We start from the raw sequence: 209,943 nt of genomic DNA on the forward strand, positions 1-209,943 counted from the left end.
CATAGCTGTAGGTGCTGCCGTCATTGGTTGACCGGCCATGCCCTCGGGTATCTGCCACAATCACGCTGTGGTCGCTGGCCAGATCAGCCACTTGTGCTGCCCAGATATCGCCATGCGCAAGACCGCCATGGATCAACAGGACGGGTGTGCCCTCTGCCGATCCATAGGTGGCGTAATACATGTCGATGCCATTCACGCTGGCGGTACTACTGGACGCGGCCTCGGGCATGGCCGGTGTTTCGGGGATTGTCAGCCAGGCATCCTGTGCCAGTCCCGCTGTCGCGGTCAACGTTATCGCAGTGACCATCAGTGTTCGAAGCATGTCTACCTCCCTGGTTTCGCGTCGTCTCGTCAGGGATGATAGCTTAGGAAGAGGAAAGCGGGGGAAATAATCCCCCGCTTGGCCTTTAGTCGTCTGTTGTCATCGCCTTCCAGATCAATGCGCCGATTGCGCCACCGATCAGGGGTGCGACCCAGAATAGCCAGAGCTGCCCAAGGGCAGGCGCGTCCGCGAACAAAGCAACCCCTGTGGACCGGGCCGGGTTGACGGATGTGTTGGTCACCGGGATCGAGATCAGGTGGATCAATGTCAATCCAAGTCCGATGGCGATGGGGCCGAACCCGGCAGGAGCGCCGCTGGAAGTGGCCCCCAGGATGATGATGATGAAGAACGCGGTCATGACGATCTCGATCACCAGAGCGGACATCAGTGAATAGCCCTCGGGTGATGCCTCACCATAACCGTTCGAGGCAAACCCACCCACGCCTTCAAAGCCGGGCGCGCCGCTGACGATCAGATACAAGACCGCAGCTGCAGCAATCGCGCCGATAACCTGAGCGATCCAATAGGGGATAAGGTCCTTCGCCGGAAACCGCCCCCCGATCATCAGCCCAAGACTGACTGCGGGGTTGAAATGACCGCCCGAGATATGCCCAACGGCATAGGCCATCGTCAGAACGGTGAGGCCAAAGGCAAAGGCAACGCCAAGCCACCCGATACCTACATCGGCGACCCCAGCGGCCAGAACGGCGCTACCACAGCCGCCAAGCACGAGCCAGAAGGTACCAAAGAATTCAGCCATAAGTTTTGATGACATTAAAAGTCCTCCAGAAAACAATGGGTTTAAGGTTAATTCAAAAAGTTCATTTTGTGAAATTGTAAGAAAGCAGCCTGTACCTGGATTCCTGTTTGGGTTGTATTGGGAAGGGAAAGGACAAATACTCACTCACAATATTAGCATGTGTAGGTTTATAAAGATGCCCAATCGATTGCGTCTGAGAAATTGCGCTCTGCGCTCCGCATTTCTGTATCTTGGTTTCATCAATTCGGCAGGCGCCGAACAAGTGGAACTTCCAAATGGCGCTGATTTCTATCTCGGTGCAGCGTTTCGCAGCATTATGACCTTTTCTCCTGCCGAGATCACAACCGACGACGTTCGGCAGCAGGTTGCTGGGAATTATTTCGCTCTGATGTCGAACGCGGATGGCGTGCTGTCTCAGGCGGACGCAGTGGACTATTTGCGGGTCGTTTCGAACAAGTATTCGTTTTCCATTACCAAAGAGCCAGCGCGATACGATCTGGACCGGGACGGTGTGGTCACGCAGGCAGAACTTGAAGTTTTCTTCTCAAAAGATGCCTGGGGACCGGCCTATCATCTGTATGGTCAAGGGGCGACTTTTGAAGAGGCCACCGTGCGGTTTTGGCAAAAACTTGGTGAGCAAACGGCCCGTATCCGGGGTGTGATGGGAGCGGCTGAAAACGGTAATATTCCCGTCGTCGATCCGAAAGGCGGCTGGACGGGGGCTGAAGAAACGGCCAGGCCGAAGCCCGTCCCTTACTTCGATGACTTTGACATTGACGGTGACGCAGCCGTTACGTTTGAAGAGTTTACTGAACCGCTTTGGGCAGCAGTCGCGGCGTCGGACCTGGACGCGGACGGTCTTTTTTCAGATGATGAAATCAACCGGGTTCGGGAACGCTTTATTCTTGCTAACGAGGCGTTGGAAGGAAATGGGTTCCGTTCAGTGTCAAGCTGGGCGGAGCGTTAAAGACACGCGCTGATCCCTAAGAACGGTCGCAGTGCGCCTCACACAGGATCAATAGATCAATGCTTGTTCCAACTTCCACGAGTTAAGCCCAGCTTACCGGGTCCAGTCGGAACAGTTTGGAAAGCTGGTCATATACCTCGGGTACAGCCGCCTTCAACGCGCGGGGCTGTTCGAAAAAGACCTCGACAGAGACGGCAAAAAACTCCTCGTGCCCGGTCGCGCCATAGGGATCTATGACCGTGTGCCGTCCACTTTCGACAGCGCGTACATGGGAGTCATATGCGGTCAGGAACACGCGTTCCCATTCGGCAAAGCTTTGTCCGTCGCTTAGGATCGGAACACCGTTGGTTCCCCCAGACAGGTCGTCGATTTGGTGGGCGAACTCATGAAGTACGACGTTCTGCCCGTCATGATCATTCAGCGCGCCAAGTTTGCTGTGGGTCCAGGAGAGAATAACCGGTCCCCGGTCCCAGCTTTCACCGGTGCGCACGATTTCTTTCTCGCTGACGACGTATCCTTCCTGTCGGCGCTGCCGAGACTTAAAAGCGTTCGGGTAGATCAGGATTGTTGTCAGGTTTTGATACCAAAGATCGCTGTTCACAATGAGCAAGCAGGCCTGCGCGGCGATGGCCAGTTCCATCTCCTCGGTTACGTCCAGCCCGTCGCAACCAAAGAAACGAACCTGATCAAGAAATAGATTCACCTTGCCGTCCAGTTTGACACGCAGGTCAAGGGGCAGGCGGCGGATCAGAGGCACTTGCTGTTCGATGAGGATGCGTTGGTGGTCTGTCAGGGGCGTGGACAAAAGCAGTTGGCGCGCCCGGGACTTGGACCAGTAGCGATACAGTACGAAACCGGCGATAAGCGCCAAGGCAGTGAAAAAGAACAACATAAAGGTCACTATAAGGAGGCGCCGGGCGGTTGGAACCGGAAAACTCAATCGTCCCCGTCAAATGAAAAACGCCGCAGGTTTCCCCGCGGCGTTCGAAACTTTGGACAGTGGTCCGCGTTACTGCTTGACCTCGGCTGCCGGGTTCGCGCCCGCTTTGCCGCTGCGGCCCGGGTTCAGGGGGTCGTCCTGACGCTGAACCGATCCTTCGAAATGCGCGCCGCTTTCGATCGCGATGGTCTTGTGGATGATGTCGCCTTCGACACGTGCGGACGAGGTCAGGCGAACTTTCAAGCCACGGACACGGCCCACGATGCGGCCGTTAATCACGACGTCATCGGCAGTGACTTCGCCTTTGATGGTGGCGGTCTCACCGATTGTCAGCAGATGCGCACGGATGTCGCCTTCGACAGTGCCTTCGACCTGGATATCGCCCGAGGTCTTCAGGTTGCCCGTGATGTGCAGGTCCGAAGACAGAACCGATGCCGGTGGCTTGGGCTTGGGCGCGGTGCTGGCCTTGTTTTCTGCCGGTGCAGGGGCCGCCGGTGTCGCCGGTGCAGCGGGTTTTGCCGCCTCGGGTGCAGTGGACGAGGGCTCGTTGATTTTGCTCTTAGAAAACATTTCTCGCAGCCTTGATGTAAGTCATTGGGTTAACAGGTTTTCCGTTCACGCGAACTTCATAGTGCAGGTGCGTGCCGGTCGACCGTCCGGTGCTACCCATATCAGCAATATGATCCCCGCGCGAGACCCTTTGACCAACCTTCACGCGTATCTTCGTGTTATGGGCATAAAGTGTCTCAATTCCGAACGCGTGCTTGATTTTTACCAGCCGTCCAAACCCGGACTGCCAGCCGGCATGGGTGACCACACCGTCGGCGGTGGCAAAAATGTCGGTGCCATGGGCACCGGCGAAATCGGCGCCGTTATGCATGCGGCGACCACCTGTCTTGGGGTCGCGGCGCGTCCCGTAACCGCTCGTGAATCGCACGACGGAATTGACGGGGCTTGCAAACGGCGCTTTCTCTGCTGCAATTCGATACAGGTTCAACTGATCCATCTGTTGCAACAGAGTATTTGCGCGGATCTCGTCGGGGGTCAGTTCCTCACCGCGCGTGCTAAAAGAGATAGGGGTTAGGGGGCCGCCCATGCCGCTATAGCCGCGGCGAACTTCTTCGATGATGCGGTCGGTGGGCATGCCGGCCTGACGGAACATCTTGTCCAGTGGTTCGACCGAGATCACCATCGCCTCTTCCAACTGGCGGAAGATCTCGTCGCTGCGTTCCTGCATCAGCCGGATTTCCAACTCAAGATCGTCACGCTGTTCCAGCGCGTCCTTCGCATTGGCGGCAATCTGATCGCGTTCCTCGGCGGTGCGGGACAGCGCCTCGGTCATAAAGTTCATCTGCTCGGGGTTGGCAACGGCGGCCATGTACATGTCGCCTTCGCCCGCTTCCTGCTCAAGCTTGACCAGCTCTGTCCGAGCTTCTTCGCGCTGTTTCATGGTGGCGCGCAGCGTGGTCTGGATAACCTCAATCCCGGTCTCAAGCTCGCGGCGGCGGTTTTCCGACGCCAGCAGTTCCGACTGCATGGCCGAAATCTGCTCAAGCGCTGCGTTGAACCGGTCCTGAGCTGCCAGAGCCTCTTGCGCGCGCACGTCCCGTTCTGCGGACATGATATTCAGACGTTCCTGATAGGTCGCCTGATCGCGTTTTGCCTGTTCCCGGAAGTTGCCCGACCCGATGCTGTCCATCAGAAGGATCGCGGTCGCAACGGCTGTCCAACCCACGAACAGTGCAACGCCAGCGACGGCGACAACTTGCGTTTCCGAGCTTAGCCGAATGAATCGCGTATCATTGTCTGATTTCAGAAAGACACGGCGTTCGGGAAAATGCCGCTCAAACAATGAATGTAATTTAATTGCCAGACGTGTTCTCACGCGTCTCACCTCTCCATCCCCAAGATCGGGATCGGTCGTGAGTGATAGCCGTCCCTTGGGCGAAGTGCATAAAGCGGCAATTTGTTTTGGGCAAGTTTGTTAACTTACCGACCCTGCGTTACTGGTTTTTGCCGCCGATTCTAGGCGAGAAATTGCCGATACCTTCAACTTGAGCCCGTTATTGGGTCTGTCCCGGCAATGGCAAGTCTTCCGTCAGAGGCCAGTAGAAATCCGGCGGCAGCCCGGCCTCGGCCCGTTTTTCTTCGTTAAACGGGGGCTTCAGGACGCCATGGAAATACTGGCGCACCAATTGGTGAAACACATCCTTGGGATCCGTGTTTTCACGCCCACACAGGAAATGGAACCATTTTGATCCATAAGCCACGTGCCCCACTTCTTCGGCATAGATGACCTCGAGCGCGGCGATTGCCTGTTCGGCCTTTGCCTTGCGGAATATGTTGATCATGCCGGGTGTCACGTCCAACCCGCGCGCCTCAAGCACCATGGGGACAACCGCCAGCCGTCCCATCAGGTCTTCGGCAGTGTCTTCGGCCGCGCGCCACATTCCAGCATGCGCGGGTAGGGCGCCATAGTAGCTGCCCATGCTTTCCAGGCAGTCACAGACCATCTCAAAATGCCGCGATTCTTCCTCGGCACTTTTGACCCAGTCATCGTAGAACCCGATCGGCATCGGCACGTGGCCAAATCGCGCGATGATATCCCAATGCAGGTCAACGGCGTTCAGCTCAATATGCGCAACTGCGTGAAGCAGGGCGATACGCCCCGCCTCGGTTCCGGGCTTGCGCTTTGGAACCTCACGCGGCGACAGCAGTTCGGGCTTTTCCGGGCGGGCAGGGCTCAGCGGCGGAGTAGCAGTCCCCACCTCAATCTCAGGCGCGTCGCCCTTGCGCGAAGCGAACCAGGCGGCAGCGTGGCGTTTGGACAGGGCAGTTTTTTCCCGACCATCCGCTGTTGTCAGGACTTCGGTCGCCATCTGAGCCAGTGTTTTGGGCACCGCGTTGTCTCCGCTGATTGAGGTGGACGGCTCTTAAACCGGATGACGACCGTGGTCGAGAGGATTACAGGCTGCGCACCGCCGCAAGCACTTCGTCCACATGGCCGGGGACTTTGACCTTGCGCCAGACCCTGGCGATCTTGCCTTCGCCGTCGATCAGGAAGGTCGCGCGCTGAATTCCCATGGATTTCTTGCCGTACATGTTCTTTTCAACCCAGACGCCATAGTCCTCGCAGACCGAAGACGCTTCGTCCGACAACAGCGGGGTCGTCAGGCTGTGCTTGGCGACAAATTTGTCGTGCTTGGCGACGCTGTCCCGCGAGATGCCAAAAACTTGAGCACCCGCATCGGCAAAGGCCTGAAGTTGTTCCGAGAAACCGATGGATTCCTTGGTGCAGCCCGGCGTATCATCGCGGGGATAGAAAAACAGAACGACGGCACCGCCGCGCAGGTCCGAAAGGGTCACTTCGCCGCCGCCGTCGCGGGGTAATGTGAAATCAGGGGCGATGTCTGTCACGTCGGGCATTGGAAACTCCGCTAAAGGATTTTAAGTGCTGCCCGGCATAATAGGGCGACGCGAGCGGGTTGAAAGACTTGGATAAAAAATTGGCTCAGCACGAAGACGCAAGTGGCGACCGGCCCGAGACGCCTGTCCGCCGCCGGTCTCGCCGTCGTATCGCCGCGCGCTGGAGCATTGGAACCCTGCTTTTAATGTGCCTGATGGTCGGAGCGGGCTGGTTCTTTCTGATCGGAAAACAGCTGCACGCGCCGGAATGGGTCACGCAGAAAGTAGAAGCGCGCCTTGAACGCAGCCTTGGCGGTTTGAAATTCACCTTTGGGGACGCCAGCTTTATCGTAAACGATAAGTGGCGCCCGCGAATCCGATTGACGGATGTGACCATCAGCGATGCAGCGGGTCATCAGATCGCTCAGATATCGGATTTGCGGACACGCCTGTCGATGCGCGAATTGCTGCGCGGTAAGATCAGACCGCGGCGGATCACTATGCTGGGCGCGCAGATTGCTTTGACCCGTGGTGAGGACGGTGCGCTGTCGCTGACAGTTGGGGCAGGCAGTGCCCCGGTGCAAAAGGCCCCGACGCTGGCGCAGCTTATCGAGGAATCGGATGATGTGTTCCTGTCCCCGTTTCTGTCAGGATTGCGGGCGGTCGATCTGGAATCGCTGACGTTGGACTATCAGGATCTGCGGCTGGGGCGGGCCTGGGTGTTTGACGGCGGGCATATCTCGATTATCCGGGACGGTGATGAAATGCGGCTGGCGACCGGGTTTTCGGTGCTGACCGGGCGCGACTACGCCAGCACGATCGAGGCGAACTATACCAGTGTGCTTGGTACCCCTCAGGCGAGTTTTGGGGTTTCGATCACCGATCTTCCCTCGGAAGACATTGCCACCCAAAGCGTTGCACTGGCGTGGTTGCAGGTGCTCAATGCTCCGATTTCCGGCGCGTTACGGGGCAGTGTAGATGGGCAGGCCGCGCTGGGTCCGCTTTTTGCGACGTTGAACCTGGGCGAGGGTGTCCTGCAGCCCAGACCCGAGACGCGCCCGATCGGGTTCGAATCCGCGCGCGCTTATTTCACCTATGACCCTGCGCGTCATGTTCTGGAATTCAACGAGGCCTCGGTCGTGTCCGATGTGGGGGCCGTGCAGGCCGAAGGCAAAGCCTATTTGAACGGGGTCGAAAACGGTGTTCTTGAAAGCCTGACGTCACAGCTGACCCTGAACAGTATCGATATCTACCCCGGTGGTCTGTTCCCGGAATCGCTGGAAACGGCGCGGGCGGACGTGGATTTTCAACTCAAACTGGCTCCGTTCGAGCTGCAGCTGGGGCAGTTAACCATCACCGATGCGCTGCACGAATTGCACGCAACGGGCAGGTTGATCGGCCAGCCCGACGGCTGGGATGCCGCGTTTGATGCGCAACTGGACAAGATGGGGTCCGAGAACCTGTTGCGATACTGGCCTGAAAGATTGGCGCCGAACCCGCGGAAATGGGTGTCGGAAAACCTGTTCGAAGGTCAGTTTTCGGATGTGGAGTTTTCACTACGCTTGCATCCGGGCAGTAAGCCGGACCTCTATTTGGGCCTTGGGTTCGATGAGGCCAAGATCAGGTTTGCCAAGACCTTGCCGCTGATCCAGGACGGGCGGGGCCGGCTTAGCCTGCTGAAAGATCGCTTTACCGTCACGGCTGAAAAAGGGGTTGTCATCGCCGATCAGGGTGGCGCGGTGGATGCCTCGGGAACCTCGTTCATCATCCCGGATACAACTGCCAAGGGCGGAACACCGGCGATTGCTCGGATCGAGGCGCGCGGCAGCGTCGAGGCCGCCTTATCGCTGCTGGACCGACCACCACTAAGCCTGATGTCCAAAGCCAACTTGCCGGTCGATCTGGCGGCTGGTGACGTAAGCTTGTCAGGCACATTGTCATTGCCGCTGAAAAAGGGGCTGAAGTTTCACGACACCGAATTCCACTACACCGGTGAAATCGACAATGTGCAAAGCGACAAACTTGTACCTGACTATTCGGTCAGCGCTGACCTTTTGAACCTGTCCGGCAATCAGACCGAGGTAGAGATCGACGGCTATGGCTTGTTCGGCCAAGTGCCGATGCAGGTCGCGTGGCGTCAGCCCATTGGCGGAGAGGGGCCTCAACGCAGCGAACTGACGGGCCAGATCGAACTGTCGCCGTTGCTGATGAACGAGCTGAAGGTGCCGCTGCCGCCGGGCATGCTGACTGGGAAAGGCACAGCGGATATCACCGTTGGAATCGGCGCGGATGAACCGGTCACACTCTCTGCGACCTCGGACCTCGCCGGGGTCGGAATGGCGATTCCCGAACTTGGCTGGCGCAAAGGGACAGCTGCGACTGGTAAAATGACACTGGACGCCACGTTAGGTGACAAGGCCGGCGTGGATGATCTGACGCTTGATGTCGCGGGGCTGCGCACTAAAGCCTCGATCTTCTTCCGGGACGGGGGTGCCTTTGACCGGATACGGTTCAGTTCGTTTGATCTGGGCAACTGGCTGGCGGTGCCGGCCGAACTGATCAACACCGGCGGACCTGTCCCCAATATCGTCGTTCAGGGCGGTGTCATGAATCTGGGTCGCGCAACCTTCGGCGAGGGCGGTGGCGGAGGAGGGTCAGGCCCCGGTCCAAGGATCGATGTTCTGTTGGACCGCCTGCAGGTGACCGAAGACATTGCACTGACCGGGTTCCGGGGCGCGTTTCAAACCACAGGCGGGGTGAACGGCACCTTTACGGCAAATGTAAACGGCGGCACGGCGGTCAGCGGTCAGGTGAGCCCGCGCGACAGCGGTAGCGCCGTGAACATAAAGTCGAAGGACGCAGGGGCCGTCCTACGGTCAGCTGGTGTGATCACTCAGGCGCGTGGCGGCAGTTTGGATCTGCAACTGGAACCGGTCAGCGCGCCGGGGAATTATGATGTGATCCTCAAGATATTAAACACACGCATTACCGACGCACCCGCAATGGCCGCGCTGTTAGACGCGATCAGTCTTGTTGGACTTTTGGACGAGATGACCGGGCAGGGGATCTTTTTCTCGACTATCGATAGCCGCATACGGATCACCCCGACCGAAATCAAAGTCCTCAGTGGAAGCGCCGTTGGCCCGTCCATCGGCTTGTCCTTTGACGGCACGATCGACACGGTTGCGGGCATGCTAAACCTGCGTGGCGCGATCTCTCCGATCTATCTGGTGAACGCGATCGGAAGTGTTTTCACAAAAAAAGGCGAGGGGGTCATCGGGTTCAACTACAGCCTGACCGGGCCGCTTACGAAGCCAAAGGTTTCCGTAAATCCGCTGTCTGGCCTTGCACCATTGTTCCTACGAAATTTACTGCGCGCACCGGCCCCGACTGTATCAGATGGCCCCAACGCGCTGCCGAGAAAGCCGGATGAGCCCAAAAAGACCTTTGGCTCTCCACCACGGGACAATTGACCCGGATGGGCTGTTGCTGATTCCGATGCGGAATTGTATGGCGCGGCTATGAAACTCAGCGATTTTGACTTCCATCTGCCCGAAGACCGGATTGCCACACGTCCCGCCAGCCCGCGCTCATCCGCGCGCCTGCTGGTGGCCGAAGGTGACGCGATCTCGGATGCGCATGTTTTTGATCTACCCGACTGGTTGCAGCCGGGTGACAGATTGGTGCTAAACGACACGCGCGTCATCCCCGCACGTCTGAACGGACGGCGCCATCGCGACAGTGCGCAAGGACCGGTGTCTGCTGCAATCGAGGCGACTTTGCTGGACCCGCAGGCTGATGGCACATGGGCGGCCCTGATCAAACCGCTGAAGAAAGTGAAGCTGGGCGAAGACATTCAGTTCTCGGATCATCTGAGCGCCACGCTGGAGCGGGTTGAGGACGGGCAAGGCTATCTGCGGTTCAATCTGTCGGGCGACGATTTTGATGCTGCGTTGGAACAGGCCGGTGCAATGCCTCTGCCGCCCTACATCGCCGCCAAGCGGCCTGCGGATGAGCAGGACAAGACGGACTATCAGACAATCTGGGCCCGCAATTCCGGTGCAGTTGCCGCCCCGACGGCGTCGCTGCACTTTGATGAGGCGTTGATGCAGGCGCTGGGCGCGCGCGGCGTCGCAGTCACTCATGTCACGCTGCATGTGGGCGCGGGCACCTTTCTGCCGGTCAAGGTTGAGGACGTGACGACCCACAAAATGCACGCCGAATGGGGCAGTGTCAGCGCCGCCGCCGCGCAAGAGATCCGAGAGACCAAAGCCGCAGGGGGCAGGGTCATCCCGGTGGGCACTACCGCGCTGCGTCTGATCGAAAGTGCCAGCCGGCCGGGCCAGATCGAACCATGGGAAGGTGAGACCGATATCTTCATATATCCCGGTTTCGAATTTCATGTGACCGACGCCTTGATGACCAATTTCCACCTGCCGAAATCCACCTTGTTGATGCTGGTGTCGGCCCTGATGGGGCAGGAGCGAATGCGGAAGGTGTACGCGCATGCGATTGAACAGAAATACCGGTTCTTCTCTTACGGGGATGCGTCGCTTTTGATCCCGTAAGGGACGTGTTGTCGGGATCGAATCTTTTCAATGTCGTAGACAAGCATGACCAAAGCCGTTTTTGATTGCAAAACGGTGTCACAGTCTTGGTCGGAATTTTTCGGAGGCCCCAATGATTCAGGTCCTTTCCAGCGCATGGGCGCTATTGCTTGGTATGGGCCTGTTGATGGTCGGAAACGGCCTACAGGGTACGATCCTGGGTGTCCGGGGCGAGATCGAGGGGTTTTCGACCCTTCAGATGTCATTCGTCATGTCAGCCTATTTCGTTGGTTTCCTGGGTGGATCACGACTTGCACCCGAAATGATCCGACGTGTCGGACATGTGCGGGTCTTCGCGGCACTGGCATCGTTCATTTCTGCCGTGATGATCATGTATCCGTTGATGACCGACCCGGTTATCTGGATTCTGGGCCGTGTCGTGATCGGGTTCTGTTTTTCCGGAGTGTACGTCACTGCGGAAAGCTGGCTCAACAATGCTGCCAGCAACGAAAATCGCGGCCAGGCACTGTCTCTTTACATGATCTTCCAGATGACAGGCATCATCAGCGCTCAAGGTTTGGTTCTTTTGGGCGACCCGGCCGGGTTCGATACCTTTGTAATCGCCTCCATACTGGTTTCGGTCTCTTTTGCGCCCATTCTCTTGTCGATCTCACCGACACCTGCGTTTGACACTACCAAACCGATGACTTTGCGCGAATTGTTCGGATATTCGCCCTTGGGCTGTGTTGGCATGTTTCTTCTGGGCGGCGTTTTCTCTGCACAGTTCGGGATGGCGTCGGTATACGGTGCCCGCGCGGGTCTGACGCTGGTCGAGATTTCGACTTTTATTGCCGCATTCTATATCGGTGCTCTGGTCTTGCAGTATCCATTGGGATGGATGTCCGACCGCATGGATCGCCGTTTCCTGATTATGCTTGTTGCAGGGGTCGGCAGCTGCGCAGCAGTTGTGGGCTTGGTGTTCGGTGTGACGTTTCCAATCCTGCTGGGCGCGGCCTTTGTGATCGGCGGTATGTCAAACCCTCTGTATTCACTGCTGATTGCGCACGCTAATGACTTTCTGGAACACGAAGACATGGCCGCAGCGTCAGGGGGTCTTTTGTTCATCAACGGCATGGGGGCCATTGCGGGCCCGTTGATCACCGGTTGGCTCATGGGGGATGCGGTCTTTGGACCTCCGGGCTTTTTCCTTTTCATCGCAATACTGCTGGTCGTTATGGCTGGCTATGCGCTTTACCGTATGACCCAGCGCGCGGCGATCCCGGTCGACGAAACAGGCACCATGTCGCCGCTCTATCCAACGGCGTCTCCGGTTGTGATGGAATTGGCGCAGGAGGTGGCCATTGAGGCCGCAGAAGCCGAGCAGGAAACGCAAGATGTTGCCTAGAACACGAATTTATGTCGCAAGTGTTGCAATAATTTACTGTTACAATTCTGTAAAACACACTTAAATGAATTTAAGTCCCTTGGGGGGGAAACACGACGGAGTTAAGGGCATGGCAAGTCCTGAAGATGTATTGAGTTTTTGGTTAGATGAGGTTGGTCCCAAGGGTTGGTATCTGCAGGATGACGCATTGGATGCAGAAATCCGCGAAAGGTTCCTGACCACATGGGAGGCTGCGAGTGAAGGCAAGTTCTCTCTCTGGCTGACCTATCCCAGCGGTGCATTGGCGTACATCATCCTGATGGATCAGTTTCCACGCAACATGTTCCGAGGAAGCGCTGAGGCCTTCGCCTCAGACCGCGCGGCGTTGTCAGCAGCGAAATGTGCGGTGGACAAAGGGTGGGATATGAAGATCGACGAACCGGCCCGCCAGTTCTTTTATCTTCCATTGATGCATTCGGAAAACCTGTGTGACCAGGAACGCTGTGTGCGCCTGATGTGTCAAAACATGACCGATGGCGACGACGGCAACCTGTTGCACGCAAGGGCGCATCGCGAAGTGATCCGCAAGTTCGGTCGGTTCCCTTATCGCAACGACGCTCTCTCGCGCCCAATGACCGAGCACGAGGCCGCCTATGTCGACATGGGCGGATACGGCGCGACCGTGCGCGAGCTGCAGACAGCCGGCTAGGACGCCGGCTCGCAGCCTCGGATTGCAATGATCCGGTCGGCAAAAATGTCGGCCGAATTTTCAATTGCAGTGTTGATTAACTGGTCCGGGGCTTCGGTCAACTCGGCTATTCTCGCCTGCGCAGCTTGCAGGTTATTCTCTAAATCATTCAGCTTTTCCAAAGCTTCAGACAGTTTTTGGGCGGTGGCACTATCGGCTGCTGTTCCGCTAAGCTGAAGGGATGACAGGTCGCTGCGCAATGCCGTCAGTTCACCGCGTATCCCTTGAACGTCTTCCTTCAGGGGCGCTACGATCTGGACCTTCTCGGCAAACTTGACGGTAATGTCGTCGACTGTAGAAGCCAGCTTCCACCCCAGAAACAGGCATAGTGCAATCAGGATAAGCGTTGCATTCAGCACGGCAAGCAACAGATCTTTAAGCGTTTTGGCCATGGTAAGCCTTTCGAATGACTTGGGTTTCACAAAGTCCGGACAGGCCCGGTGCGTATCTTCTAGCCATAGGATCACGCGCGGTATAGGCTGAAAACAGCGCATACCGCGCCAGTTTACCCTGCGTCTGTTTTGTCGCGGGAGCAATATGTTGATGCATTCAGGAGATTAGTTTAATGGTAAACTAATTTCTGAATCGACCTGCGCCGAGAGGGAAACATGGCAGCACAATCTTTTGATCTGATCGTAATTGGCGCCGGTCCCGGTGGCTACGTGGCCGCTATCCGTGCGGCTCAGCTGGGCCTGAAGACCGCCGTGGTCGAACGCGAGCATTTGGGCGGTATCTGTCTGAACTGGGGCTGTATCCCGACCAAGGCGCTGCTGCGAACGTCCGAAGTGTTCCATCTGATGGAGCGCGCGAAGGATTTTGGCCTGAGCGCTGACAAGATTGGCTTTGATCTGGATGCGGTCGTCAAGCGTTCTCGCGGCGTTGCGGCGCAGTTGTCGGGCGGCATCGGTCATTTGTTGAAAAAGAACAAAGTTACCGTGGTCATGGGCGCGGCAACGATCCCTGCAAAAGGCAAGGTCACCGTCAAAACGGACAAAGGTACCGAGGAACTGACCGCCAAGAACATCGTTCTGGCCACCGGTGCACGGGCGCGGGAACTGCCCGGATTGGAAGCGGATGGCGATCTGGTATGGACCTACAAGCACGCACTCCAGCCGCCGCGGATGCCAAAAAAGCTGTTGGTGATCGGGTCTGGCGCAATCGGAATCGAGTTCGCCAGCTTCTATAATACGTTGGGCGCAGACACGACCGTGGTCGAGGTTATGGACCGGGTCCTGCCGGTCGAGGACGCAGAAATCAGCGCGCTGGCCAAGAAGGCCTTTACCAAACAAGGCATGACCATCATGGAAAAGGCGATGGTCAAGCAACTGGACCGCGCCAAGGGTAAGGTCACGGCGCATATTGAGGTTAAGGGCAAGGTCGAAAAGCACGATTTTGACACCGTGATCTCGGCAGTAGGGATTGTCGGCAATGTCGAAAACCTTGGGCTAGAGGCCTTGGGCGTTAAGATTGACCGTACCCATGTCGTCACGGATGAATTCTGCCGCACAGGTGTCGACGGACTTTACGCAATTGGTGATATCGCAGGCGCGCCCTGGCTGGCGCACAAAGCCAGCCATGAAGGTGTCATGGTCGCGGAACTAATTGCCGGTAAACACGCTCATCCAGTGAAACCCGAAAGCATCGCCGGCTGCACCTACTGTCAGCCTCAGGTCGCATCGGTGGGGTACACCGAAGCCAAGGCGAAAGAGCTTGGCTATGACATCAAGGTTGGAAAGTTCCCGTTTATCGGCAACGGCAAAGCCATAGCGTTGGGTGAATCCGAGGGCCTGATCAAAACGATTTTCGACGCCAAGACAGGTGAATTGCTAGGGGCACATATGATCGGCGCGGAAGTTACTGAGTTGATTCAAGGCTACGTAGTGGGACGGCAATTGGAGACCACTGAGGAAGACCTGATGAACACTGTCTTCCCACACCCGACTCTGTCGGAAATGATGCACGAAAGCGTGTTGGACGCCTACGGGCGCGTGATCCACATGTAAGGATGGGGGCTCTGCCCTCGCCGCCCGTGCCGGGCGTCTCCCCCGGGATATTTAAAGGTCAGATGAATGAAGGATCCTTCCTTCATCTGGCTAAAAACATCACGGAGCACGAGGCAGAGTCACGCAAATATCTTATTTATTCAATGCGTCCAGTATGCGCGCCCACGAACGAATGCCCTTGTGGAAACTTTTCACGTCATACTTTTCGTTCGGTGAGTGGATGGCGTCGTCGTCATTGGCGTAGCCGACGAGCATCGAGTCCAGTCCGAGAACCGAATCAAAATAGCCAACCACCGGGATCGAACCGCCCATGCCGGTAAAGACAGCTTCGCGGTTCCACTCATCTGATAACGCGCCGCGCGCGGCCTCGAATTCGGGGCGATCTAGGTTCATCACCGATGCCGGAGCCCCTTCGAGATCGTTGTCCCAGACAACTTTCGCGTCGGGCGACAGGCGATCTTCGACATGTTTGCGGACTTTGTCGCGCAGGGCATCGGGGTCCATGTCGCCGACCAGCCGGCAGGTGATCTTGCAGTGCGCTTCGGACGGGATCACGGTTTTCGATCCTGCACCGTTATAGCCGCCCCACAAGCCGTTCACTTCCAGCGTTGGACGTGCCCATTGCTGTTCCAGTGTGGAATAGCCCTTTTCTCCATGCGGTTGCGAGTAACCGACAGAACTCAGGTATTCCGCCTCATCAAAACCGCAATTTTCCCATTGGCGGAGCTGCTCTACGGGCACTTCGTGTACACCTTCGTAAAACCCGTCAACGGCCACGCGACCGGTTTCGTCGTCGTAGAACGAGGCGACGATCTTCGACAACTCACGCAGCGGGTTCAGGCCCGGGCCGCCGTAGTGACCGGAATGCAGATCGATGCGGGGACCAATGATGGTGAATTCATCCTTGAGCATACCGCGCAATTGCGAGGCGATGGAGGGCACGCCACGCGAGACCATCGAGGTGTCGCAGACCAGTGCTAGATCGGCTTTCAACTCTTCCTTGTTGGCTTCCAGGAACGGAACCAGCGAGGGCGAGCCGGATTCTTCTTCGCCTTCGAAGAAAAACGTGATGCGGCAGGGCAGAGTGCCGTGGATGGCTTTCCATGCGCGGCAAGCCTCGACGAAGGTCATCAACTGACCCTTATCATCTGAAGAACCTCGGCCACGGATGACCTGACCATTTTCGGTGTCTTCCAGAGCGGGATCAAAGGGGTCTCGGTTCCAAAGTTCCAGCGGGTCAACGGGTTGGACGTCGTAGTGGCCATAAAAAAGAACATGAGGACCGTCGCCGTCTTCGCCCACATGGCCAACGACCATCGGGTGACCCGGGGTCTCGCGCTTTTCGGCTGCAATGCCAATGCTTTGCAGGTCGGCGACCAGCCAGTCAGCGGCCTGGTCGACCTGCTCTTTGTATGCGGGGTCGGTCGAGATCGACGGGATGCGCAGAAACTCCATCAAACGGTCGATGGAAGTGGTCAGATCGGAATCGATCTTGCTCAGAACAGCGTCTAGCGACATGAGCTTCTCCTGAATGGCGTGAACTGCTGCGGAACCTATCAGCACCGGCGGCGCCGTCCAGTGCGTATCGGCAGGATTTGCAGTATACTGTCGGAAACAGAATGTGTGGCAGGGTTATCGCCTGCGTCGTTTCCTCGCGTCTTATGGCCGTAACTTTACTTGTCGGGGGGCGTGAACAGGGATAATTGATACAGATCAATGCTGCGACTCTGACAATGCCGCTAGGCAAGACAGTCAAGGGGAAGCAAACCGCGGGGACGGCTTGATCCGCCATCCGGGGAAATAACGGGTTCGACAAACAGCACGTCTATGTCGGGCACAGAAGGAGAAACTGGTGGACTATACTGCTCAGCTCGATTCAGCGATTGCCAGGCTGCATGACGAAGGCCGTTATCGGACCTTTATTGATATCGAACGCCAGAAGGGTCATTTCCCGCATGCTGTACGGACGCGTCCGGACGGCTCGCAGCAGAATATCACCGTTTGGTGTGGAAACGACTATTTGGGTATGGGCCAGAACCCGGTTGTTCTGAATGCAATGCATGATGCGGTTGATGCTGCTGGTGCGGGTTCGGGCGGAACGCGTAACATCTCGGGCACCACGGTCTATCACAAGCAGCTTGAGGCTGAGCTGGCCGATCTGCACGGCAAAGAGGCAGCGTTGCTGTTCACCAGCGCGTATATCGCGAATGACGCGACGCTCAGCACTTTGCCGAAACTATTCCCCGGTCTGATCATTTATTCCGATGCACTGAACCATGCTTCAATGATCGAAGGCGTGCGCCGCAATGGGGGCGACAAGCGTATCTTCCGCCACAACGATGTCGCGCATCTGCGCGAACTGCTTGAGGCCGACGATCCGACCGCGCCCAAGCTGATCGCGTTCGAATCTGTCTATTCGATGGACGGTGATTTCGGCCCGATCGAAGAGATTTGCGACCTGGCAGATGAATTTGGCGCGCTGACCTACATCGACGAGGTGCACGCTGTTGGCATGTACGGCCCGCGCGGTGGTGGCGTGACCGAACGCGATCGTTTGGCGCATCGCATCGACATCATCAACGGAACACTTGCCAAGGCCTATGGCGTGATGGGGGGCTATATCGCCGCCAGTGAAAAAATGTGTGACGCTGTGCGCTCTTACGCGCCAGGCTTCATCTTCACGACGTCGCTGCCTCCGGCCGTTGCCGCCGGTGCTGCCGCTTCGGTGGCCTATCTGAAAGGTGCGTCAGAGTTGCGTGAGCAGCATCAGACACAGGCCAAGGTGCTTAAGCTGCGTCTGAAAGGGATGGGCCTACCGTTGATCGATCACGGCAGCCACATCGTACCTGTGATCGTCGGCAACCCGGTACACACCAAAATCCTGAGTGACCGGCTGCTGGATGACCATGGAATTTACGTCCAGCCGATCAACTTCCCGACCGTGCCGCGCGGCACGGAACGCCTGCGTTTTACCCCGTCACCGATCCACGGACCGGGTGAAATGAACCGATTGATCCGTGCGATGGACGAACTTTGGTCACATTGTGCGCTAAATCGCGCCGAACTTGCAGGTTAACCTCACGCCAAAGTGTGCAATGCGTTTGTCGCGTGTTAAGCTTACGCTAACAAAAGAGACGCACGAATCGTTACGTAGGCGATTCGCCGTTGGCGTGTAACACGCGCAAGGCAGAATGGGGCAGCAGGGATGATTGGGCGCAGATCACAGCGCGATTCCGAAGAAAACACGGACGTCAGGCCGAAGGGCTTTGACGACTATGAGGTACGGCTTGGCGACAGGATGCGCGGCGAACGCGCGACCATGGGTAAGTCTCTTCTGGATGTTCAGCGCGAACTGCGGATCAAAGCCAACTACATAGCTGCAATCGAAGACGCTGATCCCGATGCGTTTGACACACCCGGCTTCATCGCCGGGTATGTGCGTTCTTATGCGCGTTATCTGGGTATGAACCCGGATGATACCTTTGCCACGTTCTGCGCCGAAAGCGGTTTCGAAGTGGCCCATGGTATGTCAGCCGAGGCTTCGGTTGTTCGTAAACCATCCGGCGGGTTGCCCGCGCGGGGTCCGATGGGGCGCGATCCGTTCATCTCGCCGAATACACCTTACATCCCAGGCAGGGAATCTCTGGTCAGCCAGATTGAGCCCCGTGCTATTGGATCGTCTCTGGTCCTGCTGGCGGTGATTGGTGGCATTGGCTATGGCGGTTGGGCGGTTCTGAACAAAATCCAACAGGTTCAGGTGAGCCCGGTTGAGCAGGCCCCGGTGGTTCTGTCCGATCTCGACCCGTTGGATGCAGCCCGCGCTCCGTTAGAACTTGCCGAAGCAGCAGAATCCACAGCACCGACCCCCGAAGCGCTGGATCGTCTTTATCGCCCACAGGCGCTGGATGTTCCGGTTCTTGTGGCACGTGACGCGCCGATTGCCACATTGGACCCTCGCACAGTCGGAACGTTCCGCCCGCCAGAGGCGCCCCGGATCGAAGTGGCCGAAGTGCACACAGTTGAACGCCTCGCATTGCCGCAGGTTGTTGAACAGGTTGATACCGCACTGAAAATCGTGGCCGTTGCGCCATCGTGGATGCGTATTCGCGCCGCCGATGGAAGCGTTCTGTTTGAAGGCACATTGGGTACGGTCGAGCAGGGCAATACATTCGAAATTCCGCTGACCGAAGAACCACCGCAACTGCGCGCAGGGGCTTCGGGTTCCGTTTATTTCTCGATGAATGGTGAACATTTCGGACCTGTTGGCGCGCCGGGCACGGTGACCAAAGGTGTTCTGCTGTCTAAGGACGCGGTTGCCGAGCGCTATGAGATCGCCGATCTGGAATCCGAACAGAACAGCGCCCTCAAACAATTGGTGGCCGAACTTCAGGCGGAAGTACCTGAAACGCCGGCTGAGTGATCTGGCCATTGCGGTGGCCGGGTAGGCGGACTATTTAAAGACGCAACTCAGGCAGCTTTGGACCCGTCCTCATGTCCCTTAATCACGTCCGCCCGTGGCGCAATATCTACCGCCGCAAATCCCGCCAGATCATGGTTGGAAATGTTCCGGTCGGGGGCGATGCACCCATTGCTGTCCAGACGATGACGAACACCCTGACAACGGATGTTGCAGGGACCGTTGGGCAGGTTCAGGCCGCGGCAGAGGCAGGTGCCGATATCGTGCGCATTTCCGTCCCTGATGAGGCGTCATCGAAAGCATTGAAAGAGATCGTGCGCGAAAGCCCGGTTCCCATCGTGGCCGACATCCACTTTCACTATCGCCGCGGTATCGAAGCTGCCGAGGCGGGTGCCGCATGCCTGCGCATCAACCCGGGCAATATCGGCGATGAAAAGCGTGTGAAAGAGGTTATCAAGGCCGCGCAGGACCATAATTGCTCGATCCGCATCGGTGTGAACGCCGGTAGTCTGGAAAAGCACCTGCTTGAAAAATATGGCGAACCATGTCCCGAGGCGATGGTCGAAAGCGGGTTGGAGCATATTCGCATCCTGCAGGACAACGACTTTCACGAGTTCAAGATTAGCGTGAAGGCCAGCGACGTCTTCCTGTCGGCGGCAGCCTATCAGGGCATTGCTGAGGCCACGGACGCGCCGATCCACCTTGGCATCACCGAGGCTGGCGGGCTGGTTTCTGGCACCATCAAATCGGCCATCGGGCTGGGCAATTTGCTGTGGATGGGTATTGGCGACACGATCCGTGTCAGCTTGTCCGCTGACCCGGTCGAAGAAGTAAAGGTGGGCTTTGAGATCCTGAAATCTCTGGGCCTGCGTCATCGCGGCGTGAACATCATCTCGTGCCCGTCCTGCGCGCGGCAGGGGTTTGACGTGATCAAAACGGTCGAGGCGCTGGAACAGCGGCTGGAACACATCAAAACGCCGATGAGCCTGTCGATTATCGGCTGCGTGGTGAACGGCCCCGGTGAGGCGCTGATGACCGATGTTGGCTTCACCGGAGGCGGGGCCGGATCGGGCATGGTTTATCTGGCAGGTAAGGCCAGCCACAAGATGTCGAACGACCAGATGATTGATCACATCGTCGAAGAGGTCGAGAAGAAGGCCGCGGAACTGGACGCCGTGGCTGAGGCGGCGGAATAGTTGATGTCACTGACCCTCGGGTCAATTCAGACGGCGGGCATTTGTTGCGTTGCGCAGTGAATACCGCCACCAAGTTCGCCTAGAATATCGACGTTTAGTGCCACAACTTCGCGCCCCGGGTAATGTCGGGACAGGGCGTCGTGTGCGATGGTGTCGGTTTCTTTGTCACCGAATTGGGCCATGATGACCGCGCCATTGCAAACATAGTAGTTTGCATAGGATGCCACGAACTCTGGATCGTTGACCCGCCTTCTGACCGGTTCCGGAATGACGTCTACATGTAAACCTTCCGCGACCAATCGGTCATGCGTGTCCAATGCCGCAAGGTGGAAGGGGTCCTGAAAATCAGGTTCGTCGGGAAGGTTGACCAGAACACGACCCGGTTCAGTAAAGCGTGCCAGACTGTCGATGTGGTAGTCGGTGATGTCTTCGCCCCAAACACCCTCGGACCAAATCATGCGGTTTGCTCCGTAGGCGGCCAAAAGTTTGGCTTCGATCTCGTTACGAGACTGGCCAGGGTTGCGATTGTCATTCAGCCATGAGCTTTCATGCGCAATGAGCAGGCCGTGCCCGTCTTGCTCAACACCTCCACCTTCACCGTTCAGGCCGGACGGAAGAAGCGGCAGGCCCAGTCGTTCAGCAACGCGACCAGCGACACGAGCGTCCTGTTTGTGTGCTTGCTTCTCACCCCAGCCATTGAACTGGATTTTGCGGATCGCCATGTCACCGGCGTCTGAGATCACAAAGATCGGTCCGGAATCCCGGCACCAAAGGTCTTCGGTTGGGACGTCCCACAATTCAACTTCCGTTGAAAGTTTTTTACGCGCTGCCGAATGGTATTCGGCTGCAGCCAGCATCGTTACCGGTTCAAATGGCGAAATTGCATTGGCAATATCGGCGATCGTTTGCTGCACCAGATCTAGCAAGTGGGCATCTGGATACACATTGCGGCTTACCGGCCACTGCATGAAAGTGCGTTGGTGTTGTGTTTCTTCCGCGGGAACAAAATAGCCCAAACCAGCTTGGGCAAAAGGTTGCTGTGTGACACTCATTAACCCAATCGCCCCGCCAGACAGCAGAACTTCCCTACGCTTCATTGTGAAAACCCTATTAGACTGTTGGGTGAAGAGCACCTCGGCGAGAGGTGCTCCTTGTTCATCAACCCTGATCTGCGCGCACACCGTCCGCAATCTGCTTCATCTGATCCGCTGGCAGAAAGCCGCGCAGCATTTCGGTGCCCAGAACAAATGAAGGTGTTCCTGAAATCTGCATACGCTGCGCCAGCGCACGGGTCTGACCGATTTCATCCGTAACCTGTTCGCTGTCCATGGCCGCAATGATCGCATCGCTGTCCAGGCCGAGGCCATCCGAGATCCGGCGCAGGGAGACTTCGGAAGGCTCTCCACCGAATTCCATCAGCGCGTCATGGACCTGTTTGTAGGCGTCATCGCCGGCCACATGTTTGGTTGCGACCGCAAAGCGCGAAGACAGGACTGAGGCGTCGCCCAAGATTGGGAATTCCTTGATTACAAGGCGGATGTTGCCATCTTCGGCCAACAGGCTCGCGACTTCGGGCACGGCGCGGCGACAGTAGCCGCAGCGGTAGTCCATGAATTCGACCAGCGTGATATCGCCATCCGGGTTGCCGCCAACCCAGCTATAGCCGTCGTTGAACAGCTCGTCCGCATTCGCGGCGACCAGTTCCTTGTCAGCAGAAGCTTCGGCCACAGCGTTGCGCTGTTCAAGAATGTTGATCGCTTCGATGATCACTTCGGGGTTTTCCAGAAGGTACTCGCGCACCTGCACACCGAACTGCTCGCGTTCGGCATCGCTCATGGTGCTCAGGTCCAGGGCCTGCGCGGGGCCGGTGATCAGGGAAAGCCCCAGAAGGGCGGGTGCAGCATGTCTGAGGATCATTTCCGGTTCCTTTTCTTTTTCTTCGCTCGTTCCGAGGCAATCAACACATCCTGTGCCCGTTGCCAACCAGGTGAACCTTCGGGCAATTGCCCGACGGCGCGTTTTGCGTGAATGCCTGCGTCGACCAGGCGGCCTTGCAGGGCATAGCGTTCTGCGGTCACGGCCGAGGCCATGCCGTTATTTCCGACCTTGGCGTAAGCCATTCCAAGGTCCTGCATCAGTCGTGCATTGCGATAGTCCCGCGCGCGTGCCTTTTCAAGCACCTTCAGGGCGTCGGTCGTCTGCCCATCTGCCAGCAAGGCGCGCCCGTACCCCGCCAGAAGCAATGGATCATTCGGCGACATCTCAACTGCCTGTCCATAAGCTTTAATTGCGTCGGGCAACTTTCTGTTTTCCAGCAGAATTTGCCCTTTTAGCTCATAAAAGAACGGATCATCGGGCCGGATTTCCAGCGCGCCGTCGATCGCTGCCCTTGCGCGGGCCAGATCGCGGTTTTGATGATGGGCGGCGGCTTCGCGCATCAGGCGTATGTCTTGCGCGCTTTCCTCTTTCAACCGGCTCAAGGTCCAGCCCGGCGAGCGTAGGAAGGCCGATAGCTTGCCCTTGACCCGCGCGAACCAGTAGTCGGCGTTGGGATTTGGCGACGCATGATCGCTGAACTCGCCCACAAACGCCTCAGCGGCGCGCAGCCGTTCGCGGCTGGTGGGGTGGGATCGCATATAGGGGTCTTGGTTGGCGGTATTCAGCAACTCTTGACCCGCAAACTTTTGGTGCAGAGCGACCATCCCGTTGGGTGAGATCCCCGCCGCGCGCAGGTAGCTGGCCGAACTGCGGTCGGCTGATGCCTCTTCGGCCCGTGTATGCCCCAGGAAACTGCGCAGGGCAGACGCGGATGTGCCGGCGGCGATTCCCGCTGCGGCTTCGCCACCACCTGCGGCTGCGGCGATCAGGGCCAGCGCAGTGCCCAGTTGGGCTTTGCGCTGCGCGGCGCGCATGTTTTCAACCCGCCTGGCCAGATGGCCATTGGCGATATGAGCTGCCTCATGCGCGATCACGGCTTGCAGCATCTCAGGGCTTTCGACGGTCAGGATTAGCCCGTAATTTACGTATATTGCGTTGTAATCAATGACAAATGCGTTGAACGTGCTGTCATTGACGACCAGAATTTTCACCCGATTGGTGTTTAGCCCGGCGGCCCGCAGAATGGGAAAGGCCAATTCGCGCAACCCGTGCTCGATATCGGGGTCGCGGATCAGGCTTTGAGCGCTGGACTGAAACGCACTGCTCAACCATGTCACTGCAATCAGCAACAGGGCCGGGATTGACGCCAGCTTGGATAAGCGTTCAAAAGCCATGGCTGCAACATGGGAGATGGGCATGAGAAACTCAACCCGATCCGGGGTCGATCCCTTCATCGTGATGGATGTGATGGAGGCCGCGCGCCGCGCTGAAGAGGCCGGGCGGCACATCATTCATATGGAGGTCGGCCAGCCGGGAACGGGCGCGCCCAAAGGGGCCGTTCAGGCCTTGGCCAGAGAAATGGATCAAGGCCCGCTGGGCTATACCGTGGCTTTGGGTCTGCCCGCGCTGCGGCAACGGATCGCAAGCCTGTACGGTGAGTGGTATAACGTCGATCTCAACCCCGACCGCGTCGTGATTACACCAGGGTCGTCCGGCGGGTTTCTGCTGGCTTTCACTGCCTTGTTTGATAGCGGCGACCGCGTAGGTATCGGCGCGCCGGGCTATCCCTCTTACCGGCAAATTCTGAAAGCGTTAGGTCTGGTCCCTGTCGATCTGCCCACCGCACCCGAAAACCGGCTGCAACCCGTGCCATCCGATTTCGCAGGGCTCGACCTGCAGGGCCTGATGGTTGCGTCGCCTGCGAACCCCACGGGCACGATGCTGGATCACAGAGCCATGGGCGCGCTTATTGACGCCGCACAAGGGCAGGGCGCTTCGTTCATCAGTGATGAGATTTACCATGGGCTGGAATATGAGGCCAAAGCCGTCACCGCGCTGGAGCTGACGGATGACTGCTATGTGATCAACTCGTTTTCCAAGTATTTCTCGATGACCGGCTGGCGCGTTGGCTGGATGGTGGTTCCCGAAGATCAGTTGAGGGTGGTTGAGCGGATCGCTCAGAACATGTTCATCTGTGCGCCGCACGCCAGCCAAGTGGCTGCGCTGGCGGCAATGGACTGCAACGATGAATTGCAGGCCAATCTGGATGTTTATCGCCGCAACCGCCAATTGATGCTGGACGGGCTGCCCAAGGCCGGTTTCACCAATATCGCGCCGCCAGATGGGGCGTTTTATGTCTACGCCGACGTCTCGGACCTGACCGACGACAGCCGGGCCTTTGCGGCCGAGGTGTTAGAAAAGGCGGGGGTAGCCGTCACGCCGGGGCTGGATTTCGACCCGCTGCGCGGTCATACAACGCTGCGGTTTTCATACGCGCGATCGACGGCGGACATCGAAGAGGGTCTGCAGCGCCTGCACCGCTTTATGGCGGATCGCGGTGCGATCAGGGAACAGGCCTGAGCCGTTCACAACGGGCCCCGGATGCGATAGAGTGCCAGACAAACGATCTCGGGAAAACTTGAGGCCATGAGCAGGATCATTTACGCCATTGCGCTGTTTTGGGTGCTGTCGACTGCCGCCGTCGCGCATGACTTCAGCGCGCTTGCGCGCGTGTTGCCGGATGACAGTCGCATTGTGGACGAAGGTCGCGCAGGGGTGAGGGTCGATCTGGGCCTCAGCCAGGGCGTCCCTTACCGCGTGTTCACATTGCAAGATCCCTACCGCATGGTACTTGATTTTCAAGAGGTTGACTGGACCGGGCTTGACCGCGAAGCGCTTCTGCAAACCGATCGTATCAGCGGTGTTCAATTCGGAGCATACGTTCCCGGTTGGTCTCGGATGGTTCTGGAACTTGGCGCGCCCTTGGCCGTCGACCGCGCCGAAATGAAAATTGATCAAACGGCTGGAGGCGCGCAACTGTCGCTGCTTCTCCAAGGAACCGATTTCGATTCATTCGCCGCTGGCGCAGGCGCACCCCGTCAACAAGGTTGGGATTTGCCCGAACCCGCAGTGACAGCGACCCAGCCGCGCCAGGGCGGGGCAGGCGCGTTGCGGGTCATGCTTGACCCCGGCCATGGCGGTATTGACCCGGGGGCCGAGGCCGACGGATTGGACGAAAAGACTCTGATGCTGACTTTCGCGCGCGAGCTTCGCGAGCATTTATTGCGGACCGGAGGGTTCGAAGTGGTGATGACGCGGGTTGATGACCAATTCGTCTCGCTCGAACGGCGCATCGCGTTGGCGCATCGGGCCGGTGCCGATGTGTTTATCTCATTGCATGCGGATATCCTGTCCGAAGGGCGGGCGCATGGGGCCGCAGTTTATACTTTGTCGGACGAAGCATCTGATGTGGCCAGTGACAAGCTGGCCGAACGTCATGACCGCGGTGACCTGATCTCGGGGATCGATCTGAGCGGTGCGGATGACCAGGTGGCCGATATTCTGCTGGATATCGCGCGGCAGGAAACCAAGCCCCGAACTGATGCGCTGGCCCGTGCGTTGGCAGATGGCATGACACAACAGGGCGGCCCGATGAACAGCAGGCCGATCCGCACAGCGTCCTTCTCGGTTCTCAAGGCAGCGGATATTCCTTCGGTTTTGGTCGAGCTTGGGTTTCTATCCAGTCCCCGGGACCTGCAGAATATCAGGAACCCGGAATGGCGCGTTGGAATGGCGCAGGGCATTGTCGATGGTCTTAAGAAATGGCGGCAGGACGACCTGATCAAAAGATCCTTGATTGGTCAGTGACCCTGCGACGTAAACCGGCTATTATTGGCCATCGTGTTTTGACCCTGCGCCGGGCCATCACTATATAGGCGTCACCGCGAGTAAAAGGCAGTAACGTGATCCGTTTCATTCTTTCGATTTTCGGGGCGATCTTCAGCCTCGTGACATTGGGTATCTTCATGGCCGCGCTGGTCGTCGGCGCGATCTTCTGGATGTATGGGCGCGACCTGCCCAGCCATGAATCGTTGGCGCAGTACAAACCGCCCACGATCAGCCGAATCTATTCGGGCGAAGGCCAGTTGATCGACGAGTTCGCGCAGGAACGTCGCCTGTTCACACCGTCCGAAGAGATTCCCGATCTGGTGAAGCAGGCGTTTATCTCGGCTGAGGACAAGAATTTCTACACCCACCAGGGGTACGATCCGCGCGGTATCATTGCTGCTGGTGTTGAGGCGGTGAAGTCCAAGGGTGAAACCGTTCGCGGTGCATCGACCATTACACAGCAGGTGATGAAGAATTTCCTGCTGTCCGGCGACCGCCGCGCCGAGCGGAAAATCAAGGAAATCATCCTCGCCACTCGGCTTGAGGATACGCTGGACAAGGAACAGATCCTCGAACTTTACATGAACGAGATCTTTCTGGGTCAGAACTCCTATGGTGTGACCGCCGCCGCACAGACTTATTTCAACAAGACCCTGCAAGAGCTGGAGCCGCACGAGGCCGCGACATTGGCCGCGATGCCGAAGGCGCCGTCGGATTATCATCCGGTTCGGCAAAAAGAGCGTCTGCTTGCACGTCGGGACTATGTTTTGCGCGAGATGAACCAGAATGGGTATATCGATCAGGCGACCTATGAGGTCGAAGTCGAAATGCCCCTCCGCTCGGTCCAGAACGGAGATTTCGAAAGCTTCCGTACGGCGTTGCCGCCGCGTGACTATTTCACCGACGAGATACGCCGCCAGCTGAGCGACGATTTCGGCGAGGGTGAGTTCTTTACCGGCGGTTTTGCTGTCCGCGCCTCGGTCGACGAAGAAATGCAACTTGAGGCCGCCAAAGCCCTGCGCACCGCGCTGCAAAAATACGACCGCTCGCGCGGGAAATGGCGCGGGACTGGTGAAGTTATTGCGGAAGAAAAACTGACCGACGAAACTCAGTGGCGCGAAGCGTTGGCCATCATAGAAATCCCCCGTGACGTTGTGCTTCCGACGCAGTGGTATCCGGCAGTTGTGATGAACGTCGGTGAACAGCAATTGACCGTGGGGATCGAGGACGGCCCGGCCGACGGCATCATCCCACGTTCCGATATCAAATGGATGCAAGGTGATTTCGCAGCGAACTTCAAGCGTGGCGACGTCATTCTGGTTATGGCCGGGGAAGAAGGCCAGTGGTCTGCACGTCAGGTGCCTGAAGTGCAGGGTGGCTTTGTTGCGATGGACGTGAACTCGGGCCGTGTTCTGGCGATGCAGGGTGGGTTCTCGTATCAGGATTCGGTGTTCAACCGCGCCACGCAGGCACAGCGCCAACCGGGTTCCAGCTTTAAGCCTTTCGTCTATGCCGCCGCACTGGACAGTGGTTATAGCCCCGCAACCATCGTTGTGGATGCCCCGATTGAGGTGAACACGCCCCAAGGACTGTGGAGACCCAAGAACTCGTCGAACAAATTCTACGGCCCAACGCCGCTGCGCACGGGGATCGAACAGTCACGGAACCTGATGACCATTCGTCTGGCGCAAGAGGTGACCATGCCTGTTGTCGCTGGCTACGCGGAACGGTTTGGTGTCTATGACCGTATGGGTGCGTTCCTGGCGAACTCGCTGGGGTCGGAAGAAACCACGCTGTACAAGATGGTCGCCGCCTACGCGATGTTCGCCAACGGCGGTGAGCGGGTGGAGCCCACTCTGGTCGACCGTATTCAGGATCGGTTCGGCAAGACGATCTATCGTCACGACGACCGTCAGTGCTTGGATTGTAACTCGGCCTGGCTTGAGCCGGACGAGTCGCCCACCATCGAGACCAATCGCTCTCAGGTCATGGATGCGATCACCGCGTATCAGCTGACGTCGATGATGAAAGGCGTCGTGGATCGTGGGACCGCGTCCAGTGTTGTCAATCTGCCGGTGCCGACTGCGGGTAAAACGGGTACGACGAACGAATCCAAGGATGCGTGGTTCATCGGCTTCACCTCGAACATCGTTGCTGGTTGCTATATCGGTTATGACCGCCCGCGTCCGATGGGGCGGGGGGCCTATGGGGGCACGTTGTGCGGACCAGTGTTCCAAAGCTTCATGGAGAAAGCGGTCGAAAAATACGGGGGCGGTCCGTTTGATGTGCCCGAAGGTGGCCACTTCATCAAGATCGACCGCTTCAGTGGCGCGCGCCTGCCTGCCGATGCTTCCGGTGACTATGTTGTGGCTGAATATTTCCGCGATGGCGTCGACGGCTTTATCGACCGTGTCTATGACGGTGGCTTTGCGATGGGCTCCGACCTGCCTCTGTTCGAAGAGGCCAACTCTGGCCGTCAGGTCACCACGTCGACTGGCAACACAATCACTGTTGGCCCCAACGCCAGCCAGGGTGATCTGCAGGGCGGCGGTCTTTACTGATCCGCTACCTGCAGGAGTAGGTTCAACAGGTCTTCTTCCGGGTCATTTGTGACGGTGCCATCTGCGCGCCAGAAGATCGACAGAGCACATTTTGCGGCTGCCCATTGGGCAAGTCGTATTTCGTTAACCCGCATGGCGGTCGCGTATAGCGCTAGGCCAGTTTCAATCTGTTCAGGGCGCCGAACCAACTCTGGCATGCCTTTTGGGTGGCGTAGGGCATTGGCCAGCTCAAAAGCCGGATCGCCGATGTACCCCTTGGCGTCAAATACCCGAGGCCCGGCGGGTGTTGCGATCACGTTGTCATGATGCAGATCCCCGTGCAGCGGAACAACCATATCCTGCGTGTCCAGAAGGTGACGGCCAATGCTGATCGCTTGCATCATGTTTTGCCGTAGCCGGGTCGGGCAATCGTCCGAGAATTGACAGTCAAAAACTGGTGCGAAGACTTCTTGAAGCGGTTTCAACCCGGTCGCGTTGATGGTAGGCCTTTGGTGGAGCCGATCCGCTGCCGTCGCCAGACCGCGTACCGCATCATCCGGGCGGCCAGACCGCGCGATGTCCCCAAGCGATGGCCCTTCAAGCCATTCCGTCAAAACGGCGTTGGGCGCCTCGGCCAGTATGTGCACAGCACCCCGGTCACGCCACAGGTGCATCAGGTGCGGGCCAGCTGTTTCATTGCCACGGTTTGGGCGGCGATAGATCTTGAGGGCGGCAAGCGTGTTGTCCAAAGTTCGGACCTTCCACACATGTGCATGCCCGGTATCCGCAACGAGCTGAGGGTCTTCCAAATCCCATCTGGTCAGAAACTCGTTCAGCGCGTTTTGCATTCCGTCTCGCCCGTCTTGTGGTGGCCCGCGCCTCTTGCTATCACGCAGGCCTGATTGAGCAAGTTGGGACAAGACCATGCGCGCCGAAACCCAGAACACCGTGGCGGAAATCGAAAAGTCGCTGGAGCTGCTGGCGCAGCGTATGGACTATGAGACCGCCCCTCATCGTCTTGAGGAATTCAACGCGCGCGTCGAGGATCCTAACCTATGGGACAACCCCGAGAACGCGCAGAAACTGATGCGCGAGCGTCAGATGTTGGTGGATGCCATCGAAACCTATGAATCCATCAAGACCGATCTGAGCGACAATATCGAGCTGATCGAACTTGGTGAGATGGAAGAGGACGAAGAGGTCGTCACCGACGCCGAAGACGCCATTCAGAAATTGGGCGCGAAGGCCGCCAAGAAAGAGCTTGAGGCGCTGCTGGATGGCGAGGCCGACGGCAATGACACGTTCCTTGAAATCAACTCGGGCGCCGGTGGCACCGAAAGCTGTGACTGGGCCTCGATGCTGGCGCGGATGTATGTCCGCTGGGCTGAGAAGAAAGGCTACACGGTCGAGCTGCAGTCCGAGACTGCGGGCGAAGAGGCAGGCATCAAATCCGCCGCCTACAAGATTTCGGGTCACAACGCCTATGGCTGGCTGAAATCCGAGAGCGGCGTGCATCGTCTGGTGCGCATTTCGCCATTTGACTCGGCGGCCAAGCGGCACACATCCTTCAGTTCGGTCTGGGTCTATCCGGTGGTCGACGACAATATCGAGATTGAGGTGAACCCGTCCGAAATTCGCATCGACACATATCGGTCTTCGGGCGCGGGTGGTCAGCACGTGAACACCACGGACTCGGCGGTTCGAATTACGCACATTCCGACAGGGATCGTCGTGACCAGTTCTGAAAAGTCGCAACACCAGAACCGCGATATTGCCATGAAGGCCCTGAAATCGCGCCTGTATCAGCAGGAATTGGACCGTCGCAACGCGGACATTAACGCGGCACATGAGGCCAAAGGTGATGCGGGCTGGGGCAACCAGATCCGGTCTTATGTTTTGCAACCTTATCAGATGGTCAAGGATCTGCGCACCAACCATGAGACGTCTGACACCAAAGGTGTTCTGGATGGCGATCTGGATGGGTTCATGGCTGCCACCCTTGCGATGGATGTGGCGGGCAAGAGCCGCTCCGAGGCGCAAGGCGACGGCTGAGACGCCGCCAGGGGGCACTGCCCCCGTCTCCGCAGGCGGAGACTCCCCCGGGATGATTTTGGCCAGATGTAGCTGATCCGTGCACCGCGGTGTGCGTGGTAAAAGATATATGTAAAACACGGGTTTAAATGGGGTTGCAGCCTCGCTAGGCTGATCGCGACTTGGTAACACTGAATGCGATGGGTCCCGGATGGATTTAAGTCAGACAACCGCAACTGCCTTGTTGGCGGCGCTTTCGGCCCGGTGTCTCTTAGCCGCTGATCTGATGCGTGAAACCTTGGATCGCATTGCGGCGGTCAACCCGCCTCTGAATGCGATTGTTGCGCTGCGCGATGAAGAGGCGCTGATAGCCGAGGCGCGTGCGCTGGATGCGGGACCAGTGACAGGCCCGTTGCATGGGCTGCCGATCGCGGTCAAAGATCTGGTGAATGTCGCCGGAGTGGTGTCGTCGCAGGGATCACCGCTGTATCGCGATCATGTACCCGAACAGGACGATCTGATAGCCGCACGGATGCGGGCGGCCGGCGCAATCCTGATCGGTAAAACAAATACGCCAGAGTTCGGCTTGGGCTCGCACACGTTCAATCCCGTTTATGGCGCCACACGTAACCCATATGATCGCTCTAAGACATGTGGTGGATCATCGGGTGGGGCAGCGGTTGCGCTGGCCACCGGGATGGTGGCGCTGGCGGATGGCTCTGACATGATGGGCAGTCTGCGTAATCCGGCGGCCTGGAACAATGTCTATGGGTTTCGCCCAAGTTGGGGACGTGTGCCGCCTGAACCGGTGGGCGACGTATTCCTTCACCAACTGTCCACGCTTGGCCCAATGGCACGAGCCCCGGAAGATCTGGGTGTGTTGTTGGACGTAATTTCAGGGCCTGACCCGCGGCATCCTGCAACCCCGCAAAATGCTGCAGTGTCCCCGGTTCAGGCGGCCGATCTGGCCGGTATGCGGCTTGGCTGGCTGGGCGACTGGGGTGGGGCGTTCCCGTTTGAGGATGGTATTTTGGACCTGTGCCAGGATGCGCTGTCCGTTTTCGTACAGCAGGGGGCGCAGGTTGAAGCTGTTGCGCCGCCCTTTGATGCGGAACGCATATTCGAAAGCTGGTCGACCTTACGATCCTGGAGCGTGGCGGCAAGTCTGGCCCCGCAGTCTGAACAGCGGGCGCAGTTGAAGGACACGGCGCAATGGGAGCTTGACCAGGGGCAGGCCCTGACGGCGATGCAGGTGCATCAGGCGAGCGTTGTACGGTCGGATTGGTTCCGGCGCGCGGCTGCACTGTTCGAAGGGTTTGATGCGTTGATCCTGCCGTCTACTCAGGTCTGGCCGTTTGAACTTGAGCTTCCGTATCCCACCGAGATTGCTGGTAAAAGCATGGATACCTATCACCGCTGGATGCAGGTCATGATTCCAGTCAGTCTTATTGGGCTGCCGTGTCTGTCGGTGCCGGTGGGGTTTGGGGCAGGCGGGTTGCCGATGGGCATGCAGGTCTTTGGCCCACGCGGCGCGGATACGAATATATTGTCAATCGGGGCCGCGTATCACGACGCGACCGGGTGGCCACAAAACCGACCGGCTTGAGGAGAGCGCCGGAAACAGGAGGAAAAACAGAGCATGGAAAAACCCTTTGGGGTTCCGGAAATGGGACCTGTGGATACCGGAATGCTGCGCGAGGCGTTGCGCCGTGCCTGGGCTGATTTTCGTCGAGCACCTGTTTTTGGCCTGATGTTCGGTGGGTTCTATGTGCTGGCTGGCTTGGCCATGGCGTGGGTCACGGTGCAGACGCAGACGTCATTCTGGCTGGTGTTGGCCACCATAGGGTTCCCTTTGCTCGGCCCTTTTGCGGCAGTAGGGTTGTATGAGGTGTCACACCGACTGGAACAGGGTGAACCTTTGGATTTCAACGAGGTTTTCGGCGTTGTCCTGCAGCAGAGCCGTCGTCAATTGCCATCCATCTGCGCGATCATCGTGGTGATTTTCCTGTTCTGGTTTTTCCTGGGTCATATGATCTTTGCGTTGTTCATGGGGCTGTCGACCATGACCAACGTCTCCAGTTCGCTAGAGGTCTTTATGACGCCCAATGGCCTGACTATGCTGGCCGTCGGCAGCATCGTGGGGGCCATTTTCGCGCTTATTCTATACATGATCACCGTCCTTTCGATCCCGATGTTGCTGGATAGGGAACTGGACTTCGTGACTGCGATGATCGCCAGTTTCAGCTATGTCCGGTCGAACCCGAAGATTATGCTGGGGTGGGGTGTGTTCGTGGCCGTCGTGACGTTTGTGGCCATGATCCCGTGGTTTTTGGGGTTGTTGATCGTCTTGCCTTTGCTGGGGCATGCCAGTTGGCACCTGTATCGTCTGATCACTCTGGCAGGGGCCGGGAAAGAAGCCTGAAGAGCCTATGCAGCGCTTTGCTTGAGCCGCTTGGCAGCGCGCGCCGCAGGCAGGGCGGCCTTTGCCTGAGTGCCCAAATAGTTCAGCGAAATCCGGCGCATTGTGGTCGCCTGAGCGTTGGTTTTGGACAGGCAAATTGCAATGCCACGCCATCGCTCGGAGTTTTCTTCAGCGCCGCGCGTTACAAGGTAGATACGGCTGTTTTGGGCCGCGCGGCTGGACATAAGGATAAAAATCTGCCGCCCGGCGCAGGCCGCGATGCCTTGTACTTCACGTCTGGTGGTGTCGGCCGGTATCCCCTCATTTTCGGGCTCATAGCTGCGCACCAGCGTGCATTGCGGCAAACGGCGCGTGTGGATCAGCCGGTGTCTGGTCATGGGAGATCCGTCCAATCCCGTTTCCGTCGCATAATAAAAGCCCGCCGGCAGCAGGTTTTCGGTCAGCGTTGAGGGGCCGGACCCCAGGAACTCAGACAGGGCCGAAGCAGCCGGATGTTCCGGAGGTGTTTCAATTTCCTCCAGAGGCCGCAACAGGATTCGGGCGTCGACCTCGAAAAACCGGCACATGCGATCCAGAACATCGGGGCGGGGAAAGCTCTCGCCCGCCAGATATCTGTTGAATTGGGTCCTGTTGATGCCCAGCTGGCGGCACAGCTCGGACACGGACGAATATTGCCGCGACAATTGTCGCAGATTGTCGCCGAACATCCGGCGCAATTCATCAGGACTGCGGATACTCATGGTCATTTCTGTCCCAGGTTCCAGAGTGTCATTTCAAAAAGCGCGACGCACCCGACCTTTTTGGCCGTGCATGCATTCACAATCGTACTGGTGACCCCAGCTGGTGCATCCCAACACCACGCTACGCCCCCGAAGTTAACGTCGGGGCAGGCAAACGCAATAGGCTTTACATCAATTTGTATGATCTTTTTGGGTGGCCATGTTCATAGGCAACATACCGTTGCATTGATTGAATATGTCCTGAGACTGCGCCTCGCCCCGGTGTCAAAAGGGGGGGCGAGGCGAAAAAGTCAGTCGCCGCGCAGCAGGGCGGCCACGCCGGTGCGTGCAATCTCGATAAGGCCCAGCGGGCGCATCAGGTCGGCAAAGGCGTCGATTTTGTCCGGGGCACCGGTGAGTTCGAATATGAACGAATTCAACGTGCTGTCGACGACGCTGGCGCGAAAGATATCGGCCAGGCGCAGCGCCTCGACCCGCTTGTCGCCCGCGCCGACAACCTTGATGATCGCCAGTTCCCGCTCGACCGAGGGGCCTTCGACAGTCAGGTCGTGAACCTCGTGCACCGGAACGATACGGCCCAATTGGGCTTTGATCTGTTCGATCACCTGAGGGGTGCCGGTGGTGACGATGGTAATCCGGCTCAGGTGGCCAGTGTGATCCACCTCGGCGACGGTCAGGCTTTCGATGTTGTAACCCCGGCCCGAGAACAACCCGATCACCCGGGCCAGAACACCCGGTTCGTTTTCGACCAAGACAGCAATCGTATGGCGTTCCTGCACGTCCGAAAACGTGGGGCGTAGGTTATAGGCGGAATGGCGCGTTGCACCTTTTTTGATATGTAGGGCAGACATTTATGTCCCTTTCATAATCCTGTGATGGTCGGGTGCGGTGCACCCGACAAAATCTGTCAAATTGTGTCAGACCAGAACCGAGCCTTTGGAGTCGATCACGCCCTGTGTCTCGGCCTCGCCCAACAGCATTTCGTTGTGCGCCTTGCCCGACGGGATCATGGGGAAGCAGTTCTCGTGCTTTTCGACCAGACAGTCAAAGATCACCGGACCGTCATAGTTGATCATCTCCATGATGGCGTCATCCAGATCGGCCGGATCGGAACACAGGATGCCCTTGGCCCCGAAGGCCTCGGCGAGTTTGACGAAATCGGGCAGGGCCTCGGACCAGGAATGCGAGTACCGCTCGCCATGCAGCAGTTCCTGCCACTGACGAACCATGCCAAGGCGTTCGTTGTTCAGAATGAATTGTTTCACCGGCAGGCGATACTGTGCGGCGGTGCCCATTTCCTGCATGTTCATCAGCCACGAGGCCTCGCCCGCGACGTTGATGACCAGCGCGTCAGGGTGCGCCATCTGCACACCGATGGAGGCCGGGAAGCCATAGCCCATCGTGCCCAATCCGCCTGACGTCATCCAGCGGTTCGGATCTTCGAACCCCAGATACTGCGCGGCCCACATCTGGTGCTGACCGACCTCGGTGGTGATGTAACGGTCGTGCTTTTTGGTCAGCTCTTCCAGCCGTTCAAGCGCGTATTGCGGTTTGATCGTCTTTTCGCTGTTGGTGTAGGCCAGACAGTTCACTTTGCGCCATTCGGTGATCTGATCCTGCCACTTGGCAACCGACGCCTCATCTGTCTTGCGGCCACGCGCTTTCCAAACCTTCAGGATATCCTCCAGCACATGTGCAACATCGCCAACAATCGGGATGTCCACGCGGATCACCTTGTTGATCGAGGACGGGTCGATGTCGATATGCGCCTTTTTCGAGTTGGGCGAGAACGCGTCGATCCGCCCGGTGATCCGGTCGTCGAACCGCGCACCGATGTTGATCATCAGGTCGCAGTCATGCATTGCCAGATTGGCCTCATAGAGTCCGTGCATGCCCAGCATGCCCAACCAATTTTTGCCCGAAGCCGGGTAGGCGCCCAGACCCATCAGGGTCGAGGTGATCGGGAAGCCGGTCGCATCGACCAGTTCGCGCAGCAACTGGCTGGCCGCCGTGCCGGAATTAATAACGCCGCCGCCGGTGTAAAAGACGGGTTTCTTGGCGGTCTCAATTGCGGCCACCAGTTCGGTGATCTCTTCCAGATCGCCTTTCAGAACCGGCTGATAATGCGAGGTCGAAGGCTTAGGCGCGCTATACTCGCCCGAGGCGAACTGAACGTCCTTGGGAATGTCGACAAGCACCGGGCCGGGGCGACCCGAGGTGGCGACATGGAATGCCTCGTGCATCGTGTCGGCCAGCGAGTCCGTATCCTTGACCAGCCAGTTATGCTTGGTGCAGGGGCGGGTGATGCCAACGGTATCGGCTTCCTGGAACGCGTCCGAGCCAATCATAAACGTCGGAACCTGTCCGGTCAGAACCACAATCGGGATCGAATCCAGCAGCGCATCCGTCAGGCCGGTCACGGCATTTGTCGCACCGGGGCCAGAGGTCACAAGGGCAACACCAGGCTTGCCGGTCGAGCGGGCATAACCTTCGGCTGCGTGGACCGCGCCTTGTTCATGCCGCACCAGAATGTGACGAATATCGTTTTGCAGAAAAATCTCATCATAGATCGGTAGCACAGCACCGCCGGGGTATCCGAATACCGTGTCCACGCCCTGATCCTTGAGGGCCTGAACTACCATCTTTGCGCCGGTCATCTCACGTGTCATCTGCTTTGCTCCGTTCGCGACATGTGTCTTGCGTTTGACAAAAAAAAGCCCCCGAGATTTTCGGAGGCGCATGGGTTCGATTATGGTTTACCGTTACCGGCCCATGCGCGTGGTTCCTACGATTACGACTAGCGTTCTCATCGCCAGAGGCTCCTTCTTTGCGTGCAGGGACATTATGAGCCGGGGCAAGGGGCGTCAACAGGCTTTTGCACCAATTTTCTAACTCTGAGGGTGAATTTTGCGACATTTTATTGCGCAGATTGACGCATGCAGGGAATATTCAGGAAAAATACCCCCTTTCACCTCCAAATTTCTGCCTTGAGGGTAGTCAAAAAGCGGCATCGCGATGTCCGAAACAAGCATGATGAGCAGTTTTGACTGCGGCACCCTGAGATTGACCGAACAAGGAAGGGAGGCGGAGGATGATCCATGATCTGGTTGATCTGGGGCGGTATCCGATCGATTGCCCGGACTCGCGCGCATATGAACGACTGATCGGTGATCTGCGCCGCGAGTTGGATCAGGACGGTTGTGCCGTTTTGCCCGGTTTTATCCACCCCGAAGGTTTGGCGCAGCTATTGAAAGAGGCGGATGCCGTGGCCGAAATGGCGCATCGGTCTTTCAACCGCACCAACGCCTATTTCTCGCAGGACGATCCTCGGTTGGATCTGAACCACCCAATACGCAGATTCTATGACCGGTCGAACGCCTTCGTTCCGGCGGATAACTTTCCCAAATCGGGTCCGCTGCGCCGAATCTATGAATTCGAGGGCTTTTTGCCGTTCATACGCGATGGGCTGGATGAGCCGGAGGATCGGTTCTTTCGCTATGACGACCCGCTGGCGGATGTGATTGTCAACGTGGTCGAGGAAGGGCAGGGCTTTCCCTGGCATTTTGATACCAACAACTACACCGTGACACTGGCCATCCAGAATGGCGAGGCGGGTGGGGCCTTTGAATACGTGCCGAAGCTGCGCGGCATCGAGGACGAAAATTTCTCATCCGTGGCTTCGGTGCTGGACGGAAACCGGGCACTGGTCAGGACGTTGGATCTGCAGCCCGGGGATCTGCAGATATTCAAGGGCAGATACGCATTGCACCGGGTCGCCCCGGTACAAGGAACGCGCAGCCGATATGTCGGCATCTTTTCCTTTGTCGAAGCCGAAGGCATGTGTGGCGGGGTTGAGCGTACCCAACAGCTGTATGGGCGGGTTCTGCCGCATCATCACCAGCGTGCTGGATTGCGCAAGGATCAGTTGTTGGATTGACCGGTCGCGGGTTACAATCGAGAGCAGGGGCTACCGTCGGAGGGGCACATGCCGGAATTGCTACAGCTCACGCCATTTGTTCTGTGTTCGTCACTGCAAAAGCAGATTGATTTTTATTGCGATCGGTTGGGATTTTCCTGCTTTTTCAGGCAGGACAATTACGCCTTCCTGTCGCGTGGCAAGGTTGCCATCCGATTGCTTGAATGCCCACCACGCGATGATGGGCGTGCCTTGGGGGATGATCAGTCCTTTTACATCGATGTGGCCGGGATTGATGATCTGTATGAAACCCTCAAGGCAGGGTTGGCTGATTTACCAGAGGGGCGCGTGCGTCCGCCGTTTGATCAGCCGTATCAACAACGCGAGTTTCACGTCCTGGATGAGGACGGAACACTGGTGTTTTTTGGCGAAGGTTTGCGAGCAAAGTCTTGAGTTAAAAAGCTCCCGCCCGTCGTCGATGCGCCTTTGACGCACGTCCTCCGGTTGGGCCAGGCAGCGCATTCCGCGCTGCGGGGTCAGAAGCCAGGGCTTGTGCCTTGTAGTACGCCATGTTCAAGCGCATAGCGGGTCAGGCCAGCGGTGGATGAAATCCCAAGTTTGCGCCGGATGTTCTTGCGGTGCGTTTCAACGGTTCGAACCGAGATATCCAATGCTGCGGCGACTTCCTTGTTGGATTTGCCCTGCGCCAATTCCAGCAGAATTGTCTGTTCGCGCCCGGTCAATGCCTCGCGGGCGCTATCGCCTTTGGGCTGAAGCGATCCACTGGCTCCGGTGCACAAGTACTGCTCACCACGCATCACTGCGTCGATAGCCTGTTTGATCTCGTCCGTCGGCACGTCCTTGAGCACGTATCCGCTGGCGCCGTGGCTCAGCGCGGTCGAGATGTATTCGGGGCTGTCATGCATGGACAGGATCAGGATGCGTGTCCGGGGCAGGCGTTCCAGAATGATCTCGGTCGCGCTAAGGCCGCCTAAACCGGGCATGTTCAGGTCCATCAGGATCACGTCGGGCGCAAGATCGGTCGCCTGATCCACAGCCTCTTGTCCGCTGCCCAAGGTCCCGACCACCTCGATCTCATCATAGCTTTCAAGGATCGACTGAATCCCTTCGGCGACCATGGGGTGGTCGTCAACGATAAGAACCCGGATTGTCTGATCGCTCATGTACCAGCCTTTCGGTTAGGCGTTGCGTCCTCTTGCGGCGGCAGCATGTGGCTCAGAGGCAGGCTGACCTCGATCACTGTGCCGCTGCGTGGGGCGCGTGATGACAGAATGCGCAGCGATCCGTCAAGCTGTTCGATGCGTTCCTGCATGTTGCGCAGGCCGATACCGGGGTTGGCGGGATCAGGTGTGGTGCGTAACCCACGGCCATTGTCGGTGATCCGCATTGTCGCGCCTTTCTTGTGGCCGCGCAGGTCGATTGTAACACGTGTCGCCCCGGAATGACGCTCGATATTGGTCAGCGCTTCTTGGGCGATGCGATACAGAGCGATCTTGCTGTCCTGGTCCAGCCGGTTGCGGAACACCACGGTCGAGAATTCGGTTTCGATCCCGGTGCGTTCGCAGAAATCGTCGGTCAGCGCCTTGAGGGCAGGGCCAAGGCCCAGATCGTCCAGCACGCCGGGCCGCAGGTCGCGGCTGATGCGGCGGACTTCTGTAATAGCCGCGCCCAGTGTGTCGATGCCCTTTTCCAGAGGTGCCTGTGCCCCGGCATCGTCACCGCGAGACAGGCGACGGCGGGCGTTGTCCAGCGCATAGCGGACACCGACGAGGATCTGGCTGATACCGTCATGCAATTCGCGCGCCACGCGCCCACGCTCTTCCTCTTGCGCATCAAAAACCCGCTGCGTCAGTTCTTTAAGTTTGGCATCTGCCAGGCGGCGCTCGCGGACGTTCAGCAACATGCCCGAGGTGAAGACAACCAACACCGCGGCAAGAACAATTGCGCCAATGTAAGAGAAAGTCCGTTGCACACGGGCCTCGACCTCGGCCCGCGCGTTGGCGACTGTCGCGACGATGTCGTCGATGAAAACTCCTGTGCCGACAGCCCACCGCCAATCCTGCAGGCCGACCACATAGGCGATCATTTGCGCCTCTTCGCCTGTCGAAGGTTTTTGCCACATGAAACTGTGCCAGCCCGCACCTTGACGGGCCAGGCTGATGAATTCGTCCACAACAGGAGTGCCGTCGCTATCGGTCAGCCCCTCCCAGTTCCGGTTGATGAATTCGGTCTGGCGCGGGCTGACGAGATTGTTGCCGTCATAGTCATAGACAAAAAAGAACCCGTCCTTGCCGTAGATCATCGCTGACAGGATTTGCGTCACAAGGTTCTGCGCGACCTTATCCTCTGTAGATGCCCGTCCGTAGATATAGGCAAACCCGTTTCGAGCCTGCGTGACATAGTTCTTAAGTTCTTCTTTCTTGGCTTCAATCAGTCGCCGCTCAAGCGCTTCAATTTCACGTTCGGCGGTTGCCCGGGATTCATGAACCACGAAGAACGCAATCGCGGCCACTGCGACGACCAGAGGGATCGCCGCCACAAGCGACAATTTCTGGCCGTAGGTCAGTGAAATCAGATTTCGGAATCCCCTCATAGGCGAATCGATACGCAAGCAGGCGGCAAATTGCAAAATTTTTGGTGAATTGGCGCATATGAGTGGGCCGGCGCGCAGAATTATTTTGCATTTGTCACGGTTTGCACCCGGGAAAACGCCAAAAACGCGATCCCCTACGTAGTACTAGGTATTCACATTCAGATCTTGGTCATTAGGCTGACGCGCACTTAAAACGACTACGCCCGGCAATTGCCCGGGTTTTGAATATGTAGGGGAGGAACACTCATATGGATCGTCGTTCATTTCTAAAAACATCTGCTCTGGGCGGCTCGGCAGCTGCAGCCACCACGCTGGCGGCACCGGCATATGCGCAGGGCAAGCGCACGCTGACCATGGTAACCTCGTGGGGTCGCGGCCTGGCTGGTGTTTTTGACAGCGCACAGCGTTGCGCCGACAGCATCACCACAATGTCGGACGGTAACCTGACCGTTGACATCAAAGCTGCCGGTGAACTGGTTGGCGCATTCGAAGTCTTTGACGCGGTATCGTCGGGGCAGGCCGACATGTATCACGCGGCGGATTATTACTTTGTTGGCCAGCACCCGGGCTATGCGTTCTTCACCGCTGTTCCGTTCGGCATGACCGCTCAGGAAATGGTGAACTGGTACTATCAGGACGGCGGCATGGAGCTGCATGACGAGCTGGGCCAGATCTTTGGTCTGAAATCGTTCCTGGCAGGTAACACCGGCGCGCAAGCGGGTGGCTGGTACTCGAAAGAGATCAACGGTCCAGAAGACTTCCAGGGTCTGAAATTCCGTATGCCTGGTTTGGGCGGTCAAGCTCTGGGTAAACTGGGCGCGTCCGTGCAGAACATTCCGGGTTCGGAAGTGTATCAGGCGCTGTCGTCCGGCGCGATCGACGGTACCGAGTGGATCGGTCCGTGGGCGGACGAAAAGGCCGGTTTCCAGGAAATCACCAAGGTCTACTACACCGCCGGTTTCCACGAGCCGAATGCAGGCCTGTCGCTGGCAACCAACCGCGACGTCTTCGAAAGCCTGACACCTGCGCAGCAGAAGATCATTGAGATCGCGGCGGCTGAATGCCACCAGTGGAACCTGGCGCAGTTTCTGGCCAATAACGGTGCCGCTCTGCAGCGCCTGCAATCAGGTGGCGTCAAGGTCATGGAATTCCCCGACAGCGTCTGGGATGCGTTCGGTCAGGCCAGCCAAGAAGTGCTGGACGAAAACATGGGCGACGAGCTGTTCAAGAAAATCCACGACAGCCACATGGCGTCGTCGGCATCGTCGGCCGGCTGGCAGGACCTGTCGTCGGGTGTTTACACAACACAGCGTAACCGCGTCCGCGGCTAAACGTTTTCCAAACGATCAATTGGTTTCCCCGCCTTCGCGGGGAAACCTTTCTCTGTTGCGTATGCGCGGACCCATCAAACCGCTATAATCAGCAGTGCAACTGATACGACCTGGGGACAACATGCAGGACGAAAACGGTATCTCGTTCTTCGGCGCCCTGTGGAACGGACTTGTGTGGTTCGTTCAAAACATTGCCGAAGCCTTCTATAATTTCGGATACGCCATCACGCATCCGCAACTCTGGCTGAACTGGTCGGACAAAGAAGCGATCATGCGCTTTGTCTACTACGGTGGATCGGTCGAGTTCTTCTTTGTGGTTTTCACACTCTTTCTGGTTCTGACGGCCATCGGGCTGTACTACCGGAATTTCATGTGGGGCATGGTGCGAGGCCTGGAAGGGTTCGCCAACACCACCGGGCGTTTCTTTGCCTGGGCCGGTTTGTTGATGGTCATTCAGCAGATCGTCATTGTGTTCATGCAACGCGTGTTTACCCGCCCGGATATGTCGTTTGGATTGGGTATTCCGTTTCAGATGGATATCAGCTGGTTCGCGGAAGAGCTGAAACTCTATAACGCGATGGTCGTCTGCCTGTGTTGCACATACACATTCGTGCAAGGCGGTCACGTACGTGTTGACCTTATCTATGCAGGTATCAGTCACCGCGCCAAACGCGTGGTCGACATGTTGGGTGCGGTTTTCTTCATGATGCCAATGGCGGTGCTGACCTGGATGTATGGCTGGTACTTCATGTGGCGGCACCTGATCGTGCCGAAACCGTCGGCCAGTGACACGCTGGATCGTTTGGTGATGAAATCCCGCGCGCTGCGCTGGAACATTGAAACCATCGGGTTCAGCCCAAATGGGTTCAACGGATACTTCCTGTTCAAGATACTGCTCGTGGCCTTTGCCGCGATGGTATTCCTGCACGCGATCGCATTCCTGTACCGCTCGTATCTGGAATACGTGGAAGGGCCGGACAGCGTTGGAAAATATCTCGACAAGGACAGCCTTGGCGAGGGTGAAGAAGCCTACGAAGGCGCACATTAGGGACGGAGACCCAGACTATGTTATTCGGACTTGATGGCGTCGAGATAGGCCTCATTATCGTATTCTTCTGCCTCTTTGGGGGCATCCTCTCCGGGTTCCCGGTGGCTTTTGCCATCGGTGGGGCCGGTATCATCTCATTCGGGATCATCGCCGCGCTGGACAGTGCCGGTCTGTTAATACACCAGGCAATTGATACCAGTTCCCAAGCATACCGAGACCTTGTGAATTCGGGCGTCAAACCGGACACGGTGTCGGTGTTCCGCTTCCCGGATTTACCAAGGATCGCCGAGCCGGTCTTTGTGCAAGGCTGGGAAACCGCGCTGGACCGCAATGTCTCGTTCATCGTGAACCGCATGAACGAACGCGTTCTGGCGGGGCAGTCTATTGAGACCCTGCTGGCCGTTCTGATGTTCGTTCTGATGGGCATCACGCTGGAACGCTCAAAGATCGCGAACGATCTGCTGACAACAATGGCGCGCGTCTTCGGACCGCTGCCGGGTGGTCTGGCCGTGTCGATCGTGGTCGTGGGTGCATTCCTGGCGGCCTCGACCGGTATTGTTGGTGCGACCGTGGTAACCATGGGCCTGCTGGCGCTGCCGACCATGTTGCGCAACAACTACTCGCCTGAACTGGCGACGGGTGTGATTGCGGCATCGGGCACGTTGGGGCAGATCATTCCGCCGTCCATCGTGATCGTTCTGTTGGGCACCTTGGCGGGTGATCTCTATTCAACCGCGCAGGAAACGCGCGCTCAGGACGCAGGCTGTACCGATGCGCTGACCTATCTGGGGGAACCGGCTGTGGTTTCGGTCGGAACGCTGTTCCAGGCCGCCTTGTTGCCGGGGATCATGTTAGCGTTGCTCTATGCGCTATATGCCTTTGGCTATGCACTGTTGAACCCTGAGAAAGCACCGGCAGTTCCAATGTCCGGCGGAAGTGGTGAGCCGATCACGCGCAGTGAAGGCCTGACTTGGTTGCTTGGAGCACCTGTCGCCCTGATTGTTGGCGCAGTCCTGCTGGGCAGCTCGGGGGTCATTGGCAGCCAGAACATCAACGTCTCGGCGTTTTCAGACATCGGTGCGGGCGCGTCGCTGCGCACCAATGTTTCCGAGCAGTGCAAGGTGTCGATGATCGAGCTGCACGGACAATCCGCCTGGGATCAGGCCGTATCCGAGCAGGAAACGATTGACGCCGCAGGTGGTGTCGCCAACGCCGAACGACTGAGCGAAGAGGCCCTGGTCGAGGCGCGCGAGGCCAAGATCGCCGCTGCGGCGCCGATTGGTACTGGTGTTGCGGTGATTGTGGTTCTGCTGGGTCTGACACTGGTCATGGGCCGCGGCATTGCGCCGTCCAAACCGACGCAGCCGTTGATTTTGGGCGCTATCGGTCTGCTGTTGATGTTACTGGTTGATGTTCTGTTGATTGCACCAACAACGTCTTCGGGATTGACCTTCGTCCTTCTGGCTTTGCCCTTTGCCTTGGCAATGTACGGCTGCAAGGAGGCGGCAGCCCGGTGTGCCACGAATGATTTGATCCGGGTGGTCTTTCCGCCATTGGTTCTGATTATCGCGGTGCTAGGATCAATTCTGGGCGGTGTGACCAACCCGACACCAGCGGCCGCGTTGGGAGCGGGCGGAGCGATCATGCTGGCAGCCTATCGAAAGCTGCAGGACCAAGAGCGCTCGGGCAAGGTGATCATCTGGGCCACTTTTGCCGTGATCATTGCGCTGCTGATGGGCGTGAACTTTGATCTGCGCATCAATCAGAGCAATGTGAACTTTGAGACCTGGGTCGCCTTCATAATTGCTTACGGTGCCTATCTGTATGCCCTTTTCGGTCTGCTGTTTGGGTGCTGGGTTCTGTTCACCAGTGGGGTTCTGACGCCGGTGGTGCGCGAAACGGCCAAGGTGACCTCGATGGTGTTCACCATCCTGATCGGATCGCAACTGCTGAACCTGGTGGTGATCTCGTTCGGGGGTGAGCACTATATTCAGCAGTTCCTGCGCAGCTTTGACAACGAGTTCACGGTCTTCCTGATCGTGATGCTGGTGCTGTTCATTCTGGGCTTCGTGCTGGATTTCCTCGAGATCATCTACATCGTGATCCCTATCGTGGGACCGGTGATTTATGGTGGCTCGTTCGATCCGAAATGGGTGACGATCATGGTGGCGGTGAACCTTCAGACGTCGTTCCTTACGCCGCCGTTTGGGTTTGCGCTATTCTACTTACGAGGCGTCGCGCCCAAAGAAGTCACAACAGGCCACATCTATCGTGGGATCATTCCGTTCGTGATCATTCAGGTGGTCGGGATTGCGATCCTGTGGTTCTTCCCGTCGATCGTGACCATCGTTCCGGATCTGATCCCGAATTGATGCGACGTTCATAACCAAATTGAAAAGGGGGCCTTTGGGCCCCCTTTGCCTTGGTGTTTGGGGGAAGGGGCGCTGCCCCTTCTTGGTATGCGACCAATTCAACCCCGGGATATTTTTTGCCAGATGAAGTGCAGATCAGGTGAACTGGATCAGATCCCAGCGATTGCCGAACGGGTCGCGCCAGACGGCGACGATGCCATAGGGCTCATTGCGTGGGTCTTCCTCGAAATGGACGCCTGCAGTGATCATTGCGTTTTGGTCACGTTGGAAATCATCGGTTTGAAGGAAAAAGCCGACGCGCCCGCCGGTTTGGTTTCCAACGGCAGCGGTCTGGCTTAGGCTATCTGCCTTGGCCAGCAGCAGGGATGCGTCGCCCGAACCCGGCGGGGCAACCCGGACCCAGCGTTTGCCACCGCCGAGATCAATATCCTGCTGCAGGGTGAAACTGAGTGTTTGGGTATAGAAGGCGATCGCGTCATCGTAGTCCGGCACCACGAGGGTGACGGCGAAAAGACTTTGGGGCATGGGATATCAGCCTTTGGTAGGGTGGCGGTCGGGCAGTTGGATGCTGGCAACCTGTTCCGCGATTGGCGCGGTGGACAAAGGGTGGCGGCTGGAATCCGTCAGTTCAGATGGGTTGTTTACGCTGATCCATTCGCCCTGGTAATAGGCCTCAAGCCCTGAGAAGCGCGCTTTGTAACCCATCTTGGGGCTGCCCGGCACCCAGTATCCGAGGTAGACATATGGCAACCCGGCTTCGCGCGCGATGTCGATGTGATCGAGGATCATATACGTGCCCAGCGAGTTTTGCGGTTGCTGGGGGGTGTAGAACGAGTAGACCATGCTGAGGCCGTCATCCAGGACATCCGTCAGGCTAACGCCGATCAGATCTCCGGTACTTGGGTCGGCATATTCCACGACCCGGCTGCGGATCGGGGTTTCTTCGATCATCGCGGCGAACTCGAAAACGTCCATATCGGCCATTCCACCATCCGCGTGGCGGGTATCCAGGTAGCGGCGGAAGAGTTCGTATTGCTCATCCGTGGCCCAGGGAGAATTTGCCCTGCGTTGCAGGTACGCGTTGCGTTTGGCCGCGCGTTTCTGACTTTTGCTTGGGCGGAAGGCCGTCACGTCGATCCGGGCCGACAAACAGGCTGCGCAATCGGAGCAGGACGGGCGGTACAACACATTTTGCGATCGGCGAAACCCTTGTTGGGACAATGAGTTATTCAGCTGATCCGCACCTTCCCCCTGAAGGGCAGTGAACAATTTACGCTCCATCCTGCCCTCAAGATAAGGGCAAGGTTGTGGGGCCGTCACATAGAATTGTGGCGCGATTGGCAGCGTGTGTCGCATGAACGTTCCGTGTTTCCTTGGACCGGATGATAACAACCGATCCTAAAACCGCCAAGTGATTCACGTCGTTGAATTTTTTACGCGCGCTGGTTGATCATGACAGTTCCAAGGAACGCATCGGTAAGTCCCTGGCCACGTGCGTTGGTCAGCATCATGATGACTGAGATGATCTGTATGACCGGAAAGGCCATGCTGACAAAATACCCGGCCGTGTGGGCCACCGCTTTGCCCAAATCCATCCGGGATCCAAATGAATCGCGCAGTTCGATCCCCATAAAGCGCATTCCCAGTGTGGCCGAGCCATTGGCGATGGTAATCACGCGGTAGACGAAACTGACGACGGCATAGATCAAGGCCAGAACGAAGAAGCCCAGACCAAAGGTCAGCAGGATGGCCACCGTACACAACAGCGAGATAAAGGCGATGTCGAAAAGCCAGGCGATAAAACGCTTGGTCGCGACAGACTGGTAAAACTCCGGCTGTCGGTCTGGGTCGGGCAGGTGGGTCATATTTTGATTTCCGGCTGAGAATTTAGGACACCCTGTCCCGAATGTCGGGACAGGGCAAGGTCGGCTTAGGCGCGTTCGCCGTTTTCAGCCTCATCGTTGTTTTCACGGGCGCGTTCGTCCATGAACTGGTCAAACTCGGCCTTGTCTTTGGCGTCGCGCAGGCGGCGCAGGAAGGATTCGAATTCCTGTTGTTCGCGCTCGAGTCGGGCCAGGGTGTCGGACTTGTAGGCGTCAAACGCGCTATTGCCGGATGGCTTCATCGCACTCATGTGGCTGTGCCAGGATTTGCGACTGCTGCAGGATTTGCTAAACATGCGTTTGCTCCAGATCATATAGGCAAGAAGCGCCAGGCCAACGGGCCAGAAAAAGATGAAACCAAGGACCATGGCGGCGATCCAGGCCCCTTTGCCCTTGTCATCCATCCAGGCTTCGGCACGAGAGAGCCACCCCGGATTTTGTGGGACGGCGTGGTCGGACAATGCGGTCATTTGGGTTCTCCGGGTTTGATGTAAATTGCGTTCACATTGTCTAGATGGGGACTGAAGCGGGGGTTGCAAGGGGTCGATGTAAAAATGATTTACATTTTGGATTTTGCGACGGTTGACCTGGCTGCGGAACGGGCGCACTTTCCGCCTATGCAACATGTTGAAAATACGACACCTCCGACGCTGGATGAAATTCTAAACCTGGAAAAGCAGGTTTGGACCGCCCTGATGGAAGGCAACGCGGCTGCAGACCGGGCCTTGCTGAGCCCAGATTTTCTTGGGGTTTATCCGACGGGGTTTGCGAACCGGGATGATCACGTGGGACAGTTTGCCGACGCGCCGACGATGGCGCGCTATGAATTAAGCGACACCCGGTTGCGGGTTTTGACCTCGGATATCGTTCTGCTGTCGTACCGGGCCGACTATCAGCGACCCAAGGCCGAGGGTTGGGAGGCAATGCTAATCTCGTCGCTTTGGGAGCGGCGGCATGACGTCTGGGTCAACAGTTTCAGTCAGGATACGCCCCTGGAGGGGAAATGACTGGGCCTCTTTCCATTCAGCGCCTACCACGTGCATTCGACCAGTCGCTTGGCGATGATGCGCGCGCGGCGGTCAGCGGCATTACATCCGAACAGGGCGAGTTGATCGCTGGGGCAGCAGGGTCCAGCCCCTATCTGAAAAACTTGATCGATCACGAAAACGATTGGTTGGCCTCAGCGCTGCAACACCCCGATGACGCGCTGGCCGACGTTTTGCAGGCTGCGCGAATGCTACCGCCGGATCAGTTGAAACCGGGGCTGCGGCTGGCCAAGCGACGGATGGCGTTGCTGACCGCTCTGGCTGATCTGGCGGGCGCGTGGCCGTTGGAAAAGGTGACCGCGGCGCTAACCGATTTTGGCGCGTTGGCGGCGGATGTGGCGGCCAAGGCCGAGATCGCCAACCTGATCCGGCGCGGCAAACTTCCGGGCATGGGGCCGGACGATGTCGAAACCGCCGCCGGGATGATTATCCTGGCGATGGGCAAGATGGGCGCGTACGAGTTGAATTACAGCTCGGACATTGACCTGATCGTCCTGTTCGATGAGACGCGGTTTGATCCCGATGACTTCTACGAAGCGCGGCAAGGCATGGTGCGGGCGACACGCAATTTCTGCGCCACGCTCAGCGATAAGACGGCGGATGGGTATGTATTCCGCACTGATCTGCGCCTGCGCCCGGATCCGGCTGTGACGCCGGTCTGTATGGCGGCTGAGGCAGCCGAGCGGTACTATGAAAGCCTGGGCCGCACGTGGGAGCGCGCGGCCTATATAAAAGCACGCCCATGCGCTGGCGATATTGTGGCAGGACAACGGTTTCTGGATACGCTGCGCCCCTTTGTCTGGCGGCGTCACCTGGATTTTGCTGCCATTCAGGACGCCCATGACATGCGGCTGCGCATACGTGAAAATAAGGGAACCGGCGGTGCTCTGACCATTCCGGGTCATGACATGAAACTGGGGCAGGGCGGCATTCGCGAAATCGAGTTCTTTACCCAGACCCGCCAGTTGATCGCTGGGGGTCGAGACCCTGACTTGCGCGTGCGCGGCACGGTGCCCGGATTGGCGGCGCTTGCCGAAAAAGGCTGGGTCCCGCAGGATGTGGCAGATAAGCTGACTGATCATTATCGCGCCCATCGTGAGGTCGAACACCGTATCCAAATGGTCCATGACGCTCAGACCCACAAGGTGCCGCAATCGCCGGACGGGATAGAACGCGTCGCTTGCCTGATGGGAGTAGACGTCGACGAACTGACCCGTGACCTGACCCACAGGCTGACCGAAGTGCACGACCTGACCGAAGGCTTTTTTGCGCCCGGTTCCTCGACGCGAGCGCCAGTTGGCGAGGTGGATTTTGACCAGAACGTTCTGGCCCGCTGGACGACATATCCTGCACTGCGATCGCAACGCGGCGCGCGGATTTTCGAACGTCTCAAGCCCGAGTTGCTATCGCGTTTGGCAAAAACGGCGCAACCGGACGAGGCGCTGCGGGCGCTGGATGGTTTTCTGTCAGGCTTGCCCGCCGGCGTTCAGCTGTTCTCACTGTTTGAGGCCAACCCCCACCTGATCGACCTGCTGATTGATATCGTCGGGACATCCCACGCGCTTGCGGCGCATCTGTCGCGCAATGCATCGGTGTTTGATGCGGTGATCGGCGGTAGTTTCTTTAGCGACTGGCCGGGGCAAGCCACGTTGCAGGCGGATCTGGATCAGGCCCTTTCGGAGGAAGCAGATTACGAAAGTCAGCTGGATCTGGCCCGCCGCTGGTGCAAGGAATGGCACTTCCGCGTTGGCGTTCATCACCTACGCGGGCTGATCGATGGTGAACAGGCGGGGCAGCAATACGCTCAGCTTGCCAGCGCTGTGATCGCTGCGATCCTACCGCGTGTGTCCGAACAGTTTGCCCGTAAACACGGTCCGGCCCCGGGGCGCGGTGCAACCGTGCTGGGCATGGGGTCCCTTGGGGCTGGGCGAATCAACTCGCAATCCGATCTGGATATGATCGTGATCTATGACCCTCTGGATCAAGAGATGTCCGAGGGACCGCGCCCATTGGCCACTCGCACTTATTACGCACGGTTTACGCAAGCGCTGATCACGGCCCTATCAGCGCCGATGTCGCAAGGGCGGCTGTATGAGGTCGATATGCGCCTGCGTCCGTCAGGCAATCAGGGGCCGGTGGCGACAAGCTGGGCCAGCTTTACCAACTATCAGCAGAACGAGGCCTGGGTTTGGGAACACCTCGCCCTGACGCGAGCCCGCGTGATCGCCGGAGACGAAGGTCTGGCTGAAGACATCGAGGCGTTCCGCACAGGCTTGCTGTCGCAACCGCGTGACCAGCAGAAGGCCCTGCGCGAAGTGGCCGAGATGCGCGCCCGCTTGGCCGCTGCCAAATCACCAGCAGGGATCTGGGACGCCAAAAACGGTCCCGGCCGGATGATGGATATCGAGCTGATGGCCGAAACCGGGGCGCTGTTGTCAGGCGTGGCGCAGCGTGATGTGCATTCCGGTTTGGACGGCGCCGTCGCTGCTGGTTTGTTGGACGTCGCTCAGGCGCAAACGCTGAAGGACTGCTACGACCTATGCTGGTCCGTACAATGCGCGGCGCGCTTGTTGTCCGGCAAGGTCATCGAAGCTGACAAGGTCGGCGAGGGCGGATCTGCCTTCCTGTGCCGCGCGACTGGATTTGAACAGGTTGAACAGCTGCAAAGCGCGCTGCAAGACAACTACAGCACGGCCGCCGGGATCATTGGCGGCGTGATCAGGGACGAAGATGATGGTGCAGAGTAAAGATCCAAATGATCACAAGGGGTTGATCCGCGAGGCGTATCGGATCGAAGGCATCACATTGCCTGAATGCCGCAGCATTTTTCTGGACTGGGCGCTGAGCCTGCCCGCTGAACGGGACCAATCCCAGGCGCTGATCGATCTGCATGCCGCCTATTCCCAGCAGGACGCCGATCACCCTATGACGCAGGTGCTGGCTGAGGGGTTGCAATCTGCCAAAACCCCCAAGCGGCGCGGCGGTTGGCGATCGCGCGACCGCTAGGGCTTTTCCCTGGGGGTATTCGCGACTATGAGGGCGTCATGACCCAAACTGCCGATCACCCCCGTATCCGCCTGAAGCCCAAAGCCAACGCACGTGGCCTGCGCCACGGTTTTCCGTGGGTGTATGCCAATGACATCGTGACGGACCGTCGGACACGAAAGATCCCAGCAGGGGCTTTGGCGGTGCTTGAGGATGACAAACGCGCGCCCATAGCGCTGGTTGCGGTGAATCCTGACTCCAAAATCATGTGCCGCGTTCTGGACCGAGATCTGGACGTGCAACTGGACGCCGCGTGGTTCGAAACTCGTCTGCGCCGCGCGCTTGAGATGCGCGAACGTCTATTCGAAGCCCCGTATTACCGTCTGATCCATGCCGAAGCAGACGGCTTTCCGGGTGTCATCATCGACCGGTTCGGAGATGCATGTGTGATCCAACCCAACGCCGCCTGGGCCGAGGTGCACCTGGAAACTCTGACCGAAGCACTGGTCACCGTGACAGGCGTGACAACCGTGCTCAAAAACGCCTCGGGGCGAACCCGAGGGCTGGAAGGCTTGGACGACGTGAACGTTACACTGCGTGGTACAGCGCCAGATGCGCCGCTACCAGTGCCGATGAATGGCGCGACCTACATGGCCGATCTGACTGGCGGTCAGAAAACCGGTCTGTTCTATGACCAACGGCCTAACCATGCTTTCGCCGCGCGATTGGTGCAACCGGGCGCGCAGGTATTGGACGTCTTCAGCCACGTGGGTGGCTTCGGACTGGCCATGCTGGCTGGTGGTGCAGGGCAGGCGCTGTCTGTGGATGGATCTGCAGTCGCGCTGGATCTCGCGACCAAAGGGGCCGAGGCCTCTGGTTTTGCTGACACGTTCCAGACCCGCCAAGGCGATGCCTTCGATGTCCTGACCCAATTGGGTGAAGAGGGCGCGCAGTTCGACGTCGTCATCTGTGATCCGCCAGCCTTTGCACCTTCCAGACAAGCGCTGGACGCGGGCCTGCGTGCCTATGAACGAGTGGCCCGTCTGGCGGCGGCTCTGGTCAAACCCGGCGGCTATCTGGGCCTGTGCTCGTGCTCGCACGCGGCTGATCTGGGGCGGTTCCGCGACGCGTCGTCTCGGGGGATTGGTCGGGCAGGGCGACAGGCGCAACTGATCCATACAGGCTTTGCCGGACCCGACCATCCACAGCTACCGCAACTGGCTGAAAGCGGCTATCTCAAAGCTGTGTTCTACCGGCTGTGAAGGCAGTTCTGGATACCTGCGTCATCTACCCTACGGTGATGCGAGAGATGCTGCTCGGCGCTGCCAAACTAGGCCATTTTACCCCCGTGTGGTCGGCGCGCATCCTCGAGGAATGGGCGCGTGCGGCCCGTAAGCTGGGCCCAACAGGCGAGGCTCAGGCACGCGCCGAAATCGCACTAGCGCAGACCAATTGGCCGAAAGCCGAGTTTCCTGCGGCAACCAATGTCGAACAGCGGCTCTGGCTGCCGGACAGCGCGGATATCCATGTTCTGGCAACGGCCGTTGCATCCTCGGCGGACGTGATCGTTACCGTCAACGCCAAGGACTTTCCCCGAAACATCCTGTCCGAGGAAGGGCTGGACCGCCGTGATCCGGACAGTCTGTTGCAGGGCTTCTGGCAATCCGATCCCGACGGCATAAGCGACACAGCCAACCGTGTCCTGGCCGAGGCCAACCGCCTGTCGGGCGACCAATGGACCTTGCGCCCGCTGATGAAAAAAGCCCGTCTCCCACGTCTGGGCAAAGCGCTCTCTACGTAATCGGGATTCAGCTTCATCTGGCTAGAATTTTCCCGGAGAGCGCGATCAGCTGGCCTCTCGCCGCCGTTAGATCAGCCACGGTTCCAACGCTGCTCTAATGCCTCCAGAGCAGCGATCCGTTCGTCTGTTTTTGGATGGCTCATCAACCAGGCGGGCACAACGCCAGCACGCTGCTGCGTCAGGTCTTCCAGCTTGTGAAACAACGACTTCTGCGGCCCGATTCCGATCCCGGCTTTGGTCAGCAAAGCGGCGGCATACTCATCAGCTTCATACTCATCACTGCGCGACAGGCGCGACGCCAACAGGTGTGTCAGCATATTTGCAATCCACGCGCCGATAAACGGGATAAAGCGGTTCAGCAGCATCATCAAAGCGGCCCGCAGCGCATTCTGCCCGGAAAAGTCGATCATCCGGCGGCGCGCATGCCCCAGCGCCACGTGACCCAATTCATGCGCGATGACGCTGGCCATTTCTTCGGCGGAAACCTCACCGCTGCGAAATTTGCGGTAGAATCCACGCGTGATAAAAATCCGACCGTCGGGTGCCGCCAAACCGTTCACGGGGTCAATCTCGTAGATGTAGACCGGCACCCGGTCGATCTCTAACGCTGCAGCCAGCCGGTCGGTCATGCGTTTCAGGGCAGGGTCGGCCAGCTCAGTCGACTTTGCATCCAAATCCTTATGGGTGCGCCAGACGGAAATTCGGTACATCACAATGGCGTAGGCGATCGCCAGCAGGATCGGGGTAAGACGTAGCATGGTACAAATATGGTTTCGGACAGGGGATTAGGCAACTGGCCCAGTGTCATAAACTCCGCGTTAACAACAAGATTGTTGTCCATTGCTTCCAACGGCCCACTGCGCAAAAGAAAATCGCCGCCGGTAACCCTCTTGAGGGCAATCAAACTGAGGTGAACAGGTGAAATACCGCGGCTGCCAGACTTGTCGCAGGGCAGGTTGCGCCATAACTTTGAAATTATGTGGTCATTTGCCGATATCCGCCCGACTTATAGCAGGGCTGAACGTTTCAGTGATGGCGTTGTTCATATCCTTGGCGTCACTGCGGCTATTGTTGCCGTTCCGGCGCTGATCGCGTTGACCGCCTTATACCGGACCGAGCCTGCTGCTGTTCTTGGGGTCTCCGTCTACGGCTTCACGCTCATACTGATGTTGTCGTTTTCGGCTTTGTACAACATGGTGCAATCTGATCGATGGAGTGAGCTGCTACGCCGCCTAGATCACTCGGGGATTTACGTCAAAATTGCAGGTACTTACACGCCGTTCATCTTGCTTTCCGGTGCCCCAATGACCGGGCTCATGATCGGTCTTTGGTCATCTGCAACCCTTGGATCAATCCTGAAAATGATCGACCCGCACCGGTTCCGTTGGTTTGGTTTGGCGCTGTATGTGTTGATGGGATGGGCGTCCGTTTGGGCGGGTCAATCGCTGCTGGCCGACTTGTCGCAACCAGTTGTGGCGCTGATGATCACCGGAGGCATCGTCTATACCGCGGGCATCGCCTTTTATCTTCTGGATTGGTTGCCGTTCCACAACACGATCTGGCACGTCTTCGTTCTGACAGGCAGCGTGTTGTTTTTCCTTGCGGTTTCGTTCCGCATTGCCTGGGCGCCGGTCCTGCAGATCTGACGGTCAGCGGGTCAGTTCCCGCATCCCCTGTTCCAACCCGGCCAGTGTCATCGGCACCATGCGGTCCTCGAAAACCTCGCGGATCATGCCAATGGAATGGGTGTATTCCCAGTACTTTTCCGGCACCGGATTGATCCACAGATTTGATGTCCACTGCTCGCGCGCGCGCTGCAGCCAGACCTGACCGGCTTCTTTGTTCCAATGTTCGTTCGCGCCTCCGGGATAGGCAATCTCATAAGGGCTCATCGAGGCGTCGCCGACGAAGATGCACTTGTAGTCTGAACCATAGGTGCGCAGTACTTCGTGGGTCGGAGTCTGCTGATCCCATCGGCGGTGATTGTCACGCCAGACGCCTTCATACAGGCAGTTGTGAAAGTAGTAATATTCCAGATGCTTGAACTCGGTTCTTGCAGCGGAAAACAGCTCTTCGACAACTTTGATATGTGGATCCATCGAGCCGCCCACATCCAGAAACAACAGCACTTTGACTGCGTTGTGACGCTCGGGGCGGGTTTTGACGTCGAGATAGCCATGTTCGGCGGTGGCGCGGATGGTGCCGTCCAGATCCAGTTCCTCGGCCGCACCTTCGCGGGCCCAGCGACGCAGGCGCTTCAGCGCGACCTTAATATTGCGCGTACCCAGTTCAACCGTGTCGTCCAGGTTCTTGAATTCGCGCTTGTCCCACACTTTGACGGCGCGCTGATGGCGGCTTTCCTTCTGGCCGATCCGCACACCTTCGGGGTTATAGCCATAAGCCCCGAACGGCGACGTCCCGGCGGTGCCGATCCACTTGTTGCCACCTTGGTGGCGACCTTCCTGATCCTTGAGACGCTCACGCAACGTCTCCATCAGTTTTTCAAAGCCGCCCATGGCCTCGATCTCGGCTTTTTCTTCGTCTGACAGGTGTTTCTCGGCCATCTTGGCCAGCCATTCGGCAGGGATATCGACAGCTTCGAGCACCTGATCAAAGCTGATCTCTTCCAGACCTTTGAAGCTGGCGGCAAAAGCTTGATCGAACTTGTCGATATTGCGCTCGTCCTTCACCATCGACACGCGGGCGAGGTAATAGAACGCCTCGACATCATAGGTCGCCAGACCCTTTTTCATGCCTTCCAGAAAAGTCAGATACTCGCGCAGTGATACGGGAATGCCAGCTTTGCGGAGGTTTTCGAAAAAGGGCAGAAACATGCGTTAACCCACCAAACGAACCAGGATCAGGGAAAGCACCAGACCTACAATGGCAAATGCGATGCCGTAACCGGCCGCATATTGGGCAATATCCGCGCCGCTGCCATTGCGTTTGCGAGCCTTCATCGCGCCAAGGATCGCCCCCAATAACGCCATTCCCAAAACTACGACCATGCGTTACCCGCCTCTGTTGTTGGTGGACGGACCTTCGGCAACTTCCTGCATCAGCGACCGGACCACGACTTCCGAGCCAAAGCCGTATCGCGCCCATGCCAGACTGTCCAGCCTGACGGTACGTGCCTGTTTCGGGCGTCCGGCCTGATTGAGCGCTTCGGATTTCAACAGTAACAGAGTGGCCAATTGAGATGCGTTTTCGGCCCGCGACATGACAGCAATTGCCTTGTCCAGTTCGGGCAGGATCTCTGGTCCTTTTCCCTGCGACAGCGCGAAGGCCGCGGTTTGCGTGGTCACATAAGCCTGATGAATTTCAGTTCCCGGAGCAGAGCGCAGAAATTGCATGGCAGTTTCGTAGTGTCGGATCGCTTCTTGCGGATTGTCGAATTGCGCCATGCGGCCAAGAATATAATGCGGATATGCCCGCCGATGGTCGGTCCAGCCCTTTTCCTGCCCGATCTGAACCGCTCTTTCCGCGGCTTTCACCCGGTTGCGTGTGCTTGGCCTTGATCCAAGCGACTTTTGGACGGCGTTGATCCACTCGCGCGGTGTGTCCGAAACAGGTTGCGCCGGCAAAGTGTCGCCGCGTGGGTTCAGCCGGCTAAGGATGCCGGGCAGGACGGCCTGGACTTGCTCACGCGTCATTCCGCTGCGCAGTTGGGGCGAGTAAGCCGTGCGCAGGATCAGCATGTCAAAGCCGGTCAGAATGGTGTGGATGTTGTCGTCGTTGAACACCGAATCCGGCAGGTGATACAGATCATTCAGCGGCCCCAGTGCCTGTGCCAGTTCCTCGTGCAGGCAGTCGCGCTTTTCCTGCGGGCTCACGTCATAAGGAATGAAAATGCCCAGCCGTTCGCGGCTGCGCAGCGCGGTCCAACTGCTCTTCCGTTTGCGCCGGTCCTGTCGATATTCCTCAAAGCTGGATGCGTTGGGAACCACGAAACAGGCGGCTTGCGGCAGGATGCGCTGTATCTGCTCCTGGCTAACGGCCTCGATTGTTATGTTGGCCTGGCCATCCGTTATCTGGCGAATGTCGATCCCGGCCTCGCGTTGCAGACGCGTCAACAACCGGGTCAGATCGCGCTGCATTGACGGTGTGGGTGATCCCGTAAGCCGAACGGTGACGGGGCCCTCGAACCGGGTGAAGACGGGCAGGGTGGCGCCGCCTTCGAGCGCGAAGTGCAAAGAAAGGAAATCGGCTGCAATATTAGCGTTCGACCGGGCGGGTGGTCTGGGTCGGGTTGACGTGAACGCTTTGGCGGGCGGCAGGTTTGCCTCGATCGCCTTAACGCGTGTTGGCGGTTCAGGGGTGGTGACCGCGGTGCATCCGGCGACGGCAAAGCCAAACAGGACCGCAGCGACCCTGATCATGGGCGTTGATACCGGATAAAGGGCGTTTGCTTGCCGATCCGATCATAGAGCTTGCGCGCCGTGTGATTGAACTCTTGCGTCAGCCAATAGACAGAAGGCGCGCTTTTCCGGTCGGCCTCGTCATAAACTGCCTGTATCAAGGCGCGGCCAACGCCGGTTCCGCGCGCCTCGGGCCGGGCGAACAGGTCTTGCAGGTAGCAAACGCTTTCTTCTTTCCACGCATGGCGGTGAAACAGGTAATGGGTCAGACCGACAAGCTGACCATTCGCTTCGGCCACAAAGCAGGAAAAATCGTTGGGATCATTGCCCAGCAACCGTGCGAAGGTGCTGTCATATGTTTGATCCGGCACGGTCGCTTCATAAAACGCCAGATAGTCGCGCCACATCTCGGCCCATTCGGCGCGATCTTCGGGCAGCAGCGCCCGGATATTGAGGGTGTCAGACAAGCAATGGCTCCTATGTCGTCAGGCCGAACTGCCCGACGACGCCGGACGGCCTTTTGGCCAATGCTGACACCGGCCCCCCCGCAAGGCAAGCGGGGATCACCAAGTGTTCAAATTTCTCAGCGTTTGCTGCGTGCCATGAAGGCGAGACGTTCAAACAAGTGAACGTCCTGTTCGTTTTTTAGCAGCGCGCCGTGCAACTTGGGCAACGCATTGGCCCCGTCGCGTTTGAGATCTTCGGCCGTCATGTCTTCGGCCAGCAACAGCTTGAGCCAGTCCAACACTTCCGAGGTCGATGGTTTCTTTTTCAGCCCCTGCGTTTCACGGATTTCGTAAAACTGGGTCAGCGCTGTGGTCAGCAATGCATCCTTGATGCCCGGGTGGTGCACGTCGACGATACGGCGCATGGTCGCCTCATCCGGGAAGCGGATATAGTGGAAGAAACAGCGCCGCAGGAACGCGTCGGGCAATTCCTTTTCGTTGTTCGAGGTGATGATCACTATGGGGCGGTTTTTGGCTTTGATGGTGTCCCCGGTTTCGTAGACATGAAACTCCATCTTATCGAGTTCTTGCAACAGATCATTGGGAAATTCGATATCGGCCTTGTCGATCTCATCGATCAGCAGCACGACCTTTTCATCGGTCTCAAAGGCCTGCCACAGTTTGCCCTTGCGAATATAGTTCGACACGTCATGTACGCGCTCGTCACCCAATTGGCTGTCGCGCAGGCGGCTGACCGCGTCATATTCGTACAGGCCTTGCTGCGCGCGGGTGGTGGATTTCACGTTCCACTCAATCATCTTCAGCCCCAGCGCGCCTGCTACCTGTCTGGCCAGTTCGGTCTTGCCGGTTCCGGGTTCACCCTTGACCAGCAGGGGACGTTCCAGCGTAACGGCGGCATTCACTGCAATTGTCAGGTCATCGGTGGCAACATATTCGGCTGTACCTTGGAAACGTGCGGTCATGGGCCCCTCATTCAATATCGCGCGGCATGTGTCTTTGGGGTTATAGCGGGGTGAAAAATTTGACAAGACAGGTCGCAACGTCGCGCAGCGCGAAATTGACGTGCGACTCCAATGCCTTTGGTTGATTCGGGTGCTAACATCGGGCTCGACAATTTTGGGAACGCCCAAAAAATGCCTGTCAATTTTCACAGAAAAACAAGGATTTGTTGTTTTAAGTCTCATATTTAGACGACCTGAAACAGCACGCAGCCGGGCTAAGTTTCCATAGTGACATTCCCCCCGCTGTCGGATAAACGCTCCGCAGAAGGGGATTGCCGCATGTCAGGTGAAGCAAAGGTGACCGGCGTTGCAGGCCACACCGAGGGAGCAAAAATGAAGCAGGAAGTATTTCTGCCAGAGGATTATCGTCCAGCCGAAGACGAACCATTCATGAACGACAAGCAGTTAGAGTATTTTCGTCGTAAGCTGCTGGATTGGAAAACTGAGCTTTTGGCAGGCAGCCGCGATACGATCGAAGGGCTGCAGGACAACACTCGCAACATTCCGGACGTCGCAGACCGCGCAAGCGAGGAAACTGATCGTGCGCTGGAACTGCGGACACGTGATCGCCAGCGCAAGCTGGTGGCCAAGATTGACTCGGCCCTGCGCCGGATCGACGAAGGCGAATACGGATATTGCGAGAAAACGGGCGACCCGATTTCACTGAAGCGTCTGGATGCGCGCCCGATTGCGACCATGACGCTTGAGGCGCAGGAACGCCACGAGCGCCGCGAAAAGGTCCACCGCGACGATTGATCGCTGGAAAAATCAGAATTCTCAAACGCCGGGGTCTTTTGCTCCGGCGTTTTTGCTTTAAGCCAGTGATATGAATATCAACGGTCTGAAATTTGGCATCATCGGCGGTGGTATCGGTGGGATCGCCGCCGCTCTGGCGTTGCGGCAACGCGGCGCTCAGGTCGTGGTTTTTGAGCAGGCAGCTGAATTGACCGAAGTCGGCGCCGGCTTGCAGATCAGCGCCAACGGAATGGTTGTGCTGCGTGCCCTGAACGTTGTGGGTGAAACACCCGAGGCGGGCCAGCGGTCCTACGGAACGGTGCTGCGCGACTACCGGGCAGGGCGGTCTGTTAGCGAGATACCGGCACCGGTCGCTGGACCTACCTACTACTACCATCGTGCTGACCTGCTGGGATTGCTGCACAAAGCAGCGCTTCGGGACGGTGTCGAGTTTCGACTGGGCGCACGAGTTGCGCAGGTGCGCAAACATCCCTCCGAAGCCGAGATTATTCTGGAAGATGGTACAGACCGGCGCGTTGATTGTGCGATTGCCGCCGACGGTGGGCGAAGCACGATCCGCGCAGACCTGAACGGGCCCGAAGCACCGAAATTCACTCATCAGGTGGCCTGGCGGGCGACGATTCCTTGGGCGCGTCGCGATCACAAACCCTGCGCCGTTCTGACGATGGGACCTGGCCGGCATGTTGTAACGTATCCTCTGCGCGACCACACACTGATGAACGTCGTCGCGATCGAGGAACGATCCGATTGGCAGGAAGAAGGCTGGCGCCGACGCGGCGACCCCGAAGAACTGCGCGCTCGATTTTCCGACTTTGGCGGCGTGGTCGGGGAAATTCTGGGGCAGGTGCAGAAACCCCACATCTGGGCGTTGTTTCTGCGACCCGTCGCAGAACGCTGGCAGAACGGGCGCATTGCATTGTTAGGGGATGCGGCTCACCCGACACTCCCATTTATGGCGCAGGGTGCCTGTCTTGCGCTTGAAGATGCGTGGGTCCTGGCCCGATCTTTTGATGACCAATCCGGGATAGAGCAGGCGCTGTCCACTTATGAATCCCGCCGTCACCGAAGGGCGCAGCGTGTGGTTTCTGCGGCCGGTGCCAATGCCCGAAATTTCCACCTGCGCGGCCCGATGCGGCTGGCCGCACAGGCGGCTCTGATGGCTGTAGGGCCACGATTGTCCTGGAAATACGACTGGATTTACAGCTACGACGCGACGGCCTGAGGTTTCACAGGTCCAAGTCGACCCAGACCGGGACATGGTCCGAGGGCTTTTCATGCCCGCGTATCTCGGCATCAATCCTGCAATCGCGCAACAGATCGGCGGCCTGCGGCGTAAGCAGGAAATGGTCGATACGGATCCCGTCATTGCGGTTCCAGGCACCGGCTTGGTAGTCCCAGAACGAATAATGCTCAGGACCTTGGGCGACGGCGCGAAATGCTTCCGTGAACCCCAGATTCAGGATCTTGCGAAACGCCGCACGGCTTTCTGGCCGGAACAGAGCATCCTCGCGCCATGCATCTGGACGTTTGGCGTCTTCGGCCTGCGGGATGATGTTATAATCCCCAGCCATCAGCGCGGGCTCTTCGCTCGCCAACAAATCGCGCGCGCGGTCATATAGGCGCTCCATCCAGGACATCTTGTATTCGTATTTCGGACCCGGCACCGGGTTACCGTTCGGCAGGTACAGACCGCAGATCCGAAGGGCTTTTTTGCCAATGACGGTGGCCTCAATCCAACGGGCCTGTTCGTCCTCGTCGTCACCAGGAAGGCCCCGAGAAACATCTTCGAGTGGCAGCTTGGACAGGATCGCCACGCCGTTGAAGCTCTTTTGCCCGTGGGTTTCGACGTTGTAACCGCGCTCTTCAAATAGTTCGCGGGGAAAATTCTCGTCGATCGACTTGATCTCTTGCAGCAAAACGACGTCCGGCTGCGCGTCATCCAGCCAACGGGGCAGGGCTTCGGCTCGCGCTTTGATGCCGTTGATGTTGAACGTGGCGATTTTCATGCGCGATCCTCCGGCTGGCTGCCGGTTGATCTATCCCTCAACCGCGCGGGCAGGGCAAGGTCACATTGAAAATGAAGTGCCGCAGCCGCAGGAAGAAGTGGCGTTTGGGTTTTCGATGACAAACCGGGCACCGATCAGTTCTTGGGTGAAATCGATAACAGCATTTTCAAGAAACGGCAGCGACACCGAGTCGACGATGACCTTCTGGCCTTTACCTTCCAGAACAAGGTCGTCCTCTTTCGGTTCATCCAGCGCGATTTCGTATTGAAAACCGGAACATCCGCCGCCTTCCACCGCGACGCGCAGGGCTTGTCCCTGATCGGCTGCGCCGATCTCGGCGAGACGTTCAAAGGCGCGTTCTGTAACTGTGGGGGGCAGATTCATGCCAAACTCCAAAGGTTTATTTCCTTTACGCCTTACAATATAGAAAGTGCAAGGACAGGCGACAAGGACAAGGCCTTTGAACATAGCGGGTTTTGCCTCGAACCCAGGCCGCGCCAGGGGGCGGCTTGTGCCAGAGGAGGAAAGCAGTTTCCGGTCATGCTTTCAACGCGACAGGGACCGGATCATTCACGCCAGCGCGTTTCGGCGGCTTAAGCACAAGACACAAGTGTTTGTTGAGCACGAGGGCGACAGCTATCGCACGCGCCTGACCCATTCTATCGAAGTTGCACAGGTCGCGCGAACAATCGCCGGAGCTTTGGGCTTGAACGGCGAACTGACCGAGGCCGTGGCGTTGGCGCACGATCTGGGACACACACCGTTCGGACATACGGGCGAAGATGCCCTACATGCGCTCATGGAGCCTTACGGCGGTTTTGACCACAACGCACAGGCCATTCGCATCGTCACGAAGCTGGAACGCCACTATGCCGAATTTGACGGATGCAACCTGACATGGGAGTGCCTAGAGGGGATCGCCAAGCATAACGGGCCGGTCACCGGTGATTTGCCGTGGGCGCTGGCCGAGTGCAACGCGGGTTTCGATCTTGAGCTTTACACTCATGCCAGTGCCGAAGCACAAGTTGCCGCCCTTTCGGATGACATAGCCTATAACAACCATGACCTGTTGGACGGGTTGAGGGCGGGTCTGTTCACGGATGATGAAATCGGGCAATTGCCTATCGTCGGTGACTGCTATGCCGAGGTGGATCGGAGATATCCGGGTTTGGATTCTTATCGGCGCCGGCATGAAGCGCTGCGCCGTGTTTTCGGCGTCATGGTTTCCGATGTGATTGTCACGTCGCGTGGGCTGATCACGAGTTCGGGCGCGGAGACCGTCGAGGAAATTCGCAATATTGGTTATCCGGTGATCCAGTTCTCGGGTGGCTTGTGGGCGCAACTCAGGGAAATCCGCGCCTTTTTGTTCAAGCAGATGTACCGCGCGCCCAGCGTCATGGACGTGCGCGCCGAGGTTAGCAAAGTCGTGGAAGATCTGTTCCCAATCTACATGAACGATCCGAAACAGATGCCCGCGCGCTGGCATGAGGATATTGAGGCGGCCAGCGATGAAACAGCGCTGGCGCGGATTGTCTCGGACTACATTGCAGGAATGACCGACCGATTTGCCCTGCAGGATCACGCAAGGCTGGCTGGTGCCTGATCACTCGACCCCGATGTAAGCCAGCGCCCAGACCTGCTAGCCCGACTGTTCGGCGGCCAGGTCGGGGTCATCGGTCGGGGGGAAGACGATCATAGTGGGGCCGTAGCCGCCAACACCCATCGGCGCACCGTCGGCGTGTGTCGCGACGATGGGTTGATGGGCGGTTATGCTGTCCCAAGGAATTTCAGACTGATAGCCATCCATGGCCATTGGCTTGGCGGTTTTTCCTTCGGCCCCGGCCATGATCAACAGGTCCGACAGGCGTGGCCCGGAAAAGGCGATGTCGCTCTGATTGTCTTCCGGGCCGTAAGGAATAGTGATTTCAACCTGCTCCAGTCCGTCCAACATGGCCGCATCAAAGCCGGCGGCTCTGTCGTGCTGAACCTCCAAGTATCCCAGCAGACCGCCATCGTTTTCACCGCGGGCTGGCAGGTTGGTTTCCGTGACCGCTCCGCCAAGGGTCAAAAGTACATGGCCTTGCGGTTCAGGCATGTCGGCCCAAAGCGGCAGGGCAGAGGTCAGAACAAAGGCGATTGGCAGGGCAAGGCGCATAGGGGTGTCTCCGGCTTGAATTTCCACCGACGTTAGCTGAGTCTACCGCTAATCCAAGCCCAAACTGATCGCTTCCATTGACCTTGCCGCTTTGCGTGGTAAACCGCCGGGCAAGCAAAAGGACATCCGAAATGAACCTGTTTTCCGAGATCCGCGGCCTGGTACTGGACGCGCTGGCACAGATGCAGTCCGAAGGCGCATTGCCCGAGGGGCTGAGTTTTGACAACGTGGCGGTTGAACCGCCGCGCGATGCGGCGCATGGCGATATGGCAACCAACGCCGCGATGGTGCTGGCGAAACCGGCCAAGATGAAGCCGCGCGACATTGCCGATGTGTTGGCTGGGAAGCTGGCGGCGGATGACCGGATCACCAGTGCCGAAGTTGCCGGGCCGGGCTTTTTGAACCTGCGGCTTGCGGTATCGGTGTGGCAGGGTGTGTTGGCAGCGGTGTTGGATCAGGGCACTGACTATGGCCGCTCGTCCATGGGGCATGGCCAGAAAGTGAACGTGGAGTATGTGTCCGCGAACCCCACCGGCCCACTGCATGTGGGCCATACGCGGGGTGCTGTGTTCGGTGACGCGCTGGCAAGCTTGCTGGCGTATTCGGGCCATGACGTGACACGTGAATACTACATCAACGACGGGGGCGCGCAGGTAGATGTACTGGCGCGGTCCGCGTATGAGCGCTATCGCGAGGCCAACGGGCTGAGCCCCGAGATCGCCGAGGGGCTGTACCCCGGTGACTATCTGATCCCGATCGGTGAGGCGCTGAAAGAGAAATACGGCGACAGCCTGATCGACAAGCCGGAAAGCGAGTGGCTGGAAGAGCTGCGCGAGTTCTCGACCGACGCGATGATGGATCTGATCCGGGCCGACCTGAAGGCGCTGGGTGTCGAGATGGATGTGTTCTTCTCGGAGAAATCCCTCTATGGCACAGGCCGGATCGAAGCTGCGCTGCAATCCCTGACCGACAAGGGCTTGATCTACGAAGGCGTGCTGGAACCACCCAAAGGCAAAAAGCCCGAGGATTGGGAGCCACGAGAGCAGACCCTGTTCAAGTCCACCGAGCATGGCGATGACGTCGATCGGCCGGTCAAGAAATCGGACGGCAGCTGGACCTATTTCGCCCCGGATATCGCCTATCACTATGACAAGGTGACCCGTGGTTTTGATGCGTTGATCGACGTGTTTGGTGCGGACCATGGCGGCTATGTCAAACGGATGAAAGCAGCTGTTTCGGCCCTGTCCGATGGCAAGGTTCCGTTGGATATCAAGCTGACGCAGCTGGTAAAGCTGTGGAAGAACGGCGAGCCGTTCAAGATGTCCAAGCGGGCAGGGAACTTTGTCACTCTGCGCGATGTGGTCGATCAGGTTGGCCCGGACGTGACCCGGTTCGTGATGCTGACCCGCAAGAACGACGCGCCGCTGGACTTCGATTTCGACAAGGTGCTGGAACAAAGCCGCGAGAACCCTGTGTTCTACGTGCAATACGCCCACGCCCGTGTCATGAGCGTGCTGCGCCGTGCCGCCGAGGCGGAAATCGCTACGGATGACGCGACTCTCAAGGGTGCTGATCTTGGCAAGATCGACCATGCCTCAGAGCTGACGGTGGCAAAAAAGCTGGCTGAATGGCCGCGTCTGATCGAAATTGCCGCACGCACCAATGAACCGCATCGGGTTGCCTTTTACCTGTATGAGCTGGCGGGTGACTTCCATGCGCTATGGAATAAGGGCAACGATGAAACGCAACTGCGATTCATTCAGGATGGCGATGTTGCCACAAGCCAATCAAAAATCGCATTGGCCCGGGCCGTTTCTGTTGTGATTTCAGCGGGCTTGGGTATTCTTGGCGTCACTCCGGCGCAGGAGATGCGGTAACTAACACCGCCCGACGCGCCGGTACGAGGTAGGCAAGAAATGACCCGCGCGCCACTTTTTAAGGCGCAATCGGGCGGTGAGGCGGACATGGCAAGTTACGATTACTCGGGGCAGATGCGCCCCGAGGAGATGCATTACACGAATCAGCCGCATCCTGAGGATGGGTATGAGTATCCCGACGACTCCTATGGCTATGAACAGGCTCCGCGAGGGGCAGGGCTGGGCCGTATCGTCAACGTCATGGGTGCAGTAGCGTCGCTGGCATTGGTCGCCGGGATCGGCGTCTGGGGCTTCAAACTGGTGATGCGCGACGTTAGTGGCGTGCCTGTTGTTCGCGCCATCGAGGGGCCAATGCGCATTCAGCCGGAAAACCCTGGCGGCACCCCGGCCGATCACCAGGGTCTGGCCGTCAATGCCGTGGCAGCCGTTGGAACGGCAGCGCCGCCAGCAGATCGCTTGATCCTTGCGCCGCGCCCGGTTTCGCTGACAGACGAAGATACGCCTGTTGAACCGCTGAAGCCGACGCAGGCCGTGCATGTCGTCGAAGAAGAAATCTCGGATCAAGAGGCCGCGCAGCTGCGCCAGAATACAGTCGATGCCCTGGTTGCAGAATTGGCCGGTGGGGCGGCGAAAGCGGATGAACCGGCAGAGCAGGGCGTGCAACTCGCCTCGTTGGCACTGCCCGAGGAAGAGCCCGCCATTGACCCTGCTGATCTGGCCGCACAATTGCCGGACCCGGAACTGGCGGCACTGCCCGGTGTCCGCCGGTCCCTGCGTCCGTCCACGCGCCCAGCCCGAGCGACGCCAAGCGGGATTTCATCCAACAGCAATACCGAAGCTGCGATCAACGCCGCTGTCAAAGCTGCGGTTGGGCTGGATGTGGATCCGAATACCCTGTCCAAAGGGACACGCATGGCTCAGCTGGGTGCGTATGAAAGCTCGGACGTGGCCCGTGCGGAATGGGATCGTATGAATGGCCGCTTTGGTGAGTACATGGCTGGAAAACAACGTGTTATCCAGAAGACCTCAAGCGGTGGCCGGACATTCTATCGTCTGCGTGTTCTTGGGTTTGATGACCTGAGCGACTCGCGTCAGTTCTGTGCCGCTCTGGTCGCACAAGGTGCAGACTGTATCCCGGTTGCCGTTCGGTGACGTTCGGAGCTGCGATCACCGATGCCGAAGGGCTGCGCCTGACGTCAGAGGAAAAGAGACTATTCCAGCAGATGAACCCATTCGGGTTCATTTTGTTTGCGCGCAACATAGATACAGCTGAACAAGTTCGTGCCCTATGCGATGACTATCGTGATGCCGTTGGGCGCAATTGCCCTATCACCATCGACCAGGAAGGTGGCCGTGTGCAGCGTCTGCGTGCGCCATTGGCACGCGAATGGATGCCGCCCCTGGATCATGCGGGCCGCGCAGGGGATCAGGCGGAACGCGCTATGTACCTGCGGTATCGACTGATCGCAAAAGAGCTGTTCGAGCTTGGCATTGACAGCAACTGCGCCCCGATGGTCGATTTGGCGCGCGACGATACCCATGCGTTTTTGAAGAACCGCTGTTATGGCTCTGATCCCAATCGGGTTTCAACTCTTGGGCGCGCTGTTGCAAAAGGCCATCTGGATGGGGGTGTTTTGCCGGTGCTCAAGCACATGCCGGGGCATGGATTGGCAACGCTGGACAGCCACCATGATCTGCCGCATGTGGACCTGACACAGGACCAGCTTGTGCAAGCGGATTTCGAACCGTTTCGGGCGCTGAACGATCTGCCGATGGGGATGACGGCGCATCTGGTCTATGACCGGATTGATCCGCAACCGGCCACGATTTCGTCTGCGATGATCGGCCTGATCCGCGATAAAATCGGTTTTGACGGTCTGATCATGACTGACGATATCTCGATGAAAGCGCTAAGTGGCGCGCCCGAAGACATTGCGCGTCAGTCACTGGCCGCAGGGTGCGACGTGGTTCTGCACTGTAACGGAACGTTTGACGCGCGTGCCAAGGTGCTGGAAGCAGCCGGAGAAATGACCGCGCAAGCGCAAAAGCGCGCGGAAAGGGCGTTGTCGATGCGACAGAAGCCTGTGGAACTTGACATCCAAGCGGCCGAAGCGGAACTATCTGCCCTAATGGGCGGGCAGGTATATGAACGATAATCTCTTTAGCGAAGACCCGGCCTCGGTCGCGGATCGTCTTGCGGCAGAGGCGTTGATTGTTGATGTCGACGGGTTCGAAGGTCCGTTGGATGTATTGTTGACCCTGTCGCGAACCCAAAAGGTCGACCTTCGGAAAATCTCGGTTCTCGCGCTTGCGCAGCAGTACCTGTCCTTTGTGGAAAAGGCGCGCGCGCTGCGGATTGAACTGGCGGCGGATTATCTGGTCATGGCCGCCTGGCTGGCCTTCCTTAAATCCCGGCTTTTGTTGCCACCGGATCCGGATGACGAAGGCCCCTCGGGCGAGGAACTGGCCGCTCACCTGGCGTTCCAGTTGGAACGCCTGCAGGCCATGCGCGACTCTGCCGCGCGTCTCATGGCACGTGATCAACTGGGGCGCGATTTCTTCAAACGCGGGCAGGGTGAGGATATCACCCGTATCCGCACCGTGACTTACTCTGCCACGCTGTTGGATCTGATGCAGGGATACGCCCGTATCCGAACTCGTGACGAGTTCCGCCCCTTTGTTATGGACCGCGATTCAGTTTTCACAATGGAACAGGCGCTAGAGCGGATGCGCCCACTGATCGGGTTTGCCGGGGCTTGGACGGATATGGAATCCTATCTGCCCGAGGGCTGGGACGCTGACCCGGTGCGTCGCCGCTCGGCCACTGCAGCGACCTTTGCTGCCTCGCTTGAGCTGGTGAAAGAAGGACATATGGAGATGAAGCAAACCGAGACGTTTGCTCCGATCCATTTGCGCAAAAGGACTGACACACGTGACTGACGAACCGCAAGACGAAGGCACCGGCACTCTGTTCGAAGCGCCACCCCTGGCGGAGCAGGAGCGCATGGTCGAGGCTGTGCTGTTCGCCAGTTCCGAGCCAGTGACGATCGCCGATCTTGAGGCGCGGATGCCCCATGGCAGCGACGCGGCGCAAGCGGTTAAAATTTTGCAGAAACGGTATGAAGGCCGGGGTGTCCGCGTTGTCCGCGTGGGTGAGGCTTGGGCTATTCGCACCGCCCCCGATCTGGGTTTTCTGATGCAAAAGGAAACGGTTGAAACTCGCAAGTTGAGCCGCGCAGCCATCGAAACGCTGGCCATCGTCGCCTATCATCAGCCCTGCACCCGTGCCGAGATCGAAGAGATCCGGGGCGTCTCGGTTTCGCGCGGTACAATCGATCAACTGTTGGAAATGGAGTGGATCCGTCTGGGCCGTCGCCGGATGACACCCGGCCGTCCGGTCACCTTTGTTGTGACGCCACAGTTTCTGGATCATTTCGGGTTGGAAAACGCCCGCGATCTTCCGGGGCTCAAGGAATTGCGGGCTGCTGGGTTGCTGGAAAACCGGCCCCCCCCGGGCACGATGCCATTGGGCGAGGGGCATGATGACGGCGAAGATGAGGACCAGACCGAGCTGTTCGAGGAAGAGTGATAACTTGGCCCTTTTGTTGCCGTTGGAATCACCTATGTTGTGGCCAATCTGAGGAGTTGAGCAATGAATATGAATCGCATCATCGACATGATCATCCGCCAGATCATGCGGCGGGTCGTCAACAAAGGAATCGACAAGGGTTTTGATGTGGCGGGCCGGATGGGAAAGCCGAAACAAAGATCGGCTGTGCCTCATGACTCGGGCGCAAATGACGACAGCAACCGTCAAGCCTAGCAGATAAGCCCGGCGCAGGGCGTAATCTGAACGTGCGCCGGTTCAAGAAGTGTTAACCAACAGCCTTGAAGTGTTTGGACAGTTTCAGCCCCTGTCCCTGATAATTCGACGCGATGCCCGCACCATAAAGCTGCGTGGGCATTTCGGCCATCTTCTCATAGACCAGCCTCCCGACGACCTGCCCATGTTCCAGAACAAAGGGAGCCTCGTGGCAGCGTACTTCCAGCACGCCGCGTGATCCCGCACCGCCCGCCGCGGCGTGACCAAAGCCGGGATCGAAGAATCCGGCATAGTGCACCCGGAACTCGCCGACCATTGCAAGGTAGGGGGCCATTTCAGCCGCATACATCGGGGGAATATGGACCGCCTCGCGGCTGACCAGGATATAGAATGCGCCGGGGTCCAGGATGATACGGCCATCGGTGGTGCGCACCTCTTCCCAGTATTCTTGCGGGTCATATTCCCCAATCCGGTCCAGATCGATCACACCGGTATGCGGTTTGGCCCGATAGCCAACCAGATCAGTGTCGGGCAATTGCAGGTCGACCGAGAATCCCAGCCCATCCTGAATGACCGCCGGTCCGTCGACCAGTGGCGAGTCGTTGTGCAATGCGGTCAGTTCCGCGTCGCTGAGCACTGCCTGACCCTGACGAAAGCGAATCTGGTTCAGCCGCATGCCCGGTCTCACCAGAACCGAGAATGAGCGTGGACAGATCTCGGCAAAAAGCGGCCCGTTATAGCCTGCCGGTACCCGGTCAAACTCGGTGCCACCATCGGTGATCGTGCGGGTCAGAAGATCCAGCCGCCCGGTCGAGCTTTTGGCATTTGCCACCGCGCTGGTATCGGTGGGCAGGGCCAGCGATTCCATCAGCGGCACCAGATAGACGCAGCCTTTTTCCAGAACGGCTCCGTCGGTGATGTCGATGCGGTGCATCTCGAACTCGGCGAGACGATCCGCGACCGAACGTCCTTCGCCGGATAGAAATGAAGCGCGGACCCGGTAAGCAACTGTACCTAAACGTAAATCAAGGCTGGCGGGTTGAATTTGCGCCGGGATAACCTCGGGGCTGGCGGTGATCTCACCGCGGCCGATCATCGCCTCGATCTGTTGGTTTGGGCATACACCTGTCATTCCGATCCCCTCTGTTGCCAGAGCGGGATCTGGCCAGTCTGCCATAAACGTCGGTGTGATTTGGTCGGGCTAGCAGGACTCGAACCTGCGACCTTCCGTCCCCCAGACGGACGCGCTACCAGGCTGCGCCATAGCCCGACGTTGAGGTGTTCATAAAGACTTTCCCGGCGGGGGCAAGAGGAAATCATCGCCTTTTTTCTTATCCTGCCGACCGGTTCTCAATTCGGTTGATGACAGCGCGCAAGTCCTTGGCGATTGGTGCAATCCGACGCAAAAGATCGTCGTCAAACTCGGTCCGTTCCCACGCTTGTGTGGCGATGCCGCCCATCAGGGGGGCTTCATCCAGATACTCGGGCGCAGGCTGTGATGGCTCTGCTTGTGGTTGCTGCGGGGCAGGCGGGGGCGTTTCGGCCTGAGGGGCTTGTTCAGCCGGAGCGGTTGCCTCGGCTACCGGGGCCGGTTCGCCCAGATCGAGATCAATCTGATCGCTGGGCGTGGCAGGCTTGGCGGAAAAGGGCACGACAACGGTATCATCTGCCGGGGCGCTTTCAGGCGCGGCGGGCTCATCCAGGCTGGGCGACAGCGAGGAAACATAGGCCACGCCTTGTTCACGCAGGATGCGTTGGACGCCTTTTATGGTGATCCCGTCCTCGTGCAGCAGCTTTTTGATACCACCCAAAAGGCGCATATCATTTGGCCGGTAATACCTGCGGCCACCCGCGCGTTTGACGGGTTTGACTTGGCTAAAACGGCTTTCCCAGAAGCGCAGGACATGAGCCTGAACGCCTAACCAGTCCGCAACTTCACTTATTGTGCGAAAGGCGTCGGGGGACTTGCTCATGACCGTTCCGTCCCGAATTTACTTGCGATTCCCTGCGGCGACGCGATCCTTCATCAGGTGCGACGGGCGGAATGTCAGGACACGTCGAGGCTGAATTGGCACCTCTTCGCCGGTTTTGGGATTACGGCCGATGCGGGCGGTTTTGTCCCGAACACTGAACGTACCAAACGATGAAATCTTGACCTGTTCACCTTGGACCAGTGCGTCCGACATGTGGTTCAAGACGCTTTCGACAAGCTGCGCACTTTCATTACGTGAAAGGCCAACCTCGCGGAAAACAGCCTCGCTCAGATCCATTCGCGTCAGTGTTTTTTCGCCCATACCATTTCCCCTGTTGATATCAGAGAATATGGTGATGGCAAATTCGCTGTCAATATCAATGAATTGCACGAGGCTGTGTAAGCCGTTTTGCGCCGGTTACCAGCGCAGAACCACTGCGCCCCATGCCAGGCCGCCGCCGATAGCCTCGGTCACGATCAGATCCCCGGTCTTGATCTGGCCCCGTTGTTTGCCCACTGACAGGGCCAGAGGAATCGATGCGGCGGACGTGTTGCCGTGATCCTGAACTGTCACGACAACGTTATCCATCGGCAGGCCCATTTTCTTGGCAGTGCCCTGAATGATGCGAATGTTGGCCTGATGTGGCACGATCCAATCGACGTCCGCGTTGGTCAGACCGGCACGCCCCAGGGCCGTTTCTGCGGTTTTGGCCAGCTTTTCGACCGCGTGGCGGAACACCTGATTGCCCTGCATCCGCAGATGCCCGGTCGATTGGGTCGACACACCGCCGTCGACATAGAGCAAGTCCTTGTAGCGCCCATCAGAATTCAGGTCAGTCGACAGAATGCCGCGATCCTGCGCGGTTCCTTCGCTGTCCTGCAGCTCAAGAATCAACGCGCCGGCACCGTCGCCAAACAGCACGCAAGTGGACCGATCAGTCCAATCCATGATGCGCGAAAACGTCTCGGCGCCGATGACCAGCACACGTTTGGCCTGACCGGACACGATCAAAGCGTTGGCGTTGCTGAGGGCAAAAACAAAGCCCGCACAGACGGCTTGCACGTCAAACGCAAATCCGTGGGTCATGCCCAGGCGCGCCTGGACCATCGTCGCGGCAGAGGGGAAAGTCAGGTCAGCAGTCGATGTCGCCAGGATGATGGCGTCGATATCCTCGGCCTTCAGGCCAGCATCGGCCAGGGCGGCCAAAGCAGCGTTGGTCGCCAGATCGGACGTGGTTTCACCATCAGCGGCAAAGTGGCGGCGTTCGATTCCCGAGCGAGCTTTGATCCACTCGTCCGACGTATCTAGCGTCTTTTCAAATTCGGAATTCGGAACGATGCGCTCTGGCAAATAGTGTCCGACACCTACAACAACTGAACGGCCTGCCATTTGGGGGTACTGCCTTTATTGTTATTCGCCCGCCTTTGGCGGTACGTGCGCGGCATCTTGTGCAAGCTGGGCTGTCGATGCAACCCGTGCCGCCAATTTTTCGGCGAAACCGGACTCGGCCAGGGTAAAGGCCAGTTTGATCGCTGCCGAAACTCCGGTGGCATCTGCGCCACCATGTGATTTGACCACGGTTCCGTTGAGGCCAAGAAAGACACCGCCATTCACTTGGCGTGGGTCGATGCGTTTCTTCAACCGTTGCAGCGAGGTGATGGCCAGAACCGATGCGAGCCGGGACAGGGGGGAATATTTAAAGGCCTCGCGCAGCAGGTCACCGATCAGGCTGGCCGTGCCTTCGCCGGTTTTGATTGCGACGTTTCCGGTAAAGCCATCGGTAACAATGACATCCGCCTTGTCACCGGGAATGTCGCTGCCCTCCACGAAGCCTGCGAAGTCAAAATTCGCCTGCTCTGCGAATTCCGAGATCATCGCGTGGGCTTCTTTCAGTTCGGCCCGGCCTTTGTGTTCTTCGGTGCCAACATTCAGCAAACCGATCCGGGGCCGATCCAGTGCCATGCCGTTGCGGGCATAAGACGCCCCCATCAGCGCATATTGCAGCAGATCCTTGGCGTCGGCCCGCACATCGGCGCCGACATCCAGCATCACGTTAAAGCCCTGAGGGTTGCGCGAGGGCCACAGAATCGCGATGGCCGGGCGGTTCACGCCCGGCAATTTGCGCAAACGCATCATCGACAGCGCCATTAGCGCGCCGGTATTGCCACAGGAAACAGCGCCGTGGGCTTCGCCTTTGCGCACTGTTTCCAGCGTCGACCACATCGATGTCTGCTTGCCGCTGCGGACGACCTGACTAGGCTTGTCCTCCATCGTGACCACGTCGGGGCAATCACGAAAAACGACGCGTCCCTGCAGGACACGCCGTTTGGCGACAAGTTTGCGCAACTTTTGCTCGGGCCCGTGCAGAACGAAGGCGATATCGGGGTTCTTGTTTGCCGATTTGGCAATGCCCGCAACAACAGTCGCGGGCCCCGAATCTCCGCCCATAGCGTCAACCGAGATGGTAATCCGTCCGGCTTGCGTGGGCTGTTCCGTCATGCCTTGGCCTACGAGTTATGAGGCTTAGGCCGCGTCTTCGTCCAGGTCGATTTCGTCGGCCTGAGCGACGACTTCACGGTCATCATAATGGCCGCAGGACGCGCAGACGTGGTGCGGGCGCTTCAGTTCGCCACAGTTTGCGCATTCGTTCGGGTTTGCAGCAACCAGAGCGTCATGTGCGCGGCGATTGTTGCGGCGCGACTTGGAAACTTTGTTCTGTTGGACAGCCATGGTCTCAACCTTTGTCTATTAAGGGTCAGCAGATTCGCTGCTGGCCGGGTTTCATTCTTCGTTTTTCTAGTGGTTTGACGCGCGTTTAGGGGACGGGCCCCGCAATGTCCAACCCAAATTCCGTTGAGCGCGCGAAAATACTGCGATTCTCGGCATGTTCAAGCGATTTTTCTGGAGGCCTGCTATGACAGGAAAACAGACCTATGTCACTCGTCTTTTTTCAAAGCATCGCGCAAATTCGCCAGTCCGGCAAACGGCTTTGCGTCTTCGTCCGTCATCGCCTGTTTGCCCGGCTCAGTATAGCCGGCCTGTTCCAATTCTGCGCCGTCCTTCCGTGGGTATTGGGGCAGGGCAAGTGACAGCGCCTCAACCATCACCGACGCAGTGTCGATTTCCGCGCCCAGTGCTTCGGTCTCATCGCCTTCGGGGATTTCGAATTCAGGCTCGTCGGGGTTTTGCCAGTCTTTCAGATAGACCCGTGACACAGGGATATCGATGCGCGTGGTTACGGGTTCAAGCGTCACGACACAGGGTTGAATCACCGTCGCCCCCAGTTTTCCGGCAAGAATCCAATCGCGTTTGCCTTGTGCCCTTACGTCACCCACAAAGCTAAGCTTGCGCAGGCCCAACAATCCCAGTTCGGTTTTGATCGCGTCCAGGCCCTTGCTATCGGGGCGCAAATCAAACGGCGTGGGCGCGTTTTGGGGCAGGTCGGCCACCCGCAGAGATGTATTAGTCGTCATTCGTGACCCTTTCGTGTGTTGAACCGGGGCTGCGGTTTATGTAATCGGATAGGGTCCGCAAGGTCCCAAGGCAAGAGGATGTAAATGTTGAAGGTTGTGAACAGGTTGAAACCGGCGTCCAAAAGGCTTGTCTTTGCGGCCTGTTTGGTTGCGGCTGGCGCTTGCACGCCAATCTTCAAGAATCACGGATACGTCCCGCCGGCTGACCAACTGGCTGAGATCAAAGTGGGCGTCGATACCCGCGACAGCGTTGTTGAAACCATCGGAGCGCCCAGCTCTGCCGGGCTGGTGAAGGATTCGGGTTTTTACTATGTCCGCTCTCGCGTGCGCCATTACGGTCCTAAGCGCCCCGAAGTGGTGTCGCGCGAACTGGTTGCGATCAGCTTTGACCAGCGTGGCGTTGTGCGGAATATCGAACGTTTTGGTCTTGAGGATGGATATGTGGTGGTACTGGACCGCCGCGTGACCGAATCCAGCGTTCAGAACCGTGGCTTCCTGCGCCAGCTGTTGGGCAATATCGGCAACTTCAACCCTGCGAACATTCCGGGCGCGAATTAAGTCTGCGCCGCCTCTTGCGACGGTCACAGGACAGTCACATGTTCTGTGGTAGAACCGCTGCAACATGAAGCAGGTCAGCAACCGCGGAGGATGCGACCATGGCATTATTGCTGGGCAAGGGCAGATACCGGGCTCGTTTGGCGCAGTCCCCACAGGATGTGGAGGCGGCGCAGGAACTGCGAACCCTGGCATTTGGGACGGATCAGATTGACCGGGACGAATTTGATCCGGTCTGCGCGCATATCCTTGTTGAAGATTCGCGCTCCGATGGAAGGCTGGTGTGTTGTTTCAGGTTGCTGACAATAGAGCACGGGGCCGAGGTTGACCGCAGTTATTCTGCCCAGTTCTATGACCTGTCTGCCCTCAAAGGGTTCGACGGCCGCATGGTCGAAATGGGCCGTTTCTGCATTCACCCGGAATGGACAGACCCGGATATCCTGCGGGTCGCCTGGGGTGCGATGACCAATTACGTGGACCAGAACAACGTCAAGATGTTGTTCGGCTGCTCATCCTTTGCAGGAACCGAAACGGTCGAGTATCTGGACGCCTTTGCCATGTTGAAGCAACGGCATCTGGCGCCAAAGCGTTGGTTGCCGCGGGTCAAGGCCCCCGATGTATTCAAGTTTGCCTCTCGCCTGCGGCGTAGGCCCGATGTGAAAAAGGCTATGTTGCGGATGCCTCCATTGTTGCGCACCTATCTGATGATGGGCGGCTGGGTCAGTGATCATGCGGTTGTGGATCGGCATATGAATACGCTGCATGTATTCACCGGGCTTGAGATCGGGGCGATCCCCCCGGCCCGAAAACGGTTGCTGCGCGCAGTGGTCCGGTAGTTTGAGTATTTTCGAAAAGGTGAAACAGGGGCGTTGACGCTTTGTGTCCACCGGTTTAGCTGGCGGCATGGCGAGAATTCCTTTGTTGCAGATGTCCGGCATTTCCCTGACTTTCGGGGGCGATCCGGTGTTTTCGGGGCTGGACCTAGTGGTTCAGCCGGGCGACCGAGTTGCGTTGGTTGGGCGAAACGGGTCGGGAAAGTCGACCCTGATGAAAGTCATGGCCGGTCTAGTCGAGCCTGATCAGGGTGACATCGTGGTGCCGCCCGGAAAATCTGTTGGCTACATGGAGCAGGACCCCGGCATGGAAGGGTTCGCGACACTGGGCGATTACGCGTCCAGCGAGTTGGAGCCGGGTGAGCTGTACAAGGTCGAACGCGCGGGCGAGGGGCTGAAGTTCGATCCCTCCCGCCCGATTGAAACCGCTTCGGGTGGCGAGCGTCGCAGGGCCGCATTGGCCAAGCTGATGGCCGAAGCGCCGGACCTGATGCTGCTGGACGAGCCGACAAACCATCTGGATATCGAAGCGATTGCCTGGCTGGAACGCGAACTGGGATCGACCCGCGCAGCCTTCGTTCTGATTTCACATGACCGTGCGTTTTTGCGCGCTTTGACCCGCGCGACGTTGTGGATCGACCGCGGCATGGTACGGCGGCAGGAGCAAGGGTTTGAGGCTTTTGAAACCTGGCGCGACAAGATTTGGGAAGAAGAAGATCAACAGCGTCACAAGCTGAATCGTCTGATCAAATCTGAAGCCAAATGGGCGGTCGAAGGTATCAGTGCACGGCGCAAGCGAAATCAAGGCCGGGTGCGGGCTTTGCAGGCCTTACGCGCTGAAAAGGCCGCGCAGATCAAACGTCAAGGATCAGCGGCAATGTCGCTGGAAGGCGGACCAAAGTCTGGGCGAAAAGTGATTGAAGCCAAGGGGTTGTCCAAGTCTTTTGGCGCGCAGCAGATCGTTCGGAACTTTGATCTGTTGGCACAACGTGGGGATCGCGTTGCCTTTGTCGGACCGAATGGTGTGGGAAAGACAACCCTGCTCAAAATGTTGCTGGGTCAGGAACAGCCCGACGAAGGAACAGTGACGCTGGGCACCAATCTTGAAATCGCGGTTTTCGACCAGGCTCGCGCGCAGCTGGATCCCGAAATGACCCTGTGGGATAGCCTGACAGGCGATCCCGAAATGCGGGTTTCCGGCAAAGCGGATCAGGTGATGGTCGGTGGCCAGCCAAAGCACGTGGTCGGATACCTCAAGGAATTCCTGTTTGATGATGCGCAGGCAAGAGCGGCCGTTAAGTCATTGTCAGGTGGCGAAAAAGCGCGTTTGCTGTTGGCGAAACTGATGGCCAAGTCCTCGAACCTTTTAGTGCTGGACGAACCGACCAACGATCTGGACGTTGAAACGCTGGACCTATTGCAGGAACTGCTCGACGACTATGACGGCACCGTCCTGCTGGTCAGCCACGATCGGGATTTTCTGGACCGGGTTGCCACCACAACGATTGCGATGGAGGGCAATGGCCGCGCGACCGTCTATGCGGGCGGATGGTCGGACTACATCGCGCAACGGGGTGACGTTGCCGAAAAGAAAGCTGAAAAAGCAAAGACTTCGAAGTCAAAGCAAAAGCAAGAAGCGCAGCCGAAATCCGGGCTATCTTTCTCGGAAAAGCATCGGCTTGAGAAGTTGCCTGCCGAGATTGCCCGCCTGGAAGCTGAAATAGGCAAGCTGGAAGAGCTTATGTCAGATCCTGAACTGTTCACCCGTGAACCGGTCAAGTTCCAGAAGGCGACCGAGGCGCTGGTCGAACGACAAGAGAAACTGGCCGCCGCCGAAGAAGAGTGGCTGGTGCTTGAGGAAAAGGCCGAAGGCGCCTAGCGGCGCGTCAATGGTTGGGCAGGGTTGCCGACAACCGTTTCTCCGGCCGCGACGTCTTTGGTTACAATGCTGCCTGCACCAATAATGGCGTTGTCGCCGATGGTGACGCCGGGCATCACGATGGCACCTCCGCCAACCCAGACGTTTCGGCCAATGGTCACCGGTATCCCGATTTCCAAACCTTGTGCGCGTTCTGCCGGGTCTTTGGCGTGCTGAGCACAGTAGATCTGGGCATGCGGGCCGAACATCGTGTCATCGCCGATCCGAACCTGTGCGGTGTCCAGAACGACGCAGCCGGCATTGAAATAGACCCGCGCGCCGAGGTGGATGTTTAGCCCGTAGGCGCAATGAAACGGAGCCTCGAGTAAGCAATCCGGTCCGACTCGAGCGAACAACGCCAGCAACTCGGGTGCCGTGGCACCACGGGCGTCAGGCGGGCAGGTGTTGTGTGCGTGGACTGCGTGCCGGGCGCGGGTGCGCAGCGCCTCAAGTTCCGGGTCCAGGCAGTTATACCACTGCCCGGACTGCATCTTTTCCCGCTCTGTCATGGGACAGGCTTAACGCATACGAAGGGCTCCGTCGATGCGGATGACTTCTCCGTTCAAGTAGCCCATCTCGACAATGAAACCGGCCAACCGCCCGTATTCTTTCGGATCACCCAGACGTGCAGGGTTTGGGACATCTGCCGCCAGTTGTTGTTGAACCTCTTCGGGCAGACCGGCCAGCATCGGTGTCATGAAAATCCCCGGAGCGATGGTCATCACGCGAATGCCGGTTGAGGCCAGATCGCGCGCCATTGGCAGCGTCATCCCCACGACACCGCCTTTCGAGGCTGCATAGGCCGCTTGTCCCTTTTGTCCGTCGAAGGCTGCGATTGAGGCCGTGTTGATGATTACTCCACGCGCGCCGTCCGGTTCGGGTTCGTTCTTAGCCATTTCAGCTGCGGCCAGGCGCGAGACATTGAACGTACCCACCAGATTGATGTCGATTGTGCGCTGAAACGCGTCCAAAGGGTGGGGACCATCCTTGCCGACTGTCTTGATCCCATAGGCGATCCCGGCGCAGTTCACAGAGGCCGTGATGCGACCCATCTTGCCCTTCGCGTGCTCGATTGCCGCCGCTACTGAGTTTTCATCTGTCACATCGGTCTGAGCGAAATGCCCGCCGATGTCTTCGGCAACCTTAGGGCCACGCGCGGCGTCGCGGTCCAGGAGCGTCACCTGCGCGCCCTGTTCTGCGAAATGGCGGGCGGTGGCCTCACCCAAACCTGACGCGCCGCCAGTTATGATTGCCGCGGATGTCGATAGTTGCATCACGGATACCTCTCCAAAATTTTGACACTTTTCTGCCACTTTTGATGTGGCGGTCGTAATAGATATTGTATATTTGGCCTATCGGACCGTCACAACTGGTGTCGTGCCCGAGTTTAATGAGTGGTGGTGAGCCAAAGTTAACGCATCTTCAGCGGATATTTATCCGCACTTCATTTGCGGCTCCCACTTGGTAATCGAAGACCCTGACGCACTTGGGTGTTAAGGCGCAAGGAGCTAAATGATGCGAATTAAACTGAAATCTAGCGTTTCGGCTTTGGTGGCCTCTCCGTTTGTTGGGGCGCTTCTGGTGACCACAGCGCAAGCTGCATCTGGGGTTTGCGACGCACGCACAGCACGGATCGCAGCAAATGCAGGAGACTACCAAACACTGTGTGATTGCACTCAGGTGACCCCGAGTTTCCTGAACCGGCTGCAGAAGCACTCCGATTTCGATTCGATACTGGCTGCAACTGGTCAACAGTGCCCCGGTTTGGCCGCATTGTTGACGGATTTTTCAACTGGAACGATCGCGGCGGTGACCTCGAATGGCGAAGATCGTGATTCCAGCCAGTCATCTGGGAGCGGTTCCAATTCCAGCGGTGAGAATGGTTCGGGCGGCGAATCTTCTGGAGGAGGTAGCTCCTCTGGCGGCGGGTCTGGTGGCGGAGCGCCAGGCGGTCCCGGCGGAGCACCAGGTGGCCCAGGTGGTGGAAATGGCGGCGGCAATGGCGGCGGAGACGGCGGCGGCAGCGGCGGTGGAGACGGCGGCGGCAGCGGCGGTGGAGACGGCGGCGGCAGCGGCGGTGGAGACGGCGGCGGCAATGGCGGCGGAGACGGCGGCGGTAATGGCGGCGGAGACGGCGGCGGCAGCGGCGGTGGAGACGGCGGCGGTAATGGCGGCGGCAACGGCGGCGGAAATGGCGGCGGTAATGGCGGCGGCAACGGCGGCGGGAATGGCGGCGGCAACGGCGGCGGTAATGGCGGCGGCAACGGCGGCGGTAATGGCGGCGGCAACGGCGGCGGTAATGGCGGCGGCAACGGCGGCGGCAACGGCGGCGGAAATGGCGGCGGCAACGGCGGCGGCAACGGCGGCGGTAATGGCGGCGGCAACGGCGGCGGTAATGGCGGCGGCAACGGCGGCGGAAATGGCGGCGGCAACGGCGGCGGCAACGGCGGCGGAAATGGCGGCGGCAACGGCGGCGGAAATGGCGGCGGCAACGGCGGCGGTAATGGCGGCGGCAACGGCGGCGGAAATGGCCCTGGCAATGGCAACGGCAATGCCGGCAACCCGGGTAACGGCGGTGGCAACAACGGCGGATCTGGACCCGGAACTGGAAACGGTGGTGGCAATAATGGTCAGGGTGGCGGCTCTGGCAACGGCGGCGGCGGCTCCGGAAACGGTGGTAGCAACGGCGGTGGCCACGGTGGCGGCAACGGAAATGGCGGCAGCAACGGTGGGCCCGGAAACGGGAACGGCAACGCTGGTAACTCCGGTAACGGCGGCGGAAACAACGGCGGATCTGGCCCCGGAACCGGCAACGGCGGCAGCAATAACGGTCAAGGTCACGGCGGCGGTGGTTCTGGCAACGGCGGCAGCAATGGCGGCGGTAAGGAAGAGCGCTAACAACAGGCGTTTTGGCGCCAGCCAAAGGAAAAAGGCCACCCAACTGGGTGGCCTTTGTTTTTCTGAACTATTGAGTGGCCTAGCCTAGCTGAACCAGTGCGTGGCGCTTTTTACCAGCGCTCAACTTGATCGGCGACGACAATGCGCCCGCGTCGATCATCAGCCCGGCATCAGTTAGCGGTGCGTCATCCAGTTTCGCACCGTTTTCTGCGATCAGGCGTTTGGCCTCTTTACCGGACTTTGCCAGACCCGATTTCACGATGACCTGTACGATGGACATGCCGTCGCCCAATTCAGCCGCGCTGAGGGTCAGGGTCGGAAGATCGCCCCCAACACCGCCTTTTTCGAACACTTCACGGGCCGTGGCCTCGGCGTTGGCCGCAGCCTCAGTTCCGTGCAGCAGGGCGGTGACTTCGTTGGCGAGGCGGATCTTGGCCTCGTTGATTTCGGACCCTTGCAGCGCGCCCAGTCGGTCACACTCATCCACCGGCATTTCGGTGTAAAGCTTTAGGAAACGGCCAACATCCGCGTCGGTCGTATTTCGCCAGAACTGCCAGAATTCATAAGGCGAGCGCATCTCGGCGTTCAGCCAGACCGCACCGTCCTGCGACTTGCCCATCTTCTTGCCGTCGCTGGTGGTCAGAAGCGGCGAAGTCAGGCCGTAGATCTCATGATCCAGCACCCGACGCGTCAGGTCGATACCGTTGACGATGTTGCCCCACTGATCCGAGCCGCCCATCTGCAGGACGCAGCCGTAACGGCGGTTCAGCTCAAGGAAATCATAGGCCTGCAGGATCATGTAGTTGAACTCAAGGAAGCTCAACGATTGCTCGCGATCCAACCGTGATTTCACCGATTCAAACGCCAGCATCCGGTTGACCGAGAAATGGCGTCCAATATCGCGTAGGAAATCGAGGTAGTTCAGGCCATCAAGCCATTCGGCATTGTTCAGCATCAGCGCCTTGTTTTCGGCATCGCTGTCATAATCGATATAGGCCGAGAACACCTTTTTGATGCCCGCAATGTTTTCGTCGATCTGTTCGGGACCCAGCAGGGGGCGTTCATCCGCGCGGAACGACGGGTCGCCCACCTTGGTGGTGCCGCCGCCCATAAGGGTGATTGGCTGGTGGCCAGTTTTCTGGAACCAGCGCAGCATCATGATCTGAATCAGGCTGCCCACATGCAACGACTTGGCCGTCGCATCAAAGCCGATATAGGCCGGTTTGCACCCACTGATCAGCGCCTCGTCAAGGCCCTGATAATCGGTGCAGTCGGCGAGAAAGCCGCGCTCGATCATCGTGGCGATGAAATCCGATTTGGGGTGGTAGGTCATATCGTGCCCTTTGGGTTTATGTTGCGGGGCACTGTATAGGCGGCGCTTTGGGTAAGGAAAAGGCACCATTTCCAAGAAAACGCGGGCTGTGTCAGCTTTTGACCGGGGGCAGGCGGAAGGCATAGAACATTGCGATTGTGTTCAACACCACAAGGACAACAATCGGCGTGATCGGATCATGCAGATGTGCGACTGCGCCAAGGATCGCAGCAAAAACAATTCCAACGAGGCCAGCGCTGACATCCCCTAGTGCAACCAGGTAGGGGCGCTCTTTTTCAACGCTCATCTGAATGAGATACAGGTAGCGCCCATAGATCACCCCATTCCCGCCCAACGATAGCAGCAGGATCACCAGCGTGTAGACCCAGACGTTCTGAGCGTAGCCGAAGAACGTAAAGCCAAGCGCCATCAGGGCCGAGATTGCGGCGATCATGCACCCCAGCCACATCACAGGTTTGACCGAGACACGATCGCTGAGCCATCCCCACAAAAGCGAACCGATCACCATTCCAAGGCTGGCCCCTATGACAAAATAGCTGAGCGAATGCTTGGTCCCCATATGCAGCGTCGCAGCATGGATCGTGTAGAAGGGCATCGCCAGCTCGACCGATACAAAGATCAGTCGGGCCGAAAGAAACTTGCGATACCACGGATAAGCCATACCGGTTTTGAATCCGGTCGCCAACTCGGCCAGGGGCTTGGGATTTTTATTCGGCTCCGGCAATGGGGCGCGCTGTTCATCCTCAAGCAGTCGCACTCCTGCAAAGGCAACACCTGCGGCAAACATGGCAATCACGCCGCACCACAGAACGACGATGTGGCGCTGCATCGGTTGGTCCCCGGACAGCAGGTCGCGCGTGATCAGAACGACGATGATGGCCAAAACGCCCGAGATGGTGGCTTGCGCAAACACCATCCGGTTTCGTTTCGCTTCGGGAACAGAGATGCCGTAGATCTGGCTGGTTCCAAGGCTGGTAATCCCCTGGCACAATCCCAGGACCATCGCAGTGGTCAGGAACAGCAGTACGATCATCACACTGGGCAGTTTTGTTGAAAACAGGGCCACCGCCGCCAGTACCGCGGCTGTCAACAAGTTCGGTGCGTAAACGGCCAGCTTGGCGCGGGTCGCCCGATTGATGAAAGGTGCGACAAAGATCTCGGCAATCAGGCGCGATCCGGTGACAAAGGGCAGAAGCATTCCTGCAAAAAACGTTGGCGCGCCCAGAGCCAGATACAGGAACGGCAGCACCAGATTTGGGTTGATCAACTGCCCTCCGATCGTGGCCAGAGCGCCGGACCAGAAGATCAGAAAATAGTTCCGGCCTTCGGATGGTTGTTTCTGCGAGTATGTGTCTGCCATATGTACCTAAAACTGATTTGTGTTCCTTATACCAAATTGTCGGGAAAAAGCGCGACCCTCGTATGATCTGGCTTGCCTTGGGTTTAGCTGAACGGGCAGGTTAAACAGACTGTACCGATCAACCATGACGGTACCACGGAGTTCGGCAGGAGAGATACGCGTGGGGCGGGCCATCAAACGAACAGGTGCGATCAGGGTTTTGGGCGCGATGTCCGGCACTTCGATGGATGGGGTGGATGCCGCGGTCGTAGAAACGGACGGGCACCGGATTTTGGGATTTGGTCCAAGTGGGTATCGTGCCTACTCCGATGAAGAGCGTGCGGTTCTGCGCGCCGCTTTAGGGCAGTGGCACGGGCCTGACGTGGATGCCGCGGCAGAGCTTGTCACCCTGGCTCATGCCGAGGCGCTGTCTGAATTCGATGAGGTCGACCTGATCGGTGTGCACGGCCAAACTCTTGCGCATGAACCGAGCGGGCGTGGGACGTTGCAGGTGGGCGACGGGAAAGGGCTGGCTCAGGCATTGGGCGTGCCGGTCGTCTGGGATTTCCGCAGCGATGATGTGGCGATGGGCGGCGAAGGCGCTCCGCTGGCGCCCTTCTTTCACTTCGCTTGCGCCAAGTGGATCGAAGCAACCCAACCGCTTTGCTTTTTGAACCTCGGCGGTGTCGGGAACCTGACCTATGTGGACCCCAGTTACGATGGCCCCGAAGCCCCGGGCGCGTTGCTGGCGTTTGACACTGGTCCCGCGAATGCACCGGTCGATGATCTGATGCAGGCGCGTCTGGGCCTGCCGATGGATCGCGACGGAGCTGTCGCGCGCGGCGGAACCGTCGAGATGGGCGCACTCGAGCTGTTTTTGTCTGAGCCTTTTTTCACCCGTATGCCGCCAAAATCACTGGACCGGAACGACTTTTCCGAGATGATCAAACTGGTGCAAGAGCTCAGCGATGCGGACGCAGTTGCCACGCTTACCGGCATGTGTGCAGCAGGCGTGGTGCAGGGGATGGAACACTGCCCCAAACCACCGTCGCGTTTGTTGGTCACCGGGGGCGGTAGACACAACCCGGTATTGATGGAGATGCTGCGCGTCGCGCTGGATTGTCCGGTCGAACCGGTTGAGGCCGTGGGTCTGGACGGCGACATGCTCGAGGCGCAGGCCTTCGCCTATCTGGCGGCACGCGTCGCCCGCAGGCTGCCGACGTCGTGTCCGGGGACGACAGGTGTGAAAGCGCTGGTCGGTGGTGGGGTTGTGAGTTCGGTTGCGTAATGGGGCGGTGGGTTAAAAGTTGATTGCCCGGATTCCGCATTGCGGGCAAAGTGTGAATTCGCTGCGCCAGCCTCAAGGTCTGCATCTAACGTATAACGTCTTGGAGTAACGCGTTTTCTCGGACTCAGAAATGTCCACGTAGTAACTTAAATTACTCGAAGTTTAACGGGTGGATCGCAGTTGCTCCACGTCCGCTTCTGACGATTCAGCAACTCCTACAATTTCAAGTCGCGATAGCAGACTCACGGCAATGTAAATCGCGGCACACATCAAAAGGAAACCCAAGGCATTTGGTTCATAAGCTTCCCTTGCCTCACGATAAACGTTCAGGCCTTTGATGTTTCGAAGAACAGAAAACCCCAAAATCGCAACTCCAAAAAATGTGGGCAACACCAGTAGAAAAAACCGACGAACACGCCACCTACCAGTCAAATAGAGGAGTTTTCCGCAGCCTCCGCACATGTGGAAGTCGGTTTTATTGAGCCCGTGATGGGGATTAGTTGAAGCCATCATACGTGGTGGCTGAGGACGACCACATTTTGGGCACTTAATTCCGATAATCTTTGACCACCAAGTCGGAAGCTCACCAAATCGCGGAGTGCTTACTTTGGGTGGATTGCCAATGTTTCTTGCCAATTGCCTACAACGTGCCTTTTCGCATGATCATCTCAACCTTCGATTAAGAACCGCTTCAACGGCAGTTTTTATCTGCTCAGTGGCTCCTTGTACTTCAACAAAGCGGACCTTCAACCAACTAGCTGAATGATTGGTGCTTCACGCTTCTTACATAATTACTTGTAAACTGTGAGTATCCGTCCGAAGTCGACTTCAAATATTCCCGCGTCCAACCGTGCAATGCAGGCAGCTGATGGAAGGGCACATTCGGAAAGGCGTGGTGTTCGGCGTGATAGGGCATGTTCCAGGCCACAAAACGCACGATCCGGTTGGTGAACGTGGTGCGCGAGTTCTCGAGCATGTTGGCGACTGGCGGACACAGGCCGTGTTCCGCCAGTAGGTAGAGGCGCAGGAATGGTTGCCCCAGCAGAACGGGTAAAATCCAAAGCCAGAGGAGCAGCGGCGACAGGAACAGGTTTAGGGCTGCGACCGCGTAGAGTATCAGCAGCAGACGTGCCTCAGCCCGCATGGCGGTGTGTTGGCGCGCAGGTAGGTACGGGGCGTCGATGCGACCAAAGGCGTTTTGATACAGGACAAGTGCCATGCCTTTCCAATAGGGCCAACCGGACAGGTAGATCAGCAGGCTCAGCCGGTCCTGCGGTCGTGGCTTGCCGCCAAGCTCGGGGTCTTTCTCCGGGTGGTTCGTCCATTTGTGGTGCGCAAGGTGAAAATACCGAAACCACGTAAAGGGCAGGGCGATTGGAACTGAAGCAAGATGTCCGACAGCGTCGTTCAGCCAGCCGGTCTTGAACGGGGTCTTATGGGTGCATTCATGGCTAAGCGTGAACAGAAACACCAACAAGACACCCTGTGGCAGGATCAGGACCGGCCAGAGAGGGACCCGCCACGCGATACCCGCGCTGGTGGCGGACAGTAACACAAGGTAGCCCAGAAGATGACGCAGACCTGCTGTGTCCGAGCGCCGTTGTAGCTGATCTTTGGCCTCAGGTGGCAGCGACGCTATGAGGGCGCGGTGATCCATGCATCATCCGCGCGCTATGTCGAACCCTGGCTCGGCCAGTTCGAACCCGTCAAACTGGAACCCGGGCGAAACAGTGCAACTGACCAACGTATAGTCTCCGGTGGTGCGCGCCGCCTGCCAGTGGTTTTCGGGCACGATCAATTGCGGTGCGCCCTTTGAAAGGTCGGGGCCCAGGATGTGATCGATGGCTGGACCGTCATCCGTAGCGCTCAGCGACAGGATCAGCGGAGCACCTGAGTGGTAGAGCCAGATTTCGGTGGCGTCCACGCGGTGCCAGTGGCTGCTTTCACCAGCGGCCAACAGGAAATAGATGCAGGTGCCGGTGGCGCGGCCCGCGTTATCCGCGCGCCAGGTTTCGCGAAACCAGCCACCCTCGGGGTGTTGTTCCAGTCTCAGGTGGTCGATGATCTCTTGTGCGGTCATGGGGCCTCTTGCCTTTTGCGATGATTATGCACGGGAAGGTGCGATCCGCTATGGTATTCGTCTACGCAAGGAATATGTTTGCCGCATGACCCTGACCATCCCGTTTGACAACAGCTACGCCCGCCTTCCCAACAGCTTTTATGCGCGGCAGGCACCTATACCTGTGCGTGCCCCACGCCTGATCGCATTCAACTCGGAATTGGCGAAGGTATTGAAGGTCACACCGGGGGAGGTAGAGGAGATGGCTGAAGCCTTCGCTGGCAACACGCTGCCCGAAGGCGCAGAGCCGATAGCGCAGCTTTATTCGGGACATCAGTTCGGCAACTATAACCCGCAGCTTGGGGACGGCCGCGCTGTACTGCTGGGCGAAACGATCGGGACAGATGGCCTCCGCCGGGATATCCAGCTCAAAGGGTCCGGTCCAACCCCGTTCAGCCGTCAGGGGGATGGTCGCGCATGGCTGGGACCGGTGTTGCGGGAATACGTGGTGTCCGAGGCAATGCATGCGCTGGGCATCTCGTCGACCCGTGCACTGGCGGCGGTTGAGACCGGCGAGATCGTTCTGCGCGAGGGGCCTATGCCCGGCGCGGTGCTGACCCGCGTGGCGCAAAGTCATCTGAGGGTCGGTACATTTCAGGTTTTTGCAGCGCGCGGACAGCAGGACAGCTTGCGCCGCCTGACGGAATACGCAATAGACCGTCACTACCCGGATGCGGACGGTCCGATGGGCCTGTTGCGTGCAGTAGTCGAAGCACAATCGCGGCTGATCGCGGCATGGATGAGCGTAGGATTTATCCATGGGGTGATGAATACTGACAATTGCTCAATCGCGGGTGAGACCATCGACTATGGTCCTTGCGCGTTTATGGACAGCTATCATCCGAACACGGTCTACAGTTCGATCGACCGGATGGGGCGCTATGCCTATTCCAACCAGCCCGAAATCGCCGTTTGGAATGTGGCGCAGTTGGCGACGGCACTGATCCAGCAGATGGAAGACAAGGACGCCGCCGTCGAAGAGGCGACCGGGATAGTACACGCCATGCCGGATTTGCTGCAGCAGAACTGGCTGAAAAGGTTCCGCGCCAAGATCGGGTTGGTGACCGAGGAAGAGGGCGATCTGGAACTGATCTCGGATCTGCTGACGCGCATGGCGCAGAACCAAGCGGATTTCACCAACACCTTCCGGGCGCTGGGCAGTGATGCCGCACGTGATCAGTTCACCGATCCTGCGGCGTACGACGAATGGTCCGACGGGTGGAACGCGCGTTTGGGGCGTGAGCAGGACCCATCCACCGTAATGTCCGCCGCAAACCCGGCTTTCATTCCGCGCAATCACCGGGTTGAGCAAATGATACAGTCGGCCGTTCAGGGCGATTACGAGCCGTTCCAAAGGCTGAACACTGTTCTGGCGCGACCTTATGAGGATCAGCCCGATGCGGATGATCTGAAACGCCCGCCATCAGAGACCGAAGTTGTCCATGCGACGTTCTGTGGAACCTGAAGTTCCGGCGCTCAGACCTCGTCACGATAGGGATTGATCTCATCCGGCCAACGGCGGGCGTATTGCGAGATCATCAGGTAGACATCCGCCCCGTCGATTGCCTTGCGCGCATCGCGGACCATGCGCAGGTTAAGCGTGTCGACCTCTTCAGCGGTGATCGCGCGCAGCGGGTTGTAGTAGACGGTAATCAAAATGGTCCGACCTTGTTTGGTTACGGACATATCCCGCAATGCGCCACCGTCCTCTGCGATCGCCGGGCGCAAAGTCCGACGCGCAGCGGCAAGAAGTTCGGGGCTGGCGGTGGCGTTTGCCAGCTCACCCAACCCACCACGGAAGTCGCGTAGGTATGATCCGATGGCCAGAACGCACAGGAACAGTACGATGATCGAGTCGCCGACGGGTGCGATCGCCGATAGGGCCCCATCCCGGAACAGGTAGATTGCCCCAAGGCCAATTGCTGCGGCAGCCGTGAATAGACCATCGAACAGTGCTGCTTTGGATTCCAACCGCAGGATTGCACTGGCCTTCCCGGTCTGCCGCCAGGTGAAATAGTGAAACGCCCATAACAGCACGCAGGTCAGGCCGATGGCAGCGAAGTAGATGAACATCGGTCCGAATATCAGCGGTTCAGGCATCATGCCGTTGTAGTAGCTGTAGATGTTTTTAGTCGCGTTCGAGATGGCGAACAGCACCAGTCCTAACAGAGACAAAGAGCGGAAGGTGGAAAAGATCGCCTCATCCGCTGCATAGCCAAACGGGCGTCGCTTGTCGGGGCCTGCATCAATCTTCAAACTGATACGGCGGCCAAGGAATGCCGATCCAAAGCCGACCAGCGAATACAGCCCGTCCATCATGATCGCATTGGAGTTCGACAAAATCCCGGCCAGTATACCAGCCGCGCCCATGAACAGGTTGCCGCCCATGGCGATGATGAGAGCGCGCCCCTCAAGCTGCTTTCTGCGTTCTGCATTTGGCATCGACATCTGGTAACGTCCTGATAGGGCATCAAACTCCGCAACAGATACCCGTTCGAAGGGGATAGGCCAACACCTGCGATGGTGGGTTGTCCTAGTCCCGCACGATTTCAAGCACAGCAGCGCTGACGATCAGGATGGCGCCCAACAGCTCGCGCAACCCGAACGGCTCGCCCGAGAACGCGGCGGCCGAGGCCAAGCCGACGACAACCTCGCTCATAAGGAGGATGCCGACGCGGGCAGGGGACAGTTTGGTTGCGGGCCAGATTGTCATGAACACCATGGGTAAGGTGTAGAAGGCCGACAGCAGAACAAACTGAAGGGTCCAAAGAAGATCCGCCTGCACTATTGTCGGCAACACAGGTTCGGGCAGGACCGCGAGGCTGACCAGGGAAAGGATCAGCGCGCCTGCGACAAAGGCAAAGACCTGACCGGAGGCCGAGATCGTGCTGGTTCGGTACAGCCCCAATGTACCCAGCGCCCAGCACATGCCCGAGGCCAACGCCATCCAGTCGCCGCTGTTTTGGGGCAGCGGGATACCACCCGAGTCGCCCAGCACGACGAATAGACCACCGACACCGCAGGCAAGGCCCACAAGCCGCCCCAGAGTCAGGCGTTCACCCAGAAACACCCGGCCCAGAATCGTGCCCCAGATCGGGGTGAGGTAGAATAACAGGATCGACCGCACCACATCCGTATAGACAAGGCTAATGGAATAAAGACTGAAGGCCGCGCCGGTGAACGCACCGCTGAACACCAGATCGCGCCATTGCAGGGCCAGCGTCCCTCTCTCTTTCCAGATAAAGGGAACCAGCCCCAGCAGCGCAACGCTATACATCGCAATACCCGGCCAGGGCCCGGTCAGGCCCAGATCATAGAAAAACCGAACGGGGATCCAATAGAGACCCCACATCATGCCACCGATCACTAGGACAATGCTTGCCCAGGTGCGGTTGTTCGAGAGTGTGTTGCTGGAAACCACTTCAGGCCTCAATTGGACGCGTTCCACGGGGATAGTGTATCGGCACCCCGTTGATCAAGCGCAGCATTCCTGATCGCGCCGCCTGCCAGAATATTGGGCACTTTGGCAGCGCGAAAAGCTCTTATTTGCCACTCCTGCAGAAGACTGGGGTTGCGCCCGGCCACCAGCGTGGCACTTTGGGGTTCGTCCATTTGATCGGAACCTTATGTCGCCTCAATCAACCCTGCGGATTGCAAGCTATAACATCCAGAAATGCGTTGGGTTGGATTTTCGCCGCCAGCCTCAGCGCATCATGCAGGTCATTGAAGGCATGAAGGCTGATATTGTGGTGCTGCAAGAGGCCGACAAAAGGCTACCGCCGCGACCCGCCGCCTTACCGCATTTCATGTTGGACGAAGCCGGTTGGCAGATTGTCGATCTGGGGGGCGCTGGCAGCTTGGGCTGGCACGGCAACGCGGTCATCTGGCGCGGGGACAAAATTGACGTGCGCACGACCGCTCACCATGATTTGCCCGGGCTGGAACCTCGCGGTGCAGTTCGGGTCGAGTTCGACACCCAGATCGGGCCGCTTCGGGTGATGGGGATGCATCTGGGTCTTTTGCCCGCATCTCGGCGGCAGCAGATTCATCAACTCCGGCGCTGCGATGAGGATCTGGATCAGATGCCTACCGTTTGGGCCGGAGATTTCAACGAGTGGTCGCGCCAGCCAGTGCTCGATCATCTTGCACCCGACATGCGATTTTTGCCCCCGGTTCCCAGTTTCCCGGCTGCACAGCCTCTGGGCGCCCTGGATCGGATCGCGCTGGGCGCTGGGCTTGAGGCCGTTGTACATGGCGTCCACAAAGCGCGGCCTGCGCATATCGCATCAGATCACCTGCCGATCTGGGCTGATCTTCGCAAGGTCGCTTAGGCGCAAATCCCCTGTGGCGCCAGCGGCGCAGACGTATTAAGACAGAAACCCGAACTACTCTGAGGGTCACTATGTCCGACACGATCATCGCCCGTTGCGAAGCCAAAGGTCTCCGCATGACGGGTCAGCGCCGCACAATTGCTCAGGTGTTGCAGCAAAGTGATGACCATCCGGATGTAGAAGAGCTGTATGCGCGCGCCTCTAAGGTGGATTCGGGTATCTCGATCGCCACGGTCTATCGCACCGTGAAGCTGTTCGAAGAGGCAGGGATTCTTGAGCGGTTGGAATTCGGTGATGGGCGCGCCCGCTATGAGGATGCCGAGAGGGACCACCACGACCATCTGATCGACATGCAGTCGGGGGAAGTGATCGAATTTGTCGATCCCGAGATCGAGGCCCTGCAGGAAAAGATCGCAGCCAAGCTTGGGTACAAGCTGAAAGGGCATCGGTTGGAACTGTACGGCGTGCCGCTGAAACAGGGCTGATCCATCACGAAACGCGATTGGTTGCCGCACGGCAATTCATGAAACATGTCGCAATATCGCTTGCGGCGTCGCGGATGATACGGTTTTGCTGACTTAAGGTCGCGGAATTTCCCGCGCCATCTCAACGGACACGCGTATGAACAACGTACACGGCATCTTGCTGATCATCGGATCGATGGCGGCCTTCGCACTTGAGGACATGTTCATCAAGCATCTGTCGATCACTGTACCTACGGGTCAGATCATGATCGCTTTGGGTCTGGTCTGCGGGCTGGTGTTCGTACTGATGTCATTGGCCACGCGTAAACGCATCTTTGATCCGGAGGCGTGGAAAGGTCTGCCGCTGGCGCGGGCAGGGACCGAGGCGGTAGGAGCCCTGACCTTTGTTACCGCGCTGTCTCTGGTCGAGCTGTCCACCGTTGCTGCCGTCTTTCAGGCGATGCCGCTGGCCGTGACTATGGGGGCGGCACTGTTTTTGGGCGAGCAGGTCGGTTGGCGACGTTGGAGCGCCATCGGAATAGGCTTTATTGGTGTCTTGATGATTATTCGCCCGGGGCTGGAAGGGTTTCAGCCCGAGTCGCTGTTCGTTGTCGCGACCGTAATTGCGATCGCCGCGCGTGATTTGATCACACGTAAGCTGGACGTCCGTGTGGCCTCGTCCGTTGTTGCCATGCAGGCCTACATGGCCGTTGCCCTTGCCGGGGCGGTTCTGATGGTGTTTCTGGCTCAGCCAGTTGTTCCGCTGCAATCCATGCAAGTTGGTCCGTATCTGGGGGCAATCGGCTTTGGCGTCCTGGGATATTACGGCATCGTGACGGCCATGCGGATCGGTGAGGCCTCGGCCCTGACACCTTTCCGGTACAGCCGGCTCGTGTTTTCCATCGCGGCAGGGATGCTGATGTTTGGCGAACGGCCTGATTTGATGACGGTGGCCGGTGCCGCGTTGATCCTCGGATCGGGCATGTACACCTTTGTTCGCGAACGCCGGCTGGCGCGTGCAATGGCGGTTGCGGCCTGACGGATCGTCGCACGTTGGCGCAAACACGTGGCTATTAGCCCCAAAATCCCCATGAACATAACTGTTAGCGGTAACATCGCTGGTTTACTTTTGGCTCGGTGATGTTATGAGGCATGCAACCAAATGCAGCCACAGGGACGGGCCTCATGAGTACCATCATCGACATCCACGCACGCGAAATCCTGGACAGCCGGGGCAACCCAACCGTCGAAGTGGACGTGATTCTGGAAGACGGCACCATGGGCCGCGCCGCTGTGCCTTCGGGCGCGTCAACCGGTGCGTATGAAGCAGTGGAAAAGCGTGACGGTGACAAATCGCGCTATATGGGCAAAGGCGTGCTTGAAGCTGTCGCCGCTGTGAACGGTGAGATCGCCGAAGAACTGGTCGGCTATGACGCGACCGAGCAGGTCGCCATCGACGGCGCAATGATCGAACTGGACGGGACCGAGAACAAGAGCCGTCTGGGCGCAAACGCCATTCTGGGCGTCTCGCTGGCCACAGCCAAGGCTGCGGCAGATTTCACCACGCAACCTCTATATCGCTACGTCGGCGGTACGTCGGCCCGCGTTTTGCCAGTACCGATGATGAACATCATCAACGGCGGCGAACATGCCGACAACCCGATCGACATTCAGGAATTCATGATCATGCCGACCTCGGCCGCGAATATCCGTGAAGCCGTGCGCATGGGCTCGGAAGTGTTCCACACGCTGAAGAAAGAACTGTCCGCCGCTGGTCTGAACACTGGTATCGGTGACGAAGGTGGGTTTGCCCCGAACATTGCGTCCACCCGTGAGGCGCTGGATTTCATCCTGAAGTCCATCGAAAAAGCGGGCTACAAACCGGGCGAGGAAATCCACCTTGCGCTGGATTGTGCCGCAACCGAATACTTCAAAGACGGCAAATACGTGCTGGCGGGCGAGGGGATCTCTCTGAGCTCGGACGAGAATGCGGCTTACCTGGCGGCTTTGGTCAATGACTACCCGATCATTTCCATCGAAGATGGCATGTCCGAAGATGACTGGGACGGCTGGAAAGCTCTGACCGACATGATTGGCGACAAGGTGCAGCTGGTGGGCGACGACCTGTTCGTGACCAACCCCGTGCGTCTGGCCGAAGGGATCAAGCGCGGCTGTGCCAACTCGATGCTGGTCAAGGTGAACCAGATCGGATCGCTGACTGAAACACTTCGTGCCGTCGATATGGCGCACCGTGCACGGTATACCAACGTGATGTCGCACCGCTCGGGCGAAACCGAGGATGCGACCATTGCCGATCTGGCGGTTGCGACCAATTGCGGTCAGATCAAAACCGGCTCGCTGGCGCGGTCGGACCGGTTGGCCAAGTACAACCAGCTGATCCGCATCGAGGAATCGCTGGGTGAAGTTGCGGAATACGCAGGCGCGTCGATCCTTCGCAACTGAGGTCAATAATGCTAGACTGATCCTCGTGTTTTTCGAGGATCGTGTTTTGCTTAAAGTTATCGAAGCTGAAACGCCGGACCACTTTGATGAGGTTCGGCGTTTGTGTTGGGAATATCGCGACTTCCTGCTGACGTTGGACGCCAAGTCCGTGCGCGTCGTAAAAACCTTTTATCCCCGCGACGTTTATGCCCGGCTGATGGACGAGATCGAAGTCGAACACGCCCCACCGGGCGGTGGTGTGCGGCTGGTACTAAAGGATGGACATGCCGTTGGGTGCGGAATGTTCCGGACAATCGGGCCGGGCATTGCCGAAATTAAACGGGTGTTTGTAAATGACGCCGCCCGAGGGACGGGGGCTGGATATGCGGTTATGATGTCCTTGATTGAACAGTGCCGTGAACAGGGGTTTGACTGCATTCGCATGGACACGGGCAAACCATTAGCATCGGCAACGCGTCTATACCTGTCGATGGGCTTCCAACTGCGCGACGCATATTCCGAGATTCCGGAGATCGCGAAAGACACATTACTGTTTTTTGAGATGCCTTTGTCCGGTGCTCAGGCGGAAAACTCACAAATCGAGTGAATTTTTTTCAAAGTCTTACGTGTTGTTATCGCTTGTAAAAATCAAACTTGTTAGAAATACACCTACATAAATTCAATTTTGTGTGAACTTTTACCTATTTGTCCGATCCCGGTGTCTCGTAATGTGCCTGCATTACAGAAAGGGAAACGACATGACTGGTTCGAAAATCCTTCTCGTAGCTTCAGTGATCAGCACTGTATTTTTGGCGGCCTGTGCAGGGCCTGGCACTTATCCGATCACCGGGGAGGCGGTGTCCGCAAGTGACCCGGTTCTGGGTATGGAAACGCCGTCATACATGTATCGCGGTGAAGCCCGCTAGGGCCTTCACGGGGGGACGGGCGGCGACGCCCGTAAGTATCTGACCGATTTAGAGCTTTCGGCTCATCAAGACATAGCGATCGCGCGGTTGGAAGCCAGTGCGCAAGTACAGCTTATGCGCAGCCTCGTTCGTGCGATCAACTTCCAGGTGAAGGGCGGTCAGGCCAGCCTCGGCCAGGGCTTTGGGCAGGTCAAGCAGCACTTCGGTGGCGATGCCACGGCCGCGCACGGCCGGGCGGATATAGATTTCGTCTATGAATCCGTCCATGCCGCCGAACTCGACCGACCAGCCGAACGTCAAGATGGCATAGCCCAGCGGCGCACGTCCTGGACCGATCAGGTAGACGCAACCGTGGGGAATACCCTCTAGCAAGGGGGTCAGCGCATTGCGGGTCTGGTCCATGTCCTGCGCGATCCCGGCTTCGGTGTGGAACGCGGTCACCAGGCCCATCAGGCGGTCCAGATCTTCGGGGCGCGCGAGGCGAAGTGCGGCGCTCATAGCCGGGCCAGCCGTTCGGTCAGCAAGGCAAAGAAACCGTCAGCGTCGATTTCCCCAATGAACATTGCATTGGGCGGATGGTCTGTCACGCGCCACCAATCAGCGACGGTCATGCCCATCGTCAGTTCGGACTGCGTTTCGATCTGGACGTTGATGTGCCGGCCCGAGAACAGCTCCGGCCGGATCAGATAGGCGGTCACGCACGGGTCGTGCAGCGGCGCGCCTTCCGAGCCGTATTTCTCTATATCGAAACGTTCGAAGAAATCCGTCATCTCGGCCACGGCATGCCCGACCTTACTGTTGAGCGCGCGGAAGGCGTCATTGCGGTGCTTCGTGACCAGCGCATCGTGGGTCACGTCTAGCGGCATAACGACGACATGAACGCCGGATTTAAACACAATATCAGCAGCTTCGGGATCGACGTAGATGTTGAATTCCGCCGCTGGGGTGATGTTGCCGACCTCAAAATACGCACCGCCCATCAGAACGATTTCCTGGACCCGATCAACAATATCAGGCGCTTTTTGAAAGGCGGATGCGATATTCGTCAGCGGGCCAAGCGGGCAAAGTGTGACGGTTCCAGGCTCATGTGCGCGCAGGGTGTCGATGATGAAGTCGACCGCGTGCCCGTCAGCCAGCGGCATTTCCGGATCTGGCAGGACGGGACCGTCGAGGCCGGTCTTGCCGTGCACATGTTCCGCGGTGACCAGAGGGCGGTTTAGCGGGCGGTCACACCCGGCATAAACAGGGATATGCGAGTGGCCGGCCAGTTCACAGACGATCCGCGCATTCTTAGCCGTCAGTTCCAGTGGCACGTTCCCGGCAACGGCGGTAATGCCCAGAACATCAATCTCTTCCGGGCTTGCCAATGCCAGCAAGATGGCGACTGCGTCGTCCTGCCCGGGATCGGTGTCGATGATGATCTTGCGCGGTGCCATGCTTTGCCTCCGGGGTATTGAAGCGCGGACACTCGCAAGTGTCACCACGCTTGTCCAGCGGTTTCAGACCTCGGTCGTCGCACCTACCGGCGGGAGTTTGCCATTGGCGCGGTGCTCTTCAATTTTGACCTCGTCCCACAGCGCATCCATTTCTTCGAGATCGCTTTGGGATGGTGTTTTCCCGCGCGCAGCCAGCCGCGCTTCTACTTGCTCGAACCGGCGGGTAAACTTGGCATTGGTGCGGCGCAGGGCGGCCTCAGGCTCGATGCCTAGATGACGGCCCAGATTGACCATCACGAACAGAAGATCGCCGAATTCATCCTCCAGCGCGTCTGCGTCCTTAGCCTTGCGCGCTTCCTCCAGCTCTGCAGCCTCTTCCGTGATCTTGGCCAACACATGACTGGCATCGGGCCAGTCAAACCCTACGCGGGCCGCGCGTTTTTGCAGTTTGTGCGCGCGCAACAGGGCAGGCAGGTTGGCCGCGACACCGTCCAGCGCCCCTTTCTGTTCCTTGCCGGCGCGCTCAGCCGCCTTGATGGTTTCCCAATCCACGGTCTGCTGGTCCGCTGATTTATCGCGGGATTCATCGCCAAATACATGCGGGTGACGGTCGACCATCTTGTCCGACATGGTCTGCACCACGTCCTGAAAGGTGAAATGCCCGGCTTCTTCGGCCATTTGTGCGTGAAAAACCGACTGGAACAGCAGGTCGCCCAGCTCGCCTTTCAGCTCATCATAGGCTTCGCGCTCGATGGCGTCGGCGACCTCATAGGCCTCCTCAATCGTGTAGGGGGCGATGGTGGCAAAATCCTGTTCGATATCCCACGGGCAGCCCGTTTGCGGGTCACGCAGACGGCGCATGATTTCCAACAGGCGCTCGATACCTGCATCGCTGTCGTGGATCAGAGGATTTTCGGCCATTGCGAACCCTTTCGTTCCGGTGTCAGATGCATCCATTCCGCAGTCCCGATCAGGAGTCCACCCCAGATGCCCGTCGTCAACCGAATTGCCGATTACTCAGCCGATATGGCCGCATGGCGCAAACACTTGCATTCGATCCCCGAGTTGGAGTTCGAATGCCATGAAACTGCAGCGTTCGTAGCGGACCGTCTGCGCGAATTCGGAGTGGACGAGCTGCACGAAGGTATTGCCAAGACCGGGATCGTCGCGATCATCAACGGGCGGGGTGAGGGGCCTACGATTGGTCTGCGGGCCGATATGGACGCGCTGCCGATCCCTGAGGAAACGGGCGTCGACTACGCCTCGACCAATCCGGGCAAGATGCACGCCTGCGGTCATGATGGGCACACCACGATGCTGTTGGGCGCGGCGCGCTACCTGGCCGAAACGCGGAATTTTCGCGGCCGTGTGGCGCTGATCTTTCAGCCAGCCGAAGAGGAAGGCGGCGGCGCGGGCGTGATGGTCGAAGAAGGCATCATGGACCGGTTCGACATCTCTCAGGTCTACGCGCTGCATAATGCACCGAACCTGCCCGTAGGCGCATTTCACACCACTCCGGGGCCGATCATGGCGGCGGTGGATACGTTCGAGGTTCATATTCAAGGCGTTGGTGGTCACGGTGCCATGCCGCATGAAGCCCGCGACCCGGTGATGGCGGCCTGCGGCATTGCGCAGGCCATTCAGACTATCGTCAGCCGCAACAACTATGCTCTGGACGACCTGGTCGTCTCGGTAACGCAAATCCACACCGGGACGGTGAATAACGTGATCCCCGATACGGCTTTCATCAACGGCACTGTTCGAACCTTCGATCCAAACGTTCAGCAGATGGTAATCGAGCGTATGGAGCAAATCGTACAGGGGCAGGCGACCTCTTACGGCGTCGAGGCGCGGCTGGATTACGAAAAGAACTACCCGGCCACGATCAACGACGGCGAAAAGGCCGGATTTGCCGCCGAGGTGGCCCGGGACGTGTCCGGGGCCGAGCGTGTGGTGGGAAACATGGGCCGCGAGATGGGGGCAGAGGATTTCTCGTACATGCTGCAATCGCGCCCCGGCGCCTATCTGTTTTTGGGGCAGGGTGAGAGCGCCGGGCTGCACCATCCGAAATACAACTTCAACGATGAGATCGCGCCGGTCGGCGCTTCGTTCTTTGCACGGATCGTCGAAAAGGCGCAGCCGCTGGGCTGACGGGGGAAAGACATGGCACTGGAAGACGCAAAGAACCAGGTGGACGAGGCATTCACCAATCCTGATCTCAAGGGACTGTCCTACGAGAACACCTTTGGCGGCGCGACCTCGTTCCTGCGTCGCCTTTACACTAAGGACCTGAAAGGCGTGGATATCGCAGTCACAGGTGTGCCCTTTGATCAAGCGGTGACGAACCGTCCGGGTACCCGTCTTGGACCGCGTGCCATACGTGAGGCCAGCGCGCTGCAATCGCCGGATGCGCCCTACGGCTGGCCGTTCGATGCGCTCAGCGAGCTGGCGATCGTGGATTATGGCGACATGGCCTATGATTATGCCAATATCCCGGCCTTTCCCGATACGTTGACCGACCACATCCGCACTATTTTGGCCGCTGATGTGTCTTCGGTCACGTTAGGCGGGGACCACTATATCAGCTTCCCGATCCTCAAGGCCTATGCCGAGAAACACGGGCCGATGTCTCTGCTGCAATTCGATGCGCATACCGACACTTGGGCCGATGACGACATGTCCCGCGTGGATCACGGGACGATGTTCTACAAGGCGGTGAAATCCGGCATCGTGGACCCGAAACGCTCGGTTCAGGTCGGTATCCGTACCACGAACGAGGACACATTGGGCGTCAACATCATCGACGCGCGAGAAGTCTACGAATCCGGCCCCGCCGCCGTGGCGAAAAAGATCAAAGGTATTTTGGGCGACAGCCCGGTCTATCTGAGCTTTGACATCGACGGCCTGGACCCGGCCTTTGCCCCCGGCACCGGCACGCCCGTTTGGGGTGGTCTGAGTTCCATTCAGGCGCAGATCATCCTGCGCGATATCGCCGGGATAAATATCAAAGGCGGGGATGTGGTCGAGGTCTCACCGCCATATGACACGTCAGGTGCCACGGCCATTGCCGGTGCTCACGTGGCAACTCAGATCATTTGCCTGCTGGGGTGGAACAAGTTGGTGCAGGATTAACCTTTGGTTAGCCATCTTTCCGGTATCTGATTAACCAAAAGCCGGACGGGAGAAATACGGGCATGACAGACTTTAACCAACCGATCAGCGGCAATGATCTGGCGCGGTTTTCCGGGCCGAACACGTTCATGCGGTTGCCGCAGGCTGACTCGCTGGCCGGTCTGGATGTGGCCGTGCTGGGCATCCCGATGGATATCGGCACCTCGTGGCGGTCCGGCACGCGGTTTGGGCCAAAACAGATCCGCAGCGAAAGCGCGATGATCCGGCCCTATAATATGGCCAATTCGGCCGCTCCGTTCGACAGCCTGCAGATCGCGGATATCGGGGATCTGGCGATCAATACGTTCTCGCTGGCCGACAGCCTGAAGATCATCAAGGAAAGCTACGATTCAATACTCGATCAGGCGGTGATTCCCGTTGCGATGGGCGGCGATCATTCGATCACGCTGCCGATTTTGCGCGCTATTGCGGCCAAGCATGGTCCGGTCGCGCTGGTGCATGTGGATGCTCATGCCGACGTGAATGAAGAGATGTTCGGCGAGCGTGAAACGCACGGTACTGTCTTTCGCCGCGCCTATGAAGAAAAGCTGATCGTCCCGGACAAGACCTTTCAGATCGGCATTCGCGGTTCGGGTTACGCGGCCAGCGACTTTACTGAGGCGCAGGACTGGGGCTTTCGCCAATTCCCGGCGTGGGAGCTGTGGCAGCAGAACCTGACTGAGATCGGCTCACAAATCCGCAAAACGATCGGCGACCACCCGGTCTACATCACCTATGACATCGACAGTCTGGACCCGGCTTACGCCCCCGGCACCGGAACACCTGAAATCGGAGGGCTGACCACGCCGCAAGCGTTGCAGCTGATTCATGCGCTTTCGGGTGTGAAAGTGGTCGGATGCGATCTGGTCGAGGTGTCGCCGCCATACGATCCGTCAGGCAACACGGCGCTGACTGCAGCGAACTTGTTGTTCGAACTGCTGTGCATATTGCCAGGCGTGACGTCACGGTAAAAGAGTTCGCACCTTGTCTGCCAAAGCGATCCGAATATGGTCGGCGAAAGGGCTGGTCCGGGGATGAAAAAAATGGCGCTGTGGCTGATTGTTGTTCTGGTAATTTTGCTTGGAGCATACATTCGTTTTGCACCATCAGACCCGGCAAAATGGCATGTGGCACCGATAGGTGATCAGGACCGTGATCTTGATGGAGGTGTCGTCCGTGTGGTCGAAACGGGACCGGATGGCCTGCTGCGGCTGGATGCGTTCGCGCGCGTTTCAGACCGAACGTCAGTTCTGGCCGGGTCTGTTGATGAAGGGATAATTACCTACATCACGCGTACGAAAGTGATCGGCTTTCCGGACTACACGACAGTGCAGCAGGACGGAGACACGCTTCGCATCTATGCTCGTCTCAGGTTTGGGCGGTCAGATTTTGGGGTAAACCGCGCTCGTGTTGATGAGTGGCTTGCTCTGTTGCAGCCCTGAGGACAAGCACCCCTCCTGAACCTCGCGCCACATCGGTACGTTCAGAGACATCTGGCATTGCGCCATGAACATGCGGCCATCGACCTGGAGGCAGATCATCTCGCCCAGTTCGACGCGGGTTCCCGATTTATCGGTGCAATAGCAGTCCTGAACCTTGCCGCCGGGGCCGACCACGTCAGCCAGGGCGGGCGTTACGAGCAGTGTACAAACAAGTATCAACCGTTTCATGTGCATTAGCCTAGCATAGTGAGGGGCCTTGACCAAAGGGCCGGATTGATAGACACCGCCCGGATGATCCCCGAAGAACGACTTGAACAGATAACCCAGCGATTCCAGTACCTCGAAGCGGCCATGGCAGATGGTGCCTCGGGTGGGGATATTGCGGCCTTGGCCAAAGAATATTCCGACCTCAAACCGGTTGTGGATCAGATCATGGCGTGGCGTCAGCTGGTCGCCGATCTGGCCGAGGCCGAGGCGATGCTGGCCGACCCGGACATGAAAGAACTGGCGGAAGAAGAAATTCCGGCATTGAAGACCCGCATCCCCGAATCCGAACACGCCTTGCAGCTTGCGTTGTTGCCCCGTGATGCGGCGGATGCGCGTCCGGCGATGCTGGAAATCCGCCCCGGAACTGGCGGAGATGAGGCCGCGCTGTTCGCCGGGGACCTTCTGCGCATGTACCAGCGCTATTCCGAAGCGCGGGGATGGAAGTTTGAGGTCATCGAAGAACAGGCCTCGGATCTGGGTGGGATCAAAGAGGTCGTCGCCCACATCAAGGGCGAGAACGTGTTTGCCCGGATGAAATACGAATCCGGCGTGCACCGGGTGCAACGTGTGCCCGAAACCGAAAGTGGCGGACGCATTCACACCTCGGCTGCGACGGTCGCGGTTTTGCCCGAGGCCGAGGATGTGGATATCCAGATCGACGCCAATGATATTCGCATCGACACCATGCGCAGTTCAGGCGCGGGGGGGCAGCACGTGAACACAACCGACTCGGCGGTTCGGATTACCCACCTGCCGACGGGGATCGTTGTGACAAGCTCGGAGAAATCGCAACACCGCAACCGCGAGATTGCGATGCAGGTGCTGAAAACCCGGCTCTATGATCAGGAGCGTCAGCGGATCGACAGTGAACGGTCGGCCGATCGTGCGAGCCAGGTGGGGTCGGGGGATCGGTCCGAGCGGATCAGAACCTACAATTTCCCGCAAGGCCGCATGACAGACCACCGCATCAACCTGACGCTTTATAAGCTGGATCAGGTGATGCAGGGCGATCTGGACGAGGTGATAGATGCACTGACCGCTGATGATCAGGCGCGACTATTGGCGGATATGGCGCAATGATTGCGGCGCTGACAGCAGCACAGGCGATGGTTTCGGCCACGGCGCGACTGCGGGCGGCGGGTGTGGCCGACCCGGCGCGAGACGCCCGGGTTCTTTTGGCCCACGCGGCACGGATCGAAGCCAGCCGGGTCACTCTGATCGCGCCCGAAGAGCTGTCACCAGAGATTGCAGAGCGCTATGATCAGTTGATCTCGCTGCGTGCGGTGCGTGTTCCGGTGTCGCACCTGTTGGGCGAGCGCGAGTTTTATGGCCGACGCTTCCGCGTCAGCCGCGATGTGCTGGACCCACGGCCGGAAACCGAAGCGCTGATCGAAGCCGCGCTCAGCGACCCGTTCGATCATGTACTGGATCTGGGTGTCGGCTCAGGCTGTATCTTGATCACGTTGCTGGCTGAACGGGCCAGTGCCTCGGGCGTGGGTGCGGACCTGAGCGAGGCCGCCTGTCTGCAGGCCAGCGCAAATGCAGTGCAGCACCAGGTACAGGGTCGGGTGGAAATCCTCCAATCTGACTGGTTTCAGAATATTGACGGCCAGTTTGATCTGATCGTTTCGAATCCCCCCTATATTTCTTTGACGGAAATGGACGACCTTTCACCAGAAGTGCGCGAGCACGAGCCGCGACTGGCGTTGACGGACGAAGGGGACGGGCTGGGCGCTTACCGTCGCATCGCGGCAGGCGCACCGGATTTCCTACTGCCGGGCGGCCGTCTGCTGGTGGAAATCGGGCCGACACAGGGGCGCAGTGTCGCAGCATTGTTCGAGTCGGCAGGCCTGACAGCCACACGGATCGTTCCCGATCTAGACGGCCGCGATCGCGTCGTTTTTGCCAAAATGCCGCTTTAATGCGGCAACCTGAGGCCGAAATACGCCGATTAATGTAAAAAAGCTGCGAATTTTTGGACAACCCCCTTGTCTGTACGCACAGGACGTGTTTACTCAACACCAGTCGGAGGGCTGACGCTGGTACAGCGGGCCCCGGACGCCAAGCCCAAAATAGTCGACATCGCGTCACAGCTAAGCTTTTGAGCAGTGCAGGATGCGAGATGATCGACAGCGAATGACAAGGCTGACGTAAAGTAAATGAGATCTTCCAAATCCCGCTCTCGGGTCAAGAATAACCGCAACCGTCCTTCTGGGGGCAATGTCGTAAACCGGGTTTTTGACAGCTCGGGTCCCGAAGGCAAGGTGCGCGGTACGCCCCAGCAGATTATCGACAAATATAATCAGTTGGCGCGCGACGCCCAACTGTCCAATGACCGTGTGGCAGCTGAGAACTTTCAGCAGCACGCAGAACACTATTTGCGCCTGCTGAGTGAGGCACAGCGCGAAATGGAAGCGCGCCGCGAAGAGCAAGACCGCCAGAACCGCGAGCGTCAGGCTGAGCGGGATCGCGAACGCGCCGAGCGCCAGGAGCGCGAAGCTGCCGCCCGTCAGTCGGACCCGGCCGAAGCGCCGCAACCGGACGTGATGGATTTCACACCCGAGGCAGCTACCCCGGAATCCGGTTTGGTTGAGACCCCGGAGAGCAAGGATGCTGCTGCGGCGGCGGCCACCGAAGCACCGGCAAAAAAAGAAAAAGCACCGCGTCGTCCGCGTACGCGCAAGCCAAAGCCCGCGCCAGAGGGGGCAGAGGACGCGCCGACAAGCAACGGCGATGCACCGGAAGCGGCTGAGTAAAACTTGGTCCATGATTTAATCGAAAAGAGCCCTACATGTGAAAATATGTAGGGCTCTTTCTTTTGTTTGTTTTGATACCAAATTCTGTTGGTGTCTAACTTTGATAGTCGCTCAGGCAGCGGTCGGATTATTCAATAATTTGACAAGGCCCATTGCCTTCTGCCGGCCTACCCAAACTTGTTTTCAATTGGGCTGACTTTGCGTCTAGATCAATGAAAACTGAGTATGTGATCGTGCGGTAAGTCTCGTATTTTCTATACACGCTGTTGTCGAGGCTTCGCGTTACTTTAGTAGGCAGCTTCAACTTCCATTTGAGCCTATATCGACCGTCCCTCCTTTCAGCATACTTCGTGCCAAGAGGCGCGCCGTGGACATGGTGTATCAATCCATCATATGCCGATGCTGATCTAGATGAGGTGTCTATTTCGTAGAACGCTTCATTGGGAATCCAACCCTGACGGTCTGGTTCATATGTACAACGTAGTTTTATTTGAGCCGCGTGGCCTGACAACGGCACTTGGACGAATAGAATCGTCAAAAGTGTCACTAAAACCTTCAACTGATTTTCCTGCGATTTGAGATTAACTCTTTTGTAAATATCCCCGCCTGTGAACATGATAAAGCTGAAGATTCATTGAGACCAGAAATCTTATGAATTTCTGATGTTTCTAGCCAATGCACAGAAAGCTTCCAGCGGGACTTGTTCGGCGCGCTCTGTTGGTTGAATCCCAGCCGCGAGCAGGCGGTCCTCGATATCCGGCGCCACGCCTTTTAGCGATGCGCGCAGCATCTTGCGGCGCTGGTTGAAAGCTGCGGCCACGACACGCGACAGAACCCGGGCATCCGCCGGATAGCGCGGTTCGGGCAGCGCCGTCAGGTGCACAACCGCGCTTGAGACCTTTGGTGGCGGCGTAAAAGCCCCGGGGGGCAGGGACATGGCGATGCGCGCCTCGGCCCGCCATTGGGCAAGGATCGCAAGGCGGCCATAGGCTTTGCCCCCGGGTTGGGCAACGATGCGTTCGGCGACTTCGCGTTGGAACATCAGCGTTAGGCTTTGCCAGAACGGCGGCCATTCGGGCGGGGTCAGCCAGCGCACCAGTAATTCGGTGCCTACGTTATACGGCAGGTTCGCCGCGATGCGGATAGGTGGGGTCAGATGCGCCAGAGGATCGATTTCCAGTGCGTCGCCGTTGATGACCTCAAGACGACCCGGATAAGCAGCAGCGATGTCATTCAAGGCAGCGATACAGCGGGTGTCTTTTTCGACCGCAACGACCTTGCGCGCACCTTCGGACAACAGGCCACGGGTCAGACCACCGGGGCCGGGTCCGATTTCCAGCACGTCGCATTCCGTGAGATCGCCCGCCTGCCGTGCGATCTTGGCCGTCAGGTTGAGATCCAGCAAAAAGTTCTGCCCCAGCGATTTACGCGCCGAGAGTTGATGTGTCGCGATAACCTCGCGCAGAGGGGGAAGGGTGTCGATTGAACTCATGATCCGATTACCGTGGCGTGTCCGGGGGGGAACGCCAGTGATTTTTTGCCTCCGGCGGGGATATTTTCAGCCAAGTGAAGGATCAAGCGCTTTGTGCCATCCGTTGGGCCAGTTTCAGCGCCTCGATCAGGCTGGTGGGGTTTGCCATGTCCTGTCCGGCGATATCCAGTGCCGTGCCGTGATCGGGCGAGGTGCGAATGAAGGGCAGGCCGAGGGTCACGTTGACACCACGGTCGAAGTCGAGCGTCTTGATCGGGATCAGTGCCTGATCGTGATACATGGCAATTGCGGCGTCATATCGGGCGCGGGCGGCAGCGTGGAACATCGTGTCCGCCGGGTGTGGGCCGGTAACCGTGCAGGTATCGCCCGGCAAGTCAGATATCAGAGGGGCGATCCAGTCCAGTTCTTCATGCCCCATTTTACCGCCTTCGCCCGCATGCGGGTTGAGGCCTGCAATGGCGATGCGGGGATGGGGGATACCAAACTGTCTGCGCAGGCCTTCAGCGGTAATGGCGATGGTTTCGCGCAGCAGGTCGGGGGTAAGCTCGGACGGGACGCGCGACAGCGGAATGTGAATCGTTGCGGGCACCACGCGAAGCTGCTCGCTGGCCAACATCATCACGACGCGCTTGCGCCCGGCCAGAGCGGCGAGAAATTCGGTATGGCCAGGATAGGCGAACCCGGCCCCGTCGATCAGAGCCTTTTTGTGGATCGGTGCAGTGCACAACGCTGACGCGGCACCGGATTGAACTAGGGAAACACCGGTTTCGATTGCGTCGATCACACTGGGCGCATTGGACGGGTCCGGTTGGCCTGCTGCGTTTGTGGCGGGAAAGCTCAATTGCAGAACAGGCAGGGCATTCGCGCAGATATCAATGGCCTGTGCCGGATCGCTGATCCGCTGCGTAGGCGTACCTGCCGGCAGATGCGCCGCATCGCCGATATAGAAAAACGGGCAGCTCGCGCGCAGTTTTGACCAGGCTTTGGCGGCGATTTCGGGGCCTATTCCAGCGGGATCGCCACAGCTAAGCGCGATGGGCGCGGTCATTGCTCGATGATCGTCGCGTCGGCGCGGAGCTGTTCAACCAGACTTTCGGCAAAGGCCTGCAGGCGCTGTTGCGTCAGGGCGTTGGCTACATCCACGCGCGTCGTGTCTTCGCCCCGGTCCAATGTGCGTGTACACAGCATCAGGAACTTCAGAGTCTGGCCATTGTTTCCCGTCAGCGTCGTGGAAACTTCGTTCAGGTCCAGCTTGGACAGCTCAAGCGCCACGTCGCGGGGGATCTCGGACGGGCTGGCTTCGACACGTTGCAGTACCCCGGCAGGTTGATCCTTGGCGATGCCATAGAGGTCGTCGCAGTTATCAATCTGTTCGCGCAGCTTGGCGGCCTTGGCCAGGGTTTCGGCACTGCGACCGCCGGCCATGTTGTAAATCGCGTAGTCGATCTTGGAGTAACGCGGCGCGCTGGTGCTTACTTCGCGCAATCCGCGCAGCTGGAACAAGGCGATCGCGTTGGGCAACGACAAGGGCTGTGTGATGTCGCCCGTTTTGAGACCTAGAATCACGGGTTGCAGGGCAGGCGGCAAGTCGGTCAGGTTAAGCCATTCCAAACGCCCGCCGTCATCGCGTGTGCCAGCTGCAGAATACTGTGTGGCGGCAGAGGAAAACGCATCGAAACCTTCAAGCAGTGCGATCTCTTCGGCTAGCAATTCGGCTTGGGCCAAGGTCTGCGGCGTGACCGGAATAATGATTTCCGACATCAGGACTTGAAGCCCGCCACTCCCGGCCTGTCCCAAAGCCCGGTTGATCTCGTCGTCGCTCGGCCTGGCTTGCGACAGAAAACGCGAACTGACGTAATCGCGCCACGACAGCTGATCAGCGACGAAATCCCGTACGGTTTCGGGGGAAACGCCGGATTCGCCCAGCAATTGCAGGAATTCATCGGTCGAAAGGCGGCCACGGGCTGCGAATTCATCAATGCCCACCTGAATGTCTTCTGGTGCAACTTCGATTCCTGCGTCGCGCATGGCCTGTTTGCGAAGTCGTTCGTCGATCAGCGCGTCGCGGACTTCGTCCTCGGTGGCGCCAGGAGCACCCAGAACGGTCAGGAATTGCTGGCGTTGCTGAAGTTCGTACCAGGTGACAATGTCCTGGTTCACCTTGATCGCAGGTGAAAACAGGCTCTGGGCCTGGCTGTGACCAGTGGACAGGGCAAGCAAAGCGGCAGCCAGTGCCGGTGCAACCGGTTTCAACCAACCGGAACGGACTAATCGCGAGAAACGTGAAATCAACTGCATCTTCTCTTGTACTGTTGGCCGCCACCCTCGACGGAGTAACCTGTCAGGGCAACGGTAAACCCGAATTCTGTCGAAGGCTCAATACTTGATGATGAGGTAAATCGCCTGCTGACGGTCATGTTAACTTTTACACACTCATTCTGGTAGGTAACGCCTAACCCATATCGGATCGGTTCGGATTCGCTGAGGTCATAGCGCGCATAGGCCTGTGTCAGCCAGTTCTGGTCAACAAGGTAACGCCCATTCATCCAGATTTCGGATATCTCGTCATTCGCATTTTCTGCCGGATCCTTTTCCTGCCACACATAACTGCCGGTTAGGCCGACATTTGGCTTGTTCCAGCCTGCGCGCACCTCGGCCTTGGCAAAGCTGAAATCACCATTCAACAGGCCGCGACCCGCCAAAGACCAGCCATTGGCGGTTTGCAACTGACCGGCCAACAACACGTCGGAGGCGGTTCCCTGTAGGCCTGACGTCAGGTTGAAGTTGGGGTCAGCGGTCGAGCGGAAGACCTGTCCGACAGTGGCAAGCGCACGCCAGCCATTTGCGGCATAGCGCGCCCAATTGAGCCCAAACACCGCCGTCGCGCCGTCTTCGCGACGATCCGGGGCCGGAAAGCGTGACAGGGACAACAGGTTCCCCTGGTCGAATTCCTGAAAGGTGCTTTCGTCATTGGGAACGTCCTGATCTGTCACGTTCGTCCAACCGACTTGCGCGATGGGTTCAAGCACCTGCGTGGCACCTGACTTTTCCCGACGGGTCATCGGATAACGCAGCGTGAGTGCGGCGCGGGGGGCCGCGCGGGTCACCTGGTCAGGAAACTGGCTGTCATCTCGGATGTCAAAGATATCCACCGATGTCCCGAACCGGGCATCAGCCCTGAGGCCCGATGCGAAAATCCAGCTGCGCATCCAGTCCGCATCGAACGTGGCACGCGCGACATCGCGGCCAACGATATCCTGATCGCTGGTACGTGTGTGATTGTGGGCCACAAAGCCCAAGCGAACTTCACCGCCGACAGAGGTTGGGAAGTAGCGTTTCTGAAAATACAGGTCGAAGATCCGCGATGGGATCACTTCCTCATTTTCGCTGTCTCGCAGGGATTTGTAGTGGATGAAACTGGTGCGGAAGGCGGTATCGCGTTTGATCCGCTCAAGCGCGATTTCGCTGCGCAACCGGTCAAAATCGGGTAGGCCATAATCCGCGAGATAAGCGTTATCCGAAGTTGTCTTCACATCAAACAAAAAGCGGAAGTCGTTGTTCAGGAAGAAATAACCGTTGGCAAAAAGATAGCCTCGATCCTCATTTTCTTGCAGGTCATCGCGGGTGAAAGCGCCGTTCAGCTCAATCCGTCCGCGTTTGAATGCCTGGCGATAGCGATAGCCCAGTGTTCTTGTTTTCCCCGAGATATAGGGGGTCAGCGTCAGGTCCTTGTGGTCGCCAAGCTTAAAGAAATACGGCACCTGCACGCCGGTTCCCAGCTGCGATGTGGTGCGAATCGACGGAACAAGGAAGCCTGTGGCACGGTCCAGTGTCGGGTCGGGCAGGCGCAGGTAGGGGAAGTAGAAAACCGGGAAATCCAGTATCCGGAACTGTGCCCCTTCGAAATACAATTGGCGTTCCAACTGGTCATGCGTGACCTTGCGGGCGCGGATTTGCCAAAGCGGCGGTTTGCCATTGGCGCAGACATGGCAGGACGTCGCCGAGACCTTGCTGAATTGTGTGTAACGCCCCCCAGCGCGCGCAGCCTGGACCGAGGCGATCTGAACCTGCTGATCGAACACCATGCGGGCACCGATCAGCAGACCGTTCATGATTCCGTCATCCAGTTCGGCGGAATCAGCCAGCAACGTGGTTGCGCCGCCCTGATCGATGCGGACCGGGCCTTCCAGCGATAGGTTGCCGGTTTCGCGGTCATAGGTGATGCGCGTGGCCGTGACCTTGGTGTCGCCCTGAAAGGCTTCGACATTCCCTTCGGCCACCAGATTACGCTCGGGTGTGATAAAGATCCGGTCGGCCACCAGCAGGGCAGGCTGATCCTCTTGCGTGGCACCCTGTGCGGCACCGGCAGCAGGTTGAGATTGCGCGAATGCGCCCACGGGCATGGTCAGTGCGACTGCACCGGACAGAAACAAACTGGCAATAAGCCGCATCAGCCGTCCTCCGCATGCAGCAAAAGGCCGAGGGACAGAAGAATGGCTGCGAAGGGCGGGGCCCAGGCCGCGACTAAGATAGGCAATTGACCGTTTTCCCCCAGAATTTGGGCAAAGTTGCGAATGAAGTAGATACCAAATCCCAGCAGGACGGCGGTTAAAACCGCGATCCCGGTGCCGCCAAATCGCACGTGGCGCATGGTGAAGGCCGCGCCGATCAGGACCATCGACATCAGAAACAAGGGGCGGGCCAGTTGGACCTGCAACCAGACCTCATATTGCTTGGTCGAAAACCCGGCTTCGCGCAGGTCGCGGATCAGTTCCGGCAGGTCATAGACCGATACGGAATCCTGATCGCCAAGCGTGTCCAGAATCCGTTGGCGTGTCAGCGATGTGGGAACCTCAAGCCGCGCGTGTTCAGTGGCGTGGGTTTCTGGATTCACACCGCCTTCCAGCGCCCAAATCTTGGCATTGGTCAGGACCCACGTACCGTTCTCCAGATCCGCTTGGTCGGCTACGATCTGCTGGGTTGGTGTGCCATCCGGGGCAAAAGTAATGATCGTCACCTGATTAAGGGTGAACCTGTCGCCGTTAGATGTGTCCTGGGCGTGGATCACGGATTGGCCATTGGCCGAACCCTGCCGCAACCAAAGACCATCTGCACTGATCGACAGCGTTGATCCGCCGTTGTTTTTGTAGGATTCGGCAAGCTGTTTGTACTCTTCCGACGTGGCGGCTGCGATGGGGTTCAACATGCCAACCGCCAGTGCGCCGATGATCAGGGCGATCACCACAGGGGCCAACAGGGCGCGGATGCCTGAACGGCCAGTGGCACGGGTGACAACCAGTTCCGAACTGCGGGCCAGACCGATAAACAACGCGATCGTGGACAGGATGACTAGCAGCGGCAGCATTTCGCTGATCGCGGCAGGCGTATTCAACAGCGTCAACTGAAGCAGCTGACCAAAGGACAGATTTGCATCGTCAAAGCGGCGCACCTGTTCGATCAGGTCGATCAGAATCATCAGTGTCAGGAAAATGCTGCCGATGACCAGGAAACTTTGAATGAAACGGCGGGCGAAGTAGCGGTCGAGGATCACGAAGGAACTCCTGCCGAAAAGACGCGCAAACAGCCTTTGGTCGGGTGCAGACCAGAATCACCGCTGCACGCAATTGTGCGCGACAGCCTATGCCTGCTCTGTCTTGCCAAAACCTTCTCCCCCGAGCCTGTCGGATTTTTTCCGGGACTGTAGTCCAAATGCGGGCCGGGGAAAACTGCTATCTGGTCAAGCCGCGCGGCGCGGGCTAGGTCTTGGGGAACTGATTTTGAGGAGTTCGCAATGAGCAGTCTTGTACCGATCCGTTTCCAGGACCCCGACATGGATACGATGGCGCAGGCCGAAGGGCGCGTGGCCATTATCATCCCGTCTGACGGCAAAATGAACCCCGCCGCCCGTCGCGCCAACCGCCTGACCCGCGGGGCTGTGACACGGCTGGTCGAAAGCGAGCGGTTCGAAAAGGTGAAAACCGGTGACGTGATCTCGATGGCGTGGCCATCCGGCATGGCAGCCGAGGCGCTGGACGTTCTGGTTCTGCCGCGCCGCCCCGAACCCGCCGAGGCCCGCAAGGCAGGTGCCGCGCTGGCCAAGCTGGCGGGCAGCAAGGACTTGCTGGTGATGTCAGGCAATCAGGTCAAGGCCGAGGATCTGGCGATGGGCATCGCGCTGCGCAGCTATGATTTTGATGCGCACAAGACTAAGGAGTCTGATGAGGCCGGTTCAGTCATCATAACCCACCAGAAGGCGGATGAGATCGAGGCTGCGTTTGCACCGCTCTACGCGGTCGCCGACGGTGTCCGCATGACACGCGATTTGACCAACGAGCCTGCGAATATCCTGACCACCACGGAATTCGCCGACCGGCTGGACGAAATGAAGGCACTGGGGCTTGAGGTCGAAGTGCTGGAAGAAGACAAACTGGCCGAGCTGGGCATGCGTACGCTGCTAAGCGTCGGGCAGGGGTCGGACAGCCCTTCGAAGGTTGTGGTGATGCAATGGAATGGCGGCGACAAAGATGACGCGCCGCTGGCATTGGTCGGGAAGGGCGTGGTGTTCGACACCGGTGGTATTTCGCTGAAACCTGCGGGCGGCATGGAAGACATGACCATGGACATGGGCGGCGCTGGCGTAGTGGCAGGCACCATGCGCGCGCTGGCCAAGCGCAAGGCCAAGGCCAACGTTGTCGGCTTGGTCGGTTTGGTGGAAAACATGCCTTCGGGCAACGCCACGCGTCCGGGCGATGTGGTCAAATCCATGAAGGGCGACACGGTCGAGATCATTAACACCGACGCCGAAGGCCGTTTGGTTCTGTGCGACGTGATGTGGTACACGCAAGAGCGGTTCAAGCCTGTGGGAATGGTCGATCTGGCCACCTTGACCGGAGCGGTCATCATCGGCCTCGGGCATGAGAACGCGGGCGTATTTTCGAACAACGACACGTTCTGCAATGCCTTCCTGAAGGCGGCAGGGGCCGAAGACGAAGGCGCATGGCGGATGCCGTTGGGCGAAGCCTATGACAAGCAACTGAAGTCGCGCATTGCCGATATGAAGAACGTGGGCGGGCGCCCTGCGGGTTCGATCACGGCGGCGCAGTTCCTGCAGCGGTTCGTAAAAGAAGACATGCCGTGGATTCACCTGGATATTGCCGGTGTGGCTTCGGTCTCGTCCGAGACATCCTACGCCCCGAAGGGCGCAACCGGCTGGGGTGTACGCGCGCTGAGCCGTTTCGTTCAGGACAACTTCGAGTAAGCCGATGGGGGCCGTCTATTTCTATCACCTGACCCGCCAACCGTTGGAGCATACCTTGCCGGTGCTGCTGGACAAGGCACGGCAGGCCGGGTGGAAGATTGCCGTGCGAGGCAGCGATCCCGCGCGGATGGACTGGCTGGATGAAAAGCTGTGGCAGGGGCCCGAAGAAGGGTTCCTGCCACATGGCCGCGCAGGCGGTCCGCACGATGCCGCGCAGCCGATCCTGCTGACGACCGAGGCGCAGGCTGCCAATGATGCGTCTTGTGTCATGGCGGTAGATGGCGCGGCGGTCGACCCCGATGAGATCAAGAAACTGGACCGCGTATGTATCCTGTTTGACGGCAATGACGCAGAGGCCGTTCAACGCGCGCGCGGGCAGTGGAAGGCTTTGACCGGTGCGGGATGTTCCGCCCAATACTGGTCCGAAGAATCCGGGCGCTGGGAAAAGAAAGCTGAGGCTTAGGGCCCGAGCCGCTTTCCGGAAGGCGTGGTGTTGATTGCGCAATGATGTGCGATCAGAAATGCCTCAATGGCTGGATTGAAGCCCAAATTGACGGATTCGGTGCAAGGCAAAAATGACTGCTTTCAACTGTTAAGGCAAAAGTTTGAGGAACCAAATGTCCAATAGAACCCAGTCTCTCTTGCGCCAGCCGCTAATTCTGCCCTGCGGCGTAACTCTTAAAAACCGAATTGCTAAATCGGCGATGTCTGACTCGCTTGGTGACGGCAAAGGCAATCCAAGTGATGATCAAATCAAGCTCTATGAGCGTTGGGCAACTGGCGGCCTCGCCCTGTCGATCATCGGCGAAGTGCAAGGCACACCTCATTTCGCAGAGAAGCCCGGCAATTTGGTTTTGAACGATCAATCCGATTTCGCATTTCTAAGAAAACTTGCACAGGCAGGGGCAACCAACGACGCTCATTTGTGGCCGCAACTTGGACATGCAGGTGCGATGGCGGATGCTCCGATCAGCTCGCCGAAGGGGCCGAGTAGACTTGATTTGCCCAGTCTGAAATGCGAAGCGCTGTCCTTGGATGAGATCCATGCGCTGCCGGCCGAATTTGCACGCACAGCAAACCTTGCCAAGCGGCTTGGGTTCGGTGGCGTTGAGTTGCATGCGGCCCATGGATTCTTACTCAACCAGTTTCTGTCTCCGCTATTCAACAAACGCGAAGATGCCTATGGCAGTTCTTTGCAAAACCGGATGAGGCTGCTGTTGGAAGTGATCAGCGCCGTGCGCAATGCCGTTGGCCCGGATTTCCCTGTGGGCATCAAGTTGAACGCGACAGATCAACTTGAAGGCGGCTTCGCTGAAGATGAATCCCTTGAGGTCACTGCGGCATTAGATAAAACAACAATTGATCTGATTGATGTCAGCGGTGGCACATATTTTCCAGGTGCTGCGTCATCATCAGATCGCGCGGGTTCCGGCGCCTATTTTCTTGATTTTGCTGAACGTGCGCGTGCGAAAACGAACATTCCCCTTATGGTGACGGGCGGTTTCAAGACGCTTGCACAGGCCAAAAGCGCCATTGCAGAGGGCAAAGCCGATCTCGTTGGATTGGCCCGCGCATTGGTCGTTGATCCAGAATTGCCATCATTTTGGCTTTCCGATCAACGCGACGAGCCACAATTCCCACGTTTCAGAAACCCTCCGGAAGGCGGTGTGACTGCATGGTACACGATGCAAGTCACGCGGATCGCCAGAGGTGAGGACGCGCTTGAACCAGATGATCTAGACGAAGCAATAGCGGCATACGAGGCCAGAGATGAGGTTCGACGAGAGGTTTGGAATTCTCATTTCAGCGGAATCTCACGAGCAACCTAAAGCCGGCATTGGCGCAGCTGCAGTGACCGGAAGCATTGGACCGCATTGCGGACCAAAACTTTGAAAGGTAAGCGCATTCGCTGGAATCGGCATGGATACCCGTATCACAGGGGGCAGAAAACGCCGTGCGCTGCGTTTGGCTTTATACCGCTTTTTGCAGTGAGGTTTGAATAAGCCCAACCCCTTGTTGCACAGGAATTGATCGCCTGCACCCTTGCCCTACCTGTTCTCTGCTTTAGGGTGCGCGACGTTGCGAGCAGAAGGATTTTGAGATGAAAAAGAACCCATTGGGGCGCACTGGTATTGAAGTGACGGATCTGTGCCTTGGCACCATGACGTTTGGGACGCAGACCTCTGAAGCGGATGCACATACCCAGATCGACATGGCGCTGGAGGCCGGGATCAATTTCGTTGACGCCGCTGAGATGTACCCGGTGAACCCGGTCTCGAAAGAGACCGTGGGGCGGACCGAAGAAATCCTGGGCAACTGGAACGCGGTGAACCCCGCGCGGCGGGCGGAGTATATTCTGGCGACCAAACACTCCGGTGCAGGTTTCGCGCATGCACGCGACGGGGCACCAATTTCTGCGCAAACGATCCCCGAAGCGATCGAGGGATCTCTGCGTCGTTTGCAGACAGATTGCATCGATCTGTATCAGTTTCACTGGCCCAATCGCGGCAGTTACATGTTTCGACAGAACTGGGACTATGCGCCGTCTGGTCACAACACCGATGAGGTGTTGGCGAATATGCAGGAGTGTCTTGAAGCCCTGCAACAGCAAGTCGACAAGGGCAACATCCGCGCATTCGGCCTGTCGAATGAAAGCGCATGGGGCACCGCGCAATGGCTGCGGCTGGCCGAACAGTTGGGCGCGCCACGGGTCGCTTCGGTCCAGAATGAGTATTCTCTGCTGTGCCGCCACTTCGACACCGATATGGCCGAGCTAAGCGTGCACGAAGATGTCGGCCTGATGGCGTTTTCTCCGTTGGCGGCAGGGTTTCTGACGGGCAAGTATCAGGGCGGAGCGGTGCCTAAGGGCTCGCGCATGGATCTTGTTCCGACCATGGGTGGGCGAAAGTACGAGCGTGTGTTTGGGGCCGTCGATGCCTATCTGGAGATAGCGCAGCGGCATGGCCTGGATCCGGTGCATATGGCGCTGGCATGGTGCCGGACACGCCCGTTCATGATGTCTGCTATTTTTGGCGCGACCACAATTTCGCAGCTGGCCCATATTCTGGGGGGCACGGAGGTGGTGTTGGCGGATGATGTCCTGGCGGATATCAGTGCCGCGCATCGCGCGCATCCGATGCCGTTCTAAGGGGGCTCTGCATCCGCCGCGCTTTGCGCGACTCCCCCGGGAAATTTTTAGCCAGATGAAGCGGATCCGGTCAGTGATGTGTGGGCTGGATCCGGTCCTGACGGAGGTCTCTGGCCGACAGGCCGTGCGCGGTGCGGAAAGCACGGGCAAAGCTGGATTGTGAGGCAAAGCCTGTGGCGAGTGCCACGTCCATCAGTGGCATATCCGTATCGGTGACCAGACGCCGCGCTTCGGCCAGGCGCAGTTGCAGATAGTGATCCTGCGGCGTTGTGTTCAGGCGCAGACGGAACTGTTGTTGCAGAGTACGAGGGCTGGTGCCCAAGGTATCGGCGATGTCGGCCAATGGCAGCGGATCCTCAAGAGACCTTTCCATGAGAGAGTTCGCCTTTGCTGTCAGAGCCGTATGACGATGCGGCACGCCTGTACGGCTTTGTGGCTTGGACGGTTCCGGTGCGCCCTCGTAGAGGAACAGGCCGGACACGCGGGCAGCAAAACCTGCGCCGTGGCGCGCGGCGATGATGTGTAGCATCATCTCGACCGCGGGGATCGCGCCGCCTGAGGTCAGACGGTTGCCGGACACAGTGAATCGGTCGGGGCGAACATCGACTTCGGGGAAGCGGGTCGCGAAATTGTCCAGATCCTCCCAGTGCGTTGTGGCGGAGTGGCCGTTCAGCAGGCCGGCTTCAGCCAGTAGCCAGGGGCCGCCGTCGATGCCAGCCATGGTGGCTCCGGTACCGGCAATGCGGCGCAGTCCGGCGAGCAAGCTGGGTGTGGCGTGACGGGCCAGTTGGAAACCTGCAATGACGATCATCAGGTCGCAACCCTGCAATCGAGCCAGCGGTGTGCCTGGAACATTCAGGGCGCTGGTCAGCATCGCCGGTTCCGCTGTGGCCGTCACATAATCCCAGTCAAAGGCTGGGCGGTCCGCCAGACGGTTGGCGGCGCGCATGGGATCAACGGCCGAGGCAAAGCTGAGCGTGTTGCATTCATCCAGAACCAGCACGGCCGTTTTTAGGGCGCGATGTTCGGGCTGCAATATGTTTTTTGCGGATTTCATCAAGTTCGATTCGCATTCTGGCAAGTTGTTTCCATAAAGCTGCGCCAGAGTCGGGGATGAACGCAAATCGGAATCCGGGGAGAAGCCTGAGGATAACTTAGGTCAAAACCGGGTATAAGTTGGGGAAAACACCATGCCACTGGAAATGAACCGCGAAGTCTTCATCACCTGCGCTGTCACCGGCTCGGGCGGAACACAGGATCGCAGCCCGCATGTGCCGCGTTCGCCCAAGCAGATTGCCGAAAGTGCGATCGCCGCGGCCAAGGCAGGCGCGGCCATCGTGCATTGCCACGTGCGTGATCCGGAAACCGGTGCACCCAGCCGTCGTCTGGACCTGTACCGCGAGGTGACTGATCGCATTCGTGAAGCCGAGGTCGACGTTGTGCTGAACCTCACCGCCGGGATGGGCGGCGACATGATTTTTGGCCCGACGGAATCTCCACTGCCGTTGAACGCGGACGGCACCGACATGATCGGCGCGGCTGCTCGGGTGGAGCATGTGGCTGAATGTCTGCCCGAAATCTGTACTCTTGATTGCGGCACCATGAATTTTGCCGAAGCTGACTATGTCATGACCAACACGCCAGGCATGCTGCAGGCGATGGGCCGGATGATGACGCATCTGGGCGTGAAGCCTGAGATCGAGGCCTTTGATACCGGTCATCTGTGGTACGCCAAGCAGTTGGTGAAGGACGGCGTTCTGGACAGCCCGGCGCTGGTTCAGCTGTGCATGGGCGTGCCGTGGGGGGCTCCGGATGATCTGAACACCTTTATGGCCATGGTGAATAACGTGCCTGATGACTGGACCTTCAGCGCATTCGCGCTTGGGCGGAACCAGATGGCATATGCGTCGGCTTCGGTGCTGGCGGGCGGCAATGTGCGCGTTGGCCTTGAGGACAATCTGTTCCTCGATAAAGGCGTTCTTGCGGAAAACTGGCAGCTGGTTGAGCGGGCGAACACCATCGTTTCGAACATGGGCGCGCGGGTGATCGGCGCGCAGGAAGTGCGTGAGAAGCTGGGGCTGGTGAAACGAGCACCTAAGGGCTGAATTTTCTCCTTGTAGGAAGTTCGCCTTGCCAGGACACCGGGGCATCAACTGAGGGAATGAGACTCATGAAAGTGATGTTGCGGTGTCTGGCTGTCGTTGGAGCGGGGCTTATGGCGGCTTGCCTTCCGGCGGATGAAAAGGCGGAGGCGGCTTCTGTGAACAATGGGAGGCAGGCCTGCGAAGCCAAAGGCGGTGTCTACGAGGTTGCAGGCAAAGCCCAGCAATATGTGTGCGTTCTGCCGCTGGCAGATGCGGGCAAGACCTGTGAAAAAGGTTCGGACTGTCAAGGCTTTTGCCTGTCCGAGACCAAACAATGCAGCGCGGTCACGCCGCAGTTCGGGTGCATTCCTCATCTGGATGAGACGGGACGCGAGCTGGTGATCTGTATCGACTAGGAAAAGAAATGACAAAAACAGCAGCTATCATCGGTGGTGGTGTAATCGGCGGCGGGTGGGCCGCGCGGTTCTTGCTTAACGGTTGGGATGTCCGCGTGTTCGATCCGGACCCGGAGGCCGAGCGCAAGATTGGTGAGGTACTCGACAACGCGCGCCGGTCTCTGCCGGGGTTGAGTGATGTGCTTTTGCCGTCTGAGGGGGCGCTTACCTTCCACGACGATCTGACTGACGCCGTGCAAGGCGCCATCTGGATTCAGGAAAGTGTACCTGAACGGCTGGATCTGAAGCTGAAGGTTTACAAAAGCTTGCAGGATGCCTGCGATCCGGAGGCGATCATCGGGTCGTCAACCAGCGGGTTCAAACCGTCCGAGCTGCAGGAAGGAGCGCTGCGCCCAGAACAGATTGTTGTGACGCACCCGTTCAACCCGGTGTATCTGCTGCCGCTGATCGAATTGGTGCCGACCGACAAGAACCCGCCCGAAATGGTCGACCGCGCGAAGGACCTGTTGAAATCGGTGGGCTTCTTCCCTCTGCATGTCAAAAAAGAGATCGACGCGCATATTGCTGACCGGTTCCTCGAAGCCGTCTGGCGCGAGGCGCTGTGGCTGGTCAAAGACGGTATCGCGACAACCGAAGAAATCGACGAAGCAATTCGCATGGGCTTTGGCATTCGCTGGGCACAGATGGGTCTGTTCGAAACCTATCGTGTAGCCGGTGGTGAGGCGGGGATGAGGCACTTCATGGCGCAGTTCGGCCCGGCGTTGCAATGGCCTTGGACCAAGCTGATGGATGTGCCCGAATTCACTGATGAGCTGGTCGACATGATCGCGGATCAGTCTGACGCGCAATCGGGCATGCACTCGATCCGCGAACTAGAGCGCATCCGCGACAATAACCTCGTTGGTATGATGCGGGCGCTCAAGGCGCAGAACTATGGGGCCGGTGCTGTTCTGAACCAGCATGACGTGGCGCTGAAACCGGGTGCTTTGCCGACGATGGATCAGGCCGATCTAAGCCAGCCAATTCTGACCTTGTCGCGCGCGGTGCCGTTGGACTGGACCGATTATAACGGTCACATGAACGAGGCGCGTTACCTTGAGGCCTTCGCCGCGGCGACCGACCGGTTCATGGAGATCATGGGGTGTGATGCGGATTACATCGCCTCGGGCGGCAGCTATTTCACGGCCGAAAACCACATCCGCTATATCGACGAAGTCCACGCCGGTGCAAAGATCGAAGTGCGCACGCAGATGCTGTTGGGGCAGGGTAAGAAGCTGCACGTGTTCCATTCCATGTACGAAGGCGACAAGCTGTTGGCGACGGGCGAAAGCTTCCTGCTGCATGTCAGTCTGGAAACCCGCCGCCCGAGCGCACCTTCGGCCGAGATTGAAGCTGCCATGGCTCGGATCGCCGAAGCTCAGGCCGGATTGCCCTATCCGGAAGGTGCGGGTGCTGCGATCCGGAAACCAGCATGAGTGGGCGCGTTCTGATCACGGCCGGCGCGTCAGGCGTTGGCCGCGCCATGGCCGAGGCCTTTGATACAGCCGGTGCGCAGGTTTGGGTGGCTGACGTCAACCCGAAGGCCCTGTCTGATTGCCCGGCCCATTGGCAGCGGTCCGAGGCGAACGTCGCGGATGAGGATGCCATGGCCACCTTGTTCAATGACATCGAGGCGGAATGGGGTGGTTTGGATACCCTGTGCGCAAACGCAGGAATCGCGGGACCAACCGCTTTGGTTGAAGACGTTGCATTGGACGATTGGCGCATGTGTCTTTCGGTGAACCTGGAAGGGGCCTTTTTGTGCGCCAAATACGCGTCTCCGATCCTGAAACGGCAAGGCAACGGCGCGGTGGTCATAACGTCTTCGACTGCGGGACAATACGGCTATCCCAATCGCGCGCCCTATGCTGCGGCGAAATGGGGGATGATCGGGCTAGCCAAAACGCTGGCGATGGAGCTGGGCGCACACGGAGTGCGGTGCAATGTCATTTGCCCTGGCTCGGTTGAGGGTCCGCGGATGGAAGGCGTCCTGCAGCGCGAGGCCGATGCCAAGGGCATGACACGTGATCAGGTCTATGAGGGTTATGCCTCAGGCACTTCAATGGGTCGCTTCGTCGAAGGGCACGACATCGCCAATATGGCCGTGTTCCTTGCATCGGATGCGGCGCGGCTGGTGTCGGGGCAGGTGATTGCCGTCGATGGGCACACCGTCAACCCCGACCCGAAAATCTAACCCTGATTGGGTCCGCGAATCTGGCGGATGCTCTGGCGAACCGCCTGCCAGTCGCGGGCTTGCTGCATGTTCCCGGCGTCTTTGCATTCGCGCATCTTCTGCGCGGCTTCCGCCTCGGCCTGATCTCCGTGGGCGGAATAAAGCGCCCGTGCGTATTGAGCGGTTTTTAGTGCGTCCATTCTTATGGTCCTCCGTCTGTGATCGGATCGCTCGAAAGTTCGCGCCAAGTGACGATATCACACCTTGGTCGCTTACGCATCTATGGGACTGCGATCAGGTAGATATTGTTGATCGCAGCTGCCTGAGGTGTTCGGGGAAATCCCGTGCCGTCACATCCGCTTCGCGCACCAACGTATCAAAATGACGGGAAAAAACTTCGATCCTGTCGCGGTCCCGAAAGGCCATATAGTGGCTGCCCGCGTAGAACACACACAGCAGCGGACCAAAAATCGTGACGGGCGCAGAGTAGAGGCGTTTGGCATCAAACAGATAGATGCGCATGCGGGGATAAAGCTGGTCGCTCAGCTTTAACAGGTGGTCGATCTGTTCCATCCTGATTTTCGGGCACAGGCCTTCGTAGTATCCGGTCGCGCGGGCAAAACTGTCGATCTCATACAGTGGCATGGCGATTTCATAATCTGATTGCGCGCTGCGCATCCACGTCAGCCGGTCTTCTGATGCGCCGATGGCCTGGTCCGCTGTTCGCCCCAGATGCGGGGCGTATTCCCACTCTAGCACAGCGCGGGTTTTCAGCATGTCGGGCAGGGTGGCAGGTACATAGCGAACCTTGTAGCCAGCCGCCTCTTTGTGCCATTCAAAAATGCGCTCATCGACCAGCGCGCGGGGCGCCTTGGTCATACTCAGAGAAAGCGCCAGTAGCTCTGCAGCGCTTTCTGGCCGATCCGATAAGCTCAGCAGCCAGTCAGCCGAAACACCAAGCGCTGTGGCGCAGCTGCCAACGACATGCGCGTTCGGCAGGCGCGCACCTTCGCCAGTCAAAAGTTGGGATACGGTCGATCGGTCGACACCGATATCCCGGGCAAGCGCGCTTTGGCTGATGTCACGTTCTTCCATCGCGCGGGCAAGGCGTTGGCGAAACTGCGCAGCGCGGTCTCGTTTGTCTAATTTATCCGTCATATGATGATTTTTATCATAAGTGATGAGTTTTGTTAATCATATTCAGAATTTTCAACTCGGCCACGATCCGTAATTCTTAAAACATAACAATAATATGGGTGACGGAATGGAAACGCGACGAAGATCGGTCGTGAAGGCTGTGGTGTGGAATGCGATGGGCCTGGTCATGATGACGCTGGTGGGCCTTATCGCGACAGGCTCTGCCGCAGTTGGTGGAACTCTGGCGATTGTGAACACGGGCATCGGCCTGACGATGTACGTGATCTATGAGCGTGTCTGGGCGGGCATCACATGGGGCCGAAATGTCTGAGCGGCCGGGTCCCGAGTGGGGCACCTTTGCCCTGATCATTGCGTGTTATGCAGCGTGGCTGGCGGTGATACTCACACTTCCCATTTGGCTGGCAATCCCGGCCATGGGCTTGGTCGCGGCGCTGCACTCGTCGCTGACGCACGAGGCGCTGCACGGGCACCCGTTCCGCACGCGTTGGCTGAACGAGGCGCTGATGGCCCTGCCTCTGACCTTGTTCATTCCGTACAACCGGTTCCGCGATCTGCATCTGGCGCATCACAGGGATTCGACGCTGACCGACCCCTATGACGATCCCGAGTCGAACTATCTGGACCCGAAGGTTTGGAATACGCTCAAAAGCTGGCAAAAGCGGCTCCTGAGGGCGAACAACACACTGCTCGGGCGCATGGTGTTGGGCCCCACGATTGGTCAGTATATCTTCTTTCGGGATGAGTTGCGCGGCGCCAAACGCGGAGACAGAGCCGTACTGTTGGCATGGGGACTGCACCTGATTGGAGTGGCCGCGGTTTTGTGGGTGGTTGCTCGGTCTCCAATGCCGCTTTGGGCATTTGTTCTGTCTGCCTACATTGGTTTGGGCTTGGTCAAGATCCGGACGTTTCTTGAACACCGGGCGCACGAAAACTCCAGCGCCCGAACAGTCATTGTCGAAGATCGTGGGTTGTTGGCTTTTTTGTTTCTGAACAACAATCTGCACGTCGTTCATCACATGAATCCCGGTGCTCCGTGGTACCGGTTGCCTGCGCTCTATCGTGCCGGAAAAGACCGCTATCTGGCCAGCAACGAGGCTTATGTCTATCGGTCTTACGGGCAGATTTTCCGGTCCTATTTCTGGCGTACCAAGGACCCGGTCGAGCATCCGCTCTGGCCAAAGGGTTGATTTGACGACACAAGGGAATCCATGAGTTTGTGGATTCCCATCACCATCGCCGCCGCGGCATTTCAGACCGTGCGGTTCATGCTGCAAAAGTCGCTGAGCACCGTGAAACTTTCGGCAGCCGGCGCGACTTTTGCGCGGTTTGCCTATTCCATGCCGTTGGCAGTCCTTGCGCTGATCGTGGCAATGCAATTGACCGGATTCAGCCTACCGGCCCTGACCGGGCGTTTCTGGTTGTTTGCAGTGATCGGCGGGACAACGCAGATTTTGGCGACCATCTGCGTGGTGGCCCTGTTCAAACAACGCAATTTTGCCGTCGGTATTACATTCAAGAAGACCGAAGTTATCCAAACCGCCATCGTCGGATTTTTGGTCCTGGGCGATCAGGTATCCTCGGGTGCGTTGTTTGCGATTGTTCTGGGACTGGTGGCTGTCTTGCTGTTGTCGAAAAGTCCTGGTGGAGAAGGGGCTTGGTGGGCACACCTCACCAACCGTGCATCGCGCCTTGGGCTGGGTTCGGGCGTGCTGTTTGCTTTCTCATCCGTCAGCTATCGCGGTGCCTCGTTGGAGCTGGGGGATTTGAACGCCTGGTTCCGGGCGCTGGTCACTTTGGCAGTGGTGGTTTCGTTCCAATTCCTCAGCATGGGGCTGTGGCTGCTGTGGCGCGACCGTGCCGAGCTACGCGCGGTTTGGGACACACGCCGAACGGGCGTTTTTGTCGGGCTCACCAGTCTATGTGGATCGTTCTGCTGGTTCTTCGCCTTCACGCTGCAAAACGCGGCCTATGTCAAAGCTCTCGGGCAGGTCGAACTGATCTTCAGCCTGTTCGCCTCGCTCTTGTTTTTCCGCGAAAGAATCACCCGGCGCGAGATCGCCGGGATGACGTTGCTTGGTGCCTCGATACTGGCACTGGTGCTTACGATTTAGCCTGCACGGCGTTCGTCAAAGCTGAGGGCGATGAAGCTGGGCAAGTGATCGCCCATTCCGACAACTGCAGGGCCCCTGTCGTCTCTGCGACCGCGGCCTTTGGACTCTTTGACCTTACGGGGCTCTCTATCCTTGCGCGGTTCTCTATCCTTACGAGGCTCTCTTTCCGTACGGGGCTCGCTTTTGCGCCGATCGGACTTTTTGGTGTCCGCCGCTTTGGGCTGATTCTCGGTTTTTGGGGTATCGGCTTTGGAGTCATCCGCCTCAATCGGGTTGTTCAGACGGGGAATTTCTTTCTGAATCAACTTCTCCACCGCCGCCAGCGCCTTTTCATCGCGGGAAGAGCAGATCGTGATCGCCTTGCCCTCACGCCCGGCGCGACCGGTGCGGCCAATGCGGTGGACGTAATCCTCGGGGTGGCCGGGGACGTCGAAATTGATCACATGGCTGACGGATGGCACATCCAATCCGCGCGCGGCCACGTCCGAGGCCACGAGTAGGCGCAAAGACCCATCCCGGAAGCCGTCGAGTGTTTTCGTGCGCTGGGATTGATCCAGATCGCCGTGGATCGCGGCGGCGTCATAGCCGTATTTCTTGAGAGATTTGGCGCAGATATCCACATCGGTCTTGCGGTTGCAGAAGATGATGGCGTTGGTGCACTTCTCGCCTTCAGCGTCGATCAGCGCCCGCAGGACATTGCGTTTCTGGCTGGCCTCACGATCCCGACGACCGCCTTTGAACATCACGACGCCCTGTTCAATAGTTTCCGAAGCGGTGGCCTGACGCGCAACCTCGACCCGCGTGGGTGCGGACAAGAAGGTGTCAGTGATCCGCTCAATCTCGGGCGCCATAGTGGCCGAAAAGAACAAGGTCTGGCGCGTGAACGGCGTCAGCGAGAAGATGCGTTCGATATCGGGGATGAACCCCATGTCCAGCATCCGGTCAGCTTCGTCGACAACCATAATCTGAACACCGGTCAAAAGAAGCTTGCCGCGTTCAAAATGGTCCAACAGGCGACCCGGCGTGGCGATCAGGACGTCAACGCCCCGGTCGATCAACGCGTCCTGTTCTTTGAAGCTAACGCCGCCGATCAGCAGAGCTTTGGTCAGTTTCAGGTGTTTGGCGTAGGTGTCGAAATTCTCGGCCACTTGCGCGGCCAGTTCCCTGGTCGGGCACAGCACCAGCGAGCGCGGCATCCGTGCACGGGCGCGCCCACGGGCCAGCAAGGTGATCATCGGCAGCGTAAAGCTGGCCGTCTTGCCGGTGCCGGTCTGAGCAATGCCCAGAACATCCCGACCTTCAAGGGCAGCGGGTATCGCGCCTTCCTGAATTGGCGTGGGCGTTTCGTATCCGGCTTCCTCAATGGCTTTGAGGACCTTCGGGTTCAGGTTCAGTTCGTTGAATTTTGTCATGTATGTCCGGTTCATGCGGACACTAGACCTAGCCCGCGCGTCAAAGGAATGCCGGGCCCGGATGGCCATACGCTGTCACGCGCATTTCGGCTTTGCGCGGACATAACAAAATCATGGGGCAGGGTCAAATGAAGAGCCCTTAACCTGACGTCGCTAACGCCCACTGCTGGTTTTCCGCAACAATTCAGCAGCTTCCGGGAAAGTGTTTCGCAACCTTAGCGTCCAGATCCAGCGGTCTGTGCCGGATCAACCCATATTCTTCGAGACGTGCGCGTACGCCGGGATCGGCACCGCTAATTTCGTCATAAAACGCGCGCAAGCCGTCCTGGCCCTGTTCTGTCTCGATCCAGTTGAACAACTCATTCTTGTTCAGACCGCCCAGTTCGCGCGGAACGTTCGGGGACATGCCGGGTTGATAGGACCCACGCGCCATCCGGAACTGGTAATGCGCCGCCCAGTGATCCCAGTCAGGGGCGTGGCGATGACAAAGCTCCAACCCCGGAAGTTCGAATTTGCAGGGCAGAAGTTTTTTGTTTTGAAACAGGTTGTGGATGCGAAAGTTCAGCTTTTCCATGCCTGTGCGGACGAACAGCTTACCCTGAACGTGGCTGAGGAACCCGCCGAGTACAAAGCTGCCATAGTTGGGATAGACGGACTGTACCATGGCTGAGCGGTCCGGGCCGCTGGGGATATGCGCCTTGAACAGATCCTCGCCGCCTGCCATTGCCTCCATTGGCCGGACGCGGACGGCAGGGATTTCGGCGGGGACGGATTGCAACTGCTCCCGGATGGGTTTTGAAGACCAAAGGAACTCATCCACGTCGATATGGGCCAGCCAGTCCAGATCGGTGTTGCGATAGGTGAATGTGGCATGAAGTGTCTGACGAACCTGATGGCGGTCCGGGCGGTTGCGTTTGCGTTTCTCCCAAAAGACATCATCGCAGATTCGCGCTCTGATTTTCGGGTGTTTCCTGAGGGCCCGGTGCGCCTCACGATTAGGTTCGTCCAGGTAGATGTACAGATAATCCGCACCCAGATCGAGGTGATGGGCCGCGAACCTGAGGATGTCGCGGGTCGATCCGCGAACCATGGACACGATTCCCCAGGTCGTCATTGGCGCGCTTCCCTACGCGCCGTACGAGTCCTGCGCATTTTGGCCAGGCGCCGGAACACTGTCCTGGGATCGCGATTCAAAGCCTTGAACAGATGATCCGAATGCTCGGCCCACAACCGGCAAAACAAGGCGGGGGCGTGGTTCGGCCAGGATCGTTTCCGCAAGTTCGAAATAAGCTGCGCGTTCAGAAACGCCAGTTCAGATTTTCCGACGAATTCCTGCGCGATGTGTCGGCGTTTGCGCGTCCAGGATGTATCCGCCTGGCCGGGTTGCGGCCGTGTCGCGCTTTCAGGAACAATCTGACGCGTCAAATGGGTCAGATCGACATCTTCTGCCGGCAGTACCTCGTCCGAGAAGTCGAAAGGCGCTCGTCGCCTTTCGAACCTGTCTTGCAGGGCGGGCAAGCCACCCGAATACGTTAGATCATCATCCATTCGTGCTTTCGGCCCGTGCCATCACGCCATCATCTCTTTCGTGGCCGTCAGGTTCAGTTCGGGGTAGTCGCGGACGACCCGGTCGATGTCCCACTGCAGGCGCGTCAGATAAACGATATCGCCGTCATGATCATGGGCGATGTGCTGCTTGTTGGCTTCGACGAACTTCTCGACTTCGGCCTTGCCGCCGCTGACCCAGCGGGCCGAGGTGAATTGCGACGCCTCAAAGCGCACGGGCAGGCCGTATTCCATCTCAATCCGGCTGGCGAGTACTTCGAATTGCAACGCGCCGACGACGCCGACGATAAAGCCCGATCCGATCGAAGGTTTGAACACCTTCGCGGCACCTTCCTCGGCAAATTGCATCAGAGCCTTTTCCAGATGCTTGGCCTTCATTGGATCGCCGGGGCGCACGGTTTGCAGCAGTTCCGGCGCGAAGGACGGGATGCCGGTCACCCGGATCGCTTCGCCTTCGGTCAGCGTGTCGCCGATGCGCAATTGCCCGTGGTTGGGGATGCCGATGATATCACCGGCCCAGGCCTCTTCGGCCAGTTCGCGGTCGGACGCCAGAAACAGCACAGGGTTCGAAATCGCCATCGGCTTTTTCGATCGCACGTGGGTCAGCTTCATACCACGCTTGAAATGGCCCGATGCCATGCGAACAAAGGCGACGCGGTCGCGGTGCTTTGGGTCCATATTTGCCTGAACCTTGAAGACAAAACCGGCGACCTTCTTTTCATCCGGTGCGATTTGACGCGGTTCGGCAGATTGGATTTGCGGCTGCGGGCCATAAGCGCCGATGCCCTCCATCAGTTCCTTGACACCGAACGAGTTGATCGCCGAACCGAACCAGATCGGGGTCATATGCCCCTCAAGCACCGCCTGCGGGTCCATGGCGGGCAGCAGCTCCCGCGCCATCTCGACCTCTTCTAGGAACTTCTCCAGCAGGTGCTCGGGTACGTGTTCCGCGAGCTTGGGGTCATCAAGACCGTTGATCTCGATGCTTTCGGCCACTTTGTTACGGTCGGCGCGGTCCATCAGCTCCAACCGGTCGCGCAGCATGTCGTAGCAGCCGATGAAATCGCGGCCGACGCCGATGGGCCACGCGGCAGGCGTGACGTCAATGGCCAGCATTTCCTGAATTTCGTCGATGATCTCGAACGTATCGCGGCTTTCGCGGTCCATCTTGTTACAGAAGGTCAGGATCGGCAGATCACGCAGGCGACAGACCTCGAACAGTTTCTGCGTCTGGCTTTCCACACCTTTCGCGCCGTCGATGACCATCACGGCGGCGTCCACAGCGGTCAGCGTGCGATAGGTGTCTTCAGAGAAATCACTGTGGCCGGGCGTATCCACCAGATTGAACCTGAAGGTGTCATAGTCAAAAGACATCGCCGATGCGGAAACCGAGATGCCGCGATCCTTCTCCATCTGCATGAAGTCCGAACGGGTGCGCCGGGCTTCGCCCTTGGCGCGCACCTGACCGGCCATCTGAATAGCGCCCCCGTACAACAGGAACTTTTCAGTCAGCGTCGTTTTGCCCGCATCCGGGTGCGAGATGATGGCGAATGTCCGGCGCCGGGCGATCTCGGGCGGCAAAACGGGTTGGTTCGAGGCGGTATCAAGCATGAACGCGCGTATATGCGGGGAATTCTGCCGAGGCAAGACAAAGGGAGTGTTCAGAATCGCCTGACGATGGCAAAAAGAACATATAGTGAACAAATGATGGAGAGGTGTGATGAATTTAAAAGAAATCGCAAACGAACTGGTCGCTGGTTGCCGCGAGGGCCGGGCAAAAGCAAATTTAGATAAGCTCTATGCAGAAAACGCCGTTTCTGTCGAAGCTGTGGATTACTCGGGTATGGGGCGCGAAGTCGCCGGGCGCGACGCGATCCGCGGCAAACACGAATGGTGGGAAGGCGCACATGATGTAACCGAAGCTTCGGTAAGTGACCCATTTGTGCATGGTGAGGACCGCTTTGCTGTAATTTTCGAAGTGAAGGGTTCTGTGCTGGAAAGCGGTGACAGCTTTGATATGCGTGAAGTCGCCATTTACCACGTGGCGGACGGCAAGATCGTGCGCGAAGAGTTCTTTTACTAACGTGTTTTGGTTTCTGGTCTTCCCTGAAAGGCTGGTGCTAGATGTGCGGCAAAGACAGGGAGGATCAGATGGATCTTGGGATCAAAGGTAAACGTGCGTTGGTTTGTGCCAGTAGCAAAGGTTTGGGTCTGGGTTGTGCCGAGGCATTGGCCGCGGCGGGTGTTGATCTGGTGATGAACGCGCGTGGGACCGAGGCTTTGGAGGCATCGGCTGACCGCATTCGCGCAGAGCATGGCGTACAGGTTCAGACTATCGCCTGCGATGTGACTTCGGCGGAGGGGCAGGCGCAGGTAATCGAAGCCGCGCAGGGTGTTGATATTCTTGTGACAAATGCCGGAGGCCCGCCCCCGGGTTTGTGGTCGGACTGGGATCGCGATGATTTCGTCAAAGCGCTGGATTCCAACATGCTGACGCCAATTGCGTTCATGAAGGCTTTGTTGCCTGGGATGATGGACAAAGGCTGGGGCCGGGTGGTGAATATCACCTCGCAATCTGTGCGCGCACCGATCCCTGCGCTGGGTCTGTCGAATGCAGCCCGCACCGGACTGACAGGTTATGTTGCCGGAACTGCGCGTCAGGTTGCACCAAAAGGTGTGACGATCAACAACTTGCTGCCGGGCATTCACGCCACTGACCGGGCGGACTCATTGGATGGTGGTGTCGCGGCGCAAAAAGGAATTTCGATGGACGAGGCGCGCGCTGAACGCGCGGCAACCATCCCGGCGCGCCGGTATGGAACGCGTGAAGAGTTTGGCGCAGCCTGTGCGTTCCTGTGTTCGCAGAATGCCGGTTTCATTGTCGGGCAGAACATACTGCTGGACGGTGGCGCCACCAATCTGACGATGTGATCATGGCTCAAAACTTCTCACTTAAAGATCAACTGTTTAATGTCGAAAAGACCCGCTATTTGGCGGGGCTTTTCGCGGGCGCGGACCCGTCCTTTGATGCCGAGGCGTTTGAGGCGCAGGTCATGTCGCGTCTGCTGGATCTGGAGCTGAAAGAGAGGATGGCCTGGATCGCCGAATGTCTGCAACAGGCGGTGCCGGGCGACTTGCCTCAGATCGCACCTACGCTGCTGCGCGCCTTGCCGCCGCCTTTGGATCCCGGCAAAACCGATGATGATTTTGGTGATTTCATCTTTGCTCCGCTGGGTGACTGGGTTGTTGCCGTGGGGCTGGATCATCCGAGGCAGTCATTGGATGTGCTTGAGGAACTGACCCAAAGATTTTCAATGGAATGGGCCATACGGCCATTCCTCAATACCCATCAGGAACAGGTGCTGGTGCGGATGAAGGAATGGTGCGCGCATGACAGCTATCACGTTCGTCGGCTGGTCAGCGAAGGCACAAGACCGCGTTTGCCTTGGGGGCAGGCGGTGGGGCTGGACCTGACCGATCCGCTGCCTTTACTGGATCGGCTGCATGCCGATGGGACGCGATATGTCACGCGGTCGGTGGCCAACCACCTGAACGACATCACCAAAAAAGACCCCGATCTGGTTTTGGACCGGTTGCAGGATTGGGGTAGGAACGGGCGGCAGGATCAGGCTGAGATGGACTGGATGACCTCGCACACCTTGCGCGGGCTTGTGAAAGCAGGCCATCCGCGCGCCATGAAAATGTTGGGCTTTGACCCGGATGCGAAGGTTTCGGCCGATGTCACCATCAAGGGTGATGCCAGGATTGGCGGCGCGCTGGAATTCGATGTAATGCTGAGTGGAAATGGCGACCAACCTGTTTTGGTGGATTACATTGTTCATTTTCAAAGGCCTGGTGGTAAAACCTCAGCCAAAGTGCACAAGCTGAAACAGTCCACTTTGGCAGATGGTGCTCTTACCCTGACCAAAAAGCACAAGCTTAAAGGTGATGCGACCACGTTCAAACTGATCCCCGGTGCGCATCGGCTTGAGATACAGGTGAACGGCAAACTGCGCGCGGGTGTTGATTTCGAACTGTTGGCATAACCCCTACACGCCCTCACGCTTTCGTCAGATTCTAAAGGCCCGGATTGCGCCAAGCCCCGCGCTGCATTAGCTGCTATGCAGCCATCAGACAGAAGGATAGCCGCGATGAAGCATGAGGCAGTGCAGAATTACTATGGCGAGGTCCTGCAGGGCAGCTCGGACTTACAGACAAACGCGTGTTGTACGCCCGATGACATGCCGGATCATGTCAAAAAGATCCTGTCGAAAATTCATGACGAAGTTCTGACGCGCTACTATGGCTGCGGTCTGATCGCTCCGCACGACCTTGAGGGGATGAGCATTCTGGATCTCGGCTGTGGTGCGGGACGTGATGTTTATGCCCTGTCTGCCATGGTAGGTGAAAAGGGACGCGTTGTCGGCGTGGACATGACGCAGGAGCAACTGGATATCGCGCGCGCGCATCAGGATTATCACGCGCAGACCTTTGGGCATTCTGCCAGCAATGTGGAATTCCACCATGGCTATATCGAAAAGCTGGATGAGCTTGACCTAGAACCCGGATCTTTTGACATCATCGTCTCGAACTGCGTGATCAATCTGGCCACCGATAAAGAGGCTGTTTTGCGTGGTGCGCATCGGTTGCTGAAAGACGGGGGCGAGATGTATTTCTCGGACGTCTACGCCGACCGCCGAGTGCCTAAAGAGATGGCCGAGGATGACGTTTTGTACGGTGAATGCCTGTCCGGCGCGTTGTATTGGAACGATTTCCTGTCGATGTCGCGTAAGGCAGGCTTTGGTGATCCGCGCCGGGTCACGCATCGTCCGCTGACTATTGAAAACGCGGTTCTGGAAGAACGCGTCGCGCCTCTTAAATTCCTGTCTGCCACCTACCGTCTCTTCAAGTTGCCCGAGTTGGAGCGAGACTGTGAGGATTATGGCCAGGCCGTGATCTACAAAGGCACCATCCCGAACGCCCCGCATCTGTTCGAACTGGATGATCACCACGCGATCGAGGTAGGCAAGGTCTTTCCTGTCTGCGGCAACACGTGGATGATGTTGAAAGATACGCGTTTCGCGCGGCATTTTGAGTTCATCGGTGATTTCTCGACCCACTACGGGATATTCGAAGGCTGCGGTGGTGAAAGCCCGTTTGAAGCCACGGGCGAGGCCCCATCCGGCGGCTGTTGCTGATCTCTTGCACCTGAGGGGCGGGGTTGTTATCCCCGCCTAAGCCCGATGGAATTGATCGGGAAAGGCAACGGGGCCCATCGGTGACAGAAAACGCTACTCCTCCTCGACTGGAAATCCGAAATCTGATCGCCCGGTATGAAGGGCGGGTTGTTGTGGATGACGTCTCGCTGACGGTGCGGGCGGGGCAGGTGACCTGTCTGTTGGGGCCTTCGGGCTGCGGCAAGTCGACAACCCTGCGCATGATCGCCGGGGTCGAGATGCAGGAATCCGGTGAAATCTATGTCGATGGCAAGTTGATCTGTGACACGGTGTTTCGTGTGCCGCCCGAACGGCGTGAAATAGGGCTGATGTTTCAGGATTTTGCCCTGTTTCCGCATCTCAGCGTTGCCGACAATGTGGCCTTTGGCCTGAAGGGGCATAGGGACGAAAAGCGCGCCCGCGTCGAAGCGCTGCTGCGCAAAGTCGACCTGATGCGTTTCGTCGATGACTACCCGCATCATCTGTCAGGTGGCGAGCAGCAACGTGTGGCACTGGCCCGCGCATTGGCCCCGCGTCCGCGGATCATGCTGATGGATGAACCTTTCTCGGGCCTCGACAACCGGTTGCGGGACGGCATTCGCGATGAAACGCTTGCGATCCTCAAGGAAGAGGACGCCGCAGTTGTTCTAGTCACGCATGAGCCGGAAGAAGCGATGCGCATGGCGGATGAAATCGCCCTGATGCGGCGGGGTAAAGTCGTGCAACAAGGCGCGCCCTACAACGTCTTTACCCGCCCGGCGGACAAGGCGGCGGTGGCGTTTTTTAGTGATATCAATGTTTTGCAATCCAAAGTGAATGGAGCCTTGGCCGAAACGCCATTCGGGCAATTTCTGGCACCCGGCGTTCCGGACAATACAGATGTCGAAATCGTATTCCGCCCTCAGCACGTGCGGCTGGACTTTGACCGTAACGGCAAGGGGCCGCTGCCGACACCGACCGACGGCGTTGCCGCGCGGGGCGTAGTCGAGCGGGCACGGTTTTTGGGCAACGAAAGCCTTGTTGAATTTCGGATGGACCATGACGGCTCGATCCTGAGGGCGACGGTGCCCAATGTCTTTGTTCCCAGTCCGGGACGGGTCATGTGGCTGACCATCCGACGTGACAGGTGTTTCGTTTTCCCGGTTTAGGCTGGAAAGCCACAGTTTAGCGCCAAGTGGTGCGCGAAAGCATCAGATTGGACGCGCGCTTTGCTTGCCGCGACGCGGGGGCGGGTCTATCAAGGGCAAAACGCCGGGTGGATGGGGCTTATGCGTATACTTCTGACCAATGATGACGGGATCAATGCCCCAGGGCTGATCGCACTTGAGGCGATTGCCGCCGATCTGGCAGGCCCGGATGGCGAGGTTTGGGTCGTGGCACCCGCATTCGAACAATCGGGTGTCGGCCACTGCATCAGCTATACCCACCCGATGATGGTCGCCAAGCTGGGCGAACGCCGCTATGCCGCCGAAGGCTCACCCGCTGACTGTGTGTTGGCCGGGCTGCACGACGTCATGAAAGACACGCCGCCCGATCTGGTGTTGTCCGGTGTGAACCGCGGCAACAACTCGGCCGAGAACACGCTGTATTCCGGCACGGTGGGTGGGGCGATGGAAGCCGCACTGCAGGGTATTCCTGCAATTGCCTTGTCGCAGTATTTCGGGCCGCGCAACCTGGGTCTGGATGATCCTTTTGAGGCTGCAACGCGTTACGGGGCCGACCTTGTGCGGCGAATACTGAAAGCAACGCCTGAAGAGCAGGGCGATTACCGCCTGTTTTACAACGTGAATTTCCCACCCGTGCCGGCGGATGAGGTTCTGGGGACGCGCATCGCGCCGCAGGGTTTTCGCCGGGATACCAATTTCTCGGTTGAACCGCACAGCTCGCCCTCGGGTCGGCGGTTCCTGTGGATCAAGGGCGGCTATCAGCACAATCCGACAGCACCCGGAACCGATGCGGCGGTAAATCTTGGGGGCTACATCTCGGTCACACCGATGCGTGCGGACCTGACGGCCCATGACGTTCTGGAACAACTGAAGTCGATCGAATGAGCGGACTTGATCCAGAAACAACCATGCAGTTCCTCTTTGCCCTGCGGTCGCGCGGAGTAACGGATGCGCGCGTTCTCGCTGCGATGGAACAGGTCGATCGGGGCCGTTTCGTCAAGGGTCTGTTCGCCGAGCGCGCTTATGAGGATACGCCGTTGCCGATTGCCTGCGGTCAGACGATCAGCCAGCCTTCGGTAGTGGGGTTGATGACGCAGGCGCTGGATGTGCGCCCTCGTGACACGGTGCTGGAGGTTGGTACAGGCTCGGGCTATCAGGCCGCGGTTCTGTCCAAGCTGGCGCGCCGGGTCTATACGGTCGAACGTCATAAACGTCTGGTGCGCGAAACCGGCGAGCTGTTTCGAGAATTGGGAATGACCAATGTGACGGCGATGCTGTCGGATGGGTCGTTCGGTTTGTCGGAACAAGCCCCGTTTGATCGTATCATTGTGACGGCCGCTGCCGAGGACCCGCCCGGGCCGCTCTTGGCGCAGCTCAAAATCGGCGGTATCATGGTTTTGCCGGTGGGACAGTCGGATGCGGTTCAGACCCTGATCCGGGTCAGACGCACCGAGACCGGCCTGGACTATGATGAATTGTTGCCCGTTCGGTTCGTGCCCCTGCTAGAAGGGCTTGGCAAAGACGGAGCGTAAGGAAATATTTCGCGATAAGCGCTGGAACCCCGGACAACAGGGGCAGGCGGTGAGGACAGTAAAATGAGAGCAGTTTCCAAATCAGCAGTCGCAGCAGGTGTTGCGTCTTTGGCGTTCCTCGCGGGATGCGAGGGCCCCATAGATTATGATCTGCGCGGCAATGTCGGTGGTTTTTCCACGGCCGATGCGGCGCAGGCGGCCACCGCGAACCGGCCTGCTCCGGATGCGCGTGGCGTGATCACCTATCCCAATTATCAAGTGGCCGTTGCGCGCCGGGGCGACACGGTTGGCGATATCGCTGCCCGGGTCGGATTACCGGCAGCGGAAGTCGCGCGTTTTAACGGATTGCAAGCTGCGGATCAGCTGCGTGATGGCGAAGTGGTCGCCTTGCCGCGTACCGTCAGCGCGGCCAGTTCTGTCGATATCGCGACAATTGCAGGCACCGCGATTGACGCAGCTCCGGCGGATGGGTCAGTGCGCACATCGACGCTTGAACCGGCGCAACCAGCCGCCGCGCCTGCACCAGCCCCTGCGCCGGCGGGACCCGAACCCATTCGCCACAAGGTCAAGCGCGGCGAAACCGCGTATACGATCGCGCGCCTGTATAACGTGCCGGTTGATGCCTTGGCCGAGTGGAACGGGCTGGGGTCTGACTTTACCGTGCGCGAAGGACAGTTTCTGCTGATTCCCATCAAGAACCAGGCAGCACCCCGTCAGGAAGCTGCCGTTGCAACCGTTCCTGCGACCACGATCACCCAACCGGGGCAGGGCTCGCCCACGCCGACCCCGCCCAGTGCGACGCAACCGCTGCCGGATGAAGATATCAAGCCGGCAGAACCCGCGCCAGACGTGACCGCCGAAGCACCCACAACGCAAAGCAATTCTGCGCTTGGCCTGCCGGTCACAGGAACGATCATCCGCACCTATAAAAAGGGCTCGAACGAAGGCATCGACATTGCGGCCTCGCCGGGTAGCCCGGTTAACGCTGCCGCTGCGGGTACTGTTGCCGCAATCACGGCGGACGCGGATCAAGTGCCGATCATTGTGGTAAAGCACAACAGCGATCTGTTGACCGTCTACGCGAATGTCGAGAACATCACTGTGAAAAAGGGTGCTCGTGTCAAGCGCGGCCAAAAGATCGCCTCCTTACGCGGCGGCGACAATGCCTACGTCCATTTCGAGGTGCGTAAAGGGTTCGAATCTGTCGATCCGGAACCCTATCTGCGGTGAGGGTTATGGCCTCGGGCGGGCTGTGCCTTCTGCCTGAGTATTCGAGTAAAGACGAGACCCGTCACGCGTGCGGATCATAATCGCTTAGGCGCTTGCCGGGCTCGTCTGCGAAGACCTCGGGCAGGGGCAAGATTGCTTCGATCAGGTCTATGCGAAAAACACGGAACCCCTGACGTAACTCGCACCACGCCGTCAGCGTCCAGACGCGCCCCCAGTATTCCATGTGCAGCGGGCGTATGACCCGATCAGTCAGAACGCCGTCGATCCGACGGTAAGACAGACGGAGTTTCTGGCGGGATTTGATGGCGGCACGGATAGGGGCCATGTGCGCCAGCCCACGGGCCGCATCGGCAAAGGGATAGACTGCAAATTTCCAACTGTCAGCCTCGGCCACGACCTGCGTGGGCAACACGGCGTCGATCTTGTCGGCCAGCGATGTGGCTGCGGCCTTGAGGTCGGGGTCTGCGGCTTCCGCCACGATGGCCATACCGAGGTTCAACGCCTCAAGCTCGGCAGGGGTCAGGTTCAGCGGGGGTAGGGTGATCTGCTCGCGCACCATGTAGCCTACGCCACGCTCGCCCTCGACCGGGACGCCCGAGGCAACCAGCGTATCCATGTCGCGATAGATGGTGCGAACCGACACCTCAAGCCGGTCCGCGATGTCCTGCGCACGGTGAAGTTTACCGTCGCGCAGGATCTGGATGATATCGAACAGCCGGTCAGAGCGGCGCATGGGATGTTCTGCTTGTCATGACGCTCCGATGGTCCAGTGGATTGCGTCGTGGCGCATGGTGACCGTGTCCGGCGCGATTGCAGCCATCACCGCGGGGGCGAAGTTCTGTTTGGTGAAGGCTGCGGCGGCGGATTGAGCGCAATCCATGTCTGCCCAGATGACGGTGTCGGTCCAAAGCCCGTCATCCCCTGCGCTGAGGCGCCGAAAGACAAAGCCATCTGCGTTCCGAACAAAGGATTCGGTGCCTTTCATGATGTTCACGAAATCCTCCTTTGTTACATCGGCCGCGAGTTTGAAGGTTACGGTTTCTGCGATTTGTGTCACGTCATGCTCCTGATTTGATGAGACAGGGCCGTTGTACGTGTTTACAACTGACATAAACCTGTCAGTTGAGAAATGCGAGTCCTCAAAAATCGCGTGATCCGTTCATTTTTGGGCACAGAACCGGGTCGACACGCTTTTGCGAGGGACCGCCCGCGCGTAAGCACGGTGCCAGATCACATTCCCGGCGCGCTTGCGCCGACTTCAAAGGAGAAGAGACATGCTTAACAATATCGGACTTCCCGGTCTTCTGCTGATTGCCGTTGTGGTGCTGGTGCTGTTTGGCCGCGGCAAAATCAGCTCGCTTATGGGCGAAGTGGGCAAAGGCATCACCTCGTTCAAGAAGGGCGTCAAAGAAGGTGCGGACGAGCTGGAGCAGGACGCGTCCGAGGTGGCCAAAGACGTCACGCCCGAGACAGACAAAGACAAGGTCTAAGCGCAGATGTTTGATCTGGGCTGGACCGAGCTTCTGGTCATCGGCGTTGTTGCCCTGATCGTTGTGGGGCCAAAGGACCTGCCAGTGTTGTTCCGCAATGTCGGCCGCTGGGTTGGCAAGGCCCGTGGCATGGCGCGCGAGTTCAGCAGCGCCATGAACGAGGCAGCGGATCAGGCGGGCGTGAACGAGATCAAGAAGGGTCTGAATGCGGCTACCAATCCTGTGAACACCGCCATGGACGGTGTCAAAGAGGCCGCACAGGAAATGGCCAAGAGCATGGACCCGACCAAGTTCGACCCCGACAGCGAAACCGGCAAGCTGGCTGCTGAACGTGCCGAGCAGGCCAAGAAGATTCAGGCCTCGACCGCACGTGCCGCTGCCGAGCGTAAGGCCAAAGAAGCTGCGGATGCGCTAGCCAAGGCTGAAGAGGCCGAAGCCGCGCTGAATACTGAAAGCAAGACATGAGCAATACCGACGAGATCGAAGACAGCTCGGCCCCATTGATCGAGCATCTGGCAGAACTGCGCACGCGGTTGATTCACTGCGTCGTGGCGTTCCTGATCGGGATGATAATCTGTTTCACGGTCGCTACGCCGCTGTTTAACTTCCTGACGAATCCCTTGTGTCAGGTACTTGCTGATCGCGGACAGGATTGTGGGCTGATCTTCATCTCACCGCAGGAAGGTTTCTTCGTCGCCATCAAGGTTTCGCTGCTGGGCGGCTTCATACTGGCATTCCCCTATATCGGGATGCAGATGTGGCGGTTCGTGGCACCAGGCCTTTACCGGACAGAAAAGAATGCGTTCCTGCCGTTCATGCTGGCGTCGCCGTTCATGTTCCTGCTGGGGGCAAGCTTTGCGTTTTACGTGGTCACGCCGCTGGCTTACGACTTTTTCCTGGGCTTCCAGCAGTTCGGAGCGGAAGGCGAGGCGGTGGTTGACGGCACCGCCACAGCCCCGCTGAGCGTGGTCTTCCAGGGCTCGGCACAGGAATACCTGAACCTGACGATCAAGTTCATCGTGGCCTTTGGCCTGTGTTTCCAGCTGCCGGTTCTATTGACCCTGATGGGCAAAGCCGGGTTGGTAACTGCCGAAGGTCTGGGGGGCGTGCGTAAATACGCTGTGGTTGCCATTCTGGTTCTGGCAGCGCTGGTGACACCGCCTGACGTGATCACGCAGGTCATCCTGTTCGTGGTCGTCTATGGGCTGTACGAGGTTTCGATCTTCCTGGTCGCACGTGTTGAGAAGAAGCGCGAGGAACAACTGCGCGCCGATGGATACTATGACGACGAAGAAGAAGCGGATGAAGAGATCATTCAGGAAGAAGAAGGCAAGTAATCCTGATGATCGGTAACAATCAGGCGCGCCCGTTGGGGCGCGCCTTTTTTGTGCGCGGCTCTTGTTGCGCCCGGCGGAACATGGTTTGAACCCCACAAGAACGACCGGAGGCGCCTATGAACGACCAAGCCCTGAACCGTATCGCTGACGCCTTGGAACGCATGGCACCGGCCCCATTGGCCGCGCCCGACTTCGAAGCTGCCCCGGCTTTTGTCTGGCAAGTCGAGCCGGACCGGCTGGAGCCGGTCAAACAGGTCAACCGTGTCGATCTGGATCTGCTGGTGGGTATCAACCGCTCACGCGATACGTTGCTGGACAACACGCGCCGCTTTGCGGCCGGGTACAAGGCCAACAACGCGCTGTTGTGGGGCGCTCGGGGTATGGGCAAATCCAGCCTCGTTAAAGCTGCCCACGGTACGTTGCAGGCGGAATTTCCTGACCTCAAACTGGTCGAACTTCAGCGTGAAGATATGGGCTCGGTCGCGCGCCTTCTCAACCATCTACGCGCCGCTCCGCACCGGTTCATCCTGTTCTGTGATGACCTGTCTTTTAGCCACGACGACCAGCACTATAAGTCCCTCAAGGCGGTGCTGGACGGAGGCATCGAGGGCCGCCCCGAAAACGTTGTCTTCTACGCGACCTCGAACCGCCGTCACCTGATGCCGCGGGACATGATCGAAAACGAACGCTCCAGTGCAATCAACCCGTCAGAGGCGGTCGAAGAAAAAGTCTCGCTCTCCGATCGGTTCGGCCTGTGGCTGGGTTTTCATCCCTGCGATCAGGATGAATATCTTGCGATGATCGACCGCTATTGCGCGGCTCATGGCGTATCCGTAGACGCCGAGATCCTGCGCGCCGAGGCCATCGAATGGCAAGCCACCCGGGGCGGACGCTCGGGTCGCGTGGCATGGCAGTTCTTTGTCGATCTGGCTGGGCGCAACGGCGTACATATCACGTAATCCGCCCGCTACATCTGGCCAAAATATCCCCACCGGAGGCATGGCTAAAAGGGCTATACCTAAAACAGCGTCAGAATTCTGGCCGCCTCATCCGCAGGACTAGTCAACACATCGCGGTCTTCGCCGGGGTGGAACCGAGCGCGCACAGCCGTGGGCATTGGCGCGGGTTCCACGATGGACACGCGCGGACCTGTACGTTCTGTCTCTACCGCCCAGCTGCGGGCAAGCGCCAGTTGCGCGGCTTTGGTTGCGCCATAGATGCCATAGAACTTCTCACCCGCCTTGGGATCGTCAAAAAACACCGCATGGCCGCTGTCGCCCAACAGGGGCGCAATATACGGGATCAGAACCGACGTGGCTGTTGCGTTGATGTTGACCGCCTTCGTCCATTCCTTGGGGTCCACGAAATGCACAGGCGTCAGGGCCGAGGTGTGGACTGCAGTGTGCATCCACAGATCAACTTTGCCCCATCGGTCATGAATCCCCCGGCACAGGGTCGCCATGGCGTTCGGGTCCGCGATGTCCATCGGCGCAAGCGTGGCCGCGCCACCTTTGGCTTTGATCCGGTCGTCTAACTCTTCCAGCCCACCAGTGGTGCGGGCGACGGCGACGATGTGATACTCGGGTGCCAGAGCTTCGGCCAGGGCAGCACCCAATCCGCGCGAAGCCCCGGTGATGAGGGCAATTTTAGTCTGATCGGTCATAAGGGCGGTTTGAACCCATGCGCGCAGGGCGTCAAGGCAGATTAACTTCCGGGGATGACGATCCGCTTGGTCTGGCCGCTTTGTCGCAGCATGACGCCTTCGTCATCAATGGCAATCACAGTGCCCGACGACACCCGGCTGCCGGGCTTGACCTCTTTGACCCGGCCTGACGACAGGCGCACCAACGCACGCATGTCAGCTTTTGGACCAAAGACGCCCAGCACAGAGACTGAGTTCTTCTTTAGCGCGCCCGTCTGTGTGGCCGCGTTTTTGACGTTGGCGTTTGACATAATTTTCGGCCTGGCCACGTTGGCCTGACCCCTTATTTTATGAGTGGTTCGGCAAATGCGCTATCAAACGAAGGACGGGAACTAAAGAGGCGGGGATTGCGTGATAGCGCGGCTGAATAGCTGCGTCGCCGAAGTTCCTGCAATTGCGGTTTCTTCATCGAAAAGTTGTGCGCGAAAACCAACCGATCAGGCGTGGCCCATACGTGAAAAGGTCCGCATCGCAATTGCGAATCGGGCCATCACTGCAATCTGATTCGCGGGTATGTCCTTAGCCGGACGCTAGTTTGGCCGCGTTCCAGGATCCGCCGGGCACCTGCATGTCCTGCTTTTTCTTGCTGACTCGGCTGCTGTTTTCGAGGCTGTCCAGATAGTCTTCGCTGACGCTGCCGGTGATGTAGTTACCGTCAAAGCACGAGCAATCGAAGGATTCGATATCCGGGTTGCCTTCCTTGGCGGACCAAATCAGGTCATCGAGGTCCTGATAGAACAGGGCGTCTGCGCCCAGCTCCTGCCGGATATCCTCAATGTTCTTACCGTTTGCGATCAACTCATGCTTGGTGGGCATGTCGATGCCATAAACGTTTGGAAACTTCACCGGTGGCGAGGCGCTGGCGATGAACACCTTCTTGGCCCCGGCTTCACGGCACATTTGAACGATCTTTTTGATCGTGTTGCCGCGCACGATGGAATCGTCGATCAGCAATACGTTGTGGCCCTTAAACTCCAACGGAACGGCGTTCAGCTTGCGGCGTACGGATTTCTGACGCTCTTCCTGACCAGGCATGATGAATGTGCGGCCTACATAGCGGTTTTTGACCAGACCTTCACGATAGGGAATGCCAGTCGCCTTTGCGACCTCCAACGCCACTGGGCGGGCGCTATCGGGTACGGGGATGATGCGGTCGATCTCAAGGCCCGCAGCCTCGATCTGGCGCGCCAGGGTCTGGCCCATACGCATCTGGGTTTTGTAGACCGAAACACCATCCAACAGCGAATCCGGACGGGCCAGATAGACGTATTCGAAGATACAGGGAGTCAGCTGGCCCTCGACTGCCTGGAACGTGTGCATGTTGCCATCGAGGTCAATCAGGATGGCCTCACCCGGTTTCACATCACGCAGCTTTTCAAATCCGTTGATGCCGAATGCCACGTCTTCGGACGCAAAGGCATAATCGTCGCCGTCCCCATCCACATCGCGCTTGGCAACCGACAGGGGGCGAATGCCGTAAGGATCGCGGAACGCCAGCATGCCAACACCGGCCACCAGACAGATCACTGAATAGGCGCCCTGAACGCGCTCCATCGTCATCTTCACACCGGCAAAGATGTTGCGGATCGGTTCGGCATTGCCATTGACCTTGATTGCGTCGGCCACTTTGTCGGCCAGCACATTCAGCATAATCTCTGAATCCGACGTGGTGCGAAGATGACGGCTGTATTTGGCGGTGACTTTCTCGCGCTGCTCGGCGGTGTTGGTGATATTGCCGTTATGGACCAAATAGATGCCATAGGGCGCGTTGACGAAAAACGGCTGCGCCTCAGCCGCGCTGAGCGATCCGGCCGTAGGATAGCGCACATGCCCCATACCGACCTGTCCCAGCAGGGTCTCGGCGTCACTGGCGTTAAAGACGTCTTTGACCAACCCGTTGGCTTTCTTCTCACGGAAGAATTCGCCGGTATAGGTCACAATCCCCGAGGCATCCTGACCCCGGTGCTGCAACATCAGCAGCCCGTCATAGATTTCCGCAAAGACATCATGTGTCCTGCTTGCGATCCCTAAAATGCCACACATATACGGGCTCCAATTTCCATGACGTGTTTATGTTGATTAGGTGTGCGGGTCGGGCCGTCTGGACAGCGATATCTGTACGCATTGCCGCCCGGCCGATTGGCGGCGCAAACACGCCAGCGTCGCAAGGGCAAGCGCGCAAGAAAACAGATACAGCAAGATCGGCAGCTCCGATTCCATGTCAGTTCGCCACTCACATAATGCCTAAGCGCGCCTGTGTCATCAAAGGATCACATTCGCGATTTGACGCATGCGGATTTTGTCAAAAACAACATGAAAAGGTGACAGGGACCGCAGGCATGTGGTGTCATGGTCGACATAGTGAGTTTTCGGCAATGATAAAGGTTCGATCGGATACCCGCCATGTGGCAGCACAAACAAGGAAACAAAAAAGAAGAACCGGTAAAGCGCCGGTGTCACCGATGCAGGGGTATGGGGCGGGCACCTTGCCAGATCTGTAACGGATCGGGTGAAGTCATCAAAAGTCGCGACATTCACGGAAAGCCGATTTTTAATCGCTGCGACGGTTGTTTCGGTTTGAAGACGATCAGATGCACGGTTTGTGCAGGCGAAGGGTTCGTCTGAACTCGAAGATTTACTAAGCAAAAATAAACGGGTGTAGCTGCGAACCAGTGCCCTTTTTTTGTCGAAAAGATATCTCGAAAACTCTTCAGCTAATTGTTTTTGTACCGGGCTCTGACAAGCGGGTATCTGGTGGGTCTGGTCGGGCGCCCGGAATGGGACCGGATTAGACGTGATTTCCTTCCACAGTGCGCCATCAGCGTCAGTTTTTGGGGTTTTGGTGTCATTATGATACAATCCTAGCGTTGAGACTCTCTGGTAGCTCAACGGGAAAAGTAGTCATTACAATCTCGGATTTGTCGAAAAGGATGTGTTTCATGTCTTACGGGCTTTGTAATTTTCAACTCAAAAGTGTGCGTTCATTTCTGAGCGTGGCAGTCATTGCTGCAGGCTTTGGAGCCATGACGACGACAACAGCGTTTGCGCAGGTTTTCATGACTCAGGAAGAGCTTCTTGCCACAATACCTGGCGGCCAGTTGTCTGGCGTCTCTAACAATGACGGAAAGACGCCGTGGATTCAGGCATACAGCAAGGCAACAAGCAAGAAGAACGGCAAACTCAACGGGCTTTGGGACGGTAAGGACAAATACACGGGGGACTGGTTCGTCAAAGACGATCAGTGGTGTGAGAAAGGGAATTGGGGGCAAAAGTGCTGGAGCGTCGAACGCATCGGCGCAAACGAGTTTCGGATCTACGAAAACGGACAACCGAAAAAGAACACTTGGAAACTCAAGTAGAAGTGCGCTTTTAGGAGGGTTTTGATCGGGATGTGTGGGTTTTTTGAAGACCCGGCAAGACACCCAAGAAGTTCTTAATGACAACCGTTCAGTGAAAGATCTTCCAGACAATTACAAAAGCTCGGGCACAAACGAAGACGAGCCGCCGGCAATGCGGCGGCTCGTTTCAACAATTGCAGCATGGGTGGGACCCGTGCCAGGCATTTATTCCGTAGTCGTGGGGGCCGTCAGATCCTCGGCCGGTGCGGAACCTTCCGTGCAGCTGGCGACCAGTTCTTCATATTGGCGGGTGACCCAGCCAAGAGCCGCTTCGGGGTTCTGTTCTTCGATCTTGTCGCTGAACTGCTCGAACACCTTGGCCGAACGGCTTTCGTCAACGATCGTATAGGATTGACCCGTCATGACCGTGTCATAGACAAAGAACGCGATGGCAACCAACAGGATGCCGCGGGCGATGCCGAAGAAAAAGCCAAGTGCCTGATCCAGTCCGCCCAAAGCAGATCGCTGGACGATCGACGAAAACAAGGGCGTAAAGATGCTGACAATAATAAGTGCAACTGCAAACACTGCAGCAAAGCCCGTAATGACGGACAATTCGCAGCTGTCGCGCAGGAAATCCCCAACAACCGGAATCTCTTTGACCAGTGGCACCGCTTGGGGTGCGAAAATAAAGGCCAGCACTGCGGCTGCGACCCAGCCTGCGATGGCCAGAACCTCACGTAAGAAGCCGCGCGAATAGGCAAGAATGCCTGAAACGACGACGATCAGGGCAACGACCCCGTCAATTATTGTAAAACCTTCCATGGCCCTCGCCTGTTTTTTTTCTGCCCCTCAGGGGGCGACTTTAACCTGCTCCGAAGGTTTCGCCAACAAACCCAACCAAATCAGAGGGTCGGGTGAGTGTCAGACCTGCCACAGTACCGGTTTTGCCGCCCGCCGGAGCGATTGCCGATGTGAAACCAAGTTTTTGGGCTTCTTTCAACCTGTTTTCGGTCTGTGGGGCCGGTCTAAGTGCCCCAGATAACGAGATTTCTCCGAAAACAACGGTATCTGCGGGCAGGGCTGTGTCTTCTCGGGCACTCAGAAGGGCTGCGGCAACGGCCAAATCTGCGGCGGGTTCACCGATTTTCAATCCGCCTGCGACATTGAGGTACACATCGAGACCTGCAAAAGGGATGCCGCAGCGTGCTTCAAGCACGGCGAGGATCATTGCCAACCTTCCACTGTCCCAACCGACAACGGTCCGGCGTGGTTGTGAATGTGGAGACGGGGCCACAAGCGCTTGTAATTCAACCAAAACGGGGCGTGTGCCTTCGATCCCGGCAAATACGGCTGACCCAGGGCTGGGTGTGCCGCGCTCGGACAGAAACAAGGCCGATGGATTGGTCACCTGTGCCAGGCCTTTGCCTGTCATTTCGAACACGCCGATCTCGTCCGCAGGGCCAAAGCGGTTCTTGACCGCCCGCAGAATGCGGAACTGATGGCCGCGCTCGCCTTCGAAGTAAAGGACGGTGTCGACCATATGTTCGACGACGCGAGGACCTGCAATTTGACCTTCTTTGGTGACGTGGCCGACCATGATGATTGAAACACCGTGTCGTTTCGCAAACGTGGTCAATTCATGCGCAGCGGCCCGGACTTGTGACACCGAGCCCGGTGCGCTGTCCACATTGTCGGCCCACATGGTCTGAATCGAGTCGATGATGGCCAGACCGGGTTTCTCAGCCTCAAGCGTCGTCAGAATGTTCCGCAGGTTGGTTTCGGCGGCCAGTTGAACCGGTGCGTCCTCTAAACCCAGACGGCGCGCGCGCATGCGCACCTGAGCGCTGGCTTCTTCGCCAGACACGTAAATCGTCTTGACGCCCGCACGTGCAAACCGCGCTGCGGCCTGCAACAGCAACGTCGACTTGCCAATCCCCGGGTCGCCCCCAACCAGCAGGGCCGAGGCCGGGACCAGACCGCCACCCAAAACGCGGTCCAGTTCTTCTACGCCGCACAAAGTGCGCGGCGGCGGTGTTTCCTCGGTCGACAGGTCCGTGAGTGTAATGGACTGGCCACGTTTGCCGCCGAGGGATTTCTTTGCAGGGCCAGCCGAAAGAGGCACGTCTTGCGTGATTGTGTTCCATTCACCGCAGCCGTCGCACCGACCGGACCACCGGGAATGCGTTGCGCCACAGGCCGAGCAGGAGAAAGTTGTCTTTGCCATTCGGCCTTGGTGCCCGAGCGCGGGCGGTTCTTCAAGCCCTTGCAGGGCTTTCATCTCCGCCGGTGGCGCGCCGCGTCCTCAGGCCCGATGGGCCATCGTTCCCGGCGGGCGCTGTCGCGCCTATTCGGCGGCGCGGGGCGGCGACATCGCTATGACGCTCGATTTCTTGGGATCGCGGTCGTCTAGGGGCGATTGAAGCTGTGCCGACAATTCGGGCAGCAATTCAAACAGTTCGTCCCGCAAACGCGCCAGCTGCGATTTGGCAATGGATTCTTCCATTTCGATATCGTGGGTCCATTGGCGCAGCTCATGCTGGATGACCTGCGCTTCTTCGATCCGCTTCTGGAACGTTTCAATCTCTTCCTGACGTTGCTGCAGGAACGTGCGGGCGCGGCTGACGCGGGCATCGCCATAGGTTTCCGCCAGCTCTTGGCTGATATGGCTCATTTGTGCGGCCAGCTCCAGGATTTCGGGTTCGAGCGATTGCAGGTCGGGGTGGTGGCGCAGGAAGGCCATCCTTTCCTTAACTGCGTCGAATTCCGAGGACAGCAGAAACGTTTCGCCGCGATCCGCTGAATGGGCCAATTGGTAGGCCTGAGCCACGTCATACATGTTCAATGAGAACTTACGATGTGACGTTTCAAGCGCCATCATCCGGGCATTAGCGGGCAGATAGAACGCCAGCATGAGAATCAGCACGGTCAGGCCGATCTGGATATACATGCCCGCGTCCATGGCCGGATCGTTGCCGAAACCGGCCTGCATGGACAGCCAGGGCAGAACCCCCAAGGCGGATAAAAGACAGGCACCGACCAGGAACAATGCCGCAGTGCAAATGAGGAAAAAAGTCAATCTTAAAAAGGCATTCTGAAATTGCAATGTGATGTTGTGGAGGGCAGTCATCTTAGACGAACTCCTTTTGAAACCGGAACACACCAGCCCAAAGCGGGGAACATCTAACACACACAGAATGATCCGCTCAGGACCGAAACTACAAAAATTTTCTGCTCGAAATATAAAGATGATACTCAGATAAGCGTTTTCAATCAATTACGTCTGAGGATTTCGTGATCCGCGTGTCATTTCGGTAATGTGGCCCAATGCGAGCGAGGCCAGAATGCACGCCGTAAACAGGTAAAGACCCCACGCGGTTTGGATTGTGGCGTAAGAGATTCCCTTGGCCAGCGTGATGTAAAGCGCGATGAGGAAAATGTCGGCCATAGCCAGTTTCCCGAGGATGTTGAGTGCGGGTTGGACGCGTGGGTCCAGCATGTCCCATTGGATCAGGGCCGTACCGATTGTTTTGATATAGGGCGCAAACAGGGCGAAGATGGTGACGATCAGTGCCAGAAAGACGTCTGATTTCCACAGCGACTGCAGGCCGGTGATGACGCTGATCTCGCTGAGGCCGAAGACCGGCAGGAACCCCGCGCGCATCAGCGGGGCGAACCATGCGATGGGGTAGAGGATCAGGAGCGAGAGGGTAGCGAGGCGGAGCATGAATCTATATTTGGGTAATCAAAATAAACAATCCAACCAGAAAGCTTGCAAAGTCGATTTTCCATGCTTTTCCAGCCCATTTTCGCAAAAATAGTCTGCGGCAGTTAAGCCCTAAAAAGATGCACGTAATTCCCAGAGTGATATTCAGTGCAGGGATTTGTGCATTTTCTGCCCAGCGCAATCCAAAGTAGGCCACCACGATTAGAACAACTACCGCTATCCAAGTCAGAACGGTTGCTTTGGCATTGCTCTCGTCTTCGGCTAACAGTCCGAACCTCCAGCCGAGCTGTTTTGTTTGAATAAGGGTCTGAGATTCGTCGTATTTGCTGTTCGAAAACTGTGGCTTCGCGAAGGCGGGAAAAACGCCGGATGTAGAGATCACAATACCCGCCAAATACGCAAGGCCCAAAAGCCTTATGAAATCTGATAGTTCTATCAGGCTGACGTTCATCTTTATCTTACCGCCTCAATCGGCCCCTCTGCGCTCCCGCTGATGAATTGCTCCACGTAGGGATCGCCCGAGGCATCCATCTGGCTGACCGGGCCGGTCCATTGGATGACCCCTCCGTGCAGCATGGCCACGTTGTCGGCAATCGCGCGGACCGAGCTCATGTCATGGGTGATGGTCATCGCGGTGGCGCCCATCTCGGTCACGATCTCGCGGATCAGATCGTTGATGACGCCGGACATGATCGGATCCAGGCCGGTGGTGGGCTCGTCAAAGAAAATGATCTCGGGCTCGGCCGCGATGGCGCGGGCAAGGCCTACGCGTTTCTGCATGCCACCCGACAGTTCGGACGGAAAGCGGTCGGCCACGTCGGATTTCAGGCCCACGCGGCGAAGTTTCTCGATGGCGATCTCACGCGCGTATTCGGCGGGGCGCTTCAACGGACCGCGCAGCAGGCGGAAGGAAACGTTCTGCCAGACGGGCAGGGAATCGAACAGCGCCGCGCCCTGAAACAGCATTCCGAAGCGGGCCAGAAATTTATCACGATCGCCCTTGGCCGCGTCTTTGCCGTTCACGTAGATCATGCCGCCGTCGGGCTTGATCAGGCCCAGAATGCACTTCAGCGCCACAGACTTGCCGGTGCCTGAACCACCGATGATGACCATCGAGGTGCCCTTGGGGATCTCAAGGCTCATGCTCTGCAGAACCTGATTGTCGCCAAAGGCTTTTGCTACGTTCTCCATCCTGATCATACCGAGAAGAACACCCCTGTGAGAATGAAGTTGGCAGCGAGGATCATGATCGCGGCGGATTCGACCGATGACTTGGTCGCTCGGCCAACGCCTTGCGCACCCCGGCCCGAGTTCATGCCGTAATAACAGCCCATGATGGCTGCGATCAGGCCGAAGGCTGCGCCTTTAACCAGCGATGACACGATGTCTTTGGTTTCAAGGAAATTGACCGTGTTTTGCAGGTACGTGGCCGCGTTGAAACCCAGATTTTGGGTCGCAACCACATAGCCACCTGCGATGCCGATGACATCACCGATCCCGACCAGTAAGGGCACGGTGATGAGTGCGGCCAGAACCCGCGGCGCCGTCAGGTATTTCATCGGGTGGGTCGACAGGGTGACCAGCGCGTCAATCTGCTCGGTCACTTTCATCGTAGCGATTTCTGCTGCAATGGATGAGGTCACGCGCGCGGCGATCATCAGACCAACCAGCACCGGCCCAAGTTCGCGCACCATGCCGATGGCAACGATCTGGGGTACCACGGCCTCGGCGTTGAAACGCGCGCCGCCCGCATAGATTTGCAAGGCCAGCGCACCACCAGTGAAGATTGCGGTCAGGCCAACAACCGGCAGCGACAGCCAGCCCACATTCATCAGGGCAACGGCAAACTCGCGCGGATAATAGGGCGGCCGAAAGATGTGCGAGATCGCGTCCAGCGCGAAAATTCCCACCTTGCCAAAGTTGGCAAGCATGGACAGGACAGCACGGCCCAGCCCACCCAGCACGGCCAAAGGGTTCATTCGACGTATCCCCGGGAAAAACGCGTGCCCAGCGACGTCAGGATTTCATATCCGATGGTGCCGGCGGCTTCGGCCAGGTCGTCGACTGTTTGATGTCCGTTCAGAATGCGCAGGCGTTCGGGATCTTCGGGCAGATCGGTGACGTCTACCGTGATCAGATCCATCGAGATGCGTCCGACAACAGGGCAAGGCTGGCTGCCGGAAAACGCGTCGATCCCACCGCCGATGGCGCGGTGCAAACCGTCTGCGTAACCAGCGGCAACGGTCGCAATGCGAGAGGGGCGGCGCGCGATCCAGCTGTTGCCGTATCCGACCGATTCACCGACCTCGACCGGGCGAACTTGGATCACCGGCAGGTCAACCGTCACCACCGGTTTAGCTTCGGCAAAAGGCATGCCGCCGTACAGGCCGACGCCGGGGCGGCAGAAATCAAAGTGGAATTCGGGTCCAAGAAACGTACCGCCTGTGGCCGCCAGCGACCTTGGTGATGCGGTGCCATCAGTCATCTCGCGGAAGGTCTTTAGTTGCTGGCGATTCATTGGATGATCGGGTTCGTCCGAACAGGCCAGGTGCGACATCATTACGACGGGGTTCAGTGCCTCGGCCTTTGGGCGCAGTTCAGCCCAGTCAGCAGATTCCAGACCCAGGCGGTTCATGCCGCTGTCCAGCTGAATACCAAAGGGATGATCTGGAAGCGCCTGTTGATGGCGCATGAATTGCTCGGGCGCATTGATCAGCGGCGTCAGATCGTGATCGCGCAGTAGATCGGTGTCACCTTCCATATGACCCGAGAATACAGCGATCATCGGTCCGGGGCCGATGGCCTTACGCACGGCAACCCCTTCTTCGGCAACTGCAACAAAGAATTTGCGAACGCCTTCCTCTGCCAGGGTCGCGGACACAGGCTCGGCCCCCAGGCCGTAGGCGTCAGCTTTGACCACGGCGCCGGTCTCGACATCCGTTTTTGCATCGAGCGCGCGCCAGTTGCTGGCCAGCGCCTGAAGATTAATCGTCAAACGTGCGGTACTCATGGAACCGTTCATGACATTGGATCACGGCAGGTCAAGGGGGTAGACGGCTATAAATGCAAACTTGTCCGCGTTCATGGGCAACTATTGGCCAACGGTGCAAGGCATTGGCGTAAAAACATGTTCGGCTCGCCTCTGCATCGCCATTGTATCCGTCCTATGTTCAACCGGGTGCATCGGCGTGTAATCGTTGAACCAGATACAGACCCACGGACGATTGGAGAGAGTTCACCATGAAATTCACGACAGGGAAAGATGAATGGGAGGCCGCGCTGCCCGGCTTGTTCAGGAGGGTGTTCACGGCTTCGGAAAGCGATGAAGAAGGGACCGCGATCGGCGCGTTGGTTTCGGATCTGTTGGCCACAACGCCTGACGGCGATTTGAGTGCAGCCATTGCCCATGATGGCCCCCAAGTGCTGGGTTGCATCCTGTTTTCGCGGCTGCGCTTTGACCAAGATCCGCGACAGGTGTTCCTGATGTCGCCGGTTGCCGTGCGTACGGATCGCCAGAAAGCGGGGATAGGGCAGCGACTGATCGCGTTTGGGTTGGACGAGCTGCGCCGTGACAAAGTGGATTTTGTGGTGACTTACGGCGATCCGAACTACTACGGCAAAACCGGGTTTTTGCCGATTTCAGAAAAAGTCGCCCAAGCTCCTTTGCCGTTAAGCCATCCGCACGGGTGGTTGGGGCAATCGTTGACAGGGGCTGAGATGGCGCCGTTCAAGGGGCCATCTCAATGTGTCAGTGCATTCAACAAACCCGAGCTGTGGTGAGGATTAATACCCCTCAATCTGTCCGTCCTGTTGCCACGGTTTGACCAGGTTTCCAAAACGGGTGAACTGCGCCTCGAACGAGAGGTCGACCGTGCCGATGGGACCGTGGCGCTGCTTGCCGACAATGACTTCGGCCTTGCCGTGCAGACGTTCCATGGCCTGCTTCCACTCTTCCATCTTTTCGAGTTCGTGATCGCCGGGCTTTTCGCGTTCCTTGTAGTACTCCTCGCGGTACACGAACATCACCACGTCGGCGTCCTGTTCGATCGAGCCTGATTCCCGCAGGTCGGACAATTGCGGGCGCTTGTCGTCGCGATTTTCTACCTGACGCGAAAGCTGGGACAGGGCGATCACTGGAATTTGCAATTCCTTGGCGATGGCCTTCATGCCCATCGAAATCTCGGCAATTTCGTTGACGCGGTTTTCGGCCATTCCCCGGCATAGCTGCAGGTAGTCGATAACGAGCAGGTCCAAACCATGTGTCCGCTTCAAACGGCGTGCCCGAGCCGCCAACTGCGAAATCGGCAGGGCGGGCGTGTCGTCAATGAAAAGCGGGCAGGCTTCCAGTTCCTTGGCCGCGTCGACAAAGCGGCGGAACTCGGACTCGGTCATGTCACCTTGGCGGATCTTATGGGATGAAATTTCGGAGGCTTCAGCCAGAACACGACCGGCCAGCTGTTCGGCACTCATTTCCAATGAGAAAAAGCCAACGACACCGCCGTCAACCGCGCCCTCTGAGCCGTCCGGTTTCAGCCCACGTTTGTACGCCTTGGCGACATTGAATGCCACGTTGGTCGCCAGAGAGGTTTTTCCCATCGACGGACGACCGGCAAGAATGATCAGGTCAGACGGGTGCAAGCCACCCAGTTGTTTGTCCAAGTCGGCCAGACCGGTGGAAATCCCTGCCATGCCACCACCGCGCTGGTACGCTTCGTTGGTGACGTTGACGGCTTCTGTGACCGCCTTGAGGAAGGATTGAAATCCCTGTTCGGTCTGGCCCTGCTCGGATAACTGATAAAGCTGTTGCTCGGCTTCGACGATTTGTTCTTTTGGTTCGCTGCTGATGTCGACCCGCGCTGCCTTGTCCGAGATATCGCGGCCCAGGCGGATCAGCTCGCGCCGGATGGCCAGATCATAAATCATCTGGGCATAGTCATGCACCGCAAAGGCGCTGATCGATGCGCCTGCCAGTTTGACCAGATAGGCCGGGCCACCCAGTTCCTGCAGGCCCTCATCCTCGGCCATGAAGGATTTTAGTGTCACCGGCGAGGCCAGTGCATTCTTAGCAATCCGGGTCGAGGCGACCTCATAAATCCGGGAGTGAACCGGGTCATAGAAATGCTCGGCCCCGATGATTGAGGCGACCCGATCATAAAGATCGTTATTGGTCAGGATCGCACCCAGAAGCTGCTGTTCGGCCTCAATGGAATGCGGCATGGTTTCGGCGTTCTGAATCCGAGCTGCTGCCTGCTCGATGCTGCTTATCTCGTTCATTTTGTCCCCGCTGCCCTGCGGCGCTTTCTACACGCTATTTTGGCGTGTCGGCTATCTGGAAATACCTGTGGCTAACTATGGATAAAGCCTTGGGATAACTTTCCTGACAGTTTGGATACCTGTGTATGCGTAGCTTATTATGTAGGAATTGGGGGGAAAGTCACCAGATATCGTGGCCGGTCGACCGATTCTTCTGGGCTTATCCCCAATCTGTCCACAAGAGGTTTACGTGGATTTATTTGCTTCCTGCCAGCCACGCGGGTCTTTCAGGAAGGCTTCGACACCGTCAAGTGTTTCCTGATCAAAGGCTTTCTGCGCTTTGGCCTCGGCCAGAACATCCCACCATGTGCACAGGTGATGCAGTTGGATGCCGTGGTCGCCCAAGGTTTTTTCGGTCTCGGGGAAGATGCCATAGTAGAAAATGACCGCCGTGTGCCCACAAGTGGCACCTGTTTCGCGGATCGCATCCACGAAGGACAGCTTGGACCCGCCATCGGTGGTCAGATCCTCGACCAGCAGAACGCGCTCACCTTCGCTCATCGCGCCTTCGATACGGGCATTGCGGCCATAACCCTTGGGCTTTTTGCGCACATAGGTCATCGGCAGCGCCATACGTTCGGCGACCATAGCGGCGAATGGGATGCCCGCGGTCTCACCGCCAGCGATATTGTCGAATGCCTCAAACCCGGCATCTCGCATCACGGTGACCGTCAGGAAATCCATCAGGGTCGACCGTATGCGCGGATACGAGATCAGCTTGCGGCAGTCGATATAGGTCGGGCTGGGCAAGCCGCTGGCCAGTGTGAACGGCTCACGCGAATTGAAATGGACGGCCTTGATCTCCAGCAGCATCCGCGCGGTCAGGCGGGCGATTTCGGTGCTATCGGGGAAAGAGCTGGGGATCATGGTGCAACCTCGGGACAAAATGACGTTGCGGGCTGATAGCCTGTCCCCCGTCCCAGAGTCGAGAGGGGTGTGCGCAAAAGAAAAGCGGACCTCACGAAGAGGCCCGCTTTGGCCCTTGCGGGCAAGAGGCAGCCAAGGTGGGCTTAGCTGCTCATGTCATAGGCACGCTCGCCGTGTACCGAAAGATCGAGCCCGTTTGTCTCGGTTTCTGCATCTACGCGAAGCGGGGTGATCAGCGCAACCACCTTGATCAACACAAATGTGACAACTGCCGTAAAGACACCTACGATGACCAGCCCGCCCAACTGCGCGGTCCAGGCACCCAGGCCGAACACAGCGATCATGATGGTGCCAAAGATGCCGCCTACGCCGTGCACCGCGAACACGTCCAGAGTGTCGTCGATGTTCAGCTTGTTACGGATGATGTTCACGGCCTCCTGACACAACACGCCTGCTAGGGCACCGATGATCAGCGCTTGAACCGGATCAACATATCCCGAGGCTGGGGTGATAGAGGCCAGACCCGCAATCGTACCTGTAACCAGGCCCACCATCGAGGCTTTGCCGTATTTGATGCGTTCATACAGCGCCCATGTCAGCGATGCGGTTGCGGCTGAGATATGAGTGACTGTTATCGCCATAGCGGCACCGCCATCTGCCGCCAATTGTGAACCGCCGTTGAAGCCAAACCAGCCAACCCAAAGCATCGCGGCGCCGATCATGACGTAGCCAGGGTTGTGTGGCGGGGTTGTGCGGTTGCGGCGCGGGCCAAGGACCACGGCGATGATCAGCGCGGCCAGACCTGCCGTTTCATGCACCACAATGCCACCGGCAAAGTCACGCACGCCGATCTCGCCCAGAATGCCGCCATCGGTCAGAATGCCGCCGCCCCAGATCCAGTGGACGACAGGTGCGTAACACAGCAGCATCCACAGGCCCGAGAATATCATGACAAACCCGTAACCCACACGTTCGACATACGCGCCAATGATCAGAGCCGGAGTGATGATTGCAAAGGTCATCTGAAAGGCAAAGAACAGAACCTCGGGCAGGGTGCCCGACAGGCTGTCGACATCAACTCCGTTCAGGAAGGCTTTGCCAAGACCGCCCCACAGGCCCGATCCGCCGTCACCAAATGCGATCGAGTATCCGGCGTTCAGCCACAGGATGCTCATCAAACAGGCGATTGAGAAGCAGTGCATGAAAACGCTCAGCACGTTGCGGGCGCGCACGAGGCCGCCATAGAACAGGGCGAGGCCCGGCAATGTCATGAATAGGACCAGTGCAGTTGCAACTATGATCCAGGCGGTATCGGCTCCGTTCATCAGCCGGTCTCCTCTGTGGCGTCTTCAGCTTGCGTAGCTGGCGTTGAAGCGGAGAGAAGGCGGGGAAAAAAGAGGCAGAGGTGGTTTTTGACGCCTGTTTTAAGGGCCTTTTGTGAACCGGTGATTAAATGAGCGCCAAAATGAGTGGAGTGCTAGATTATTAAGCAATTGACGAAAGGCCGTGCGACAACAGGTCCAAGGCATGATCGCGGGCGGTCAGCCGCACCTTGTCACGCCCCAACGCTCCGAATTCCACGGTTTCGGTTATCGTCTTCTGCCCGTCCACTGCCAATCCAAAGCACACGCGGCCTTCGGGTTTGAATTCGGATCCACCTGGACCCGCGATGCCGGTGATGGACACAGTCAATTGCGCGTCTGAATTCCTCAACGCGCCATCGGCCATCTCTTGCGCCACTTCCTCGGACACCGCGCCATGAGTTTCCAGCGTTTCGGGCTGCACACCCAGCATCTGCTGCTTGGCTTCATTGGTGTAGGTGACAAACCCGCGATCCACCACGGCCGAGCTGCCTGGAATATCCGTCAGTGCGGCAGCGACCATGCCGCCGGTGCAGCTTTCGGCTGTCGCGATCATCACGCCTTGCGACTTGGCGCGGTCAAGCAAAGCGGCGACATTCATAGGCCCAGAACACCGTGTGAGATGCCGGCGAGAACCAGAACGCCGATCCCGGCAAAGACGCCGGCGATCACATCGTCCAGCATCACACCCATCGCGTCACCTTTGCGGTCAGCCCAACCCACCGGGCCGAGTTTCGTGATGTCGAACAGGCGAAACAGAAGGAAACCTGCGATCCAGCCGGGCCAAAGGGCTGTGATATCAATTCCATGCGCCCAAGATGGGTAGGAAATGGCCCAAAGCGCGATGAACTGCCCGGCTACTTCGTCGATGACGATTTCGGACGGGTCGTGATCTTCCTGCCCAGTAGTCATCACTTTGGTGGCCCACAGGCCACCGACAAAAACGGCCACAGTGGCGATGACCAACAAGGGAAATCCGCCCAGCGTATGCAGAACCCAGGCCAGGGGCAGGGCGGCCAGAGATCCCCATGTTCCTGGTGCCGGGCGCAGATATCCGACGCCGCAAACCGTCCCGATCAATTGCGCGGCGTTCATGACTTCACCAGACAAGCTGTCGCCAATGAGGCGATGCCTTCGCTTCGCCCGGTAAAACCAAGGCGTTCGGACGTGGTCGCCTTGACCGAGATCTGATCGACGCGCAGCCCCATAATGCGCGCCATTTCTTCACGCATCGCGGGCGCGTGCGGACCGATCTTTGGGTATTCGCAGACCAGCGTGCAATCAACATTCGAGATGTTGTAACCCATCTGGACCGACAGCTCGACCGCGTGGCGCAGGAAGATCTCGCTTGCCGCGCCCTTCCATTGCGGGTCCGTGGGCGGAAAGTGCTGGCCAATATCGCCCTGCGCCAGCGCGCCATAGATTGCATCAGTAACCGCATGCATGCCGACATCCGCATCCGAGTGGCCCTGTAGCCCCCGGTCATGCGGAATTTTGACGCCGCACAGGATCACGTGATCCCCGTCGCCAAAGCGATGCACGTCATAGCCGTTGCCCAGTCTTACATCCATGTCCGTCCCCAATATGCGTTCCGCCCGGGCAAAATCCTCGGGTCTTGTGATTTTGATGTTATCGGCGTCGCCTGGCACGATCACCACGTTCATGCCAGCGGCACGGGCGACCTCGACATCGTCCGCCGCGCCGCCAGAATGGGCCGCGTGCGCCGCGACAATCGCGTCATATCGAAAACCCTGAGGGGTCTGGGCTGCAAAAAGACCCGTCCGGTCCTGCGTTCCGGTCACTACGGCTTCGTCACCGGTCCAAAGCGCATCTGTGACGGCCAGACCGGGTGCTGCAGCCTCATTCGTGGCTAGGGCGGTCAGGACGTCCGTAATAGTCTGGTTGTTCACGCAGGGGCGGGCGACGTCGTGAATCAGGACATGTTCGATCCCCATCCCATCCAATACATCCAGCCCGTTCCGTACCGAACCGGCGCGATCGCTGCCACCTTTTGCCAGCAGCAGATCAGAGCCTAAAAACTCATCCCAAGCGTTCTGAACATCCTCGGACAGCACCAGAACAATATGATCGACCTGATGGCGAAACCGGTCGATGGTCCAATCCGCAACTCTGCGTCCGGCTAATGGTCGCCATTGCTTGGGAATGCCGCCTCCGGCGCGCAATCCGCGTCCTGCGGCGACGATGATGGCGGCGGTGGTCATTGGGCGAATTCTCCGATGATTTGAGCGCAGTGTTTAAGCTGCGGTGAATGTAGAGGCAATCACCCGCGTCAAGTTGCTTAAAAAATAGGCAAGTGGTGATTTTGCAAGCTTGTTTCCTGCCGTTTTGTTGTTCATATGCGCCGAATTCGATATCTAAGACGCAACTGCCCAAGGATTAAGCACGTTGACCCTGCACCTCGCCGACAAAACCTTAAATCCGCCGGTCATGCTGGCCCCGATGGCCGGGATCACCGATCGACCGTTCCGCGATCTGGTGATGCGCTTTGGCGCGGGCATGGTCGTCAGCGAAATGGTCGCTAGTCAGGAAATGGTGCAGGCCAAACCGGGCGTGCGGGAACGGGCCGAGCTGTCTGCTGACGTTGAAAACACCGCTGTTCAACTTGCCGGGCGCGAGGCGCATTGGATGGCCGAGGCTGCGCGTCAGGTGGCCGATCGCGGCGCCCGGGTGATTGATATCAACATGGGGTGCCCGGCAAAGAAGGTCACGAACGGCTATTCCGGTTCGGCGCTGCTTAAGACGCCGGATCACGCACTGACGCTGATTGAGGCCGTGGTCGACGCTGTCGACATTCCGGTTACTCTGAAAACTCGTTTGGGCTGGGACGACAACCTGCTAAACGCGCCGGACGTGGCGCGCCGGGCGCAAGGTGCAGGCATCCAACTGATCACGATCCACGGGCGTACGCGATGCCAGTTCTACAAGGGACGCGCGGACTGGCAAGCGATCCGTGCGGTGAAAGAGTCAGTCTCGATCCCCGTCATCGCGAACGGGGATATCGTAGATACTGATGCAGCGCGCACGGCTTTGGACCACTCAGGCGCCGATGGCGTCATGGTTGGACGCGGGGCACAGGGTAAGCCATGGCTTCTGGCCCAGATGTGCCACGATTTATATGGCGCACAAGCGCCGGTCATCCCCGCCAATGGCGACTTGATCGACATGGTGCGCGGTCATTATGAGGCGATGCTGGACTTTTACGGCACCGATCTGGGTCTGCGCGTGGCACGTAAACATCTTGGCTGGTACATGGATGAGGCCGCGACCCCGGCAACCCTTCGCCGTGCGGTATTGACCTCGCGGGATACCGCCGAGGTGCTGCGCCTGTTGGGCGATGCCCTGAACGGCGACGCAGAGGCAGCAGCATGACCTCGGACCAAAACATCTGGGCATCGCTGCCGGTTCCGGCTTTCATCATTGATGCCGATGACCGGATCACTGATGTGAATTCCGCCGGAGAGGGGTTCCTGAATGCGTCCCGCAATGCAGTCATCGGTCACCCGGTCTGGGACCAGATCGCCGTGGATGCCCCACTGGAAGAAGCGTTTTTGCGTGCGCGCCAACAGGGCACACCGCTTTTCGTGAATGATGTCGATGTGGGGTCAGGTAATCGGGCGCCGCTGCAATGCGCTTTGCAAATTGCGCCGCTGCTTGGGCATCCGGGGTCAATGATCATGACCATGTCCCCACGCGAACTGGCAGGGCGGATGACGCGGGGCAACACGGTAAAATCTGCTGCGCAATCGGCGATTGGCATGGCCGAAATGCTGGCGCATGAAATCAAGAACCCGTTGGCGGGGATCACCGGGGCCGCCCAGCTTCTGAGCATGAATATCAGCCAACAAGACCTTGAACTTACAGATCTTATCGTTGCTGAAAGCCGGCGAATAGTGAAGCTGTTAGAGCAGGTCGAGCAATTTGGGAACCTGACCCAGCCAGATTTCAAACCAGTCAACATCCATGACGTTCTGGACCGTGCGCGGCGCTCAGCGCTGTTGGGTTTTGGCGCGCATATGACGATTATCGAAGACTACGACCCCTCGTTGCCGCTGGCCTATGGTGACCCGGATCAACTTTTGCAGGTGGTGTTGAACCTGCTCAAAAATGCATCCGAGGCGTCCCCCAAAGGCGGGACAATCCGCCTGCGGACGTATTTCGAACATTCCTTCCGCCTGCGCCGCAGCGACGGTTCGGGGCATTCTTTGCCCCTGCAGATCGAAATCATCGACGACGGCCCGGGGCTGCCGGACAAGATCCGCAGCGACATTTTCGATCCGTTCGTGTCGGGCAGGGAAAACGGCACCGGTCTTGGGCTGGCGCTGGTCAGCAAAATCATCTCGGACCACGACGGCTGGATTTTGGCCGAGTCGGTTCCGGGACACACCGTATTCCGCCTGTCCCTCAGACGCGCGCCGCGTGACGCGACCTGAGATGGACAACCGGGCAGAGATAGTAAGGAGAGCACCTGATGGATGGCACAGTACTGGTCGCAGATGACGATCGCACAATCCGAACCGTACTGACTCAGGCCCTGACGCGGGCCGGGTGCAAGGTGCATGCGACATCCTCGCTGACCACTCTGATGCGCTGGGTCGGCGAGGGCAAAGGGGATGTTGTAATCTCTGACGTGGTCATGCCGGATGGCAACGGGCTCGAGATGTTGCCCAAGATCGCGCAGGACCGTCCGGGTTTGCCGGTCATCGTGATTTCGGCGCAGAACACGATCATGACCGCCATTCAGGCGGCTGAAGCGGACGCATATGACTATCTGCCCAAGCCTTTTGACCTGCCGGACCTGATGAAGCGGACCGCACGGGCCTTGGAGCAAAAGCAACGCGTGCAGGCGGATGCGATCGTACCTGCCGAAGACCGTCCTGAGGAGCTGCCGCTGGTTGGGCGCACTCCGGGGATGCAGGCACTGTATCGCCTTGTGGCACGCGTGATGAATACCGATCTTTCGGTCATGATTTCCGGTGAAAGTGGCACCGGCAAGTCCTTGATAGCACGCGCTATTCATGATTTCTCGGACCGACGCACGCTGCCCTTCGTCACTGCGACTGCCGGTGATCTGCGTGACCTCGAAGGGCCTGCGCGCATAATGGCCAGGGTGCGGGGCGGTACTCTGTTGATTGATGAAATCGCTGATATCGAAGATGAGGTCCAGGCACGTATTGTCCGGATGATGGACACGCCCGGCGATCATCTTCCGCGTTTTATGGCGACCAGCCAATCGGATCTGACCGAAGCGATGGAAAGCGGGCGGGTGCGTCAGGATCTGTATTATCGACTGTGCGGCGCGACGATCCATGTGCCTGCGCTGCGCGAGCGGGTGGACGATATCACCCTGCTGGTTGATCACTTCCTTGCCCGCGAGGAACGGGAACATGGCACAAAGCGCTGGCTCAGCCCCGAGGCCGTAGAACTGGTACGGCGATATTCTTGGCCCGGCAATGTGCGACAGCTAGAAAACGCGATCCGACGTCTGAGTCTGACCAGCCGGGCAGAAGAAATATCGAAAGCCGAGGTTGAGATGGTTTTGGGCAGTCAGCCCGAAGCGGAACCGATTCTTGGTGACGGCGAAAGGGAGAAACTCTCGGCCTCTGTGGCCCGTCATTTGCGTCGCTATTTTGATCTGCACGGCAATTTGTTGCCACCTCCGGGCCTGTATCAGCGCATCCTACGCGAGGTTGAGGGCCCCTTGATCGAGCAGGCACTGGACGCAACCGGCGGAAATCAGGCGAAATGTGCGGATTTGCTGGGGATCAACAGGAATACGCTGCGCAAAAAAATCACCGATCTCGATATTCAGGTGACACGCCGACGCAAACTGATGTAATATCGCCACACAAAGCGTGGCATCCGGGTACAAGCCCGGCAACGACCACGAGATATGGCGGTACGCCGCGAAAGCGGCACATCAGGATGAGGGCAGACGGTGGCAACCCGAGCACAGAGCGGGCTGATCCTATCGATTGATCGGTGGCGGAAATCCCGAAAGCTGCGCAATTTTAGCACCTTGGGGCTGGTCCTTTTGGGGCCGCTTCTTGCGTTGGCCACATATCTGGTCATCGGTCCGTTTGATTTGGGTTCGGCAGCGCCCACGCTGCGGCTGATTCTGCTGGCGGATCTGGTCTATGTGCTGGTCGTTGCAGCACTTGTTCTGGGGCAGGTGTTCAGCCTGATCGCTGCACGCCGGGCAAAATCTGCCGGGTCTCGTCTGCACCTGCGGCTGATCGGTGCGTTCACCTTGCTGGCCCTAGTGCCGACAGTGACCGTCGCGATCTTTGCCGGCCTTACAGTGAATATCGGGCTTGAGGGATGGTTTTCGGATCGGGTCCGGCAGGTTGTCGGATCATCCCTGTCGGCGGCCGAAGCCTATGAGCTTGAACACCGCAGCGGCCTGACACAGGACGCCATCGTTCTTTCCCGATTCCTCGACAATGCGCGAACGCTGGACTTCTACATCTCGGACGCAGAACTGCGCGAGGTTCTGGCACAGGGACAATCGCAGATTCAGCGGGGCTTGCGCGAGGCCTATGTCATTGATGGCAGTGGAGAAATCAAATCCCGTGGCGACCGGTCTTACCTGTTCAACTATGAACCGCCGACACCGGAACAGATGGTTGAAGCAACCGACAGCGGCCTTCTGATCATTGCCGATTGGCAAAACAACGAGTTCCGCGCGCTGGCGCCGTTGCAGGCCTATCTGGACCGGTATCTGTATGTTAGCCGCGAGGTGGATGGCGAACTGCTGAAATTGCTGGATGACACCAAGGAAACGGTTCAGTTCTACCAACAGCTTGAAAGTGAAAGGGGCCGGGTTCTTTTTGAATTCGGGCTTTTGTACCTGGGCTTTGCGGTCATCCTGATCCTTGCCGCGATGTCGTTGGGGATGTGGTTCGCTGAACGCCTGTCGCGCCCGGTTGGCCGTCTGACTACAGCCGCACAAAGGGTCGGCGCCGGGGATCTGAGCGTTCAGGTCATCGAAGAGGCCAGCGATGACGAAATCGCCATGTTAGGTCGTTATTTCAATCAGATGACGCGGCAACTTAAAGGGCAGCGCGACACGTTATTGGAAAATACGCGTCAGATCGAACGCCGCCGCCGCCTGTTCGATTCGGTGCTTAGTTCGGTGACGTCTGGTGTGGTCGGCGTCGATTCGGATGGATGTGTCACATTCGTGAACCGTTCAGCCGAGCGTCTTCTGGATTGGTCGCGCGGTGAAGAACAATTGGCCATCGGCATCGCGGTCCCCGAATTCCTTCCCTTATTCGAAAATCTGAAAGGCAGCGGTCAAGAGGCCGTGCAGGGTGAGGTTAAGGTCACGCGTAAAGGGCGGTTGGAAAACTTACTGGTGCGAATGGCGATCCGGCGCGGCGAAGATGGAGGGCTGGAGGGCTACGTGGTGGCCTTCGATGATGTGACCGATCTGGTCAGTGCACAGCGTATGGCGGCCTGGGGCGATGTGGCCCGCCGTATTGCCCATGAGATCAAGAACCCGCTGACGCCCATCCAGCTCAGCGCGGAACGGATCAAGCGCAAATTCTCGCGCAAACTGGACGAAGAGGATTGTGACAGCCTTGTATCCATGACCGATGTGATCGTGCGGCAAACCAACGATCTGCGGCGGATCGTAGACGAGTTCTCAAAATTCGCGCGGATGCCTGAACCCGATCGGCGTGAGGAAGACGTCGTCGGCTTGGTGCGCGAAGCTGTTCTGTTGCAGCAAGCCGGACAGCCGGATGTGCAGATCGACGCGACCCTGCCGGACAAGCCCATCCTAGCGGATGTAGACGCGACGATGTTGAATCAAGCGCTGACGAATTTGATAAAGAACGCGGGCGAGGCGATTGAAACACTTAAGAAAAAAGGCCCGCCAGAAAATTTGAAGCCACAGATCAAAGTGGACATTTCCAACGATGATGCGGGGACGGTCATTACAATAGCGGACAATGGCATAGGGCTGCCCGAAGATCGGGCGCGGTTGTTTGAACCCTATGTCACTACACGCGACGAAGGCACGGGTCTGGGCCTGCCCATCGTCAAGAAAATCATAGAAGAACATGGCGGAGCGCTGACCCTGGAAGACGCGCCCGTTTTCGACGGACAGGACCATTTCGGCGCGATGGCCGTGATCCGTTTGCCGGGGGGCAAAATTTCCCAGACTGCAGCGCCACAAAAGCAGGCAATTCATACTAACAAACTGAAAGCAGGCCAAAGATGAGCGACATTCTGATCGTAGATGACGAACGCGATATTCGCGAACTGGTGTCCGACATTCTGGAGGACGAAGGCTATTCCACCCGGCTGGCGGCAAACTCGGACGAGTGTATGTCGTCGATCAATTCCGAGCCACCGGGTCTGTTGATCCTTGATATCTGGCTGAAAGACAGCCGCATGGACGGGATCGATATCCTGAAGTCGGTTAAACGCGACAACCCTGATGTGCCGGTGGTGATCATTTCCGGTCACGGTAATATCGAGATTGCTGTGGCGGCCATCAAGCAGGGCGCTTACGATTTTATCGAAAAGCCCTTTAACATTGATCAGTTGATGGTCGTGATCCGCCGCGCCATGGAGACCTCGCGCTTGCGCCGCGAGAATGCTTCGCTCAAGCGGCGTGAGGTCACCAACTCGGACATGATCGGCAAATCAGCCTCGTTCCGGGCAATGCAGAGCCAGTTGGACAAGGTCACCAAGTCGAACGGCCGCGTGATGTTGAGTGGGCCAGCCGGGTCGGGCAAAGAGATTGCCGCGCGTTACATCCACGCCCATTCCAACCGCGCCAACGCGCCATTCGTCACCGTTAACTGCGCAGGGATTGAGCCTGAACGCGTCGAAGAGGTGCTATTCGGGCGCGAGTCATCGGAACGCGGGATCGAATCCGGCTTGCTGGAAGAGGCCCATGGCGGGGTGATCTACTTTGACGAAGTGGCGGACATGCCCTTGGGTACGCAATCCAAGATTCTGCGGGTTCTGGTCGACCAGCAATTCCAGCGGGTAGGCGGGTCTGACAAGGTGCGTGTGGATCTGAGAGTCATCTCGTCGACAAATCGCGATCTTGATGCCGAAATCGAAGCCGACCGGTTCCGTGAAGAGCTGTATCACCGCCTGAACGTCGTGCCGATCGCCGTGCCTTCGATGGAGGACCGGCGCGAGGATATTCCGGTTCTGGCACAGCATTTCATTGAAATGTGCAACGAATCCCAAGGCTTGCCAATTCGCGAGATCTCGGAAGAGGCGGTGGCATTGTTGCAGACCATGACCTGGCCCGGCAATGTGCGTCAGCTGAAGAACCTGATCGAGCGTGTCCTGATCCTAGGCGATGGAACAGGTCCAATCGAAGCCCGCGAATTGCCAACCGAAGAAGAGAAAACCGACGACTCGGGTCGCGTGGTTTTGTCTGGTGCACTGGCAACTCTGCCGCTTCGCGAAGCGCGCGAGGCGTTCGAGCGTGAGTACCTGCTGACCCAGATCAACCGTTTCGGTGGCAATATCAGCCGAACCGCCAGCTTTGTGGGCATGGAGCGCAGCGCGCTGCACCGTAAGCTGAAATCGCTTGGTGTTGTGACCTCGAACAAATCCGGGGCGCGGGTGGCGCAAATCGACGAACCGGAACCGGCGGAATAATCCGCCGGGGCTTTACCCTGCCTGACCCGGGGTGATGATCTGAAATGAGCCGTCGTCGAATTTCACATAGCAGGATTGGGTTCCCAGCGGCGGCAGTTTCGTTGTGCGCGCAGGTGGAACCTGAGACTTTACGCTCTGTTTGCAGGGTGGCAAGCTGATCGGACGAAAGCCTTTTTTAGCCATGCATTGGGCCTCGACCTGATTGCGCAGACCGGCATTCACGTCGACCGTATACACGCGCCCGGGTTCCCACCAACCAGGCGAGCGATAGCAGTGCCCACGGTTGTCGCAATACGTGCGTCCCGGCCAGTATGTGGGCGGGCTTTGCCGCACCTGATTAGCCACGGGAACGTCATTTACTGCTTTGACCTGACATTGCGTGGTCTCGGACTGCGTGCGCGACACGCTTTCACCTTCGCGGTAATACAGTGAAAGTGGGCCGCTGCAAGCGGACAGGATAGTCAGCGGAATTAGTAAGTGAAGCACTGATTTCATAGGGTTATCTTGCCCCAGCTTTGTCTGAATGACAATTCAATTGACCGCTATAGGGGCATCTGTCATTCAAGGATTTCAGGCAGAAGGGCCAGAAACATGAAGGTCATCATATGCGGTGCCGGTCAGGTCGGCTGGCAGATCGCACGTCACTTGTCGGGCGAACTGAATGACGTAACGGTGGTGGACAACAATCCCGATCTGGTGCGCCGGGCGACGGAAACGCTGGATGTTCAGGGGATTGCCGGATTTGCCAGCTATCCTGACGTGCTGGAACGCGCAGGCGCACGTGATGCCGATATGATCATCGCAGCGACCCATTCGGACGAGGTGAATATGGTCACCTGTCAGATGGCGCATTCGATCTTTTCCATCCAGCGCAAGATCGCTCGGTTGCGGGCGAAATCGTATTTGCAGGCGATCCATTCGGATCTGTTCCGTCGTGACCACTTGCCCATCGACGTCGTGATCAGCCCCGAACGCGAAGTGGCGGCAGCCGCCATGCGTCGCCTTTCGGCCCCGTCCGCCTTTGATACCGAGATGTTCATGGATGGGCAGGCGCAGCTTCTGGGCATTCGCATCGACGAAGATTGCCCCATCGTGAACACACCCTTGCGGCAGCTCACGGACCTGTTTTCGACCCTCAGCTCAATTGTCGTTGGTGTTCGGCGCGATGGCACGCTGTTTGCGCCAGAATCCGAAGATCAGCTGTTTGTCGGCGACGAATGCTATGTCTTTACCAATGTCAAAGACGTGGACCGCACGATGGAGGTTTTCGGCAAGACCCACAAAAAGCAGGACCGCGTGGTAATTGTGGGCGGTGGAAATGTCGGTCTGGAAGTCGCCCGAACGCTGGAAGAACGTGAAAGCCGTGTGCGTGCCAAGGTGATCGAGCGTGATCGCCAAAGCGCTGAAATAGCCGCCGAAACATTGGAACGGACGATTGTCCTGAATGGCGACGGGCTGGATGCCGCCTTGTTGCGCGAGGCCGGGATCGAACGCGCCGACGCAATGCTGGCGGTCACCGATGACGACCGCGCCAACATGCTGGCTGCGGTACGGGCCAAGGCCGAAGGTTGTGCCTTGGCGATTGCCTTGATCAATGATCCAAGCATGGTGGCCCTGATGGGGCCACTGGGGATCGACGCCTATATCAACCCGCGTGCAACCACTGTCAGCTCGATCCTGCGCCATATTCGCCACGGGCGGGTGCGGCAGGTGTATTCTATCGGGGATGCCGAGGCGGAAGTGATCGAGGCCGAGGTGCTGTCGACCTCACCCATGGCCGGGCAGAAGCTGCGGGATATCGATTTTCCCGAAGGTGTTCTGGTAGGTGCCGTACGAAAAGGCGATGAGCTTTTGCGCCCGACAGGCAGCCTGCGGATCGATGAAAAGGACGTGGTGGCGATCTTTGCGATGGCCAAGGACGTGCCCGAGGTCGAGCGCCTTATGCAGGTTTCAATCGATTTCTTCTGATGGCGCGCGCTCTGAGACAACAGATCACTTTGATACAGCGGTTGCCGCTGTTTCTGTTGATCTGGGGAATCGCCGCGCTGTCGATGTGGGTTCCGGCGATTTACGCGCTGGCCTTGGATGATCACGACACGTCGCGATCGTTTTTCTATTCCGGTCTTCTGGGAATGTTCGTGGTGTCCACGATTGCTGTGGCAGCATCAAACCGCGTGCCGCGACGTGGGACGCTGGGGCAACTGGCCGTGTTGCTGGGCTGTTTTACCGTTTTGCCGCTGTTTCTGGCAATTCCGCTGCATGATGCCTTGGGCACCACCACCTTTTTGAATGCGTATTTTGATATGGTCAGTGCTGTGACCACCACCGGTGCAGATCTGTTTCCGGACCCGGATCGCCTGACCGCACCGCTGCACCTGTGGCGTGCTTTGGTCGGCTGGATGGGTGGCTTGCTAATGTGGATTGCTGCGGCGGCAATTCTGGCGCCCTTGTCGCTGGGTGGGTTCGAGATTACGGCGCGCGGCCAGCCCGGTCGCCCGGTGTCGGGCGTCGCACAAAGCGAAGAGGTCGACCCCCGCGGCCGTCTGATCCGTGTGACCCGGACCTTGACACCAGTCTATACCGGTCTGACCGCAACCATATGGATCCTGCTGCTGATCGCCGGAGAAAACGGTTTGACTGCCGTGTGTCACGCCATGTCAACCATGGCCACGTCGGGGATATCTCCGGTTGGCGGGCTGGAGGGGGCGCAGGCCGGAATAACGGGCGAGGCGATCCTGTTTCTGTTCCTGTTCTTCGCCTTGTCGCGGCTGACCTTTTCGACCGATACGGCGACCACAGGCTATTCCCGACTGGACCAAGACCCCGAATTCCGGATTGGCCTGATGATTGTGGGTGTCGTCGCGGCATTGTTGTTCGCGCGCGTCTGGGCCGGCGTTCTGGAAATCGGCAATCAGTTGGAACCGCTTCAGGCACTTAGCGTGATCTGGGGCATGATCTTTACGGCGTTGTCTTTCCTGACCACAGCCGGATTCGAAAGCGCAAACTGGAATGATGCGCAGCAATTGTCCGGCCTTGGCACCCCCGGGCTGATCCTGATGGGTCTCGCCCTGATCGGAGGAGGGGTGGCCACAACGGCGGGCGGGGTCAAACTGTTGCGGGTCTTTGCCCTGTACCTCAATGGCGCGCGCGAGATTGATCGGTTGATCTATCCCTCATCCGTTAGTGGCATTGGCGGCGGTAACCGTCGCATTCAAAGCGACGGGGCCTTTATCGCCTGGATCTTCCTGATGATGTTTGCCTTGACCGCAGCACTGTTCAATCTGCTGCTGGCCGCGATGGGGTCGGGGTTTGAACAGGCGATGGTCCTCAGCGTCGCGGCGCTCAGCACCACCGGGCCGTTGATTGAACTGGCCACCGATGTTCCCATCCGTCTGGTCGATTTGCCCTGGGGCGCAAAGCTGACCATGTGTGCAGCGATGGTGATCGGACGGTTGGAAACTTTGGCGATCATTGCGCTGATTACGCCAACCCTCTGGCGAGACTAAGAATCCTCACCTTTGCCGACACCTTATTTTTCATCTGGAATATCGGTTAACGACACTCCATACTCTGCCAGAGGGAGCGCGTTGGTCCGCAGCGCGTAGCAAGAACAATGGCGAGATTATAATAATATGGCTTCGGACAGACAGAATCTGCAGGACGCGTTCCTGAATAATGTACGGAAAGCAAAGGTCCCGGTCACAATTTTCCTGATCAACGGTGTGAAATTGCAGGGTGTCATCACCTGGTTCGACAATTTCTGCGTATTGTTGCGCCGCGACGGACAGTCGCAGCTGGTCTACAAACACGCAATTTCAACGATCATGCCGTCGCAGCCGATCAACCTGTATGAGGGCGAAGACGCCTCTTGATGGAACACGACAGGACGCGCACCCGGGCTTGGGTGCTGCATCCGGAAATCAAATCAGATGAACAGCGCCGTGTCCCTGGACCGGCGTTGGAAGAGGCGGTGGCACTGGCTGCCGCTTTGCCCGATCTGGATGTGATCGGGTCCGATATTGTGCGTCTGCCACGTGCCCAGCCAGGCCTGTTGTTCGGGACCGGCAAGATCGAGGAGCTGGGCGAACGGTTTCATGACGCCGAGGTCGAGCTGGTTCTGATCGATGGTCCCGTGACTCCAGTTCAGCAGCGCAATCTGGAAAAGGCTTGGAAGGTTAAAATCCTCGATCGGACCGGGTTGATTTTGGAGATTTTCAGCGACCGTGCCCGTACCCGTGAAGGTGTGCTGCAGGTCGAGATGGCCGCGCTCAGCTATCAGCGAACGCGTCTGGTTCGCGCCTGGACCCACCTTGAACGTCAGCGGGGCGGATTAGGGTTTGTCGGTGGTCCCGGTGAAACCCAGATCGAGGCTGACCGAAGGGCGATCGACGATCAGCTTGTGCGCCTGCGCCGTCAATTGCAGAAGGTAATCAAGACCCGGACCTTGCACCGTGCTGCTCGGGCAAAGGTGCCGTATCCGATTGTTGCGTTGGTGGGCTATACGAACGCCGGCAAATCAACTTTGTTCAATCGCCTGACCGGGGCCGAGGTAATGGCAAAGGACATGCTGTTTGCCACGTTGGATCCGACCATGCGGCGGGTTGAACTGCCCGATGGTCCCGAGGTGATTCTGTCGGACACGGTAGGGTTCATTTCGAACTTGCCAACCGAACTGGTCGCGGCCTTCCGCGCCACGCTTGAAGAGGTTCTGGGCGCAGATATCGTCGTGCATGTGCGAGATATCAGCCATGAAGACACCGAGGCGCAAGCCCGGGATGTCGAAACCATTTTGACCTCGTTGGGCGTTGATGACGAACGGCCCCGGCTTGAGGTCTGGAACAAGATCGACCTGTTGAACGAAGATGAGCGCGAGGCCACGTTTGCCCGGGCCGACCGTGATCCGTCGATCTTTGCCATTTCCGCCGTGACGGGCGAAGGTATCGAATCGTTGCTGGCCGAGATTGCGGTTAATTTGCAAGGGGTTCGGCACGAGACGGTTCTGACTCTGGCGTTTGTCGAGGGCAACAAGCGTGCGTGGCTGTTCCGCCAGGATGTCGTTCAATCCGAGGAGCAGACGGATGACGGATTTCAGATCACCGTATTGTGGACCGACAAGCAAGAGGCGCAGTTCGCCGCGCTTTGATCGACAAGCGAGGTCACGATGGCAAAAGTTAAGGTGGTTCTGCGTGGTCATATTTCGGTGCCTGCCGACCGTGTCACACAGGTGCGAGAGGCGTTGCCGGACCACATCGCCCTGACTCGGGCCGAACCGGGTTGCATCACATTCGACGTTACAGAAGACGCGGATATTCCCGGCCGGTTCAACGTACACGAGATTTTTGAAAACCAAGCGGCCTTTGACGCCCATCAGGCGCGAACCAAAGCCTCGACCTGGTTCAAGGTGACGGAAGGCATTCCGCGCGACTACCAGATCACGCGCGTTTAGGTGGGGCGTCCGCTACTGCCCGTCTATCTGGCGCTGATAGTCGTCAGCATCGAACCAACCCAGCGACGTTTGCACCTTGTTGTCAGCGGTCAATTCCCATTCTTCCCAACCACGCGTGACGACGTGGTTGCCGGTCTCGGAGTGATGGCCTTCCAGCGTCCAGACAAAAATCGCGTGTGATCCGGCCCACCGCAGCATGTCGCAGCGCACTTCCAGATCCGGGAAGTCGGCGTAGAATCCGCGCGCCATGTCTGCGACGGCGGCACGGCCGACAATTGGTTCACCCCGGTTGATCGTGATCTGCCCGTCGGGTGCAAAAAAGCTGGCAACCGCATTTGGGTCGCCCGAGCTCCACGCGATTGCGTAATCGCGTGCGAGATTGTTCAACATATCCCGAAAACTGGCCATCTGTACCCCCAAGGTCCCGAATTGTCGGCTTGCAGATCGTAGGCGAAAACACCTGCGCGCGTCCACGGCAGCTTGCAAAAGGGGCAAGGTCCTGCCGAAGCAGTGAAATCAGCGCGGGGTCAGGTTGGTTACACCGACCGCTGCCGCGCGGGCCAGATCCATGTCCAGTGACATGGGGATATACTCACCTCGCCGCCAAAGCTGGGCCTGATCGTCGTAGTAGCGCGACAGGAAATGCCCCGACTGACCCGTTGCCGTGATAAAGACCGAGCTGTTGGGATCGGCAAAATCATAGACACCGCGATATCCCGCACCGTGGACGTTTTGGAAAGGGTTGGGCCCTTCGCCCGATGTCCGCCCGCGCAGCAGGGTGTTGTCGCCGCCGCTGGTGGATTGGCGGATGTTGACGAAGAACCGCAGAACGGGAACCGTGCCCAGAACCGGGTGGTCATGCGTGGCCTGATGGGCGTCTCCCCAGCGCAGGGATTCCAGCGAACCACCGTATTTCTCGCTGATCCAGATCAGCGCATCGTCCAGCGCCAGTCGTGCCATGTCGGTACAGGTTTCCACGGGTGCGCTCTGACGCACGTCGCACCAGACCGACGCGCCGTCGATATCGCGGTACACCCTTTCGATGAACAGCGGCTCAACATGTTTGTATTCGGCCGCCAGCGGCCCCAGCTCGTCCGAGATCAGCCGGATTTGCAGCGCGCGCAACCATGCGGCATAGATCAGCGGTTCAGGCAGGTGCTCGTTCATCTCACCGTTCCACTCGGCCAGCAGGGCCAGCGCGACCTGACGCTGGCGTTCCGGTGTGCCCTCGGGCGCAGAGGCTCCGGTAAACCAAAGATCGGCGCCGATTAGCGGCAAAAGTGAACGGGCGGTAAAGCTGACGGTATCAAGTTGCGCTTCGATAAAGCTGTCGCGGGTGTGAACCTCGCGCGATTGCATCAGGCGTTCCCAACGGTGCACGCGCTGCGTATCGCCCCATTCATACGAGACATGGTCGGGAAAGGGGCGGTCGATGATCTTGTTGTTTGTATTGCCCAGAATCCCGCCTGCTGGTGTCACGAATTCGGGGTTGTTTGCATAAGGCAAGCGTCCTTGCCACAGGTTTTCAGCCAACCAACCTGGCGTTGGGATACGGCCGCGGCTTTGGTTGCGAATGTCTCGGCCAGGCATTGCGCCGATCAGCTTCATGCCGATCGTGTCCTTGTCGACCAGCGACAGGTTTTGCGACGGCGCAATGAACAGTTCGGCCACGTCGATGGCTTCGCGCACACTGTCCGAATTCATTAATGCCATCGAAGCCGTCATCGACGTGTCGCGCGGGCTGAGCGCGGTCCATGACAACGACGCGACGTGCCCGGGCGGCGTGATCGTTTCCAGATCGTAATGGCTGCCGGGCAAGACGGGTCCGTTCTCGGTCCAGCGCAGGGTCAGGGTGATGGGGGCTTCGTCCTTGATCTCGATGATCGAGGGGCGCGAGCGGAACTGTTTATAACCTTCTGGTGACAGGTATTCTTCTGAGTTTTCAGGGTTCAGCTGTTCGATGTGAACATCCTGATCGTCCAGGTAAGACGAGGTCAGGCCCCAGCCTAACCTATCACTGCGGCCCGTCATGATCGCCGGAACGCCCGGAATGGTCGCGCCGATAACACCGCCTTTGGCAAGCTCAAGCCGCGCCAGGTACCAAATGCCGGGTGCGGTCAGGCCCAGATGGGGGTCATTGGCCAGCAGGGTGCCTCCGATCGCGGAACGCGAGGGCGCGGCCGACCACGCGTTCGACGCCCCGGCCAAGCCGCGTTTAGGGAATGGTGACAGCGGCGTGTCGGGCATTGGCGTGCCTTCGGCATAGCGCGGCAGTTCTGGGAACAAAGACGCATATTCCGGCAGCGCCGCAATACCCGCGCCCGGTACGTCTGGCAGGATATCGGCCAGCCGCTGCGGATCGTTCAGCATCAGGGATGTGCGGGCGCGCAGGACCTCATCTTTCAAATGGCCAGACAGTTGCAGGCTCATCAGTTTGATGATCGCAATGCTGTCGCCGGGCTGCCACGGCGATACAGATGCGTTGAAAAGGAACATCTCGGGCGCGCCACGTCCCAATGCGTTCTCATTGATCTCATCCAGCCGGGCATTGACGCCCGCAGAATAAGCGCGCAGCGCAGCTTTGGTGTAATCGTCCTGCTCCTCGACCGAGCGGTGGGCAAGACTGTAAAGGTCAAAACGGCGCAAGAGCTTGTCGATAGGGACAGTGCGCTTGCCGAACACTTCGGATAAACGGCCCTGCGCAGTGCGTCGCATCACGGTCATCTGCCACAGGCGATCCTGCGCATGGGCATAGCCCAGGCCAAAGAATACGTCAGGGTCGCTTTCGGCCAGAATATGCGGAACATTGGCGGTGTCACGCACGATCTCGACCGGCGCACGCAGCCCGCTGACTTCGACGGTCTGGTCATAATCCGGCAGGGACTGGCTGGCCAGGAAGTAGACAAGACCCACAGCCGCAACGGCCAACAGGATCAGGCCCGTAGCAATCCGAACCAGCCAGCGAAAGACAAGACCCATGAACGCCCCATATCCCCATAAGAAATTATTGGCTGAACCCTACTGGAAGGACCGGGCAACCGAAAGAGGAACGCCGCGCGAACGTTGAGTTAACATGTTGAGATGAAAAAACCCGCCACATGGTTTTGAACATGTGGCGGGGTCCGTGGCAAAGGGGGGGTGGTATTCGGTATCAGGGGATAATGCGCGTGTACTTGGTGCCTTCGACGGTCGCGCCGAATTTCAAACCGGCCTGTCCGAAAACGGCGGCAAGTACCGGTTTGCGCAATTGGGTTGTGTCGGTTGAGAGCGAGTCGCCGGTGGCATCGACGACGTAGCCGATATCCGCACCTGCGGTCCAACCGCTGGAGCGGCGGAAGTCATCTAGGGCGTCCTGCGTCATAAAGAACAGGACATGCGCATATTGTTGCGCGCCGATCTGCAGACCAGCACTGCCGGATAGGGCCGAGTAATAGTCTACCGTTGCTCCGTTGATGCGCAGCGCGCCCTGGCCATAGGCACCGCCAAAGATGAAACCGGCCTCGGTGATCAACGGCATCACCAGCATGCCGTCGGCTTTTTCGGCGATCTCGACGGTGTTGGGGTACTTGCTGAACATTTCGTTCAGCGTCACGTTCACACGGGCGTCGATCTGGGCCGCATTGGAATTGCCTACACCGTTTCCGCATGCAGCGGTCAGTGTGAGCCCGGCCATGCCAAACGCAAAGCCACGACGGTTTAGTCGGGGAGAGTTGGAACTGCTCATGTTTTTTTCTCTGTATAAACTGCCTGAAGTGTCGGGTGTTCCCGATCTTGTGTGCAAGAATACGCCGATTGCGCCTGTGTGTCACGGGAAAGCTGGCCCAACAGCGTTCACAATCGGCGAAAAATCGCGACCGCCCGGGGTTTTAGCCTTGAAGAACGCGAGCAACCTGCGGTGCAAAGTAGGTCAGGATTCCGTCGCAACCCGCACGTTTGAAGGCCAGCAGGCTTTCCAGCATGACCTTCTCACCATCAATCCAGCCGTTCTGCGCAGCTGCCTGTATCATCGCGTATTCACCGGACACCTGATAGGCATAGGTTGGCGCGCCAAACGTGTCTTTCACGCGGCGACAGATATCCAGATAGGGCATGCCTGGTTTGATCATCACCATGTCTGCGCCTTCTGTCAGGTCACGTTCGATCAGGCGCAGGGCCTCGTTCGAATTGGCCGGGTCCATCTGGTAGGTCTTCTTGTCTCCGGTCAGCGCACCGGACGCGCCCACTGCATCGCGGAAGGGGCCGTAGAATGCGCTGGCATATTTAGCGGCATAGCTGAGGATCATCACGTTGTGGTGCCCGGCACCCTCAAGCGCGCGGCGCATTGCCCCGATGCGGCCATCCATCATGTCTGAGGGTCCAATGATGTCGGCCCCGGCCTCAGCCTGCGCCAGTGTCATTTTGACCAGCGCCTCGACGGTCTGATCGTTCACGATCTCGCCATCCACGACATAGCCGTCATGGCCATTGATGTTATATGGATCCAGCGCCACGTCGGTCATCACGGCGATATCGGGGGCCGCAGATTTGATCGCCCGAATGGCCCGGTTCGACAGATTGTCTGGGTTCCACGCCTCGGCGCAATCTTCGGTTTTCAGGCTGGGATCAGTATAAGGAAAGATACAGATCGCCGGGATGTCCATAGCCTGTGCCTCGACTGCGGCTTTGGCAATCAGATCGACCGAGCGCCGCACAACGCCGAGCATTGAAGGAACGGGTTCTTCAATGCCTTCGCCGTCGCGCACAAAAACCGGCCAGATCAGATCGTCTGTCGTCAGCGTGTTTTCCCTTACCAACCCACGAATGGCATCGGATTGGCGCGCCCGGCGAAATCGCGTAAGGGGGTAGGGGGCGATGGTCGGTTTCATGTCGCGCTCTCCTTGAATAATCGTGCATTGGGTGGCATGAATTCCCGATGGTCTCAAGGGTAACATTGGACGCGCCTGCGCGAAGAACGCCCCAAGGACAATGAACAAAGGGCTGATGCGTGGATTTGCACTCTTCGATTTTCGAACTCATCGACATGCGCAGCTTTTCGAATCTGTGGTACTGGATTGTGTTGGCGGTGCTCTGGTCGTCGGCCAGCCACTGGGCGATGGGGGTTCCCTACGATCTGCTTGTGCGTGCCCGTCGTGTTGGCGGTCAGTCCGAGCAGGACCTGCTGGATATCGTTCGGATCAACGGCAACAGGCTGCTTTACATCGTCGATATGTCAGGTCTCGTTGTACTGGCCTTGAGTTGTTTCTTTTTTACCGGGCTTGCGATGCTGGGTTTCTATTATGGCGTTGAATTTGCACAGGCCGTGTTTTTGTTGCTGTTCCCGGTGAGTTTGGTGATGCTGATCAACATTCGCGCCGCGCGCAAGTTGCAAGGCATCGAGCCGGTGCTCGGAAGCGTGTCGAAAATCCTTGTGCGCTGCAGGATTTACACCCAGATCATCGGCATGATCTCAATTGTCATCACGTCACTTTGGGGTATGTACCAGAACGTCTCGATCGGCGTTCTCGGGGGATGAGAATCAGAAAGGCAAGGCGATGACAGCTCCGAACCATGTGACGGTTGGCGGCGCTCCCGAAGGGTTTGACGCACAGCTTGTTCTGAATGAGATCACGCGCGTTGGCGGGCCGGTCTGCCACGTTGCGCGTGACGATAAACGGATGGAGGCGATGCGGGCCGCACTGGCTTTCTTCGCCCCCGATATGCCGGTCTTTGTGTTTCCGGGGTGGGATTGTCTGCCATATGACCGGGTGTCGCCCAACGCCGACATAGCAGCGGCGCGTGTGGCGACTTTGGCGGCACTGGTGCATCAGATGCCGGATCGGTTTGTCCTGCTGACCACCCTGAACGCCGCGACCCAGCGCGTGCCTGCGCGGGATGTACTGCGCGAGGCTGCTTTTACCGCCCGCGTGAACCATCGCGTCGACGAAACGGCGTTGCGGAACTTCCTTGTACGCATGGGGTTCACGCAAAGTCCGACAGTGATGGAGCCGGGCGACTATGCCGTTCGCGGCGGTATCATCGACATTTTTCCCCCGGGCGAATCCGGTCCCGTACGTCTGGATCTGTTCGGAGACGTGTTGGACGGCGCGCGCCGGTTCGATCCGGTTTCGCAACGCACGACCGAAAAGCTGGATGTTGTCGAATTGTCCCCGGTTTCCGAGGTCATTCTGGATGACGCCGCCATCACGCGGTTCCGCCAAAACTATCGCATCGAATTTGGCGCGGCGGGCACCGATGATCCGCTGTATGAGGCGATCAGCGCGGGCCGCAAGCATCAGGGCATCGAACACTGGCTACCGTTCTTCCACGAAAAGCTGGAAACCCTGTTTGATTATCTGCCGGATGCGACGATCACTGTGGATGATCAGGTGACACCCACGCGGCTTGCCCGCTGGGATACAATAGCCGATCAGTATGAAACGCGGCGTCTGGCGCTGGAAAACCGTTCGCGCATGGATACGGTGTATAAGCCTACACCTCCCGGATTGCTCTATCTGGACGATGCCGCGTGGGAGCAGGCGGTCGGGGACCGGCGGGTGATGCAGTTCAGCCCGCTGCCTCAGGCCAGCGGTCCCGGTGTGATCGATGCAGGCGGGCGGATCGGCCGCAATTTCGCACCAGAGCGGCAGCAGGAAAACATCAGCCTGTTTGGTGCTTTGGCAAGCCATATCACCGACAAGATGGCCAAGGGGCCCGTCTTGATTGCGTCTTATTCTGAAGGGGCACGAGAGCGCCTGACGGGGTTGATCGAAGATGAAGGCCTGGCCGAAGCCGTCCCTGTCACCAATGGCACCCGGATTGGCAAACGCGGATTGCATCTGGCTGTCTGGGCGCTTGAGCACGGGTTTGAAACGCCCGGTCTGACCGTGATCGCCGAACAGGACGTGCTGGGTGACCGCCTCATCCGCCAGCCCAAGAAGCGGCGCAAGGCCGAGAATTTCCTGACCGAAACCCAATCGCTTAGCCCGGGCGATCTGGTGGTGCATGTCGACCACGGGATCGGGCGATACATAGGGATGGAAGTGGTCACGGCGGCCGGTGCTGCGCATGAATGCCTGCTGCTGGAATATGCCGAACAGTCCAAGCTGTATCTGCCGGTTGAGAACATCGAGCTGCTGTCGAAATACGGTCATGACGAAGGTCTGCTGGACCGCTTGGGTGGCGGCGCTTGGCAGGCTAAGAAAGCCAAGCTGAAAGAACGCATCCGCGAGATGGCGGACAAGCTGATCCGTATCGCCGCGGAACGCGCTTTGCGCAAAGCTCCGGTCATGGATCCGCCGCCCCACGCGTGGGAGGAGTTCAGCGCGCGCTTTCCATATCAGGAAACCGATGATCAGTTGCGCGCGATTTCCGAGGTGATGGAGGACATGCATTCCGGCGCGCCGATGGATCGGTTGATCTGTGGTGACGTGGGCTTTGGCAAAACCGAGGTTGCCATGCGCGCGGCCTTTGTCGCCGCGATGTCCGGTGTTCAGGTGGCCGTGATCGCACCGACCACCTTGCTGGCCCGACAGCATGCAGCCAGCTTCAAGGAACGGTTCCGTGGCTTTCCGTTGGAGGTGCGGCAGCTGTCGCGGTTTGTGTCCGCGAAAGATGCACAGCAGACCCGTGATGGTATGGCGCGCGGGACCGTCGACATCGTGATCGGCACCCATGCGTTGCTGGCCAAGGGTATCCGGTTCAACAATCTGGGCCTGTTGATCATCGACGAAGAACAGCATTTTGGCGTCGGTCACAAGGAGCGCCTGAAACAGCTGCGCAGCGACATTCATGTTCTGACCCTAACCGCCACGCCGATCCCACGGACACTGCAACTGTCACTGACCGGCGTGCGCGATCTGTCGATTATCGGCACGCCGCCGATCGACCGTCTGGCTATTCGCACGTATGTCAGCGAATTCGACGCGGTTACCATTCGCGAGGCGCTGCTGCGCGAACACTATCGTGGCGGTCAGAGCTTTTACGTTGTTCCCCGTATCTCCGACCTGCCAGAGATCGAGGAGTTCCTGAAAGAACAACTGCCCGAGCTGACTTTTATGGTGGCACATGGGCAAATGGCGGCGGGTGAACTCGATGATCGTATGAACGCCTTTTATGACGGAAAATACGACGTGCTGTTGGCTACGACGATTGTCGAGAGCGGGCTGGATATTCCGACCGCCAACACGATGGTCGTGCACCGGGCGGATATGTTCGGGCTGGCGCAGCTCTATCAGATCCGTGGTCGGGTAGGGCGGTCTAAAACCCGTGCCTATGCGTACCTGACCACCAAGCCGCGTCAGAAACTGACGGCGACAGCCGAAAAGCGCCTGCGGGTTCTGGGCTCGCTGGATACTCTGGGGGCCGGGTTCACGCTGGCATCGCAGGATCTGGACATTCGTGGTGCGGGCAACTTGCTGGGCGAGGAACAATCTGGCCAGATGCGCGATGTCGGCTATGAGCTGTATCAATCGATGCTGGAAGAGGCGATTGCCAAGATCAAAGCCGGTGAGATGGAAGGCCTGTCGGAAGCCGACGACCAATGGGCGCCACAGATTAACCTGGGCGTGCCGGTTCTGATCCCCGAAGATTACGTGCCCGATCTGGATGTGCGTCTGGGGCTTTATCGTCGCCTGTCGTCGCTTTCGACCAAGGTCGAGCTAGAAGGTTTTGCCGCAGAACTGATTGACAGGTTCGGAACGCTGCCGAAAGAGGTGAATACCCTGATGCTGGTCGTGCGTATCAAGGCGATGTGCAAGCGGGCAGGGATCGCCAAGCTGGATGGCGGGCCGAAAGGCGCGACAATCCAGTTCCACAAAGACAAGTTCGCCTCGCCGGAGGGTTTGGTTGAGTTCATTCAGAACCAGCGCGGTTTGGCCAAGGTCAAGGACAACAAGATCGTCGTCAGACGCGATTGGAAGAAGGACAGCGACAAGATTAAAGGCGCATTCGCCATCGCCCGCGATCTGGCGGAAAAGGTCATGGCAGCGAAGAAGAAAAAGGCGAAAGCCTAGTCTCCGCTGACGAAAGTGCACAATTGCCATTCGCCCGCGTCGGATTTTACGAATGCGGCGCGGTGGCCTGTCATGGGCCAGAGAAAGTCGCCGTGCATGAACCCCCGCGTGCCGTCGGTCAGCATCACCGGTTGATAGTCGGCACCGTCGCGATAGTTCGGGACGATGACGATCTCATAGCTGATGAGGCTCAGCGCTGGGGAGCCCGGTTCGGCAGCTTGCCGAAGGGTGACGTCCTCACCGGTCACAAAGTAGGCCACGTAAGGGTCCAATGAGGCAGGCAAAGTGATCTGCCATTGATGCGGCATCCAAAACTCGCCCTCGTCGTCGAAATAGCCCGGTTGGGACAGGGTGGTTTCCAGATCTCTCCAATAGGCTTGGCGGATCTGATCTTCTTGAGAGTCACTGGTTTCCGGGGCGAGGTACTCGACGAACTCCCCGGGCCCGCCATTTCCGCCATGGCTGAGGTAGATGTCCGGGCAAGCGGCTGCGATCACGGCCTCGGTATCCCGTTCGGCCACGCTCGCCAACAAACTCTCCCGAAAGGCCACGAGGGTAGGATCGCGATCTGCTTCATCGACCGGCGGAAAAGACTGGCGGTCAGCCAGGGCTGGGCCGCAAATCAACAAAGACAGTAGCAGTGCACGGGTCATTCTGCGACCTTCATTGCTGCCTGCGCGCAAAAACACGAGGCCCCGACGGCCCGGTCAGCGCGGGCAAGCGCCAGATCAAGACGTTGTTTGATCAATTTGATCTCAACTGTCTCACCGCGTGCTTTCAGACAATCATGCAGGCCCTTCAAACTCCAGACATTGTCGGGGTGGATTGAGGCGCGGCTCAGAGTGCCGCCAAGCCCTAGATCTTCGCGATACACTGCTTCGGCCTCGGGCACGTGGCCCTGTTCGTACAACAACGCACCAAGCGCGTGGCGCGCGGGTTGCATCCACCCCCATGGCTCGTCGTAGGGCAGCGTGTCGTCCAATTCGACCGAGCGCCTAAGATGCGCGAATGCGGCGTCATAGTTGCTTTTGCGATACTCAATCTCTCCGCGCAGCATTTCGCGGGCGATGTCCAGCAAGTCGATCACGCGGTTGTTGTGCAGCAGCCGGGTTTCCGGAACCCGATCCTTAGCGGCAAGGAACAGTTGCTCTTCGGCCTCTGCTTCGGCCACCTGACCTGTGGCCGCATAGGCGATTGCACGTGCGTAATGGGTGGTTGCGGTGACAGTACGGTAGAGGTCCTGATCCTTGGGCAAGGGCAGGGCCTTTGCTTCTTCCCATCGGCCAAACCGGATCAGGATATGCGGCCCCATCGACATGTAGCTTTCGAAAAAATCCGCCATGGGCGGGCTTTCGGTGCGCAGCATCTCTTCGGGGGTGGTGTCCCAGATGCCCTGATTGGCACGCAGGGCGGGTTCCATCTGACCCAGAAACAGCGCGCCGTAGATAGCAAAGTGATAGTCGTGCTGGCGATAGCCTGTGTAGATGTTGAACGCACCTTCGCGCTCATAATACTTCAGATCGGCCTCGGTCGCCTTTTCGTTCCAATGGACGACGTTCTGATAATGCCCGCACAGGACATCGATATGGGTGGGCATGTGCACCAGGTGCCCTGCATCTGGAACCAGTGTGCGCAGGACATCCCCAGCCTTCAGCGCCTTTTCTGGTGTCGGCGACATCTCCATCAGATGAACATAGAGGTGCAGCAAGCCCGGGTGCGACATGGCTGCCGGATCGTCAGCCATTGCGTCTTCTAGGGCTTTTTGCGCCTCCAACGTGTCTGCGCCTTCAGCGGGCTCACCGGTTCTCAGGTTCCACATCTGCCAAGGGGTCAGGTTGAGCAACGCCTCGACATAGATGGTGCGCAGATCGAGGTGATCCGACTGCTCTGCAAAGGCCACGCGCATCGCGGCGGCAAAATCGTGATCCCAGCTATGCATGTTGTCGTCGGGATCGCGCTGTGGATACCGTGCGGGTAGGGCGCGGATCAGCGCCTGTTCCGTCGGGCTGCACCCTTCGGCCAAAGCCACGGCTTTCTGCGTGGCATCATAGGCCAGCGCCAGCGCCTTTCGCCGTCCACGGTCATCCAGCAGGTTCCAAGGCAGGTTGTAATTCGGGCCCGCGGCATAAGCCACGCCCCAGTGGGCCATCGCGCAGTCAGGGTCAAATTCAAGCGCGCGCTGAAAACACACAACAGCTTCGTCGTGGTTGTAGCCGTAGGTCCAATTCAGCCCCCGGTCGAACCAAAGCTGTGCGTCTGTTGAGGCCGTCGTTATCGGACAGGAATATGCGCCAAGATCGTAGTAGTCGCTCACTGAAAAACTCCACTCATATTGAGCAGATGTTAGCCTGATTCACCGTTCCTGCACAGATCAGGCTGGCAGCCTGTTTTCGATCCGCCCCATATGCAGCATCAGGCCGAAGCCCGCGGCGCTCATGGCCAGGATACCGACAGCCAGCGGGGTGATGGACCCGTCGAACATCTGCCCGATGGGGGCCGCAATCGCGGCAGCAAACACGGTCGAGATCGCACCGATCACCGAAGCCGCCATGCCTGCGATATGGCCCATCGGCTCCATCGCGATGGCGTTCAGGTTGCCCATAGTCATGCCTGCCATAAAGAAGACCGCAGTTTGCCAGCTTACGAAAACTGCGAAGGACAGCGTGGGCGAAAGGTCTGCCGCACTTAGGGCGATGACAGCTGTGGTAAAGAGGACCTGCGCACCCAACGCCCATGTCACGATCCGGCGCATGCCCAATTTGATAACGAGTGCCGCGTTTAACAGGCTGGCTGAGCCCGCCATCAACGCCACGAACCCGAACCAGAACGGAAAACTGTCGGCACTGTCGTGGATGACATCGTAGACCGGTTGAACCATCGTCAACATGGTGAACAACATGCCCAGACACAGTGTCTGAACCAAGATCGACAGTCGGACAGTTGGATGTGTGAACATCTGGCGTGCGGCGTCCAGTATAAGGGGCAGGCGCAGCGGGCGACGGTTCTCGACCGACAAGGGTTCCGGAAGGCGCAGGCCCATCCAAGCGATGGTGATCAGTGAGAACAGGATGAATGAGGCAAAGATACCCCGCCATCCGGTCAGTGCGATCACGCCGGCACCAAGCATTGGCGCAATCGCCGGGACCAAGGTGAAGATCATCATCGCAATCGATACAATCCGCGCCATCTCGCGACCCGAATACAGGTCGCGAATAATTGCCATGGCCACCACGCGCGGGGCCGCACATCCGATCCCCTGGAAGATACGGGCGACCAATAGCATTTCGAGTGATGAGCTGGCCCAGGCAACCGCCGCTGCGATGATATACAGTGCCGATCCGACATAGATCACTGGCTTGCGGCCAAAGGCGTCGGACAGCGGACCGGTGAAAAATGTGCCAATCCCCATGCCCAACACAAACGAGGTCAGGATCAACTGGGCTTTGTTGACGTCGTCGGGGCTGAGTTGCGCGCCGATATTTGGCAGCGCCGGCAACATGGAGTCGATCGAAAACGCGATCGTCGCAAACATCATTGCGACAAGTGCTACGAACTCACCCCGTGACATGCGATTGGCCATAACGCCCTCCTGATCTGTTCGCGCTATCACGGCAAATCAGTTGACGCTAGGTGTCAAATTGCACAGAGGTCTGTGCTAATTTGCAGGGGAAGCCTCAAGTTGAGACATGATTTCAGCAATCACTTTTTCCCACATTTCAGGGGGTTGCGCCCCGGGGACGGCATGTTGATTGGCAACGATGAACGTCGGGACAGAGCTGACGCCCATCTGCCTGGAATGGCTGTCACGGTTGCTGATATCCTCGCGGTCTGCATCGGATTTCAGCAGTTTCAGAACGACCGCTGCGTCCATTCCGGCATTATCGGCAATATCCGCCAAAACCTCATGATCGCCGATATCGCGGGCCTGCACGAAATAGGCATTGAACAACGCATCGACTACGGCATTCTGTTTGCCTTCAATCCCGGCCCAATGGATCAGGCGGTGCGCGTCCAGAGTGTTGGGCGTACGCTCCATGCCTTCGAAGTCGATCTTAAGACCTGCATTCTCAGCATGATCAACGACCGGAGCATAGGCACGCACCGCGCCTTCCTTGCCCCCGAACTTGCGTTCGAGATACTCGCGGCGATCCATCCCGGCATCCGGCATGTCGGGGTTCAACTGGAATGGATGCCATTCGATCACAAACGGATGGTCCGGGATCGCCGCCAGCGCCTTGTCCAGATGGGTCTTGCCGATATAGCACCACGGGCAGATCGGGTCGGACATGATATCAAGCTTGACGGTCTCGGTCATGGGTTGGTCGCCTTGAAATAGGCCGGCAGCGCCCGGCGCAGAAGTTTCCCGTTACCGCCGGTGGGCAGTTCAGGCAGATGGATAAAGGCGCGCGGTTGCTTATAGCGCGCCAGATTTGCCTCGACATAAGTACGCAGGGCGTCGTCGTCCAGCTTTTCCGGTCCTGTATAGAAGGCTGCTATCACAAATGTGTCCTGTTTGACCTCGACTGCCGCAGCCCCGACCTGCGCGATGCCGGGATATCGGGACAGCGCCGCCTCGACCTCAACCGGTGACACCCTATAGCCGCCTGCATTCATCATATCGTCATCGCGGCCCAGATAGGTGATCTGGCCATCCACGGCCATGGCCCCTTGATCGCCGGTCAGGAACCAGTCGTCCCGCATCCGGGCTTCGGCCTCGTCCGGGGCGTTGAGATAGGTCAGCATCAGGCCGGGGTCGGACCTGTGTACGGCAATGGTGCCTTCCTGACCCTGAGGTACAGGACCGTCAGGTCCCAGGATGGCCACACGGCGGCCAGGCTGCGGCTGTCCCAATGCATCGGACCGCGCTGGATGCGCCGGGCTGGACGAAATGAAAGTCGAACACTCGGACATGCCATAAGCTTCGTAGAGTTCAGTGCCGGTCGCTTGCGCCCACTGTTCATGCAGATGCCGTGACAGTTTTTCTCCGGCGCATAACCCATGCCGCAATTCCGGCAGGTCGAGGTCGTCTGTTGAGCTCACCACCTTACGGAATACGCCCGGTGCTGCAGCAAAGATGGTGACTTGATGATGGCGTAGCAGGGTAGGTAGAGCGTCCAGATCGGTGCCCGGCGCAGGGATAAGAGCCGTTGCGCCAATGGTCCACGGATCCATCAGACCGGTGCCCAAGGTATAGGTCCAGTTGAACGCGCCTGCGTGACACAGGCGATCGGTTTCACGCAGCCCGTACCAGCCATCCACCATCATCTGACGCGCCCAGATGGCACGATGGGCGTGGGCCACAGCCCTCGGTTTTCCCGATGTGCCCGAAGTATAGACGACATAGGCCATCCTTTCCGGGTCACCCATTTGAAACTCAGCAGCAGGCAGATCACGCATTCCGGCCAAATTGGACAGGTCAATCTGAACCGGGTGCGCGGCGCACGCAACCTGTGGGTCACGCAGAATGGCGGCAGGTCTGAGATCCTTGATCATGCGCTCTGTTTCCGGCTCGGTCAGCTGCGATGACGTTGGGACCGGGACGATGCCGACAGCAATCGCTCCGAGATAGGCAATCGGGAAATCGACCGTGTTTCCAAGCCGCATCAACGCGATATCGCCGGGCTTCAAACCGGCATTCAACAACCCTGTGCCAGTTCCCAGAATGGCCTGCTGCAACTCGCTATACGTCCAATGCTCGGTATCCGAGGACCCTAGAACAGACAGGGCGGTCTTGTCCGAAAGCCTGTCCGCACAGCGCAGTACATGCGCTGCCAGATTGAACGGAGACGGGCAGGCCGGCGGCGGCCCCTGATCAAAAATAGAAAGCATGGCAACTGGCTAGCGCGACCACTGCTGCGTTGCAAGCACGACAGGCTGCGCCTATAGAATGACGCATGAGCACCCAAGACCAGACATCTTTGATCCGCATTGCCCGGGACTCGGGCGAACATACGGAAGTTGAACCATTGGACCTCGGAGCGCGTGTGCGCGAGCTGCGGAAAGCGCGGAAATGGACGCTTGAACAGGCGGCCACGCAGGCCGGTCTGGCGCGTTCAACGCTCAGCAAGATCGAAAACGGTCAGATGTCGCCCACCTATGACGCGCTGAAAAAGCTTGCGACCGGTCTTGAGATTTCGGTGCCGCAGCTGTTTACGGCGCCACAGCGGGACCAGGTGATCGGTCGGATGGCCGTGACGCGCATGGGCGAAGGGTCTGCCCATCCCACAACCACCTATGAACATGAACTGCTGGCCGAAACGCTGACAAAAAAGCAGATGTTGCCCTATCGGGCCCGTGTCCGCGCGCGGTCAATGGATGAGTTCGACGGCTGGGTCCGCCACGACGGAGAAGAGTTCTTGTATGTCCTGACGGGTGTTGTGCGCCTTTATACCGAGTTTTATGAACCAGTCGAAATGCGCCGCGGCGACAGCGCCTATTACGACGGGAGCATGGGTCACAATGTAATCTCGGTCAGCGACGAAGATGCAATGATCCTGTGGGTGACATCACTTACTTAACGACCGGCTGAATTCCCGGTTCAAACCTTCCGTGAACAAAAAGTCCTCAAGCTCTTCGTGGGCTTCGTTCATGGTCAGTTGATGGCGTTCAGCCAGATAAGCTTCGAAACATTTGCGGTCTTGGCTTAACCGCACCATGTCCTGATCCCGCAGGTTTGGAAAGCGCCGTTTGGCGCGGGTATACATTGCACTCCAGTCTTGCGTCAGATCGGTCCATTTCAACATTAGACAGCTTTCCGTATTCATGGTTTCAAACCGCTCGTCCCAAGAACTAGCGTACGTATGTGATGGGGGCGTTCGGGCATGACAAAATGTCGCACCCGGGGTCGGGTGGCGGATTGATTTTTGGCGGGGTCGAAAGTGCCCGTTGCAGCCTATCCGCAACGGGCAGACGGACCTGATTTTTGAGTGAGTGGAGGCCGGTCCGTAGATTCGATGTGCTGCGCACCGGACGAAGAGTTACGTTTTGAATTTCAAAGCAATAATCAATTCGTGCAGCGCACTGCAGTATATGTACAAGCTATATCGCCAAAGCCCGTTCAGTAAAGCTTTTTGTGTGAGTTTTTTTAGGGAACACTTAACGTAGGGACAGTTGCAACATGTCGGCGCGGCGGAAATTCGACCCGCAATATGCGGTGCCATATGGCTGTGTGCCGTTTTCCGCCTACGTCCTTTTGGAGCCGCGCGTGACCGGTTACTCTTCGTACCACCAAACCTGCGGCATGTACTCGGGCCCATCGCCATAGATCGGCAAGTTTTCCGGCTGCTTGAGTTCCTTGGCGTGGGCGATCCGGCCTACATCAAAGTTCCAAATCGGAATGACATAGCGCCCGGCGGTCAACACACGATCAAGCGCGCGCGTTGCAGCGACGAAATCCTCATGACTTTCCGATGCCAACATGGCGTCAATCATTCCGTCCACAGCGGGTGAAGCCACCCCCATCAAGTTGCGCGTGCCTGGAGTGTCCGCGTTTTCGCTGCCCCAATACAGGCGCTGCTCGTTGCCAGGTGACAGGGACAACGCACGACGGAAATAGGTCATGTCGAAATCCAGCTCGGATGTACGGCTGGTGAACTGGGCGCTGTCGACTTGTTCCGTGCTCACTGCGATGCCAAGACGTTCCAGTGCGCGCGTGTAGATCTCGATTGCCGTTTCGCTTTCGGTGTCGCCCTGTTGCAGCAACACGGTCAGGGTAAAGGCATCGCCGTTTTCGTTCCGCAGCACGCCATCCTGGATGGTCCAGCCCGCCTCAGCCAACAGTTTAGTTGCGGCGCGGATGTTTGAGCGGTTGCGGGCCGATCCGTCACTTTCCGGCAAGGTATAGCCTTCAAGCGTTCCGGGCGGCAGGTCGTCCTTGAACGCCAATAACAGCTCTTCCACACGATCACTTGCCAGGCCGGGTTGCATCGCAAGGTCCGAGCCCGAAAAATAGGATGAGATACGCGGCTGCGCGTTGCCGGTAATCGTGTCGTTGATGAATTCGAAATTGAATGCCAGCGTCAGCGCCTCGCGGACACGCCAGTCGTCAAACGGCGCTTTGCGGGTGTTCATGACAAAACCGGTCATACCCGAGGGCTTGCCGTGCGGGATCTCGGTCTTGACCACATCGCCGCGCTGGACGGCCGGGAAATTGTATTGATTGGCCCATTTGTCGGCATTGAATTCACGAACCGCAGTCAGTTCTCCGGCTTTAAATGCCTCGAATAGAACAGTACCGTCGCCGTAGAACTCGATCCGCATTTCGTCCAAATTCATGGTGCCTTTACGGAATGGGATATCAGTGCCCCAATAATCCGGGTTCCGCTTGAGGTTCACGTATCTACCGGCCTCATAGCTGTCGACGACGTAGGGCCCGGTTCCGACCGGAATGTCATGCAATCCGGCATTGGCAAAATCCTTACCGTCCCACTGGGCTTTCTGCAGGATCGGGCGCAGGCCTGCGATCAGGGCAAGCTCGCGGTCGGGCTCGTTGAAGGTGATGCGCACCGAGCGGGGACCGGTTTGTTCGATGCTGTCGATCTTGCTCCACAGCCCGCGATAACGCAGATGACCTTCGGTGCCCAAAGTCTCATACGACCAGATGACATCATCCACTGTGACTGGCGTACCATCCGAGAATTCGGCGTTCTCACGCAGGGTGAATTCGACCCAGGACCGGTCCGGCGCTGTCTCAACTGATTCGGCTAACAGCCCGTAAAGAGTGAAAGGTTCGTCCCAGGATCGACCCATCAGGCCCTCATGGGTCCAAAATCGCAATTGCCAAGGCGAGCTGCCTTTTTGCACGAACGGGTTCAAACTGTTATAGCCGCCCGTATTTCCGAACACGACTTTCCCGCCTTTTGGCGCGTCCGGATTTGCGTAGGGCAGGGACACAAAATCCGGTGGTAAGGCCGGGTCACCATACATAGCTATGCCATGGGTCGATTCTGCATGGGCAATTGACGTGCTCAAAAGTGCAGTGATTCCCGCGATCAATGGACGAACGGGGCGTAGAAAATCGGGGCTCATTTTGGAAACAATCCTGCTCTGGCCTTATTTTGTTGGGATTCATCGTAGCGATGATTTTTCTTATTTTCAAACTTTTAGCTTGGACGAAGGCACGGAATTGCTTATAAAGGATGCACTGCTCGATAGGTTTCTTGCCTGTATGAAACCTGCCTCAATAACTTAACGCCCGCTTCGTGCGGGCGTTTTTTTTGTGCGGGTCTTTCAAAGGATGCGCCGCCTGGATGTTTCCCCGTTTTCTTTGCAGCTGCAGCATGGCACTGTGTTGCCAAAGTTGATTTTGTGGGAGTTCGGCTATGAGCCTTTCGGGAAAAACAGCCATTATCACCGGTTCGAATTCAGGGATCGGATTGGGCGTCGCGCGCGAGCTGGCGAAGGCCGGCGCCGACGTGGTGCTGAATTCCTTTACCGACCGCGACGAAGATCATGCGCTGGCCGCCGAGATTTCGAAAGAGACCGGGACCAGTGCACGCTATATCAAGGCGGACATGTCCAAAGGAGAAGAATGCCGCGCGCTGATCGAAAAGGCGGGGGCTTGTGATATTCTGGTGAACAACGCGGGCATTCAGTATGTCGCGCCGGTTGATCAGTTTCCGGTCGAAAAGTGGGATGCGATCATCGCGATCAACATGAACTCGACTTTTCATACGATGGCCGCCGCGCTGCCAATGATGCGGAAGGCCGGGTGGGGACGTATTGTGAATATCGCCTCGGCACACGGGTTGACGGCATCCCCGTTCAAGGCGGCCTATGTCGCGGCAAAACACGGCGTGGTTGGTATGACCAAAACCGTGGCGCTGGAAACCGCGCAGGAGCCAATCACATGCAACGCGATCTGCCCGGGATACGTCCTGACACCATTGGTCGAGGCACAGATCCCAGGCACCATGAAGGAATACGGCATGAGCCGTGAGGACGTGATCAAGAACGTGATGCTTGAACGGCAACCTTCGAAAGAATTCGCCACTGTCGAGCAATTGGGTGGCACCGCGATCTTCCTGTGCTCGGATGCGGCAGCGCAGATCACCGGGACCACGATCTCGGTCGATGGCGGTTGGACAGCGTTGTGAGGTTTCACGGGGGCGCTGCCCCCGTACCCCTGGAGTATTTTGGAAAAGATGAAGGGGCAGGACGGTGAAACGGATCAATCTGGCTTTGCAGGGTGGCGGCGCGCACGGTGCCTTCACCTGGGGCGTTCTGGACCGAATTCTGGACGAAGAAGATATCGAGGTTGCGGCGATCACAGGGACCTCGGCCGGGGCGCTGAATGGCGCTGCGTTCAAATCCGGAATGGTCCACAACGGGCGCGACGGCGCACGGGCTTGTCTGGACGGGCTATGGGCTCGAATGGGTGCGGTGGGGGATATGCGCCTTGCCAACTGGATGCAGGCGCTGGAGCCCGCACAGATTGCCCAGTCGATGGAGTATTCACTGCCATTCTCGATTGGTGATGCCTGGTCGCGAATGGTGTCGCCTTATGCCTATGGTCCGTTTTACCGCAATCCTCTGGAACCGGTTGTGGATCGGTTCAACTTTGATGAGATTTGCACGGATCAGGGACCCCAGTTGTTTGTCTGCGCGACCTGTGTGCGCAGCGGCAAGATCCGGGTGTTCACCGGGGAAGAGATTTCAACGGATGCCATTTTGGCCTCGGCCTGTCTGCCGAGCCTGTTTCAGGCCGTCGAGATATTTGACCCCAGCTCGGGCCGGACCGAGGCATATTGGGATGGCGGTTACACTGGAAACCCGGCGCTTTATCCCTTGTTTAACAGTGATTTGCCTGAAGACGTCGTGGTCGTGAACATCAACCCGCTTGAGCGAGATGAGGTGCCAAAAACTCCGCAGCAGATCCAGAACCGGATCAACGAGATCAGCTTTAACTCATCCCTGTTTCGCGAGCTGCGGGCGATCAATTTTGTTCAGCGTCTGTTGGCGGACGGCAAGCTGGCGGCCGGAGAGATGAGCCGCGTATTTGTCCACATGATTGCGGATGACGAATTGATGAATGATTTGTCTGTGGCGACCAAGACGGTTCCCAACCCTGTGATCCTGCACAAGCTGAAGGAAGCCGGGCGCGCCGCGGCGCATCGGTTCATCGGCGATCACAAAGCCGATCTTGGCGCACGCAGCACCGTCGACCTGCCCGAGATGTTTGGCTGATCACTCGGGCGGCTGCGTCGGGTCTTTTTCGTTGGGGTAAACAAGGCCTGCAGAAATCACCAGCTTTGCGGCGTCCTCGATGGTCATATCCAGCAGGATCACGTCCTCGGCCGGGAAGAACAATAGGAAGCCCGAGGTGGGGTTGGGCGTGGTCGGAACAAAAACGCCCAGAAGTTCACCCCCGGTTTCCGCCCGCTCGCTGACTTCGCCTTTTGCCGCGGTCGAGACGAAACCGATCGCCCAGATGCCGCGGCGCGGGTATTGGATCAAGCAGGCTTTTTCGAACGACCGTTCAGTCTGGGCAAACACCGTTTCCGAGATCTGCTTGATCCCCGAATAGACAGACCGGACAACGGGCATCCGGCTGACAAGACTTTCGGCAATTTGGATCAGGGACCGGCCTAGAATACCTTTGGCGATCCATCCGACCAGAACAGTGAAGATCAGGAAGATGACAACGCCGACACCGCGCAGGTTGATGCCCACGTATTCCTGCGGCTGGAACCGTTGTGGAATTATGGGCAGTACCGCACTGTCGATCCAGCCGACCACGGACCAGATCAGCCAAATGGTCAGCCACACAGGCGCAATCACGACGATGCCCGTCAGGAAAGACGCGCGCAGTCGCGAAAACAGGCCCGGGCGGCGTTGTGGTTCTTCGTCAAATGGCGTGTTCATTGCGGTCCTGAGCGGTTTTCTGCCAAATTAGTTAAGCAGTTGGGTGCCTTGGTACAATAGGCTTATGTCAATCGGTTCGGTCGGACAGCGCCCGAGCAATTCCGGCCGCCAGTCGCGCGTTATTACGAACCAGGGCAATATTGGCCGTCAGCGAACGCCCCTCGGTCTGTTCGTAAATCCGTTGCAGCAGGTAAGGCGTGACGCCCTTGCCGCTGATCCGATGCGTATCTGCGTCGGCCTGTGCCGATGCAATGATGGGTGCCAGTTCTTCGGCCGGGATCTGATCGGCAGTCGGGATCGGGTTGGCGACCAGCTGGCCACCAGGCAAGCCAAGCGCACGGCGTGTGGCGTGGGCTGTGGCGATGTCCTCGGCGCTGTCCATGCGCAGAGGCGCGGCATAAGGGGATTTGGCCGACCAGAAGGCCGGGAATTCGTCCTGCCCGTAGGCGATGACAGGAACGCCCAGCGTTTCCAGAACCTCGAGCGTTTTTGCCAGATCGAGGATGGCTTTTGCGCCCGCGGCCACAACCGTAACCGGGGATTGCGCCAGCTCATGCAGATCGGCTGAGATGTCAAAGGTTGTCTCAGCGCCCTGATGCACGCCGCCGATGCCACCGGTGGCAAACACCTCGATCCCAGCATAATGCGCGGCGATCATCGTGGCTGCGACCGTGGTCGCTCCGGTGCCGCCGGTTGCCATGCAGGCGGCCATGTCCGCGCGGGACAGCTTGGCGACGCCCTGCGCCTGACCCAACGCATTCAGCTCATCAGCCTCAAGGCCCACATGCAGTTTGCCTTTGATCACGGCCATGGTTGCCGGAATTGCACCCGCGTCGCGGATGTCCTGTTCGACCTGCGCCGCAACCTCGATGTTCTGAGGGTAAGGCATCCCGTGGGTGATGATGGTGCTTTCTAGCGCCACGATGGGTTGGCCTGCGTCCTTGGCGGCGCGGACCTCGGCGGAATATTGAATGTCGATCACAGTGGGGTTTCTCCGGATACGTAAGTTGCGGCGGCGTTCAGGGCGCGGGTCAGGGCCTCGGCGCTGGATGCTCCACCAGATTCTGAGGCGATGTGGGCCGCCATGAATGTGTCGCCTGCGCCGGTTACGCGGGTAACCAGAACGGACGGGGGTGTTTGGGTCAGGATTTCATCCGCATTACCAACCGTGGCCGAGCTTCCGCCGTCGGTGACCAACACCCGTAGCGCGCCGCGATCCAGCAGGCCTTTGGTGGCGCTTTCGGAATCCTTGAATTCGCGCTGGCACAGGATGCCGGCTTCTTCGAGATTCACATACAGCGTGGCACGCGCATGTTTCAGGAACGGCAGCAAGCGTTCGGCTTTACCGGGCGAGGCCGGTGCCACACGCAGATCGGCGCGGGCAAAGGCGGGGCTTTGGGCGATTTCCTCAAGCAAGTTCAGTGTCAGATTGCCGTCCAGCGCGATTGGGCCTTCGAACGGCTCGTTTTCGTACCCTAAAGGCCCGTGCATCAATGGACGCAGGATTTTGGCACCCGCGGCCTCAAGCGAATGCGCATCAGCGATGGCTGCTATCAAGCCGTTGGCCCCTTCGACCGCCATGTAACGGTCGGTCGGCAAATCCTGAGAACGGTAAATGTGGTCCGTCACCATGCCCAGTCGGGAACACGCATTTGCCAACTCATCACCCTCAGGATCGCGCCCGATGGCGGTCAGCAGGGTGGGGGTCATGCCAAAACGCACCAGTGTCATGGCAATATTCATGGCCACGCCACCCGGTAGTCGGGTGATCCGCCCCGGCACGTCCGACCCTTGCCGCATGGCGCTGGCGGACCGGCCAATCACGTCCCAAAGAACCGAGCCGATACAAAGGATGTCGCTGTTCTGAGTCATGTCGTCGTCATGCCGCAGCCCCGGCGTAGGTGCAAGCGTTAACGCTCGCACCGATCAGCGCATTGCGTCGGTCAGACCCTTCAGCGCGGCCAGAGGGTCATCCTGTGACCAGATCTCGTCCCCGATACCAAAAAAATCGGTGCAGGGGGTCAGATCGCGAACCAGGTCGGGGGTCAGGCCACCCTCGGCAACGACCGGAACTTCGATCGTCTCAGACCACCACTGGAACAGATCCATTTCGGCGATTGTGCCATCACCCAGCGTTGACGCGCCCACTGGTCCAAAGGCGACATAGTCCGCACCGGCCTCGCCAGCCGACATGCCGTCATGGCTGGACGCACCGCAAAAGCTGCCAACGATGGCTTCCGCGCCCAATTCCTTTCGTGCAAACCGGACCGAGCGCGCGGCGTCATCCAGATGCACCCCGTCCAGCCCCAACCGCTGCGCCAGCAGAACATGGTTCGAGATCACCAGCGCCACATCGCGCGCATGGGCAACCTCACGGCAGGCATCCGCCGCGCGGGCGATCGTGTCTTCATCTCCACCAGCCAGCGCCAATCGGATACAGGCGATCTCTGCCCCGTCCAGCACGCTGGCCAAGCGGTCGGGAAAGCTGCTCAGTTCGATGGTCGGTGGCGTAATCAGGTAAATCTGCGGCTGCTCGGGGGTGTCCATTGGCGCGTCCTTCGCTTTCAGTCTTTTGCGCGGTTTAGCGGATTGCGGCGGGGAAGCAAACTTTTATGCTGGTTTCCGGCCCAAATGAAGACGCGGATGGCTTGCCCTGCCTGTGCGCGCAGATTAGAGCAGGCGGAACTTTCGGAGACAGCCATGCCCAGCGATAAATCTCAGCCTTCATTCGTGCTTGTGCGCCCGCAGATGGGTGAAAACATCGGTGCCGCCGCGCGGGCGATGTGGAATTTCGGGCTGGATCGGATGCGGATCGTGGCACCTCGGGACGGGTGGCCGAACCCCAAGGCTGTGGCGATGTCCAGCGGCGCCGGGCGTCTGTTGGATGAGGCGCAGCTATATGATGATCTGGCCGGTGCGCTATCCGACAGCACTTTTGTTTTTGCGACCACGGCGCGGCAGCGTGGATTGACAAAGCCGGTCTACAGCCCGGAACGCGCAATGCAACTGGCTGCCGAAAAGGTTGCTGCTGGTGAAAAGGTCTGTGTTCTGTTTGGCCCGGAACGCGCAGGGCTCGAAAACGAAGACATCGCCAAGGCAAACGCCATCATCTCGGTTCCGGTAAACCCGGAATACGCCTCGCTAAACCTTGGGCAGTGCGTGTTGCTGACCGCCTATGAGTGGATGCGCCAAACCGGCGATGTGGTTCATCAGGCAACCGACCTGGGCAAGGGCGACTGGGCCACGGGTATCGAGGTCGAGAAACTGGTCGAACACTATGAAGACCGGCTGGAAGAGGCGGGGTTCTTTTATCCGCCCGAAAAGGCCGAGGGTATGAAGACCAACCTGCGCAACCTGTGGTCGCGGATGCGCATGACGCGGGCGGATGTGCAGATGCTGCATGGGATCATGCGGCAGATGGTCCGCTGGAAAGACAAGGGCTGAGGCTGGACCTATGTTCCGCTTCACCCTAGCTTGCGACAAAATCCAAGGCACAAGAGGACAGCATGAGCGGTAAGCGCAGCATCTTCGAAGACGTCTCAGACACTGAAAAACAACAAGCCGTTCAACCGGGTATGATCGATCGTGGCCGCGGGGGTGCGCGCAAGGCCATTCGCGCCTGGCTGATGATCCTGTTTGCGCTGGTGGTCGTCATGATCGCTGTGGGCGGGCTGACCCGCCTGACCGACAGCGGGTTGTCGATCACCGAGTGGCGGCCGATTACCGGGGCCATCCCGCCGATGAATGAGGCGGACTGGCAAGCCGAGTTCGACAAATACAAGCAGATCGACCAGTGGCGCATTCAGAACCAATGGATGGAGCTGGGTGACTTCAAATCCATCTACTGGTGGGAATGGGGCCATCGTCAACTAGGGCGCGTGATTGGACTGGTCTGGGCTCTTGGCTTCTTTGGCTTCCTTATCGCGCGGAAAATACCAACCGGCTGGACCGGTAAGTTGTTGATTCCGGGCCTTTTGGGCGGTGTTCAGGGTGCAGTCGGCTGGTGGATGGTTGCCTCGGGCGTGACACATGGCGAGGGGATGATCGCCGTGGCCAGCTATCGCCTGGCGATTCATCTGGGGCTGGCTTTTGTAATTCTCGGCTTCCTTGCATGGTACATCTTTGAGCTGGGCCGCGACGAACGTGACCTGATGCAGGCCCGACGCGCCAAAGAGGCGAAATTGTTCTCGCTATCCACCGGGTTGATGCATTTCGCCTTTTTGCAAATACTCATTGGTGCGCTTGTCGCCGGGATCGACGCCGGGCGGTCTTATACCGATTGGCCGCTGATCGGTGGTCAGCTTCTGCCGCCTGACATGACGATGCTCGAACCGATGTGGCGCAATTTCTTTGAAAGCCCGGGTTTGGTCCAGTTCATCCACCGTTGCGCGGGCTATCTGCTGTTCATCTTCGGCATCGTCGTCTGGCGGCGCGGCAGCACTAGTGCACATCCGCAAACTCGCTTTGCCTTCAACGCGGCCTTCGCAGCGCTTTCGCTGCAGGTGGTGATTGGGATCGCGACCGTGATCTACGCAGCCCCGTGGCAGATCGCCATCTTCCACCAGTTCATGGCCGTCGTCGTCTGGACCCTTATCCTGCGGGCGCGGTTCCTGACCGCTTACCCAATAGCAACCTCTTTGCGCGGAGCCTGAATTCCATGAGTGCATATGACGATTTGACGGCATTTCAGCGCGAAACCTCAGCTCTTGGCGAAATTGCCGGGCGTTTGGGCTGGGATCAGGAAACGGTGATGCCCCGGGGGGCCGCGTCGCAGCGGGCCGAGGAAATGGCAGCGATTGAAGCGGTTTTGCACGCGCGCCGATCCGATTCCCGTGTGGCTGAATGGCTGGAACAAGCCGACCCTCAGGACCAGGTCGGTCAGGCGCAATTGCGCGAAATCCGCCGGTCCTATGAACGGACGGTCAAGGTGCCTGCCGATTTGGCAACGGCCATTGCGCGCGTGACGTCAGCAGCACAGGGAACCTGGGCGCAGGCCCGCGCAGACGAAGATGTCGCCGCTTTCTTGCCCGTTTTGGGCGAGGTCGTGGCGCTAAAGCGTGAAGAAGGCGCTGCACTGGCGCAGGGTGGCAATATCTACGACGCGATGGTCGAGGATTATGAGCCTTACACAACCGGATCGCAAATCGCCGAAATCTTTGACCAGATGCGCCCGCGTCTGGTAGCACTGCGCGCCGCTGTTCTGGAAAAATCTGCGCCTCAGGCTTTGACGGGGAGTTTCGATGAGCTGAAACAGATGCAATTGTCGGAAAAACTGGCAACCACTTTCGGGTATGACCTGAATACAGGCCGCATCGACAAGGCTGTTCACCCGTTCAGCTCGGGCAGTGGCTCGGATGTTCGGATCACCACCCGGACCAGTGAAACCGATCCGTTCAATTGTTTCTTTTCGACGATTCACGAGGTCGGCCATGCCGCCTATGAACAAGGGATTGATCCAGCCTACGCCCTGACGCCTTTGGGGCGGGGTGTGTCGATGGGTGTGCATGAAAGCCAAAGCCGGATTTACGAGAACCAACTGGGCCGATCCCGAGCCTTTACCGGTTGGCTGTTTGGCCAAATGAAAGACGCGTTTGGCGATTTTGGCATCACCGACGCGGATACGTTCTATGCAACGGTCAACGGTGTTCACAACGGTTATATCCGCACCGAGGCGGATGAGGTGCAATACAACCTCCACATCATGCTGCGCTTTGATCTGGAACGCGCGCTGATGGCCGGTGACCTCCAAGTGGACGATCTTGAGGCCGCGTGGAACGACCGTTTCAAGGCGGATTTCGGATATGCGGTCGACAAACCTTCGAACGGATGTCTGCAGGATGTGCACTGGTCAGTGGGTCTGTTTGGTTATTTCCCAACCTATTCGCTGGGCAATGTCTATGCAGGATGCCTTTACCAAGCGTTGCGGAACGCTGTGCCGGAACTGGATGCGCAACTGGCAGCAGGTGACACGTCAGGCGCAACCGATTGGCTGCACGAGAATGTGCAGCAACATGGCGGGCTTTACGCTCCGCGCGAGACGATTCAGCGTGCAAGCGGTATGGAACCCGGACCTGACCCGCTACTTGGGTATCTGGAACAAAAATTTGGCGAATTATACGGGCTCTGAGGTCAGAAAACGTTTCGTCAAGTTGCCGTGTAGGTGCATTGGTTTTGACTTGAATGAGGGTAGGGTGGTTCGAACGGTTTTACCAAAGGAACCACCTTGTTCTTTGCAACACATGTCAAACCACACTTAGCCTCAATTCTGACCAGCAACACGCGCCTGGTGGCGCGTAGGCGCGTGCTGGAGGCAAAGCATCACGTGCTGAACTGCCCGCGCGTTGTCCATTATTTCCATGATGTTTCCGACCCATACTGTCACCTCTCCGCACAGGTCTTACAGCAGTTTCGAGACACCTATGATATCGAGCTACGCCCGCATCTGATTTCGGGCCCTCCGGCCGAGGCTTTGCCGGACCCGGCAGCACATCGGCAAAATGCTATCAAAGATGCGGCAAGGCTGGCCCGAAAGCTTGGTCTCAGCCCTCCTGAAGGCGCAGTTCCTGACGAGGCTTTCATTGCAATTGCGGAAAAACAGATGGCAGCCGAACTGACGAATGAGAGCTTTGTTAAAAATGTCCGAGATATCAGCGAAGATCTTTGGTCGGGAAAGGGCTTTTCGTCTTCTGATCACCCCTTACCGGCTGCGCTGATCGAGGATGGTGACCAACAACTTTCAGCTTTGGGTCACTATCTCGGCGGAACGTTTCACTACGATGGTGAATGGTATTGGGGCGTTGATCGTCTTCATTACCTCGAAAGTCGGTTGCTGCACGTGGGTCTGGGAAGCGGATCGTCACCGATAGTGTCTTTGCCTTCAGTGAAACTGGACCAAGAGAAGTCTAAAGATCAGGAGATTGAGTTCTTCTTTTCTTTCCGCAGCCCTTATTCGTATCTGGCATTTGACCGAGCTGTCGATTTTGCACGCCATTACAACGCACGAATGGTTCTGAGGCCGGTTTTGCCTATGTTGATGCGAGGCTTACCCGTCCCTCCACCCAAGTCCTCCTACATCCTTTATGATTGCGTGCGCGAAGCGCGGCGGTTGGGGATCCCATTTGGGCGTATCTGTGATCCTTTAGGCAAAGGGATCGAGCGTGGTTATGCCTTACTGGATTACGCCGAAGCGCAGGAAAAACTGCCTGAGTTCTGTTCCGCCTTCCTGCGCGGCGTCTGGTCAGAGGGTCTGAATGCTGCAACCGATCGGGGGCTTCGGATTATCGTCAAAAACGCGGGGTTGGATTGGCAGAGTGCGAAACCGAACGTTAGCTCAGATCGTTGGAGAGATCGGGTAGCGGTCAATCAGGACCGTCTGCAAGAGATCGGGTTGTGGGGTGTCCCAAGTTTCCGCGTCGCCGGGGAAAGTGTCTGGGGACAGGATCGCCTTTGGGCTGTTGAAGACCTTTTGATTTAAAAAAGGCGCCACACCCGAAAGTGTAGCGCCTGAATAGTGTTATGGATCAGTCGGTTACTCTTCCGCTTCGTCCTCGTCACCCTGATCGGCGATCCAGGCAACACTGACGACCACTTCGCCTTTGCCGGTGTTGAAGACCTTCACGCCACCGGCCGAGCGGGAGCGGAACGAAATCCCATCAACCGGCACCCGAATCGATTGGCCTTTGGACGTCGCCAGCATGATCTGATCTTCCATATCGACCGGGAACGAGGCGACGAGTTCGCCACCACGCATCGCCTTGTCCATGGCGGCCACACCCATCCCGCCGCGTCCGCGGACTGGGTAGTCGTGGCTGGAGCTCAGCTTGCCCGCGCCGCCTGCTGTGATCGTCAGGATCAGGTTTTCGGCTGCCGACATCTCGGCATACTTTTCCTGGTTGAAATCACTGCTTGCCGCGGCTTCTTCTTCGTCACCAGCGTCATCTTCGGTAAGCCCTGCAACCGCACGGCGCATTTTGAGGTAAGCCACACGATCTTCGGGGGTCGCTTCGAAATGGCGGATCACCGACATCGAAACCACGCGGTCTCCATTGGACAGCCTGATACCGCGCACACCGGTGGATTCGCGCGAGTTGAACACCCGTACATCGGTGGTGCGGAAGCGGATTGCACGACCCGAATTGGTGACCAGCATCACATCTTCATCTTCCGAGCAGATGCGGGCGTTCACCAGCTCAACATCTTCGGGCAGTTTCATTGCGATCTTGCCGTTGCGTCGGACATTGGTGAAGTCCGACAAGCGGTTACGACGCACGTCGCCCGCGCTGGTGGCGAAGATGATTTGAAGGTTTTCCCATTCTTCATCGGGTACATCCACCGGCATGATCGCGGCGATGGAAACACCGGTTGGGATCGGCAGGATGTTGACGATTGCCTTGCCCTTACCAGTGCGCCCCGACTGCGGCAGACGCCAGGTCTTGAGCTTGTAGACCATGCCGTCCGTCGTGAAGAACAGCAGCTGCGTGTGGGTATTGGCGACGAAGAGGTTGGTGACAACATCCTCTTCCTTGGTCTGCATCCCCGACAGGCCCTTGCCGCCGCGCTTTTGAGCGCGGAAATCGGCCAGCGGCGTACGCTTGATGTAGCCGCCCGACGTGACGGTCACGACCATATCCTCACGTTCGATCAGGTCCTCGTCTTCCATGTCGCCGGACCAATCGACGATCTCGGTGCGACGGGGCACGGCAAACTGTTCACGAACGCTGCGCAGCTCATCTCCGATGATCGACATGATGCGCTCTCGAGAGGACAGAATATCGAGGTATTCCTGGATCTTACCTGCCAGTTCTTCCAGCTCGTCCGTAACCTCTTTGACACCGATCTGAGTCAGTCGCTGCAGACGCAGGTCGAGGATGGCGCGGGCCTGAACTTCGGTCAGGTTATAGGTGCCGTCGTCGTTCATCTTGGACAGAGGATCGTCGATCAGGCGCAGATAACTTTCGATCTCAGCCGCGGGCCAGCGGCGGGTCATCAGCTTTTCACGCGCTTGCGCCGCGTCAGCGGATGACCGGATTGTGGCGACGACCTCATCAACGTTCGACACGGCCACGGCCAGGCCACACAGGATGTGGCTGCGTTCGCGGGCTTTGCGCAGGTCGTACGCAGTGCGACGGGCGACGACATCTTCACGGAAGTCAATAAAGGAGGTCAGGAACCGGCGCAGGGTCAACTGCTCGGGCCGGCCACCATTCAGCGCCAGCATGTTGCAACCAAAAGAGGTCTGCATCGGCGAGAAACGGAATAGCTGGTTCAGAACAACTTCGGGCGTCGCATCGCGCTTGAGTTCGACCACGACACGCACACCATTGCGGTCGGATTCGTCCTGAACGTGGCTGACGCCTTCGATGCGTTTTTCGCGAACGGCTTCGGCGATCTTTTCGATCATCGAGGCCTTGTTCACCTGATAGGGAATCTCGTCCACGACGATGGCATAGCGGTCCTTGCGGATTTCCTCGACGCGGGTCTTGGAGCGGATTATGACGCTGCCGCGCCCTTCCAGATAGGCTTTGCGCGCGCCGGATCGGCCCAACATCACACCACCGGTTGGGAAATCAGGGCCGGGGATATATTCGATCAGCTGTTCGGATGTCAGATCCGGTTCATCGATCAGCGCCAGCGTTGCGTCGATGACTTCGCCAAGGTTGTGCGGCGGGATGTTGGTTGCCATGCCGACGGCGATACCACCGGCACCGTTGACCAGCATGTTCGGGAAACGGGCGGGAAGAACCGTTGGTTCACGGTCCTTACCGTCATAGTTGTCCTGAAAATCGACCGTTTCTTTTTCAATATCGGCCAACAGAGATGCGGCAGGCTTGTCCATCCGCACTTCGGTATAGCGCATGGCCGCCGGGTTATCGCCGTCCATCGAGCCAAAGTTGCCCTGACCATCCAGCAGCGGCAGCGACATCGAGAAATCCTGCGCCATCCGCACCAGCGCGTCGTAGATCGCGCTGTCACCATGCGGGTGGTACTTACCCATGACATCGCCAACCGGACGGGCCGATTTGCGGTATGACTTGTCGTGGGTATTGCCCGTCTCGTGCATGGCATAGAGGATGCGCCGGTGCACCGGTTTCAGGCCATCGCGCAGATCGGGGATCGCGCGGGACACGATGACCGACATCGCATAGTCCAGATAGGACGTGCGCATCTCGGATTCGATGGATACCGTCGGGCCGTCATATACGGGACGCTGGGGCGGTGTTTCATCCATGTTTTCTGGGGTTTCTGGCGTATCGCTCACGTAACCTGCCCGTTTATTGTGCTGGGTCTATATCTTGTGGATGTACCTTATCAGACCCGGCACATAAGGTGCAAGCAAGCAGCGCATTCTGTGCAAAAAACACCCGTAACACTGGGGTAACATATTGTTAACCAAGGGTTAGGTGGTTTCTGTGTTATGCTGAAGAGACCTTGCAACAATTTTGGAGGTCTGCATGGAGCAAAGCGAAACAGAACTGATGCTCAAGGGGTATGGGCTGACGACGGCCGAATTTTTTTATCATATGCCCGACTATATTCACGTGCTAAATACATTTATCTGGCAGGAATACGACCTTGCGCCGGATCATCCCAAACTATTCGATTTTATTGAATTCTGGCAGCGAGAGATCGAAGGACCGCTGCATTCCGTTCGGTTTACACATCGCAAGATGATCGCGCCCGGGGAATGGCGCAACGTGGTAGGCGAATTCCGAGTGAATTGACGCCCGGGCGCATCAGGCCCAAACCCATATACATTTCCGGTGCATCCGGTATCGTGGCGGCGAAGTCATTGGCCACAAGCGGAAACACGGAATGCCCAGAGTTTTATTGATTGCAGTTGCCATCTGCCTAGCCGGGCCAGTGTCGGCCGAAGGTGTCCTTGATAAAATCAAGAAGGGCGCTGAAAGTACGGCTAATGCTGTCGGACGCGGGGCAGAAACCGTCGGGCAGACACTCGAAAAAGGGGCGAACGCGGTTGACGAAACCATCACGTCCACCTCTGATTTGCTGTCCAACGAGGCGACGCCCGAAGAGACCCGCGCCAAGCTGGATGTCATGGCCGTCGATGTGTTGGCGCAGTTGCTTGCCGAAAATCCCGACGCACAAGCGCTATATGATGTCAGCGCGGGATATGCTGCATTCGATTCCCGCAAAGTGACGGTGTTCCCGGTGTCCGCAGGGTACGGACGCGGTGTTGCCGTGAACAAAGAGACTGGTCAGCACACCTATATGAATATGGGAACCGGTGGAGTGGGCGCGGCGATCGGTATCGGCGGGTTCGAGACCAAATTCGTGATCCTGTTTGAAACCCCAGCAGATTTGGACAGTTTTATCACGCACGGTTACGACGCGACTGCGGAATCCGGCGCGATGTATGGAGATGAGCGCACCGATGAGACGCTCAGGTTCATAGACGGGCGGTCGTTCTTTGTGCTCAGCAAAAAGGGCTGGCGCGTTTCGGCTGGGGCGTCAGGCACAAAATACTGGAAATCGCCCGAGCTGAACTGATCAGCCCGAGCAGCTGGCGCCGCCCAGAACGCAGAACTTTGCGCAATGTGGGTGGTTGAGGTGTACGTCGGCCTCGGCCTCGGCCAGTGTGGTGCCCATTTCAAACTCAGGCTCGTACGGCAGTAGGGTACAGGCCAGAACGGCAGGCCGTTCTGCGCCTTTGCGTTTGACCACCATGCGGGCATTCGAACACATTACAGCCTCGGGTGCTTTATCCAGAATGCCCCAGCAAGCGGTTGTGATTTCGGGGACTTCGACGGTTTCGTCCATCTCGGGGAACAAAACGGTCTGGCCGGGATTCTGTGCGTCGATGTCAAAACGGTGCTGCTTGAAGAACGCCTCATACCCGGCGCGACTGTCGGCGTCGCTGTCACCCCAGACCGTGCGACCTGCGATAGCGATATTGAACCCGTTGTCGCGCAACCACTCCATTCCGGTAATCGTCTTGTCAAAGCTGCCTTTGCCGCGTTCCTCGTCATGCAGTTCGGGGCGATAGTGGTCCACGGAAACTCGAAGTGTCAGTTTGTTTCCATAGTTGCGCTTCAGATCCAGCAACCCCTCGCGCATCTTGCGGCGCATCATCGGCAGCATTGCATTTGTCAGGATCAAAACTTCATAGCCGCGTTCCAACGCGACACGAGTCATGTCGATCATTTCCGGGTTCATAAAGGGCTCGCCCCCGGTGAACCCAATCTCACGCACCGGCCAGTCGCGTTCTTCGATCTGGTCCAAGTAGTCGCGCACCTCTTCGGTGGTGATATAGACCAGCGCGTCGTTGGTTGGACTACTGGCGATGTAGCAGTTGACGCATTCGATGTTGCAAAGAGTGCCGGTATTGAACCACAACGTCTCGGGGTTTTTCAGCGCTACGGAAGCGCGGGTTTGCCCATCTGCTGTCACCAATTTGTTCTGAAACTTGCCGATATTGGCGGTCTGAGGCGCGTTGTCTTTCATTCCGGTATCCGGTTCTTTGAAGTTACTTCTGATGTAGCTGCTCGACTCGGATTAGTTAAGTCAGGCAAGTGCGACCTGACAGAGTTTTGATGATGGGGGATTTACGCTGACCGATTGCGCTAACATTGGACATGCCCGGCGGGGCAAGATAAGGAAAAACCATGGTTTCTCGCGTCATACCTGTTGATCCGTTCGATCTCGTCATTTTTGGCGGGACCGGCGACTTGGCGCAACGAAAGATTCTACCGGCCCTGTTTCGGCGCTTTTGTTCAGGGCAGTGGGCCGAAGGCGTCCAAATCATTGGCGCTGCGCGCACGGTCCACAATCGCGTGGGGTTTCAGGCAATGGTCGCCGAATCGCTGCGAACCCATGCTGCTGCGCAATGCCAGGACGAGGGCGCATTGCGCGCGTTTCTGGACCGCGTCGACTATGTGACCCTCGACGGGTATTCGAATGAGGGCTGGGAACAGCTTGCCGACAAACTGAACCATGACCGGGTGAGGGCGTTTTACTTTTCTGTTGGCCCGCGTCTGTTTGGACCATTGGCCGAGCGGATCAAGGCACATGATCTGGCGACGCAAAATACGCGGATTGTCGTCGAAAAGCCCTTTGGGCACGATCTGGAAAGCGCAAAGGCGTTGAACGCGACCTTGGCTGAGCATTTTCGGGAAAGCCAGATCTACCGGATCGATCACTATCTGGGAAAGGAAACCGTCCAGAACCTGATGGCCGTCCGCTTTGGCAATATGCTGTTCGAACCGCTGTGGAACAGCCAGTACGTCGATCACATCCAGATCACGGTGGCCGAATCCGTAGGTATCGACGGGCGGGAAGAGTATTATGAGCGCGCAGGTGCCATGCGCGACATGATGCAGAACCACCTGATGCAGTTGCTGTGCCTAATCGCGATGGAGCCTCCTGCAAAATTTGATCCAGATGCCGTGCGGGACGAAAAGCTCAAGGTTATTCGTGCCCTTGATCAAGTTGAACCGCACCACATCGTGCGTGGACAGTTCGATGGCCGCGGCGGCCGAAAAGGATACCGCGAAATTGTGGGCAACCCACGTTCGACCACCGAAAGCTATGTGGCGCTGCGGGCGCATATCAGCAACTGGCGATGGGCGGGTACGCCGTTCTATCTGCGCACGGGCAAACGTCTGGTGGCGCGGTCTTCGGTGATCAATGTGATGTTCAAAGACGCGCCGCATTCGATATTTGGCGAAGAGGCCGGACGCCACGCGAATGTCCTTTCGATCCGCCTGCAGCCGAACGAAGGCATAACGCTGAAGGTGACGATCAAGGAGCCGGGTCCGGGTGGCATGCGTCTGGTCGATGTGCCCTTGGACATGAGTTTCGCCGAGGCGCTAGGGTCGGGAAGCCAAGACCCCCCGGATGCATATGAACGGCTGGTGATGGACGTGATCCGGGGCAACCAGACCCTGTTCATGCGCGGGGATGAGGTCGAGGCCGCATGGGCTTGGACCGACCCGATCATCGCGGGCTGGCACGCGCGCGGTGACGTACCAAAACCATATGATAGCGGCAGCACAGGCCCGGGCGACGCCGAGCTGTTGATGAAACGAGATGGTCGCCGCTGGCAAGGAATAAACCCATGAAGATTCAGGAATATGCTGATCGCGACATGCTGGCAATTGATGTCGCAAACGCCTTGGCTGGAGAGTTGGAGGCTGCCTTGCTGCATCACGACACGGTCTCAATGGCCGTGCCGGGCGGTACGACCCCGGGGCCGGTGTTTGATGGTCTTTGCGCGGCTGATTTGGCATGGGATCGGGTGCGGGTACTGCCTACCGACGAACGTTGCGTTCCGGGTGACAGTGACCGTTCGAACGAACGGCTGATCCGGCAGCGCCTGCTGACGAACCGAGCCTCGGTTGCCCAGTATGTGCCGCTGTATCTTGAGGGTAAGGAACCCGACGATGTCCTGCCGGAAATCGAAAACCTGATCGCGCCGGTTTTGCCATTGTCGGTTCTGGTATTGGGGATGGGTGAGGATATGCACACCGCGTCACTGTTTCCGGGGATGCAGGGGCTTGAGGCTGCGCTGGACAGCCATGCGCCCATCCTTGCGGTTGCGCGCACCGAAACCCAGCCCGAGGCGCGGATCACGCTGACCGGCCCGGTGCTGGACGGCGCGCTTTCCAAACACCTAATTATCTATGGCGTCGCCAAACGTGACGCGTTGGAAAAGGCCATGTCGCTGCCACCAGAAGAGGCCCCGATCGCCGCCACGCTGACCGGCATGACGGTTCATTGGGCGGAGTAACGCAGATGCAATTGAACCTGCTCAAAACCCTTGCATCCGACGCTCAGGACGAAGCCATCCTGGGCCTGTTTGAAACCGATCCGAACCGCGCGCAGAGTTTTTCTGCATCGACCGGCGACCTGCTGTTTGATTACTCTAAAACTCAGATCACAGATGAGGTCCGAAATGCCTTAATCGCGTTGTGTGATGAGGCGGGTCTGGCCTCGCGCCGCGCTGCGATGTTTGACGGGCAAAAGATCAACGAAACCGAAGGTCGCGCGGTTTTGCACACTGCGCTGCGCAATCTGGACGGTGGTCCTGTCGAAGTTGATGGGTTGGACGTCATGCCCGACGTTCTGGACACGTTGCAACGGATGCGTGTCTTCGCAGAAGAGGTACGTGGCGGCGCGGTCACCGGGGCAGGGGGCGCCTTTACCGATGTGGTCAATATCGGCATTGGTGGATCGGATTTAGGCCCTGTGATGGCAACACATGCGCTGTCGCCGTATCACGATGGGCCAAGGCTACACTATGTTTCGAACATAGACGGTGCCCATATCGCTGATACGTTGCGCCAGCTTGATCCAACGCGGACACTGGTGATTGTTGCCTCAAAGACCTTCACGACCATCGAGACGATGACCAATGCCCGAACCGCACGGGCTTGGATGGAAGATGGCGACGGCGATCCGGGCAAGCAGTTTGCCGCAGTGTCCAGTGCGTTAGACAAAACCCAAGCCTTTGGTATTCCCCAGGAGCGCGTTTTCGGTTTTGCCGATTGGGTTGGCGGGCGCTATTCGGTCTGGGGTCCGGTTGGCTTGCCGGTGATGATCGCCGTCGGATCGAACGCCTTCGATGCGTTCCTGCGCGGCGGTCAGGCGATGGATGTACATTTCCGCGCCGCCGACTGGGTCGAAAATATGCCCGTTATGCTGGCTTTGGTCGGCATTTGGCATCGTCAGGTTCTGGGCCATGCCAGCCGGGCGGTGCTGCCTTATGATCAGCGCCTGCTGCGATTGCCAGCGTATTTTCAACAGCTCGAGATGGAATCGAACGGCAAATCTGTTGCCATGGACGGCAGCACACTGACCGTACCCTCGGGGCCCGTCGTCTGGGGGGAACCGGGCACCAATGGGCAGCATGCGTTCTATCAACTAATCCATCAGGGCACCGACGTGATCCCCTGTGAGTTTATGGTCGCGGCCGAAGGGCACGAACCGGAATTGACCCACCATCACCGTTTGTTGCTGGCCAATTGCCTTGCACAGTCCGAGGCGCTGATGCGCGGTCGATCCTTGGGCGAAGCACGACAACGAATGGCGGAGAAGGGGCTGGAAGGGGACGAGCTGGAACGGCAGGCCCGTCACCGCGTTTTTCCGGGCAACCGTCCTTCGACAACGTTGATGTATCCAATGCTCACGCCGTTTGTTCTGGGCCAGATCATCGCGCTTTACGAACATCGCGTGTTTGTCGAAGGTGTTCTGCTGGGCATCAATTCGTTTGATCAATGGGGGGTTGAGCTGGGCAAGGAACTTGCCACATCTCTCGGCCCGATCGTGGACGGAGAAGAAAGCGCGACTGGCAAGGACGGCTCGACCGCGGCCTTGGTTGCCTATGCAATGCGCCACCGCGATTATTAACGCGGTTTTTTGCAGTCTGCCGTGAAGGCAGGCTGCATTCTTTTATTGTCAGACAATTAAATGATTGGCAGGGTCTGTTCTTAGGGAACGCCCTGAACACTTTGCTTTGCGCACGCTGGCGAGTGGCATTAGGCAAGCAGACAGCACTGCCCAATAGAGGCGACGCTGATTATGGGAGGATGTCCATGCTGGGACAGATGATGACGCAGCCTTTGCTGATTTCGTCGCTGATTGATCACGCCGAACGCTATCATGGCCAGACCGAGATCTACTCGGTCGAAACCGATGGATCGGTCACCGAAACCACATGGGAGCAAGTGGCGCAAAACGCGCGAAAACTGGGATCAGCGCTGACCAAGCTGGGGTTGGAGCCGCAGGATCGAATTGGCACGTTGGCCTGGAACAACCGGCGACATCTGGAGATCTACTATGCCACCTCCGGCGCGGGCTTTGTGTGCCACACGGTGAACCCCCGGCTTTTCCCGGAACAGCTGACTTACATTATCAACCACGCCAAAGACCGGGTTCTGTTCTTTGATGCGACATTCATCCCTCTGGTCGCGGCCCTGCACGAACACCTGACCGAAGTGCGCCATTTCGTTTTGATGGGCCCACGGAATGAAGACGCCGTTGCTCAAATCCCTGGCGTCGCGTTCTATGATGACCTGATCGAAACTGGCGATGGCGATTTTCAGTGGCCGAGTTTCGATGAAAACACAGCGTCCAGCCTGTGTTACACCTCGGGCACGACGGGCAATCCCAAAGGCGTTCTGTATTCCCATCGTTCCACAGTCCTGCACAGTTTTGGATCGAACACACGCGATGTCATCGGCTTTTCAGCTATGGATGTCGTGATGCCGGTGGTTCCGATGTTCCACGTCAACGCCTGGGGGTCGCCCTATGCCTGCGCCATGTCGGGTTCACGCATGGTGCTCCCTGGGCCGGGTCTGCATGGCGAAGCCTTGGTGAATCTGGTCGATACATATGGCGTGACGCTGGCAATGGGGGTTCCGACGATCTGGCAAGGCTTGCTGGCACATGCCGAGAAGTCAGGTAGCAAACTCACCAGCTTGAACCGCACTGTGATTGGCGGTGCTGCGTGCCCGCCCTCGATGATCGAAACCTTCCGCGAGACCTATGGTGTCGATACGGTTCATGCCTGGGGCATGAGCGAGATGAGTCCGCTGGGAAGCGCGAACAACCCACTGGCCAAACATCTGGACCTTCCGCCTGAAGAACAACACAAGCTGCGCGAAAGCCAGGGTCGTCCGCCCTATGGGGTCGAGTTGAAAATCGTCGATGATGACGGCAATGATCTGCCCCATGACGGCGTCACGCAGGGCGATCTGCTGGTGCGCGGGCATTGGGTGTTGGACAGCTATTTCCAAATGCAGGATGAAGACCTACTGCAGGACGGATGGTTCGCGACCGGAGACGTGGCAACGCTGGACCCCGACGGGTACATGACTATCCGCGACCGGTCCAAGGACATCATCAAATCCGGGGGCGAGTGGATCAGCTCGGTCGAGTTGGAAAACATCGCCGTAGCCCACCCGCAACTTGCCACTGCAGCCGTTGTTGGTGTGCCGCATCCCAAATGGGACGAACGCCCCTTGTTGGTGGCTGTCAAAGCCGAAGGCGCGGACCCGAGTGAAGCGGAGTTGCTAGCTTTCTTCGACGGTAAAATCGCCAAGTGGCAGGTGCCCGATAAGGTAGTATTTGTGGATGCATTGCCACTGAACGCGACCGGCAAGGTCCTAAAGCGCAACCTGCGCGCAGACTTCGAGAGTGCCTTGATCGGCTAAGCGCCTGATATTGTTGGAAATGGCTCCGGCGGTAGGGATCGAACCTACGACCAATTGATTAACAGTCAACTGCTCTACCGCTGAGCTACGCCGGAAC

The 209,943-nt window shown here is 58.2% G+C and carries 206 protein-coding genes and 2 tRNA genes (1 of these 208 only partly in view); 104 read left to right on the plus strand and 104 right to left on the minus strand.

What is annotated here, in order from left to right:
• Positions 1-322, minus strand: the 5' end (the start) of a protein-coding gene (locus tag AC2FLJ_RS08200; protein ID WP_496696763.1) for an alpha/beta fold hydrolase. Its footprint begins 521 nt before the window's first position; only the first 322 of its 843 coding nucleotides appear in the window; its start codon is at positions 320-322; the stop codon falls past the left edge of the window.
• Positions 323-407: 85 nt separating this feature from the next.
• Positions 408-1,097, minus strand: a complete 690-nt coding sequence (gene aqpZ, locus AC2FLJ_RS08205) for an aquaporin Z (RefSeq protein WP_108860372.1) — start codon at positions 1,095-1,097, stop codon at positions 408-410.
• A gap of 97 nt (positions 1,098-1,194) precedes the next feature.
• Between aqpZ and AC2FLJ_RS08210 the strand changes: the two genes are divergently transcribed.
• Complete coding sequence (locus AC2FLJ_RS08210) at positions 1,195-2,049, plus strand: hypothetical protein (RefSeq protein ID WP_496696761.1); 855 nt, start codon at positions 1,195-1,197, stop codon at positions 2,047-2,049.
• Positions 2,050-2,131: 82 nt separating this feature from the next.
• Here the strand turns inward: AC2FLJ_RS08210 and AC2FLJ_RS08215 are convergent, their stop codons facing one another.
• The 5 genes from AC2FLJ_RS08215 to AC2FLJ_RS08235 form a co-directional block, all read right to left on the minus strand.
• Complete coding sequence (locus AC2FLJ_RS08215) at positions 2,132-2,941, minus strand: M90 family metallopeptidase (RefSeq protein WP_496697093.1); 810 nt, start codon at positions 2,939-2,941, stop codon at positions 2,132-2,134.
• A 117-nt stretch (positions 2,942-3,058) separates the two neighbouring features.
• Positions 3,059-3,559 carry a bactofilin family protein gene (locus tag AC2FLJ_RS08220; RefSeq protein ID WP_058273990.1) on the minus strand — a complete coding sequence of 167 codons (501 nt, stop codon included), beginning with the start codon at positions 3,557-3,559 and terminating at the stop codon, positions 3,059-3,061.
• Positions 3,549-4,874 carry a DUF5930 domain-containing protein gene (locus tag AC2FLJ_RS08225; protein WP_496696758.1) on the minus strand — a complete coding sequence of 442 codons (1,326 nt, stop codon included), beginning with the start codon at positions 4,872-4,874 and terminating at the stop codon, positions 3,549-3,551. Before AC2FLJ_RS08225 ends, AC2FLJ_RS08220 begins: the two co-directional genes overlap by 11 nt.
• A gap of 178 nt (positions 4,875-5,052) precedes the next feature.
• Entirely contained in the window at positions 5,053-5,868 is an 816-nt protein-coding gene (locus AC2FLJ_RS08230; RefSeq protein ID WP_496705413.1) for a ferritin-like domain-containing protein, read from the minus strand.
• Between the two features lie 85 nt (positions 5,869-5,953).
• The gene (locus tag AC2FLJ_RS08235; protein WP_496705229.1) at positions 5,954-6,415 is read right to left on the minus strand and encodes a peroxiredoxin; all 462 of its coding nucleotides are present in this window, start codon (positions 6,413-6,415) and stop codon (positions 5,954-5,956) included.
• Between the two features lie 80 nt (positions 6,416-6,495).
• Here AC2FLJ_RS08235 and AC2FLJ_RS08240 point away from each other — a divergent pair, with 80 nt between their 5' ends.
• The 4 genes from AC2FLJ_RS08240 to AC2FLJ_RS08255 all read left to right on the plus strand — a co-directional run bounded on the left by AC2FLJ_RS08240 (position 6,496) and on the right by AC2FLJ_RS08255 (position 13,034).
• Positions 6,496-9,867 carry a YhdP family protein gene (locus AC2FLJ_RS08240; protein WP_496705231.1) on the plus strand — a complete coding sequence of 1,124 codons (3,372 nt, stop codon included), beginning with the start codon at positions 6,496-6,498 and terminating at the stop codon, positions 9,865-9,867.
• A 48-nt stretch (positions 9,868-9,915) separates the two neighbouring features.
• Positions 9,916-10,962, plus strand: coding sequence for a tRNA preQ1(34) S-adenosylmethionine ribosyltransferase-isomerase QueA (queA, locus tag AC2FLJ_RS08245; RefSeq protein ID WP_496705233.1), 1,047 nt, complete (start codon positions 9,916-9,918; stop codon positions 10,960-10,962).
• A 112-nt stretch (positions 10,963-11,074) separates the two neighbouring features.
• Entirely contained in the window at positions 11,075-12,346 is a 1,272-nt protein-coding gene (locus AC2FLJ_RS08250; protein ID WP_058273985.1) for an MFS transporter, read from the plus strand.
• 109 nt (positions 12,347-12,455) lie between these two features.
• The gene (locus tag AC2FLJ_RS08255) at positions 12,456-13,034 is read left to right on the plus strand and encodes a DUF924 family protein (protein WP_108860380.1); all 579 of its coding nucleotides are present in this window, start codon (positions 12,456-12,458) and stop codon (positions 13,032-13,034) included.
• On the opposite strand, the gene AC2FLJ_RS08260 is transcribed toward AC2FLJ_RS08255, so the two are convergent.
• Positions 13,031-13,465 carry a hypothetical protein gene (locus tag AC2FLJ_RS08260; protein WP_496705235.1) on the minus strand — a complete coding sequence of 145 codons (435 nt, stop codon included), beginning with the start codon at positions 13,463-13,465 and terminating at the stop codon, positions 13,031-13,033. The two genes, AC2FLJ_RS08255 and AC2FLJ_RS08260, sit on opposite strands and share 4 nt — an antisense overlap.
• Positions 13,466-13,681: 216 nt before the next feature.
• Between AC2FLJ_RS08260 and lpdA the strand changes: the two genes are divergently transcribed.
• Positions 13,682-15,076 (plus strand): dihydrolipoyl dehydrogenase, encoded by a 1,395-nt coding sequence (gene lpdA / locus AC2FLJ_RS08265; protein WP_496696751.1) that lies wholly within the window; start codon positions 13,682-13,684, stop codon positions 15,074-15,076.
• 132 nt (positions 15,077-15,208) lie between these two features.
• On the opposite strand, the gene AC2FLJ_RS08270 is transcribed toward lpdA, so the two are convergent.
• Positions 15,209-16,594 carry a dipeptidase gene (locus AC2FLJ_RS08270; protein ID WP_282120483.1) on the minus strand — a complete coding sequence of 462 codons (1,386 nt, stop codon included), beginning with the start codon at positions 16,592-16,594 and terminating at the stop codon, positions 15,209-15,211.
• Between the two features lie 334 nt (positions 16,595-16,928).
• Here AC2FLJ_RS08270 and hemA point away from each other — a divergent pair, with 334 nt between their 5' ends.
• The 3 genes from hemA to ispG all read left to right on the plus strand — a co-directional run bounded on the left by hemA (position 16,929) and on the right by ispG (position 20,689).
• Positions 16,929-18,152: a 5-aminolevulinate synthase gene (gene hemA / locus AC2FLJ_RS08275; protein ID WP_496705238.1), complete on the plus strand. Its 1,224-nt coding sequence runs from the start codon at positions 16,929-16,931 to the stop codon at positions 18,150-18,152.
• A 129-nt stretch (positions 18,153-18,281) separates the two neighbouring features.
• Positions 18,282-19,496 carry a helix-turn-helix domain-containing protein gene (locus tag AC2FLJ_RS08280; protein WP_496696745.1) on the plus strand — a complete coding sequence of 405 codons (1,215 nt, stop codon included), beginning with the start codon at positions 18,282-18,284 and terminating at the stop codon, positions 19,494-19,496.
• A 71-nt stretch (positions 19,497-19,567) separates the two neighbouring features.
• Positions 19,568-20,689, plus strand: coding sequence for a flavodoxin-dependent (E)-4-hydroxy-3-methylbut-2-enyl-diphosphate synthase (ispG, locus tag AC2FLJ_RS08285; RefSeq protein ID WP_496696743.1), 1,122 nt, complete (start codon positions 19,568-19,570; stop codon positions 20,687-20,689).
• Positions 20,690-20,715: 26 nt separating this feature from the next.
• Here the strand turns inward: ispG and AC2FLJ_RS08290 are convergent, their stop codons facing one another.
• The 3 genes from AC2FLJ_RS08290 to AC2FLJ_RS08300 form a co-directional block, all read right to left on the minus strand.
• On the minus strand, positions 20,716-21,786 hold the full coding sequence (locus tag AC2FLJ_RS08290; RefSeq protein ID WP_496705240.1) for an agmatine deiminase family protein: 1,071 nt from the start codon (positions 21,784-21,786) through the stop codon (positions 20,716-20,718).
• Between the two features lie 61 nt (positions 21,787-21,847).
• Positions 21,848-22,606: a DsbA family protein gene (locus tag AC2FLJ_RS08295; RefSeq protein ID WP_496696740.1), complete on the minus strand. Its 759-nt coding sequence runs from the start codon at positions 22,604-22,606 to the stop codon at positions 21,848-21,850.
• Positions 22,603-23,985 carry a M48 family metalloprotease gene (locus AC2FLJ_RS08300; RefSeq protein WP_496696739.1) on the minus strand — a complete coding sequence of 461 codons (1,383 nt, stop codon included), beginning with the start codon at positions 23,983-23,985 and terminating at the stop codon, positions 22,603-22,605. The genes AC2FLJ_RS08295 and AC2FLJ_RS08300 overlap by 4 nt, the downstream gene beginning before the upstream one ends.
• Between AC2FLJ_RS08300 and AC2FLJ_RS08305 the strand changes: the two genes are divergently transcribed.
• The 3 genes from AC2FLJ_RS08305 (at position 23,984) to AC2FLJ_RS08315 (ending at position 29,016) form a co-directional block, all read left to right on the plus strand.
• The gene (locus AC2FLJ_RS08305; RefSeq protein ID WP_496705243.1) at positions 23,984-25,147 is read left to right on the plus strand and encodes a pyridoxal phosphate-dependent aminotransferase; all 1,164 of its coding nucleotides are present in this window, start codon (positions 23,984-23,986) and stop codon (positions 25,145-25,147) included. The genes AC2FLJ_RS08300 and AC2FLJ_RS08305 overlap by 2 nt on opposite strands.
• Before the next feature lie 66 nt (positions 25,148-25,213).
• Positions 25,214-26,434 carry an N-acetylmuramoyl-L-alanine amidase gene (locus tag AC2FLJ_RS08310; protein WP_282151461.1) on the plus strand — a complete coding sequence of 407 codons (1,221 nt, stop codon included), beginning with the start codon at positions 25,214-25,216 and terminating at the stop codon, positions 26,432-26,434.
• A 95-nt stretch (positions 26,435-26,529) separates the two neighbouring features.
• Complete coding sequence (locus AC2FLJ_RS08315; RefSeq protein WP_282120490.1) at positions 26,530-29,016, plus strand: penicillin-binding protein 1A; 2,487 nt, start codon at positions 26,530-26,532, stop codon at positions 29,014-29,016.
• Here AC2FLJ_RS08315 and AC2FLJ_RS08320 read toward each other — a convergent pair.
• Positions 29,010-29,843 carry an aminoglycoside phosphotransferase family protein gene (locus AC2FLJ_RS08320; RefSeq protein ID WP_496705245.1) on the minus strand — a complete coding sequence of 278 codons (834 nt, stop codon included), beginning with the start codon at positions 29,841-29,843 and terminating at the stop codon, positions 29,010-29,012. The genes AC2FLJ_RS08315 and AC2FLJ_RS08320 overlap by 7 nt on opposite strands.
• A 76-nt stretch (positions 29,844-29,919) precedes the next feature.
• On the opposite strand from AC2FLJ_RS08320, the gene prfB reads away from it, so the two are divergent.
• The 3 genes from prfB to AC2FLJ_RS08335 all read left to right on the plus strand — a co-directional run bounded on the left by prfB (position 29,920) and on the right by AC2FLJ_RS08335 (position 33,448).
• Positions 29,920-31,047 (plus strand): peptide chain release factor 2, encoded by a 1,128-nt coding sequence (gene prfB / locus AC2FLJ_RS08325; RefSeq protein WP_058277539.1) that lies wholly within the window; start codon positions 29,920-29,922, stop codon positions 31,045-31,047.
• 190 nt (positions 31,048-31,237) lie between these two features.
• Positions 31,238-32,632, plus strand: a complete 1,395-nt coding sequence (locus AC2FLJ_RS08330; protein WP_496705247.1) for an amidase — start codon at positions 31,238-31,240, stop codon at positions 32,630-32,632.
• A gap of 33 nt (positions 32,633-32,665) precedes the next feature.
• On the plus strand, positions 32,666-33,448 hold the full coding sequence (locus AC2FLJ_RS08335) for a DUF2189 domain-containing protein (protein ID WP_496696728.1): 783 nt from the start codon (positions 32,666-32,668) through the stop codon (positions 33,446-33,448).
• A gap of 5 nt (positions 33,449-33,453) precedes the next feature.
• On the opposite strand, the gene AC2FLJ_RS08340 is transcribed toward AC2FLJ_RS08335, so the two are convergent.
• From AC2FLJ_RS08340 to AC2FLJ_RS08350, 3 genes are all read right to left on the minus strand, one after another.
• Positions 33,454-34,188 carry a helix-turn-helix domain-containing protein gene (locus AC2FLJ_RS08340; RefSeq protein ID WP_496696727.1) on the minus strand — a complete coding sequence of 245 codons (735 nt, stop codon included), beginning with the start codon at positions 34,186-34,188 and terminating at the stop codon, positions 33,454-33,456.
• 290 nt (positions 34,189-34,478) lie between these two features.
• Positions 34,479-35,039, minus strand: coding sequence for an acetolactate synthase small subunit (ilvN, locus tag AC2FLJ_RS08345; protein ID WP_282151455.1), 561 nt, complete (start codon positions 35,037-35,039; stop codon positions 34,479-34,481).
• 66 nt (positions 35,040-35,105) lie between these two features.
• Positions 35,106-36,857, minus strand: a complete 1,752-nt coding sequence (locus AC2FLJ_RS08350; RefSeq protein ID WP_496696725.1) for an acetolactate synthase 3 large subunit — start codon at positions 36,855-36,857, stop codon at positions 35,106-35,108.
• A gap of 422 nt (positions 36,858-37,279) precedes the next feature.
• Between AC2FLJ_RS08350 and AC2FLJ_RS08355 the strand changes: the two genes are divergently transcribed.
• Both AC2FLJ_RS08355 and AC2FLJ_RS08360 read left to right on the plus strand, forming a co-directional pair.
• Positions 37,280-38,125 carry a HalD/BesD family halogenase gene (locus AC2FLJ_RS08355; protein WP_496705250.1) on the plus strand — a complete coding sequence of 282 codons (846 nt, stop codon included), beginning with the start codon at positions 37,280-37,282 and terminating at the stop codon, positions 38,123-38,125.
• A gap of 48 nt (positions 38,126-38,173) precedes the next feature.
• Positions 38,174-38,557: a bleomycin resistance protein gene (locus tag AC2FLJ_RS08360; RefSeq protein ID WP_496705252.1), complete on the plus strand. Its 384-nt coding sequence runs from the start codon at positions 38,174-38,176 to the stop codon at positions 38,555-38,557.
• Between the two features lie 83 nt (positions 38,558-38,640).
• Here the strand turns inward: AC2FLJ_RS08360 and AC2FLJ_RS08365 are convergent, their stop codons facing one another.
• Both AC2FLJ_RS08365 and AC2FLJ_RS08370 read right to left on the minus strand, forming a co-directional pair.
• Complete coding sequence (locus tag AC2FLJ_RS08365; RefSeq protein WP_058277545.1) at positions 38,641-39,288, minus strand: response regulator transcription factor; 648 nt, start codon at positions 39,286-39,288, stop codon at positions 38,641-38,643.
• Positions 39,285-40,718, minus strand: a complete 1,434-nt coding sequence (locus AC2FLJ_RS08370; RefSeq protein ID WP_282169385.1) for a cache domain-containing protein — start codon at positions 40,716-40,718, stop codon at positions 39,285-39,287. Before AC2FLJ_RS08370 ends, AC2FLJ_RS08365 begins: the two co-directional genes overlap by 4 nt.
• A 248-nt stretch (positions 40,719-40,966) precedes the next feature.
• Here AC2FLJ_RS08370 and AC2FLJ_RS08375 point away from each other — a divergent pair, with 248 nt between their 5' ends.
• From AC2FLJ_RS08375 to AC2FLJ_RS08385, 3 genes are all read left to right on the plus strand, one after another.
• Positions 40,967-42,049 carry a TRAP transporter substrate-binding protein gene (locus tag AC2FLJ_RS08375; RefSeq protein ID WP_058277547.1) on the plus strand — a complete coding sequence of 361 codons (1,083 nt, stop codon included), beginning with the start codon at positions 40,967-40,969 and terminating at the stop codon, positions 42,047-42,049.
• A 121-nt stretch (positions 42,050-42,170) separates the two neighbouring features.
• Positions 42,171-43,097, plus strand: a complete 927-nt coding sequence (locus AC2FLJ_RS08380) for a TRAP transporter small permease subunit (RefSeq protein ID WP_282151451.1) — start codon at positions 42,171-42,173, stop codon at positions 43,095-43,097.
• A 17-nt stretch (positions 43,098-43,114) separates the two neighbouring features.
• Positions 43,115-45,469: a TRAP transporter large permease subunit gene (locus tag AC2FLJ_RS08385; RefSeq protein ID WP_109311367.1), complete on the plus strand. Its 2,355-nt coding sequence runs from the start codon at positions 43,115-43,117 to the stop codon at positions 45,467-45,469.
• A gap of 135 nt (positions 45,470-45,604) precedes the next feature.
• On the opposite strand, the gene AC2FLJ_RS08390 is transcribed toward AC2FLJ_RS08385, so the two are convergent.
• From AC2FLJ_RS08390 to AC2FLJ_RS08405, 4 genes are all read right to left on the minus strand, one after another.
• Positions 45,605-45,994: a VOC family protein gene (locus AC2FLJ_RS08390; RefSeq protein ID WP_496705255.1), complete on the minus strand. Its 390-nt coding sequence runs from the start codon at positions 45,992-45,994 to the stop codon at positions 45,605-45,607.
• A 6-nt stretch (positions 45,995-46,000) separates the two neighbouring features.
• On the minus strand, positions 46,001-46,825 hold the full coding sequence (locus AC2FLJ_RS08395) for an arginyltransferase (RefSeq protein ID WP_282151434.1): 825 nt from the start codon (positions 46,823-46,825) through the stop codon (positions 46,001-46,003).
• A gap of 77 nt (positions 46,826-46,902) precedes the next feature.
• The gene (locus tag AC2FLJ_RS08400) at positions 46,903-47,334 is read right to left on the minus strand and encodes an RDD family protein (RefSeq protein WP_496705257.1); all 432 of its coding nucleotides are present in this window, start codon (positions 47,332-47,334) and stop codon (positions 46,903-46,905) included.
• A gap of 65 nt (positions 47,335-47,399) precedes the next feature.
• Positions 47,400-47,822 (minus strand): DUF2852 domain-containing protein, encoded by a 423-nt coding sequence (locus AC2FLJ_RS08405; RefSeq protein ID WP_282151432.1) that lies wholly within the window; start codon positions 47,820-47,822, stop codon positions 47,400-47,402.
• Positions 47,823-47,906: 84 nt separating this feature from the next.
• Here AC2FLJ_RS08405 and AC2FLJ_RS08410 point away from each other — a divergent pair, with 84 nt between their 5' ends.
• The 5 genes from AC2FLJ_RS08410 to AC2FLJ_RS08430 are packed head-to-tail and all read left to right on the plus strand — an operon-like array spanning position 47,907 to position 53,184.
• A complete protein-coding gene (locus AC2FLJ_RS08410) occupies positions 47,907-48,359 on the plus strand; it encodes a DUF4440 domain-containing protein (protein WP_496705259.1) in 453 nt (150 codons plus the stop codon).
• Positions 48,356-51,145 (plus strand): [protein-PII] uridylyltransferase family protein, encoded by a 2,790-nt coding sequence (locus AC2FLJ_RS08415; RefSeq protein ID WP_496705261.1) that lies wholly within the window; start codon positions 48,356-48,358, stop codon positions 51,143-51,145. The genes AC2FLJ_RS08410 and AC2FLJ_RS08415 overlap by 4 nt, the downstream gene beginning before the upstream one ends.
• Positions 51,132-51,404: a hypothetical protein gene (locus AC2FLJ_RS08420; RefSeq protein ID WP_496705263.1), complete on the plus strand. Its 273-nt coding sequence runs from the start codon at positions 51,132-51,134 to the stop codon at positions 51,402-51,404. Before AC2FLJ_RS08415 ends, AC2FLJ_RS08420 begins: the two co-directional genes overlap by 14 nt.
• A gap of 38 nt (positions 51,405-51,442) precedes the next feature.
• Complete coding sequence (locus AC2FLJ_RS08425; RefSeq protein WP_496705265.1) at positions 51,443-52,645, plus strand: RSP_2647 family RNA methyltransferase; 1,203 nt, start codon at positions 51,443-51,445, stop codon at positions 52,643-52,645.
• Positions 52,642-53,184: an RSP_2648 family PIN domain-containing protein gene (locus AC2FLJ_RS08430; protein WP_496705267.1), complete on the plus strand. Its 543-nt coding sequence runs from the start codon at positions 52,642-52,644 to the stop codon at positions 53,182-53,184. Before AC2FLJ_RS08425 ends, AC2FLJ_RS08430 begins: the two co-directional genes overlap by 4 nt.
• A gap of 71 nt (positions 53,185-53,255) precedes the next feature.
• Here AC2FLJ_RS08430 and AC2FLJ_RS08435 read toward each other — a convergent pair whose 3' ends face one another.
• Positions 53,256-53,942, minus strand: a complete 687-nt coding sequence (locus AC2FLJ_RS08435; protein ID WP_282120510.1) for a M48 family metallopeptidase — start codon at positions 53,940-53,942, stop codon at positions 53,256-53,258.
• A gap of 219 nt (positions 53,943-54,161) precedes the next feature.
• On the opposite strand from AC2FLJ_RS08435, the gene trhA reads away from it, so the two are divergent.
• Entirely contained in the window at positions 54,162-54,830 is a 669-nt protein-coding gene (gene trhA, locus AC2FLJ_RS08440; protein ID WP_496705415.1) for a PAQR family membrane homeostasis protein TrhA, read from the plus strand.
• 3 nt (positions 54,831-54,833) lie between these two features.
• Here trhA and AC2FLJ_RS08445 read toward each other — a convergent pair whose 3' ends face one another.
• The 5 genes from AC2FLJ_RS08445 to AC2FLJ_RS08465 form a co-directional block, all read right to left on the minus strand.
• Positions 54,834-56,018, minus strand: a complete 1,185-nt coding sequence (locus AC2FLJ_RS08445) for a vWA domain-containing protein (protein WP_058274514.1) — start codon at positions 56,016-56,018, stop codon at positions 54,834-54,836.
• 3 nt (positions 56,019-56,021) lie between these two features.
• Positions 56,022-56,192 carry a hypothetical protein gene (locus AC2FLJ_RS08450; RefSeq protein WP_186437468.1) on the minus strand — a complete coding sequence of 57 codons (171 nt, stop codon included), beginning with the start codon at positions 56,190-56,192 and terminating at the stop codon, positions 56,022-56,024.
• A gap of 3 nt (positions 56,193-56,195) precedes the next feature.
• A complete protein-coding gene (locus tag AC2FLJ_RS08455) occupies positions 56,196-57,563 on the minus strand; it encodes a DUF2927 domain-containing protein (protein ID WP_496696704.1) in 1,368 nt (455 codons plus the stop codon).
• Complete coding sequence (locus AC2FLJ_RS08460; protein WP_496696702.1) at positions 57,560-58,009, minus strand: GNAT family N-acetyltransferase; 450 nt, start codon at positions 58,007-58,009, stop codon at positions 57,560-57,562. The genes AC2FLJ_RS08455 and AC2FLJ_RS08460 overlap by 4 nt, the downstream gene beginning before the upstream one ends.
• A gap of 116 nt (positions 58,010-58,125) precedes the next feature.
• Positions 58,126-58,971, minus strand: a complete 846-nt coding sequence (locus tag AC2FLJ_RS08465) for an AAA family ATPase (RefSeq protein ID WP_496696700.1) — start codon at positions 58,969-58,971, stop codon at positions 58,126-58,128.
• A gap of 372 nt (positions 58,972-59,343) precedes the next feature.
• Between AC2FLJ_RS08465 and dksA the strand changes: the two genes are divergently transcribed.
• A complete protein-coding gene (dksA, locus tag AC2FLJ_RS08470; protein WP_058274529.1) occupies positions 59,344-59,766 on the plus strand; it encodes an RNA polymerase-binding protein DksA in 423 nt (140 codons plus the stop codon).
• A 70-nt stretch (positions 59,767-59,836) separates the two neighbouring features.
• Positions 59,837-60,988: an FAD-dependent monooxygenase gene (locus AC2FLJ_RS08475; RefSeq protein WP_496705270.1), complete on the plus strand. Its 1,152-nt coding sequence runs from the start codon at positions 59,837-59,839 to the stop codon at positions 60,986-60,988.
• 4 nt (positions 60,989-60,992) lie between these two features.
• On the opposite strand, the gene xth is transcribed toward AC2FLJ_RS08475, so the two are convergent.
• A complete protein-coding gene (gene xth, locus AC2FLJ_RS08480; protein WP_496705272.1) occupies positions 60,993-61,772 on the minus strand; it encodes an exodeoxyribonuclease III in 780 nt (259 codons plus the stop codon).
• Positions 61,773-61,832: 60 nt separating this feature from the next.
• A complete protein-coding gene (locus tag AC2FLJ_RS08485; RefSeq protein ID WP_170414078.1) occupies positions 61,833-62,156 on the minus strand; it encodes a HesB/IscA family protein in 324 nt (107 codons plus the stop codon).
• Between the two features lie 76 nt (positions 62,157-62,232).
• Here AC2FLJ_RS08485 and AC2FLJ_RS08490 point away from each other — a divergent pair, with 76 nt between their 5' ends.
• Positions 62,233-63,375, plus strand: a complete 1,143-nt coding sequence (locus AC2FLJ_RS08490) for a deoxyguanosinetriphosphate triphosphohydrolase (protein WP_496705274.1) — start codon at positions 62,233-62,235, stop codon at positions 63,373-63,375.
• Positions 63,376-63,411: 36 nt separating this feature from the next.
• Here the strand turns inward: AC2FLJ_RS08490 and AC2FLJ_RS08495 are convergent, their stop codons facing one another.
• Positions 63,412-63,927 (minus strand): putative pterin-binding protein, encoded by a 516-nt coding sequence (locus AC2FLJ_RS08495; RefSeq protein ID WP_496705276.1) that lies wholly within the window; start codon positions 63,925-63,927, stop codon positions 63,412-63,414.
• A 131-nt stretch (positions 63,928-64,058) separates the two neighbouring features.
• On the opposite strand from AC2FLJ_RS08495, the gene argS reads away from it, so the two are divergent.
• The 6 genes from argS (at position 64,059) to AC2FLJ_RS08525 (ending at position 69,627) form a co-directional block, all read left to right on the plus strand.
• Positions 64,059-65,804: an arginine--tRNA ligase gene (gene argS / locus AC2FLJ_RS08500; protein WP_496705278.1), complete on the plus strand. Its 1,746-nt coding sequence runs from the start codon at positions 64,059-64,061 to the stop codon at positions 65,802-65,804.
• A 39-nt stretch (positions 65,805-65,843) separates the two neighbouring features.
• Positions 65,844-66,956, plus strand: a complete 1,113-nt coding sequence (locus AC2FLJ_RS08505; protein WP_496696692.1) for an SPOR domain-containing protein — start codon at positions 65,844-65,846, stop codon at positions 66,954-66,956.
• On the plus strand, positions 66,953-67,960 hold the full coding sequence (gene nagZ / locus AC2FLJ_RS08510; protein WP_496696690.1) for a beta-N-acetylhexosaminidase: 1,008 nt from the start codon (positions 66,953-66,955) through the stop codon (positions 67,958-67,960). The genes AC2FLJ_RS08505 and nagZ overlap by 4 nt, the downstream gene beginning before the upstream one ends.
• A complete protein-coding gene (locus AC2FLJ_RS08515; RefSeq protein ID WP_058274503.1) occupies positions 67,950-68,744 on the plus strand; it encodes a segregation and condensation protein A in 795 nt (264 codons plus the stop codon). Before nagZ ends, AC2FLJ_RS08515 begins: the two co-directional genes overlap by 11 nt.
• Complete coding sequence (gene scpB / locus AC2FLJ_RS08520; protein ID WP_496696688.1) at positions 68,737-69,393, plus strand: SMC-Scp complex subunit ScpB; 657 nt, start codon at positions 68,737-68,739, stop codon at positions 69,391-69,393. Before AC2FLJ_RS08515 ends, scpB begins: the two co-directional genes overlap by 8 nt.
• Before the next feature lie 63 nt (positions 69,394-69,456).
• Positions 69,457-69,627 carry a hypothetical protein gene (locus AC2FLJ_RS08525; protein ID WP_159089934.1) on the plus strand — a complete coding sequence of 57 codons (171 nt, stop codon included), beginning with the start codon at positions 69,457-69,459 and terminating at the stop codon, positions 69,625-69,627.
• A gap of 52 nt (positions 69,628-69,679) precedes the next feature.
• On the opposite strand, the gene AC2FLJ_RS08530 is transcribed toward AC2FLJ_RS08525, so the two are convergent.
• The 8 genes from AC2FLJ_RS08530 to AC2FLJ_RS08565 form a co-directional block, all read right to left on the minus strand.
• Positions 69,680-70,759 carry a 2'-deoxycytidine 5'-triphosphate deaminase gene (locus tag AC2FLJ_RS08530; RefSeq protein WP_496696685.1) on the minus strand — a complete coding sequence of 360 codons (1,080 nt, stop codon included), beginning with the start codon at positions 70,757-70,759 and terminating at the stop codon, positions 69,680-69,682.
• A gap of 61 nt (positions 70,760-70,820) precedes the next feature.
• Positions 70,821-70,897, minus strand: a tRNA-Pro gene (locus AC2FLJ_RS08535).
• Positions 70,898-70,958: 61 nt separating this feature from the next.
• Positions 70,959-71,600 (minus strand): MerR family transcriptional regulator, encoded by a 642-nt coding sequence (locus AC2FLJ_RS08540; RefSeq protein ID WP_109311338.1) that lies wholly within the window; start codon positions 71,598-71,600, stop codon positions 70,959-70,961.
• An 18-nt stretch (positions 71,601-71,618) separates the two neighbouring features.
• Complete coding sequence (gene ihfA / locus AC2FLJ_RS08545; RefSeq protein WP_058274526.1) at positions 71,619-71,921, minus strand: integration host factor subunit alpha; 303 nt, start codon at positions 71,919-71,921, stop codon at positions 71,619-71,621.
• Between the two features lie 96 nt (positions 71,922-72,017).
• Entirely contained in the window at positions 72,018-72,989 is a 972-nt protein-coding gene (locus AC2FLJ_RS08550) for a beta-ketoacyl-ACP synthase III (RefSeq protein ID WP_109311337.1), read from the minus strand.
• A 21-nt stretch (positions 72,990-73,010) separates the two neighbouring features.
• Positions 73,011-74,099 (minus strand): phosphate acyltransferase PlsX, encoded by a 1,089-nt coding sequence (gene plsX, locus AC2FLJ_RS08555; protein ID WP_058277573.1) that lies wholly within the window; start codon positions 74,097-74,099, stop codon positions 73,011-73,013.
• A 24-nt stretch (positions 74,100-74,123) separates the two neighbouring features.
• On the minus strand, positions 74,124-74,330 hold the full coding sequence (rpmF, locus tag AC2FLJ_RS08560; RefSeq protein ID WP_037316137.1) for a 50S ribosomal protein L32: 207 nt from the start codon (positions 74,328-74,330) through the stop codon (positions 74,124-74,126).
• Between the two features lie 206 nt (positions 74,331-74,536).
• Complete coding sequence (locus AC2FLJ_RS08565; RefSeq protein ID WP_496696680.1) at positions 74,537-75,073, minus strand: YceD family protein; 537 nt, start codon at positions 75,071-75,073, stop codon at positions 74,537-74,539.
• An 84-nt stretch (positions 75,074-75,157) separates the two neighbouring features.
• On the opposite strand from AC2FLJ_RS08565, the gene AC2FLJ_RS08570 reads away from it, so the two are divergent.
• The 3 genes from AC2FLJ_RS08570 to AC2FLJ_RS08580 all read left to right on the plus strand — a co-directional run bounded on the left by AC2FLJ_RS08570 (position 75,158) and on the right by AC2FLJ_RS08580 (position 78,340).
• A complete protein-coding gene (locus AC2FLJ_RS08570; RefSeq protein WP_058274497.1) occupies positions 75,158-75,631 on the plus strand; it encodes an outer membrane protein assembly factor BamE in 474 nt (157 codons plus the stop codon).
• Positions 75,632-75,729: 98 nt separating this feature from the next.
• Entirely contained in the window at positions 75,730-76,464 is a 735-nt protein-coding gene (locus AC2FLJ_RS08575) for a GNAT family N-acetyltransferase (protein WP_496696678.1), read from the plus strand.
• Between the two features lie 67 nt (positions 76,465-76,531).
• Entirely contained in the window at positions 76,532-78,340 is a 1,809-nt protein-coding gene (locus AC2FLJ_RS08580) for an ABC-F family ATP-binding cassette domain-containing protein (RefSeq protein WP_109311334.1), read from the plus strand.
• On the opposite strand, the gene AC2FLJ_RS08585 is transcribed toward AC2FLJ_RS08580, so the two are convergent.
• Positions 78,337-78,888: a sugar O-acetyltransferase gene (locus tag AC2FLJ_RS08585; protein WP_472723931.1), complete on the minus strand. Its 552-nt coding sequence runs from the start codon at positions 78,886-78,888 to the stop codon at positions 78,337-78,339. The genes AC2FLJ_RS08580 and AC2FLJ_RS08585 overlap by 4 nt on opposite strands.
• A gap of 9 nt (positions 78,889-78,897) precedes the next feature.
• Complete coding sequence (locus AC2FLJ_RS08590) at positions 78,898-79,653, minus strand: 3-hydroxyacyl-CoA dehydrogenase (RefSeq protein WP_496705285.1); 756 nt, start codon at positions 79,651-79,653, stop codon at positions 78,898-78,900.
• A 241-nt stretch (positions 79,654-79,894) separates the two neighbouring features.
• Here AC2FLJ_RS08590 and AC2FLJ_RS08595 point away from each other — a divergent pair, with 241 nt between their 5' ends.
• Positions 79,895-81,277, plus strand: a complete 1,383-nt coding sequence (locus AC2FLJ_RS08595; RefSeq protein ID WP_496705287.1) for a hypothetical protein — start codon at positions 79,895-79,897, stop codon at positions 81,275-81,277.
• 79 nt (positions 81,278-81,356) lie between these two features.
• On the opposite strand, the gene tyrS is transcribed toward AC2FLJ_RS08595, so the two are convergent.
• A complete protein-coding gene (tyrS, locus tag AC2FLJ_RS08600) occupies positions 81,357-82,610 on the minus strand; it encodes a tyrosine--tRNA ligase (protein WP_496705289.1) in 1,254 nt (417 codons plus the stop codon).
• 91 nt (positions 82,611-82,701) lie between these two features.
• Positions 82,702-83,970: an MFS transporter gene (locus tag AC2FLJ_RS08605; protein ID WP_496705291.1), complete on the minus strand. Its 1,269-nt coding sequence runs from the start codon at positions 83,968-83,970 to the stop codon at positions 82,702-82,704.
• 208 nt (positions 83,971-84,178) lie between these two features.
• Here AC2FLJ_RS08605 and AC2FLJ_RS08610 point away from each other — a divergent pair, with 208 nt between their 5' ends.
• The gene (locus AC2FLJ_RS08610) at positions 84,179-85,237 is read left to right on the plus strand and encodes an anhydro-N-acetylmuramic acid kinase (RefSeq protein ID WP_432653435.1); all 1,059 of its coding nucleotides are present in this window, start codon (positions 84,179-84,181) and stop codon (positions 85,235-85,237) included.
• A 754-nt stretch (positions 85,238-85,991) separates the two neighbouring features.
• Here the strand turns inward: AC2FLJ_RS08610 and AC2FLJ_RS08615 are convergent.
• A complete protein-coding gene (locus tag AC2FLJ_RS08615; protein ID WP_496705293.1) occupies positions 85,992-86,894 on the minus strand; it encodes a fatty acid desaturase in 903 nt (300 codons plus the stop codon).
• A 3-nt stretch (positions 86,895-86,897) separates the two neighbouring features.
• Positions 86,898-87,317, minus strand: a complete 420-nt coding sequence (locus tag AC2FLJ_RS08620) for a cupin domain-containing protein (RefSeq protein WP_496705295.1) — start codon at positions 87,315-87,317, stop codon at positions 86,898-86,900.
• 85 nt (positions 87,318-87,402) lie between these two features.
• Between AC2FLJ_RS08620 and AC2FLJ_RS08625 the strand changes: the two genes are divergently transcribed.
• Entirely contained in the window at positions 87,403-88,821 is a 1,419-nt protein-coding gene (locus tag AC2FLJ_RS08625; protein WP_496705297.1) for a protein adenylyltransferase SelO, read from the plus strand.
• Positions 88,822-88,832: 11 nt separating this feature from the next.
• Here the strand turns inward: AC2FLJ_RS08625 and AC2FLJ_RS08630 are convergent, their stop codons facing one another.
• From AC2FLJ_RS08630 to AC2FLJ_RS08640, 3 genes are all read right to left on the minus strand, one after another.
• On the minus strand, positions 88,833-89,804 hold the full coding sequence (locus AC2FLJ_RS08630) for a cation efflux transmembrane domain-containing protein (protein WP_496705299.1): 972 nt from the start codon (positions 89,802-89,804) through the stop codon (positions 88,833-88,835).
• 85 nt (positions 89,805-89,889) lie between these two features.
• Complete coding sequence (locus AC2FLJ_RS08635) at positions 89,890-90,777, minus strand: DMT family transporter (RefSeq protein WP_496705301.1); 888 nt, start codon at positions 90,775-90,777, stop codon at positions 89,890-89,892.
• Between the two features lie 8 nt (positions 90,778-90,785).
• On the minus strand, positions 90,786-90,968 hold the full coding sequence (locus tag AC2FLJ_RS08640; protein WP_282168152.1) for a hypothetical protein: 183 nt from the start codon (positions 90,966-90,968) through the stop codon (positions 90,786-90,788).
• Between the two features lie 14 nt (positions 90,969-90,982).
• Here AC2FLJ_RS08640 and AC2FLJ_RS08645 point away from each other — a divergent pair, with 14 nt between their 5' ends.
• The 6 genes from AC2FLJ_RS08645 (at position 90,983) to AC2FLJ_RS08670 (ending at position 95,519) form a co-directional block, all read left to right on the plus strand.
• Positions 90,983-91,687 (plus strand): endonuclease/exonuclease/phosphatase family protein, encoded by a 705-nt coding sequence (locus AC2FLJ_RS08645; protein ID WP_496705303.1) that lies wholly within the window; start codon positions 90,983-90,985, stop codon positions 91,685-91,687.
• Between the two features lie 71 nt (positions 91,688-91,758).
• On the plus strand, positions 91,759-92,172 hold the full coding sequence (locus AC2FLJ_RS08650) for a Fur family transcriptional regulator (RefSeq protein ID WP_058277587.1): 414 nt from the start codon (positions 91,759-91,761) through the stop codon (positions 92,170-92,172).
• A 136-nt stretch (positions 92,173-92,308) separates the two neighbouring features.
• Positions 92,309-93,190, plus strand: coding sequence for a DMT family transporter (locus AC2FLJ_RS08655; protein WP_496705305.1), 882 nt, complete (start codon positions 92,309-92,311; stop codon positions 93,188-93,190).
• Between the two features lie 146 nt (positions 93,191-93,336).
• Complete coding sequence (gene eno, locus AC2FLJ_RS08660) at positions 93,337-94,614, plus strand: phosphopyruvate hydratase (protein ID WP_058271864.1); 1,278 nt, start codon at positions 93,337-93,339, stop codon at positions 94,612-94,614.
• Positions 94,615-94,660: 46 nt separating this feature from the next.
• The gene (locus AC2FLJ_RS08665) at positions 94,661-95,200 is read left to right on the plus strand and encodes a GNAT family N-acetyltransferase (protein ID WP_496705307.1); all 540 of its coding nucleotides are present in this window, start codon (positions 94,661-94,663) and stop codon (positions 95,198-95,200) included.
• A gap of 151 nt (positions 95,201-95,351) precedes the next feature.
• A complete protein-coding gene (locus AC2FLJ_RS08670; protein ID WP_186437364.1) occupies positions 95,352-95,519 on the plus strand; it encodes a hypothetical protein in 168 nt (55 codons plus the stop codon).
• Between the two features lie 48 nt (positions 95,520-95,567).
• Here AC2FLJ_RS08670 and AC2FLJ_RS08675 read toward each other — a convergent pair whose 3' ends face one another.
• The 3 genes from AC2FLJ_RS08675 to mazG form a co-directional block, all read right to left on the minus strand.
• A complete protein-coding gene (locus AC2FLJ_RS08675; RefSeq protein ID WP_282151394.1) occupies positions 95,568-96,017 on the minus strand; it encodes a GNAT family N-acetyltransferase in 450 nt (149 codons plus the stop codon).
• A complete protein-coding gene (locus AC2FLJ_RS08680; RefSeq protein ID WP_496705310.1) occupies positions 96,014-96,955 on the minus strand; it encodes a nucleoside hydrolase in 942 nt (313 codons plus the stop codon). The genes AC2FLJ_RS08675 and AC2FLJ_RS08680 overlap by 4 nt, the downstream gene beginning before the upstream one ends.
• A 63-nt stretch (positions 96,956-97,018) precedes the next feature.
• Positions 97,019-97,876 (minus strand): nucleoside triphosphate pyrophosphohydrolase, encoded by an 858-nt coding sequence (gene mazG / locus AC2FLJ_RS08685; RefSeq protein WP_496697086.1) that lies wholly within the window; start codon positions 97,874-97,876, stop codon positions 97,019-97,021.
• 66 nt (positions 97,877-97,942) lie between these two features.
• Here mazG and AC2FLJ_RS08690 point away from each other — a divergent pair, with 66 nt between their 5' ends.
• The 4 genes from AC2FLJ_RS08690 to AC2FLJ_RS08705 all read left to right on the plus strand — a co-directional run bounded on the left by AC2FLJ_RS08690 (position 97,943) and on the right by AC2FLJ_RS08705 (position 101,568).
• Entirely contained in the window at positions 97,943-99,106 is a 1,164-nt protein-coding gene (locus tag AC2FLJ_RS08690) for a M20 aminoacylase family protein (RefSeq protein WP_496696650.1), read from the plus strand.
• A 12-nt stretch (positions 99,107-99,118) separates the two neighbouring features.
• Positions 99,119-100,087 (plus strand): agmatinase, encoded by a 969-nt coding sequence (gene speB, locus AC2FLJ_RS08695; RefSeq protein WP_282118253.1) that lies wholly within the window; start codon positions 99,119-99,121, stop codon positions 100,085-100,087.
• A 62-nt stretch (positions 100,088-100,149) separates the two neighbouring features.
• Entirely contained in the window at positions 100,150-101,097 is a 948-nt protein-coding gene (gene speB / locus AC2FLJ_RS08700; protein ID WP_109311698.1) for an agmatinase, read from the plus strand.
• A gap of 63 nt (positions 101,098-101,160) precedes the next feature.
• The gene (locus tag AC2FLJ_RS08705) at positions 101,161-101,568 is read left to right on the plus strand and encodes a DUF1499 domain-containing protein (RefSeq protein ID WP_496696647.1); all 408 of its coding nucleotides are present in this window, start codon (positions 101,161-101,163) and stop codon (positions 101,566-101,568) included.
• Here AC2FLJ_RS08705 and AC2FLJ_RS08710 read toward each other — a convergent pair.
• A complete protein-coding gene (locus tag AC2FLJ_RS08710) occupies positions 101,509-101,796 on the minus strand; it encodes a hypothetical protein (RefSeq protein WP_109311700.1) in 288 nt (95 codons plus the stop codon). The genes AC2FLJ_RS08705 and AC2FLJ_RS08710 overlap by 60 nt on opposite strands.
• 63 nt (positions 101,797-101,859) lie before the next feature.
• Here AC2FLJ_RS08710 and prfA point away from each other — a divergent pair, with 63 nt between their 5' ends.
• The 3 genes from prfA (at position 101,860) to AC2FLJ_RS08725 (ending at position 104,591) form a co-directional block, all read left to right on the plus strand.
• Complete coding sequence (gene prfA, locus AC2FLJ_RS08715) at positions 101,860-102,915, plus strand: peptide chain release factor 1 (protein WP_496696645.1); 1,056 nt, start codon at positions 101,860-101,862, stop codon at positions 102,913-102,915.
• Entirely contained in the window at positions 102,912-103,757 is an 846-nt protein-coding gene (gene prmC / locus AC2FLJ_RS08720; protein ID WP_282168162.1) for a peptide chain release factor N(5)-glutamine methyltransferase, read from the plus strand. Before prfA ends, prmC begins: the two co-directional genes overlap by 4 nt.
• Before the next feature lie 237 nt (positions 103,758-103,994).
• Complete coding sequence (locus tag AC2FLJ_RS08725) at positions 103,995-104,591, plus strand: DUF4167 domain-containing protein (RefSeq protein ID WP_108858419.1); 597 nt, start codon at positions 103,995-103,997, stop codon at positions 104,589-104,591.
• A 649-nt stretch (positions 104,592-105,240) separates the two neighbouring features.
• Here the strand turns inward: AC2FLJ_RS08725 and rsmA are convergent.
• The 5 genes from rsmA to lptG all read right to left on the minus strand — a co-directional run bounded on the left by rsmA (position 105,241) and on the right by lptG (position 111,634).
• Positions 105,241-106,083, minus strand: coding sequence for a 16S rRNA (adenine(1518)-N(6)/adenine(1519)-N(6))-dimethyltransferase RsmA (rsmA, locus tag AC2FLJ_RS08730; RefSeq protein WP_496696643.1), 843 nt, complete (start codon positions 106,081-106,083; stop codon positions 105,241-105,243).
• A gap of 82 nt (positions 106,084-106,165) precedes the next feature.
• On the minus strand, positions 106,166-107,131 hold the full coding sequence (pdxA, locus tag AC2FLJ_RS08735) for a 4-hydroxythreonine-4-phosphate dehydrogenase PdxA (RefSeq protein ID WP_282168163.1): 966 nt from the start codon (positions 107,129-107,131) through the stop codon (positions 106,166-106,168).
• On the minus strand, positions 107,128-108,381 hold the full coding sequence (locus AC2FLJ_RS08740; protein WP_496705315.1) for a peptidylprolyl isomerase: 1,254 nt from the start codon (positions 108,379-108,381) through the stop codon (positions 107,128-107,130). The genes pdxA and AC2FLJ_RS08740 overlap by 4 nt, the downstream gene beginning before the upstream one ends.
• On the minus strand, positions 108,372-110,534 hold the full coding sequence (locus tag AC2FLJ_RS08745) for an LPS-assembly protein LptD (RefSeq protein WP_496705317.1): 2,163 nt from the start codon (positions 110,532-110,534) through the stop codon (positions 108,372-108,374). Before AC2FLJ_RS08745 ends, AC2FLJ_RS08740 begins: the two co-directional genes overlap by 10 nt.
• Positions 110,534-111,634 (minus strand): LPS export ABC transporter permease LptG, encoded by a 1,101-nt coding sequence (gene lptG / locus AC2FLJ_RS08750; protein WP_058277603.1) that lies wholly within the window; start codon positions 111,632-111,634, stop codon positions 110,534-110,536. The genes AC2FLJ_RS08745 and lptG overlap by 1 nt, the downstream gene beginning before the upstream one ends.
• Positions 111,635-111,874: 240 nt before the next feature.
• On the opposite strand from lptG, the gene AC2FLJ_RS08755 reads away from it, so the two are divergent.
• The 4 genes from AC2FLJ_RS08755 (at position 111,875) to AC2FLJ_RS08770 (ending at position 116,489) form a co-directional block, all read left to right on the plus strand.
• Positions 111,875-113,341 carry a leucyl aminopeptidase gene (locus AC2FLJ_RS08755; RefSeq protein WP_282168165.1) on the plus strand — a complete coding sequence of 489 codons (1,467 nt, stop codon included), beginning with the start codon at positions 111,875-111,877 and terminating at the stop codon, positions 113,339-113,341.
• A 4-nt stretch (positions 113,342-113,345) separates the two neighbouring features.
• Positions 113,346-113,804, plus strand: a complete 459-nt coding sequence (locus AC2FLJ_RS08760) for a DNA polymerase III subunit chi (protein WP_282151380.1) — start codon at positions 113,346-113,348, stop codon at positions 113,802-113,804.
• A gap of 154 nt (positions 113,805-113,958) precedes the next feature.
• A complete protein-coding gene (locus AC2FLJ_RS08765; protein ID WP_496705320.1) occupies positions 113,959-115,170 on the plus strand; it encodes an NADH:flavin oxidoreductase/NADH oxidase family protein in 1,212 nt (403 codons plus the stop codon).
• A 272-nt stretch (positions 115,171-115,442) separates the two neighbouring features.
• On the plus strand, positions 115,443-116,489 hold the full coding sequence (locus AC2FLJ_RS08770; RefSeq protein ID WP_496705322.1) for an aldo/keto reductase: 1,047 nt from the start codon (positions 115,443-115,445) through the stop codon (positions 116,487-116,489).
• 70 nt (positions 116,490-116,559) lie between these two features.
• Here AC2FLJ_RS08770 and AC2FLJ_RS08775 read toward each other — a convergent pair whose 3' ends face one another.
• A complete protein-coding gene (locus tag AC2FLJ_RS08775; protein WP_496696628.1) occupies positions 116,560-117,546 on the minus strand; it encodes a GlxA family transcriptional regulator in 987 nt (328 codons plus the stop codon).
• A 133-nt stretch (positions 117,547-117,679) separates the two neighbouring features.
• Here AC2FLJ_RS08775 and bcoG point away from each other — a divergent pair, with 133 nt between their 5' ends.
• The 4 genes from bcoG (at position 117,680) to AC2FLJ_RS08795 (ending at position 121,222) form a co-directional block, all read left to right on the plus strand.
• On the plus strand, positions 117,680-118,594 hold the full coding sequence (bcoG, locus tag AC2FLJ_RS08780) for a 3-dehydrocarnitine:acetyl-CoA trimethylamine transferase BcoG (RefSeq protein WP_058271842.1): 915 nt from the start codon (positions 117,680-117,682) through the stop codon (positions 118,592-118,594).
• Between the two features lie 65 nt (positions 118,595-118,659).
• The gene (locus AC2FLJ_RS08785) at positions 118,660-118,989 is read left to right on the plus strand and encodes a hypothetical protein (RefSeq protein ID WP_109311737.1); all 330 of its coding nucleotides are present in this window, start codon (positions 118,660-118,662) and stop codon (positions 118,987-118,989) included.
• 8 nt (positions 118,990-118,997) lie between these two features.
• Positions 118,998-120,464 (plus strand): carnitine 3-dehydrogenase, encoded by a 1,467-nt coding sequence (locus AC2FLJ_RS08790; RefSeq protein WP_496705324.1) that lies wholly within the window; start codon positions 118,998-119,000, stop codon positions 120,462-120,464.
• Complete coding sequence (locus tag AC2FLJ_RS08795) at positions 120,461-121,222, plus strand: SDR family oxidoreductase (RefSeq protein ID WP_496705326.1); 762 nt, start codon at positions 120,461-120,463, stop codon at positions 121,220-121,222. The genes AC2FLJ_RS08790 and AC2FLJ_RS08795 overlap by 4 nt, the downstream gene beginning before the upstream one ends.
• Here AC2FLJ_RS08795 and AC2FLJ_RS08800 read toward each other — a convergent pair.
• Together AC2FLJ_RS08800 and AC2FLJ_RS08805 are read right to left on the minus strand one after the other, a co-directional pair.
• Positions 121,219-121,401 (minus strand): hypothetical protein, encoded by a 183-nt coding sequence (locus AC2FLJ_RS08800; RefSeq protein WP_058271838.1) that lies wholly within the window; start codon positions 121,399-121,401, stop codon positions 121,219-121,221. The genes AC2FLJ_RS08795 and AC2FLJ_RS08800 overlap by 4 nt on opposite strands.
• A gap of 94 nt (positions 121,402-121,495) precedes the next feature.
• The gene (locus tag AC2FLJ_RS08805) at positions 121,496-122,359 is read right to left on the minus strand and encodes a helix-turn-helix domain-containing protein (RefSeq protein ID WP_496705328.1); all 864 of its coding nucleotides are present in this window, start codon (positions 122,357-122,359) and stop codon (positions 121,496-121,498) included.
• 106 nt (positions 122,360-122,465) lie between these two features.
• Between AC2FLJ_RS08805 and AC2FLJ_RS08810 the strand changes: the two genes are divergently transcribed.
• Genes AC2FLJ_RS08810 through AC2FLJ_RS08820 form a run of 3 tightly spaced genes read left to right on the plus strand, consistent with a single transcriptional unit; the run spans position 122,466 to position 124,470 of the window.
• Positions 122,466-122,669 carry a DUF2061 domain-containing protein gene (locus AC2FLJ_RS08810; RefSeq protein ID WP_058278218.1) on the plus strand — a complete coding sequence of 68 codons (204 nt, stop codon included), beginning with the start codon at positions 122,466-122,468 and terminating at the stop codon, positions 122,667-122,669.
• Positions 122,662-123,546: a fatty acid desaturase gene (locus tag AC2FLJ_RS08815; RefSeq protein WP_496705330.1), complete on the plus strand. Its 885-nt coding sequence runs from the start codon at positions 122,662-122,664 to the stop codon at positions 123,544-123,546. Before AC2FLJ_RS08810 ends, AC2FLJ_RS08815 begins: the two co-directional genes overlap by 8 nt.
• Before the next feature lie 21 nt (positions 123,547-123,567).
• Positions 123,568-124,470, plus strand: coding sequence for an EamA family transporter (locus tag AC2FLJ_RS08820; protein WP_282118268.1), 903 nt, complete (start codon positions 123,568-123,570; stop codon positions 124,468-124,470).
• On the opposite strand, the gene AC2FLJ_RS08825 is transcribed toward AC2FLJ_RS08820, so the two are convergent.
• From AC2FLJ_RS08825 to AC2FLJ_RS08840, 4 genes are all read right to left on the minus strand, one after another.
• Positions 124,467-125,882, minus strand: coding sequence for a DEAD/DEAH box helicase (locus AC2FLJ_RS08825; RefSeq protein ID WP_282168173.1), 1,416 nt, complete (start codon positions 125,880-125,882; stop codon positions 124,467-124,469). The genes AC2FLJ_RS08820 and AC2FLJ_RS08825 overlap by 4 nt on opposite strands.
• 184 nt (positions 125,883-126,066) lie before the next feature.
• On the minus strand, positions 126,067-126,996 hold the full coding sequence (locus tag AC2FLJ_RS08830) for a glycosyltransferase family 2 protein (protein WP_496705333.1): 930 nt from the start codon (positions 126,994-126,996) through the stop codon (positions 126,067-126,069).
• Positions 126,993-127,430, minus strand: a complete 438-nt coding sequence (locus AC2FLJ_RS08835) for a hypothetical protein (protein ID WP_496696618.1) — start codon at positions 127,428-127,430, stop codon at positions 126,993-126,995. The genes AC2FLJ_RS08830 and AC2FLJ_RS08835 overlap by 4 nt, the downstream gene beginning before the upstream one ends.
• A 21-nt stretch (positions 127,431-127,451) precedes the next feature.
• Complete coding sequence (locus tag AC2FLJ_RS08840; protein ID WP_058271831.1) at positions 127,452-129,059, minus strand: peptide chain release factor 3; 1,608 nt, start codon at positions 129,057-129,059, stop codon at positions 127,452-127,454.
• Positions 129,060-129,168: 109 nt separating this feature from the next.
• Here AC2FLJ_RS08840 and AC2FLJ_RS08845 point away from each other — a divergent pair, with 109 nt between their 5' ends.
• The 8 genes from AC2FLJ_RS08845 to AC2FLJ_RS08880 all read left to right on the plus strand — a co-directional run bounded on the left by AC2FLJ_RS08845 (position 129,169) and on the right by AC2FLJ_RS08880 (position 136,592).
• The gene (locus AC2FLJ_RS08845; protein ID WP_496696615.1) at positions 129,169-129,531 is read left to right on the plus strand and encodes a SnoaL-like domain-containing protein; all 363 of its coding nucleotides are present in this window, start codon (positions 129,169-129,171) and stop codon (positions 129,529-129,531) included.
• A gap of 68 nt (positions 129,532-129,599) precedes the next feature.
• Positions 129,600-130,379, plus strand: a complete 780-nt coding sequence (locus tag AC2FLJ_RS08850; RefSeq protein WP_496696613.1) for an SDR family oxidoreductase — start codon at positions 129,600-129,602, stop codon at positions 130,377-130,379.
• A 2-nt stretch (positions 130,380-130,381) separates the two neighbouring features.
• Positions 130,382-131,494 carry a YhaZ family DNA alkylation repair protein gene (locus AC2FLJ_RS08855; protein WP_496696611.1) on the plus strand — a complete coding sequence of 371 codons (1,113 nt, stop codon included), beginning with the start codon at positions 130,382-130,384 and terminating at the stop codon, positions 131,492-131,494.
• 105 nt (positions 131,495-131,599) lie between these two features.
• Positions 131,600-132,646: a methyltransferase domain-containing protein gene (locus AC2FLJ_RS08860; protein WP_496696609.1), complete on the plus strand. Its 1,047-nt coding sequence runs from the start codon at positions 131,600-131,602 to the stop codon at positions 132,644-132,646.
• A gap of 80 nt (positions 132,647-132,726) precedes the next feature.
• Entirely contained in the window at positions 132,727-133,812 is a 1,086-nt protein-coding gene (locus AC2FLJ_RS08865) for an ABC transporter ATP-binding protein (RefSeq protein WP_234998988.1), read from the plus strand.
• Positions 133,813-133,932: 120 nt separating this feature from the next.
• Complete coding sequence (gene surE, locus AC2FLJ_RS08870) at positions 133,933-134,715, plus strand: 5'/3'-nucleotidase SurE (protein WP_109311890.1); 783 nt, start codon at positions 133,933-133,935, stop codon at positions 134,713-134,715.
• Positions 134,712-135,362, plus strand: a complete 651-nt coding sequence (locus AC2FLJ_RS08875; protein ID WP_058271826.1) for a protein-L-isoaspartate(D-aspartate) O-methyltransferase — start codon at positions 134,712-134,714, stop codon at positions 135,360-135,362. Before surE ends, AC2FLJ_RS08875 begins: the two co-directional genes overlap by 4 nt.
• Before the next feature lie 63 nt (positions 135,363-135,425).
• On the plus strand, positions 135,426-136,592 hold the full coding sequence (locus AC2FLJ_RS08880) for a peptidoglycan DD-metalloendopeptidase family protein (protein ID WP_496696605.1): 1,167 nt from the start codon (positions 135,426-135,428) through the stop codon (positions 136,590-136,592).
• Between the two features lie 61 nt (positions 136,593-136,653).
• Here AC2FLJ_RS08880 and AC2FLJ_RS08885 read toward each other — a convergent pair whose 3' ends face one another.
• Positions 136,654-137,325 (minus strand): helix-turn-helix transcriptional regulator, encoded by a 672-nt coding sequence (locus tag AC2FLJ_RS08885; protein WP_496696604.1) that lies wholly within the window; start codon positions 137,323-137,325, stop codon positions 136,654-136,656.
• A gap of 15 nt (positions 137,326-137,340) precedes the next feature.
• Positions 137,341-137,649 (minus strand): hypothetical protein, encoded by a 309-nt coding sequence (locus AC2FLJ_RS08890; RefSeq protein WP_496696603.1) that lies wholly within the window; start codon positions 137,647-137,649, stop codon positions 137,341-137,343.
• 217 nt (positions 137,650-137,866) lie between these two features.
• On the opposite strand from AC2FLJ_RS08890, the gene AC2FLJ_RS08895 reads away from it, so the two are divergent.
• From AC2FLJ_RS08895 to AC2FLJ_RS08910, 4 genes are all read left to right on the plus strand, one after another.
• Positions 137,867-138,082 (plus strand): twin-arginine translocase TatA/TatE family subunit, encoded by a 216-nt coding sequence (locus AC2FLJ_RS08895; protein WP_058271822.1) that lies wholly within the window; start codon positions 137,867-137,869, stop codon positions 138,080-138,082.
• 6 nt (positions 138,083-138,088) lie between these two features.
• A complete protein-coding gene (gene tatB, locus AC2FLJ_RS08900; protein WP_058271821.1) occupies positions 138,089-138,547 on the plus strand; it encodes a Sec-independent protein translocase protein TatB in 459 nt (152 codons plus the stop codon).
• Positions 138,544-139,419 carry a twin-arginine translocase subunit TatC gene (gene tatC / locus AC2FLJ_RS08905; RefSeq protein ID WP_282118280.1) on the plus strand — a complete coding sequence of 292 codons (876 nt, stop codon included), beginning with the start codon at positions 138,544-138,546 and terminating at the stop codon, positions 139,417-139,419. The genes tatB and tatC overlap by 4 nt, the downstream gene beginning before the upstream one ends.
• A 116-nt stretch (positions 139,420-139,535) precedes the next feature.
• Complete coding sequence (locus tag AC2FLJ_RS08910; protein WP_496705339.1) at positions 139,536-140,378, plus strand: ATP-binding protein; 843 nt, start codon at positions 139,536-139,538, stop codon at positions 140,376-140,378.
• A 59-nt stretch (positions 140,379-140,437) separates the two neighbouring features.
• Here AC2FLJ_RS08910 and AC2FLJ_RS08915 read toward each other — a convergent pair whose 3' ends face one another.
• From AC2FLJ_RS08915 to AC2FLJ_RS08935, 5 genes are all read right to left on the minus strand, one after another.
• The gene (locus AC2FLJ_RS08915) at positions 140,438-141,082 is read right to left on the minus strand and encodes an SDR family NAD(P)-dependent oxidoreductase (protein ID WP_496705342.1); all 645 of its coding nucleotides are present in this window, start codon (positions 141,080-141,082) and stop codon (positions 140,438-140,440) included.
• 41 nt (positions 141,083-141,123) lie between these two features.
• Positions 141,124-141,372 carry a hypothetical protein gene (locus tag AC2FLJ_RS08920; RefSeq protein ID WP_058271935.1) on the minus strand — a complete coding sequence of 83 codons (249 nt, stop codon included), beginning with the start codon at positions 141,370-141,372 and terminating at the stop codon, positions 141,124-141,126.
• 268 nt (positions 141,373-141,640) lie between these two features.
• Entirely contained in the window at positions 141,641-143,164 is a 1,524-nt protein-coding gene (gene purF, locus AC2FLJ_RS08925; protein WP_108858447.1) for an amidophosphoribosyltransferase, read from the minus strand.
• A 36-nt stretch (positions 143,165-143,200) separates the two neighbouring features.
• The gene (locus tag AC2FLJ_RS08930) at positions 143,201-143,341 is read right to left on the minus strand and encodes a hypothetical protein (RefSeq protein WP_282118284.1); all 141 of its coding nucleotides are present in this window, start codon (positions 143,339-143,341) and stop codon (positions 143,201-143,203) included.
• A gap of 42 nt (positions 143,342-143,383) precedes the next feature.
• Complete coding sequence (locus tag AC2FLJ_RS08935; RefSeq protein WP_496705345.1) at positions 143,384-143,980, minus strand: hypothetical protein; 597 nt, start codon at positions 143,978-143,980, stop codon at positions 143,384-143,386.
• A gap of 164 nt (positions 143,981-144,144) precedes the next feature.
• Here AC2FLJ_RS08935 and AC2FLJ_RS08940 point away from each other — a divergent pair, with 164 nt between their 5' ends.
• Positions 144,145-144,480, plus strand: coding sequence for a hypothetical protein (locus AC2FLJ_RS08940; protein WP_233493437.1), 336 nt, complete (start codon positions 144,145-144,147; stop codon positions 144,478-144,480).
• 204 nt (positions 144,481-144,684) lie between these two features.
• Here the strand turns inward: AC2FLJ_RS08940 and AC2FLJ_RS08945 are convergent, their stop codons facing one another.
• The 8 genes from AC2FLJ_RS08945 to alr all read right to left on the minus strand — a co-directional run bounded on the left by AC2FLJ_RS08945 (position 144,685) and on the right by alr (position 151,196).
• Positions 144,685-145,284, minus strand: a complete 600-nt coding sequence (locus AC2FLJ_RS08945) for a CvpA family protein (protein WP_496696593.1) — start codon at positions 145,282-145,284, stop codon at positions 144,685-144,687.
• A 40-nt stretch (positions 145,285-145,324) separates the two neighbouring features.
• A complete protein-coding gene (radA, locus tag AC2FLJ_RS08950) occupies positions 145,325-146,686 on the minus strand; it encodes a DNA repair protein RadA (protein ID WP_058278214.1) in 1,362 nt (453 codons plus the stop codon).
• Between the two features lie 120 nt (positions 146,687-146,806).
• Positions 146,807-147,589: a DNA repair protein gene (locus tag AC2FLJ_RS08955; protein ID WP_496705347.1), complete on the minus strand. Its 783-nt coding sequence runs from the start codon at positions 147,587-147,589 to the stop codon at positions 146,807-146,809.
• Between the two features lie 147 nt (positions 147,590-147,736).
• Positions 147,737-148,186 (minus strand): paraquat-inducible protein A, encoded by a 450-nt coding sequence (locus AC2FLJ_RS08960; protein WP_496705349.1) that lies wholly within the window; start codon positions 148,184-148,186, stop codon positions 147,737-147,739.
• A 4-nt stretch (positions 148,187-148,190) separates the two neighbouring features.
• The gene (locus tag AC2FLJ_RS08965; protein WP_496705351.1) at positions 148,191-148,637 is read right to left on the minus strand and encodes a hypothetical protein; all 447 of its coding nucleotides are present in this window, start codon (positions 148,635-148,637) and stop codon (positions 148,191-148,193) included.
• A gap of 2 nt (positions 148,638-148,639) precedes the next feature.
• Positions 148,640-149,386, minus strand: coding sequence for an ABC transporter ATP-binding protein (locus AC2FLJ_RS08970; protein ID WP_496705353.1), 747 nt, complete (start codon positions 149,384-149,386; stop codon positions 148,640-148,642).
• Complete coding sequence (locus AC2FLJ_RS08975) at positions 149,383-150,165, minus strand: MlaE family ABC transporter permease (protein WP_058271809.1); 783 nt, start codon at positions 150,163-150,165, stop codon at positions 149,383-149,385. Before AC2FLJ_RS08975 ends, AC2FLJ_RS08970 begins: the two co-directional genes overlap by 4 nt.
• Positions 150,162-151,196, minus strand: coding sequence for an alanine racemase (gene alr / locus AC2FLJ_RS08980; RefSeq protein ID WP_496696584.1), 1,035 nt, complete (start codon positions 151,194-151,196; stop codon positions 150,162-150,164). Before alr ends, AC2FLJ_RS08975 begins: the two co-directional genes overlap by 4 nt.
• A 230-nt stretch (positions 151,197-151,426) precedes the next feature.
• Here alr and AC2FLJ_RS08985 point away from each other — a divergent pair, with 230 nt between their 5' ends.
• Positions 151,427-151,966 carry a GNAT family N-acetyltransferase gene (locus AC2FLJ_RS08985; RefSeq protein ID WP_496696582.1) on the plus strand — a complete coding sequence of 180 codons (540 nt, stop codon included), beginning with the start codon at positions 151,427-151,429 and terminating at the stop codon, positions 151,964-151,966.
• A 3-nt stretch (positions 151,967-151,969) separates the two neighbouring features.
• Here the strand turns inward: AC2FLJ_RS08985 and AC2FLJ_RS08990 are convergent, their stop codons facing one another.
• The 6 genes from AC2FLJ_RS08990 to AC2FLJ_RS09015 form a co-directional block, all read right to left on the minus strand.
• Complete coding sequence (locus AC2FLJ_RS08990) at positions 151,970-153,460, minus strand: replicative DNA helicase (protein ID WP_058278098.1); 1,491 nt, start codon at positions 153,458-153,460, stop codon at positions 151,970-151,972.
• 225 nt (positions 153,461-153,685) lie between these two features.
• Positions 153,686-154,366: an orotate phosphoribosyltransferase gene (locus AC2FLJ_RS08995; RefSeq protein ID WP_108858457.1), complete on the minus strand. Its 681-nt coding sequence runs from the start codon at positions 154,364-154,366 to the stop codon at positions 153,686-153,688.
• A 143-nt stretch (positions 154,367-154,509) separates the two neighbouring features.
• On the minus strand, positions 154,510-155,691 hold the full coding sequence (locus tag AC2FLJ_RS09000; protein WP_496705359.1) for an ammonium transporter: 1,182 nt from the start codon (positions 155,689-155,691) through the stop codon (positions 154,510-154,512).
• Positions 155,692-155,851: 160 nt separating this feature from the next.
• Complete coding sequence (locus AC2FLJ_RS09005; RefSeq protein WP_108858459.1) at positions 155,852-156,328, minus strand: CinA family protein; 477 nt, start codon at positions 156,326-156,328, stop codon at positions 155,852-155,854.
• Positions 156,325-156,822 (minus strand): phosphatidylglycerophosphatase A family protein, encoded by a 498-nt coding sequence (locus AC2FLJ_RS09010; protein WP_282118294.1) that lies wholly within the window; start codon positions 156,820-156,822, stop codon positions 156,325-156,327. The genes AC2FLJ_RS09005 and AC2FLJ_RS09010 overlap by 4 nt, the downstream gene beginning before the upstream one ends.
• Positions 156,819-157,949 (minus strand): bifunctional 2-C-methyl-D-erythritol 4-phosphate cytidylyltransferase/2-C-methyl-D-erythritol 2,4-cyclodiphosphate synthase, encoded by a 1,131-nt coding sequence (locus AC2FLJ_RS09015; RefSeq protein ID WP_496696579.1) that lies wholly within the window; start codon positions 157,947-157,949, stop codon positions 156,819-156,821. The genes AC2FLJ_RS09010 and AC2FLJ_RS09015 overlap by 4 nt, the downstream gene beginning before the upstream one ends.
• Positions 157,950-158,133: 184 nt before the next feature.
• Between AC2FLJ_RS09015 and dusB the strand changes: the two genes are divergently transcribed.
• From dusB to ntrX, 5 genes are all read left to right on the plus strand, one after another.
• A complete protein-coding gene (gene dusB, locus AC2FLJ_RS09020) occupies positions 158,134-159,117 on the plus strand; it encodes a tRNA dihydrouridine synthase DusB (protein WP_496696577.1) in 984 nt (327 codons plus the stop codon).
• Positions 159,114-160,178 (plus strand): two-component system sensor histidine kinase NtrB, encoded by a 1,065-nt coding sequence (locus AC2FLJ_RS09025; RefSeq protein WP_496696576.1) that lies wholly within the window; start codon positions 159,114-159,116, stop codon positions 160,176-160,178. Before dusB ends, AC2FLJ_RS09025 begins: the two co-directional genes overlap by 4 nt.
• Before the next feature lie 38 nt (positions 160,179-160,216).
• Positions 160,217-161,584 carry a response regulator gene (locus tag AC2FLJ_RS09030; RefSeq protein ID WP_496696574.1) on the plus strand — a complete coding sequence of 456 codons (1,368 nt, stop codon included), beginning with the start codon at positions 160,217-160,219 and terminating at the stop codon, positions 161,582-161,584.
• A 99-nt stretch (positions 161,585-161,683) separates the two neighbouring features.
• Positions 161,684-163,972, plus strand: a complete 2,289-nt coding sequence (locus tag AC2FLJ_RS09035; protein ID WP_496705362.1) for a sensor histidine kinase NtrY-like — start codon at positions 161,684-161,686, stop codon at positions 163,970-163,972.
• Complete coding sequence (gene ntrX / locus AC2FLJ_RS09040) at positions 163,969-165,378, plus strand: nitrogen assimilation response regulator NtrX (RefSeq protein WP_282118298.1); 1,410 nt, start codon at positions 163,969-163,971, stop codon at positions 165,376-165,378. The genes AC2FLJ_RS09035 and ntrX overlap by 4 nt, the downstream gene beginning before the upstream one ends.
• A 12-nt stretch (positions 165,379-165,390) precedes the next feature.
• On the opposite strand, the gene AC2FLJ_RS09045 is transcribed toward ntrX, so the two are convergent.
• On the minus strand, positions 165,391-165,873 hold the full coding sequence (locus AC2FLJ_RS09045) for a hypothetical protein (RefSeq protein ID WP_496705364.1): 483 nt from the start codon (positions 165,871-165,873) through the stop codon (positions 165,391-165,393).
• A 96-nt stretch (positions 165,874-165,969) separates the two neighbouring features.
• Here AC2FLJ_RS09045 and trkA point away from each other — a divergent pair, with 96 nt between their 5' ends.
• From trkA to AC2FLJ_RS09070, 5 genes are all read left to right on the plus strand, one after another.
• On the plus strand, positions 165,970-167,346 hold the full coding sequence (gene trkA, locus AC2FLJ_RS09050; protein WP_109311769.1) for a Trk system potassium transporter TrkA: 1,377 nt from the start codon (positions 165,970-165,972) through the stop codon (positions 167,344-167,346).
• Positions 167,346-168,884: a TrkH family potassium uptake protein gene (locus AC2FLJ_RS09055; RefSeq protein ID WP_496705365.1), complete on the plus strand. Its 1,539-nt coding sequence runs from the start codon at positions 167,346-167,348 to the stop codon at positions 168,882-168,884. Before trkA ends, AC2FLJ_RS09055 begins: the two co-directional genes overlap by 1 nt.
• A gap of 126 nt (positions 168,885-169,010) precedes the next feature.
• Entirely contained in the window at positions 169,011-169,250 is a 240-nt protein-coding gene (gene hfq / locus AC2FLJ_RS09060; RefSeq protein WP_005982826.1) for an RNA chaperone Hfq, read from the plus strand.
• Positions 169,250-170,521, plus strand: coding sequence for a GTPase HflX (gene hflX / locus AC2FLJ_RS09065; RefSeq protein ID WP_496705366.1), 1,272 nt, complete (start codon positions 169,250-169,252; stop codon positions 170,519-170,521). Before hfq ends, hflX begins: the two co-directional genes overlap by 1 nt.
• Before the next feature lie 18 nt (positions 170,522-170,539).
• Positions 170,540-170,824 carry a putative quinol monooxygenase gene (locus AC2FLJ_RS09070; RefSeq protein WP_496705367.1) on the plus strand — a complete coding sequence of 95 codons (285 nt, stop codon included), beginning with the start codon at positions 170,540-170,542 and terminating at the stop codon, positions 170,822-170,824.
• 12 nt (positions 170,825-170,836) lie between these two features.
• Here AC2FLJ_RS09070 and AC2FLJ_RS09075 read toward each other — a convergent pair whose 3' ends face one another.
• The 4 genes from AC2FLJ_RS09075 to hemB form a co-directional block, all read right to left on the minus strand.
• Positions 170,837-171,232, minus strand: coding sequence for a nuclear transport factor 2 family protein (locus tag AC2FLJ_RS09075; protein ID WP_058278082.1), 396 nt, complete (start codon positions 171,230-171,232; stop codon positions 170,837-170,839).
• A 108-nt stretch (positions 171,233-171,340) separates the two neighbouring features.
• The gene (locus AC2FLJ_RS09080) at positions 171,341-173,803 is read right to left on the minus strand and encodes a penicillin acylase family protein (RefSeq protein ID WP_496705368.1); all 2,463 of its coding nucleotides are present in this window, start codon (positions 173,801-173,803) and stop codon (positions 171,341-171,343) included.
• A gap of 172 nt (positions 173,804-173,975) precedes the next feature.
• On the minus strand, positions 173,976-174,548 hold the full coding sequence (locus AC2FLJ_RS09085; protein ID WP_496696562.1) for a lipid-binding SYLF domain-containing protein: 573 nt from the start codon (positions 174,546-174,548) through the stop codon (positions 173,976-173,978).
• A 142-nt stretch (positions 174,549-174,690) separates the two neighbouring features.
• Positions 174,691-175,689, minus strand: coding sequence for a porphobilinogen synthase (hemB, locus tag AC2FLJ_RS09090; RefSeq protein WP_496705370.1), 999 nt, complete (start codon positions 175,687-175,689; stop codon positions 174,691-174,693).
• A gap of 119 nt (positions 175,690-175,808) precedes the next feature.
• On the opposite strand from hemB, the gene AC2FLJ_RS09095 reads away from it, so the two are divergent.
• Entirely contained in the window at positions 175,809-176,336 is a 528-nt protein-coding gene (locus AC2FLJ_RS09095; protein ID WP_058278078.1) for a hypothetical protein, read from the plus strand.
• Between the two features lie 19 nt (positions 176,337-176,355).
• Positions 176,356-179,814: a transcription-repair coupling factor gene (gene mfd, locus AC2FLJ_RS09100; RefSeq protein ID WP_496705372.1), complete on the plus strand. Its 3,459-nt coding sequence runs from the start codon at positions 176,356-176,358 to the stop codon at positions 179,812-179,814.
• Here mfd and AC2FLJ_RS09105 read toward each other — a convergent pair.
• From AC2FLJ_RS09105 to AC2FLJ_RS09125, 5 genes are all read right to left on the minus strand, one after another.
• Positions 179,811-180,467, minus strand: a complete 657-nt coding sequence (locus AC2FLJ_RS09105; RefSeq protein ID WP_496705374.1) for an SH3 domain-containing protein — start codon at positions 180,465-180,467, stop codon at positions 179,811-179,813. The two genes, mfd and AC2FLJ_RS09105, sit on opposite strands and share 4 nt — an antisense overlap.
• The gene (locus tag AC2FLJ_RS09110) at positions 180,464-182,128 is read right to left on the minus strand and encodes a tetratricopeptide repeat protein (protein ID WP_496705376.1); all 1,665 of its coding nucleotides are present in this window, start codon (positions 182,126-182,128) and stop codon (positions 180,464-180,466) included. Before AC2FLJ_RS09110 ends, AC2FLJ_RS09105 begins: the two co-directional genes overlap by 4 nt.
• A 57-nt stretch (positions 182,129-182,185) precedes the next feature.
• Complete coding sequence (locus tag AC2FLJ_RS09115; protein WP_496705378.1) at positions 182,186-183,394, minus strand: multidrug effflux MFS transporter; 1,209 nt, start codon at positions 183,392-183,394, stop codon at positions 182,186-182,188.
• Positions 183,395-183,469: 75 nt separating this feature from the next.
• The gene (locus tag AC2FLJ_RS09120; RefSeq protein WP_496705380.1) at positions 183,470-184,129 is read right to left on the minus strand and encodes a DsbA family oxidoreductase; all 660 of its coding nucleotides are present in this window, start codon (positions 184,127-184,129) and stop codon (positions 183,470-183,472) included.
• Positions 184,126-185,643 carry a class I adenylate-forming enzyme family protein gene (locus AC2FLJ_RS09125; protein ID WP_496705382.1) on the minus strand — a complete coding sequence of 506 codons (1,518 nt, stop codon included), beginning with the start codon at positions 185,641-185,643 and terminating at the stop codon, positions 184,126-184,128. Before AC2FLJ_RS09125 ends, AC2FLJ_RS09120 begins: the two co-directional genes overlap by 4 nt.
• 65 nt (positions 185,644-185,708) lie before the next feature.
• Here AC2FLJ_RS09125 and AC2FLJ_RS09130 point away from each other — a divergent pair, with 65 nt between their 5' ends.
• Positions 185,709-186,332, plus strand: a complete 624-nt coding sequence (locus AC2FLJ_RS09130; RefSeq protein WP_058271780.1) for a helix-turn-helix domain-containing protein — start codon at positions 185,709-185,711, stop codon at positions 186,330-186,332.
• Here AC2FLJ_RS09130 and AC2FLJ_RS09135 read toward each other — a convergent pair.
• Both AC2FLJ_RS09135 and AC2FLJ_RS09140 read right to left on the minus strand, forming a co-directional pair.
• Positions 186,321-186,557 (minus strand): hypothetical protein, encoded by a 237-nt coding sequence (locus tag AC2FLJ_RS09135; RefSeq protein WP_058271932.1) that lies wholly within the window; start codon positions 186,555-186,557, stop codon positions 186,321-186,323. The genes AC2FLJ_RS09130 and AC2FLJ_RS09135 overlap by 12 nt on opposite strands.
• Positions 186,558-187,026: 469 nt before the next feature.
• A complete protein-coding gene (locus AC2FLJ_RS09140) occupies positions 187,027-188,841 on the minus strand; it encodes an extracellular solute-binding protein (RefSeq protein ID WP_496696549.1) in 1,815 nt (604 codons plus the stop codon).
• 293 nt (positions 188,842-189,134) lie between these two features.
• Here AC2FLJ_RS09140 and AC2FLJ_RS09145 point away from each other — a divergent pair, with 293 nt between their 5' ends.
• Both AC2FLJ_RS09145 and AC2FLJ_RS09150 read left to right on the plus strand, forming a co-directional pair.
• The gene (locus tag AC2FLJ_RS09145; RefSeq protein ID WP_496696548.1) at positions 189,135-189,908 is read left to right on the plus strand and encodes a 3-hydroxybutyrate dehydrogenase; all 774 of its coding nucleotides are present in this window, start codon (positions 189,135-189,137) and stop codon (positions 189,906-189,908) included.
• 64 nt (positions 189,909-189,972) lie between these two features.
• On the plus strand, positions 189,973-190,998 hold the full coding sequence (locus tag AC2FLJ_RS09150; RefSeq protein ID WP_496696547.1) for a patatin-like phospholipase family protein: 1,026 nt from the start codon (positions 189,973-189,975) through the stop codon (positions 190,996-190,998).
• On the opposite strand, the gene AC2FLJ_RS09155 is transcribed toward AC2FLJ_RS09150, so the two are convergent.
• The 4 genes from AC2FLJ_RS09155 to AC2FLJ_RS09170 all read right to left on the minus strand — a co-directional run bounded on the left by AC2FLJ_RS09155 (position 190,999) and on the right by AC2FLJ_RS09170 (position 194,223).
• Positions 190,999-191,676, minus strand: a complete 678-nt coding sequence (locus tag AC2FLJ_RS09155) for a DUF502 domain-containing protein (RefSeq protein WP_113790156.1) — start codon at positions 191,674-191,676, stop codon at positions 190,999-191,001.
• Positions 191,677-191,743: 67 nt separating this feature from the next.
• Positions 191,744-192,658 carry a pseudouridine-5'-phosphate glycosidase gene (locus AC2FLJ_RS09160; protein ID WP_496696546.1) on the minus strand — a complete coding sequence of 305 codons (915 nt, stop codon included), beginning with the start codon at positions 192,656-192,658 and terminating at the stop codon, positions 191,744-191,746.
• Positions 192,655-193,548 carry a PfkB family carbohydrate kinase gene (locus AC2FLJ_RS09165; RefSeq protein ID WP_058271774.1) on the minus strand — a complete coding sequence of 298 codons (894 nt, stop codon included), beginning with the start codon at positions 193,546-193,548 and terminating at the stop codon, positions 192,655-192,657. Before AC2FLJ_RS09165 ends, AC2FLJ_RS09160 begins: the two co-directional genes overlap by 4 nt.
• Before the next feature lie 54 nt (positions 193,549-193,602).
• On the minus strand, positions 193,603-194,223 hold the full coding sequence (locus AC2FLJ_RS09170) for a thiamine phosphate synthase (protein WP_496696545.1): 621 nt from the start codon (positions 194,221-194,223) through the stop codon (positions 193,603-193,605).
• A gap of 153 nt (positions 194,224-194,376) precedes the next feature.
• Here AC2FLJ_RS09170 and AC2FLJ_RS09175 point away from each other — a divergent pair, with 153 nt between their 5' ends.
• From AC2FLJ_RS09175 to AC2FLJ_RS09190, 4 genes are all read left to right on the plus strand, one after another.
• Complete coding sequence (locus AC2FLJ_RS09175; protein ID WP_496705387.1) at positions 194,377-195,120, plus strand: RNA methyltransferase; 744 nt, start codon at positions 194,377-194,379, stop codon at positions 195,118-195,120.
• 62 nt (positions 195,121-195,182) lie between these two features.
• Complete coding sequence (ctaA, locus tag AC2FLJ_RS09180) at positions 195,183-196,328, plus strand: heme A synthase (protein ID WP_496705389.1); 1,146 nt, start codon at positions 195,183-195,185, stop codon at positions 196,326-196,328.
• Positions 196,329-196,333: 5 nt separating this feature from the next.
• Complete coding sequence (locus tag AC2FLJ_RS09185) at positions 196,334-197,803, plus strand: carboxypeptidase M32 (RefSeq protein ID WP_496705391.1); 1,470 nt, start codon at positions 196,334-196,336, stop codon at positions 197,801-197,803.
• 174 nt (positions 197,804-197,977) lie between these two features.
• Positions 197,978-199,150: a DsbA family protein gene (locus AC2FLJ_RS09190; protein ID WP_496705393.1), complete on the plus strand. Its 1,173-nt coding sequence runs from the start codon at positions 197,978-197,980 to the stop codon at positions 199,148-199,150.
• 54 nt (positions 199,151-199,204) lie between these two features.
• On the opposite strand, the gene gyrA is transcribed toward AC2FLJ_RS09190, so the two are convergent.
• Positions 199,205-201,934, minus strand: a complete 2,730-nt coding sequence (gene gyrA, locus AC2FLJ_RS09195; protein ID WP_496705394.1) for a DNA gyrase subunit A — start codon at positions 201,932-201,934, stop codon at positions 199,205-199,207.
• Between the two features lie 193 nt (positions 201,935-202,127).
• On the opposite strand from gyrA, the gene AC2FLJ_RS09200 reads away from it, so the two are divergent.
• Together AC2FLJ_RS09200 and AC2FLJ_RS09205 are read left to right on the plus strand one after the other, a co-directional pair.
• Positions 202,128-202,397 (plus strand): usg protein, encoded by a 270-nt coding sequence (locus tag AC2FLJ_RS09200; RefSeq protein WP_058271768.1) that lies wholly within the window; start codon positions 202,128-202,130, stop codon positions 202,395-202,397.
• A 91-nt stretch (positions 202,398-202,488) separates the two neighbouring features.
• Complete coding sequence (locus AC2FLJ_RS09205; RefSeq protein WP_496705396.1) at positions 202,489-203,184, plus strand: lipid-binding SYLF domain-containing protein; 696 nt, start codon at positions 202,489-202,491, stop codon at positions 203,182-203,184.
• On the opposite strand, the gene AC2FLJ_RS09210 is transcribed toward AC2FLJ_RS09205, so the two are convergent.
• Positions 203,185-204,138 carry a radical SAM protein gene (locus tag AC2FLJ_RS09210; RefSeq protein ID WP_496705398.1) on the minus strand — a complete coding sequence of 318 codons (954 nt, stop codon included), beginning with the start codon at positions 204,136-204,138 and terminating at the stop codon, positions 203,185-203,187.
• 161 nt (positions 204,139-204,299) lie between these two features.
• Between AC2FLJ_RS09210 and zwf the strand changes: the two genes are divergently transcribed.
• The 4 genes from zwf (at position 204,300) to AC2FLJ_RS09230 (ending at position 209,846) form a co-directional block, all read left to right on the plus strand.
• Positions 204,300-205,754, plus strand: coding sequence for a glucose-6-phosphate dehydrogenase (gene zwf / locus AC2FLJ_RS09215; protein ID WP_496705400.1), 1,455 nt, complete (start codon positions 204,300-204,302; stop codon positions 205,752-205,754).
• On the plus strand, positions 205,751-206,422 hold the full coding sequence (gene pgl / locus AC2FLJ_RS09220; protein ID WP_496705402.1) for a 6-phosphogluconolactonase: 672 nt from the start codon (positions 205,751-205,753) through the stop codon (positions 206,420-206,422). The genes zwf and pgl overlap by 4 nt, the downstream gene beginning before the upstream one ends.
• 5 nt (positions 206,423-206,427) lie before the next feature.
• On the plus strand, positions 206,428-208,041 hold the full coding sequence (gene pgi / locus AC2FLJ_RS09225; RefSeq protein WP_496705404.1) for a glucose-6-phosphate isomerase: 1,614 nt from the start codon (positions 206,428-206,430) through the stop codon (positions 208,039-208,041).
• Positions 208,042-208,226: 185 nt separating this feature from the next.
• The gene (locus tag AC2FLJ_RS09230; RefSeq protein ID WP_496696532.1) at positions 208,227-209,846 is read left to right on the plus strand and encodes a long-chain-fatty-acid--CoA ligase; all 1,620 of its coding nucleotides are present in this window, start codon (positions 208,227-208,229) and stop codon (positions 209,844-209,846) included.
• Between the two features lie 20 nt (positions 209,847-209,866).
• Here the strand turns inward: AC2FLJ_RS09230 and AC2FLJ_RS09235 are convergent.
• A tRNA-Asn gene (locus tag AC2FLJ_RS09235) sits at positions 209,867-209,941 on the minus strand.
• Between the last annotated feature and the right edge of the window lie 2 nt (positions 209,942-209,943).

It is taken from the genome of Ruegeria sp. CDSA034 (assembly GCF_059612275.1).

Excerpts from the sequence above, each read along its gene's own strand:
- AC2FLJ_RS08645 (WP_496705303.1), top strand. The coding sequence starts at position 90,983 with ATGTCGCCTCAATCAACCCTGCGGATTGCAAGCTATAACATCCAGAAA.
- AC2FLJ_RS08815 (WP_496705330.1), top strand. The coding sequence starts at position 122,662 with ATGTCTGAGCGGCCGGGTCCCGAGTGGGGCACCTTTGCCCTGATCATT.
- AC2FLJ_RS09125 (WP_496705382.1), bottom strand. The coding sequence starts at position 185,643 with ATGCTTTCTATTTTTGATCAGGGGCCGCCGCCGGCCTGCCCGTCTCCG.
- mfd (WP_496705372.1), top strand. The coding sequence starts at position 176,356 with ATGACAGCTCCGAACCATGTGACGGTTGGCGGCGCTCCCGAAGGGTTT.
- AC2FLJ_RS08975 (WP_058271809.1), bottom strand. The coding sequence starts at position 150,165 with ATGAACCCTTTGGCCGTGCTGGGTGGGCTGGGCCGTGCTGTCCTGTCC.
- tatC (WP_282118280.1), top strand. The coding sequence starts at position 138,544 with ATGAGCAATACCGACGAGATCGAAGACAGCTCGGCCCCATTGATCGAG.
- AC2FLJ_RS08335 (WP_496696728.1), top strand. The coding sequence starts at position 32,666 with ATGGAAAAACCCTTTGGGGTTCCGGAAATGGGACCTGTGGATACCGGA.
- AC2FLJ_RS08415 (WP_496705261.1), top strand. The coding sequence starts at position 48,356 with ATGACTGGGCCTCTTTCCATTCAGCGCCTACCACGTGCATTCGACCAG.
- bcoG (WP_058271842.1), top strand. The coding sequence starts at position 117,680 with ATGCCACTGGAAATGAACCGCGAAGTCTTCATCACCTGCGCTGTCACC.
- AC2FLJ_RS08855 (WP_496696611.1), top strand. The coding sequence starts at position 130,382 with ATGGCTCAAAACTTCTCACTTAAAGATCAACTGTTTAATGTCGAAAAG.
- AC2FLJ_RS09170 (WP_496696545.1), bottom strand. The coding sequence starts at position 194,223 with ATGGACACCCCCGAGCAGCCGCAGATTTACCTGATTACGCCACCGACC.
- AC2FLJ_RS09140 (WP_496696549.1), bottom strand. The coding sequence starts at position 188,841 with ATGAGCCCCGATTTTCTACGCCCCGTTCGTCCATTGATCGCGGGAATC.
- AC2FLJ_RS08570 (WP_058274497.1), top strand. The coding sequence starts at position 75,158 with ATGTTGAAGGTTGTGAACAGGTTGAAACCGGCGTCCAAAAGGCTTGTC.
- AC2FLJ_RS08740 (WP_496705315.1), bottom strand. The coding sequence starts at position 108,381 with ATGCAGTTGATTTCACGTTTCTCGCGATTAGTCCGTTCCGGTTGGTTG.
- AC2FLJ_RS09080 (WP_496705368.1), bottom strand. The coding sequence starts at position 173,803 with ATGGGTCTTGTCTTTCGCTGGCTGGTTCGGATTGCTACGGGCCTGATC.
- AC2FLJ_RS09200 (WP_058271768.1), top strand. The coding sequence starts at position 202,128 with ATGGAGCAAAGCGAAACAGAACTGATGCTCAAGGGGTATGGGCTGACG.
- purF (WP_108858447.1), bottom strand. The coding sequence starts at position 143,164 with ATGTGTGGCATTTTAGGGATCGCAAGCAGGACACATGATGTCTTTGCG.
- prfB (WP_058277539.1), top strand. The coding sequence starts at position 29,920 with ATGCGCGCCGAAACCCAGAACACCGTGGCGGAAATCGAAAAGTCGCTG.
- radA (WP_058278214.1), bottom strand. The coding sequence starts at position 146,686 with ATGGCAAAGACAACTTTCTCCTGCTCGGCCTGTGGCGCAACGCATTCC.
- AC2FLJ_RS08610 (WP_432653435.1), top strand. The coding sequence starts at position 84,179 with ATGTCCGGCACTTCGATGGATGGGGTGGATGCCGCGGTCGTAGAAACG.
- AC2FLJ_RS09010 (WP_282118294.1), bottom strand. The coding sequence starts at position 156,822 with ATGAACGCCGCGCAATTGATCGGGACGGTTTGCGGCGTCGGATATCTG.
- AC2FLJ_RS08305 (WP_496705243.1), top strand. The coding sequence starts at position 23,984 with ATGAGAAACTCAACCCGATCCGGGGTCGATCCCTTCATCGTGATGGAT.
- AC2FLJ_RS08435 (WP_282120510.1), bottom strand. The coding sequence starts at position 53,942 with ATGCTACGTCTTACCCCGATCCTGCTGGCGATCGCCTACGCCATTGTG.
- trkA (WP_109311769.1), top strand. The coding sequence starts at position 165,970 with ATGAAGGTCATCATATGCGGTGCCGGTCAGGTCGGCTGGCAGATCGCA.
- AC2FLJ_RS09105 (WP_496705374.1), bottom strand. The coding sequence starts at position 180,467 with ATGACCCGTGCACTGCTACTGTCTTTGTTGATTTGCGGCCCAGCCCTG.
- AC2FLJ_RS08820 (WP_282118268.1), top strand. The coding sequence starts at position 123,568 with ATGAGTTTGTGGATTCCCATCACCATCGCCGCCGCGGCATTTCAGACC.
- hfq (WP_005982826.1), top strand. The coding sequence starts at position 169,011 with ATGGCTTCGGACAGACAGAATCTGCAGGACGCGTTCCTGAATAATGTA.
- AC2FLJ_RS09030 (WP_496696574.1), top strand. The coding sequence starts at position 160,217 with ATGGATGGCACAGTACTGGTCGCAGATGACGATCGCACAATCCGAACC.
- AC2FLJ_RS08800 (WP_058271838.1), bottom strand. The coding sequence starts at position 121,401 with ATGGACGCACTAAAAACCGCTCAATACGCACGGGCGCTTTATTCCGCC.
- AC2FLJ_RS08475 (WP_496705270.1), top strand. The coding sequence starts at position 59,837 with ATGAATATCAACGGTCTGAAATTTGGCATCATCGGCGGTGGTATCGGT.
- AC2FLJ_RS09025 (WP_496696576.1), top strand. The coding sequence starts at position 159,114 with ATGACCTCGGACCAAAACATCTGGGCATCGCTGCCGGTTCCGGCTTTC.
- AC2FLJ_RS08880 (WP_496696605.1), top strand. The coding sequence starts at position 135,426 with ATGAGAGCAGTTTCCAAATCAGCAGTCGCAGCAGGTGTTGCGTCTTTG.
- ispG (WP_496696743.1), top strand. The coding sequence starts at position 19,568 with ATGTCCCTTAATCACGTCCGCCCGTGGCGCAATATCTACCGCCGCAAA.
- AC2FLJ_RS08675 (WP_282151394.1), bottom strand. The coding sequence starts at position 96,017 with ATGAGCGCCGCACTTCGCCTCGCGCGCCCCGAAGATCTGGACCGCCTG.
- AC2FLJ_RS08455 (WP_496696704.1), bottom strand. The coding sequence starts at position 57,563 with ATGATCAGGGTCGCTGCGGTCCTGTTTGGCTTTGCCGTCGCCGGATGC.
- AC2FLJ_RS08215 (WP_496697093.1), bottom strand. The coding sequence starts at position 2,941 with ATGTTGTTCTTTTTCACTGCCTTGGCGCTTATCGCCGGTTTCGTACTG.
- pgi (WP_496705404.1), top strand. The coding sequence starts at position 206,428 with ATGCAATTGAACCTGCTCAAAACCCTTGCATCCGACGCTCAGGACGAA.
- argS (WP_496705278.1), top strand. The coding sequence starts at position 64,059 with ATGAACCTGTTTTCCGAGATCCGCGGCCTGGTACTGGACGCGCTGGCA.
- ilvN (WP_282151455.1), bottom strand. The coding sequence starts at position 35,039 with ATGTCTGCCCTACATATCAAAAAAGGTGCAACGCGCCATTCCGCCTAT.
- AC2FLJ_RS08850 (WP_496696613.1), top strand. The coding sequence starts at position 129,600 with ATGGATCTTGGGATCAAAGGTAAACGTGCGTTGGTTTGTGCCAGTAGC.
- ntrX (WP_282118298.1), top strand. The coding sequence starts at position 163,969 with ATGAGCGACATTCTGATCGTAGATGACGAACGCGATATTCGCGAACTG.
- AC2FLJ_RS08375 (WP_058277547.1), top strand. The coding sequence starts at position 40,967 with ATGGATCGTCGTTCATTTCTAAAAACATCTGCTCTGGGCGGCTCGGCA.
- AC2FLJ_RS08605 (WP_496705291.1), bottom strand. The coding sequence starts at position 83,970 with ATGGCAGACACATACTCGCAGAAACAACCATCCGAAGGCCGGAACTAT.
- AC2FLJ_RS08395 (WP_282151434.1), bottom strand. The coding sequence starts at position 46,825 with ATGCGACACACGCTGCCAATCGCGCCACAATTCTATGTGACGGCCCCA.
- AC2FLJ_RS08495 (WP_496705276.1), bottom strand. The coding sequence starts at position 63,927 with ATGCGCCTTGCCCTGCCAATCGCCTTTGTTCTGACCTCTGCCCTGCCG.
- AC2FLJ_RS08920 (WP_058271935.1), bottom strand. The coding sequence starts at position 141,372 with ATGTCAAACGCCAACGTCAAAAACGCGGCCACACAGACGGGCGCGCTA.
- AC2FLJ_RS08970 (WP_496705353.1), bottom strand. The coding sequence starts at position 149,386 with ATGATCAGGATGGAGAACGTAGCAAAAGCCTTTGGCGACAATCAGGTT.
- AC2FLJ_RS08690 (WP_496696650.1), top strand. The coding sequence starts at position 97,943 with ATGCCCGTCGTCAACCGAATTGCCGATTACTCAGCCGATATGGCCGCA.
- AC2FLJ_RS08825 (WP_282168173.1), bottom strand. The coding sequence starts at position 125,882 with ATGACAAAATTCAACGAACTGAACCTGAACCCGAAGGTCCTCAAAGCC.
- AC2FLJ_RS08940 (WP_233493437.1), top strand. The coding sequence starts at position 144,145 with ATGACGACGACAACAGCGTTTGCGCAGGTTTTCATGACTCAGGAAGAG.
- surE (WP_109311890.1), top strand. The coding sequence starts at position 133,933 with ATGCGTATACTTCTGACCAATGATGACGGGATCAATGCCCCAGGGCTG.
- AC2FLJ_RS08895 (WP_058271822.1), top strand. The coding sequence starts at position 137,867 with ATGCTTAACAATATCGGACTTCCCGGTCTTCTGCTGATTGCCGTTGTG.
- prfA (WP_496696645.1), top strand. The coding sequence starts at position 101,860 with ATGATCCCCGAAGAACGACTTGAACAGATAACCCAGCGATTCCAGTAC.
- AC2FLJ_RS08270 (WP_282120483.1), bottom strand. The coding sequence starts at position 16,594 with ATGTCGCTAGACGCTGTTCTGAGCAAGATCGATTCCGATCTGACCACT.
- tyrS (WP_496705289.1), bottom strand. The coding sequence starts at position 82,610 with ATGACCTACCACCCCAAATCGGATTTCATCGCCACGATGATCGAGCGC.
- ihfA (WP_058274526.1), bottom strand. The coding sequence starts at position 71,921 with ATGGGCGAAAAAACACTGACGCGAATGGATCTGAGCGAGGCTGTTTTC.
- AC2FLJ_RS08450 (WP_186437468.1), bottom strand. The coding sequence starts at position 56,192 with ATGGTCGTAGTTTTGGGAATGGCGTTATTGGGGGCGATCCTTGGCGCG.
- AC2FLJ_RS09045 (WP_496705364.1), bottom strand. The coding sequence starts at position 165,873 with ATGAAATCAGTGCTTCACTTACTAATTCCGCTGACTATCCTGTCCGCT.
- AC2FLJ_RS08330 (WP_496705247.1), top strand. The coding sequence starts at position 31,238 with ATGGATTTAAGTCAGACAACCGCAACTGCCTTGTTGGCGGCGCTTTCG.
- AC2FLJ_RS08765 (WP_496705320.1), top strand. The coding sequence starts at position 113,959 with ATGTCCAATAGAACCCAGTCTCTCTTGCGCCAGCCGCTAATTCTGCCC.
- AC2FLJ_RS09230 (WP_496696532.1), top strand. The coding sequence starts at position 208,227 with ATGCTGGGACAGATGATGACGCAGCCTTTGCTGATTTCGTCGCTGATT.
- zwf (WP_496705400.1), top strand. The coding sequence starts at position 204,300 with ATGGTTTCTCGCGTCATACCTGTTGATCCGTTCGATCTCGTCATTTTT.
- AC2FLJ_RS08410 (WP_496705259.1), top strand. The coding sequence starts at position 47,907 with ATGATTTACATTTTGGATTTTGCGACGGTTGACCTGGCTGCGGAACGG.
- AC2FLJ_RS08775 (WP_496696628.1), bottom strand. The coding sequence starts at position 117,546 with ATGAAATCCGCAAAAAACATATTGCAGCCCGAACATCGCGCCCTAAAA.
- AC2FLJ_RS08760 (WP_282151380.1), top strand. The coding sequence starts at position 113,346 with ATGGGGGCCGTCTATTTCTATCACCTGACCCGCCAACCGTTGGAGCAT.
- AC2FLJ_RS08955 (WP_496705347.1), bottom strand. The coding sequence starts at position 147,589 with ATGACTGCCCTCCACAACATCACATTGCAATTTCAGAATGCCTTTTTA.
- AC2FLJ_RS08260 (WP_496705235.1), bottom strand. The coding sequence starts at position 13,465 with ATGGCCAAAACGCTTAAAGATCTGTTGCTTGCCGTGCTGAATGCAACG.
- mazG (WP_496697086.1), bottom strand. The coding sequence starts at position 97,876 with ATGGCCGAAAATCCTCTGATCCACGACAGCGATGCAGGTATCGAGCGC.
- AC2FLJ_RS08385 (WP_109311367.1), top strand. The coding sequence starts at position 43,115 with ATGTTATTCGGACTTGATGGCGTCGAGATAGGCCTCATTATCGTATTC.
- AC2FLJ_RS08350 (WP_496696725.1), bottom strand. The coding sequence starts at position 36,857 with ATGACACGTGAGATGACCGGCGCAAAGATGGTAGTTCAGGCCCTCAAG.
- AC2FLJ_RS08860 (WP_496696609.1), top strand. The coding sequence starts at position 131,600 with ATGAAGCATGAGGCAGTGCAGAATTACTATGGCGAGGTCCTGCAGGGC.
- AC2FLJ_RS08710 (WP_109311700.1), bottom strand. The coding sequence starts at position 101,796 with ATGAAACGGTTGATACTTGTTTGTACACTGCTCGTAACGCCCGCCCTG.
- pdxA (WP_282168163.1), bottom strand. The coding sequence starts at position 107,131 with ATGACCGCGCCCATCGCGCTTAGCTGTGGCGATCCCGCTGGAATAGGC.
- alr (WP_496696584.1), bottom strand. The coding sequence starts at position 151,196 with ATGAGTACCGCACGTTTGACGATTAATCTTCAGGCGCTGGCCAGCAAC.
- AC2FLJ_RS08485 (WP_170414078.1), bottom strand. The coding sequence starts at position 62,156 with ATGAATCTGCCCCCCACAGTTACAGAACGCGCCTTTGAACGTCTCGCC.
- plsX (WP_058277573.1), bottom strand. The coding sequence starts at position 74,099 with ATGACGGAACAGCCCACGCAAGCCGGACGGATTACCATCTCGGTTGAC.
- AC2FLJ_RS09015 (WP_496696579.1), bottom strand. The coding sequence starts at position 157,949 with ATGACCACCGCCGCCATCATCGTCGCCGCAGGACGCGGATTGCGCGCC.
- AC2FLJ_RS09070 (WP_496705367.1), top strand. The coding sequence starts at position 170,540 with ATGGCAAAAGTTAAGGTGGTTCTGCGTGGTCATATTTCGGTGCCTGCC.
- AC2FLJ_RS08650 (WP_058277587.1), top strand. The coding sequence starts at position 91,759 with ATGTCCGACACGATCATCGCCCGTTGCGAAGCCAAAGGTCTCCGCATG.
- AC2FLJ_RS08390 (WP_496705255.1), bottom strand. The coding sequence starts at position 45,994 with ATGCCCCAAAGTCTTTTCGCCGTCACCCTCGTGGTGCCGGACTACGAT.
- pgl (WP_496705402.1), top strand. The coding sequence starts at position 205,751 with ATGAAGATTCAGGAATATGCTGATCGCGACATGCTGGCAATTGATGTC.
- AC2FLJ_RS08705 (WP_496696647.1), top strand. The coding sequence starts at position 101,161 with ATGAAAAAAATGGCGCTGTGGCTGATTGTTGTTCTGGTAATTTTGCTT.
- AC2FLJ_RS08465 (WP_496696700.1), bottom strand. The coding sequence starts at position 58,971 with ATGACCGCACGTTTCCAAGGTACAGCCGAATATGTTGCCACCGATGAC.
- AC2FLJ_RS09210 (WP_496705398.1), bottom strand. The coding sequence starts at position 204,138 with ATGAAAGACAACGCGCCTCAGACCGCCAATATCGGCAAGTTTCAGAAC.
- AC2FLJ_RS08565 (WP_496696680.1), bottom strand. The coding sequence starts at position 75,073 with ATGACGACTAATACATCTCTGCGGGTGGCCGACCTGCCCCAAAACGCG.
- AC2FLJ_RS08995 (WP_108858457.1), bottom strand. The coding sequence starts at position 154,366 with ATGATCCCCAGCTCTTTCCCCGATAGCACCGAAATCGCCCGCCTGACC.
- AC2FLJ_RS09145 (WP_496696548.1), top strand. The coding sequence starts at position 189,135 with ATGAGCCTTTCGGGAAAAACAGCCATTATCACCGGTTCGAATTCAGGG.
- AC2FLJ_RS08960 (WP_496705349.1), bottom strand. The coding sequence starts at position 148,186 with ATGCTCCGCCTCGCTACCCTCTCGCTCCTGATCCTCTACCCCATCGCA.
- dksA (WP_058274529.1), top strand. The coding sequence starts at position 59,344 with ATGAAGCAGGAAGTATTTCTGCCAGAGGATTATCGTCCAGCCGAAGAC.
- AC2FLJ_RS08990 (WP_058278098.1), bottom strand. The coding sequence starts at position 153,460 with ATGAACGAGATAAGCAGCATCGAGCAGGCAGCAGCTCGGATTCAGAAC.
- AC2FLJ_RS08915 (WP_496705342.1), bottom strand. The coding sequence starts at position 141,082 with ATGACCGATCAGACTAAAATTGCCCTCATCACCGGGGCTTCGCGCGGA.
- AC2FLJ_RS09165 (WP_058271774.1), bottom strand. The coding sequence starts at position 193,548 with ATGACTCAGAACAGCGACATCCTTTGTATCGGCTCGGTTCTTTGGGAC.
- speB (WP_282118253.1), top strand. The coding sequence starts at position 99,119 with ATGGCACTGGAAGACGCAAAGAACCAGGTGGACGAGGCATTCACCAAT.
- AC2FLJ_RS09175 (WP_496705387.1), top strand. The coding sequence starts at position 194,377 with ATGCCCAGCGATAAATCTCAGCCTTCATTCGTGCTTGTGCGCCCGCAG.
- AC2FLJ_RS08910 (WP_496705339.1), top strand. The coding sequence starts at position 139,536 with ATGAACGACCAAGCCCTGAACCGTATCGCTGACGCCTTGGAACGCATG.
- AC2FLJ_RS09205 (WP_496705396.1), top strand. The coding sequence starts at position 202,489 with ATGCCCAGAGTTTTATTGATTGCAGTTGCCATCTGCCTAGCCGGGCCA.
- ctaA (WP_496705389.1), top strand. The coding sequence starts at position 195,183 with ATGAGCGGTAAGCGCAGCATCTTCGAAGACGTCTCAGACACTGAAAAA.
- AC2FLJ_RS09005 (WP_108858459.1), bottom strand. The coding sequence starts at position 156,328 with ATGAATGTCGCCGCTTTGCTTGACCGCGCCAAGTCGCAAGGCGTGATG.
- AC2FLJ_RS08380 (WP_282151451.1), top strand. The coding sequence starts at position 42,171 with ATGCAGGACGAAAACGGTATCTCGTTCTTCGGCGCCCTGTGGAACGGA.
- AC2FLJ_RS08340 (WP_496696727.1), bottom strand. The coding sequence starts at position 34,188 with ATGAGTATCCGCAGTCCTGATGAATTGCGCCGGATGTTCGGCGACAAT.
- AC2FLJ_RS08580 (WP_109311334.1), top strand. The coding sequence starts at position 76,532 with ATGGCGAGAATTCCTTTGTTGCAGATGTCCGGCATTTCCCTGACTTTC.
- AC2FLJ_RS08550 (WP_109311337.1), bottom strand. The coding sequence starts at position 72,989 with ATGGCAGGCCGTTCAGTTGTTGTAGGTGTCGGACACTATTTGCCAGAG.
- AC2FLJ_RS08235 (WP_496705229.1), bottom strand. The coding sequence starts at position 6,415 with ATGCCCGACGTGACAGACATCGCCCCTGATTTCACATTACCCCGCGAC.
- AC2FLJ_RS08425 (WP_496705265.1), top strand. The coding sequence starts at position 51,443 with ATGACCCAAACTGCCGATCACCCCCGTATCCGCCTGAAGCCCAAAGCC.
- AC2FLJ_RS08640 (WP_282168152.1), bottom strand. The coding sequence starts at position 90,968 with ATGGACGAACCCCAAAGTGCCACGCTGGTGGCCGGGCGCAACCCCAGT.
- AC2FLJ_RS08525 (WP_159089934.1), top strand. The coding sequence starts at position 69,457 with ATGAATATGAATCGCATCATCGACATGATCATCCGCCAGATCATGCGG.
- AC2FLJ_RS08360 (WP_496705252.1), top strand. The coding sequence starts at position 38,174 with ATGCCGGAATTGCTACAGCTCACGCCATTTGTTCTGTGTTCGTCACTG.
- AC2FLJ_RS08805 (WP_496705328.1), bottom strand. The coding sequence starts at position 122,359 with ATGACGGATAAATTAGACAAACGAGACCGCGCTGCGCAGTTTCGCCAA.
- AC2FLJ_RS08590 (WP_496705285.1), bottom strand. The coding sequence starts at position 79,653 with ATGCAACTATCGACATCCGCGGCAATCATAACTGGCGGCGCGTCAGGT.
- AC2FLJ_RS08230 (WP_496705413.1), bottom strand. The coding sequence starts at position 5,868 with ATGGCGACCGAAGTCCTGACAACAGCGGATGGTCGGGAAAAAACTGCC.
- AC2FLJ_RS08320 (WP_496705245.1), bottom strand. The coding sequence starts at position 29,843 with ATGCAAAACGCGCTGAACGAGTTTCTGACCAGATGGGATTTGGAAGAC.
- AC2FLJ_RS08625 (WP_496705297.1), top strand. The coding sequence starts at position 87,403 with ATGACCCTGACCATCCCGTTTGACAACAGCTACGCCCGCCTTCCCAAC.
- AC2FLJ_RS09135 (WP_058271932.1), bottom strand. The coding sequence starts at position 186,557 with ATGTTGAAATGGACCGATCTGACGCAAGACTGGAGTGCAATGTATACC.
- AC2FLJ_RS08755 (WP_282168165.1), top strand. The coding sequence starts at position 111,875 with ATGAGCAGTCTTGTACCGATCCGTTTCCAGGACCCCGACATGGATACG.
- AC2FLJ_RS08810 (WP_058278218.1), top strand. The coding sequence starts at position 122,466 with ATGGAAACGCGACGAAGATCGGTCGTGAAGGCTGTGGTGTGGAATGCG.
- AC2FLJ_RS08875 (WP_058271826.1), top strand. The coding sequence starts at position 134,712 with ATGAGCGGACTTGATCCAGAAACAACCATGCAGTTCCTCTTTGCCCTG.
- AC2FLJ_RS08845 (WP_496696615.1), top strand. The coding sequence starts at position 129,169 with ATGAATTTAAAAGAAATCGCAAACGAACTGGTCGCTGGTTGCCGCGAG.
- AC2FLJ_RS08575 (WP_496696678.1), top strand. The coding sequence starts at position 75,730 with ATGGCATTATTGCTGGGCAAGGGCAGATACCGGGCTCGTTTGGCGCAG.
- AC2FLJ_RS08680 (WP_496705310.1), bottom strand. The coding sequence starts at position 96,955 with ATGGCACCGCGCAAGATCATCATCGACACCGATCCCGGGCAGGACGAC.
- speB (WP_109311698.1), top strand. The coding sequence starts at position 100,150 with ATGACAGACTTTAACCAACCGATCAGCGGCAATGATCTGGCGCGGTTT.
- AC2FLJ_RS08530 (WP_496696685.1), bottom strand. The coding sequence starts at position 70,759 with ATGACAGGTGTATGCCCAAACCAACAGATCGAGGCGATGATCGGCCGC.
- xth (WP_496705272.1), bottom strand. The coding sequence starts at position 61,772 with ATGAAAATCGCCACGTTCAACATCAACGGCATCAAAGCGCGAGCCGAA.
- AC2FLJ_RS08420 (WP_496705263.1), top strand. The coding sequence starts at position 51,132 with ATGGTGCAGAGTAAAGATCCAAATGATCACAAGGGGTTGATCCGCGAG.
- trhA (WP_496705415.1), top strand. The coding sequence starts at position 54,162 with ATGTGGTCATTTGCCGATATCCGCCCGACTTATAGCAGGGCTGAACGT.
- AC2FLJ_RS08445 (WP_058274514.1), bottom strand. The coding sequence starts at position 56,018 with ATGTTTCTGCCCTTTTTCGAAAACCTCCGCAAAGCTGGCATTCCCGTA.
- AC2FLJ_RS09000 (WP_496705359.1), bottom strand. The coding sequence starts at position 155,691 with ATGAACGGAGCCGATACCGCCTGGATCATAGTTGCAACTGCACTGGTC.
- AC2FLJ_RS08290 (WP_496705240.1), bottom strand. The coding sequence starts at position 21,786 with ATGAAGCGTAGGGAAGTTCTGCTGTCTGGCGGGGCGATTGGGTTAATG.
- AC2FLJ_RS08370 (WP_282169385.1), bottom strand. The coding sequence starts at position 40,718 with ATGAGGGGATTCCGAAATCTGATTTCACTGACCTACGGCCAGAAATTG.
- AC2FLJ_RS08840 (WP_058271831.1), bottom strand. The coding sequence starts at position 129,059 with ATGCTTGATACCGCCTCGAACCAACCCGTTTTGCCGCCCGAGATCGCC.
- AC2FLJ_RS08630 (WP_496705299.1), bottom strand. The coding sequence starts at position 89,804 with ATGTCGATGCCAAATGCAGAACGCAGAAAGCAGCTTGAGGGGCGCGCT.
- aqpZ (WP_108860372.1), bottom strand. The coding sequence starts at position 1,097 with ATGTCATCAAAACTTATGGCTGAATTCTTTGGTACCTTCTGGCTCGTG.
- AC2FLJ_RS08945 (WP_496696593.1), bottom strand. The coding sequence starts at position 145,284 with ATGGAAGGTTTTACAATAATTGACGGGGTCGTTGCCCTGATCGTCGTC.
- AC2FLJ_RS08785 (WP_109311737.1), top strand. The coding sequence starts at position 118,660 with ATGAAAGTGATGTTGCGGTGTCTGGCTGTCGTTGGAGCGGGGCTTATG.
- AC2FLJ_RS08725 (WP_108858419.1), top strand. The coding sequence starts at position 103,995 with ATGAGATCTTCCAAATCCCGCTCTCGGGTCAAGAATAACCGCAACCGT.
- AC2FLJ_RS08250 (WP_058273985.1), top strand. The coding sequence starts at position 11,075 with ATGATTCAGGTCCTTTCCAGCGCATGGGCGCTATTGCTTGGTATGGGC.
- AC2FLJ_RS08280 (WP_496696745.1), top strand. The coding sequence starts at position 18,282 with ATGATTGGGCGCAGATCACAGCGCGATTCCGAAGAAAACACGGACGTC.
- AC2FLJ_RS08620 (WP_496705295.1), bottom strand. The coding sequence starts at position 87,317 with ATGACCGCACAAGAGATCATCGACCACCTGAGACTGGAACAACACCCC.
- rsmA (WP_496696643.1), bottom strand. The coding sequence starts at position 106,083 with ATGAGTTCAATCGACACCCTTCCCCCTCTGCGCGAGGTTATCGCGACA.
- AC2FLJ_RS09085 (WP_496696562.1), bottom strand. The coding sequence starts at position 174,548 with ATGAGCAGTTCCAACTCTCCCCGACTAAACCGTCGTGGCTTTGCGTTT.
- eno (WP_058271864.1), top strand. The coding sequence starts at position 93,337 with ATGAGTACCATCATCGACATCCACGCACGCGAAATCCTGGACAGCCGG.
- AC2FLJ_RS08965 (WP_496705351.1), bottom strand. The coding sequence starts at position 148,637 with ATGAACGTCAGCCTGATAGAACTATCAGATTTCATAAGGCTTTTGGGC.
- AC2FLJ_RS08300 (WP_496696739.1), bottom strand. The coding sequence starts at position 23,985 with ATGCCCATCTCCCATGTTGCAGCCATGGCTTTTGAACGCTTATCCAAG.
- AC2FLJ_RS08515 (WP_058274503.1), top strand. The coding sequence starts at position 67,950 with ATGAACGATAATCTCTTTAGCGAAGACCCGGCCTCGGTCGCGGATCGT.
- AC2FLJ_RS09115 (WP_496705378.1), bottom strand. The coding sequence starts at position 183,394 with ATGGCCAATCGCATGTCACGGGGTGAGTTCGTAGCACTTGTCGCAATG.
- AC2FLJ_RS08365 (WP_058277545.1), bottom strand. The coding sequence starts at position 39,288 with ATGAGCGATCAGACAATCCGGGTTCTTATCGTTGACGACCACCCCATG.
- AC2FLJ_RS08830 (WP_496705333.1), bottom strand. The coding sequence starts at position 126,996 with ATGACGACCTGGGGAATCGTGTCCATGGTTCGCGGATCGACCCGCGAC.
- AC2FLJ_RS08295 (WP_496696740.1), bottom strand. The coding sequence starts at position 22,606 with ATGATCCTCAGACATGCTGCACCCGCCCTTCTGGGGCTTTCCCTGATC.
- AC2FLJ_RS08595 (WP_496705287.1), top strand. The coding sequence starts at position 79,895 with ATGCGAATTAAACTGAAATCTAGCGTTTCGGCTTTGGTGGCCTCTCCG.
- tatB (WP_058271821.1), top strand. The coding sequence starts at position 138,089 with ATGTTTGATCTGGGCTGGACCGAGCTTCTGGTCATCGGCGTTGTTGCC.
- lpdA (WP_496696751.1), top strand. The coding sequence starts at position 13,682 with ATGGCAGCACAATCTTTTGATCTGATCGTAATTGGCGCCGGTCCCGGT.
- AC2FLJ_RS09075 (WP_058278082.1), bottom strand. The coding sequence starts at position 171,232 with ATGGCCAGTTTTCGGGATATGTTGAACAATCTCGCACGCGATTACGCA.
- AC2FLJ_RS08885 (WP_496696604.1), bottom strand. The coding sequence starts at position 137,325 with ATGCGCCGCTCTGACCGGCTGTTCGATATCATCCAGATCCTGCGCGAC.
- AC2FLJ_RS08655 (WP_496705305.1), top strand. The coding sequence starts at position 92,309 with ATGAACAACGTACACGGCATCTTGCTGATCATCGGATCGATGGCGGCC.
- AC2FLJ_RS08985 (WP_496696582.1), top strand. The coding sequence starts at position 151,427 with ATGAAATTCACGACAGGGAAAGATGAATGGGAGGCCGCGCTGCCCGGC.
- AC2FLJ_RS09120 (WP_496705380.1), bottom strand. The coding sequence starts at position 184,129 with ATGACCGAGACCGTCAAGCTTGATATCATGTCCGACCCGATCTGCCCG.
- AC2FLJ_RS08540 (WP_109311338.1), bottom strand. The coding sequence starts at position 71,600 with ATGAGCAAGTCCCCCGACGCCTTTCGCACAATAAGTGAAGTTGCGGAC.
- AC2FLJ_RS08795 (WP_496705326.1), top strand. The coding sequence starts at position 120,461 with ATGAGTGGGCGCGTTCTGATCACGGCCGGCGCGTCAGGCGTTGGCCGC.
- AC2FLJ_RS08585 (WP_472723931.1), bottom strand. The coding sequence starts at position 78,888 with ATGACAGAGCGGGAAAAGATGCAGTCCGGGCAGTGGTATAACTGCCTG.
- AC2FLJ_RS08220 (WP_058273990.1), bottom strand. The coding sequence starts at position 3,559 with ATGTTTTCTAAGAGCAAAATCAACGAGCCCTCGTCCACTGCACCCGAG.
- AC2FLJ_RS08405 (WP_282151432.1), bottom strand. The coding sequence starts at position 47,822 with ATGACCGCATTGTCCGACCACGCCGTCCCACAAAATCCGGGGTGGCTC.
- AC2FLJ_RS09185 (WP_496705391.1), top strand. The coding sequence starts at position 196,334 with ATGAGTGCATATGACGATTTGACGGCATTTCAGCGCGAAACCTCAGCT.
- AC2FLJ_RS08505 (WP_496696692.1), top strand. The coding sequence starts at position 65,844 with ATGACCCGCGCGCCACTTTTTAAGGCGCAATCGGGCGGTGAGGCGGAC.
- AC2FLJ_RS09130 (WP_058271780.1), top strand. The coding sequence starts at position 185,709 with ATGAGCACCCAAGACCAGACATCTTTGATCCGCATTGCCCGGGACTCG.
- AC2FLJ_RS08930 (WP_282118284.1), bottom strand. The coding sequence starts at position 143,341 with ATGGAATCGGAGCTGCCGATCTTGCTGTATCTGTTTTCTTGCGCGCTT.
- AC2FLJ_RS08355 (WP_496705250.1), top strand. The coding sequence starts at position 37,280 with ATGATCCATGATCTGGTTGATCTGGGGCGGTATCCGATCGATTGCCCG.
- AC2FLJ_RS08790 (WP_496705324.1), top strand. The coding sequence starts at position 118,998 with ATGACAAAAACAGCAGCTATCATCGGTGGTGGTGTAATCGGCGGCGGG.
- AC2FLJ_RS08255 (WP_108860380.1), top strand. The coding sequence starts at position 12,456 with ATGGCAAGTCCTGAAGATGTATTGAGTTTTTGGTTAGATGAGGTTGGT.
- AC2FLJ_RS08770 (WP_496705322.1), top strand. The coding sequence starts at position 115,443 with ATGAAAAAGAACCCATTGGGGCGCACTGGTATTGAAGTGACGGATCTG.
- AC2FLJ_RS08835 (WP_496696618.1), bottom strand. The coding sequence starts at position 127,430 with ATGGATGATGATCTAACGTATTCGGGTGGCTTGCCCGCCCTGCAAGAC.
- AC2FLJ_RS08745 (WP_496705317.1), bottom strand. The coding sequence starts at position 110,534 with ATGCGGCTTATTGCCAGTTTGTTTCTGTCCGGTGCAGTCGCACTGACC.
- hemB (WP_496705370.1), bottom strand. The coding sequence starts at position 175,689 with ATGAAACCGACCATCGCCCCCTACCCCCTTACGCGATTTCGCCGGGCG.
- AC2FLJ_RS08400 (WP_496705257.1), bottom strand. The coding sequence starts at position 47,334 with ATGACCCACCTGCCCGACCCAGACCGACAGCCGGAGTTTTACCAGTCT.
- prmC (WP_282168162.1), top strand. The coding sequence starts at position 102,912 with ATGATTGCGGCGCTGACAGCAGCACAGGCGATGGTTTCGGCCACGGCG.
- queA (WP_496705233.1), top strand. The coding sequence starts at position 9,916 with ATGAAACTCAGCGATTTTGACTTCCATCTGCCCGAAGACCGGATTGCC.
- AC2FLJ_RS08310 (WP_282151461.1), top strand. The coding sequence starts at position 25,214 with ATGAGCAGGATCATTTACGCCATTGCGCTGTTTTGGGTGCTGTCGACT.
- AC2FLJ_RS08670 (WP_186437364.1), top strand. The coding sequence starts at position 95,352 with ATGACTGGTTCGAAAATCCTTCTCGTAGCTTCAGTGATCAGCACTGTA.
- AC2FLJ_RS09155 (WP_113790156.1), bottom strand. The coding sequence starts at position 191,676 with ATGAACACGCCATTTGACGAAGAACCACAACGCCGCCCGGGCCTGTTT.
- AC2FLJ_RS09055 (WP_496705365.1), top strand. The coding sequence starts at position 167,346 with ATGGCGCGCGCTCTGAGACAACAGATCACTTTGATACAGCGGTTGCCG.
- hflX (WP_496705366.1), top strand. The coding sequence starts at position 169,250 with ATGGAACACGACAGGACGCGCACCCGGGCTTGGGTGCTGCATCCGGAA.
- rpmF (WP_037316137.1), bottom strand. The coding sequence starts at position 74,330 with ATGGCTGTCCAACAGAACAAAGTTTCCAAGTCGCGCCGCAACAATCGC.
- AC2FLJ_RS08615 (WP_496705293.1), bottom strand. The coding sequence starts at position 86,894 with ATGGATCACCGCGCCCTCATAGCGTCGCTGCCACCTGAGGCCAAAGAT.